This window comes from Vibrio sp. 10N.222.55.C6 (genome assembly GCF_041473395.1).
GTDB lineage: Bacteria > Pseudomonadota > Gammaproteobacteria > Enterobacterales > Vibrionaceae > Vibrio > Vibrio crassostreae_C.
The window spans coordinates 1-230,686 of the sequence record NZ_JBFRSD010000028.1 but is presented as its reverse complement, the minus strand read 5'-3'; the positions used below and the strand labels follow the sequence as shown (position 1 = coordinate 230,686).

General features: G+C 44.8%; 182 protein-coding genes, 1 tRNA gene, 1 other RNA gene, 2 pseudogenes, 1 riboswitch and 1 other annotated feature (1 of these 188 cut by a window edge). Of the genes and pseudogenes, 73 read left to right on the top strand and 113 right to left on the bottom strand.

All coding sequences use genetic code 11. From position 1 onward, the window contains the following. On the top strand, window positions 1-525 hold the final stretch of the coding sequence (gene srmB, locus AB4486_RS16695; protein ID WP_017059323.1) for an ATP-dependent RNA helicase SrmB. 741 nt of this gene lie to the left of the window's left edge; only the last 525 of its 1,266 coding nucleotides appear in the window; its start codon lies beyond the left edge, outside the window; the stop codon is at window positions 523-525. A 115-nt stretch (window positions 526-640) separates the two neighbouring features. Here the strand turns inward: srmB and yaaA are convergent, their stop codons facing one another. Together yaaA and AB4486_RS16685 are read right to left on the bottom strand one after the other, a co-directional pair. Continuing rightward, entirely contained in the window at window positions 641-1,417 is a 777-nt protein-coding gene (yaaA, locus tag AB4486_RS16690; RefSeq protein WP_017059322.1) for a peroxide stress protein YaaA, read from the bottom strand. Window positions 1,418-1,625: 208 nt separating this feature from the next. Next, complete coding sequence (locus tag AB4486_RS16685) at window positions 1,626-3,053, bottom strand: sodium:alanine symporter family protein (protein ID WP_032545312.1); 1,428 nt, start codon at window positions 3,051-3,053, stop codon at window positions 1,626-1,628. Window positions 3,054-3,762: 709 nt separating this feature from the next. Between AB4486_RS16685 and AB4486_RS16680 the strand changes: the two genes are divergently transcribed. Then, the gene (locus tag AB4486_RS16680) at window positions 3,763-3,951 is read left to right on the top strand and encodes a DUF3545 family protein (protein WP_017059319.1); all 189 of its coding nucleotides are present in this window, start codon (window positions 3,763-3,765) and stop codon (window positions 3,949-3,951) included. Window positions 3,952-4,102: 151 nt separating this feature from the next. Here the strand turns inward: AB4486_RS16680 and AB4486_RS16675 are convergent, their stop codons facing one another. From AB4486_RS16675 to nfo, 3 genes are all read right to left on the bottom strand, one after another. Further along, window positions 4,103-4,654, bottom strand: coding sequence for a hemerythrin domain-containing protein (locus tag AB4486_RS16675; protein ID WP_017070073.1), 552 nt, complete (start codon window positions 4,652-4,654; stop codon window positions 4,103-4,105). An 86-nt stretch (window positions 4,655-4,740) separates the two neighbouring features. Continuing rightward, on the bottom strand, window positions 4,741-5,421 hold the full coding sequence (gene ung / locus AB4486_RS16670) for a uracil-DNA glycosylase (RefSeq protein WP_017059317.1): 681 nt from the start codon (window positions 5,419-5,421) through the stop codon (window positions 4,741-4,743). Window positions 5,422-5,818: 397 nt separating this feature from the next. Next, window positions 5,819-6,727: a deoxyribonuclease IV gene (gene nfo / locus AB4486_RS16665; protein WP_372117821.1), complete on the bottom strand. Its 909-nt coding sequence runs from the start codon at window positions 6,725-6,727 to the stop codon at window positions 5,819-5,821. Window positions 6,728-7,053: 326 nt separating this feature from the next. Here nfo and grcA point away from each other — a divergent pair, with 326 nt between their 5' ends. Beyond that, on the top strand, window positions 7,054-7,431 hold the full coding sequence (gene grcA, locus AB4486_RS16660) for an autonomous glycyl radical cofactor GrcA (protein ID WP_017059315.1): 378 nt from the start codon (window positions 7,054-7,056) through the stop codon (window positions 7,429-7,431). A gap of 77 nt (window positions 7,432-7,508) precedes the next feature. On the opposite strand, the gene thrC is transcribed toward grcA, so the two are convergent. From thrC to thrA, 3 genes are read right to left on the bottom strand one after another with little or no spacing between them, the layout of a single operon-like run. After that, on the bottom strand, window positions 7,509-8,792 hold the full coding sequence (thrC, locus tag AB4486_RS16655) for a threonine synthase (protein WP_017059314.1): 1,284 nt from the start codon (window positions 8,790-8,792) through the stop codon (window positions 7,509-7,511). Then, window positions 8,789-9,745 (bottom strand): homoserine kinase, encoded by a 957-nt coding sequence (thrB, locus tag AB4486_RS16650; protein ID WP_032545653.1) that lies wholly within the window; start codon window positions 9,743-9,745, stop codon window positions 8,789-8,791. Before thrB ends, thrC begins: the two co-directional genes overlap by 4 nt. Before the next feature lie 17 nt (window positions 9,746-9,762). Beyond that, window positions 9,763-12,222, bottom strand: coding sequence for a bifunctional aspartate kinase/homoserine dehydrogenase I (gene thrA / locus AB4486_RS16645; RefSeq protein WP_372117818.1), 2,460 nt, complete (start codon window positions 12,220-12,222; stop codon window positions 9,763-9,765). A 29-nt stretch (window positions 12,223-12,251) separates the two neighbouring features. Then, window positions 12,252-12,370: a sequence feature (Thr leader region), on the bottom strand. A gap of 317 nt (window positions 12,371-12,687) precedes the next feature. Here thrA and AB4486_RS16640 point away from each other — a divergent pair. After that, window positions 12,688-13,146: a hypothetical protein gene (locus tag AB4486_RS16640; protein ID WP_017070076.1), complete on the top strand. Its 459-nt coding sequence runs from the start codon at window positions 12,688-12,690 to the stop codon at window positions 13,144-13,146. A gap of 112 nt (window positions 13,147-13,258) precedes the next feature. Here AB4486_RS16640 and AB4486_RS16635 read toward each other — a convergent pair whose 3' ends face one another. Beyond that, window positions 13,259-13,744 carry a putative 4-hydroxy-4-methyl-2-oxoglutarate aldolase gene (locus tag AB4486_RS16635; RefSeq protein WP_017059310.1) on the bottom strand — a complete coding sequence of 162 codons (486 nt, stop codon included), beginning with the start codon at window positions 13,742-13,744 and terminating at the stop codon, window positions 13,259-13,261. 47 nt (window positions 13,745-13,791) lie between these two features. Between AB4486_RS16635 and AB4486_RS16630 the strand changes: the two are divergent. Both AB4486_RS16630 and arcA read left to right on the top strand, forming a co-directional pair. Beyond that, window positions 13,792-13,893: pseudogene (locus tag AB4486_RS16630) on the top strand (ribonuclease activity regulator protein RraA); the annotation flags it as partial. Between the two features lie 429 nt (window positions 13,894-14,322). Further along, window positions 14,323-15,039 carry a two-component system response regulator ArcA gene (gene arcA / locus AB4486_RS16625; protein ID WP_004741534.1) on the top strand — a complete coding sequence of 239 codons (717 nt, stop codon included), beginning with the start codon at window positions 14,323-14,325 and terminating at the stop codon, window positions 15,037-15,039. A gap of 136 nt (window positions 15,040-15,175) precedes the next feature. Here the strand turns inward: arcA and AB4486_RS16620 are convergent, their stop codons facing one another. From AB4486_RS16620 to AB4486_RS16605, 4 genes are all read right to left on the bottom strand, one after another. After that, window positions 15,176-15,619: a hypothetical protein gene (locus AB4486_RS16620; RefSeq protein ID WP_017062884.1), complete on the bottom strand. Its 444-nt coding sequence runs from the start codon at window positions 15,617-15,619 to the stop codon at window positions 15,176-15,178. Between the two features lie 7 nt (window positions 15,620-15,626). Further along, complete coding sequence (arcB, locus tag AB4486_RS16615; RefSeq protein WP_372117815.1) at window positions 15,627-17,996, bottom strand: aerobic respiration two-component sensor histidine kinase ArcB; 2,370 nt, start codon at window positions 17,994-17,996, stop codon at window positions 15,627-15,629. Window positions 17,997-18,170: 174 nt separating this feature from the next. Next, the gene (locus AB4486_RS16610; RefSeq protein ID WP_017059307.1) at window positions 18,171-19,922 is read right to left on the bottom strand and encodes a diguanylate cyclase domain-containing protein; all 1,752 of its coding nucleotides are present in this window, start codon (window positions 19,920-19,922) and stop codon (window positions 18,171-18,173) included. Between the two features lie 91 nt (window positions 19,923-20,013). Further along, complete coding sequence (locus AB4486_RS16605; protein WP_372117813.1) at window positions 20,014-20,967, bottom strand: TIGR01212 family radical SAM protein; 954 nt, start codon at window positions 20,965-20,967, stop codon at window positions 20,014-20,016. A gap of 529 nt (window positions 20,968-21,496) precedes the next feature. On the opposite strand from AB4486_RS16605, the gene gltB (AB4486_RS16600) reads away from it, so the two are divergent. The 21 genes and pseudogenes from gltB (AB4486_RS16600) (at window position 21,497) to AB4486_RS16500 (ending at window position 50,041) form a co-directional block, all read left to right on the top strand. Further along, window positions 21,497-26,044: a glutamate synthase large subunit gene (gene gltB / locus AB4486_RS16600; protein ID WP_372117811.1), complete on the top strand. Its 4,548-nt coding sequence runs from the start codon at window positions 21,497-21,499 to the stop codon at window positions 26,042-26,044. Continuing rightward, window positions 26,044-27,513 (top strand): glutamate synthase subunit beta, encoded by a 1,470-nt coding sequence (locus AB4486_RS16595; protein ID WP_017066517.1) that lies wholly within the window; start codon window positions 26,044-26,046, stop codon window positions 27,511-27,513. The genes gltB (AB4486_RS16600) and AB4486_RS16595 overlap by 1 nt, the downstream gene beginning before the upstream one ends. A 428-nt stretch (window positions 27,514-27,941) precedes the next feature. After that, the gene (gene gltB / locus AB4486_RS16590) at window positions 27,942-32,405 is read left to right on the top strand and encodes a glutamate synthase large subunit (protein ID WP_372111023.1); all 4,464 of its coding nucleotides are present in this window, start codon (window positions 27,942-27,944) and stop codon (window positions 32,403-32,405) included. 16 nt (window positions 32,406-32,421) lie between these two features. Further along, window positions 32,422-33,834, top strand: coding sequence for an FAD-dependent oxidoreductase (locus tag AB4486_RS16585; RefSeq protein WP_372100350.1), 1,413 nt, complete (start codon window positions 32,422-32,424; stop codon window positions 33,832-33,834). 172 nt (window positions 33,835-34,006) lie between these two features. Next, window positions 34,007-34,435: a DUF1499 domain-containing protein gene (locus AB4486_RS16580; RefSeq protein ID WP_229647461.1), complete on the top strand. Its 429-nt coding sequence runs from the start codon at window positions 34,007-34,009 to the stop codon at window positions 34,433-34,435. Window positions 34,436-34,562: 127 nt separating this feature from the next. Next, window positions 34,563-35,258 (top strand): 5'-methylthioadenosine/S-adenosylhomocysteine nucleosidase, encoded by a 696-nt coding sequence (gene mtnN / locus AB4486_RS16575; RefSeq protein WP_012603226.1) that lies wholly within the window; start codon window positions 34,563-34,565, stop codon window positions 35,256-35,258. Window positions 35,259-35,268: 10 nt separating this feature from the next. Then, complete coding sequence (locus tag AB4486_RS16570) at window positions 35,269-36,222, top strand: cobalamin biosynthesis family protein (RefSeq protein WP_229647462.1); 954 nt, start codon at window positions 35,269-35,271, stop codon at window positions 36,220-36,222. Window position 36,223: 1 nt separating this feature from the next. Then, window positions 36,224-37,093, top strand: coding sequence for a vitamin B12 ABC transporter substrate-binding protein BtuF (gene btuF / locus AB4486_RS16565; RefSeq protein WP_017062892.1), 870 nt, complete (start codon window positions 36,224-36,226; stop codon window positions 37,091-37,093). Window positions 37,094-37,167: 74 nt separating this feature from the next. After that, window positions 37,168-37,785 carry a TRIC cation channel family protein gene (locus AB4486_RS16560; protein WP_017070823.1) on the top strand — a complete coding sequence of 206 codons (618 nt, stop codon included), beginning with the start codon at window positions 37,168-37,170 and terminating at the stop codon, window positions 37,783-37,785. 246 nt (window positions 37,786-38,031) lie between these two features. Then, window positions 38,032-38,541: pseudogene (locus AB4486_RS16555) on the top strand (IS5/IS1182 family transposase); the annotation flags it as partial. A gap of 668 nt (window positions 38,542-39,209) precedes the next feature. Continuing rightward, window positions 39,210-39,485 carry a hypothetical protein gene (locus tag AB4486_RS16550; protein ID WP_372117806.1) on the top strand — a complete coding sequence of 92 codons (276 nt, stop codon included), beginning with the start codon at window positions 39,210-39,212 and terminating at the stop codon, window positions 39,483-39,485. A 113-nt stretch (window positions 39,486-39,598) separates the two neighbouring features. After that, the gene (locus AB4486_RS16545) at window positions 39,599-39,910 is read left to right on the top strand and encodes a hypothetical protein (protein ID WP_102428212.1); all 312 of its coding nucleotides are present in this window, start codon (window positions 39,599-39,601) and stop codon (window positions 39,908-39,910) included. Window positions 39,911-40,113: 203 nt separating this feature from the next. Then, complete coding sequence (locus tag AB4486_RS16540) at window positions 40,114-41,031, top strand: hypothetical protein (RefSeq protein ID WP_372075015.1); 918 nt, start codon at window positions 40,114-40,116, stop codon at window positions 41,029-41,031. Then, on the top strand, window positions 41,031-41,669 hold the full coding sequence (locus AB4486_RS16535; RefSeq protein ID WP_372117803.1) for a hypothetical protein: 639 nt from the start codon (window positions 41,031-41,033) through the stop codon (window positions 41,667-41,669). Before AB4486_RS16540 ends, AB4486_RS16535 begins: the two co-directional genes overlap by 1 nt. Further along, complete coding sequence (locus AB4486_RS16530) at window positions 41,669-42,841, top strand: hypothetical protein (protein ID WP_372075017.1); 1,173 nt, start codon at window positions 41,669-41,671, stop codon at window positions 42,839-42,841. The genes AB4486_RS16535 and AB4486_RS16530 overlap by 1 nt, the downstream gene beginning before the upstream one ends. Continuing rightward, window positions 42,829-44,211, top strand: a complete 1,383-nt coding sequence (locus AB4486_RS16525; RefSeq protein WP_372117801.1) for a hypothetical protein — start codon at window positions 42,829-42,831, stop codon at window positions 44,209-44,211. Before AB4486_RS16530 ends, AB4486_RS16525 begins: the two co-directional genes overlap by 13 nt. A gap of 3 nt (window positions 44,212-44,214) precedes the next feature. Then, the gene (locus AB4486_RS16520; RefSeq protein ID WP_136978396.1) at window positions 44,215-45,525 is read left to right on the top strand and encodes a transglycosylase SLT domain-containing protein; all 1,311 of its coding nucleotides are present in this window, start codon (window positions 44,215-44,217) and stop codon (window positions 45,523-45,525) included. 9 nt (window positions 45,526-45,534) lie between these two features. Next, on the top strand, window positions 45,535-46,038 hold the full coding sequence (locus tag AB4486_RS16515; RefSeq protein WP_372117798.1) for a hypothetical protein: 504 nt from the start codon (window positions 45,535-45,537) through the stop codon (window positions 46,036-46,038). A 63-nt stretch (window positions 46,039-46,101) separates the two neighbouring features. Beyond that, window positions 46,102-47,997 carry a hypothetical protein gene (locus tag AB4486_RS16510; protein WP_372117795.1) on the top strand — a complete coding sequence of 632 codons (1,896 nt, stop codon included), beginning with the start codon at window positions 46,102-46,104 and terminating at the stop codon, window positions 47,995-47,997. 484 nt (window positions 47,998-48,481) lie between these two features. Continuing rightward, complete coding sequence (locus tag AB4486_RS16505) at window positions 48,482-49,063, top strand: flavodoxin family protein (protein ID WP_136978391.1); 582 nt, start codon at window positions 48,482-48,484, stop codon at window positions 49,061-49,063. A gap of 132 nt (window positions 49,064-49,195) precedes the next feature. Then, on the top strand, window positions 49,196-50,041 hold the full coding sequence (locus AB4486_RS16500) for a LysR family transcriptional regulator (protein ID WP_372117793.1): 846 nt from the start codon (window positions 49,196-49,198) through the stop codon (window positions 50,039-50,041). Here the strand turns inward: AB4486_RS16500 and AB4486_RS16495 are convergent. From AB4486_RS16495 to rsmI, 22 genes are all read right to left on the bottom strand, one after another. Next, a complete protein-coding gene (locus AB4486_RS16495) occupies window positions 49,992-50,771 on the bottom strand; it encodes a TSUP family transporter (RefSeq protein ID WP_017059295.1) in 780 nt (259 codons plus the stop codon). The two genes, AB4486_RS16500 and AB4486_RS16495, sit on opposite strands and share 50 nt — an antisense overlap. A 195-nt stretch (window positions 50,772-50,966) precedes the next feature. Then, window positions 50,967-54,197 carry a carbamoyl-phosphate synthase large subunit gene (gene carB / locus AB4486_RS16490; protein WP_017059294.1) on the bottom strand — a complete coding sequence of 1,077 codons (3,231 nt, stop codon included), beginning with the start codon at window positions 54,195-54,197 and terminating at the stop codon, window positions 50,967-50,969. Between the two features lie 16 nt (window positions 54,198-54,213). Then, entirely contained in the window at window positions 54,214-55,368 is a 1,155-nt protein-coding gene (gene carA / locus AB4486_RS16485) for a glutamine-hydrolyzing carbamoyl-phosphate synthase small subunit (protein WP_010434758.1), read from the bottom strand. 503 nt (window positions 55,369-55,871) lie between these two features. Next, window positions 55,872-56,696, bottom strand: coding sequence for a 4-hydroxy-tetrahydrodipicolinate reductase (dapB, locus tag AB4486_RS16480; RefSeq protein WP_020628676.1), 825 nt, complete (start codon window positions 56,694-56,696; stop codon window positions 55,872-55,874). A gap of 92 nt (window positions 56,697-56,788) precedes the next feature. Further along, the gene (gene mutT, locus AB4486_RS16475) at window positions 56,789-57,187 is read right to left on the bottom strand and encodes an 8-oxo-dGTP diphosphatase MutT (protein ID WP_017062897.1); all 399 of its coding nucleotides are present in this window, start codon (window positions 57,185-57,187) and stop codon (window positions 56,789-56,791) included. 331 nt (window positions 57,188-57,518) lie between these two features. Next, window positions 57,519-60,245 carry a preprotein translocase subunit SecA gene (gene secA, locus AB4486_RS16470; protein ID WP_372117790.1) on the bottom strand — a complete coding sequence of 909 codons (2,727 nt, stop codon included), beginning with the start codon at window positions 60,243-60,245 and terminating at the stop codon, window positions 57,519-57,521. Between the two features lie 390 nt (window positions 60,246-60,635). Continuing rightward, window positions 60,636-61,553, bottom strand: coding sequence for a UDP-3-O-acyl-N-acetylglucosamine deacetylase (gene lpxC, locus AB4486_RS16465; RefSeq protein WP_010434751.1), 918 nt, complete (start codon window positions 61,551-61,553; stop codon window positions 60,636-60,638). A 96-nt stretch (window positions 61,554-61,649) separates the two neighbouring features. Then, complete coding sequence (ftsZ, locus tag AB4486_RS16460) at window positions 61,650-62,879, bottom strand: cell division protein FtsZ (RefSeq protein WP_017059291.1); 1,230 nt, start codon at window positions 62,877-62,879, stop codon at window positions 61,650-61,652. Between the two features lie 31 nt (window positions 62,880-62,910). Beyond that, entirely contained in the window at window positions 62,911-64,179 is a 1,269-nt protein-coding gene (gene ftsA / locus AB4486_RS16455; RefSeq protein WP_010434747.1) for a cell division protein FtsA, read from the bottom strand. Further along, the gene (locus AB4486_RS16450) at window positions 64,172-64,864 is read right to left on the bottom strand and encodes a cell division protein FtsQ/DivIB (protein WP_372050049.1); all 693 of its coding nucleotides are present in this window, start codon (window positions 64,862-64,864) and stop codon (window positions 64,172-64,174) included. The genes ftsA and AB4486_RS16450 overlap by 8 nt, the downstream gene beginning before the upstream one ends. A gap of 278 nt (window positions 64,865-65,142) precedes the next feature. Next, entirely contained in the window at window positions 65,143-66,603 is a 1,461-nt protein-coding gene (gene murC / locus AB4486_RS16445; RefSeq protein WP_372117787.1) for a UDP-N-acetylmuramate--L-alanine ligase, read from the bottom strand. Window positions 66,604-66,616: 13 nt separating this feature from the next. Then, window positions 66,617-67,678, bottom strand: a complete 1,062-nt coding sequence (gene murG / locus AB4486_RS16440; protein ID WP_102428619.1) for an undecaprenyldiphospho-muramoylpentapeptide beta-N-acetylglucosaminyltransferase — start codon at window positions 67,676-67,678, stop codon at window positions 66,617-66,619. A gap of 12 nt (window positions 67,679-67,690) precedes the next feature. Continuing rightward, window positions 67,691-68,887 (bottom strand): cell division protein FtsW, encoded by a 1,197-nt coding sequence (gene ftsW / locus AB4486_RS16435; RefSeq protein ID WP_065584711.1) that lies wholly within the window; start codon window positions 68,885-68,887, stop codon window positions 67,691-67,693. Window positions 68,888-68,909: 22 nt separating this feature from the next. After that, window positions 68,910-70,226, bottom strand: coding sequence for a UDP-N-acetylmuramoyl-L-alanine--D-glutamate ligase (murD, locus tag AB4486_RS16430; RefSeq protein ID WP_065584710.1), 1,317 nt, complete (start codon window positions 70,224-70,226; stop codon window positions 68,910-68,912). 57 nt (window positions 70,227-70,283) lie between these two features. Continuing rightward, the gene (mraY, locus tag AB4486_RS16425) at window positions 70,284-71,366 is read right to left on the bottom strand and encodes a phospho-N-acetylmuramoyl-pentapeptide-transferase (RefSeq protein WP_017059284.1); all 1,083 of its coding nucleotides are present in this window, start codon (window positions 71,364-71,366) and stop codon (window positions 70,284-70,286) included. Then, window positions 71,363-72,736: a UDP-N-acetylmuramoyl-tripeptide--D-alanyl-D-alanine ligase gene (gene murF / locus AB4486_RS16420; protein ID WP_372117784.1), complete on the bottom strand. Its 1,374-nt coding sequence runs from the start codon at window positions 72,734-72,736 to the stop codon at window positions 71,363-71,365. Before murF ends, mraY begins: the two co-directional genes overlap by 4 nt. Continuing rightward, on the bottom strand, window positions 72,736-74,220 hold the full coding sequence (gene murE / locus AB4486_RS16415; protein ID WP_102332770.1) for a UDP-N-acetylmuramoyl-L-alanyl-D-glutamate--2,6-diaminopimelate ligase: 1,485 nt from the start codon (window positions 74,218-74,220) through the stop codon (window positions 72,736-72,738). The genes murF and murE overlap by 1 nt, the downstream gene beginning before the upstream one ends. 18 nt (window positions 74,221-74,238) lie before the next feature. Then, window positions 74,239-75,996, bottom strand: a complete 1,758-nt coding sequence (locus AB4486_RS16410; RefSeq protein WP_229647465.1) for a penicillin-binding transpeptidase domain-containing protein — start codon at window positions 75,994-75,996, stop codon at window positions 74,239-74,241. Continuing rightward, window positions 75,993-76,310 carry a cell division protein FtsL gene (gene ftsL, locus AB4486_RS16405; protein WP_010434716.1) on the bottom strand — a complete coding sequence of 106 codons (318 nt, stop codon included), beginning with the start codon at window positions 76,308-76,310 and terminating at the stop codon, window positions 75,993-75,995. Before ftsL ends, AB4486_RS16410 begins: the two co-directional genes overlap by 4 nt. 3 nt (window positions 76,311-76,313) lie before the next feature. After that, on the bottom strand, window positions 76,314-77,264 hold the full coding sequence (rsmH, locus tag AB4486_RS16400; protein ID WP_010434714.1) for a 16S rRNA (cytosine(1402)-N(4))-methyltransferase RsmH: 951 nt from the start codon (window positions 77,262-77,264) through the stop codon (window positions 76,314-76,316). A 228-nt stretch (window positions 77,265-77,492) separates the two neighbouring features. After that, an RNA gene (gene rnpB / locus AB4486_RS16395) (RNase P RNA component class A) lies at window positions 77,493-77,932 on the bottom strand. Window positions 77,933-78,127: 195 nt separating this feature from the next. After that, entirely contained in the window at window positions 78,128-78,994 is an 867-nt protein-coding gene (rsmI, locus tag AB4486_RS16390; protein WP_372057796.1) for a 16S rRNA (cytidine(1402)-2'-O)-methyltransferase, read from the bottom strand. 61 nt (window positions 78,995-79,055) lie between these two features. Here rsmI and AB4486_RS16385 point away from each other — a divergent pair, with 61 nt between their 5' ends. The 4 genes from AB4486_RS16385 to AB4486_RS16370 are packed head-to-tail and all read left to right on the top strand — an operon-like array spanning window position 79,056 to window position 82,473. Continuing rightward, entirely contained in the window at window positions 79,056-80,873 is a 1,818-nt protein-coding gene (locus AB4486_RS16385) for a penicillin-binding protein activator (protein ID WP_372117779.1), read from the top strand. Next, on the top strand, window positions 80,860-81,258 hold the full coding sequence (locus tag AB4486_RS16380) for a YraN family protein (protein ID WP_017084761.1): 399 nt from the start codon (window positions 80,860-80,862) through the stop codon (window positions 81,256-81,258). The genes AB4486_RS16385 and AB4486_RS16380 overlap by 14 nt, the downstream gene beginning before the upstream one ends. 2 nt (window positions 81,259-81,260) lie before the next feature. Next, window positions 81,261-81,851, top strand: coding sequence for a phosphoheptose isomerase (locus AB4486_RS16375; RefSeq protein ID WP_004729817.1), 591 nt, complete (start codon window positions 81,261-81,263; stop codon window positions 81,849-81,851). Between the two features lie 16 nt (window positions 81,852-81,867). Then, window positions 81,868-82,473, top strand: a complete 606-nt coding sequence (locus AB4486_RS16370; protein WP_004729818.1) for a BON domain-containing protein — start codon at window positions 81,868-81,870, stop codon at window positions 82,471-82,473. A gap of 91 nt (window positions 82,474-82,564) precedes the next feature. On the opposite strand, the gene sspB is transcribed toward AB4486_RS16370, so the two are convergent. The 8 genes from sspB to zapE all read right to left on the bottom strand — a co-directional run bounded on the left by sspB (window position 82,565) and on the right by zapE (window position 88,904). Continuing rightward, on the bottom strand, window positions 82,565-83,059 hold the full coding sequence (sspB, locus tag AB4486_RS16365; protein ID WP_017087501.1) for a ClpXP protease specificity-enhancing factor: 495 nt from the start codon (window positions 83,057-83,059) through the stop codon (window positions 82,565-82,567). A 6-nt stretch (window positions 83,060-83,065) separates the two neighbouring features. Continuing rightward, the gene (gene sspA / locus AB4486_RS16360) at window positions 83,066-83,701 is read right to left on the bottom strand and encodes a stringent starvation protein SspA (protein ID WP_010434700.1); all 636 of its coding nucleotides are present in this window, start codon (window positions 83,699-83,701) and stop codon (window positions 83,066-83,068) included. 97 nt (window positions 83,702-83,798) lie between these two features. Next, entirely contained in the window at window positions 83,799-84,536 is a 738-nt protein-coding gene (locus tag AB4486_RS16355; protein WP_017061436.1) for a cytochrome c1, read from the bottom strand. Further along, entirely contained in the window at window positions 84,533-85,798 is a 1,266-nt protein-coding gene (locus tag AB4486_RS16350) for a cytochrome bc complex cytochrome b subunit (protein ID WP_017061435.1), read from the bottom strand. The genes AB4486_RS16355 and AB4486_RS16350 overlap by 4 nt, the downstream gene beginning before the upstream one ends. Further along, window positions 85,798-86,388 carry a ubiquinol-cytochrome c reductase iron-sulfur subunit gene (petA, locus tag AB4486_RS16345; protein ID WP_017061434.1) on the bottom strand — a complete coding sequence of 197 codons (591 nt, stop codon included), beginning with the start codon at window positions 86,386-86,388 and terminating at the stop codon, window positions 85,798-85,800. The genes AB4486_RS16350 and petA overlap by 1 nt, the downstream gene beginning before the upstream one ends. Window positions 86,389-86,718: 330 nt before the next feature. Beyond that, window positions 86,719-87,111 (bottom strand): 30S ribosomal protein S9, encoded by a 393-nt coding sequence (gene rpsI / locus AB4486_RS16340; RefSeq protein WP_004740758.1) that lies wholly within the window; start codon window positions 87,109-87,111, stop codon window positions 86,719-86,721. Between the two features lie 13 nt (window positions 87,112-87,124). Then, window positions 87,125-87,553, bottom strand: coding sequence for a 50S ribosomal protein L13 (gene rplM / locus AB4486_RS16335; RefSeq protein ID WP_010434689.1), 429 nt, complete (start codon window positions 87,551-87,553; stop codon window positions 87,125-87,127). A gap of 247 nt (window positions 87,554-87,800) precedes the next feature. After that, entirely contained in the window at window positions 87,801-88,904 is a 1,104-nt protein-coding gene (gene zapE, locus AB4486_RS16330) for a cell division protein ZapE (RefSeq protein ID WP_017061433.1), read from the bottom strand. Between the two features lie 219 nt (window positions 88,905-89,123). Between zapE and zapG the strand changes: the two genes are divergently transcribed. From zapG to degS, 3 genes are all read left to right on the top strand, one after another. Next, entirely contained in the window at window positions 89,124-89,579 is a 456-nt protein-coding gene (gene zapG, locus AB4486_RS16325; protein WP_017061432.1) for a Z-ring associated protein ZapG, read from the top strand. 126 nt (window positions 89,580-89,705) lie between these two features. Then, window positions 89,706-91,061 carry a Do family serine endopeptidase gene (locus AB4486_RS16320; RefSeq protein ID WP_017061431.1) on the top strand — a complete coding sequence of 452 codons (1,356 nt, stop codon included), beginning with the start codon at window positions 89,706-89,708 and terminating at the stop codon, window positions 91,059-91,061. A 158-nt stretch (window positions 91,062-91,219) separates the two neighbouring features. Then, window positions 91,220-92,284, top strand: a complete 1,065-nt coding sequence (degS, locus tag AB4486_RS16315; RefSeq protein WP_017061430.1) for an outer membrane-stress sensor serine endopeptidase DegS — start codon at window positions 91,220-91,222, stop codon at window positions 92,282-92,284. Window positions 92,285-92,386: 102 nt separating this feature from the next. On the opposite strand, the gene parC is transcribed toward degS, so the two are convergent. From parC to nudF, 6 genes are all read right to left on the bottom strand, one after another. After that, window positions 92,387-94,645: a DNA topoisomerase IV subunit A gene (gene parC, locus AB4486_RS16310; RefSeq protein ID WP_017067236.1), complete on the bottom strand. Its 2,259-nt coding sequence runs from the start codon at window positions 94,643-94,645 to the stop codon at window positions 92,387-92,389. Between the two features lie 3 nt (window positions 94,646-94,648). Next, window positions 94,649-96,529: a DNA topoisomerase IV subunit B gene (gene parE, locus AB4486_RS16305; RefSeq protein WP_017061428.1), complete on the bottom strand. Its 1,881-nt coding sequence runs from the start codon at window positions 96,527-96,529 to the stop codon at window positions 94,649-94,651. A gap of 239 nt (window positions 96,530-96,768) precedes the next feature. Beyond that, window positions 96,769-97,374 (bottom strand): esterase YqiA, encoded by a 606-nt coding sequence (yqiA, locus tag AB4486_RS16300; protein ID WP_102332767.1) that lies wholly within the window; start codon window positions 97,372-97,374, stop codon window positions 96,769-96,771. Between the two features lie 31 nt (window positions 97,375-97,405). Then, window positions 97,406-98,230 (bottom strand): 3',5'-cyclic-AMP phosphodiesterase, encoded by an 825-nt coding sequence (gene cpdA / locus AB4486_RS16295; protein ID WP_010434672.1) that lies wholly within the window; start codon window positions 98,228-98,230, stop codon window positions 97,406-97,408. 60 nt (window positions 98,231-98,290) lie between these two features. Next, window positions 98,291-98,731 (bottom strand): DUF1249 family protein, encoded by a 441-nt coding sequence (locus tag AB4486_RS16290; protein WP_076670661.1) that lies wholly within the window; start codon window positions 98,729-98,731, stop codon window positions 98,291-98,293. A gap of 4 nt (window positions 98,732-98,735) precedes the next feature. Continuing rightward, a complete protein-coding gene (nudF, locus tag AB4486_RS16285) occupies window positions 98,736-99,365 on the bottom strand; it encodes an ADP-ribose diphosphatase (RefSeq protein ID WP_017061425.1) in 630 nt (209 codons plus the stop codon). A 227-nt stretch (window positions 99,366-99,592) separates the two neighbouring features. Between nudF and tolC the strand changes: the two genes are divergently transcribed. Next, window positions 99,593-100,903: an outer membrane channel protein TolC gene (gene tolC, locus AB4486_RS16280; protein WP_017067235.1), complete on the top strand. Its 1,311-nt coding sequence runs from the start codon at window positions 99,593-99,595 to the stop codon at window positions 100,901-100,903. Between the two features lie 129 nt (window positions 100,904-101,032). Here the strand turns inward: tolC and hldE are convergent, their stop codons facing one another. The 3 genes from hldE to AB4486_RS16265 form a co-directional block, all read right to left on the bottom strand. Then, window positions 101,033-102,463 (bottom strand): bifunctional D-glycero-beta-D-manno-heptose-7-phosphate kinase/D-glycero-beta-D-manno-heptose 1-phosphate adenylyltransferase HldE, encoded by a 1,431-nt coding sequence (gene hldE, locus AB4486_RS16275; RefSeq protein ID WP_050649505.1) that lies wholly within the window; start codon window positions 102,461-102,463, stop codon window positions 101,033-101,035. Between the two features lie 121 nt (window positions 102,464-102,584). Then, on the bottom strand, window positions 102,585-105,434 hold the full coding sequence (gene glnE / locus AB4486_RS16270; RefSeq protein WP_372117772.1) for a bifunctional [glutamate--ammonia ligase]-adenylyl-L-tyrosine phosphorylase/[glutamate--ammonia-ligase] adenylyltransferase: 2,850 nt from the start codon (window positions 105,432-105,434) through the stop codon (window positions 102,585-102,587). Between the two features lie 224 nt (window positions 105,435-105,658). Continuing rightward, window positions 105,659-106,915, bottom strand: a complete 1,257-nt coding sequence (locus tag AB4486_RS16265) for a methyl-accepting chemotaxis protein (protein WP_102321460.1) — start codon at window positions 106,913-106,915, stop codon at window positions 105,659-105,661. Window positions 106,916-107,012: 97 nt separating this feature from the next. On the opposite strand from AB4486_RS16265, the gene AB4486_RS16260 reads away from it, so the two are divergent. Beyond that, complete coding sequence (locus AB4486_RS16260) at window positions 107,013-107,762, top strand: potassium channel family protein (protein ID WP_372117769.1); 750 nt, start codon at window positions 107,013-107,015, stop codon at window positions 107,760-107,762. A 51-nt stretch (window positions 107,763-107,813) separates the two neighbouring features. Here the strand turns inward: AB4486_RS16260 and AB4486_RS16255 are convergent, their stop codons facing one another. Next, on the bottom strand, window positions 107,814-109,331 hold the full coding sequence (locus tag AB4486_RS16255; RefSeq protein WP_065584701.1) for an inorganic triphosphatase: 1,518 nt from the start codon (window positions 109,329-109,331) through the stop codon (window positions 107,814-107,816). A gap of 207 nt (window positions 109,332-109,538) precedes the next feature. On the opposite strand from AB4486_RS16255, the gene AB4486_RS16250 reads away from it, so the two are divergent. The 3 genes from AB4486_RS16250 to AB4486_RS16240 all read left to right on the top strand — a co-directional run bounded on the left by AB4486_RS16250 (window position 109,539) and on the right by AB4486_RS16240 (window position 112,427). Continuing rightward, window positions 109,539-110,219, top strand: coding sequence for a TIGR00153 family protein (locus tag AB4486_RS16250; protein WP_010434644.1), 681 nt, complete (start codon window positions 109,539-109,541; stop codon window positions 110,217-110,219). Window positions 110,220-110,347: 128 nt separating this feature from the next. Next, a complete protein-coding gene (locus tag AB4486_RS16245) occupies window positions 110,348-111,610 on the top strand; it encodes an inorganic phosphate transporter (protein WP_017061418.1) in 1,263 nt (420 codons plus the stop codon). Between the two features lie 205 nt (window positions 111,611-111,815). Continuing rightward, complete coding sequence (locus AB4486_RS16240; protein ID WP_017062917.1) at window positions 111,816-112,427, top strand: TIGR04211 family SH3 domain-containing protein; 612 nt, start codon at window positions 111,816-111,818, stop codon at window positions 112,425-112,427. A gap of 105 nt (window positions 112,428-112,532) precedes the next feature. Here the strand turns inward: AB4486_RS16240 and AB4486_RS16235 are convergent, their stop codons facing one another. Then, on the bottom strand, window positions 112,533-113,525 hold the full coding sequence (locus AB4486_RS16235; RefSeq protein ID WP_372117765.1) for a general secretion pathway protein GspB: 993 nt from the start codon (window positions 113,523-113,525) through the stop codon (window positions 112,533-112,535). Further along, window positions 113,525-115,195, bottom strand: coding sequence for an AAA family ATPase (locus tag AB4486_RS16230; RefSeq protein WP_372117762.1), 1,671 nt, complete (start codon window positions 115,193-115,195; stop codon window positions 113,525-113,527). Before AB4486_RS16230 ends, AB4486_RS16235 begins: the two co-directional genes overlap by 1 nt. A 36-nt stretch (window positions 115,196-115,231) precedes the next feature. Between AB4486_RS16230 and AB4486_RS16225 the strand changes: the two genes are divergently transcribed. Continuing rightward, on the top strand, window positions 115,232-116,548 hold the full coding sequence (locus AB4486_RS16225; protein WP_372117760.1) for a multifunctional CCA addition/repair protein: 1,317 nt from the start codon (window positions 115,232-115,234) through the stop codon (window positions 116,546-116,548). A 100-nt stretch (window positions 116,549-116,648) separates the two neighbouring features. Here the strand turns inward: AB4486_RS16225 and AB4486_RS16220 are convergent, their stop codons facing one another. From AB4486_RS16220 to folB, 3 genes are read right to left on the bottom strand one after another with little or no spacing between them, the layout of a single operon-like run. After that, window positions 116,649-117,452: an undecaprenyl-diphosphate phosphatase gene (locus AB4486_RS16220; protein ID WP_019826869.1), complete on the bottom strand. Its 804-nt coding sequence runs from the start codon at window positions 117,450-117,452 to the stop codon at window positions 116,649-116,651. A gap of 15 nt (window positions 117,453-117,467) precedes the next feature. Beyond that, window positions 117,468-117,950, bottom strand: coding sequence for a 2-amino-4-hydroxy-6-hydroxymethyldihydropteridine diphosphokinase (gene folK, locus AB4486_RS16215; protein ID WP_017062921.1), 483 nt, complete (start codon window positions 117,948-117,950; stop codon window positions 117,468-117,470). After that, window positions 117,947-118,306, bottom strand: a complete 360-nt coding sequence (folB, locus tag AB4486_RS16210; RefSeq protein ID WP_017061412.1) for a dihydroneopterin aldolase — start codon at window positions 118,304-118,306, stop codon at window positions 117,947-117,949. The genes folK and folB overlap by 4 nt, the downstream gene beginning before the upstream one ends. Window positions 118,307-118,444: 138 nt before the next feature. Here folB and plsY point away from each other — a divergent pair, with 138 nt between their 5' ends. Beyond that, window positions 118,445-119,041 carry a glycerol-3-phosphate 1-O-acyltransferase PlsY gene (gene plsY / locus AB4486_RS16205; protein WP_009847793.1) on the top strand — a complete coding sequence of 199 codons (597 nt, stop codon included), beginning with the start codon at window positions 118,445-118,447 and terminating at the stop codon, window positions 119,039-119,041. A 43-nt stretch (window positions 119,042-119,084) separates the two neighbouring features. On the opposite strand, the gene AB4486_RS16200 is transcribed toward plsY, so the two are convergent. Continuing rightward, the gene (locus AB4486_RS16200; protein WP_372117757.1) at window positions 119,085-119,900 is read right to left on the bottom strand and encodes an alpha/beta fold hydrolase; all 816 of its coding nucleotides are present in this window, start codon (window positions 119,898-119,900) and stop codon (window positions 119,085-119,087) included. Window positions 119,901-120,006: 106 nt separating this feature from the next. Then, window positions 120,007-121,023, bottom strand: a complete 1,017-nt coding sequence (gene tsaD, locus AB4486_RS16195) for a tRNA (adenosine(37)-N6)-threonylcarbamoyltransferase complex transferase subunit TsaD (RefSeq protein WP_017061410.1) — start codon at window positions 121,021-121,023, stop codon at window positions 120,007-120,009. Between the two features lie 258 nt (window positions 121,024-121,281). Between tsaD and rpsU the strand changes: the two genes are divergently transcribed. From rpsU to AB4486_RS16165, 6 genes are all read left to right on the top strand, one after another. Further along, a complete protein-coding gene (gene rpsU, locus AB4486_RS16190; protein WP_004396009.1) occupies window positions 121,282-121,497 on the top strand; it encodes a 30S ribosomal protein S21 in 216 nt (71 codons plus the stop codon). Window positions 121,498-121,522: 25 nt separating this feature from the next. Beyond that, complete coding sequence (locus AB4486_RS16185; protein WP_017069475.1) at window positions 121,523-121,966, top strand: GatB/YqeY domain-containing protein; 444 nt, start codon at window positions 121,523-121,525, stop codon at window positions 121,964-121,966. 119 nt (window positions 121,967-122,085) lie between these two features. Then, the gene (gene dnaG / locus AB4486_RS16180) at window positions 122,086-123,837 is read left to right on the top strand and encodes a DNA primase (protein WP_017061408.1); all 1,752 of its coding nucleotides are present in this window, start codon (window positions 122,086-122,088) and stop codon (window positions 123,835-123,837) included. Between the two features lie 99 nt (window positions 123,838-123,936). Continuing rightward, the gene (rpoD, locus tag AB4486_RS16175; protein ID WP_017061407.1) at window positions 123,937-125,781 is read left to right on the top strand and encodes an RNA polymerase sigma factor RpoD; all 1,845 of its coding nucleotides are present in this window, start codon (window positions 123,937-123,939) and stop codon (window positions 125,779-125,781) included. A gap of 163 nt (window positions 125,782-125,944) precedes the next feature. Then, a tRNA-Ile gene (locus AB4486_RS16170) sits at window positions 125,945-126,020 on the top strand. 204 nt (window positions 126,021-126,224) lie between these two features. Beyond that, window positions 126,225-127,493 carry an O-acetylhomoserine aminocarboxypropyltransferase/cysteine synthase family protein gene (locus tag AB4486_RS16165; protein ID WP_017061406.1) on the top strand — a complete coding sequence of 423 codons (1,269 nt, stop codon included), beginning with the start codon at window positions 126,225-126,227 and terminating at the stop codon, window positions 127,491-127,493. Window positions 127,494-127,595: 102 nt separating this feature from the next. Here the strand turns inward: AB4486_RS16165 and glmS are convergent, their stop codons facing one another. Both glmS and AB4486_RS16155 read right to left on the bottom strand, forming a co-directional pair. Then, window positions 127,596-129,428, bottom strand: coding sequence for a glutamine--fructose-6-phosphate transaminase (isomerizing) (gene glmS / locus AB4486_RS16160; RefSeq protein WP_048614889.1), 1,833 nt, complete (start codon window positions 129,426-129,428; stop codon window positions 127,596-127,598). Window positions 129,429-129,535: 107 nt separating this feature from the next. After that, window positions 129,536-130,306, bottom strand: coding sequence for a DeoR/GlpR family DNA-binding transcription regulator (locus tag AB4486_RS16155; protein ID WP_372117753.1), 771 nt, complete (start codon window positions 130,304-130,306; stop codon window positions 129,536-129,538). Between the two features lie 429 nt (window positions 130,307-130,735). Between AB4486_RS16155 and pykF the strand changes: the two genes are divergently transcribed. Together pykF and AB4486_RS16145 are read left to right on the top strand one after the other, a co-directional pair. Beyond that, on the top strand, window positions 130,736-132,148 hold the full coding sequence (gene pykF, locus AB4486_RS16150; protein ID WP_017061403.1) for a pyruvate kinase PykF: 1,413 nt from the start codon (window positions 130,736-130,738) through the stop codon (window positions 132,146-132,148). 176 nt (window positions 132,149-132,324) lie between these two features. Next, window positions 132,325-132,996 carry a GntR family transcriptional regulator gene (locus AB4486_RS16145; protein WP_080582236.1) on the top strand — a complete coding sequence of 224 codons (672 nt, stop codon included), beginning with the start codon at window positions 132,325-132,327 and terminating at the stop codon, window positions 132,994-132,996. Window positions 132,997-133,578: 582 nt separating this feature from the next. Here AB4486_RS16145 and AB4486_RS16140 read toward each other — a convergent pair. The 10 genes from AB4486_RS16140 to AB4486_RS16095 all read right to left on the bottom strand — a co-directional run bounded on the left by AB4486_RS16140 (window position 133,579) and on the right by AB4486_RS16095 (window position 148,634). Continuing rightward, entirely contained in the window at window positions 133,579-135,462 is a 1,884-nt protein-coding gene (locus AB4486_RS16140) for a diguanylate cyclase (protein ID WP_136979310.1), read from the bottom strand. A 113-nt stretch (window positions 135,463-135,575) separates the two neighbouring features. Next, window positions 135,576-136,070, bottom strand: coding sequence for an acetolactate synthase small subunit (ilvN, locus tag AB4486_RS16135; RefSeq protein WP_008219984.1), 495 nt, complete (start codon window positions 136,068-136,070; stop codon window positions 135,576-135,578). 1 nt (window position 136,071) lies between these two features. After that, window positions 136,072-137,829, bottom strand: coding sequence for an acetolactate synthase 3 large subunit (locus AB4486_RS16130; protein ID WP_017062926.1), 1,758 nt, complete (start codon window positions 137,827-137,829; stop codon window positions 136,072-136,074). A 460-nt stretch (window positions 137,830-138,289) separates the two neighbouring features. Continuing rightward, complete coding sequence (locus AB4486_RS16125; RefSeq protein ID WP_017062927.1) at window positions 138,290-140,098, bottom strand: long-chain fatty acid--CoA ligase; 1,809 nt, start codon at window positions 140,096-140,098, stop codon at window positions 138,290-138,292. Window positions 140,099-140,299: 201 nt separating this feature from the next. Then, the gene (leuO, locus tag AB4486_RS16120; protein ID WP_017062928.1) at window positions 140,300-141,259 is read right to left on the bottom strand and encodes a transcriptional regulator LeuO; all 960 of its coding nucleotides are present in this window, start codon (window positions 141,257-141,259) and stop codon (window positions 140,300-140,302) included. A gap of 346 nt (window positions 141,260-141,605) precedes the next feature. Continuing rightward, a complete protein-coding gene (locus AB4486_RS16115) occupies window positions 141,606-142,661 on the bottom strand; it encodes an MJ1255/VC2487 family glycosyltransferase (RefSeq protein WP_017068817.1) in 1,056 nt (351 codons plus the stop codon). A gap of 54 nt (window positions 142,662-142,715) precedes the next feature. Next, window positions 142,716-143,240, bottom strand: a complete 525-nt coding sequence (locus AB4486_RS16110; protein WP_017062930.1) for a phosphatase PAP2 family protein — start codon at window positions 143,238-143,240, stop codon at window positions 142,716-142,718. Between the two features lie 293 nt (window positions 143,241-143,533). After that, entirely contained in the window at window positions 143,534-146,641 is a 3,108-nt protein-coding gene (locus tag AB4486_RS16105) for an efflux RND transporter permease subunit (protein WP_372117751.1), read from the bottom strand. Continuing rightward, complete coding sequence (locus AB4486_RS16100; protein WP_372117748.1) at window positions 146,638-147,975, bottom strand: efflux RND transporter periplasmic adaptor subunit; 1,338 nt, start codon at window positions 147,973-147,975, stop codon at window positions 146,638-146,640. Before AB4486_RS16100 ends, AB4486_RS16105 begins: the two co-directional genes overlap by 4 nt. After that, the gene (locus AB4486_RS16095) at window positions 147,975-148,634 is read right to left on the bottom strand and encodes a TetR/AcrR family transcriptional regulator (RefSeq protein WP_017062933.1); all 660 of its coding nucleotides are present in this window, start codon (window positions 148,632-148,634) and stop codon (window positions 147,975-147,977) included. Before AB4486_RS16095 ends, AB4486_RS16100 begins: the two co-directional genes overlap by 1 nt. A gap of 568 nt (window positions 148,635-149,202) precedes the next feature. Between AB4486_RS16095 and leuA the strand changes: the two genes are divergently transcribed. The 5 genes from leuA to AB4486_RS16070 all read left to right on the top strand — a co-directional run bounded on the left by leuA (window position 149,203) and on the right by AB4486_RS16070 (window position 155,026). Further along, entirely contained in the window at window positions 149,203-150,750 is a 1,548-nt protein-coding gene (gene leuA / locus AB4486_RS16090; RefSeq protein ID WP_372117746.1) for a 2-isopropylmalate synthase, read from the top strand. 98 nt (window positions 150,751-150,848) lie between these two features. Continuing rightward, entirely contained in the window at window positions 150,849-151,940 is a 1,092-nt protein-coding gene (gene leuB / locus AB4486_RS16085) for a 3-isopropylmalate dehydrogenase (protein WP_017061390.1), read from the top strand. A 117-nt stretch (window positions 151,941-152,057) separates the two neighbouring features. Next, a complete protein-coding gene (gene leuC, locus AB4486_RS16080; protein WP_017062936.1) occupies window positions 152,058-153,470 on the top strand; it encodes a 3-isopropylmalate dehydratase large subunit in 1,413 nt (470 codons plus the stop codon). A gap of 14 nt (window positions 153,471-153,484) precedes the next feature. Further along, window positions 153,485-154,087, top strand: a complete 603-nt coding sequence (gene leuD, locus AB4486_RS16075; protein WP_102332756.1) for a 3-isopropylmalate dehydratase small subunit — start codon at window positions 153,485-153,487, stop codon at window positions 154,085-154,087. A 156-nt stretch (window positions 154,088-154,243) separates the two neighbouring features. Continuing rightward, on the top strand, window positions 154,244-155,026 hold the full coding sequence (locus AB4486_RS16070) for a DUF547 domain-containing protein (RefSeq protein WP_102393669.1): 783 nt from the start codon (window positions 154,244-154,246) through the stop codon (window positions 155,024-155,026). A 95-nt stretch (window positions 155,027-155,121) separates the two neighbouring features. On the opposite strand, the gene AB4486_RS16065 is transcribed toward AB4486_RS16070, so the two are convergent. Together AB4486_RS16065 and djlA are read right to left on the bottom strand one after the other, a co-directional pair. Next, the gene (locus AB4486_RS16065) at window positions 155,122-155,667 is read right to left on the bottom strand and encodes a DUF924 family protein (protein WP_372117742.1); all 546 of its coding nucleotides are present in this window, start codon (window positions 155,665-155,667) and stop codon (window positions 155,122-155,124) included. Between the two features lie 57 nt (window positions 155,668-155,724). After that, complete coding sequence (gene djlA / locus AB4486_RS16060; RefSeq protein ID WP_017061385.1) at window positions 155,725-156,579, bottom strand: co-chaperone DjlA; 855 nt, start codon at window positions 156,577-156,579, stop codon at window positions 155,725-155,727. A gap of 149 nt (window positions 156,580-156,728) precedes the next feature. On the opposite strand from djlA, the gene lptD reads away from it, so the two are divergent. From lptD to AB4486_RS16030, 6 genes are all read left to right on the top strand, one after another. Further along, the gene (gene lptD / locus AB4486_RS16055) at window positions 156,729-159,062 is read left to right on the top strand and encodes an LPS assembly protein LptD (RefSeq protein WP_372117739.1); all 2,334 of its coding nucleotides are present in this window, start codon (window positions 156,729-156,731) and stop codon (window positions 159,060-159,062) included. Window positions 159,063-159,105: 43 nt separating this feature from the next. After that, window positions 159,106-160,404 (top strand): peptidylprolyl isomerase SurA, encoded by a 1,299-nt coding sequence (gene surA / locus AB4486_RS16050; RefSeq protein WP_372117736.1) that lies wholly within the window; start codon window positions 159,106-159,108, stop codon window positions 160,402-160,404. Continuing rightward, window positions 160,391-161,383, top strand: coding sequence for a 4-hydroxythreonine-4-phosphate dehydrogenase PdxA (gene pdxA / locus AB4486_RS16045; protein ID WP_017062941.1), 993 nt, complete (start codon window positions 160,391-160,393; stop codon window positions 161,381-161,383). Before surA ends, pdxA begins: the two co-directional genes overlap by 14 nt. Further along, window positions 161,380-162,195: a 16S rRNA (adenine(1518)-N(6)/adenine(1519)-N(6))-dimethyltransferase RsmA gene (rsmA, locus tag AB4486_RS16040; RefSeq protein ID WP_017062942.1), complete on the top strand. Its 816-nt coding sequence runs from the start codon at window positions 161,380-161,382 to the stop codon at window positions 162,193-162,195. Before pdxA ends, rsmA begins: the two co-directional genes overlap by 4 nt. A gap of 88 nt (window positions 162,196-162,283) precedes the next feature. Next, window positions 162,284-162,664 carry a Co2+/Mg2+ efflux protein ApaG gene (gene apaG / locus AB4486_RS16035; RefSeq protein ID WP_004735899.1) on the top strand — a complete coding sequence of 127 codons (381 nt, stop codon included), beginning with the start codon at window positions 162,284-162,286 and terminating at the stop codon, window positions 162,662-162,664. Window positions 162,665-162,693: 29 nt separating this feature from the next. Next, complete coding sequence (locus AB4486_RS16030; RefSeq protein WP_372117733.1) at window positions 162,694-163,497, top strand: symmetrical bis(5'-nucleosyl)-tetraphosphatase; 804 nt, start codon at window positions 162,694-162,696, stop codon at window positions 163,495-163,497. A gap of 53 nt (window positions 163,498-163,550) precedes the next feature. On the opposite strand, the gene folA is transcribed toward AB4486_RS16030, so the two are convergent. The 6 genes from folA to rplU form a co-directional block, all read right to left on the bottom strand. Next, entirely contained in the window at window positions 163,551-164,081 is a 531-nt protein-coding gene (folA, locus tag AB4486_RS16025; RefSeq protein WP_016789715.1) for a type 3 dihydrofolate reductase, read from the bottom strand. Window positions 164,082-164,152: 71 nt separating this feature from the next. Continuing rightward, window positions 164,153-164,626, bottom strand: coding sequence for a threonine/serine exporter family protein (locus tag AB4486_RS16020; RefSeq protein ID WP_017062945.1), 474 nt, complete (start codon window positions 164,624-164,626; stop codon window positions 164,153-164,155). Beyond that, the gene (locus AB4486_RS16015; RefSeq protein ID WP_017061378.1) at window positions 164,626-165,393 is read right to left on the bottom strand and encodes a threonine/serine exporter ThrE family protein; all 768 of its coding nucleotides are present in this window, start codon (window positions 165,391-165,393) and stop codon (window positions 164,626-164,628) included. The genes AB4486_RS16020 and AB4486_RS16015 overlap by 1 nt, the downstream gene beginning before the upstream one ends. Window positions 165,394-165,557: 164 nt before the next feature. Then, the gene (gene cgtA / locus AB4486_RS16010; RefSeq protein ID WP_372117730.1) at window positions 165,558-166,730 is read right to left on the bottom strand and encodes an Obg family GTPase CgtA; all 1,173 of its coding nucleotides are present in this window, start codon (window positions 166,728-166,730) and stop codon (window positions 165,558-165,560) included. A 323-nt stretch (window positions 166,731-167,053) separates the two neighbouring features. Next, window positions 167,054-167,311, bottom strand: coding sequence for a 50S ribosomal protein L27 (gene rpmA, locus AB4486_RS16005; protein ID WP_004735905.1), 258 nt, complete (start codon window positions 167,309-167,311; stop codon window positions 167,054-167,056). Window positions 167,312-167,330: 19 nt separating this feature from the next. Next, window positions 167,331-167,642, bottom strand: coding sequence for a 50S ribosomal protein L21 (gene rplU, locus AB4486_RS16000; protein ID WP_004740823.1), 312 nt, complete (start codon window positions 167,640-167,642; stop codon window positions 167,331-167,333). 268 nt (window positions 167,643-167,910) lie between these two features. On the opposite strand from rplU, the gene ispB reads away from it, so the two are divergent. Then, complete coding sequence (gene ispB / locus AB4486_RS15995) at window positions 167,911-168,882, top strand: octaprenyl diphosphate synthase (protein ID WP_017061376.1); 972 nt, start codon at window positions 167,911-167,913, stop codon at window positions 168,880-168,882. A gap of 103 nt (window positions 168,883-168,985) precedes the next feature. Here the strand turns inward: ispB and AB4486_RS15990 are convergent, their stop codons facing one another. Together AB4486_RS15990 and mdh are read right to left on the bottom strand one after the other, a co-directional pair. Beyond that, the gene (locus AB4486_RS15990) at window positions 168,986-169,177 is read right to left on the bottom strand and encodes a hypothetical protein (RefSeq protein ID WP_017061375.1); all 192 of its coding nucleotides are present in this window, start codon (window positions 169,175-169,177) and stop codon (window positions 168,986-168,988) included. Between the two features lie 124 nt (window positions 169,178-169,301). Continuing rightward, window positions 169,302-170,237, bottom strand: a complete 936-nt coding sequence (gene mdh, locus AB4486_RS15985; RefSeq protein WP_009847834.1) for a malate dehydrogenase — start codon at window positions 170,235-170,237, stop codon at window positions 169,302-169,304. A gap of 332 nt (window positions 170,238-170,569) precedes the next feature. On the opposite strand from mdh, the gene argR reads away from it, so the two are divergent. The 4 genes from argR (at window position 170,570) to AB4486_RS15965 (ending at window position 175,727) form a co-directional block, all read left to right on the top strand. Continuing rightward, window positions 170,570-171,040 carry a transcriptional regulator ArgR gene (argR, locus tag AB4486_RS15980; RefSeq protein ID WP_004740827.1) on the top strand — a complete coding sequence of 157 codons (471 nt, stop codon included), beginning with the start codon at window positions 170,570-170,572 and terminating at the stop codon, window positions 171,038-171,040. 341 nt (window positions 171,041-171,381) lie between these two features. After that, complete coding sequence (locus AB4486_RS15975; protein ID WP_017061374.1) at window positions 171,382-172,350, top strand: TAXI family TRAP transporter solute-binding subunit; 969 nt, start codon at window positions 171,382-171,384, stop codon at window positions 172,348-172,350. A gap of 255 nt (window positions 172,351-172,605) precedes the next feature. Further along, complete coding sequence (locus AB4486_RS15970; RefSeq protein ID WP_065584689.1) at window positions 172,606-175,185, top strand: TRAP transporter permease; 2,580 nt, start codon at window positions 172,606-172,608, stop codon at window positions 175,183-175,185. A gap of 104 nt (window positions 175,186-175,289) precedes the next feature. Continuing rightward, window positions 175,290-175,727: a universal stress protein gene (locus AB4486_RS15965; protein ID WP_004740830.1), complete on the top strand. Its 438-nt coding sequence runs from the start codon at window positions 175,290-175,292 to the stop codon at window positions 175,725-175,727. 90 nt (window positions 175,728-175,817) lie between these two features. Here AB4486_RS15965 and AB4486_RS15960 read toward each other — a convergent pair whose 3' ends face one another. Both AB4486_RS15960 and rluA read right to left on the bottom strand, forming a co-directional pair. Then, window positions 175,818-176,780 (bottom strand): D-2-hydroxyacid dehydrogenase, encoded by a 963-nt coding sequence (locus AB4486_RS15960; RefSeq protein ID WP_372117726.1) that lies wholly within the window; start codon window positions 176,778-176,780, stop codon window positions 175,818-175,820. A gap of 36 nt (window positions 176,781-176,816) precedes the next feature. Further along, window positions 176,817-177,551 (bottom strand): bifunctional tRNA pseudouridine(32) synthase/23S rRNA pseudouridine(746) synthase RluA, encoded by a 735-nt coding sequence (rluA, locus tag AB4486_RS15955; RefSeq protein ID WP_372117723.1) that lies wholly within the window; start codon window positions 177,549-177,551, stop codon window positions 176,817-176,819. 158 nt (window positions 177,552-177,709) lie between these two features. Between rluA and AB4486_RS15950 the strand changes: the two genes are divergently transcribed. Continuing rightward, window positions 177,710-178,987 (top strand): NRAMP family divalent metal transporter, encoded by a 1,278-nt coding sequence (locus AB4486_RS15950; RefSeq protein ID WP_372110149.1) that lies wholly within the window; start codon window positions 177,710-177,712, stop codon window positions 178,985-178,987. 92 nt (window positions 178,988-179,079) lie between these two features. Here AB4486_RS15950 and rapA read toward each other — a convergent pair whose 3' ends face one another. Beyond that, a complete protein-coding gene (gene rapA, locus AB4486_RS15945) occupies window positions 179,080-181,989 on the bottom strand; it encodes an RNA polymerase-associated protein RapA (protein WP_017062952.1) in 2,910 nt (969 codons plus the stop codon). Window positions 181,990-182,455: 466 nt separating this feature from the next. Between rapA and AB4486_RS15940 the strand changes: the two genes are divergently transcribed. Then, the gene (locus tag AB4486_RS15940; protein ID WP_017062953.1) at window positions 182,456-183,835 is read left to right on the top strand and encodes a PhoH family protein; all 1,380 of its coding nucleotides are present in this window, start codon (window positions 182,456-182,458) and stop codon (window positions 183,833-183,835) included. Between the two features lie 108 nt (window positions 183,836-183,943). On the opposite strand, the gene tldD is transcribed toward AB4486_RS15940, so the two are convergent. The 26 genes from tldD to AB4486_RS15810 all read right to left on the bottom strand — a co-directional run bounded on the left by tldD (window position 183,944) and on the right by AB4486_RS15810 (window position 214,732). Further along, complete coding sequence (tldD, locus tag AB4486_RS15935) at window positions 183,944-185,389, bottom strand: metalloprotease TldD (protein ID WP_017061366.1); 1,446 nt, start codon at window positions 185,387-185,389, stop codon at window positions 183,944-183,946. A gap of 19 nt (window positions 185,390-185,408) precedes the next feature. Then, window positions 185,409-186,221 carry a carbon-nitrogen hydrolase family protein gene (locus AB4486_RS15930; protein WP_017061365.1) on the bottom strand — a complete coding sequence of 271 codons (813 nt, stop codon included), beginning with the start codon at window positions 186,219-186,221 and terminating at the stop codon, window positions 185,409-185,411. A gap of 94 nt (window positions 186,222-186,315) precedes the next feature. Continuing rightward, the gene (locus AB4486_RS15925) at window positions 186,316-190,191 is read right to left on the bottom strand and encodes a YhdP family protein (protein WP_372117721.1); all 3,876 of its coding nucleotides are present in this window, start codon (window positions 190,189-190,191) and stop codon (window positions 186,316-186,318) included. Window positions 190,192-190,201: 10 nt separating this feature from the next. Further along, on the bottom strand, window positions 190,202-191,671 hold the full coding sequence (gene rng / locus AB4486_RS15920) for a ribonuclease G (RefSeq protein WP_017061363.1): 1,470 nt from the start codon (window positions 191,669-191,671) through the stop codon (window positions 190,202-190,204). Window positions 191,672-191,691: 20 nt separating this feature from the next. Beyond that, window positions 191,692-192,315, bottom strand: coding sequence for a nucleoside triphosphate pyrophosphatase (locus tag AB4486_RS15915; RefSeq protein WP_372117718.1), 624 nt, complete (start codon window positions 192,313-192,315; stop codon window positions 191,692-191,694). A 7-nt stretch (window positions 192,316-192,322) separates the two neighbouring features. Beyond that, window positions 192,323-192,811 carry a rod shape-determining protein MreD gene (mreD, locus tag AB4486_RS15910; RefSeq protein ID WP_017061361.1) on the bottom strand — a complete coding sequence of 163 codons (489 nt, stop codon included), beginning with the start codon at window positions 192,809-192,811 and terminating at the stop codon, window positions 192,323-192,325. Then, the gene (gene mreC / locus AB4486_RS15905) at window positions 192,801-193,688 is read right to left on the bottom strand and encodes a rod shape-determining protein MreC (protein WP_004735927.1); all 888 of its coding nucleotides are present in this window, start codon (window positions 193,686-193,688) and stop codon (window positions 192,801-192,803) included. Before mreC ends, mreD begins: the two co-directional genes overlap by 11 nt. 94 nt (window positions 193,689-193,782) lie before the next feature. Beyond that, window positions 193,783-194,826 carry a rod shape-determining protein gene (locus tag AB4486_RS15900; protein WP_017062957.1) on the bottom strand — a complete coding sequence of 348 codons (1,044 nt, stop codon included), beginning with the start codon at window positions 194,824-194,826 and terminating at the stop codon, window positions 193,783-193,785. Window positions 194,827-195,066: 240 nt separating this feature from the next. Beyond that, window positions 195,067-198,819: a DUF6701 domain-containing protein gene (locus AB4486_RS15895; protein ID WP_372117716.1), complete on the bottom strand. Its 3,753-nt coding sequence runs from the start codon at window positions 198,817-198,819 to the stop codon at window positions 195,067-195,069. Then, window positions 198,809-199,234: a hypothetical protein gene (locus AB4486_RS15890; RefSeq protein WP_017061358.1), complete on the bottom strand. Its 426-nt coding sequence runs from the start codon at window positions 199,232-199,234 to the stop codon at window positions 198,809-198,811. Before AB4486_RS15890 ends, AB4486_RS15895 begins: the two co-directional genes overlap by 11 nt. Beyond that, complete coding sequence (locus tag AB4486_RS15885; RefSeq protein ID WP_017061357.1) at window positions 199,206-199,973, bottom strand: PilW family protein; 768 nt, start codon at window positions 199,971-199,973, stop codon at window positions 199,206-199,208. Before AB4486_RS15885 ends, AB4486_RS15890 begins: the two co-directional genes overlap by 29 nt. Then, window positions 199,973-200,578: a type II secretion system protein gene (locus AB4486_RS15880; protein WP_017061356.1), complete on the bottom strand. Its 606-nt coding sequence runs from the start codon at window positions 200,576-200,578 to the stop codon at window positions 199,973-199,975. The genes AB4486_RS15885 and AB4486_RS15880 overlap by 1 nt, the downstream gene beginning before the upstream one ends. Next, window positions 200,568-201,068, bottom strand: coding sequence for a prepilin-type N-terminal cleavage/methylation domain-containing protein (locus tag AB4486_RS15875; protein WP_372117711.1), 501 nt, complete (start codon window positions 201,066-201,068; stop codon window positions 200,568-200,570). Before AB4486_RS15875 ends, AB4486_RS15880 begins: the two co-directional genes overlap by 11 nt. Before the next feature lie 143 nt (window positions 201,069-201,211). Further along, window positions 201,212-201,757 (bottom strand): type II secretion system protein, encoded by a 546-nt coding sequence (locus tag AB4486_RS15870; protein WP_017109353.1) that lies wholly within the window; start codon window positions 201,755-201,757, stop codon window positions 201,212-201,214. 35 nt (window positions 201,758-201,792) lie between these two features. Then, window positions 201,793-202,368: a prepilin-type N-terminal cleavage/methylation domain-containing protein gene (locus AB4486_RS15865; RefSeq protein WP_102332739.1), complete on the bottom strand. Its 576-nt coding sequence runs from the start codon at window positions 202,366-202,368 to the stop codon at window positions 201,793-201,795. 79 nt (window positions 202,369-202,447) lie between these two features. Beyond that, window positions 202,448-202,903, bottom strand: coding sequence for a hypothetical protein (locus AB4486_RS15860; protein ID WP_017068728.1), 456 nt, complete (start codon window positions 202,901-202,903; stop codon window positions 202,448-202,450). Between the two features lie 3 nt (window positions 202,904-202,906). Continuing rightward, on the bottom strand, window positions 202,907-204,130 hold the full coding sequence (locus AB4486_RS15855; RefSeq protein ID WP_017061351.1) for a type II secretion system F family protein: 1,224 nt from the start codon (window positions 204,128-204,130) through the stop codon (window positions 202,907-202,909). A gap of 12 nt (window positions 204,131-204,142) precedes the next feature. Further along, window positions 204,143-205,867 carry a GspE/PulE family protein gene (locus tag AB4486_RS15850; protein ID WP_372117706.1) on the bottom strand — a complete coding sequence of 575 codons (1,725 nt, stop codon included), beginning with the start codon at window positions 205,865-205,867 and terminating at the stop codon, window positions 204,143-204,145. Further along, complete coding sequence (locus AB4486_RS15845; RefSeq protein WP_372117703.1) at window positions 205,857-207,032, bottom strand: tetratricopeptide repeat protein; 1,176 nt, start codon at window positions 207,030-207,032, stop codon at window positions 205,857-205,859. Before AB4486_RS15845 ends, AB4486_RS15850 begins: the two co-directional genes overlap by 11 nt. A gap of 2 nt (window positions 207,033-207,034) precedes the next feature. Beyond that, the gene (locus tag AB4486_RS15840) at window positions 207,035-207,874 is read right to left on the bottom strand and encodes an ExeA family protein (protein WP_017061348.1); all 840 of its coding nucleotides are present in this window, start codon (window positions 207,872-207,874) and stop codon (window positions 207,035-207,037) included. A 53-nt stretch (window positions 207,875-207,927) separates the two neighbouring features. Next, window positions 207,928-209,565, bottom strand: coding sequence for a pilus (MSHA type) biogenesis protein MshL (mshL, locus tag AB4486_RS15835; protein WP_017065932.1), 1,638 nt, complete (start codon window positions 209,563-209,565; stop codon window positions 207,928-207,930). A 15-nt stretch (window positions 209,566-209,580) separates the two neighbouring features. Further along, window positions 209,581-209,913, bottom strand: a complete 333-nt coding sequence (locus tag AB4486_RS15830) for a hypothetical protein (protein ID WP_017061346.1) — start codon at window positions 209,911-209,913, stop codon at window positions 209,581-209,583. Further along, a complete protein-coding gene (gene pilO, locus AB4486_RS15825; protein WP_017061345.1) occupies window positions 209,906-210,553 on the bottom strand; it encodes a type 4a pilus biogenesis protein PilO in 648 nt (215 codons plus the stop codon). Before pilO ends, AB4486_RS15830 begins: the two co-directional genes overlap by 8 nt. After that, window positions 210,553-211,995 carry an MSHA biogenesis protein MshI gene (locus AB4486_RS15820; RefSeq protein ID WP_372117700.1) on the bottom strand — a complete coding sequence of 481 codons (1,443 nt, stop codon included), beginning with the start codon at window positions 211,993-211,995 and terminating at the stop codon, window positions 210,553-210,555. Before AB4486_RS15820 ends, pilO begins: the two co-directional genes overlap by 1 nt. A 2-nt stretch (window positions 211,996-211,997) precedes the next feature. Continuing rightward, complete coding sequence (gene csrD / locus AB4486_RS15815; protein ID WP_017061343.1) at window positions 211,998-214,013, bottom strand: RNase E specificity factor CsrD; 2,016 nt, start codon at window positions 214,011-214,013, stop codon at window positions 211,998-212,000. Window positions 214,014-214,174: 161 nt separating this feature from the next. After that, window positions 214,175-214,732: a single-stranded DNA-binding protein gene (locus AB4486_RS15810; protein WP_017061342.1), complete on the bottom strand. Its 558-nt coding sequence runs from the start codon at window positions 214,730-214,732 to the stop codon at window positions 214,175-214,177. A 278-nt stretch (window positions 214,733-215,010) separates the two neighbouring features. Here AB4486_RS15810 and AB4486_RS15805 point away from each other — a divergent pair, with 278 nt between their 5' ends. The 4 genes from AB4486_RS15805 to AB4486_RS15790 all read left to right on the top strand — a co-directional run bounded on the left by AB4486_RS15805 (window position 215,011) and on the right by AB4486_RS15790 (window position 221,563). Continuing rightward, window positions 215,011-215,658 (top strand): LuxR C-terminal-related transcriptional regulator, encoded by a 648-nt coding sequence (locus AB4486_RS15805; protein ID WP_029235092.1) that lies wholly within the window; start codon window positions 215,011-215,013, stop codon window positions 215,656-215,658. Window positions 215,659-215,815: 157 nt separating this feature from the next. Next, entirely contained in the window at window positions 215,816-216,688 is an 873-nt protein-coding gene (gene galU / locus AB4486_RS15800) for a UTP--glucose-1-phosphate uridylyltransferase GalU (protein WP_004735975.1), read from the top strand. A 183-nt stretch (window positions 216,689-216,871) separates the two neighbouring features. After that, the gene (gene uvrA, locus AB4486_RS15795) at window positions 216,872-219,703 is read left to right on the top strand and encodes an excinuclease ABC subunit UvrA (RefSeq protein ID WP_017061339.1); all 2,832 of its coding nucleotides are present in this window, start codon (window positions 216,872-216,874) and stop codon (window positions 219,701-219,703) included. 96 nt (window positions 219,704-219,799) lie between these two features. Beyond that, window positions 219,800-221,563, top strand: a complete 1,764-nt coding sequence (locus AB4486_RS15790; protein WP_372117696.1) for a PglL family O-oligosaccharyltransferase — start codon at window positions 219,800-219,802, stop codon at window positions 221,561-221,563. Between the two features lie 112 nt (window positions 221,564-221,675). Here the strand turns inward: AB4486_RS15790 and AB4486_RS15785 are convergent, their stop codons facing one another. Beyond that, complete coding sequence (locus AB4486_RS15785) at window positions 221,676-222,815, bottom strand: alanine--glyoxylate aminotransferase family protein (RefSeq protein ID WP_017061337.1); 1,140 nt, start codon at window positions 222,813-222,815, stop codon at window positions 221,676-221,678. Window positions 222,816-222,991: 176 nt separating this feature from the next. Then, window positions 222,992-223,169: riboswitch (Lysine riboswitch) on the top strand. A 108-nt stretch (window positions 223,170-223,277) separates the two neighbouring features. Between AB4486_RS15785 and lysC the strand changes: the two genes are divergently transcribed. After that, complete coding sequence (gene lysC, locus AB4486_RS15780; protein ID WP_017062973.1) at window positions 223,278-224,645, top strand: lysine-sensitive aspartokinase 3; 1,368 nt, start codon at window positions 223,278-223,280, stop codon at window positions 224,643-224,645. Between the two features lie 115 nt (window positions 224,646-224,760). On the opposite strand, the gene metH is transcribed toward lysC, so the two are convergent. Next, window positions 224,761-228,438, bottom strand: a complete 3,678-nt coding sequence (gene metH, locus AB4486_RS15775) for a methionine synthase (protein WP_372117693.1) — start codon at window positions 228,436-228,438, stop codon at window positions 224,761-224,763. Window positions 228,439-228,607: 169 nt separating this feature from the next. On the opposite strand from metH, the gene AB4486_RS15770 reads away from it, so the two are divergent. Next, window positions 228,608-229,888 (top strand): sodium:proton antiporter, encoded by a 1,281-nt coding sequence (locus AB4486_RS15770; protein ID WP_017061334.1) that lies wholly within the window; start codon window positions 228,608-228,610, stop codon window positions 229,886-229,888. Window positions 229,889-230,686: the final 798 nt, after the last annotated feature.

The following is a 230,686-nucleotide window of genomic DNA, read 5'->3' as shown; positions in this document are numbered from 1 at the left end:
CGCAGCATCGTATTCTTGAAGACGCGTGATCGTCTAGGTGATCTACGAGCTCAACTTGAAAGCGCGCAAATCCCATGTGCGTGGATCCAAGGTGAAATGCCTCAAGATCGTCGTAACAACGCGATTGCTCGTTTCCGTGACGGCTCTGTAAACGTACTACTAGCGACTGACGTTGCTGCTCGTGGTATCGACCTTCCAGACGTAAGCCACGTAATCAACTACGACATGCCACGTACTGCTGACGTATACCTACACCGTATTGGCCGTACTGCTCGTGCTGGTAAAAAAGGTAACGCGGTTTCTATCATTGAAGCGCACGATCAACTAATGATTGAGCGTGTGGCTCGTTACACAGACGAACCAATCAAAGAACGCTTTATTGAAGGCATGCGCCCTACGCATAAGAAAGCGGCCGTGACTAAGAAGAAGAAGCCGAAGAAAGAAGATAAGAAAGCGGTAGAGAAACAAAAAATCGCGAAGAAGAAAAAAATCGCGAAGAAAAAGAAAGCAGCAAAGAAGAAGTAATCTACCAGCTTCAACGATTCAATAAAAAAGCCCCATGCAGTTCGCTGCATGGGGCTTTTCTCTATCTGGTCTGTTATCAGGCTAAAACCGAGAGCTACTCGTTAGCCAAGGACTACTAGTTTTGCTCTTCGCGCTTAAAGACAAGCTCTTTCGCGTTCGACTCTTCTTCAACGAAGTAATAGCCCGCCGTATCAAACTGGGTCAGCGCCTCAACCGAGTCGATCTTGTTCTCGATGATGTAGCGAGCCATCATGCCACGCGCTTTCTTCGCGTAGAAACTGATCACCTTGTACTGACCGTTCTTGCAGTCTTTGAATACAGGGGTAATCACTTGGCCATCCAAGTTCTTCGGCTTCACGGCTTTAAAGTATTCGTTAGACGCCAAGTTGATCAACACATTGTCGCCTTGAGCATTCAACGCTTCATTCAGCTTGTCTGTGATGATGTTGCCCCAGAACTGGTACAAGTTAGTACCACGAGCATTGGCTAAGCGTGTACCCATCTCTAGGCGGTATGGCTGCATCAAATCTAATGGCTTAAGCAAGCCATATAACCCAGAAAGCATGCGCAGGTGGTCTTGTGCGTAGTCAAAATCTTCATCCGATAGCGTTTCAGCGTCTAGGCCAGTGTATACATCGCCTTTAAAGGCTAGGATTGCTTGGCGTGCGTTGTCTTGGGTAAAGGTCTCGCTCCACTGCTCAAAGCGCGCTACGTTCAACCCTGCGATTTTATCGCTGACTTTCATCAGTGCAGAAATATCTACTGGCGTCAGTTTGCGGCACTCTTCAATCAGCTCAGCAGAGTGTTCAACAAACTCAGGCTGACTAAAGCGTTCCGTCGCTAATGGTGATTCGTAATCAAGTGTTTTGGCTGGAGAAACGACAACTAACATAACTTTACCCTAATCGGTTATCTAACTGGATGCTGCTAGAGTATAGAAAAAACATCAACTTGTCTTTATGACTCTTCCTATTACTTCGATAGGGAGAATGAGCTTCGATAGACAGAATGAGACAAATGACAGGCAAACAAAAAGGCTAAGGTCGAAACCTTAGCCTTTCTAATCACTTTAGGATGAGCCGTTTATCGCTCCAACAAGATTACTTCTTGTTGTTGTCCCAAATACCGTCTTCCAGCTGAGACTTAAGCTCTGGGAAGTCATTCGAATCGAATGTTGGTACTTTACCCGCGTCTAGTTGGCGGTTGTAGTCTTTCGCTAGCTTAATCACGATACCTGATAGCAGGATAATCGCCACCAAGTTAACAATCGCCATTAGGCCCATCGATACGTCAGCCAGTGCCCATACCGTTGGTAACGTCGCTAGAGAACCGAACATAACCATACCCAGAACAACGATACGGAACAGCACTAGGCCCTTCTTGTTGTTGTGCTCAAGGAAGATAAGGTTCGTTTCAGCGTACGAGTAGTTTGCAATGATTGAAGTGAAAGCGAAGAAGAAAATCGCTACCGCTACAAAAATGCCGCCCCATTCGCCCACTTGTGCTGTTAGTGCACGTTGCGTTAGTTCGATACCCGTTACTTCACCGTGTGGTACATACTCACCAGACATCAGGATGATTGCGACTGTTGCTGAACAGATAACAATGGTATCCATGAACACGCCTAGCATTTGCACGTAACCTTGTGATGCTGGGTGCGGTGGGTAAGGCGTAGCAGAAGCTGCTGCGTTTGGCGCAGAACCCATACCCGCTTCGTTCGAGAACAAACCACGTTTGATGCCGTTAATCATCGCTTGTGCGATTGCGTAACCTAGGCCACCCGCTGCTGCTTCTTGCAGACCGAATGCACTCTTGAAGATAAGAGCCAGTACTTCAGGCACTTTCTCGATGTTCGCGAACATCACGTACATAGCGATCGCTAGGTAAGCCAATGCCATGATTGGAACGATGATTTCTGCTGTGCGTGCAATCTTACGGATACCACCGAAGATAACGAACGCAGAGATGATTACGATACCAACACCAACGTAGCTACGCTCAAGGTCGAATGCCGTATTCATTGCGCTTGCAATCGCGTTCGCTTGAACCGCGTTGAATACTAGACCAAATGCAATGATGAGGAAGATAGAGAATAGAACCCCCATCCAACGCATGCCTAGGCCTTTCTCCATGTAGTATGCAGGGCCGCCGCGGTAGTTACCGTCGTTATCACGCGTTTTGTATAGCTGTGCCAGTGTGCTTTCTGCAAACGATGTTGCCATACCTAGCATTGCGATTAGCCACATCCAGAAGATAGCACCAGGGCCACCAGCGGTTAGTGCTACAGCAACACCTGCCATGTTACCCGTACCTACACGAGCAGCGAGACTAGTACAAAGAGCTTGGAAAGAAGAGATACCAGCACTGTCTGCTTTACGGCTGTTTCTAAGAACAGAGAACATGTGGCCGAAATGGCGGAATTGAATGAAGCCTAGTCGTACAGTGAAGTAGATACCCACACCAACCAGTAAGTAAACTAAGATAGATCCCCAAAGGAGATCGTTCATCAAATTGATTAAGTCTGTCACGTGAACCTCGTAATTGAGTTTAAGCACCGATCATGCTTCCTAGCCTTCCTCTTAATCGCCTATGCCTCTGTCAATGTTGTGTCGGCACTCTTGTTATATTCTTGCGGCGATTGAGACTGTAAATGTCGCTTCATGCATCCATTTTACGTATCAGTGTATTTTTTGACGGGCGGATAATGCAGCGAGACGGCCTAAAAATCAATATGCAAATACACTTATATTAAAATGACATTTCACTAATAACACACCTTTTGTTAACACAACTTTCAACAATGCAGCCCAATAAAAGTCACATTATCGGGACATAATATCAACAACAGCCACGGCACTACCCCAACAAGAACACCATCCTATAAAAATGACGTCAGCCTAGGTTTTACAAGGTATAGTGAAGATCTTCGTTTTTTTCTAGGCCAATGAGATCCCTATACCGCACGGTACCATGTGCACTTCAATGCATTGTAGTCAAAACGCTATTCCATTCGCACAATGAATTAACATTCAATAACCCCCAATTTAATCGTTTACTTCGGTTTGTTTGCCTGTTTTTTATACATAATAATTATCACAATGTGTGAGCATGCATAAGAAAATAGAACAAAAGCTTCATGGATTTGAAACAAATGAGAAACAAATCAAAGTTATTGTGAACCTAAATATGATATTTATTGGTTCGTAAGAACTAGTCCCACGGAAGGAGATATGGCTTATGGATAGCTTTCAATTCGATGAAGTATCAGAACTAGAAATGCCTCGTGTAACTCAAAAATCACGCTCGAAACCACTCAAGCGTAAGTGGCGTGAAATCGAAGCCATCAACGATCGTAGGCAGCTTGAGAAAGAGCTGAGAGAGATGAACCTAGGTCTTGATTTTAGCCTTGACGATATAAAACTTTAATCAGCACGATAAGAAATCAGATAGCAAAAGGCACCTATATAGGTGCCTTTTTTATTTTTTGAGGTAGTTAATCCGCTCAAAGCGCCATTTGGAAACCAACCCTCTAATATAGAGGACACCTAAAATAGGTGCACCTCAACATTACAACGGGCTAAACACACTCTTGTTCATTTTGTCGAACCCGAGCCGCGAGTTGGCGATATTGATCGGCGATGGTCTCTCCAAAAACAGGGTCATCTTCCGGTTGAAGCCATTGAGACTCCACTTCTTGCCAATCTTTCACCGTGAACGCCTCAACAATCATGGGTAGCACATGCTTCTCTTCATATTCCATGTGCTTTCGCTGAGCCTTAACAAACGCTTCAAGCTGCTCAATAAAGACTTGCTGAGGAACCACCGCATCTTGAAGGATCATATCGACCAAACCTAAAAAGTCCGCCGTTTTCTCAGAAAGCAATTGATGCTCTAACTCCAAGTCTTCAATCGCTTGCTCGCTGCCATATTGCTTAAGATAGTAGCGATAAATGACGTCTTCTTTAGGGTGATGCACTTTGTCTGAATGGTTCATAAGGTAATGAACCACCTCTGCGATCAGGCTATAGTTTATTTCTCGCTCCTGTTTCAGAAACTCTAACTTACTGTTGAGTATCGCGAGTAAACGAGCCATATAGCCATGCTCTCGTCTTATCCTTTCAATCATCATAGTATTGCACTCCATTACACCTACTATTTATAAGTGTATACGAATATGCTGATTTATGATTTGACCCTGCTCAGAAAACCACCAACCTACACTTCTGTTGGTAAACGCCAGTCAATAGGTTGTTGATCCATAGAAGAAAGCAGCTTGTTGGTTGTAGAGAAATGCTGACAACCGAAGAATCCACGGCGTGCCGATAATGGCGATGGGTGAGGTGCAACCAACACATGATGCTTGTCGTCATCAATCGCTTGACCTTTCTTCTGGGCGTGTGCGCCCCACAACAAAAAGATGATCGGTTCAGAGCGCTGATTGAGCTCAGCAATAATGGCATCGGTAAAGGTTTCCCAGCCACACTTAGCATGTGAGTGTGCTTTTGCCTCTTCGACTGTAAGGACTGTGTTCAACATCAACACCCCTTGCGATGCCCAAGAATCGAGATAACCATGACTAGGAATCTCAAAGCCCTCTATATCTTGTGCAAGCTCTTTGTACATATTGCGTAGAGAAGGTGGGATTTTCACACCAGGAAGCACTGAGAATGCTAAGCCGTGAGCTTGGTTAGCACCGTGATAAGGATCTTGCCCTAAGATAACCACTCGCACGGATTCGAAAGGCGTCATATCAAAGGCACTGAACACCTGTTCTTGTGGCGGGTAGACGGTTTTACCACTATTACGTTGCTGTTCAACAAACGCGAGGACACTCTGAAAGTACTCTTTATCACGTTCATCATTAATAATGGATTCCCAAGTCTTTGGTGCGGTCATCGTTTTACTTCCCAATCATCAAGGTTTCTAGCGGCTTTCGCCAGACAAAAAAATAGCTGTATCGGCTAACTGTCCTAAATAAGGCTCTAGTTATACCTCATACAGCTATCAATAAACATGATGTGTAGGGTTCACTTGTTGATGAATCATAATAATCAGTTCAAGTTGTGCTTATCTCGATTAACCACTTTTCTGCTGTGTACGATGGTGGCCGTGGTTATGCACGTGACGGTTTGGTGTAGGTAAACGGCGTGCGACAGCAATAGTTGAAGTTTGGGTGATTGAATACATAAAGGCACCTCCTCTAAGACATCGTGAACTACATATTCACTTTAATACTATGAAAGAAAGGTGCCAATTTTTAGAAATAGACGGAAATAAATTTCCCCCTCTATTATTACGCTTGTTCGCTCGCTAGCGTTGCTGAGCGATGAAACATTCTAAGTTGTTGAATTTCCTCTTTCCAGATCGTCGAATTAATGGTTTCCAAGATAAGAGGGATACCATTAAAGCGAGAATCAGAGGCAATATACTCAAAACAATCCCAGCCAATTTCGCCTTTTCCTAAAGAATGGTGTCGATCGACTCGGCTCGCGAACTCAGCTTTTGAATCATTGATGTGCATTGCTCTTAGATAGTGCATACCCACGATGCGGTCGAACTCAGCAAAAGTATGCTCACACGCCTCTTTTGTACGCAAGTCATAGCCAGCAGTAAACGTATGGCAGGTGTCTAAGCACACACCAACACGTGACTTATCTTCTACCTGTTCGATAATCTCTGCTAGATGTTCAAACTTCCAACCCAGATTAGTGCCCTGCCCAGACGTATTCTCGATCACTGCGATTACGTCAGGTACCGCTTGATGAGCTAGGTTGATCGATTCAGCGATCTTCGCCAAACATTCGCTTTCTGAGATTTTCTTTAAATGACTCCCAGGATGAAAATTCAAAAGCGTTAATCCAAGTTGATTACAACGCTCCATTTCATCAATAAAAGCCGCGCGTGATTTCTCTAGCTTCTCTTCTTCTGGTGCTCCTAGATTAATAAGGTAGGAGTCATGAGGAAGAATGTGCTCAGCACCGAAGCCCAACATTTTGCAATTAGCTTTAAAGGCACTAATGGTTTTCGCTTCTAGCGGTTTTGCCGCCCACTGTCTCTGGTTCTTGGTAAACAGTGCAAACGCATTGGCGCCAATTTCACGTGCACGCATAGGCGCCTGATCAACTCCACCAGCAGCCGAGACATGAGCGCCAATAAACTTAATATTTGTTTCCGGTTTTGAGGATGAATTATTGTTTGTCATTAAATCACTTTACACTTTCAGAATGCTTAATAAATAAAGGGTCGTATCGGTTGTAGTTCAATAAAAACACAACAAATGTAGTAAACTTACAATAAATATGACTGTTAAATATTTTTTATACTTTAAAATATTTTGTAATTACTTTGTTTTCAAAGGTTTTATTGATTTACCTCAATATAATCACCTTTGTAAAAATATGGTTTTTGGTTGTTTTTTGACTTAAATCAATGTTAACCTTACTAATATTAGGTATATATTAGCCAGCTCAATAAAAATCGAAAGTTAACACCATAATCAAACCACATTCAGTGGACTAGGAGATAGTTATGATCCAAGGTATTCAAATTACTAAAGCAGCAAACGATGACCTACTAAACTCAATCTGGCTACTAGATAGCGAGAAGAATGAAGCTCGTTGTGTTGTTGCTACTGCAGGTTTCGAAGCTGACCAAGTTATCTCAGCTGCAGACCTAGGCGAGTACGAAAGCCGTGAAGTTGCAATCGAAGCAGCACCACGCATCGAAGGTGGTCAACACCTAAACGTTAACGTTCTTAAGCGTGAAACGCTAGAAGACGCAGTTGCTCACCCAGAGAACTACCCACAGCTAACTATCCGTGTATCGGGTTACGCTGTACGTTTCAACTCTCTAACAACTGAACAGCAACGTGACGTTATCGCACGTACGTTCACTGAGTCTCTATAATTTTTAGAGCTTAAATTAGAATACAAAAACGGCGCTCATTGAGCGCCGTTTTTATTTGTTCGAAAAACAAATGGACGTTACGGTTGAACTCGACGAAGCACAGCTTTTAGCGCTTCAAAATCGTTATCAAGATCTTCAGACAACAATTCCATCGCCGCGTGTTTTGCTAGCGGGCCAGGCAGTTCGATATCAGAACCTAGGATGTCATCAACCACTTCTTTGAATTTCGCTGGGTGTGCTGTACACAGGAACAAGCCAGTTTCGTTCTCTTGCAGTTGCTCTTCCAGTAGACGGTAAGCAATCGCACCATGTGGTTCACATAGGTAACCTTGTGCTTTTAGGTCGCGAACTGACTCAGCGCTCTGCTCGTCAGATACTTTACCTTTGCCTAGTGTATCTAAGCCCCAACCTTTCAGTTGGCAAAGCTCTTCGATACGAGGCCAGTTGTTTGGTTGGCTTACGTCCATCGCGTTCGATGTTGTCGCAACAGTCGGTTTTGGATCCCATTGACCTGTTTCTAGGTAACGAGGAACAGTGTCATTTTCGTTAGTTGCTGCGATAAAACGCTTAACAGGTAGACCTAGCGCTTTAGCCAATAGACCAGCCGTTAGGTTACCAAAGTTACCACTTGGTACAGAGATAACGAGGTTTTCACGTTGCTCTTTAGTCAGCTGAGAAGCCGCCTCAAAGTAGTAACAGATCTGAGCCATTAAACGGCTGATGTTGATCGAGTTTGCCGAATTAAGACCGATCTCTTTACGCAGTTCAGCGTCATCAAATGAGTCTTTAACTAGAGCCTGACACGCATCAAAGTCACCATCAATCGCCACAGTGTGGATGTTCTTGCCAAGCGTACAGAACAGCTTCTCTTGCAGTGGGCTGATCTTGCCTTTCGGGTAAAGAATCACAACATTGATGTCTTCCATGCCGTAGAAAGCATGCGCAACCGCCGCACCAGTATCACCTGATGTTGCCGTTAAGATAGTGATTTGACCACCATCAGAAACAGCTGCTAAAGATTGAGCCATAAAGCGGCCACCGAAATCTTTAAACGCCAGTGTTGGACCGTGGAAAAGCTCAAGCGCGTAAACGCCGTCTTTTACTTGGTTGATTGGTGCAGGGAATTGGAACGCTGCATCCACCATTTGGTCGATCTGTTCTTTTGGTAATTCATCACCAATCAATGCTGACAGAATCTTTGAGCTACGAGGGACAAAGTCCTCTGCTAGCAGCGCATCGATATCATCAAACTTTGGCAGTTCAGATGGGAAAAATAGACCTTGATTACGGCCTAAGCCTTGACGAACGGCTTGGCCAAAAGAGACTTGTTCATCATTTTCTTTGATGTTGTACAGTTTCATAACTCACTTCCTGTAACGATCGAACCCTGCTTATCTAGGCGACAAACGTGAACGAATCCTTCTTCATTTTGTACGTAATTTTGTTCTAACCAGCGTGCAACACGCTCGGCGACATCTTGTTCTTTGCAAATGCTAAATAGAGTTGGACCACTACCAGAAATACCAGTAGCCAGTGCCCCAGCTGACAGCGCGTATTTACGAGCATCAGCAAACCCTGGAAGCAGTTTCTCACGATATGGTTCAGCGATCACGTCTTTGATCATCTTCGCCGCCAGTTCAGGTTGACCTGAATGACACGCGTGGATAAAGCCCGCTAAGTGACGACCATGAGCAATAATATCCTGACGACGATATTGAGATGGTAGGATCTCTCTCGCTTCAGCCGTTGAGACCTTAATACCCGGATAAGCCATTACCCAGTACCAGTCGTCAAAACACGGCACTTCTTGGCTAATGATGCCTAGCTCTTCAAGCATGAGCTGCACACCCCCAAGGTAACATGGCGCAACGTTATCGTAGTGGATACCGCCTGAAATCTTACCTTCCATTTCGCCCATCAGAGCAAGCAGTTCAGTTTCATTCAGTGGCTGACCGTGAAAACGGTTTAGCGCATCCAGTGCCGCGACAATTGAACATGCACTAGAGCCCAAACCTGAACCGATAGGCATGTTCTTTTCTAGCGTCATTTCCAAAGGCTTTAGCGTAACACCTTTTTTATCAAGCTCTCTCGAGAACACCACCCAGCAGTCGTAGACGATGTTTTCTTTTGCTTCAGTTGGCAGCTTAGAAACAAAGCTGCCTGCAGTTTTAAGTGAGAATGGTTCATCACCGGCTTTAACCATAACTCGGTCACCCAGCAGTGTGCCATCCACTGGAGACACAGCGGCCCCCAGCACATCAAACCCTACACTGACATTACCGATTGATGCAGGAGCATAAACGACAACATCCATATCACTTGAACTCATTCCTAAACTCCTAATTTCCAACCAAGAGTACGCATCACATCAGAGAATACGCCAGCAGCTGTTACTTCAGTACCCGCGCCGTAGCCACGCAGTACTAGAGGGATTGGTTGGTAGTAACGGCTGTAGAATGCTAATGCGTTCTCGCCATCTTTAATCTTGAACATTGGGTCGTCGCCATCAACAGCAGCGATACGAACCTTACACTTACCTTCAGCGATTTCACCCACATAACGAAGTACTTTACCTTCTTCTGCTGCGATAGCTGACTGCTCTTTGAAGTAAGCATCCGCTTCTGGTAGGCGAGCCATGAACTCTTCAACCGTACCTGAATCATCAAAACCCGGTGGCAGAGCTTGGTCTACTTCAACATCTTCAAGTTCAAGCGCCATGCCTGCTTCACGAGCAAGAATAAGCAACTTACGCGCCACATCCATACCAGATAGATCATCTCGAGGATCCGGTTCAGTGAAGCCGTTATCTTTTGCAATATTGGTTGCCTGGCTCAGTGTCATACCTTCATCAAGCTTGCCGAAGATGTAAGACAGTGAACCTGAAAGAATGCCGTTGAACTTCTCAAGTTCATCACCTGCAGAGATAAGGTTCTGTAGGTTTTCGATGACCGGTAGACCTGCACCTACTGTTGTCTCGTACATCAGCTTACGACGTGAGTTGCGTGCAACTTCACGAAGCTGATGGTAGTAAGCCATGCTTGCTGTGTTTGCTTTCTTGTTTGGTGTTACTACGTGGAAACCAGCCGCTAGGAAATCAGCGTACTGCGCCGCAATACCTTCGCTAGACGTACAATCAACCAATACTGGGTTGATGATGTGGTTACGTTGAACCAAAGCCGCTAAACGCGCTAGGCTGAACTCTTCAGTCGCACTCGACATACGGTCACGCCACTGCTCTAGCGGTAGACCATCGCTATCTAGCAATAAGCCTTTGCTGTTTGCTAAACCACATACGCGAATCACGATGCCTTTTTCAGCCAGTTTGCCTTGTTGACGTTGGATCTGGTCAACAAGCTCACCACCAACACCACCAACACCAACAACGAATACGTCAAGGAAGTGCTTAGAGTTAAATAGGTTCTCGTGACACGCTTTGATCGCTTCAGAGATTTTGTCTTCAGGGATAACCGCAGAGATCGCGCGTTCAGAAGAACCTTGCGCAATAGCAACAATGTTGACGTTCACTTCAGCTAAAGAAGAGAAGAATTGAGACGCCACGCCACGTGAAGTGCGCATACCGTCACCCACTAGCGTAACAATCGCGACATCGTCCATGAACTCAACAGGCTCTAATAGGCCATCTTTCAGCTCAAGTTCAAACGCATCTGATAGCACTTGCTTCGCTTTCACTTTGTCAGCCGATTCAATACAGAAGCTGATGCTGTACTCAGAAGAGGATTGAGTAATAAGGACGATAGAAACGCCTGCAGAAGACATCGCGCCGAATACACGACTCGCCATGCCTACCATGCCCTTCATACCTGGGCCTGATACGTTAACCATCGTTAGGTCACTTAGCGTAGTGATGCCTTTGATTGCTAGGTTATCTTCGCCAGTGTCTTGGCCGATCAAAGTACCTGCACCCTGTGGGTTGAAGCTGTTTTTGATTAGACAAGGAATATGGAATTGCGCGATAGGAGCGATAGTCTTCGGATGTAGAACCGAAGCGCCGAAGTAAGAAAGCTCCATCGCTTCTTGATAGCTTAGCGATTTAAGAAGACGAGCATCATCCACTAAACGCGGGTCACAGTTGTAAACACCATCGACATCTGTCCAGATCTCACAACAATCAGCGCGTAGACATGCCGCTAGAACCGCTGCTGAATAATCAGAGCCATTGCGACCAAGCGTTACTAGCTCACCTTTTTCATTACCAGCCGTAAAGCCCGGCATGATGTTCACGTGACCTTGTGGAAGCGGTGATTGACGGAAGTTCTGAGTTGAAACATCCACATCGACCATAGCTTCAAGGTGGTCACCTTTAGCGTATAGGTATTGAACTGGGTCAATCAGGCTTGCTGGCTGGCCTTTCGCTTCAAGTACCGCTTTCATCAACTGGATTGAAATTCGCTCACCTTTACTGATGATGCGAGCATTTACGTGATTTGGGCACATACCCAGTAGGTTAATACCATTCACGAACTGCTTAAGTTGAGCAAGAGAAGTATCGACCTGCTCTTGAAATGCAGAGCCATCGACTGACGGCAATACAGCTTGAATCTCTGCAAACAATGCAGCGAATGATGATTCGATCTCGGTGATCTGTACGTCTGCTTCACCATTTTTTAGTGCTGCTTCAATAACAGCAACCAGCTTATTGGTTGTTTTTCCTGGAGCCGATAGTACAACGGCTAGCTCTTCTTGCTGGGCATTATTAGCGATGATATCTGCTGCTCGTAAAAAACGATCTGCATCAGCTAATGATGAACCTCCAAACTTTAAAACGCGCATCCCTTTCTCCATAAGTCATAAAAATGGTACAAAAAAAGGCCTGTATCTTGTTGGATACAGGCCTTTTTTTTAAAATCCGTTACTTAGCAGCCTGCCCCAACAATGTGAATGTCGGTAATAATAATGGTTGTGGTCATTACTAGGTGGCTTACGTGCTGCATATCAAATTCTCTGCTTGTGCTTTACTCTACGTGTATCAATTTTTACCACTGGACGTCAATGAAAAGTTGCGTTTTTTTTACATTCGCACCGTTTTTCAGAGCAAACCGTCATTTAAGGGATAAAACACCCTGTATAAACCTTCACTTAAGATACTGGATTTACTCATTGAACAGGCAAGAGTGATCAATTGCATATATAGTCATAACAAAATGCTATATCGATTGTGCAGCGAACGTACAAGTTCTGTGCTTTAATTGAACGATAACGTTCGAAGAACAATAATAATGACATCAGGAGTGGGAAATGAAGAGATTACTTATTCTTTTGGCTTTTGCTATGCCTGTTGTTTGTTCAGCGAATAGCTTACCTCTACTACCCAGCCAGATCGATAGTTCTTCTCATAAATTCTTTATCTCCACACAAAACGCGTCGAGTGAAAGCTTCGATACTTGGAAGATAGACAGTGGCTACTCTTATAGCTTGTTTTCAGATGTGGATCTTTACGTCGGTACACGTATCAATAGTGCGGCACTGAAACAGGAAAGTGGATTCTTGAGTGGTGTCAGTTATCAGTTCTCAGAAAGAGTCTCTTTTAACAGTTCTCTACACACCTATAAAGACGAGACCGAAGACAATGAGAAATCGGTAGCCGCAGAGGTTTCCAGCCGAGTGCAACTAACAGATAACCTAGATTTGCATGCCACCCTTGATTATGAAGAGTGGCAGCAAGGTGTTGAAGTGGGACTAGGGTTTCGCTTTTAGTCTCTTTAGCTTGTTCTTTATTAACAGATTAGTGCGGATTGAGATCCAAACTTTTAGTACATCACAAACCATTCCCCGTTCTAATCTATCAACGGCATTCAATTTGAGTCAGTTACGATTCAATTAACAGCTCAGATGAAATTAACACGCCATTCCAATCGGCATAAATATAGTCACCAGGCTGAATCAGTTGATTATGTATAGAGAGTGTCACATTCACTTGGCCGACACCGCGTTTCTCTGTTTTGAATGGCGATGCACCTAACGCCTGAACGCCAAGGTCCATTTGCGACATCATGCCTACATCACGCACCGCACCGTTTACAATCACGCCTTCCCAACCGTTTTCTATCGCGAGAATAGCGAGTTGATCGCCAAGCAGCGCCTTCTGGCATGAGCCATTTCCGTCAACGACAAGCACTTTGCCACAGCCGTCGGTCTCTAAAACCTCGCGAACCTTGGAATTATCGTGATAACAACGAACTGTTACAATTTTTCCAAAGAACGCACCACGTTGGCCGAAGTTCTGCAATGGCATGTTCAGTAGGGTGACTTCGCTTTCAAACTCATCACACAAGTCGGGTGTTATATCGTGCATATATCCTCCGTGAGTAAGGCGTTACCGGTTATGTCAGGCTAGCCTCTATGCTTTTATATGTTATTAAAATTAATCCTTTGTTTTCATTGTTCTATGCTCAATTTATTACTCAATAAAAGTTGATTGAGCATATTTATCTACTAGACTCTTAAGACAGCTTTCAGCTTCCTTGGTTCATAATCCGGTCTTTAGCAGGCAAGATGTGCGAAGCATCTCGAATAATCATTCTTGTTTTGGTGCTAAATAGTCACCATAACATTGGTTAAGTTGTAGCCATACTATTAAAGTTTGTTGCGATACGGCAATTGATGTAAATCAACAAAGTGAATGGAATTAACATTCTCGCGTTGTTAGCATGCTGTTAACATTATAGAATCCACTCCAATCACTAAAAGAATGATTGAAAGGCGTACTGGATCTACGTTATTGGGCAATACTTCAAGGAAGGCAGATAGCTGGAAGTAAGTGTTTTTTTGAAAACTTTAAGTTATCATCAAAAATACATTACCTGTATGTTATGTTTTTGCCTAGAATTTATTCTATTAGCACAGTTTCGTCACAAATTTAGGTACCGCCAAATGCAAACCCCGCAGATTCTTATCGTTGAAGATGAGCAAGTAACTCGTAACACTCTAAAGAGTATTTTTGAAGCAGAGGGATATGCTGTTTTTGAGGCTAGCGACGGTGAAGAGATGCACCAAGTGCTATCTGACAACCAAGTTAACCTTGTAATTATGGACATCAACCTTCCAGGTAAGAATGGCCTACTACTTGCGCGTGAACTACGTGAGCAAGCAAACGTAGCGCTTATGTTCTTAACTGGTCGTGATAATGAAGTTGATAAGATCCTTGGCCTAGAGATCGGCGCTGATGACTACATCACTAAGCCTTTCAACCCTCGTGAACTGACTATCCGTGCACGCAACCTTCTGAACCGTTCAATGAGCACAAGCTCTGTTCAAGAAGAGAAGCGTAGCGTTGAGAAGTATGAGTTCAACGGTTGGGTACTAGATATCAACAGTCGTTCTCTGGTTAGCCCAGATGGCGAAGGCTACAAGCTACCTCGTTCAGAGTTCCGTGCTCTACTTCACTTCTGTGAGAACCCAGGTAAGATCCAAACACGTGCTGACCTTCTTAAGAAGATGACTGGCCGTGAGCTTAAGCCACACGATCGTACTGTAGACGTAACAATCCGTCGTATTCGTAAGCACTTTGAATCTGTTTCTGGTACGCCAGAAATCATCGCAACGATTCACGGTGAAGGCTACCGCTTTTGTGGTGACCTAGAAGACTAATTCGATTCGCGCCTCTTACCATTTAGCACTACTCACCAGTAAGTGTTTTGAACACTAGAAGCGTCATCAATAGTTATTAAAAAGGGAGAATGCCAACGCATTCTCCCTTTTTTATTGTTCTTAATTGGATAAGATTTTAGTAAACCGTATCCACCTTAACGTCTTTCTCTACTAACCACTTCACGGTTTCGCCATCTTTAAGTTCCACCGCCACATCAACAGGCTTGTCACTGTCGATTTCTAGCTGCCATACAAACGCGACTTCCCATTGAGTTTCACTGTGTGTTCTTAAATCAAGATCGTCAGCCGTTACCAACAAGGTGTCTGCACCCTGTTTAACCGTAACACTTTCAACCGCAAGCGTTGCTGGCAGTTGTGAGTCTGACTCTAGGTAGATAGCACCATGTAGGGTCTTATCTTGAGTCTCGCCAATCGTTGGCATCTTGTTGTGCCAAAGGTTGCTTTTCATGGTAACTGTTGCTGCAGATACTTCGACTTGATTATCTTGCTGCCATTCTACTTGTGGCGCAGAACAACCCGCTAATGCCACTACACATGCGGCGAATGCTAATTTTTTCATTATTCTTCTACCTTTGATTTAACCAACTCTTTAAAACTTCAATGTCATTCTGGTATTCGTTATTTATCTCATCAACCCAATCTGAAATGTTCTCCCACCACGCAGGCAAATCTGGAGATTGAGCTTTCTGGGCAACTTGTTGGATGCGTTTCAGACCAATAGAACCTGCAGCACCTTTAATCTTATGTGCCTCAGAAACGATACTGGCTTTATCTTTCGCGACCATGTTGGAGTTCAATATTTCCATATACTCCGGCATCATATCTTCGAACATCGCGATGCTATCCAAAACCAGTTTCGGTCCAACAATATCAACATAAGACTCTAGCATATCAATATCAAGCAAAGTGGTATCAATTTCTGAAAGAACAGGCTTACTCGCGTCGACTTTATCAATGCTCTCAACCTTATCGGTGCCCGCTACCTTCTCAATTACCTCTGGTGCATCTTCGATAAGTTCACTGATGACATCTTGGATAGCTCGAACCGACAAAGGTTTACTGATCGCTTCGTCCATGCCTTTCTGGAAGTACTCTTGCTTGTTGTTTAATACGTTCGCAGTTAACGCCACCAAAGGCGGTAGCTGGCTGTATTTCTCGCGGTAGTATTGAGCAATATCGAAACCCGTCATATCTGGCAGTTGGATATCCAACAACACCAAATCATAGTCTTCAGGATTGAAAGCAATTTGCGCCTCTTTACCCGTCATCACGACTGTCACTTCATGGCCAAGGCTTTCAAGTAGAGAGCGAGCCACTGTGATATTGAGTTCAATGTCTTCGACCATAAAGATCTTAAGATTCGACTGTTTTCTTGGCGTTTTGATCAGAGCCTGAGTATCGTGATTCACTGGAACTCGAATCGAAACCGTAAAGGTACTGCCAAAGCCCTCTTCACTGATGACTTCAATGTGGCCATCCATCATATTAATTAGCTGTTGAGAGACAGCGAGACCAATACCCGTGCCGACAGCGTGCAAGTTGTCCGTGCCCGATTTCACCTGATAGTACATCGCGAAGATCTTCTCGATTTCACTTTCAGGGATACCAATACCAGTATCTTCCACTTCCATCGTAATGTTGGCAAAGTCACCATCAATGTCGGCGCTGACTGTCATCACCACTCCACCATCTTTGGTGAACTTCATCGCGTTACTAACAAGGTTCCACAGTACCTGTCTAAGACGAGTACCATCCACCTCAACAGCAGCTGGAAGATCAGACAATCTTTCTAGATCGAACCTTAACCCTTTCTGCTCAGCCATCAACGCAGAGATACTTTCGATCTCGACAACGAAATCTTCAAAGTTAATAGGCGTAGGGAAGAGTTCAAGCTTACGGCGGTCGAACTTATCCATATCAATAATATCGTTGAAGATATTACCCAGTGTCACCGCGCTCACCTTGATGGTTTGCATCTGCTTGCGCTGTTCGGTGGTCAGTTGGCTATCAAGCAGCATGCGGCTCAAGCCAATGATGCCGTTGAGCGGCGTTCTTAACTCGTGGCTAATAGTTGAGATAAAGGTGGTCTTATCGCGGCTGGCTTTTTCTAACGACTCTTGATGCTCTTTACGTTCAGTAATATCGCGGCCAAAACCAACCAAGCCCAAGTGACGACCATCTTTGCTGTAGAAAGGCACTTTACGCAGTTCGAAGTAACTCTTGCGGCCATCTGGGTATTCAAGCCATTGGTCATAAGTCAGTGCTTGGTTGTCAGCAAATACTTTCTTATCGGTTTCAACAACTTGCTGAGCGACCTCTTTACTGTAAACATCCCAAGGAGTTAAACCAACTAGCTCTTTTTCTGTTTTACCAGTGAGCTCTTCAACCGCACGGTTACAACCAGAGAACACACCATCTTCATTACGGTAGTAAATAAGGTCAGGCGAGGCATCGATAAACGAGCGTAACAGTGCAGTACGTTCTGCGAGTTCAAGCTGAGTACGCTCGCGCTGGAACACCTCGTTTTCGAGATCTTGCATTGCTTCTGCGCGCGCTTCTTCCGCTTTTTCACGCTCTTCAATTTCTTGATTAAGCTTCTCGATATTGAGCTGCATTTTATTGTTGAGTTCTTGGTCTCGCTCACGCATGTCGCCAAGTTTAGAGACCAATTTCGCTAACCTTTGACGTGATTCTTCCAACTGGTCCACGACCACTGACAGAAAATAAACCGCCCAAGGCGTGATCACTAAACCGAAGAAAACTGAACGGACAATGTCGATGTCATCAACATTGCCTTTGAGTGCAAGGGTGATACCGACTTGCACAACAACAGCGAGGGCAACAAGCGCTAGGGCGAGTAAGATAGAAAAGCGGACAATCCCCAGTTTTACGAGTAGATCCACGTAATACTGGGCAAGATTTTTCATGGGTTTCATTTAGCGCTCCATGCGATAAGACTAGCAACATTCTACCCTGTTTGAAGATGGGAGGTAAGCTAGCTACATCACACGCAGCAAGTGTTCAGCGGTAATTTCGAAGGTTAATTAACCAATACAAATACTAACTAAGCAAAAATAGCCGGGGATAATCAAATTGCCAATTTTATAGCGTTAGCGAATTGAGTATGGATGCACCATTGAACGGTTGCGACCGTCTGATTTCGCTTGATACAACGCACTATCAGCCAAGGCAACAGCCGATTCCATTTCATCATCAGGTGTAGGAATGTAAGAGATAATACCAATACTCACCGTGATGAATTCAGAGACTGTCGACTTCTCATGCGCAAGTTCCAATTTTAGGACTTCATCATGAATACGCTGCGCCACCAGCTGAGCACCTTCGGTCGTTGTATTTGGCAGAATAAAGCCGAACTCTTCACCACCATAACGAGCCACACAATCAGATGAACGATTCAACACCTGCTTAAATGCCTGAGAAACCTGAATCAAAGCATCATCGCCTTGTTGGTGTCCGTAAAAGTCGTTGTAGCCTTTAAAGAAGTCGATATCACATAGCATGATCGTCAGTGGCAGCTTCTCACGCACATGATAATGCCACAGTGTAGAGAGCTGTTCATCGAAACGACGTCGGTTAGACACTTTAGTCAGGCTATCCATAAAGCTGAGGCGTTCAAGTTCAAGGTTGGCTTCTTCAAGCTTTTGTTCTGCTAGATAACGCTCTGTAATATCACGCGCCATGATCAACACACCATTAGTGCTCGATGCTGGATCTCTAAACGGTGATTTGACTACATCATACCAAGTAAATGTTCCATCACTTGAGACCACTTTGTCGATATAACGCAGTGATTTACTTTGATGAAGCACTTGATGATCGGTTTCTGATATTCGCGTATAGATGCTATGTGGCACCACATCTTGTAAACGTTTACCGATCAAGTCACTGACTTCAGAGATACCCAGCGCAGCCACAAATGGTTTATTACACGCTTGATAAACCATGTTTTCATTAAAGATACCAATCGAGTCTGGGCTGGCCTCCAGGAGGTTTTGCAAGATGGTGTCACGCTGCGCAAGTGCCACTTCGGTATCTTTTCGCTTCTCCATCTCGCCACGCAGTTTCTGCTGCATGTCATGCCAATCGGTCACATCATGACTAATAGAGAGCGTGCCGATGGTTTCTCCATCTTGGGAAAGCAGCACACTTTGGTAGGTTTCAAGCAAGCAGCTTTTTCCATCTTGATCTGTAGTCCAAGAGCGTTCACTTACACGACCTTTTAATACTCCACCAGAAACACTCAGGGTGCCCTCTTCAGCACGACCATGCCAAAACTTTTTAAACGAGCGATTACTCGTCACTAACTGACCTTTCTGATCTTTCACGTAGATCAGCTCAGACAAAGAATCCAAAGCGGTACGAGCAACATTCAGTTCTCGAACTTCTTGGGACAGTTCTTCGTTAGTGTTTTTATAAGGTGAGGCGTGAATCATCCAAGCCTGCTTATTTCTAAAATGGATCTTACGACCGATCAAGTTGATCTTGAACGACTCAAATTCAGAAAGCGCCCACAGGGAGACCTGCTCGAAGGCTCGAGAGTTGATGTGGTTGGTTAAGTAGTGACGAAAGCTGTTCTCGCTTTCCACAGTAGGAAAGCGAAAATTAACACCGATTTGGCGGATACCAAGCAACTGCATGGCTTGGCGATTGGCATAGAGTATTTCGCCACTTCGAACATCAACAAAGTAGAGTGGCGACGGGGTAGCAAGTAGAAGCGTTTCGATATGCGACTGATAACGAGAATAGAGATGCCAGCAGATGAGAGCAATCAGCAATACAACAACGATATAAATACCGTAGCCATACGCCCTGTCCCACAACCAAGTCATTACCAGTTCCATTTACTCTCAATCTATACCATAAAATCTGCTAGGGAAATGTTACCACTATTTATTGGTTTTATCTGCTGTTACCTACAGTCACCCATTTCTATTAATTGGCCGCGTTTAAAACAGGCAACGTGTACTCGAATGCAGAGCCCGTTTTGATGCCTTGAGCACCGGTTTTATCCAACGAACGACCTATTTCAGTCATCGCTAACCAGCGGTTCTCACACCATAAAGGAGAAAGTAAGGTTGGGCGTCTCGCCGCTGAAGAAACACGGTGATAAACCACGTCCGCAGGCGTGCGTTGAATGATCTCACTCGCGATATCGATGTACTCTTCAAGGCTTGGGGCTTCTAGCTTTCCTGCCTTCCACGCCTTAGCCATGGTACTGCCCTCTACTATATGAAGGCCGTGCAGCTTAATACCATCGGTGCCAACGGCTAATACCTTGTCTAAGGTTTCAAGGTTATCCGCTTTGGTTTCTTTTGGTAGACCAACAATCAGGTGAGTACACACCTTGATACCTAAAGCGCGTGCGCGTTGGGTGATCGTTTGATACACCGCAAAATCGTGGCCGCGGTTAATTCGCTTGAGGGTTTTATCATTGGCGGTTTGCAGGCCAAGCTCGAGCCAAATCTCATAGCCTTGTTTAACGTAGCCCGCTAACAGATCCAACACCGCATCAGGCACACAGTCTGGTCGCGTACCAACACAAAGGCCGACGATCTCTGCACCGGGTGCTTTTAGCGCCTCTTCATACATATTCTTGAGCACTTGCACCTCAGCATAAGTGCTGGTGTACGCCTGAAAGTAAGCCAGGTACTTCTTGGCACGAGCAATCTCACCCGCACGATCTTTTAGCTGGTCAGCAATACTTTGAATTTGAGTTTGTTCATCGGCAAAGGAAGCCACGTTACAAAACGTGCAACCTCCACGGCCAATTGTCCCGTCTCGGTTTGGGCAGCTGAAACCACCATGAAGCGTCAGCTTGTGAACCTTCTCGCCATAACGGCGTTGAAGGTCTTGGCCGATAGTATTGACCAACTCGTGTAATTGCATATTTTCAAAGCACTCAAGTAAATAAGAATGAATATCAGTCTTTTTTGAAAAAAAATTACATCCCTGCAAAATTCGACCAATTAGTTTACTCAAGGCTTTTTGCGAGCAACCTAACAAATATCAATAAACATGCAAAAAATCGGCTCTATTTGCCTAATGTTGCACATTTGTTAGGCATTAAATTCAAAATAAAACGAAAAAAATGGTCTACATGGGTCAACTTTCATTGCAATTCGCCTAGACAAAATTGTAGGATACTTACACATATTGGCTATTTTTGAGTATTTACTTACAACGAAAACTTGCTAATAAGTCGGTGATATCTAACTCCCACCTATATAAACCACTAGTTTGTGGTTAAAAATAAACAGGTATCACTAAGGATTGTTTTTCTCGCAATACTTTTCCTGCGAGATACGGAAAGGATTCAAACCGCCAGCATAGGCAGGTTTAGACCCATAAATATAAAAGGACAAGGCTGACTTTATACAAATAAGTTGCGCCTAGATTTAACTGGAAGGATGTATCTATGGTAGATCAAGAGCAGAACTCACAGGGTCTGTATACTCCTGAATTGGAGCATGACGCTTGTGGTATCGGTTTTGTTGCGCATCTAAAGAATCGCAAATCTCATGATGTAGTAACTCAAGCACTCGATATGCTTGCACGTATGGAACACCGTGGCGGCCAAGGCTGCGATCCGTGTTCTGGTGATGGTGCAGGTATCCTGCTACAGAAGCCGCACGAATTCTTACTAGAAGAAGCCGTAAAGCTTGGAATTAAGCTGCCATCTTTTGAAAAATATGGTGTTGGTGTTGTACTTTTCCCTAAAGATGAACACAAACGTGCACAGTGTCGTGACATTCTAGAACGCAATGCACAACGCCTTGAGTTAGAAGTTATCGGTTACCGTGAACTTCCAACGGACAATTCAATGATTGGTGCTGACCCACTAAGCACTGAACCTCAATTTGAACACGTATTTATTTCTGGCGGCCCTGGTATCACACCAGAAGAGCTTGAGCGTAAACTGTATGTTCTACGTAACTACACGGTTCGTGTATGCCTAGAAAGCGTTTCAAATATCGGTGATGACTTCTACATCAACTCTATGTCTTACAAGACATTGGTGTACAAAGGTCAGCTAACAACTGAACAAGTTCCTCAGTACTTCCTAGATCTGCAAAACCCAACCATGGTGACAGCTCTAGCACTAGTACACTCTCGCTTCTCTACCAATACATTCCCACGTTGGCGTCTAGCTCAGCCTTTCCGTTACATCGCGCACAATGGCGAAATCAATACGGTTCGCGGCAACCTGAACTGGATGAAAGCACGTGAAGCAATCCTAGAATCGGATCTGTTTACACAAGCTGAAATCGACATGCTGCTTCCTATCTGTCAGGAAGGTAGTTCGGATTCATCAAACTTCGATATGGCACTTGAGCTACTTGTTCTTTCAGGTCGTACTCTGCCACACGCGTTGATGATGATGATCCCGGAAGCATGGCAAGAAAACAAAAACATGGATCCAACTCGTCGTGCGTTCTACCAGTACCACGCGAACGTAATGGAACCATGGGATGGCCCAGCATCAGTATGTTTCACCGATGGTGTTCAAGTAGGTGCAACACTTGACCGTAACGGTCTGCGTCCTTCTCGCTACACAGTAACTAAAGACGACTTCCTAGTAATGGCGTCTGAGTCTGGTGTTGTTGAGATTGCACCTGAAAACGTTGAGTACCGTGGTCGTCTACAACCAGGTCGTATCTTCGTTGCTGACCTTGAGCAAGGCCGCATCATTTCTGATGAAGAAGTGAAAGACAGCATTGCTAAAGCACAACCTTACGAAAAGTGGGTTGAAGAGAACCTTCTGAGCCTGAAAAAGCTACCGGATGCGAGCAACGAATTTAGCCAACCTTCTCCAGAGAAACTACTACACAAACAACAATCGTTTGGCGTGAGTTCTGAAGAAGTAAACGAAATCATTCTACCTCTTGCGAAAACAGGCTACGAGCCACTTTCTGCAATGGGTGCTGACTGGCCGCTAGCGATTCTTTCTCACCAATCGCAGCACCTTTCAAACTACTTCAAACAGTTGTTTGCACAAGTAACTAACCCGCCGATCGACCCGATTCGTGAGCGCATGGTTATGTCTCTGAACACTTACCTAGGTAAAGACCAGAACTTACTTGCTGAAACACCTGAGCACTGTCAAAAAGTAGAACTTGAGTCTCCAGTACTGTCTAACTCTGAGTTAGAAAAACTGCGTGCAATCGATAACGAGCACCTTCAGGCGAAGACGCTGGATATCGTATTCCAAGCAAATGGCGACCAAGGTAAGTTAGAGCGCGCACTTAAGCGTATCTGCCAATACGCAGAAGACGCAGTGATTGATGGCTACTCTATCATCCTACTGACAGACCGTGCGGTTAACTCTAACCATGCCGCTATTCCAGCAATGCTGGCGGTTGGCGCGGTTCACCACCACCTAATCCGTAAAGGTCTACGTGCTAAGTGTGACATCGTTGTTGAAACGGGCGACGCTCGTGAGACACACCACTTTGCAACGCTTATCGGTTATGGTGCAAACGCAGTTAACCCATACCTAGTTATTGAAACGATTGTTGAACTGCAACGTACTAAGAAGCTAGATCCAAACGTACACCCACGTGAGTTATTCGATAACTACCGTAAAGGTGTTAACGGCGGTCTACTTAAGATCTTCTCTAAGATGGGGATCTCTACGCTGCAGTCTTACCACGGTGCACAAATCTTTGAAGCACTTGGTGTTAGCAAATCAGTGGTTGAAAAATACTTCACAGGTACTGTTTCTCGTATTCAAGGTCTGACGATCGACGATATCGCGCGAGAAGTATTGGTTCGTCACCGTGTTGGTTACCCAGCTCGTGAAATTCCAGCTCAGATCCTTGATGTTGGTGGTGTTTACCAGTGGAAACAACGTGGTGAGAAACACTTATTCAACCCAGAAACGATTTCTCTACTTCAAGAATCGACGCGTAACAAAGATTACGGTCAGTTCAAGAAGTACGCAAAAGCAGTTGATGACCAAGGCGACAACGCAGCAACGCTACGTAGCCAACTGGACTTCATCAAGAACCCTGCAGGCTCTATTCCTCTAGCAGAAGTAGAACCCATCGAGAACATTCTTAAGCGTTTCGCAACCGGCGCAATGAGCTTTGGTTCAATCTCGCATGAGGCTCACTCAACACTGGCTGTTGCGATGAACCGCATTGGCGCGAAATCAAACTCAGGTGAAGGTGGTGAAGATCCAGCACGTTTCGAACGTAAAGAAAACGGCGACTGGGAACGTTCAGCAATCAAACAGGTGGCTTCTGGTCGCTTTGGTGTAACGTCTTACTACCTATCTAACGCTGATGAGCTACAAATCAAGATGGCTCAAGGTGCGAAACCGGGCGAAGGTGGTCAACTACCTGGTGATAAGGTTGATGACTGGATCGGCGCAACGCGTCACTCGACTCCGGGCGTAGGTCTTATCTCGCCACCGCCACACCACGATATCTACTCAATCGAAGATTTGGCTCAGCTGATCTACGATCTGAAAAACGCGAACCGTAACGGTCGTGTCAACGTGAAGCTAGTATCAGAAGCTGGCGTAGGTACGATTGCATCGGGTGTAGCGAAAGCGAAAGCTGACGTGGTACTTATCGCAGGTTTTGATGGTGGTACGGGTGCATCTCCGATGTCTTCTATCCGTCATACCGGTCTGCCTTGGGAGCTGGGTCTAGCGGAAACGCACCAAACACTACTGAAAAACGGCCTACGTAACCGTATCGTTGTTCAATCTGATGGTCAGATGAAAACACCACGTGATCTTGCAGTAGCAACGTTACTTGGCGCTGAAGAATGGGGCGTAGCAACAGCAGCTCTAGTGGTTGAAGGCTGTATCATGATGCGTAAGTGTCACAAGAATACATGTCCTGTTGGTATCGCTACACAGAACAAGACTCTGCGTGAACGTTTCGACGGCCGCGTAGAAGACGTAGTCACTTTCTTCCAATACATGGCTGAAGGTCTGCGTGAAGTAATGGCTGAACTTGGCTTCCGCTCTATCGATGAGATGGTTGGTCAATCGCACAAACTTAAAGTTCGTGATGACATCGGCCACTGGAAGTACAAGAACCTAGATCTAACACCTGTACTGCACATTGAGCAGGCACGTGAAGAAGATGGTATCTACAACCAGACGCAACAAAACCACAACCTAGAAGACGTTCTAGACCGCAAGTTGATTCAAGCTGCGATTCCAGCTCTTGAGAAAGGCGAAGCCGTGAATGCGAGCTTCCCTATCATCAACACGGACCGCTCTGCTGGTACCATGCTGTCGAACGAAATCTCGAAGGTTTACAAAGACCAAGGTTTACCACAACCAATGAACGTTAAGTTCCACGGTAGTGCTGGCCAATCTTTCGGTGCGTTCCTTGCGAAAGGCGTTAAGTTCGAAGTAGAAGGCGACGCGAACGATTACTGGGGTAAAGGTCTGTCTGGCGGTACTTTGGTACTGTACCCAGATGCGAAATCTTCTATCGTTGCTGAAGATAACATCGTGGTTGGTAACGTATGTTTCTACGGTGCGACCTCAGGTGAATCTTTCATTCGCGGTATGGCAGGCGAACGTTTCTGTGTTCGTAACTCAGGTGCGAAGGTTGTTGTTGAGGGCGTTGGTGACCACGGTTGTGAATACATGACTGGTGGTGTTGCCATTATCCTTGGTTCAACAGGTCGTAACTTTGCTGCGGGCATGAGTGGCGGTGTTGCTTATGTATGGGATAAAGCGGGTGACTTCGAAACCAAGCTGAACTCTGAACTTGTAGACCTAGATCCAATTGAACAAGAAGATAAAGATCTTCTACTAGATATGCTAACGAAGCATGTTGAATTCACAGGAAGTGAAGTTGCTCAGTCTTTCCTAGACAACTTTGAAGCAAGTGTTGCATCGCTAGTTAAAGTAATGCCACGCGACTACAAAGCTGTTCTTGAAAAGCGTAAAGCTGAAGCACAACAGGCACAAACGGAAGAAGTGGAGGCAGTATAATGGGTAAGCCTACTGGATTTTTAGAACACGGTCGTGAGCTTCCAAAGAAGCTCGACCCGTCAGTTCGAATTGAAGACAACAAAGAGTTCGTACTTAACGAAGAGTTTGGTGAAAAGATCAATACTCAAGCCTCTCGTTGTATGGACTGTGGCGTACCTTTCTGTCACAACGGCTGTCCGATTGGTAACATCATCCCAGAATTCAATGATGCGGTTTACCGTGACAGCTGGGAAGAGGCTTGGAACATCCTAAGCTCTACCAACAACTTCCCTGAGTTTACCGGTCGTGTTTGTCCTGCTCCTTGTGAAAGTGCCTGTGTTCTTGGTATCAACCAAGACCCAATCACTATCTGTAATATCGAGAAAACGATTGTCGAAACTGCGTACCGTGAAGGGTACGCAAAACCTAAAACACCACGCTCTCGCACAGGTAAAACTGTCGCAGTTATCGGTTCAGGTCCTGCTGGCTTAGCCGCAGCGGAGCAGCTAAACAGCGCTGGTCACTCGGTAACGGTATTTGAACGTGACGAGAAAGTCGGTGGTCTACTTCGCTTCGGTATCCCAGACTTCAAACTGGGTATGGACGTGATTGATCGTAAGATCAACCTAATGGCTGAAGCGGGCGTTGAGTTTAAAGTTAACCAACACATCGGTGTTGATGTTAACGCTCAGCAGCTACGCCAAGAGTTTGATGTGGTATTGCTAACGGGTGGTTCTACGGTTCCACGTGACTTGCCAATCCCTGGTCGTGAGTTGAAAGGCGTTCACTTTGCCATGGAATTCCTTGGTCAAAACAACCGCCGTGCTAACAACCTAGATCTTAAAACAGAAGAGATTCACGCTAAAGATAAGCACGTTGTGGTTATCGGTGGTGGTGATACTGGTTCTGACTGTGTGGGCACATCAAACCGTCATAAGGCAGCGAGCATTACTCAGGTTGAGATCATGCCGATCCCACCAGAGAAGCGCCCTGCAAACATGCCTTGGCCTCAATACCCAATGATCATGAAAACCACCACTTCTCACGAAGAAGGTTGTGAACGTCACTGGAACATCTTAACCAAAGAGTTCATCGGTAACGAGCAAGGTCAAGTGACGGGTCTACGTATTGCTGACATCGTTTGGCAAGATGCGAAACCAGGTGAGCGTCCAGGCTTTGATGAAGTCGCGAACTCTGAACGTGTTATTCCTTGTGACATGGCATTCCTAGCAATGGGCTTCTTACACCCGGAGCCAACCGGCGTGCTTGCTCAACTAGACATTAAACTGGACGAGCGCGGTAACGTCGCTTCTGAAGGTTTTGCAACGAACCAGAAAGGCGTTTTCGCTGCTGGTGATATGCGTACTGGTCAATCTCTAGTTGTACGTTGTATTAATGAAGGTCGTGAATGTGCAATTGCGATTGATGACTTCTTAATGGGTAACTCAAACTTAGAAGCGAAAGCTGATTCACTCATGCTTTCCGCATAATATTTCTCGGGCTAACGTCAATTACGTTAGCCTAGAGGAAAAGCAATACCCTTCCTAACTTTTATATTTGGCTAGCACTCGATGCTAGCCTTTTTTCTATCTGGCCTTTGGCGTTTTCAAAATCATCCTGTTGTATATGTTAAATCTCGTTAACATTCACCTTATATATCTCATTGATATCCATCGACTATTTTAGATTATTAAGTGGCTAATCGCGTTTATGCATGATAATTAACCATGAACTTGACCTTAAACACAATTAGCTATACGTTGTAAAGCTGATGAAAATAAAATCAATCGGTTTTGTTAACACAACCAATAACGTTTTAACTGGCTAAAGCAAACTATCAGTTTATAAAAAACAACAAGTATATGAATAGTTAGTCATTTACTGTCTGGATGACAGAGAAGCAAAAGGGAGAATTGCAATGGCTCTATATGATCCTAGTCTTGAAAAAGACAACTGTGGATTTGGTTTAATAGCGCAAATGGAAGGCCAACCTAGTCATAAGTTGGTAAGAACTGCTATTTCAGCCCTCGATCGCATGACACACCGTGGTGGTATCGCTGCGGATGGTAAAACCGGGGATGGCTGTGGCTTATTACTACAGAAGCCTGACTCTTATCTCAGAATTATTGCTGAAGAGAATAACTTCAAGCTCGGCAAGCAATACGCTGTCGGCATGATTTTCTTCAGCCAAGATCCAATCAAAGCGCAATCCGCGCAAGACATCGTCAATAAAGAGCTAGCTCAAGAGACCTTAACGGTTGCAGGTTGGCGCGTAGTACCGACCAACACCGACGTATTAGGTCCGATTGCCAAAGATTCAGTTCCCAATATTCAGCAAGTGTTTATCTCGGCCCCCGCGGGTTGGCGTGAACGCGATATTGAACGACGCCTTTATATCGCTCGTCGCAGAATTGAAAAACAGATCACCGAAGACAAAGATTTCTATATTTGTAGCCTTTCAACACAAGTAATGGTCTACAAAGGTCTGTGTATGCCAGCCGATCTTCCGCGATTTTACCTCGATCTTGCAGACTTACGTATGGAATCTGCAATATGTCTGTTCCACCAGCGTTTCTCAACCAATACTCAACCACGCTGGCCACTGGCTCAACCATTCCGCTATTTAGCGCACAATGGTGAGATCAATACCATTGAAGGTAACCGACAATGGGCTAAGGCTCGTGCCTATAAATTCTCTTCGCCGTTGCTGCCAGATTTACAAACCGCCGCACCCTTTGTGAATGAGACAGGCTCAGATTCATCAAGCCTAGATAACATGCTCGACCTGTTCCTTGCCGGTGGTATGGATGTGTTCCGAGCGATGCGCATGCTTGTGCCGCCCGCTTGGCAAAACCACCCAGATATGGACCCAGATCTACGTGCATTCTACGACTTCAACTCCAAGCACATGGAACCGTGGGATGGCCCTGCAGGTATCGTACTTTCTGATGGTCGTTACGCTGCGTGTAACCTCGATAGAAACGGCCTGCGTCCTGCGCGTTATGTGATTACCAAAGACAATCTAATCACGCTCGCATCAGAAGTCGGTATCTGGAACTACGCACCGGATGAAGTCGCAGAGAAAGGCCGTGTTGGCCCGGGCGAACTGTTGGTAATAGATACTCGCCGCGGCAAGCTATGGCAATCTAATGAGATCGACAATGACCTCAAAGGCCGCCACCCATATAAAGAGTGGATGGAAAAGAACGTTCACAAGTTAACGCCATTTTCTGCGCTGCAAGATGAGCAAGTCGGTAAGCGCAGCTTTGACGATGACACGCTCAAGACCTACCAAAAACAGTTTGCGATGAGCAACGAAGAGTCCGACCAAGTGCTGCGTGTGCTTGGTGATATGGGACAGGAAGCGGTAGGCTCAATGGGCGATGATACGCCGATGGCTGTGCTCTCTTCAAAAGAGCGTCTGGTTACTGATTACTTCCGCCAGAAATTTGCACAGGTCACCAACCCACCGATTGATCCACTGCGTGAAAAACACGTGATGTCTTTGGCGACCAGTATTGGTAAAGAGATGAACGTGTTCTGTGAAACAGACGGTCACGCCTATCGTGTCACGTTTGATTCACCAGTACTGCTTTACTCTGACATGCAGCAGCTTCTGCAGTTGAGTCAAAAACATTATCGTCATGTCATTCTCAGCATGCACTACGATCCTAACCATCAAGACCTTGAACAAGCAATCAAAGCAGTATGTGATAGCGCCGAACAAGAAGTCAGCGAAGGTGCGGTTTTAGTTGTGCTGTCGGACAAAGGTTTAGATAAAGGAAAACTACCGATCCCTGCAGCCATGTTGGTTGGTGCGGTGCAAACAAGGCTTGCTGATACCAACCTGCGTTGTGATGCCAACATCGTTGTTGAGACAGCAACTGCGCGCGACCCACACCAATTTGCTGTGCTGCTTGGCTTCGGTGCAACCGCGGTTTACCCATACCTCGCTTATGAAGCGTTAGGTAAAATGTTGGATGATGGCTCTTTAGATAAAGATTATCGTGCCGCAATGCAAAATTACCAAAACGGCATCAACAAAGGTCTGTACAAGATCATGTCGAAGATGGGAATTTCAACCATTGCCTCTTATCGCTGTTCACAGCTTTTCGAAGCCGTTGGCCTTCATTCCGATGTTGTTGAGCTCTGTTTCCGCGGAGTTACTACTCGAATCCAAGGCGCAAGCTTTAGCGATTTCCAGCAAGATATCTATAACTTATCTCGTAAAGCCTGGACTAAGCGTAAGCCAATCGAGCACGGTGGTTTACTCAAATACGTACACGGCGGCGAATATCACGCCTATAACCCTGATGTGGTTGGCACTCTGCAAACTGCAGTAAAAACAGGTGAGACATCGGATTATCTCTCTTTTGCTAAGCAAGTAAATGCTCGTCCAGCTGCGATGTTACGCGACTTAATGAGCCTCAAAAAAGCCGATCAGCCTCTACCACTAGAGCAAGTCGAGCCTAACAGCGATCTGTTTAAACGCTTCGACTCTGCGGCAATGTCGATCGGTGCTTTGAGCCCAGAAGCGCATGAAGCATTAGCAATGGCGATGAACCGCTTGGGTGGTTACTCAAACTCTGGTGAAGGTGGTGAAGACCCTCGACGCTTTGGTACTGACCGTAACTCTCGTATCAAGCAGATAGCTTCCGGTCGTTTTGGTGTGACGCCACATTACTTAACCAATGCGGATGTTTTGCAGATCAAGGTCGCGCAAGGTGCGAAGCCTGGAGAAGGTGGTCAACTGCCCGGCCATAAAGTTACCGCAGAAATCGCTAAGCTGAGATATTCAGTTCAAGGGGTGACACTGATCTCCCCTCCTCCACATCACGATATTTATTCTATCGAGGATCTAGCGCAGCTGATTTTCGACCTTAAACAAGTGAACCCTAAAGCCTTGGTTTCAGTAAAGTTAGTATCGGAACCGGGTGTAGGCACGATTGCAACTGGTGTAGCGAAAGCCTATGCCGATCTGATCACCATTTCTGGCTACGATGGCGGTACCGCGGCAAGCCCTCTAACCTCGGTAAAATACGCAGGTTGCCCTTGGGAGCTTGGCTTAGCAGAAACTCAACAAGCACTGGTTGCTAACGGGCTTCGTCATAAGATCCGCCTGCAAGTCGATGGTGGTTTAAAAACTGGCCTTGATGTGATTAAAGGTGCGATTCTCGGTGCAGAAAGCTTTGGTTTTGGTACCGCGCCAATGGTCGCAATGGGTTGTAAGTTCTTACGAATTTGTCACCTAAACAACTGTGCGACGGGTGTTGCGACTCAAGATGAAACACTACGCCGCGAATACTTCAAAGGCCTGCCAGACATGGTGGTGAACTACTTTACAGGCCTAGCCGATGAAGTTCGCCAATACCTTGCAGAACTCGGCGTAGAAAAACTCACGGACCTGATTGGTCGTACTGACTTACTTGAAGCCGTTCAAGGCCTCACCGCGAAACAGAACAAGCTCGATCTCTCTTCAATACTCGAAGCTCCGGTATCTCCAGAAGGTCACCCACTGTTTTGGACCGAGCCAAACGCACCATTTGATAAAGCTCAGCTCAACCAGCAGATTCTGGATGATGCACTCGATGCAATTGAGAAACGTCAATCCACCAGCCTTTACTACAACGTGATCAACACAGACCGCTCGATTGGTGCTCGTATCTCTGGTGAAATTGCTAAGCGATACGGCAACCAAGGGATGGCAGGTTCACCAATCAAGTTATATCTCGACGGTACAGCAGGCCAATCTTTTGCGGTTTGGAACGCAGGCGGCGTTGAGCTTTACCTAACAGGCGATGCCAATGACTATGTTGGCAAAGGCATGGCTGGCGGCAAAGTGGTTATCAAGCCTCACCAAGGCACCGCATTTACTTGTAACGAAGCGACCATCATAGGCAACACCTGTCTGTATGGCGCAACTGGAGGCAAGCTGTTTGCAGCTGGTACGGCTGGCGAACGATTTGGCGTACGTAACTCAGGTACGGTTGCTGTGATTGAAGGCGCTGGTGACAACGCCTGTGAATACATGACCGGCGGTATTGTTGCCATTCTTGGCGCAACTGGCGTCAACTTCGGCGCCGGTATGACAGGTGGTTTTGCTTATGTCATGGATAAGAACGAAGACTTCCAAGGTCGAGTAAATAACGAGTCGGTCGAGGCACTTTCTCTGTCTGACTTATTTATCCACCAAGAACATCTGCGTGGCTTAATTGCAGAGCACTTAGAAGAGACTGGCTCAGTACACGCTGAAGCTATTCTGGCGAACTTTGATGAATGGATTCCGAAGTTCTACCTAGTGAAGCCGAAGACGGCGGACCTTAATACCTTGCTCGGTCATCAAAGCCGCAGCTCTGCTGAACTTCGTGTTCAAGCGCAATAATTGGAAGGAGCCAATAATGAGCCAGAATGTATACCAATTTATTGATGTGAATCGCGTAGATCCAGCGAAGAAACCAATCAAAATTCGTAAGATTGAGTTTGTAGAGATCTACGAACCTTTCACTAAACAACAAGCTAAGGCGCAAGCTGACCGCTGTTTAGACTGTGGTAATCCTTACTGTGAATGGAAGTGCCCAGTCCACAACTACATCCCTCAATGGCTCAAGCTTGCCAATGAAGGGCGCATTATCGAAGCGGCTGAACTGTCCCACCAAACCAACAGCTTGCCTGAGGTTTGCGGACGAGTTTGTCCTCAAGACCGTTTGTGTGAAGGCTCTTGTACCCTCAACGACGATTTCGGCGCAGTAACCATCGGCAACATTGAAAAATACATCAATGACAAAGCGTTTGAGATGGGTTGGAAGCCAGACATGTCGCATGTCGAATGGACTGATAAAAAGGTCGCAATCATCGGTGCAGGCCCCGCAGGTCTTGCTGCTGCTGATATCTTAGTTCGAAACGGTGTGAAGGCCGTAGTATTTGACCGCTATCCGGAGATCGGTGGCCTACTGACGTTTGGTATTCCATCGTTCAAGCTTGAGAAAGGCATCATGGAAAATCGTCGCCGTATCTTTAGCGAGATGGGCGTCGAGTTCCAAATGAATACCGAAGTCGGCAAAGATGTACAACTTCAGCAACTCGTCGATGACTACGACGCTGTTTTCCTTGGTGTCGGCACCTATAAAAACATGCGTGCGGGTTTAGACAACGAAGATGCACCGGGTGTTTATGATGCTCTGCCATTCTTGATTTCTAATACCTACAAGGTCATGGAACTGGAAAACCCAACCCCATTTATCGATATGCAAGGTAAGAAAGTCGTCGTGCTTGGTGGTGGTGATACGGCGATGGACTGCGTTCGAACCTCTATTCGTCAGAATGCGGCAGATGTGGTGTGTGCTTACCGCCGAGATGAAGCCAACATGCCAGGTTCTCGCCGTGAGGTAAAAAATGCACGTGAAGAGGGGGTGAAGTTCAAGTTCAACCTACAACCTATCGGCTTAGAGCTTAACAGCGCTGGTCATGTGGTTGGTGTGAAATTCGTGAAAACCGCTTTGGGTGAGCCTGATGAAGCAGGCCGTCGTCGTCCAGAACCTGTCGAAGGCAGTGAGCATGTTCTTGAGGCTGATGCCGTAATTATGGCATTTGGTTTCCAACCTCATACGATGGAATGGCTAGAACCTTTCGGTGTGGAGCTCGATCAGTGGGGTCGCATCAAGGCTCCTAACAAACAAGAGTTTCAATACCAAACCACCAACAGCAAGATATTTGCAGGTGGCGATGCGGTTCGAGGATCTGACTTAGTGGTGACCGCTATCGATGAAGGCCGTAAAGCCGCAGAAGGGATCTTGGACTACCTAGAAGTGTGACTAATCTAAGGTATCCTTTATTACTCAGGCCGTTACTATAAAAAAGGGATCCAATGATGGATCCTTTTTTGAATTAGATACGTTTATCACAAGCATATCGAAAAATACGTAAAACAATCGCAAACAAGCCAATACCTATAACTACAATTAAAACAACGCCATAGGAAACACTATGAAAAAAGCCGCTCTCCTCTCTCTATCTCTTTTGACTTTAACCGCTTGCAGCCAAGGAATCACGGACATGAAAGACAGAACTTCATCACCTTGTGGAGACAAACCAAACTGCGTATCAACTCAAGATGACCGTGAGCAGCACGCATTGGCCGCGTTTGAGTTGTCAGATTCAGCGAACTTGGATGCGATTGAGCAGGTTGCACTAACCTTACCGGGATCGAAAACCGCGAGTAAAACAGAAGATTATCTGCGTGTTGAATGTACCTCTCGCATCATGCGTTTTGTCGATGACTTAGAGCTTAAGATCACGGATGGCAAACTGATCGTGCGTTCAGAGTCTCGTACTGGCCATTCTGATTTTGGCGTAAACCGAAAACGAGCTGAACAACTTCGTGCTAGCTTGAAAAGCGAAGACCTAATCAAATAGATAAAAGAATACGCAGATAAATCACTACTATTCGGATGAGAAGTGCCTCTGGGCAGTCGCTCGACACTTCTTATCCATGCTACAATTTCGCTCTACTGTTTAAATATTATTTATTAAGAGACTACACATGAAAATCGGCATCATTGGCGCAATGGAGCAAGAAGTTGCGATCCTAAAAGCAGCAATTTCAGACATTACTGAAGTTAATAAAGGCGGTTGTACCTTTTTCTCTGGTCAGCTAAATGGTGTTGACGTTGTTTTGCTTCAATCTGGCATTGGTAAAGTAGCAGCGGCTGTTGGTACTTCAATCCTACTAAGCGAATACCAACCAGATGTCGTTCTTAACACGGGCTCTGCTGGCGGTTTTGATTCAACACTGAACCTTGGCGATGTGGTTATCTCTACTGAAGTTCGTCACCACGATGCAGACGTTACGGCTTTCGGTTACGAAATCGGCCAAATGGCAGGTCAACCTGCAGCGTTCAAAGCTGACGACAAGCTGATGGCTGTTGCAGAACAAGCACTAGCACAAATGGAAGATAAGCACGCCGTTCGTGGCCTTATCTGTACTGGTGACGCATTTGTTTGTACAGCAGAACGCCAAGAGTTCATCCGTAAGCACTTCCCATCAGTGGTAGCTGTAGAGATGGAAGCATCGGCTATCGCTCAAGCTTGTCACCAATTCCAAGTACCATTCGTGGTTGTTCGTGCAATCTCTGATGTTGCAGACAAAGAATCACCAATGAGCTTCGAAGAGTTCCTGCCACTAGCAGCGCAAAGCTCTTCTGAAATGGTTATCAAGATGGTTGCCCTACTAAAGTAAGCGACTAGACATGCAAACACTGTTTGATCAGGTATTTGCAAATGGCGTGCTCCTTGTGATGTGGGGAGCACTGCTTTTTCATTTAATTTTACCTATCCCCCATGCCGCACACCCCACGACCTTATGGCATAAGTTTGCTGAGCTTTTAGCAAGCAAGGTTAATAACAACCACAACTATTCCCAAAGCTTAATCTCAGGTACATTAGCTTGGGGGTTAATGGTACTGCCAACTCTGGTTATTCTCTTGGCACTGCAATCGTTGGTTTGGCAATCTCAACTGTTTGAATTGGCACTGTTATTACTCGCGATTGATTGGCGCAATAATGAAAAGCTGGCTAACCAACTGATCAAAGCACTTGGCCGAGAAGATAAAGCGGCCGCTCGTCAGTTACTGGCTCCGATTGTCAATCGTCAAACCGAATCACTTTCGTCACTTGGCCTCGGCAAAGCCGCCACAGAAACCATCATCATGGGTTACGCTCGTAACGTAGTTTGTGTGTTTTTCTGGTACGCCATTGGTGGTGGAATCGCTGCGTTAATGTATCGCCTTGTGGTCGAGTTAGCTCGAGCTTGGTCGCCAAGTCGCAAGCAATTTTCTCCGTTCGGCTCAACGGCGATCAAGATAGTCGCGATTCTCGAATTTATACCGATGCGTTTGTTTGCTTTGATGATCGTATGTGGTGATAAAGCAACGCACACATTTAAGATGATGTTAGTCCAAAGTCGCTCTTGGCCACTACCCGGCCCAGCCTGGTTGATCACGGCTGTTGGCAACAAGCTTGAACTATCATTGGGTGGCCCTGCGATTTACGACAACACTAAAGCCATTCGCGCAAAATTAGGCGGAAGAATCGCACCGTCAGCTCTGCATCTATCTCAGGTTCAGAAACTACTCTTTGGTCGCATCGCTATCTGGATATTTTTACAAAGCCTAGCCTTACTATTTATTCACCAAGGGATTTAGAGTGGAATCTTCAGCACTTGTTACAAGCCTTACTATTTTGTCTTCCAGCTTATGGCTGCCTTTATCATTTGCAGAAGAAGTACCACTGACTCAAGAACAAGTACAGCCGGCTCAACGCGTGGTCAGCCTTGCTCCTCATGCCACTGAACTCGCGTACAGCGCAGGTTTAGGTAACAACCTTGTCGCCGTAAGTGAACGAAGTGATTACCCACCACAAGCCGATAAGCTTGAAAAAGTGGCAAACTATCAAGGTATCAAGGTTGAGAAGATCATCGCACTTCAGCCTGATTTGATTCTTGCGTGGCCAGCGGGAAACCCGCCCAGAGAGCTCGCGAAACTAGAGCAATTTGGTTTTAATATTTACTACTCCAAGACCAAAAGCCTAGACAGTATCGCAACCAATATTGAACAACTGAGCCAATACGCTAGCGATCCAAGTATTGGCGAAAATAACGCTCAGCAATACAGAGAGCAGCTCAACGCCTTGAGACTAAAATACAAAGATGCCGAGTCAGTAAACTACTTCTACCAACTCAGTGAAAAGCCGATCATCACTGTTGCTCAAGGACACTGGCCAAGTGAGGTGTTTGAGTTTTGTGGTGGACACAATATTTTTGAAGACAGCGCCTCGCCATATCCGCAAGTTGGTATTGAACAAGTTGTATTAAGAAAACCGCAAGTGATCTTCACTTCTCAGCACGCGATTGAGAATGGAACCATGTGGCAAACATGGGAAGATGAAATCCCAGCAGTCGCTCAAAATCAGATTTGGTCCCTCAATTCAGACTGGATTAATCGCCCGACAACAAGAACTTTGAAAGCGATCCAACAAGTATGCGATTTCTTCGATAGAGCTAGGCAAAATCACTAACTATTTGCTGCGTTTTTTCGTACAATTCGCCACCGACCTGTCCCTACAATTTTAACTATAAGAGCACCAGTATCATGGACTCCATGCTGCTTTATATTATCGATTTATTTGGCACTGCCATCTTTGCTGTCTCAGGCGTATTTGTCGCAGGCCGTCTTAAGATGGATCCCTTTGGCGTAGCCGTTCTAGGCAGTGTTACCGCAATTGGTGGCGGCACAATTCGTGACATGGCATTGGGTGCAACTCCCGTGTTTTGGATCACCGATACCACCTACCTTTGGGTCATCATCATCACCTGTTTGTTGACCATGATTATTGTAAGACGCCCGAAACGTCTGGCTTGGTGGATATTGCCGGTATGTGATGCGATTGGCCTAGCGGTGTTTGTTGGCATTGGTGTAGAAAAAGCACTTATCTATCAAGATTCAGCACTAGTGGCGATCATCATGGGTGTCATCACCGGCTGCGGTGGCGGTATTATCCGCGACGTACTTGCCCGTGAAGTGCCTATGATTCTAAGAAGTGAAGTCTACGCGACCGCTTGTATCATTGGTGGCGCTTTCCATACCGTGGCGATCAGCATGGGGCACGACTCAGAAACTGCATTTCTGGCCGGCGTGTTCTCAACACTATTGATCAGGCTTGGCGCTATTCGTTGGCATTTATCATTGCCGACCTTCGCCATCAAATAAGCTATCGTTACAAAGTGAAAGGCTCCGCAAAGGGGCCTCTATCATCTACATTTTAGTGTGAACTAAGCAGCCTTCACGAAATGACCTGCTACGAAATACCAATCCCTTCCAATTTTCATCATTGATTTGTGTGCGTTTACTCGCACACGTTTAAGAGGCCTCTCTCGTACACAAATTGCAAAATATCTCCAAGTCAGTCGAACCAAGATAAATAAGTGGGGGGATTGAGGTTAGCCCCCCCCCTTTAATTACACCTGTATAAGCTATCGCTCACAAACGGTAAAGTTAAATATTGGAATAAATATAAAGGTGCTGCTCACCACATAGCCATAGACTCAACAGAACTCAGGACCTTTAGAGAGAGTGAGTAAAAGATGAAAAACATGGCTCGAAAAGCAGAGAACATAGCGTAAGCTTTGACGTTGATATCCACGAAGCCATTAGTTATTAGATTAGCCTTGTAAAGCTTGGCGATAATGAGGTGATGCCAACATTATTTATTTCTTTACGTAGAAAGATCCGCGCCGTCTCAGAGGGGGGAGACTTACGACACAAAAATTCAGCACTTTGGAAAGACGGACATCCCAGAAATGAAAGAGTAACAGCTCTGAAAAATGGGATTATAACGGAGTGGAAAGCCAAGCTTGGTTATCACTACCTGAAATCGCAATGCCGCGATATAAAGGGCTATTCAGTGGTCAATTAAGCTTGAGATATTACAACGTTCAAGGGGCAAATCTTGTCGTTAATATATGATTATATTGAAATTCACCTCATTATCACGCCGAAAAACTGGTTAAGTTCGAAGATTACAAACCTCAAATTGCAACAAAAAGAATCAATTAGACACTCTCTCACAAAAAAACTTACCATCTGGTTAGTAAAAAAAGTGACCGCCATCAAACTTTCTAGTTAAAGTTCCTTATCTACAACCATAAGCTCACTCAATCAAAATAAACCCATCGATAAAAATCTGAACAAACATCACAAAAATGGAACGCTCATCGGCACCAATAAATTATGTTACAAATGGTTTCTAGTGCAAACTCAATTTGCGCATGGCTACAATGACGCGCTCAAAAGTCAATCAGACATAAGTGTTCGAAAAAGCACTTTTAAAACTCAACTAGCCCATAGAAACTGAGTTTATAGAAACAGTACGCATCTGCTTGGCGATCAATTATCGAGCAATTGAGATGGTTATTAACCTTTAATCACGAAATAGAAATCACCCAAAATAAATTATTGACATTGGAATGGTTGTACGTAAAAAACCTGACAGAACTTTTTATTACAAATATAATTTATTACACTTCCATGACAATTAACAAAAATAAAATAAAAGTGAAACAATTAATGCATTTGACTTAATTGTTCTACGTGGATTAACCTTTTAGAACACAAACACTAATTAGGGGATTAAAATGAACGACTCAATTAAAGAAGCTAGACTTAAGAACAACATGAAGAACCCAATTGTTGCCATAGCACTTGGCTTCTTTATTCCAGGTGCTGGTCAAATGTACGCAGGAAGCGTCATGTGGGGTATTATTAATCTAATCATTGCTATTGTATGTGCAATTACCGTGATTGCATCTCCAATTAGTTTCATCATTTGGGCTGTAGCACTATTTATGGGTTACAAAGGCACAAAAGAGTTTAACAACAAAGTATTGGATACAGCGGAAAGCCAAGCCTAGTCTTTGCAAGAGCAATCGCACAATATATACACTCAATAGTTTGATTTAGTGGCTAGTCAAAGCCAAACTGACGACTTAAATAAAGACCTTTAACTAATATTAAAGTTACCATAATGACGATTAGAATCTTCACCATTAGCCTTGCTACTATTCTTATAACTGGCTGTGGCAACGACTCGAAAAAAGTTGAGTCTCTTGTTGAACAAGGCATCATTGAAGCAACTGGAGCTACTATGGGGCTTGTAGAAACGACCATCGATAAAATCAACTGCTCAAAGAAAAAACACCCTAATGTTAGAAATACATCATACTTTTGCGATGTATCTATCACAGTAGCAAATAAAGACTTTGGCATTGAAGAGGCAATTTCTGAATCAGGTTATTTTGACTTTGATGGTAAAGAGACAATTACCCCTCTCGACTAATTTCAATCTATTAATTTAAAACACAAAATAGAACAATCGATTATCAAATGACATAGTTCAAGCTGTTTTATCAAAATTTAAATAACATATGGTGACCAAAATTATCTAAATTATTTTTGGTCACTACCTATTGCTATGAAAAATATATTTAAAAAGATCACCGTAAATCTTTAAATAATATAAAACCTATGGTGATATCTTATATGAAATATATAAAATTAATTTTACCATGTTTAGCCACTTTCATGATTTTTTGGGGCAACACTAGTAATGCAAATTACTTAGCACCAAAAAAAATCGCTATTAAAGCAGAAAGCGAACATATCGCTTTTGAACAAGCACAATTCAAGCTTGCTAAGCAACTCTTCAGCAAAGTAAGTGCTGAAACTGTTTCAAGTTGCCAAACTATTGCAGACCAAACCCATTGTTTATTCGAAGACAAATCCACTATCTCTTCTATTCCAATTGAAGTGAGCCACCTATCTCTGCACTCACAAACTTGTGGTGATGTTCTTTGTCAATATCAGTTCTCTGTTGATGTGCAAACATGGTATCAGCAACTGACCACTCAACTGAGCACCAGTTTAAAGTCTTTTGACCAACTGGTTAGTGATGACATTCTATCCTGGGATAATTTTCTTCGTATGGAAAAAGCTCGGGATGAATTAGCTCAAAATAAATATCGTGTGATGATTTTATCCTCAATAGCTCCAAACCAAGCGAGTTCTTTATTGCAGGACTACCACCAAAGTGAAGTGCGTATAAACGAACGCATCAGTCAAACGCCCGTTAAGTTCTTAACTGCTGGAGACCTTTTATCTCAGCAAGTCACTAATGCACTCACTCATAAGTTCGTGGTTGATCAAGATAACGGTCTACCAATTTATATCGAATCACTCTCTAAGCAAGGCCATAGTCACAATCGAGCAGTCTCGCACAAGACAATACGTTTGAAGCTATTGGAACCTCAGGATCTCTCTAAAGTTGTTCAACAAATTGAGTTTAGTGAGCGGGCGATTGCGAACGATGTGATCATCGCAAAAGAGCAAGCAAGCAACACCATTTTGACCAAAATAAACCAACACACCTTCTACGAATTGTTTTTAGGTAGGGAAAAATAATGAAATTAAAGACTGGATTCGTGTTAACCGTGCTAGCAATCGCGGGTTGTGCGTCCCCCTCTACTGAGCAAATCGCCTTTGAAGATCGTCAGCTCACACTCAATGATGTAAAAACACAATGCGAAGAGATGGGAACCGAATTCACGAGCATTCGACGCGGTTTTGACAATATTTCTCGCGCTATGGTTTCACTTCAACACCGTCAATGTCGAGTTGTCGAACAGTTCAATATAACCCAACAAGAGTACGCTGACGTCGCTGGCTTTATTCATAGTAATCGACACCTAAACGGTGAAGAGTTTGATGCAGAAATCGAGCGATTCGATGCTCTACTTCCTAATTCTGATCGGGTTCGCCCCAAGATAGAACGCTACCAGCTCGCTTTACGTCGAATCATGAATGAAAACGAAGAATTAACCGCTGATTTATTGGGGTTTTCTGCGGAAGTAAGTCTTCTGGTTTGGGATGAGCCTTTAGTCCTTTTACCGATTAGCACAAAAGCTGGTACCGCATTTGATGAAATGCGTGAACGCAAATCTTTAATCGAACTTGCCAACGACATGATTCAGTTGGACAAAGCGACCCTTGAGCAAATTCAAGCTTACGATAACCACATCAAACAGAAGGTAAAATCATAATGCGCTTTCAAACCACGGTCGCACTATTTGGCTTAGTCTCAATCGCTGGGTGCCAGTCTACACAGCCTTCACAAACCGTTTCAAAAGCCAACCAAGCGACCTCGAGTTCGAATGTTATCGTTGGTAAATCTGCACATGACTTTTCTGATGATGATATCCAAGTGCCTGCTTACTTTAATACCCAAGGTCTTCAGTTTTGTTCATATGAGGCGGTTGAAACAGACTCACGTTGCCCGCTTGCACGCAAAACGATTCGAGTTCACTTTAATGATATCAATACGCAACTTAATCGTGGTGAGCAACAAAGCTCAGGTAAAGTATTTGATGAGCTCCACACCAGCATTAATGCCTTCAACGTCGATGGCTTAGTTGCTGCTCTGGAGAACCAATTTGCTGGTGTAAACCGCTTCAGAATCATCACTGCGGATAGTGACGCTGTCAATCAATCACTTGAGCGTATTTTAGCGGAAGAAGGCGCAAACCAAGTTGCTGAGCGCAACAGCCAACGTGCGGCAGTATCGACAGATTACGTGATGGCCATTGATGTCACTAAATCAGCCGACATGATGTTCGGTGCGGAGCAATCACTATTTCACTCATCAATGGACATGAGCACAGGCTTTATTGACCCTTACACTCGCGAGCGTCTGAGCTATCCAAATATTGGCCGTACAACGACCTCCAACTTTGATGTGCGCCCTAAGGGTGACTTCGCATCGATTATTGTCAACGGTAATTACTACCGAGGCTTTAATTACACTAGCCCGCAAGATGTCAGTGGTGTGATGGCTGATATGGCCACTCGCAGCTTCGACGTCATGCTGAGCCGTTTACTAACCGAGATGCCCGCTACTTCGCAAGTGCTGGGTATTCGGGGAAATCAGATCTCATTAGACCGTGGCCAAAATGCAGGTATTTTGCCAAATGAAACAATGGTGATCTTTGAATATTCAGCGGGATTTGTTGAACCCATTGGTGTTGCCTCTGTGACGCCTAGTATGCAAAGCGCACAAGGCAATATGGTCCGTTGGAAAAACGACAACATTGCGAAAAATATCCAAAGTGAAGCGCAAAAGGGTATCTACCAACCGGACCGTAATCGACAGCTATTTGCCGTCAGTGTGGGTGTTCCACAGCAATTCTTGGAAGAACGAAGCACATGGACAAACTAACGTTGACCACACTGGTGAGTAGCCCTGCCATACTACTCATCACTGCGTCATTAGCACATGGACAAGGCATTCACTTTGAGCACCAAGCGCGATCTGGCTCCCTCGTTGAGCAAGGCTGTGCTTGGGGCCGTGGCGCGCAAGCGATTAAAGACGCAAAATCAGACGCGACGACTTCATTGACGCGATTTCTAACTGCACCATCAAATGATCAGCTTTCTTCTGGCGACTTTGATCGACTGCTGGCGACTTTTGATAGTGAAAAACGTCAATCACTTATTAACGCGCTTGAACTGGGTGAGGTTACGCCTGTGTTTTCTGACGCGTTTTTACTCGGGAGTGATACCTGTGTCAAAGCAAGCTTGCACAGTGATGCAGGAACTCAGATTGATAGCAACTCTGTGGTTTGGGGCGAAGAGGAGGCACATTCTGCTCTGGTTATGGGTGACAGTCGCAATGCGGCCAATGTCAGTGGTAATGAAGAGCAGAAAGCACTGATAGATGCGATAACCAAAGGGCTATCAAGTGCCTTTAATTGGCTTGTCTCTGCCGAGCAGATTAACGTCTTGACCGCTAATGATCACCACACAGTAGTAGCCGTTCGTCAAAATAACGTAGCGACTCGCATTGTGCTACTAGAAAACTGGCAGCAACTGGACAAGTCGTTGCAATCCGATGGTAGCGTTAAGGCAACGTTTAACCTGTCATTTCGTGAGCCAAACGAGAAACAAAAAAATAGTATTATTCGAGCCTACCTTGAGCAGCCTGCTTTCTATATCGATGCGGACGATAAGAAAGTGGCTGACAAACTGAGCCAAATACTCAGCCTACGCGGTGAGCGAGTGGTGACTGATAGTAAGCAATCGGCGCTAACCCTTAACGTTCAAACAGACTATCCAGAATCAGTCACTGGCCAGCAACTGAGTTTATCAGTCAATATCAATGACCCATCAGGTCAGCAGTTTGGTCATTGGAAAAATGAGCCATCATTGATTGCATTAAATAAGTCTAACAGCTCCAAACAGCAGCTTATCAATACTCACTTTGCGAACGCCAACTCGCTTAACGAAATTGATAAGCAGCTAAATAACGTCTTGTTGAAATTGTTTGAACTTGGTGGCCCACAGCATAAGGTTTTCTTTCAACCAAGTAAGGTAGGAAATGAAGCCCAGCTCGTCAGTCTTATTGGCGTAATCGATGAGGCTAGGGACGTGCGGATCCATCAGGAAAACAACTATGTTGTTTTGACTCTTCGGTACCCTCACACAGCCGCAAAGCTCGCGCAATACTTGGTACCAGCTTTAAGTATTCATCAGCCTAATCGCAACGCTCAAGTTGAGATTGTGCACGACTATCATATTGTTGTGGAGTAACGAATGAAACATGCAAAACTAAGCCTTTGCGCTCTTATGTTGAGCGTTACTTACTCCCCTGCCCCGCTCGCAACACCTGGTATTGACTCACAAGAATTTGAGCAGTGGTATCAAACCCAGCAACAAGAGTTTGAACAATGGTATAAGGAGCAGTTGAGCGCCTTTAATCAGTGGCAAATCGATAACTTCGACTTGCTTGACAACGAGGTGCACCAGCAGCTGAATCAATGGGGTGAAGCCCAATTTGAGTCAGGTAAAACGGTCGTACTATTCGATAGTGACCAAGAGACCAAACTGGTTGTTGATCTCGAAAGTAATCACCTCTCACTTTCTCACTTGTCGAATGACAAAAATGAGCAAGAAGATATGACTCAGCTGCGTGAACGAATGCACGACATGCTAGTAGCGAATCAAGAGCTGCTCAATGATTTGGGAATGGTTGAGCTTCCAGAGATTGATTCATCTAACATCCACTCTCGATCCCCTCAAATTGATGCAGACCAACAAACAGCCTTAGAGGCACAAATCCGTGCTCAAACAGAACGACAGCTGATTGAGATGAGTCGCTATTCCGACGCTCTTTCACAAGTTGAACCTTCAGCACGAATGAGTACATTTACTCAGCAGCAACAAGCCGCTCTGAAAGCAAATGAACAACGGCGACTTGAAGCAGTTCAAGTACAAGCATCACAAGCAAATGTTGAGTTCCAGCGTGTATCAAACCGTGTCTATGATTTTGAAGCACCGTTGCCAACCAACTCGGTTGCAGCTCGTGCAGAACGCTATCAGCCACTCATCCGAGTCGAAAGCCAGAAACAGAATGCCGATGAGGCGCTTCTCATGGCAATTACACATACAGAATCGCATTTCAATCCTAAGGCAAAATCACCAGTTCCTGCTTATGGCTTGATGCAAGTCGTACCACAAACAGCTGGTCATGATGTTAACCGACTGGTTCGTAAAATTGACAAGCCTATGAACCCGAACGAACTCTATGATGTGCGTACCAATATAGAGACTGGGACTGCTTACATTCAGATCCTAGATCGTCGCTATCTACGTCAAGTTACTGACCCCAAGAGCCGCTTATGGTGCGTGATTGCTGCCTATAACACTGGCTCGGGCAATGTCGCTCGTGCCTTTGGTCACCGCACTATGGCAGGTGCTGCACCTGTTATCAACAAGATGACGTCAGAACAAGTTTATCAGCACCTTATTCAGCACTTACCTTACGAAGAAACTCGCAATTATCTTCCAAAAGTGCGCAATAAGATGCGCGGTTACGCTCAACAAAATAATCAAAACGCTATTTAGAGAAACACTATGAAAAAAATTACTTTGTCTATTGCAATGACATTGGCTATCAGTGGATGTTCATCAACACCAGATTGGGTTTTTACACCTGACAAGAATCAAGAGAGTGGTATTTGGGAATCCGCTTGCGCGGCTGATACAGGCAACTTTACCACTGATCGTAACCATGCTGCTCACCAAGCTCGCGTGAATATCGCACGCTCACTAGAGACTTCTATTGTAGCACTAGAGCAATCTCGTCAAGCGACGGATTCCGCTGACAACACCTATTCATCGGTCTCTGAACAAACCACCTCTGCGCTGTTAAAACACAGCAGACTAAAAGAATCCGCGCTCGTGAATATTAACGACCAAAGCCAATTTTGTGTGCTAATGGAATTGTCTGATGCCCAGCTTGTGGATGTCATCGATGAATTAGCAGACGACGGCCTGATCGATCCAATGGATCGTTCAGCTATGTACGAAGAATTTAAAAAGCAGCAACAGTTAGAACGTCTATCTAGCAAACTTTAATTTAAACGATAAACAATATCTAGGGCACTGCACTGAGCCTTGCCCCATCTGGTAGTACCAAAAATGTACAAACTTATTATTTTGAGCCTTTTACTCGTAAGCACAAAAACACTCGCGTACGAGTTTACGGCACCGTTAGAAAAAAACGCACAAAGCCAAAAGCAGTATGCGGCGTCAACGGGCGCAACAAGCTATCGTCTGGCTAAGCGCAACCCTAGCTGTGAAAAAGACTGTCGTGTCGATCTTGTCTCCAATGACCGCAGAGTTATTTCAGGTAATTTTAATCCGGGCTCTAGCATCTTTGTTAGTGCTTACTACCGTGATATTTCGTGGGCAATTGTACGAGAGCCTTATAAAAATGAAAAAGGCAGAAATCGCCATCGTTATATGCGCGTCAACTCTAAAGGTCAGAAGCAACAACAGAGTGTTCGACAGTGTCGTTACGCTACTGAAGCTGAAATGACGATTACGCACAACGGTATTCTTGTCTGTGCAAAAGATGATGTTGTTCACATGCGAGGACCAGGATACGAGCGCGAGTTTACGCTGCCTGAATCATCCTTTGCTGGCGCGGTTAATAACAACCTTGCTGGTACAACTGCTATCGCGTTTGTCGGTCGTGACAGCTTTAACCTGTATACAACCAATGTCTACAAACTGATGAGCTATGAAGATACGGCATGGGACAAGACGTTAAGCTACTTCCACCCTCGCAGTGACAGCAATCAGGTGTTAACGGTTTACCCTGAAAACCGAAGCCGCACGATAGTGGCTGCTTACGAGTACATTAACGTGCTTAACAAAGGCCTTAACCTTTACTATTTCCAAGATGGTCATGAGCCTAGAGCGGGACATTTTTTCAATAGTGCTGAAGTTAATATCGGTCATGAACCAGAGATTTATGTTGCAGGGCGTGATGTGGTCATTCGCGCCAAAAACACCTCTATGCGAGATCGTCAGTCGTGGAAAATCAGCCTCGATGATCTTCAAAATAACGTTGAGGACCAGTTCTTACGCTATAGCCACCCAGCCAAAATAGATTTGCTAGCAGGTTATGGTTTAACGCACACAGACTGGAGCATTAATCAGCGAATAAAAGACAACAATAAAGAGACAGTAGCAAAGACTTCTTATCGTATGAACGATGAAAACATGGAAACTTACTACTTCCAAGGTCGAATTGGTGAGACACAAATTTCTTTACGCCAGTTGACCAACGAAGGCAAAGATCACAGTAATGGCAACGTATCAAAAGGTACAAAGATGCTCACTGGTATGGTTGATTTTCATGGTTTCTTTGATGGTGCAAATACGCTTCGCCTCGAATTTGACACTCTAGAATCAGGTGGTGTAGCTCACTACAGTGATGTCGACGGTACTCTGGAACCATTTACGTTTGAAACTGAATATACCAACATTGCTATTCTACTGATGGGTGAACGCGGCGGCTACTGGGGCTTCTCTTACAGTGACTACCATGCCCCGAGTGCAGTCGGCTTTTTTGATAGAAATGGACGTATCGCCGGAACTGCATTCGATGAAAACTTCGATATTAAATCTTACATGTTTAAGATTGGCTATAACGAGGCTGCGTACGGTGCACGTTATGAAACCAGCTATTCTCGCTTTTACAATGATATTGGTATTGGTATTGGTCTGAGCAAGTTATCTGTAGACCGTGATGCTTTAGAGGCAGCTACGGGTGATCGACATGCAAAATTAAGTGGTCATAATCGCTTAGCTTTAACAGGTGAGTTAGAGATTGGCTACATTTGGCAAAAACGCTTCCACTCGATGCGCGCTGCAGGCTTCTCATTGCAAGCAGGGTACCGTGCAAAAGCAGATATGCTGATACCAATGTATGGCGATGCCAAGGGAGACGATAATGGTTATGAGTTAGCCTACGAACGCTCTGATATTTGGCATGGGCCATTTGTCCAGTTTAATGCCGTTTGGTAGCTAACGTATTTCGAGTATTAATATTCACAATTACTAATGACCCCGATTTCAGATAATAACTGCGACACTCATGGGAAGGTGTAGAAGACGACAACTGCTGAAAGTAGTGCGCTCTTCTCACCAAAGAAACAAGCAGTTGTAGCATGAATTATCAGCAATTCCTGAAATAGCTAAAACAACTCAGTGCCATCGCTCTACGATATATCTGGAAGTTATCATTGCCGACCTTCGCCATCAAATAAGCTATCGTTACAAAGAGAAAGGCTCCGCAAAGGGGCCTTTTTTAATCACGTTTAAAATCACTTATACCCTCTATTTCCACTCTTCAAAGATCCCTTCTTTTCCTAACACTCAATTTAGTTAGTCCATTAGCCAAGAGGTTAGTAATGTTTTTTGTTTACTTATCTAATTCGCAGGCTATATTAATAAACAAATAGCTTTATAAATAAATGTATTTACTAACATTGGCAAAAGGGAGTTCAAGATGAGTATTGGTAAAGTGGGCATTGTTTTCTTCTCTAAGAATGGAGCAACTAAGCAAGTTGCTGAGACAATCGCTGAAGGCATTAACACTCAACAACCTAACTCAGTACTCCTTGTCGAAGTGCTATCTTCTGAAGTGGTCGAAGGAAGGTATGACAATGATGATAAGCTCAAGTCATTAGACAGCTGTGACGCCATTATCTTTGGCTCCCCGACTTATATGGGTTCACCAGCCGCGCAGTTTAAGAGCTTTATGGATGCAAGTAGTGATAGCTATTGTAAGAAAGCATGGCGAAATAAACTCGCAGCAGGCTTTACCACTGGCGGCAGCCTTAACGGTGAGCAGCAACAAACCTTGTTGAGCTTTTTCACTCTGGCCTGTCAGCACGGCATGATTTGGGCTGGGCTTGATATCTCAAAGCACATTGATGACTTAGGTTTGAATCGCACAGGGTCAAGCATTGGTTTGGTCGCCAGTGAAGATGAGACGGCAGATAGCACCAATAGTCACATCAACAGTAACGATCTTCAGACTGCTTTCTATTTTGGTCAGCGCATCGCGAGTCTAGTTAAGAGAACCTAAACTAACTAGTTAGCTGACGGGCTAGCTTCAAAACTCCTAGCTTGATTGATATCTATGATCTCAAGACTAGAGAATGAATGTTGTTTGAGGTAAGTTGAAACAATCATTCCCAACTTTCATGAATATAACCCAATGCTACTCGAAGGAATCGAAACTCTACTGGTATTGAGTAAAGCAAAGACCATGAGCCGCACAGGCAGTTTGCTTTATATCAGCCAATCAGCGGTCAGCAAACGGATTGCGAATTTAGAAAAGAAGCTAGGTAAAAAGCTCATTGAACCGAGTGGCCGACAGATAAAACTCACGCCAGATGCGATAGCATTAATCGAGAGTATTGGCCCGACATTCAATGAACTTCGTGGGCTTATTTATGAACAGCAAGAGTTGGAAGATACCACTCTCATCACCCTAGACAGCACTAAGTCTCTGATAGCCGGTTATTTAGGTGAGATGATGGGCCAATTTATCCAGCAAGATAAGTACATCACCATTACCACCAACCACACGCCGAGAATTATCGAACGGGTGCAGTCCGGCAAGGCGACCTTGGGGTTGTGTGCTGGCTTACTGCCACCACATCATGGGTTGATGACCTTCCATCTTTTTGATGAACCGTTTTACATAGTTAGTAAGTCGCCGCTAACGGATCTCCCTCCAATGGTCATCACTAACGACATGACCAATCCAGCCAATTCTTATCAACTTTCTGTATTAGAAAAATTTGGTATCAAACCCTTGATGGAGATGGATGCCTACACCGCAGCGGCGCAACTTGCATTGGGCGGGACTGGGCCAGCGTTGATCCCGCTCTCTATCGTAAAAACACTCAATATTGAGTCTCAATATCTGTATAGCTTCACCGAATTAGCAGGCTTAATTCGGCCGATTCATATCTGTGTCAGACCGAATAGCTATCAGTCTCCACGAGTTAAAACACTGATAGAATCGATTGTTGATGCTGTTCCCAAAGCAGTTTAGACGCCATTAGCATCGACATCACGATCACAAGAGGGCGAATCCATTTTTGCCCTTTTGTCACCACCACTTTAGCGCCAAGCTGAGCGCCCATAAATCCACCGACCGCCATCACTAATCCCAACTCCCAAATAGGCAAGCCAGCCAAAATAAAGAAAATCAAGGCAGCGATATTCGAGGTAAAGTTAAGTACTTTAGTACGCGCCGTAGCATCGACTAACGAGAAGTGACCAATAGCAACAAAGCAGACGGTGAAGATAGAACCTGTTCCTGGGCCAAAAAAGCCATCATAGAAACCCACGCCGCCACCAATACACAGAGCAAACATCGCCTCAGAGATCTTCTGTTTTCCTTCAGACGCTCTAGTTTGGGGTGCCAACAGGAAATAGAGAGAGATAGCGATAAGCAGCAGTGGGATAACACTGGTCAGTAGGCTCGCATCAATGTGCTGGACTAACTCAGCGCCAATTGCAGAGCCAATAAAGGTACAAAAGATAGCAAGGCGCATCTCTTTGATGCTGACGATACCGTTGCGCACGAAATACCAACTCGCAGAGAAGCTGCCAAATGAGCTTTGGAGTTTGTTAGTTGCCAATGCCTGCGTCGGTGGAACTCCAGCCGCTAGCAATGCAGGTAGAGTCAGTAACCCACCGCCGCCAGCCATTGCATCAATAAAGCCTGCTGCCGTTGCAACAACAAACAAGATAGCCAATATTTCTAGAGTGATTTCCATATACCCAACGCCTTAAAGTCCTGTGTAGCGACAAGTTACCACTCACAGCAGACGAGCAATAACGAAACACAAGATTCTAACCTATTCCAAATATTCATCATTAAGCTACCGCGGAATAACAGACATAAAAAAGCCCACTCCGAGGAGTGGGCTTTGAGCATTTATATCCGCATATCAGCGATACACTTTAGGCGATTAAGCTTGAGAAGCTTTAACCTGAGCGTGTAGCTCTTGAACTGAAGTTACTGACGTTTTCGCGTCTGCAGTGTGCGCCATACAAGTCGCGAATGCAGCGTTTAGCGTAGTCGTGTAGTTAACTTTCTCAGCAAGTGCACCACGACGAAGAACTTTAGAATCTTCAATCGCTTGACGGCCAGCTGCAGTGTTCACGATGTACGTGTACTCGTTGTTCTTGATACGGTCAAGAATGTGAGGACGACCTTCGTGTACCTTGTTTACTAGACGTGGGTTGATGCCCGCTTCGCCAAGGATAACCGCAGTACCGTGAGTTGCGTCTAGCTGGTAACCAAGCTTAGATAGCTTAGATGCTAGGTCAACAACACGCTCTTTGTCGCCTTCGCGAACAGAAAGAAGTGCACGACCGCCTTCTGGGTAGATGTTACCACAACCCAATTCAGCTTTAGAGTATGCTTCTGCGAACGTCGCACCAACACCCATAACTTCACCAGTAGAGCGCATTTCTGGGCCTAACAGTGGGTCAACACCAGGGAACTTGTTGAATGGAAGTACAACTTCTTTCACTGAGTAGTAAGGTGGGATGATTTCTTTCGTAAAGCCTTGAGACTCTAGAGATTGACCCGCCATTACACGAGCGGCAATCTTAGCGATTGGCGCACCAGTTGCTTTAGATACGAATGGAACCGTACGTGCTGCACGAGGGTTAACCTCGATTAGGTACACTTCATTGTTCTTAACAGCAAACTGCGTGTTCATCAGACCACGAACACCCAACTCGAACGCTAGCTTTTCAACTTGCTCGCGCATTACGTCTTGGATTTCTTGGCTTAGCGTGTATGCAGGAAGAGAACATGCTGAGTCACCAGAGTGAACACCCGCTTGCTCGATGTGCTCCATAATACCGCCGATTACAACGCGCTCACCGTCACAAATCGCATCTACGTCTACTTCAACAGCGTCATCTAGGAAGCTATCAAGTAGTACTGGAGATTCGTTTGATACGCTAACTGCTTCGTTGAAGTAGCGACGTAGGTCTTGCTCGTCGTATACGATTTCCATCGCACGACCACCAAGTACGTAAGAAGGACGTACAACCAGTGGGAAGCCGATTTCACGAGATTTCTCTACCGCTTGCTCCATTGTTGTTACTGTCGCGTTTTCTGGTTGAAGTAGGCCTAGACGGTCTACAGCAACTTGGAAACGCTCACGGTCTTCTGCACGGTCGATTGCGTCTGGGCTAGTACCGATGATTGGTACGCCAGCAGCTTCAAGAGCACGTGCCAGTTTAAGTGGCGTTTGACCACCGTACTGAACGATAACGCCTTTTGGCTTCTCAACACGAGCGATTGCTAGTACGTCTTCCAGAGTTACTGGTTCGAAGTACAGACGGTCAGACGTATCGTAGTCTGTAGAAACTGTCTCAGGGTTACAGTTAACCATGATAGTTTCGTAGCCATCTTCACGTAGCGCTAGTGATGCGTGTACACAACAGTAGTCAAATTCAATGCCTTGGCCGATACGGTTTGGACCGCCGCCTAGAATCATGATTTTTTCTTTGTCTGTTGGGTTTGCTTCACACTCGTCATCGTAAGATGAGTACATGTAAGCCGTATCTGAAGAGAACTCAGCTGCACACGTATCTACACGCTTGTATACCGGGTGGATATCGTATTGGTCACGTAGACGACGGATTTCGCTTTCCGCTACACCTAGAATCTTAGATAGGCGCGCATCAGCAAAACCTTTACGCTTAAGCTTGTTTAGCTCGTCTTTATTTAGACCAGCAAAGCCTTTCGCTTTAAGTTCTTGCTCTAGCTTAACGATGTCTTCGATTTGAACTAGGAACCAACGGTCGATTTGCGTTAGGTTGAATACACCATCTACCGACATACCAGCACGGAATGCGTCAGCGATGTACCAAATACGCTCTGCGCCAGCTTCTTTAAGTTCGTGACGGATAGTCGTTAGAGCATCTGGTGCGTCTAGGTCTACCATTTCGTCAAAACCAGTCGCGCCAACTTCTAGGCCGCGAAGTGCTTTTTGTAGAGATTCTTGTTGGTTACGGCCGATAGCCATAACTTCACCAACCGACTTCATTTGCGTCGTTAGGCGGTCGTTAGCACCTGCAAACTTCTCGAAGTTAAAACGAGGAATCTTAGTTACTACGTAGTCGATTGTTGGTTCGAATGATGCTGGAGTTGCGCCGCCAGTGATGTCATTCATTAGCTCGTCTAGCGTGAAGCCAACAGCCAGTTTCGCTGCAATCTTAGCGATTGGGAAACCTGTTGCTTTAGAAGCTAGTGCAGAAGAGCGAGATACACGTGGGTTCATCTCGATGATAACCATACGGCCATCTTTCGGGTTGATACCAAACTGTACGTTTGAACCACCTGTTTCAACACCAATCTCACGCAGTACTGCTAGAGATGCGTTACGCATTAGTTGGTATTCTTTATCTGTCAGCGTTTGAGCTGGAGCCACAGTGATTGAGTCACCTGTGTGAATACCCATTGGGTCGAAGTTTTCAATCGCACATACGATGATGCAGTTGTCGTTTTTGTCACGAACCACTTCCATCTCGTACTCTTTCCAACCGATAAGTGATTCATCGATAAGAAGTTCATTAGTTGGAGATAGATCCAAACCACGACGACAGATTTCTTCAAATTCTTCTTTGTTGTAAGCGATACCGCCACCAGTACCACCCATCGTGAACGATGGACGAATGATACAAGGGAAGCCAACCATGTCTAAAACTTTGTAAGCTTCTTCCATCGTTTTCGCTGTATCAGCAGTTGGACACTCAAGGCCAATTGCTTTCATTGCTTTATCGAAGCGTGAACGGTCTTCTGCTTTATCGATAGCGTCAGCCGTTGCACCAATCATTTCAACACCGAACTCTTCAAGAACGCCGTGCTTTTCTAGGTCTAGAGCACAGTTCAATGCAGTTTGGCCACCCATAGTAGGTAGAACTGCATCAGGCTTCTCTTTAGCGATGATGTTACGCACAACTTCCCATTGGATAGGCTCGATGTAAGTTGCATCTGCCATGTCTGGGTCAGTCATGATTGTCGCTGGGTTCGAGTTCACAAGAATAACTCGGTAACCTTCTTCGCGAAGCGCTTTACAAGCTTGAGCACCAGAGTAATCGAACTCACATGCTTGGCCGATAACGATCGGGCCAGCACCTAGAATAAGAATACTTTTAATGTCAGTACGTTTTGGCATTGTCTACTACTCCGAATTACGCTGTGTGCTGTTTGATTAGTTCAATAAAGTGGTCGAATAACGGCGCTGCGTCTTCTGGACCTGGGCTCGCTTCAGGGTGACCTTGGAAGCTGAATGCTGGTTTGTCTGTACGGTGAATACCTTGTAGAGAACCATCAAATAGTGATTTGTGCGTTGCACGTAGTGTCTCTGGAAGGGTTTCTTCGTCAGCAGCAAAGCCGTGGTTTTGCGAAGTAATCATCACAACATCACGATCTAAATCTTTAACCGGGTGGTTTGCGCCGTGGTGACCAAACTTCATCTTCACTGTCTTAGCGCCTGACGCAAGAGCAAGAATCTGGTGACCTAGACAGATACCGAAGATTGGTAAGCCTTTTTCTAGGAACACTTTTGTCGCTTCAATTGCGTAAGTACATGGTTCTGGGTCACCAGGGCCATTTGAAAGGAAAACACCGTCTGGGTTCAGAGCAAGTACTTCTTCAGCTGAAGTCTCAGCAGGAACAACCGTTAGGCGGCAGCCGCGGTCAACAAGCATTCGTAGGATGTTTCGTTTTGCACCGAAGTCATAAGCAACAACGTGGTATGGCAATTCTGAGTCTGCTTTCGCTTCAGGAAGTCCACCCGTAAGCGTCCACGAACCTTGTTTCCATTGATACGCTTCTTTTGTTGTAACTTCTTTCGCAAGGTCCATACCTTTCAGGCCAGGGAATTCTTTTGCTTTAGCAAGAGCTAGAGCTTCGTCTAGGTTTCCATCGTTTACTGAAGAGCCAGCTACGATACAACCGTTCTGTGCGCCTTTTTCACGAAGAATACGCGTCAGCTTACGAGTATCGATATCAGCGATACCAACAACGTTTTGCGACTTAAGGTAATCAGAAAGGGATTGTTCATTACGGAAGTTAGAAGCGATTAGAGGGAGATCGCGAATCACAAGGCCTTGAGCGTGGATTGAAGAAGATTCTTCGTCTTCGGAATTGGTTCCGGTATTGCCAATGTGAGGGTAAGTAAGGGTAACGATTTGTTGAGAATAGGAAGGATCAGTGAGGATTTCTTGGTACCCCGTCATCGAGGTATTAAAAACGACTTCACCAACTGCAGAACCTACAGCGCCAATGGCTTCACCGTGAAATACTGTCCCATCTTCTAGGACGAGTAGTGCTGACTTCTTCAAGACAACCTCCAGAAATAAAAATGCATTAAAATTGATTTAATTTGCAAATCTACCTTCCTGCAACACCAAAAACTGCGTGTTTATGGAAATTAGACAAATTGGCGGTATTTTAGTGATCTGCGTGATACGTGTCAACATTTAACTCAAAAGAAATTAAACATTTGTAAGGACTAATTCAATTTACCCCCTCAAAGCTCCAAAAGTTCAACTTTCATACGCATTTAGCTCGAATATTACGATTTTCTAATTTTCACCCCTCATTTTAGCCAACCATAGAGTGATAAAAATATCAGCAACAAAACGCAATCGATAAATACCAAGAGAAAACATGACAATTTAAAGATCTAAAACAAAAAACATACTAAAGACCACATAAACAGCATAGAAATGGAGTCAAAAAGGCGATAAGAAGAAAGTAGAAGGAAGATCGGAGAAGTGAGATTACTAAGGAAAAGGCACCAAATAAAGAAAGCGCCGGCAATTGCCAGCGCATAAATATCTATTTATAGGTCATTCAAACCAAGCACATCCGTCATGGTATAAAAGCCTGCTGGTTTATCATTTAACCAAACCGCGGCCTTGATTGCGCCATTAGCAAAGGTCATTCGATCAGTGGCTTTATGGGTAATTTCCACTCGTTCACCGATATCAGCAAACATAGCGGTGTGTTCACCAATAATGTCACCGGCACGAATCGTCGCGAAACCAATCTCATCTTTAGTGCGCTCGCCAGTAATACCCTCGCGTGACCATACAGCTACATCGTTCAGCTCGTTGCCCATAGCACCCGCAATAGCTTCGCCCATACCAATCGCAGTACCTGACGGTGCATCGACTTTATGACGGTGATGAGCCTCAACGATCTCGACATCACAGTAATCGCCCATCACTTTAGCGGCCTTCTCTAGCAGCTTAAAGACCAGGTTCACACCAACGCTGTAGTTAGGTGCCATTACGATAGCCATCTCTTTTGAAGCAGCATCAATCACCTGCTTCTCTTCTTCAGAGAAGCCCGTTGTACCGATGATCAGTTTTTTACCGTGACGTTTACAAAGTTCAATATTCGCTAATGTGCTAACAGGGGCAGTAAAATCGACAATCACATCAAACTCTTCGATGGCTTTAGACAAATCATCGACTAAAGCAACATCAAAACGACCTTCACCGCATAACTCGCCGACATCTACGCCGACCAAAGATGACTCTGGACGCTCTGAACCAGCTCCAACACTTGCTTCTGAATTATGATGAGCGGCTTTCACCAAGTTGCGGCCCATGCGGCCCGCTGCTCCTGCAATTGCAATTCTTACCACTGCGAATATCTCCATTGTTTTGGTTACCGTTGCCACTTATCTCTTGCAGCAACGTTCAATCGATTAATCTCTTTAAACTAACAACAATCTCAAACTCAGGCTAGCAATTACGAAAACTCTTTTATTACTCGCTCTAAAATTGGCACATTTGCCTCTGGGAAGGCGTATTGATTCAATGATTCTAGGCTTACCCATTCACCTTGCTGACCTTCTTTACCATAAGGCTGCTCTTCAAAATCAGTCACGAGAATGAAATCGAACTTAAGTGACTTATCCGTGTAATCAAATTCAAGATGCTCAAACAGAGACTGCTCGGTCACCTTGATACCGACCTCTTCATCAAGCTCGCGAGTCATCGCTTGCTCAATAGTTTCGCCCTCTTCAACCTTGCCACCTGGAAATTCCCAGAAGCCACCTTTGTGCTTGTCATCTGGACGCTTAGTGATAAAGACCTGTGACTTATCTTGATTGAAGATAATACCCGCTACGATATGGATTCTTTTCATTGATGGTGTTCCTTAATAAAACGCTGAACTCACATAGTCCCTAAATACGTCATCCTCAAGAAAGAGGAACGACTGAGTTGGGGATCTAAAACTACGCGAGCCTAACTAAACAAGATTCCCTACTACGCTCGCTCCTCGCTATAGGGAATGACAACTTCCTTGCGTAACAAAGTAAGCCATGAAATTTACATACAAAAAGAGCCGCCTAAGCGACTCTTTATATTCTATTTGTCAGTTTTTGTATGAGAGCAAGGCGGTGGCACGGAGCTTACGACTGTAAGTGAGTACCACCAACGCAGCTATCATGCGCTACAGCAACGATTCATTAAACTTACGCGATTTTACCGTGACACTGCTTGTACTTCTTACCGCTACCACATGGGCATGGCTCGTTACGGCCAACTTTACGCTCGTCACGCACTACCGTTTGTGGAGATGCCGCTTCAGCTTCATCGTCAGCTAACTGGTTTTCAGCTGTTGCATGTTGCGCTTGTGCACGACGCGCCGCTTCTTCAGCTTGAGCTTGACGTTGAGCTTCCATCTTTTCAACTTCTTCTTGTTGCTGAACGCGCACTTTAGAAAGGATGGTAACAACGTCTGTTTTCAGTACATCTAGTAGGCCTTCAAACAGTTCAAACGACTCGCGCTTGTACTCTTGTTTCGGGTTCTTCTGAGCATAACCACGTAAGTGGATACCTTGACGAAGGTGATCCATCGCAGCCAAGTGCTCTTTCCAAAGACCGTCTAGCGTTTGTAGCATCACAGATTTCTCGAAGTTACGCAGTACTTGAGCACCAACCACTTCTTCTTTCTGTTTGTACGAATCAACCGCCATACCAAGAATACGCTCACGCAATGCTTCTTCATAAAGCTTGTCGTCTTCGTCTAACCAACCTTGAATATCAAAGTCTAGATCGAAGTCATTCTTCAGACGATCTTGCAGACCCGCGATATCCCACATATCTTCAAGAGACTGAGGTGCGATGTATTCATCAATCACTGATGCCAATACATCTTCACGGTTGTGTTCGATCATTTCGCTGATGTCGTCAGAACTCATCAGTTCGTCACGAAGCTCATAAACCACTTTACGTTGGTCATTGGCTACATCATCGTACTCAAGAAGCTGCTTACGAATATCGAAGTTACGACCTTCAACTTTACGTTGTGCTTTTTCAATTGAGCGAGAAAGCATCTTAGATTCGATCGCTTCGCCTTCGTCCATACCACTTTGGATAAGACCAGCCATACGATCCGATGTGAAGATACGTAGCAGAGAATCTTCCATTGATAGGTAGAAACGAGAAGAACCCGCATCACCTTGACGACCAGAACGACCACGTAGCTGGTTATCGATACGGCGAGATTCATGACGCTCAGTACCAATGATGTGCAGACCACCTGACTCAAGCACTTTATCGTGGATTACTCTCCAGTCAGCTTTGATCTTCTCGATCTGCTCTTTGGTTGGATTCTCTAGCTTCTCAACTTGTGCCTGCCAGCTACCACCTAACACGATATCGGTACCACGACCAGCCATGTTAGTTGCGATAGTTACCGCACTCGGCATACCAGCTTGTGCAACGATCTCTGCTTCCATTTCGTGGAATTTAGCATTTAGAACGCTGTGCTTAATTTTTGCTTTTTTCAGTGCGTTAGACAGTAGTTCAGACTTCTCGATAGAAACCGTACCAACCAATGATGGCTGACCAGCAGCTACGCGGTCTTTGATGTCTTCAATGATCGCATTGAACTTGTCTTCTTCGGTACGATAAACCACATCTGGCATATCGTTACGAACCATAGGCTTGTTGGTTGGGATAACCACTGTTTCTAGGCCGTAGATAGACTGAAATTCGAAAGCTTCTGTATCGGCTGTACCTGTCATACCTGACAGTTTTTCGTATAGACGGAAGAAGTTCTGGAATGTAATCGATGCTAGCGTCTGGTTTTCATTCTGAATCTTCACACCTTCTTTAGCTTCAACAGCTTGGTGTAAACCTTCAGACCAACGACGACCTGGCATAGTACGACCAGTATGTTCATCAACGATAACCACTTCGCATTCTTCAGTAACGATGTAGTCGACGTCTTTCTCAAACAGTACGTGTGCACGCAGCGCTGCATTAACATGGTGCAATAGGCTGATATTAGTTGGAGAGTAAAGCGTGTCACCCTCTTCCATCAGGCCGTTTTTGACCATTAGCTCTTCTACAAATTCTTGACCGTTTTCAGTCAGGTGAACCTGTTTCGATTTCTCGTCCATGGTGTAGTGACCTTCACCACGGTACTCTTCAGAATCTTCTTTATCTTGGCGCTCAAGGTTAGGGATCAACGTGTTAATACGCGTGTAAAGATCTGAACTATCTTCAGCTGGGCCAGAGATAATAAGTGGAGTACGAGCTTCATCGATTAAGATTGAGTCAACCTCATCGACAACAGCAAAGAAGCGCTCACGTTGAACACGATCTTCAGCACGGAAAGCCATGTTGTCACGTAGGTAATCGAAGCCAAACTCGTTGTTTGTTCCGTATAGGATATCCGCTTGGTACGCTTCTTTCTTCTCTGGTGGAGCCATGTTTGGCACGTTTACGCCAACAGTCATACCAAGGAATTCAAATAATGGGCGGTTTGTTTCCGCATCACGCTTCGCTAGGTAGTCGTTCACCGTTACTACGTGAACACCTTTGCTAGGTAGGGCGTTAAGATAAGCTGGTAGGGTTGCTGTAAGAGTCTTACCTTCACCAGTACGCATTTCTGCAATTTGGCCAGCATTTAGAACCATGCCACCAATCATTTGCACGTCAAAGTGACGCATGCCGTAAACACGCTTAGACGCTTCACGTACCGTAGCAAATGCTTCAGGTAGAAGTTGGTCTAGCGATTCACCTTTATCTAAGCGCTCACGAAACTCAACCGTTTTTGCTTTTAGCTCTTCGTCTGAAAGAGCTTCAAACGTTGGTTCGTAGTTATTAATTTCTTTTACAATTTTTCTAAGGCGGCGCAGTGTTCTGTCATTGCGACTGCCAATTACCTTTGTCAGCAGCTTAGTAATCATGTGCTTGGAATCTCTTCGTTCTCAGATCGTCCGCGATCTATTTTAAATGCCGTCAGTGTCTCTACTAGCTATGAACTAGTCTTCAGTTACTAACCAAGGATACTGAGATAAATCTAGTATCTTTGATATTGTACTTGAGAGTAGAGTTTTCAAGGCTTGAGTTAAAATTAATGCCCTTTAGTGTAAGTAATTTTCACACCAACAACCATTTATAACCCCATTTGTTTGATGTGCTTGGAACTTTTCTTTCTAATTGCTGATGGATTAGCCAGACTGCAGCTCATTGGGAGACAACTTTCGGATGTTGACGACACTGTATCTGGAAAATAGATACAAAAAAACCAGGTCAATGACCTGGTTTTCGAAATCTTATATTGCTGTAAACAACAATTACGCTAGAACCATTCCTGGCTCAGCAAATGCAACAGGAGAGCCTACTTCTTCTTCGAATGTTGCCCATTCCCAAGCTTCTGCGTCAGCAAGTACTGCACGTAGTAGTTGGTTGTTTAGGCCGTGACCTGATTTGTATGCACGGAACTCACCAATAATAGCGTGTCCACACATGTACAAGTCACCAATCGCGTCTAGTACTTTATGAGTTACGAACTCATTGTCAAAACGTAGACCTTCTTCATTAAGAATTCGGTATTCGTCCAGTACGATAGCATTATCAAAGCTACCGCCAAGTACTAGGTTTTGAGATTGTAGATACTCAATGTCGCGCATGAAGCCGAAAGTACGAGCGCGAGAAATTTCTTTCACAAAACCTTGTGAAGAGAAATCAAACAACAAACGTTGCTCATCAGATTCAATAGCTGGGTGGTTAAAGTCGATCTCAAAGTCCATACGGAAGCCGTTAAATGGAACAAATTCTGCCCACTTATCGCCATCTTCAAAACGGATAGGCTTTTTGATACGAATAAAACGCTTCGCTGCATTCAGTGTTTCTACACCCGCTTGCTGTAGCAAGTATACGAATGGGCTTGCGCTACCATCCATAATTGGGATCTCAGGTGCATCTACTTCAACAATAATGTTGTCGATGCCCATACCCGCTAAAGCTGCGTTAAGGTGTTCCACTGTAGAGATACGTACGCCTTCGTCATTAACAAGAGCTGTACATAGCATAGTGTCACGAACTGACGCTGGATCAGCTGGGAAATCTACAGGTGGATTTACATCTGTACGACGATAAACAATACCTGTATTTGCAGCTGCCGGGCGAAGAGTAAGTGTGACTTTACGACCAGAGTGGAGACCCACACCAGTTGTTTTCACAATTTCTTTCAGAGTACGTTGTCTGATCATCTGCTTGCCTCGTTATCAGTGCTACAAATCACGGTCAGTATTTACCGACCGCGAATTTTACCATTAATTCGACGATAGTCAAATTTTGGGTATTTGTTAATCAGCCTGACGTCGTAAGAATGCTGGAATATCTAAGTATCCACTCTCTTTCTCAGCCTTAGGTGCTGCACTTTGGCTAGCGCCTGTACCTGAAGAAACAGGTGACGTTGTTGGCTGCGGCTTAACTTGAGGTTTAACCTCAGTTTTTTCTTGCAATGGTTGTGCCACTTTCTCTTCCACTTTTGGTGCAGTTTGAGCTGCAACTTGTGGTTGAGGAGTTGGTGCAACCTTAGCTTTACCACCAGCAACTAATGTAATGTCTGGTTTTTTCTCTGTGCCGATACCTGTTGCTACAACAGTTACACGGATTTCATCCGTCATATCAGGGTCTAGAGAAGTACCAATCACAACTGTTGCGTTATCAGATGCGAATGCCTTAACTGTATTACCTACTGTTTCGAATTCATCTAGACGCATATCTAGGCCTGCTGTGATGTTCACAAGAACGCCACGTGCGCCAGCTAGGTCGATGTCTTCTAGTAGTGGGCTAGAAATTGCCGTTTCAGCAGCTTCTTCAGCACGGTCTTCACCTTTTGCGATACCGCTACCCATCATTGCATGACCCATCTCAGACATTACGGTGCGAACATCCGCGAAATCGACGTTAATCATACCAGGGCGAGTAATTAGCTCAGCGATACCTTGTACAGCGTTTTTAAGTACATCATTGGCACTTGCGAAAGCTTCTAGCAGAGTTACGCCGCGGCCAAGTACTTTAAGTAGCTTCTCATTTGGAATCGTAATTAAAGAATCCACATGTTTAGAAAGCTCTTCAATACCTTGCTCAGCAAACGCTAAACGTTTTTTGCCTTCAAAGCTAAATGGCTTAGTTACAACAGCAACCGTTAGCACACCCAACTCTTTCGCAACTTCAGCAATAACTGGAGCAGCACCTGTACCAGTACCACCGCCCATACCAGCTGCGATAAATACCATATCGGCGCCAGTTAGAACTTCTTTAATTCTTTCTCGATCTTCGAGAGCTGCATCACGGCCTACTTGTGGGTTTGCACCAGCGCCCAAACCTTTAGTGATATCACCACCAATTTGGATCACGCTGCTCACGCTTGTTTTACGAAGTGCTTGTGCATCAGTGTTAACACTGATGAATTCTACGCCTTCGATTGATTCACGTACCATGTGCTCAACAGCGTTACCGCCACCGCCACCAACTCCAACGACTTTAATTACTGCATCGTCAGACATTTCCATCATCGGTTCAAACATGTGTTATCTCCGTTTTTTCCTGCAACTCAGGTTAAAACTCTTTTTGTATCCAATTACGCAATTTGCCAAATAAACCAGACATAGAAGGTGCTGAACGCTTAGGTTCGCTGTAATCACCTTCATCACTGATCTGACAATCTCTTGCGTAATGAAGTAAACCAACCGCCGTAGAATGATACGGCTCTTTAACATAGTCAGTTAAGCCACTAACTTCTAACGGCTTACCAACTCGAACTTGATTGCGGAAAACACGTTCCGCACACTCTACCAATCCGTCAATTTGTGCCGCTCCACCAGTGAGAACGACGCCAGCTGCAAGGTGGTGTTTAATACCTTCATCTCGTAGCTGTAATTGAACCGTATCAATAGTTTGGTTAACGAGACCCATAAGTTCAGTGTAACGTGGTTCAATCACTTCCGACAAAGTTTGTCGTTGCAAACTTCTCGATGGGCGACCACCAACACTTGGGACGTTAACAGAATCATCCTTGCTTACGAGTTCACTCAGAGCGCAACCATGGTTTACTTTTATCTCTTCAGCATCGCTCACTGGCGTGCCGAAAGCGAAGGCAATATCACTGGTTACTGCATTTCCTGCGTAGGAAAAGACTTCTGTGTGTCGAAGTGCGCCGCCAGTCCAAATGGAAATATCCATTGTACCCGCACCGATATCGACAACACATACTCCAAGCTCTCTCTCGTCTTCAGTAATTACCGCATTGCTTGAGGCAAGTCCTGAAAACACGATTTGTTCTACTGTGAGACCACATCGTTCAACAGCTTTAATAATGTTTCTCGCCATGTCGCTGTGGCAAGAAATTAGATGAACACTGACTTCCATTCGAACACCAGATAAACCAAGTGGATTCTTGATCCCCTCTTGATAATCGATGGTAAATTCTTGTGGAATCACGTGCAGAATTCTCTGCTCATCACCTATTTTAATTGATTTCGCGGTATGGATCGCTCGATCCATATCGTCTTGAGACACCTCTTCATCAGAAATAGTGCCCATGCCTTTTTCAATTCGGCTCGCGATATGTTTGCCCGATAGCGAGATAAACACATTGCTGATTTGGCATTCCGCCATCAACTCTGCTTGATCAATGGCTCGCTGAACTGACTTCACTACCGACTCTAGGTCGTTTACACCACCTTTATCCATACCTCTGGATGGGCTTTGCCCTGAACCAATGATATTGATTTGACCATCAGGCAATATTTCACCAACTAGAGCTGATATGGTCGCAGTGCCTATATCAAGACCAACGATTATGTTGTCATCTGCGGTCTTAGTCATCTGTGCTCTCTTCTAACTCTTGCTCTGGAAACCAACCTACAGCGGCTCCCGTATCATACCTGAGGTCGATGTAGCTCACTTGATTCGCTTTACTACCAAGTTCGTTGTAAAGCGAAATGAAGCGTTCAACACGCTCATCTAAAGAATCTTTACCTAGTTCTAAACGGATACCGTTATCTAGGATTATTTGCCAAGCGCGACGCTCATTGAGAACGAGCGAGGTAACGGTTAACCCTAGATTGTTAATCAAAGGAGTTATTTGTCGCCACTTTTCTATCACTTTTTGGCTGGTGCCGTCTGGGCCGTAAAGCTTGACTCTATCGCCCTTCAAAAGACCGATATCACCATTAAACACCTGACCATCGTCATTCAGCAGCATGTTACCGTTCCAGATTGCTGCCGCATGGTACTCAGTCAAAAATACTTTTATTGTGTCTGGCCACTGCTTACGAATGGACACCACTGAAACCCAAGGTAACGCTTCTAAACTGTCTTGCAACACACCGATGTCTTGCGACATGAACGTTCCAATATGCTCTAGCTCGCCAAAGGCATGTTGAACATCACCAGCAGTTACGTAAGTTAAGTCGCCTTGAAGTACTATTTTGGAGAGAGGCAATCGCTGATCGTCCCACATCCAAGTCAGTGTGGTATAGAAAAGAAATCCAATGAATAGCAGTACCATGACAAAAAAAGACCCGCCTACAGCGTGTTTCTTTAGCGATGGTAAACTGAATAGGTGGCGGTTTTCGCTAAAAGTACTTTCTACCAAAGCCCGCATTCCCTGTCGTTGGTTCGCAATTCTATTCCCTATCTTCGTAATAGAGGTAAAAGCACTTACTTTAACCTATGAATTATACTGAGCAAAATCAAACTATCAAACGTTGATAATAAGATTTTTGGTCAATTTTAGGTCAATCGCAAGAAGTGAGCGATCAACCACAGTCTGTATACAGTATTCTGCTACGCGTTTTGCATCTTATTAATGTCTAATTGTAGCGATTCAAGTTGCTTCGCTACACGACCAACATCACCAGCACCCTGTGTTAAAACAAGGTCTCCGCCTTGAATAACGTTGGCTAAAACCGACGGCAGCGTGTTGATATCAGCAACAAAGATGGGATCAATCTTACCACGCCCACGAATAGTTCGACTTAACGAGCGTCCGTCAGCCCCTGCAATAGGTTTCTCACCTGCAGAATAAACATCTAACAGAATAAGCACATCAACCTGCTCAAGAACGTTCGCGAAGTCATCATACAGATCGCGAGTGCGGCTATAACGGTGCGGTTGGAAGATCATCACAAGACGTTTATCAGTCCAACCACTTCGTGCAGCTTGAATGGTGACATCAACTTCGGTTGGGTGATGGCCGTAATCATCGACCAGCATTGCAGCACCCTTACCCGTTTCATATTCACCAAGGTGATCGAAACGACGGCCAGTGCCTTCCGTTCCAGCCATCGCTTTTAGAATCGCTTCATCGCTGATGTCATCTTCCGTCGCAACCGCAATCGCCGCTGATGCGTTCAGTGCGTTATGGCGACCGGGAATGTTCAACGTAATATCGAGATTGGCTTTACCTTTACGAACAACCGTAAACTTGCCTTGCTGACCTTGTTGTACATAGTTTTCAATGCGGATATCAGCGTCTTCAGAGAAGCCGTAAGTAATCACTTGGCGGCTCACATGAGGGATAAGTTCACGTACAACAGGATCATCTACACACATCACAGCCTGGCCGTAGAACGGCAGGTTGTGTAGGAAATCGATAAATGTCTGCTTTAGCGTTTCGAAATCGCCGCCGTAGGTATCCATATGATCCGCTTCAATGTTAGTTACGATACTAACCATAGGTTGCAGATGTAAAAATGAAGCATCACTCTCATCGGCTTCAGCGATAAGAATACGGCTTGAACCTAAACGTGCGTTAGTGCCAGCACTTTTAACCAAACCACCGTTTACGAAGGTTGGATCTAGGCCGGCTTCCGAGTAAATCTGTGTCACTAGCGCAGTCGTGGTTGTTTTACCGTGCGTACCTGCCACAGCAATACCGTGACGAAAACGCATCAGCTCAGCCAGCATTTCTGCACGACGAACGATCGGTGTGCGCGCTTCACGAGCTGCAATAATTTCTGGGTTTTCTTCGTTGATAGCGGTTGAAACAACCACCACACTTGCGTCGGCAACGTTACTCGCTTGGTGACCGATATAAACGGTCGCACCCTTGCTAACTAAACGATCAGTCACTGGGTTTTGAGCAATATCAGAACCCGTGATCTGGTAGCCTTCATTTAGCAAGACTTCAGCAATCCCGCTCATTCCGGCACCACCAATACCAATGAAGTGGATAGATTTAACACGGCGCATCTCTGGCACCATTGCACGGATTTGCGCTAAGTCTTGGGTATGTTCAATCGTCATCAATTCAATCTCATTATTTTGCTAAAGCTTTAATCGCTTCAGCGACGGTCACATCAGCATCAAGCTTGGCGGCTTGACGAGCTTTTGTTGCCATCATTTTTAATTCATTTCTATCAAGCTGCGCGATAGTGTTCGCTAGCTTATCAGCCGTTAGTTGAGGCTGTTCAATCATTAACGCTGCGCCACATTCAACTAAATGGTCGGCATTCAACGCTTGTTGTCTGTCTTTGTGCATAAACGGAACGAAGATAGAACCGACACCTGCCGCAGACACTTCTGATACGGTTAATGCACCTGAGCGACACACTAATAGATCTGCCCACTCATAAGCTTGCGCCACATCATCAATAAATTCAGTCACTTGAACATTACCAACAGAATGTGATTTGTATTGCTCAATAACTTGTTGTTGATTGTTCTTACCCGCTTGGTGCATCACAGTGAAGCCTTCACCAAGCTGCGCCATCGTTACTGGCAAGGTATCGTTTAGGATTTTTGCGCCCTGACTGCCGCCCATAACCAAGATGCGGATGTCACCATCACGCTCAGCCATGCGTTGCTCGGGTTCAGCTAAGGCAACCACATCTTCGCGTACTGGGTTACCCACCACTTCTGCAGTAGGAAACGCACCAGGGAAAGCTTGGAAAACCTTTTTAGCAATCTTAGACAGCCATTGGTTGGTTAAACCTGCCACTGCATTTTGTTCATGGAGAACCACTGGAATGCCAGACAACCATGCCGCGATACCACCCGGGCCACTCACGTAGCCACCCATACCAAGTACCACATCAGGCTGCCATGCTTTGATGTGTTGTCTTGCTTGAAGTATGGCATTAATAATCTGGAACGGCGCTTTAATTAACTTGCTAATGCCTTGACCACGCAGGCCTTTCACTTTGATGAAGTCGATTTCAATGCCATGCTTTGGCACTAAATCCGCTTCCATTCTGTCTGCTGTGCCTAACCAGCGAATTTCCCAACCTTGTTGCTGAAGCTTTTTCGCTACTGCTAACCCTGGGAAAACGTGACCGCCAGTACCACCAGCCATCACTATAAGTTTTTTGTTTTGTTTCATCACGTTAGATTCTTATTCTACTAATTCGTTTTGACTATCAGCTTGTTCTTTTTGTTGCATTCGGCATTCGTGGTCAATGCGCAGCAGCATTGATACCGCCACAGACATAACAATTAAACTCGAACCACCATAACTGATTAGCGGTAGGGTTAGACCTTTGGTCGGAACGATGCCAGATGCAGCACCTACGTTAACAAGCGTCTGAAACGCAAACCAAATACCAATACCAAAAGCCAGATAGCCGCTGAACACTTGATCGTGTTCAAAGGCTTTTTTACCTATCAGAATGGCTTTTAACACCAAGCTGAAGATCAACATTAATACTAAGGTAACACCGACAAAGCCAAGCTCTTCAGCCAACACAGCAAATACAAAATCGGTATGCGCTTCTGGTAAGTATTCGAGTTTTTGAATCGAGTTACCAAGCCCTTGCCCCATCCAATCACCACGGCCAAACGCCATCAATGACTGAGTTAACTGGTAACCACTGCCGAACGGGTCGTTCCAAGGTTCCCAGAATGAGGTAACACGTCGAACACGATAAGGTTCTATAACAATCAAACCGACGACCGCGGCAATACCTGCCACCATCAAGGCGATAAACTGTGAAAGCTTGGCACCAGCAATGAATAGCATGCCGAACAGGGTCACTAGCATTACGACCACAGTACCTAAATCGGGCTGGCCTAGCAGCAGCACGGCAAAAGCGCCGAATACCATGATCGGTTTACCAAAACCACCGAAGAAGGTTTTTCTCACTTCATCTTGCTTCCGAACCAAGTAGCCCGCCATAAAGATAAACAGCGATAACTTGGCGACTTCAGCGGGTTGTAAGTTAAATAGCCCTAATGGGATCCAACGCGATGCGCCGTTAACCGACTTACCGACGGCTAATACCACAATCAGCAAGAAGAAGGACAAGCCCAGTAGATACATACTGTATTGAAACCAGCGTTGCATCGGGATTTGCAATATGACGCTAGAGACACCTAACGCCAATACAAGGAAGATGGCATGACGGAACATAAAGTGAAACGGCTGATCGGTTAAACGAGCACTGATGGGGAACGAAGCAGACGTCACCATCACCAAACCTGTCAGCATTAGCCCAAGAGCAATCCACACCAATTGACGATCGTAAAGCGCCTCGGGAGTAGCACGGTTTAGCCACTGCCAGATGGATTGATTAATCTCTTTGACTCTTTGCACTGAATGTTAGTCCTTCAACACGTTAAGCATACTCATGAGCAAGCTCAGTGAACGCATCACCTCTTGCCATGAAATTATTAAATTGATCGAAGCTTGCGCACGCCGGAGACAGCATCACCATATCTCCAGCCACCAGCTGTGGCGAGATAGATTCGATTATCTGCTGCATGGTATCGAACTTTTGTGCCGATGGGTGCAGAGGCATGAATTGATCTGCATCTTCACCGAAACAACACAGCTGAACACGCTCAAGTTGCGCCAATACTGGTTCAAGCTCACTAAAGTCAGCACCTTTACCAACGCCGCCAACCAAAAGATATAACGTACCTTGATACTCCAACCCAGACAGGGCTGCCAATGTGCTGGCTACATTCGTTGCTTTGGAGTCATTAACCCATTTGATTTCGCGCTTGTCAGCCACGACTTGGCAACGATGCGTCAAACCGTTATAGGCCTTCAAAGCATCAAGACTTTTGCTGTAGTCGATACCAACTTGCTTCAATAGTGCAAGTGAGACTAACGCATTCGCCACATTGTGACGTCCAACCAATGTTAAATCTTGGGTAGCAAGGACAGGTTTACCGTGATCGACCAACCACTCAGTACTATCAATCGTTGATACACCAAACTCTTGGTTATCTAGGCCAAAAGTCAACAATGGCATTGTCTGGTCAGGGTAAGTCTCTTTGTCTTCACGATTAACAGTCGCACACTGCGCGTTATTAAAGATTCTTAACTTGGCCTCACGGTAATCAGCCATGCCTTGATAGCGATCCATATGATCTTCAGACAGATTTAAGAATGCCGCAGCGGCAAGTTTTAAATTCGATGTAGTTTCTAACTGAAAACTTGAAAGTTCAAGGACATATAAATCCGCATCAAGTTCTAGAAGGTCTAGGGCAGGAATGCCAATATTGCCGCCAACGCCAACATTAAGCCCAGCAGCCTTAGCAAGCACACCAGTCAGATCAGTCACGGTACTCTTACCGTTTGAACCAGTAATCGCCACAACAGGCTTATCTACAGCCCAACCAAACAGCTCGATGTCGCCAACGACAGGCGTACCCGCTTGAAGCACATCTTGAATTTCAGGTGTCGCTAAAGCAATGCCTGGGTTAGCAACCACCAGATCAGCCTCAGCTAGCCATTGGCTATTCCAGCTTCCAGAATGCAGCTCAACCGACTCAGGCAAAGATTCCTTTCCTGGTGGTAGCTCTCGCGTATCAATTACCTTTACGCAAGTATGGGGCTGATATTTTACGAGATGTTTAACGACAGAGAGCCCGGTAATACCGAGCCCCACAACCACTACATTTTGAATATTTTGCCAACGTTCCATTTAAACAAGATGCTCTTAATAGTTTTAAAGAGCCTCTAATCTGAGGCTCACATAGGATTAACGAACTTTCAGTGTCGCTAGGCCAACCAGTACTAATACCATTGAGATTATCCAAAAACGCACGATAACACGCGGCTCTGGCCAACCTTTAAGTTCATAGTGGTGGTGAATCGGTGCCATGCGGAAAATACGCTGACCACGCAATTTGTAAGAGCCCACCTGCAGAATCACTGACAGAGTCTCCATTACAAACACACCACCCATGATCACTAGTACCAACTCTTGACGAACGAGTACCGCAATCACACCTAACGCACCACCCAGTGCTAGAGAGCCAACATCGCCCATGAATACTTGTGCTGGGTAAGTGTTAAACCATAGGAAGCCAAGGCCTGCACCAACGATAGCAGTACATACCACCACCAGTTCAGAGGTGTATGGGATGTATGGAATGTGTAGGTATGCTGCAAAGTTAACGTTACCTGTCGCCCAAGCGATAACAGCAAAACCCGCAGCAACCATAACCGTTGGCATAATCGCCAAGCCATCTAGGCCATCAGTTAGGTTTACCGCGTTACTGGTACCCACAATAACAAAGTAAGTCAGCACGATGTACAGCAGGCCAAGTTGTGGCATCACATCTTTAAAGAAAGGCACCACTAATTGTGTCGCAGCAGTGTCTTGCCCATGAGCATACAGAGCAAACGCCACAACCAATGCAATAGCCGATTGCCAGAAGTACTTCCAACGCGCAATCAAGCCATCAGTGTTCTTACGAACGACTTTACGATAATCATCAACAAAACCAACTGCACCGTAACCGCCTAGCACGACAAGTACGGCCCAAACGTAAGGGTTTGATAAGTCAGCCCAAAGTAAGACCGTAATGATGATCGCAGCAAGGATCATCACACCACCCATGGTTGGTGTACCACGCTTACTGAAGTGAGATTCTGGGCCGTCATTACGAACAACTTGGCCAATTTGCAGCATTTGCAGACGCTCAATTAAACGAGGTCCCATCCACAGCGACAGACATAAAGCCGTCAAAATGCTCGCGATTGCACGAAACGATAAGTATTCGAACAAACGGAAAAAAGAAAAGTGTGGCTGTAGTAGCTCTGCAAGCCAAATTATCATGAAAAGTTCTCCTTTAAAGCAGCGGCTATTTTACTCATTCCTGCACTATTGGCGCCTTTTACCAACAAGGTATGTGGCGCGTTTTCTGGCAAGCTCAAGTGCTGCTCTATGTGCGCGATCATCGCTTCATGCGTTGCAAAGTGAGTGCCGTTACACACTTCACTAATCACCTTGGTATCGTCACCGTAAGTGAGTACATGCTCAAAAGCGAATGGGGCAGCATATTCACCGACTTGACGGTGAAGTGCAAGGCTTTCATCGCCTAACTCAGCCATATTGCCTAAAATCAACCAACGTTGACCTTTGAAGCTCGATAGCAATTTAGCTGCCGCCTTCATTGCAGGCACGCTGGCGTTATAACTGTCATCTATCAGCTTGATATTCTGACTTAATTGTTGAACCTCAACTCGTCCTTTGACTGAGATAAGATTCGCTAAACCATTTTTTATTTCATCGAGCGTTGCGCCAAACTGAATGCTCAACGCTGCTGCTGCTAAGGCATTCGCTACGTTATGCTGGCCGATAATGCCAAGTTCAACGGGCACAGAACCTTTTGGTGTCTGCATATCAAAGCACGCTTCACCTTGCTCGTTGATACGAATATTTTTGGCAAAGTAATCCGCTGTATCATCACTTTCTGAAAAGGTCAGAACCGCTTTATCTGCGAGAACTTCACTCCAAAATTCGCCACCGTTACTCTCTAAACTAACAATAGCAGTGTCACCAGCTGCAAGCCCCTGAAAAATTTCACCTTTTGCTTGCTTCACACCATCAATTGAGCCAAATCCTTCTAGGTGCGCCGCTGCCACATTATTTACCAAGGCAACCTGTGGTTTCACAAACTGGGTGGTGTAGGCGATTTCACCGATATGGTTAGCGCCTAATTCGATCACCGCATAGTCATCGCTTGGTTCACTACGTAGCAAAGTCAAAGGCACACCAATATCATTATTGAAGTTACCTGCCGTAAACAGCACCTTGCCACGTTGTTGCAGAATGCTCGCCACCATCTCTTTGACGGTCGTCTTGCCACAACTGCCAGTAATCGCCATGGTTGGCACATCACATTGTTTATGGATCCAAGCACTTAGCTGACCTAAAGCAAGTTTAGTGTCTTCAACAACAACTTGAGTAATATTTAGGTCAAGTTTTCGTTGAACTAATAACGCACTCGCATTGGCCTCAACAGCCTGACCACAAAAATCATGCGCATCAAAACGTTCACCTACGAGAGCAACAAACAGTGCACCTTCTTCAACGGTGCGAGTATCGGTAGAAACCGCATTGATCAAACTATTGCTCGATTTTCCAGCCTCTATCAGCTGACCGTTCACCGCTGAGCAGATCTGCTCGAGTGATACATCAATCATTATGAAATACCTAAAAGTTGTAGTGCTGACTCTCGATCCGAATAGTGGATCGTTTTGTCTTTTAATACTTGGTAATCCTCATGGCCTTTACCAGCCAGAAGAATAATGTCGTTATTACCCGCCTGCTCTAGAGCAAACTTAACCGCCTGAAAGCGATCGTGTTCAACAAAGGCGACTTCAGGCTCACTTAAACCTGCCAGCATGTCTTTAACAATCAATGCCGGGTCTTCACTGCGAGGGTTGTCATCTGAAATAATAATGTTATCGGCGAACTGCTCTGCGGTAACCGCCATCATAGGGCGCTTGCCTGTATCTCGATCACCACCGCAGCCAAAGATTGCCCATAGCTTTCCAGAGCAATGTACACGTAGTGCTGCCAATGCTTTCTCTAATGCGTCAGGTGTATGCGCGTAGTCGACAACCACTTTCGCTTTGTTTGGTACTTGGAACAATTCCATGCGACCAATAACAGGTTGCAATTGAGGTGCTGTGTCGATCAAGGTTTGCTTGTCGATGCCTAGTACAAGTAGGGTCGCGAAAGCAACCAATACATTTGATGCGTTGAACTGGCCAATTAAAGGAACAGACAGTTGTCCCTGCCCCCAGCTACCATCAAAAGCGAGTTTGATACCCGTCTCTGCATAAGCAACATCCGATGCCCATACTGACTGCTGGTAGCCCGATAACGGAAGCAATGACACAGCTACTGCATTGGACAGATCAGCCATCCAAGCTTTACCGACTTCATCATCAACATTAATCACAGCGTGCTTACACTTATGCTGAGTAAACAAGCTCTTCTTAGCCAGAGCGTACTCTTGCATCGTGCCGTGGTAATCCAAGTGGTCACGGCTCAAGTTAGTAAATACACCAGCCTCAAAATCCAATGCCTTAACTCGGCCTTGAACCAAACCATGAGACGAGATTTCCATCGCGGTATAAACAGCGTTTTCTTCAGCCAACTCACTCAGCGTACGTTGTATTTCAATCGCACTACCGGTCGTATTCGCCGCCGTTTTAAGGTTGTCTAGAAAACCGTTACCCGTGGTGCCCATTACCGCAGAGCGTTGGCCGACTAAATCTAGCCACTGAGCAATCAATTGGGTGATAGTGGTTTTGCCATTGGTGCCGGTAACACCAATCAGCTTAGTCGCCTGAGACGAGTAAACACGACCGGCCAACTCAGATAACACCAAGTTAAGGTCTTTAATGTAAACAACCGGAACAGCATCCAACCACTCAATCAGACCATGGGCCTTTTCAGCATCAGCTTGTGCGATAACGGCATTGGCTCCCTGTGAGACCGCTTTGTCAATGAAACGACGGCCATCAACAGCATGCCCAACTACAGCAACAAAAATATCGCCGTCTTTGATGGCACGACTATCCAACTCCAACTGTTCAACGGCAATCGCATCCAGCTCAGGTGAACTAAAGTCACTCCAAGGAGAAAGTAAAGATGACAGCGTGAGGCTATTACTCATATTGAATCCTGATTGGCTCTATTCTTGAAACTTGTTTTCATCAGCAGGGACATTCAGTATTTGCAATGCACCCTTCATGATTTCAGAAAAAACGGGGGCAGCAACTGAACCGCCATAGTAAAGGTCACCTTGAGGCTCATTGACCACAACAACCAGCGCGACTCTTGGGTCACTAACCGGGGCAAAACCTGCAGTAATCGCAATGTATTCGTCGCTGTATCCGCCAGCTTCAGCCTTACGAGAAGTACCCGTTTTTGCTGCAACTCGGTAACCAGGAACGGCCGCTCTTGTTGCTGTGCCGCCTTTTTGAGTCACCCCTTCGAGCATATTCAAAACCAGTTCAGCGTTCTCGCGCTTGATGATCTGCTTAGAAAAGTCTTGGTCGTTACTCTTAATAATATGAATCGGTTCATACATGCCTTTGTTGGCTAGCGTCGCATACGCATGGGCCAACTGCATCGGTGTAACAGACAAACCGTAACCGAATGATAGTGTTGCAATTTCAAACTTAGACCAGCGACGACGATTCGGGAAAATACCGCTCGTTTCACCGATTAAGTTCAGCCCAGACATTTCGCCCAGACCAACAGAACTGTACATCCCTAGCAGAGCTTCTAAAGGCATGTTAAGTGCCAACTTCGCCACACCGATGTTACTCGACTTCTTGAGGATCAGCGCTAAATCAGCCTTACCGACTTTAGACGAGTCTCGCACACGACTGCCACCGATCTGCATGATGCCGTTGCCAGTATCAATAACGATATCTGGATCAGCTGTACCGTTCTCTAGCGCTGCTAAAACCACAAAAGGTTTCACGGTAGAACCGGGCTCCATCGCATCGGTAAGTACGCGGTTACGCATCTTAAAGCTTTGTAAGTCAGCACGATTGTTTGGGTTATAAGAAGGCGCATTAACCATCGCCAACACAGCGCCGGTTTTTACATCCAACAAAATCGCTGAGCCAGAAGTCGCCTTATGATCGGCCACCGCCTGTTTAATCGCTCGGTAGGCGATCGCTTGTAATCGTTGATCGATCGTTAGCTCGAGTGGTTTGCCTTCTTCACGCTCTTCTAAAGCAATGTTTTCAACAACACGTCCGTAGCGGTCTTTACGAATCGTTCGCTTACCGGCCTCGCCTGTGAGCCATTTGTCATAGCTGCGCTCAACGCCTTCTAGGCCGTGTCCATCAATGCCGGTAACACCGATAAGATGAGCACTGATTTCACCTGCAGGGTAGTAACGACGAGATTCAGCTTTAAGCCCCACACCCACGAGTTTAAGATCGCGGATATATTTAGCCATCGCAGGGCTAACTTGTCTCTGAAGATAAATAAATCGGCGGGATTTGTTACTAGAGATCTTATCGATCATCGGTTGTCGCTCTAGGCCAAGTACATCAGCTAACGCATACCAACGATCAATTTGAGCCATACCATTTTTATCGAAAATGGTTTTCGGGTCAGCCCATACCGCTTCAACAGGAACACTGACAGCAAGTGGCTCACCATTGCGATCAGAAATAATGCCACGAGCAGAAGGAATAGCCTTAACACGCACCGAACGAAGGTCGCCCTGACGAATTAAGTTATCTGGTTCAATGATTTGTATATAAGCCACACGACCAACAAGTGCAGCAAAGGCAAGAAACACGAAAGCAATAACGACGTTAAAACGCCATTTTATCAGAACTGGATCCGAATCCTTTTCGCTCTTCACACGCTTTTTCGTTGATTTATTAACGGTTTTCGCGGGTGATTTTTCCTTTTTACCGGTCATTTCAGTGTGATCACAACTTCTTTATCAGAGTCTGGACGTTTCATGTCTAACTCTCGTTTTGCCGATGCTTGAACGCGACTGTGTTCAGCCAAAGCCGTCTCTTCAAGCATTAAATTTCGCCACTCATCATCTAGCTGCTCTCGTTCGACTAATGCCATGTCTTTTTGCGTAATCGCCTGACGTGACATATGTGTCGTAAGAACGACCCCCATCGCACTCGCAAAGATACAGATAAGAATCACCAATGGGACCTTACCCACGGAGATCAAATCAAAAAATATTATCTTGGCTAAGTTAGGCTTGGAGGTCTTCATTGACTAAAGCTTTTCTGCGATTCGTAGTACTGAGCTGCGTGAACGAGTATTTTCATCCACTTCACCTTTAGAAGGCTTGATCGCTTTACCAATTGGTTTTAGATCGGCACTGCCTAAAGCTTTAATTTGATCTTCTGTTAATGGTAAACCATGAGGTACCTGAGGGCCTTGACTCTCTTTACGGATGAAGCGCTTCACCATACGGTCTTCAAGAGAGTGAAAACTGATAACAGAGATACGACCTTGGGGAGCAAGAATACTTGCAGCGCCTTTCAGTGCGGTATCGATCTCTTCAAGTTCACTATTAATGTAGATACGAAATGCTTGGAAAGCACGTGTCGCTGGGTGCTTTTTCTCTTTAAAGTTCTTTGGAGCGACATCAGAGATAAGCTTAGCCAATTGGCCAGTACGTGTTAACGGTTCGTTCTCTTCGTTCTCTTGATAAGCAATGATGCCCTTCGCGATACGACGAGCGTGTTTATCTTCACCGAACTCACGGATAACCCATGTGATGTCATCAAGATCCGCATCAACTAGCCACTGAGAAACCGGAATACCCGTCGTTGGATCCATACGCATGTCTAGCGGGCCGTCTTTCATGAAGCTAAAGCCACGTTCAGCATCATCTAGCTGTGGTGAAGACACACCTAAATCCAGTAAAACACCATCCACTTTACCCACTAAGTCATAACGCTCTGCATATTCAGCCATACCTGAGAATGGGCCGTGAATAATCGTAAAACGGGGGTCATCAATCTTCTGAGCTTCAGCAATTGCTTGTGGATCGCGGTCGATACTAAAGAGTCTTCCATTCTCGCCCAGTTTAGACAGGATTGTACGGCTGTGCCCACCACGGCCAAAAGTACCATCGATGTAGGTACCGTCAGGTTTGATCGCAAGTCCGTCAATAGATTCGTTAAGCAATACTGAAATATGTTTGAATGCTTCTGTCATAGTCTTCTCAGTGAGTGGATTGAGCCATTAGTTCGGCAATAATTTGTTCTATTAACGTTTTAGTGTACTGATTTCACGCTGTATCTCCACCATATTGTGTATAGGCATTTGGAATTTTTGACCCAAGCTTATATCAGGGTGAAAGATTTTAAGGAAATCTAAATAATTTACGTCAATATAAAGCAAAAAACCCATCACTACGGTTAAGTAATGATGGGTTCTTTATATAGGTGGAGTTGACACATACGCCGGGTTCTGTTCCGCTTGCGCGGTGGTAACCATTCGTCTAGGCCTGCAATCGCTCACAGGCTCAAGCAATCTACCCGCCCCCATACGCGAGCAGCGCAATGCGAGGGCCTATTTGATCTTGCTCCGGGTGGAGTTTACCTTGCTACGAACTGTTGCCAGTCGCACGGTGCGCTCTTACCGCACCCTTTCAGCCTTACCTGTGCCTCTTCCGAAGAAATGAGGCCATCGGCGGTCTTCTCTCTGCTGCACTTGTCGTGGGCTCGCGCCCCCCAGACGTTATCTGGCACCCTGCTCTATGGAGCCCGGACGTTCCTCCCCTCTGCCAGTCTCCCGAAGGACTTCAACGTCAGTTTCCCGAAGGACCTCAACGTCAGTCTCCCGAAGGACATCAGCAAAGCAGCGATTACCCGTTCAACTCCGAGGGCGGATTGTATAGAGATTAGAGTGCAGTGTCTAGCGAGATCACAAATATGCTGCAAACCGCTAAGTAAACGCATGAATTTCACACAATCCAGACAAAAAAAGAGGAATGAAGGGACGACCTTCATTCCTCACAAGCTTTAAAATAGCACTCTAGCGACTTATACACTGAGCAGCTATTTATCTATTCAGCGTTAACCATCTAGGTGCTCAAGGCCCCACTTGTACAGCGCGTTCTTTTTCAGGTTGTAGATTTCAGCTGTCATTGCCGCCGCTTTTTTAAGAGGTAACTCTTTAGTTAGGATACCCAGAGTACGAGTCGCTTCGTCTGGCAGTTCTGTGCTCGCTTCTTCACGATGACCATGAATCAGTAACACCATCTCACCGCGCTTACGGTTCGAATCTTCTTCAATCCACTCAATAAGTTCACCAAGTGGCAGCCCTTGGATGGTTTCGAAGGTTTTGGTTAGCTCACGCGCCAACACGACCTCACGGTCGGGTCCTAAGATCTCTAGCATGTCCTGCAGAGAATCCGTAATACGGTGCGGTGATTCGTAGAAAATACATGTGCGCTCTGCTTTTGCAATCTCTAAGAACTTGTCTTTACGACCCTTACTCTTTGGTGGTAAGAAGCCTTCAAAGCTGAAACGATCTGACGGTAAACCTGACGCACTGAGTGCGGTAATCACAGCACAAGCACCAGGAAGTGGCACAACTCTCACACCCGCTTGACGACATTGTGAGACAAGATGGTAACCTGGATCACTGATTAAAGGAGTACCCGCATCAGAGACTAATGCGATAGACTGACCTTCTAATAACCTTTCGACTAGAACTTGCGCTTTAGTTTGTTCATTATGATCATGTAAAGCGAACGTTCTGGTGGATATATTGAAGTGAGCAAGCAGCTTACCCGTGTGGCGTGTGTCTTCGGCTGCAATAACATCGACACTTGATAAAATTTCAATTGCTCTTTGAGTGATATCTCCCAAATTTCCGATTGGGGTTGGCACAATGTAGAGAGTTGGGCTCTCTGTGAGCAAGGTTTTGTTATCTGTCATTTGTTTACCATCACTTCAACGATTAATATAGATACAAATTTATACGGAATTTAAAGAACTCATGGCAACGATGAACCATAAGAGACTCAGTGTACCACGCTTACTAACTCCAATTGCATTAGCAATTACATTGGCGGCTTGTTCTTCAGGTCCTCAAGCACCAACGCGTGTTGATATTACACTAGATCCAGCGCAATCAACTGAAAGTTACATGATGCAGGCGGATAGTAGCAAAGGAAGTCTACAAAACGACTGGTTAATCATGGCACTTAAGGCTTCTGTGCAAGCTGGAAAAACCGATCAAGCGACTCTGCTTATCAAGCGCTTAGCCAAACAAGAGCTGAGCGAGACGCAACAAGCGGAATGGCAATTAGCTCGCGCTCAACTGCTGGTGAATAACTCGCAACCACAGCAAGCGTACAGCCAGCTGAACTTTCAGCCTTGGTGGAAGCTTCCGAACGAGCAGTGGAAAGATTATCACGAGCTACGCGCTAACATTTCTGAAATGCAAAGCGAGTATTTCGAAGCAAGCCGTGAGTTAGTCCTTTATTCAGAATACGTAGACGCTGATGACGAAAGCCAACAGATAACTGCCGACCGTATTTGGCAGAACCTGAATAGCTACTCTCAATATGAGATTCTAGAACTTAAGACTTCTCCGACAGAAGACGTTCTAGCAGGTTGGTTACAGCTGGCTATTTATATGAAGACGCTGAACTCTAACCTTCCAGACCTACAGAAAACTCTGTCTGATTGGCTGGCTGAGAACCCTCGTCATCCTGCAGCAATATACACACCTCAGGCGATCACTGACATATTGGCGCTAGAGATAAGCAAACCAACCAGCACTGCGCTATTACTGCCGCTCACGGGTAAGTACGGCAAGCAAGCACAGCTTGTGCGTGATGGTTTCATCTTTGCGATGATGAATGACAAAGAGCGCGAAGAAAACGCAACGCTAACGGTTATGGACACCAACGTTCAAAGTGCTGCTGAAATTAAAGCGACACTGGAAGAGAACAAGGTAGATTTCATCGTTGGCCCGCTGATTAAGAGCAATATTACCAAGCTTCAGCAAGCGCAGAAAAACCACGAAAATTCGATTCCAGCTTTAGCTCTAAATATTCCGACGCAGCTAGAACCTGATACCAATATTTGCTATCTCGCTCTATCGCCAGAGCAAGAAGTCGCTCAGGCAGCGAAACACCTTTTTGCTCAAGGCTACAAGTACCCGCTTATTCTGGCGCCAAAAGGGCGTTTAGGTGACCGCGTTAAGCAAGCGTTTGAGAAAGAGTGGAAAAAATACAGCAACAACGAAGTCGCGATTACCTTATTCTCTGACAAACGCCAACTTCAGCGCAATGTGAATCAGGTATTCGGCTTACAAGAGAGCCAACAACGTATCGCTCAAATGGATGGGCTACTTAACCTAGACCTAGAAACTGAACCGCGCAGCCGTCGTGATATTGACTCTGTTTACATTGTGGCGAAGAACTCAGAGCTTACGTTGATTAAGCCTTTCATTGAAGTCGCGATTAACCCAGATGCTGACCAACCAGCCTTGTTCTCAAACTCACGCAGCAATAGCGGTGACAAGCAGTACGAAGATCTAACGGGTGTGTTCTACAGTGACATCCCACTATTGGTTGAGAGCAAGAACGAGCTTAACAAAGAGCTAAACGACCTATGGCCTGCACATTCAAACGGCCAAAAACGTCTGCAAGCACTGGGGATGGATGCCTACTACCTAATGGATGCATTGCCACAGATGAAAGCCGTACAGGATTACAGCATTCCAGGTGAAACCGGCGTGTTAACCATCGACAACAACTGTGTTGTTCAACGTGAAATCAGCTGGGCAGAGCATGGGGCTTTTTAGCCGAAAGTTCCTGTCCAAACCAACAATCACCCACAAACAAGTGGGTGATAAATACGAGACCGTGGCTAAAAATTATTTAGTTGGCCACGGATTATCGTTAATTCAAGAAAACTTCATAGCTAAATGTGGCGAGATTGATCTTATAATGCGCCATAACAATACGGTTGTGTTTGCTGAGGTAAAATACCGCAAGCAAACCCGCTACGGACATGCCGCCGAAATGGTGACAGCAAAGAAGTCACAGAAGCTGCTCAAAACAGCCAATGTTTGGCTTATGCAGCAAGGCTTGTCGGTGCACTCTACAGATTTCAGGTTTGATATCGTTGCCATAGAAGGGCCGAATGACAATATCGACTGGATTCAAAACGCGATTACCCAAGGATAAACATGCTAGACAGCATTAAAGAAAGTTTTACAGAAAGTATTCAGATCCAAATTGCGGCTGCAGAAGCACTGCCAGACGCAATTACGCATGCCGCTCAAGCAATGGTTGCGACCTTGCTTAACGGAAACAAAATTCTTTGTTGTGGTAATGGTGGTTCGGCGTCGAATGCTCAGCAATTTGTATCGTGCCTACTTAATCGCTTTGAAACCGAGCGCCCTAGCCTGCCAGCAATGGCTCTCACAGCAGACAACACCACGCTAACGGCAGTAGCCAACGACTATCACTACGAAGAGATTTTCTCTAAGCAGGTACGTGCGTTTGGTCAAACTGGCGATATTTTACTGGCTATCTCTACTAGCGGTAACAGCAAAAACATCATCAAAGCAATGGAAGCAGCGGTAACACGTGACATGACGATCATCGCCTTTACGGGTAAAGATGGTGGTGAAATGGCAGGCTTACTTGGCGAACACGATGTAGAAATTCGTATCCCTTCACACCGTACAGCACGCATTCATGAAGTACACATGGTGACACTGCATTGCTTATGTGACCTAATCGATCAAGTACTCTTCCCTGCTCACGAAGAGTGATATACGGAGCATCACAATGAAATCATTAACCTCTATGAGGCTGTTTAAGCTGATTAGTGTTTCGCTACTTACACTGTCCCTGTCTGGTTGTGCTGGCATTTTCATTGCTGGTGCCGCAACCACAGCGAACTTAGTCACTGATACACGAACCACCAAACAAATCTGGAACGATAACAATATCGAATTTGAAGTCGCGGCCATCACCAACAAGCAGCCATATCGTGGCAACGTTCGTATCACAGCGAGCTCTTACCGAGGTTCAGTTGTATTGATGGGGCAAGCGACCACTGACTCAGAGCGCCGCGCGTTTGAAAACCAAGCCAAAGAAGTGGCAGGCGTAGAAAGCATCCATAATCAGGTGCGAGTAAAAGAGCCATTGACCATCAGTGCTATTAGTAACGACAGCTGGATTACTACCAAGGTGAAATCAGCTCTTCTAGCAAACGCTGATCTCAACGGCATCAAGGTTAAAGTCATCACTGAAGATTCAGAGGTGTTTTTACTTGGGTTAGTATCTAGAGAGCATGCTGATATCGCGACAGAAGTTGCGCGTAATGTTTCAGGCGTAAAGCAGGTGATTCGAGCGTTTGAATATGGCGAAGAAGAGACGGCCGTTAACTAGCCTTAAGCAAGCCAACTAAATGCTATTTAGCAGAAAAGAAAAAGCAGCGACGAGTCGCTGCTTTTTTATTTGAGTCGTTATTTAGCTAACGCTATTTGATAACACGAAGGCTTGGGCGACCTTTTGCTGGACGAGGAGGCTCAGGATCTGAGTCAGGCTCTTCAGCATCTACGTCTGCCGTTGCTACGCTCAAAGATGGGCCTTTCTCTTGTTCTTCAAAAGGACTTTCTTCAATCCCTTCTTCAAAAGATTCCATGTAAGCCTCTTCAGGTTCAAACATGGTACCAGCACCATTTTCACGAGCATAAATCGCTTGTACTGCGTAAAGCGGCACGATCACAGAGTGTGGACGACCACTAAAGCGAGCACTAAACGTCACAGCTTCGTTACCCAGTTCAAGTTGTCCAACCGCACGAGGTGCGATGTTCAGAATGATCTGACCATCTTGAACAAACTCTTCTGGAACTCTTACACCCGGTAATGTTGCTTCAACAACAAGGTGTGGAGTTAATTCGTTATCAACCAGCCATTCATAAAATGCACGAAGCATATATGGTCGGCGTGGAGTCATATTTGAAATATCCATAAACGCTTAGCGAACGAGTCGCATCTCACGCTCAGCTTCAGTTAGAGAAGCTAGGAATGAATCACGTTCGAATACGCGGTTCATGTAAATCTTAAGCTCTTTAGAACCAGGGCCAATTAATTCGATACCAAGCTCAGGTAAACGCCATAGTAGCGGAGCTAGGTAACAATCAATTAGGCTAAATTCTTCGCTCATGAAGTATTCATACTCAGCGAAGATAGGAGCAAGAGTTAGTAGGTCGTTGCGCAGTTTAACGCGAGCTGCTTCAGATTCTTCAGCGTTGCCTTTAACGATCTTCTCTGCAACTGAATACCAGTTACGCTCAATGCGGTACATCATTAGACGACTATTACCACGAGCAACCGGGTATACAGGCATCAACGGTGGATGAGGGAAACGCTCATCTAAGTACTCCATAATGATCTTTGAGTCATATAAAGCAAGCTCACGATCAATAAGAGTAGGTACTGATTTGTACGGGTTCAGTTCAACAAGCTCTGCTGGTAGATTTTTTTCATCAACCAACTCAACTTCAACACTTACGCCTTTTTCAGCAAGAACAATGCGCACCTGATGGCTATACATATCAGAAGCACTTGAGAAAAGAGTCATTACAGAACGTTTATTGGCAGCTACAGCCATGGAGCCCTCCAGTACACTTTAAATAAAAACAATGGAGGCCTAAAGCCTCCATTGAACATTAACATAATTTGGGAATTAGCACTGTATTATAGCACAATTAGTGCACATCACGCCAATACTCTTTCTTCAGCAAAATCACGATGATAGTGAAGATTACTAAGAAGGCCATTACCCACCAACCCATAGCGTGACGCTCAAGTTGAACTGGGTCGCCCGAGTAAACCAAAAAGTTAACAAGGTCACGAACTGCTTCGTCGTATTCACCAGCACTTAATTCGCCAGAGCCGTCAGTCTCAGTGCCAACAACAACCGTCACTTCCTCGCCATCTACCATATGAGTATCGTAGATTGGTGTTGGGATACCTTGCAGTTCTTCAAGAACGTGCGGCATACCAACGCTTGGGAAAACAATGTTGTTCACGCCAAATGGACGAGACGGATCTTCATAGAAAGTACGAAGGTAAGTGTACAGCCAGTCTGCGCCACGAACACGAGCAACCAATGTTAGGTCTGGTGGCGGAGCACCAAACCAACTTGCCGCTTGATCAGAAGGCATAGCATTAACCATCAAGTCACCGATTTTCGCTTCAGGGTCGAAAATCAGATTTTCCTTCATAAGATCAACGGGGATCTCTAAATCATTCGCAACACGTTCATAGCGCTGGTACTGCGTTGAGTGACAAGCGAAACAGTAGTTCATGAACATCTTAGCGCCATTTTGCAATGAAGCTTTGTCTGTTAAATCATTGTTCGCTTTGTCTAATGGTACGTTTGCACCCGCTGCCATCACCAGTGACGGCAACATAGCAAATAAAATTACAATCCACTTTTTCATTTGAATGTCACCCTTTCTGGTAATGGTTTCGTCGCTTCATTTTTACTGTAGAACCACAGTAGAACGAAGAACATGAAGTAACCTAAGCTAAAGATTTGAGCCAGTAGCGTGTATGTTGGCGTTGCTGGAAGCGCACCAAGTACACCAAGCGCAATAAAGCTTATTGTGAATTGGATGATGTTAATCAAATGCAGTTTGCTACGGTAACGGTAAGAACGCACTTTACAACGGTCGAACCATGGTAGTAGGAATAGCACAACAATAGATGCGCCCATTGCTACAACACCTAGCAACTTATCAGGAACAGCACGCAGAATTGCGTAAAACGGCGTGAAGTACCATACCGGAGCGATGTGCTCTGGTGTTTTCAGTGGGTTAGCAGCTTCAAAGTTTGGCGGCTCAAGGAAGAATCCACCCATCTCTGGGTTAAAGAACAGCACATAACAGAAGAAGAATAGGAAACCGGCCACACCAACCATATCTTTCACGGTCCCGTATGGGTGGAAAGGAATAGAGTCAATGATGTCGTATTTCTTAGTGTAATCCTTGTGGAATGGGAACTGCGTTTTGTAGTCGTCGCCCATTGTGCCTTTAGGAAGTTTCGTCTCAATACCGTCTGGGTTGTTCGAACCCACTTCGTGCAGTGCTAGTACGTGAAGTACGATAAGCAGCAGAAGTACAATTGGTAGAGCGATAACGTGCAGTGCGAAGAAACGGTTCAGCGTTGCACCAGAGATGATGTAGTCACCACGGATCCAAAGCGTTAGGTCATCACCGATAACAGGGATCGCACCAAACAGAGAAATGATTACCTGAGCACCCCAGTAAGACATTTGACCCCATGGTAGTAGGTAACCCATGAAAGCCTCAGCCATAAGCACTAAGAAGATCAACATACCGAAGATCCAAAGTAGCTCACGAGGCTTTTGGTAAGAACCATAGATTAGGCCACGGAACATGTGCAGGTAGATAACAACGAAGAATGCCGAAGCACCTGTTGAGTGCATGTAACGTAGTAGCCAACCGTATTCCACATCACGCATGATGTATTCAACAGAAGCAAATGCACCCTCACCTGACGGTACGTAGTTCATTGTTAGCCAAATACCCGTAAGGATTTGGTTAACCAATACCAACATTGCCAAAGAACCGAAAAGGTACCAAAAGTTAAAGTTCTTAGGCATTGGGTATTCAGATAAATGCTTTTTATACGCATTCATCGCGGGTAGACGTTTCTCTACCCAATCAAGCAATCCTTGCATTACGCGTCTCCCTCGTCCACACCGATCATGATCTTAGTGTCACTCAAATACATATGCTTTGGTACAACAAGATTCAATGGAGCTGGTACGCCTTGGAATACTCGACCTGCCATATCAAACTTTGAACCATGACAAGGACAGAAGAAACCAGACTTAACACCCTGAACTTGTTCTGCAAAAGAATCCGGCAGGTAAGTTGGAGAACAACCTAAGTGCGTACAGAAACCAACAGCAACGAAGAATTCCGGCTTAATTGAACGGAACTCGTTCTGTGCGTATTCTGGTTGTTGTTCAGCTTCAGATTGAGGGTCACGAAGTTGACCACCGATCGATTTTAGGTTTTCTAGTACCGACTCAGCACGGCGTACAACCCATACAGGTTTACCTTGCCACTCGACACGAACCATTTGTCCCGGTTCTAACTTACTGACTTCCACTTCCACCGGCGCGCCCGCAGCTTTCGCCTTGGCACTCGGATTCCATGATTTAATAAAAGGCACGGCTACAGCAGCTGCTCCTAAACCACCAACAACGGCTGTTGTTGCGGTTAAGAAACGCCTGCGACCGTTATTTAAAGGCGCGTTGCTCATCCAAACATTCTCCCATTTGCTCCTTGTGGATTGAAATAATTCCGATTAAAGAGCATGGCTAACAAAATATGTATTTAGTTCTATTTATTGACGGCAAATGATAAATAAAACCCTACTTTTTGACAAGATAAAGCTACCTTTTTGTAACAATCATGAGGCAAAGCGCACATTGGGTTACAAAAGCTTTCTAAATATAAGAATTTGGAAATAAAACGAGGGAGGGAAAGCGTTTAGAGGGGGTATAAAAACAAAAAGCCCGGCATATAGCCGAGCTTTGAACCACAATTCCAGTCGTAAAACTGGGAGCGTGTACTTTTTCGTAAAGAAAAATTAACGCTTAGAGAATTGAGGTTTACGACGTGCTTTACGTAGACCAACTTTCTTACGTTCAACGCAACGAGCGTCACGAGTAACGTAGCCAGCTGCACGTAGAGCAGGACGTAGAGTTTCATCGTACTCCATAAGAGCGCGAGTGATACCGTGGCGGATTGCGCCAGCTTGACCAGAAATACCACCACCAGAAACAGTGATGTAAAGGTCAAGTTTCTCAGTTAGTTCAACTAGCTCAAGAGGTTGCTTAACAACCATACGAGAAGTTGGACGACCGAAGTAAACATCAAGGCTGCGCTTGTTGATTACGATCTCACCAGAGCCTGGTTTGATGAAAACACGAGCTGCTGAGCTTTTGCGACGACCAGTGCCGTAGTATTGATTCTCTGCCATTTTCATAATCCCCTTAGATGTCTAGTACTTGTGGCTGTTGAGCAACATGGTTGTGCTCAGTACCAGCGTACACTTTAAGCTTACGGTACATCGCGCGGCCTAGAGGACCACGTGGAAGCATACCTTTAACTGCTAGTTCTAGAACCATTTCTGGTTTCTTAGCAATTAGCTTTTCAAAAGTGATAGTTTTAAGACCACCTGGGAACTCAGAGTGACGGTAGTAAACCTTACCCTTAGCTTTGTTACCAGTTACAGCAACTTTCTCAGCGTTAACAACGATGATGTAATCACCAGTGTCTACGTGAGGAGTGTATTCTGCTTTGTGCTTGCCGCGTAGGCGAGAAGCGATTTCACTTGCTAGACGGCCAAGAGTTTTGCCTTCAGCGTCTACAACATACCAGTCGCGTTTTACAGTTTCTGGTTTAGCAACGAAAGTTTTCATGCTAATAATTACCTATTTAAAAAATTTACACTTAAGGAATACTCGCGTATTCCCACTGTCTAAGAGTTACCATTCATCACCCCTTCGAGTGTTGGAAAACTCTTGGCATAACGTGATTTTACTCATCGCTAGAGGCCCGCAGTAACGGTAGGTCGCAGGATTATAGAGAAGAGCGAAGAAAAAATCACCTCTTTTTGAACAAAATCACGATTTTTTTAATTCTATTTCTTATTCGAGATAATCAAAGCTAACTTAAGTGTTCTTTTGCCAAATATTCATGGCTCTGCATTTCAATTAAACGCGACTGACAACGTTTAAATTCAAACTCTAGCTGACCATGGGTGTATAGCTTTTCTAGCTCCACTTCCGCTGAAATAATCAGCTTCACATTGCGCTCGTAGAACTCATCAACTAATGCAATGAAGCGCCTCGCAGCGTCATCTGAAGTCGCGCCCATTTGCAATACATCCGCCAATAGAACTGTGTGATAAACCCGAGACAACTCAATATAGTCGTTCTGGCTACGAGCCGACTGACAAAGCTGAGCAAAGGTACCATGCAGTACGCCATCACTCGCTTCGACTACATCTAATTGACGGTGGTTAACCTCTATCTGCTTAAGCTTCTCTTTATCTTCACCAACGAGCTGAGCGTAATACTTTTCGAGATTAATATTCGCTTGGCTATCTAGCGGGTAATGGTAAATCTCAGCCTGTTCTAAGGTACGTAGACGATAGTCAATACCACTATCGACATTAAGGATATGACAGTTGTCTTGAATGAGCTTGATGGCAGGTAAGAAACGCGCTCGCTGTAACCCGTTGCGATACAGATCCGCAGGTGGAATATTAGAGGTCGCAACCAAGATAGCGTTTCGAGCGAATAACTCTTGGAACAAGGTTCCTAGGATCATCGCATCGGTGATGTCTGAAACAAAGAATTCGTCGAAACAGATAATGTCCGCTTCTTCCTTCAACTTGTCTGCGACTAAAGGCAATGGATCACTCACATTACCTAGCGCCTTTAGCTCATCATGAACTCGATACATAAAGCGGTGAAAGTGAACACGCATTTTTTTAGTGGTCGGTAAGGCATCATAGAACGTATCCATTAGGTACGTTTTTCCTCGCCCTACGCCACCCCAAAAATAGAGACCTTTCGGTGGTTGTGGCAGTTCTGGCTTTTTGCCTAGTAATTTCTGGAAGCGAGTCAGTTGAGGAATGGGCGTATTCATGTAATCTTGAAATTGATGAAAGAGTTCATCTAAAGATTTTACGGCTTGCTCTTGTGCTGGATCTCTTTGAAATCCATGTTCTTTTATATCTTGTTCGTATTTTTTAATGGGATTCATGACGACATTTCCACAATGAAAGCAATATCAGACAACAACTAAAAATGAGCCCAAACAGTACGAGGAATAACGTGATGTGGTGAATAATGCAGCATCAAACTGCTAACTAGCGCACACGCATTTCTCTTTATACTGCGGCTTTCTCATAGTACCATGGAGCCGTATCACGTGTAACTAAGCAGTAACAAACATGTTAAAAAACAATAATAAGGAGCTGTTATGCCTTGGATGTATGCCGTTGCCGGTTTACTAGTCGGAGTTATTTTAGGGGTCGCTATTTCTCGTCTCATGACACCTGAATACAAAAAACAAAAGAACGTACAGAAAGAATTGGATAGCGCAAAGTTTGCCCTTGAGCAGCAGCGACAAGAGCTGGCTGATCACTTTGCGAAATCAGCAGAAATGTTGGACACATTAGGTAAAGACTACACAAAACTGTACCAACACATGGAAAAAACAAGCTCAGAGCTGATTCCTAACCTGCCAGAGCAAGATAACCCGTTTGTGAAAACAGCCGCTGCCCATTCGGACAAGCCACAAGAGAAGCCTTCAGTAAAAGAGGCGACACTTGAGGAACAACCGAAAGATTACGCTAATGGCGCAACCGGTTTATTTACAGAGCAGAAGAAAGAAATCATGAATGCTCCCGATGTTGTTACAGCAAAAGCATCGTAAACATTTAACACTTCTGTGAACTTTACAAAGGTTTTTGAGTCATAACTTTCACTCAGGTCATTTGAAACTTATCATACTTATTAAACGTATAAGAGGGTTAAGACCTTAACTAGAGAGGAGTTTATGATGAAAAAACCTTTGCTTGCTTTATCAGTGCTAACTTTAAGCTTAAGTTCAATCATCACCCCCATTAAAGCAACAGCCGCACTGCCATTAAGTGTGGGTAATGAACAATTACCGAGCCTTGCTCCTATGCTTGAACAAGTGACCCCCGCTGTGGTTAGTATTGCCGTAGAAGGCAAACAGGTACAACGTCAGCAAATCCCTGAACAATTTCAATTCTTTTTTGGTCCAGAACAAACACGAGAGCGTCCCTTCCGCGGATTAGGCTCTGGTGTCATCATTGACGCCGAGAAAGGTCATATCGTGACCAATTACCATGTCATTAATGGTGCGGACGATATCAAAGTAAAACTGCATGATGGTCGAGAGTACGATGCTGAGCTAATCGGCGGCGACCAGATGTCTGATATCGCACTGCTAAAATTAGAAGAAGCCAAAAACCTGACCCAGATAAAAGTCGCAGACTCAGACAAACTAAGAGTTGGTGATTTTAGTGTCGCGATCGGTAACCCATTCGGACTTGGGCAAACCGTGACATCCGGTATTGTTTCTGCACTCGGCCGTAGCGGCCTGAATCTAGAAAACTTTGAAAACTTCATTCAAACCGATGCAGCAATCAACAGCGGCAACTCTGGTGGTGCGCTAGTGAACCTTAACGGTGAGCTAATTGGTATCAACACCGCCATTCTTGGCCCTAACGGAGGTAATGTCGGTATCGGCTTTGCAATCCCTTCTAATATGATGACAAACCTGACAGAACAAATTCTCGACTTCGGTGAAGTAAAACGCGGCATGCTTGGCGTTCAAGGCGGAGAAGTGACCTCTGAATTGGCAGAAGCACTCGGTTATGAATCAAGCAAGGGCGCCTTTGTTAGCCAAATCGTCCCTGACAGCGCAGCCGATAAAGCAGGACTGAAAGCGGGCGATATTATTGTCTCTATTAATGGCAAACGCATTGATACCTTCAGCGAGTTAAGAGCTAAGGTCGCAACACTCGGCGCTGGTAAGCAGATTGAACTGGGTGTGGTTCGTGACGGTAAGAGCAAAACCTTTGATGTGACGCTTGGTGAATCCACCAATAATAAAACACAAGCTGAGAAGCTCCATGAAGGACTAGCTGGTGCTGAGTTAACCAACACAACAGAGAGTGACTCTGCAACGGGCGTCAAGGTATCGAATGTTGCTCAAGGTTCACCAGCCGAAGCCTATCAACTCCTGAAAGATGACATCATCATCGGAGTAAACCGCCAGCCCGTTAAGAACCTTGCTGAGTTTAGAGAGATTCTTGAAAAACAACCTGGTGTACTGGCGCTTAATATCCAGCGAGGCGACCGAACTATCTATCTTGTGATTCGATAGTCTTACGTCAGCGCAATTACAGGGAGGCTCAGTAAGTTTGCTTTAAACTTACTCAGTCTCCCTTTTCTTTAGATCAATCAAAATGCTATGCTTCACTTGTAATCAAATCAGTCATCCATTGATGGAGGCTTCACACCTTACTTGTTGAAGAGGGAAACATGCTGTCCTTTCTATTTCGTTCTATTTCCCTTGGACTCGTTTCAGCGGCGCTTATTCTTCTCGCCTTCCCGAGCTTAAGACCAGCGATTGTCGCTGACGTCACTAGCCCTAAAGTCGATAATATTGGCTCTCTTCAGATTTCATTTAACCAAGCAGTTCGCCGCGCGGCGCCTGCAGTGGTTAACATTTATAGCCGTAAATACGCTGAAAGCGATCGAAACAAACTGCTCACACAAGGTTTGGGCTCTGGGGTGATTGTTAGCGAGAAAGGCTACATCATTACCAACTTCCATGTGGTGGCTCAAGCAGACCAAATAGTTGTGGCACTTCAAGATGGCCGAGTAGCAGCTGCGCAACTTGTCGGTTCAGACAAACGCACCGATATCGCGATACTTAGAGTCAGCGGTGATAATCTACCGGTGATCCCACTCAATCCTAATTACAAAGCCAATGTCGGTGATGTTGTACTGGCTATCGGTAACCCATACAACCTAGGTCAAACAACAACCTTTGGTATCATCTCTGCAACCGGCCGTTCTTCGATCAGTGCCGATGGCCATCAAGCCTTTATCCAGACCGATGCGGCAATCAATGAAGGTAACTCAGGTGGCGCACTGGTGAACTCACAAGGTGAGCTAGTCGGTATCAATACCGCCTCTTTCCAGCAAGCTACCGACATGGAAACCTATGGGATCTCATTCGCTATCCCCTATCCGCTTGCTAATAAAATCATGGAAAAGATCATCGCCGATGGTCGTGTGATTCGTGGCTATATTGGTATCGATGGACAAGACATCAACTCAGTCACCTCACGCATGTTGGGTACTAAGAATATCGGCGGGATCGTTGTGTTGGGGATAGACCCTAATGGTCCGGCTGCCGATGCGGGTTTTGAAGCTCAAGACATTATTGTCAGTATCAACGATAACCAAGTAAATGGTCGCCAGAGTGTAATGGACATCGTTACCGACCTGCGACCTGGTACAGTTATCGATGTGGGTATATTGCGCCAAGGTGAAAGCAAAACCTTAAAGGTGACCATCGCCGAAGATACTCGCCTGTAGAGCAAACTCTGTAAGCAATGATTCAAGCTGCTAATACACAAGTACAAAAAACCCAGCTCATAGGCTGGGTTTTCTTTTATCTAAAGATTGTTTCAAGTATCTCTACGATTCACTTTGCTCTTCGATATCGATGCGAGTCACTCGCTGTAGTCCTCTAGGCAGTAGACCACCACGACGACCACGTTCACCACGGAAGTTTTCAAGATCCGCAGGTTTCAAACCAAGCTTACGTTTACCGGCGTAGATAGTCAGCGTCGCATTCTCTGGTATAGCCATAAGATGTGAGACAAACTCTTCACGCTCTTTTGCTTTCGCAGAAGGGATGTTGATGATCTTGTTGCCTTTACCTTTGCTCAGCTGAGGGAGATCTTTAATCGGGAACAACAACATACGACCTTGGTTAGTAATCGCCAGAATCTGATTACTGTCCAAGTCAGCAATAGGGCTTGGCATCATCACTTCAGAAGCTTGTGGCAAGTTAACCAAGGCTTTACCGCTCTTGTTCTTGGACAGCAGATCGCTACCCTTACAAACAAAACCATAACCTGCATCAGAACCGACTAACCATAATTGTTCATTCTCTCCCATCACCACTTGGCGAATAGAAGTACCTGGGCTGACGTTCAAGCGGCCTGTAATTGGCTCACCTTGGCTTCGCGCCGACGGTAATGAATGTGACTCAAGGGAGTAGCTTCGACCATCACTGCCGAGGAACACCGCTTGTTGGTTACTCTTACCCTTAGCACTCGCTAAGAATTTATCACCCGATTTGTAGTTCAAACCTTCAGCGTCAACTTCATGCCCCTTGGCATGACGAATCCAACCTTTCTCAGACAACACAACCGTGATTGGTTCGCTTGGTACTAAGTCGCGCTCTGTTAGCGCTTTCGCTTCAGCGCGCTCAATCAGAGGTGAACGACGATCATCGCCGTATTTATCCGCATCTGCTTGGATTTCTTTCTTGATCAGCGTATTCAAGCGACGCTCTGAACCGAGTAGCTTTTCAAGCTTCTCACGTTCAGCTTCAAGCTCTTCTTGTTCCGCTCGGATTTTAAACTCTTCTAACTTAGCTAAGTTACGAAGTTTAATATCAAGAATCGCATTGGCTTGAATTTCAGAAATGTTGAAACGGCTCATTAGGACAGGACATGGTTCGTCTTCTGTACGAATGATCTCAATCACTTCATCGATATTAAGATAAGCAGCAAGCAAACCTTCTAAGATGTGCAAGCGTGCCAGTACTTTATCTAAACGGTACTGCAAACGACGGCGAACCGTTGTGCGACGGAACTCGATCCACTCTTTCAGGATTTGAACTAAGCCTTTAACTTGAGGACGATTATCTAAACCAATCATGTTCAAGTTAACGCGGAAGTTTTTCTCTAGATCCGTCGACGCGAACAGGTGACTCATCAATTGGTCACAGTCGATACGATTCGAACGAGGAACGACAACGATACGCGTTGGGTTCTCGTGATCCGATTCATCTCGCAAGTCGTCAACCATTGGCAGCTTCTTAGCGCGCATCTGGTTAGCGATTTGCTCAAGTAACTTCGCACCTGACACTTGATGAGGTAAAGCCGTGATAACAATATCAGAGCCTTCCTTGTGCCAAACCGCGCGCATCTTGATGCTGCCACGTCCAGTACGGTAGATCTTTTCGATGTCCGATTTCGGGGAGATAATCTCAGCTTCAGTCGGGTAATCTGGACCTTGAATGAAACCCATCACGTCTGAAAGCTCAGACTTAGGCGTATCAATTAGGTGAATGGCTGCATTCGCGACTTCACGCACGTTGTGTGGTGGAATATCGGTCGCCATACCTACCGCGATACCAGTGATACCGTTAAGCAAGATATGAGGCAAACGAGCTGGCAACATTTGAGGCTCTTTCATGGTGCCATCAAAGTTTGGTTGCCAGTCAACAGTGCCTTGACCTAGTTCACCTAGAAGAACCTCAGCAAACTTAGATAATTTCGCTTCGGTATAACGCATCGCAGCGAACGATTTCGGATCATCAGGTGCACCCCAGTTACCTTGACCATCTACCAATGGGTAGCGGTAAGAGAAAGGCTGCGCCATCAATACCATCGCTTCGTAACAAGCAGAGTCACCGTGTGGGTGATACTTACCCAATACGTCACCAACGGTACGTGCTGATTTTTTGTATTTCGATGCAGCCGATAAGCCTAGCTCAGACATCGCGTAGATAATACGACGCTGTACTGGCTTCAAGCCATCACCGATATACGGCAATGCACGATCCATGATCACGTACATTGAGTAATTTAAGTAGGCATCTTCGGTGAACTTGCGCATTGGCAGCTGTTCAACGCCATCATATGTAATTTCGTTAGACATCCATTATACCTCGGCCATATCACCGTTAGTCTGTAGCCATGTACGGCGATCATCTGCACGTTTCTTACCAAGCAGCATGTCCATCATCTCGTTGGTTGCTTCGCTGTCATCAATCGTTAACTGCACAAGGCGACGAGTGTTTGGATCCATGGTGGTTTCACGCAACTGAAGTGGGTTCATTTCACCCAGACCTTTGAATCGTTGCACGTTGATCTTGGCTTTCTTCTGCGATAGTCGCTCAAGCACACCGTCTTTCTCTGCGTCATCGAGTGCGTAGAACACTTCTTTACCGCAATCGATACGATACAGAGGAGGCATTGCCACATAGATATGACCCGCTTCAACTAATGCATGGAAATGGCGAGTAAACAAAGCACACAGCAGTGTCGCGATATGAAGACCATCCGAGTCCGCATCGGCAAGGATACAGATCTTACCGTAACGCAGGCCGGATAAATCATCGTTGTCCGGGTCGATGCCTAGAGCCACCGAGATGTCGTGCACTTCTTGCGAAGCCAATACTTGGTCTGCTGACACTTCCCATGTATTTAGGATCTTACCGCGAAGTGGCATAACTGCTTGGAACTCACGATCACGTGCTTGTTTAGCAGAACCACCCGCCGAGTCCCCTTCCACGAAGAAGATTTCGGTACGGCTTAAGTCTTGAACTGAACAGTCAGTTAGCTTACCCGGCAGTGCTGGACCTGAAGCGATTTTCTTACGCACAACCTTTTTGCTTGCGCGCATACGGCGGTGGGCATTCGCAATACAAGCTTCTGCTAGCTGTTCTGCCAGTTGTGGCTTTTCGTTCAACCACAGGCTAAACGCATCTTTTACCACACCAGACACAAACGCAGCAGTTTGACGTGAAGACAAGCGCTCTTTTGTTTGACCAGCAAACTGCGGATCTTGCATCTTCACCGACAGTACGTACGAACAGCGATCGAAGATATCGTCGCCCGTTAGCTTAACGCCACGCGGCAGCAAATTACGGAATTCACAGAACTCACGCATTGCATCAAGAAGACCTTGGCGAAGACCGTTTACGTGTGTACCACCTTGTTTAGTCGGTACTAAGTTCACGTAACTTTCGGTGATCATGTCGCCGCCTTCTGGCTGCCAGATGATCGCCCAGTTTGCCATTTCTGTTTCAGCGACAAATTCACCAACATACGGTTCTTCAGGCAGTAAGGTGTAACCTTTCACGCCTTCGGCAAGGTAGTCTTTTAGGCCATCTTCATAGAACCATTTATGCTCTTCGCCACCGACTTTGTCGATAAAGGTAATTTCTAAACCTGGGCAAAGCACTGCTTTTGCACGTAGGTTGTTAATCAGACGAAGTGTCGAGAATTTAGGGCTATCGAAGTACTTAGGATCAGGCCAGAAATGTACTGATGTACCACTGTTACGATGACCACAAGTGCCCGTCACAGTAAGCTCTGTTACTGCATGACCGCCTTCAAGTGCGATCTCGTGAACCTGACCTTCTCGGCGTACGGTCACTTCAACACGTTTTGACAGCGCGTTTACAACCGAGATACCTACACCGTGCAGACCACCAGAGAACTTATAGTTGTTATTCGAGAATTTACCGCCAGAGTGGAGCTTAGTTAAAATCAGCTCAACACCTGAGATCCCTTTTTCAGGGTGGATATCGACAGGCATACCACGGCCGTCATCGGTAACTTCTAACGATTGGTCTGCATGAAGTACCACTTTGATCTTCTTAGCGTGTCCCGCTAGTGCTTCATCGACCGAGTTATCAATGACTTCTTGGGCAAGGTGGTTAGGTCTTTCTGTCTCGGTATACATTCCCGGGCGGTGTCGCACAGGGTCGAGACCTTCAAGTACCTCGAGGTCTTTTGCATTATATTGTTCAGTCATAATACGGAGTTTACTCAAAAAGTTTGCGTCAGTTCGCTGGCTCCAGTTTCACTAAAGCAGAATCATTACTATGAACCGTCATAGTAGAGCGAACGAGCGAAGTATTGGGGAATATAGTCTGGAAGCTGAGTAATGATGTCAAGCTAGTTCAAAAACTAAGACATCAAACTATGATATTTCACCATTGATAGATGAAATAACAGGCAAACAAGAGAAAATCACTTGGTTGGTGGAACAGATTAAAGATTTAGAAAGGTGATGATTTGTTGTGGGTAGCGTTCAAAATCAACAAAGCTATGATCCCCGCCCTCTTCTACTGTCTGTGTTGCACCTTGGTACTTCTCTACCGCTTGTCGGTAATCCAGAACTTCGTCTTCCGTTTGCTGAAGTAACCAGAAGTCGCTCGGCTTAGCGATAGCCGAAACCTCTAACGCCTTCAGTTCATCAATATGTTTTGTTTCCAGTACATATCGTTCATCTGTGTATGGGTTTACTTGTTCACCTAAATAGTCAGCAAGAAGCTCATACGGCTTCACTGCTGGGTTTACAACCACCGCTTTAAAACCATAGTGGCTATTCAGCCATGTTGAAAGATAGCCACCCAGCGAGCTACCGACCAACGCTATTTGATATTGCTCTTTGTATTGCTCCACCAGATGTTGCAGATGAAGTGCCGCTTGCTGAGGGAAACTCGGCAGTTGAGGAGTGACGACTTTAATATCAGCCCGATGCTCCGCACAGTAATTAGCCATCACATTCGCTTTATGAGAACGAGATGAACTGTTAAACCCATGAATATAGAGAAGCAATGATGGCTTAGCGACTTGCTGATTAGAACCGGACATTAATAGCCTCCTACAACAATAATCACTAACATCAATAACCACCCGCTTCAAAATCAGGTAAGAACTGCCCATTAGGCAAGCGGCGCACTTGAGTGCTTACTGTGCCATCTTGATGTAATTCAATCTCTCTCCAACCCGGAGACAATGTATCAACGGCAAAGTCATCTGAATTAGGTTTGAATTGCACACAAGTCGACGGGGTTGCCATGACTTGCACACCATGATGATCTCGATTCATGTCTTGATGAACGTGGCCACACAGTACCGCTTTGACATTGGTATGCTGCTGAACCACATCCCAAAATTGATCCGCATCTTTTAGGTTATGTTGATCCAGCCATGCGCTGCCCACTAATAACGGGTGGTGGTGCAGTAAAACCAAGGTATTACGCTCAGGGAATTCGATCAATTTTTGTTCTAACAGATCAAGTTGTTGATCGCTTAGACGCCCATGAGGCACACCAACCACTTGCGAGTCCAGCATCACCATCTGCCAGTTATCACCCAGTAAGACATGGTCAACGCACTGTATTTGAGGTGATGGTAAGACACTGCCCATATTAGGCTTGAAATCATGATTTCCTGGCAACCAATAACATGGCTTTTCCAGAGGTTGAATACCTGATTCAAATTTTTGATACGACTCAGCACTGTGATCTTGAGAGATATCACCCGTCGCCAAGATCGCCTCATAATCGAAGCCTTGGTTAACAATGCCATCAACTACAGCACGAAAGCTATCTTGAGTATTGATGCTTAATAAGCTGCCATTGCTCGGCGCAAACAAATGCGTGTCCGTTAGCTGTACAAGCTTAATACTGCTCTCATCAAATTTTGAAGTGTGTGATAATTCCAAAATACCAAATCCAGATACGTTACTGTTTAAACTTTAAAGTGTTTTTACAATGGGGCTCAATTAAAAAGGAATTGGCGAACGGCTGATACCCGTTTTTAAACAAAACGTTAACCATTCTCCAAGAAATTTGTTCAACTGAAATTTCTCATCCTTTTGCAGAAGCTTAGTGTTGGGATAGTCATATTTCGCTTTGACTCGTGAAAAATCCCCGCTAGCGCACACTTCTGCAACTCGAGCGTCGTGATATAGCCTGACAGACATTTTTGGCAAAGGAAACACTGGCATCGCATCACTCTGACATATATCTATTAATGTGGTGTATTTTGTGACCTCATTCACTGTCAATTGATACACCATATTAACGGCTTGGTAACAGCGAACGTCACCAACCTCATGCCCAACCGGTAACAAAGCGTTCAGTTTGGCATAGTTAGTCTCGTAAACTCGCATCAATTCAGCAAGATCAACATGATACGGTTTTTTGACCGCGATATTTGGCATGACGTTAATCTATCCACTCTGACTGTAATTCTTGGTAGTTCAATTGTAGCCACTGTAGCGCAATGATCGTGGCTCCATTTTCAAATACACCATCTTTTACCAACTGATAAGCAGCTTCGCGACTCATCACTTGTACACGAATGTCTTCACCTTCGTAGTCCAATCCGTGTACCCCTTTGGCTGTCGTTGCATCAACACAGCCAACAAAGACGTCGAGCTTTTCAGAGCAACCACCAGATGAAGGATAATACGAAGTAATAGGCAATACAGATCCGACTTCGACTCCGGCTTCTTCCATTGCTTCACGACGAGCGACGTCTTGTGGCGATTCGTCCGTATCAATGATCCCAGCAACAATTTCGTATTGCCATGGGTTCTCATGCTCTAGGGCTCCGACACGGATCTGTTCGACGATCACCACTTCATCACGCACAGGATCATAAGGTAGCAAAGCGGCAGCATGTCCACGCTCAAACATCTCACGCTCTATTGGTTGGCTCCAGCCTCCCTCAAATAGTCTATGTTTAAATGTGTACTTGACCATTTTGAAAAAACCACGAAACAGCGTCTCTTTTGAGACTATTTCCACATCTTGCGGAGTAAACTCATGTCGTTGATTGTCATACTGTTGCATTTGGTACCTCACTAAGTGATCTTTATAGTTTACTCATTGTCCGAGTTAACTACCAAGGATAAGGTTCAACTTTTTATATAAAATTTATAATTAAAGTTAAGCTTTAAAAAATAAATATTGCACAAGTGGACAGTTAACTGTAAAAAAGTGCAAAGTTTCGAGTAAATTACCACCAAACTGGGTTAAACTCTTCTAAAGAAAATTCCATAAAAGGCAGGAATAGGAAAATGAAAAAACTGCTTCCACTATTTATCAGTGCAGCAATTGGCAGCCTGAGTTCGTCAGCTTTTGCTGATACGCTAGCTGAAGTTTACGACCAAGCAAAACAGAACGATCCACAACTTCTTCGTTCAGCAGCGCAGCGCGATGCCGCTTTTGAAGCAGTAACGTCAAGCCGTAGTGATTTGCTACCACAAATTGATTTAAGAGCTAACTACGATATCAACCGTGGTGATTTAAGCGATAAAAACAATGACAATAACCAATGGGGAGCTGGGATTTACTTTTCTCAAGAGCTCTACCAACGCTCTTCATGGATCACGCTAGACACGGCAGAGAAAACTGCTCGTCAATCTGATTCAGCGTACGCGGCAGAGCAACAAGCCTTGATCCTACGTGTAGCAACAGCATACTTTGAAGTACTTCGAGCTCAAGATAACCTAGAATTTGTTCGTGCAGAGAAAGCCGCAGTTGCTCGTCAACTAGAACAAACAAAGCAACGTTTTGAAGTCGGTCTTTCAGCAATCACCGATGTACATGATGCGCAAGCTCAGTACGATGGCGTATTGGCTGACGAAGTGTTAGCAGAGAACACTCTGATTAATAACTACGAAGGTCTACGTGAGATTACAGGTCAGGAACACTCTAACCTAAGCATCCTAGACACTGATCGCTTCTCAGCAAGCAAATCTTCTGAATCTGCTGCTGCACTGGTTGAGCAAGCAGAGCAAAAGAACCTGAGCCTTTTAGCATCTCGTATTTCTCAAGATGTAGCAAAAGACAACATCACACTAGCAAGTTCTGGTCACCTACCAAGCTTAACGTTAGATGGTAGCTACTCTCTTGCAGATCAATCAAACAGCTCAAATGATTACGACCAAGACAACCTAAACCTAGGTTTGAACTTAGTTGTGCCTCTATATACAGGTGGTAACACGACTTCTTTGACTAAACAGGCAGAATACAACTACGTTGCTGCAAGTGAAGATCTAGAAGCAACTTACCGTAGCGTTGTAAAAGACGTACGTGCATTCAACAACAACATCACAGCTTCGATCGGTGCGTTACGCGCTTACGAACAGTCTGTTGTTTCTGCTCAGTCTGCTTTAGAAGCAACAGAAGCTGGTTTTGATGTTGGTACTCGTACTATCGTTGACGTACTAGATTCGACTCGTCGTCTATACGATGCGAACAAAAACCTTTCAGATGCTCGTTACAACTACATCCTAAGTGTACTTCAGCTTCGTCAAGCGGTTGGTACGCTAAGCGAACAAGACATTGTTGATGTAAACGCAGGTCTAAAAGTAGCAAGTAAGTAATTATTAATTACTTAAGTTACCCCTACAAAAATGCCGCTCATTGAGCGGCATTTTTATTATCTATTGAAAGCTAATTCTCAACCTAGCTCAAAGTTAAGCCTTGAGACTAGAAAACGGGAAGGCTAAGAGTTAGCCTCGACCACCTTTAATCGCTTTAATGATTTCAGTCGTAGAGCAACCATCTTCAAAGTTAAGTACTTTAACTTCACCACCAGCAGCAATCACTTCCGCACCACCAGCGATATCTTCAGGTTTGTAATCACCACCTTTCACAAGAATACTTGGCAATACCTCAGAGATTAAACGTTGAGGTGTATCTTCAGAGAATGGCACAACCCAATCAACTGCACCTAAGCCAGCCAATACCGCCATACGACGATCAGTTGGGTTCACAGGGCGACCAGGGCCTTTCAAGCGTTTCACTGATTCATCGGTATTTACCGCAACGATCAAACGATCGCCCAGCTCAGCCGCGTGATTCATGTAAGAAACATGACCAGCATGTAGAATATCAAAGCAGCCATTGGTCATAACTACCTTCTCGCCTTTCGCACGAGCACGCTTCACCGCTTCAACCAGTGCCGCTTCTGAGATCACACCGTAGTCTGTGTCTTGACTGCCGTGAATCGCTTCAGCTAGCTCTATCGTGGATAACGTTGACGTACCTAGCTTACCAACAACGACACCAGCTGCAGCGTTCGCTAATGCACACGCCTCATCCAATGGCTTACCAGCTGCAACAGACGCAGCCAGTACTGAGATAACCGTATCACCAGCACCAGTTACGTCGTACACTTCTTTCGCTTGGGTTGGCAAATGGAATGGTTCTAAACCTTTGCGAAGTAGTGTCATACCATGTTCACTACGAGTCACTAGCAATGCTTCAAAATCAAACTCTTCGATCAGTGCGAGTCCTTTTTCGATCATTTCTTCTTCAGATTTTACTTTGCCAGCCACCAACTCGAACTCAGCCATGTTTGGTGTAAGCAACGTTGCTCCACGGTAGCGTTCAAAGTCTGCGCCTTTCGGGTCGATAAACACAGGAACTTTTGCTGCGCGCGCTTTTTGGATAAAGCTCTGCACGTGCTCCAACGCACCTTTTGCGTAATCAGATAGAATTACCGAGCGCACATTTGGAAGCGCTTGCTCCATACGAGATAAAACCAGCTCAGGATCCGTATTCTCAAATTTATCTTCAAAATCAAGGCGAATTAGCTGCTGACCACGGCTCATCACTCGCAGTTTAGTAATGGTTGGGTAATCTTCTAACTCAACGAAATCACATTTAACCTTTAGTGCGCCTAAGGTATTTTTTAACACCTCAGCAGGCTCATCTTTACCGGTCAAACCAACGATATGAGCATGGCCACCAAGAGAAGCAATATTCATTGCTACGTTGGCTGCACCACCAGGACGCTCTTCGTTATTTTCTACTTTTACAACGGGGACTGGCGCTTCTGGTGAAATACGGCCAGTTGGGCCATACCAGTAACGGTCAAGCATTACGTCACCGACAACAAGAACGCCTGATTGGCTGTAGTCAGGTAGAATTGGTTTCATTATGGATCTCCAAAAATCGAATCTGGCTAGAGTCTAGCACACTGATTACAGAGGCTAAACTATAGATAAATGAGTAAAAGCCTATCAAGATAGGTACATCCGTCATTACTGTATGACTGGGTTATGCTTCCATCCACTGCTTCCATGCTTGAACAACATGTTCTCTTTCCATTTCAAACTTTTCAATCGCCACATCCGCATCAAGATTAAGTAGATTACGGTGGTGGATTTCATCTCTTAATGTTGTATAAGCATGGGTTAATGCCATGCCTTGCTGCTCGTCCATAATCCCTTGTGACAACAAGCTTTCGAAGATTCGTACATTGTCACACCAACGAGTAAGCTTTGGCTTCTCATTGCTGTATCTAAGCACTAAATATTGCGCTAAGAATTCAATATCGGTAATACCACCCGCATCTTGTTTAAGCATGAATCTATCGACTTTTTTACCGCCTAAATGGCCGCGCATTTTTTCACGCATATCCACAACGGACTTTTTGAGTGTTGCCTCATCACGCGCCAAGCACAAAACCTCATGACGCGTTTTGTTAAATGCCGAAGCCAATAACTCATCGCCATAAATCATACGAGCGCGAGTCAAGGCTTGGTGCTCCCATGTCCACGCGTCATTGTGCTGATACTCGTCAAAGGCATCGGTTGGACTCACTAACAGGCCAGATGCACCAGAAGGGCGTAGGCGAGTGTCGACTTCGTACAAAATGCCAGAAGCGGTTCTGGTCGAGAAAATATGGATAATACGCTGCGCCAGTCTTAAGTAGAATTGGCGTCCATCGATCTCTTTCTTACCATCAGTATAGATGTGTACCGGGCAGTCGTGCATGAACACAATATCGAGATCGGAGTTATAACCAAGTTCCCAACCGCCGACTTTGCCATAACCAACGACAGCAAAACCGCGACCTTCGCGATCTTTGACATGGGTAGGTTCACCAAACTTGGCCGATACTTGTAACCAAGCTTGATTGACCCCCGCCTCAACAATGGCTTCTGCTAAGTAGGTCAAATGATCACTCACCTTCATGACAGGTAAAGCACCCGCAATATCCGCGGCTGCAATTCTCAAAATACAGGTCTGCTTAAACTGACGCAGGCCTTCCATCTGTTGCTCCATATCATCTTCAGGGATACGGGCTAAGTAATCACGCAGCTCGGTCTTGTAAGACTCTAAAGGCACTGGATTGTAAAGTTGTTGAGGGTCGATAAGTTCATCTAACAGGATTGGATAACGACCCAACTGCTCCGAAATCATCGGGCTTGCCGTACATAAACGAACTAACTGAGTCAACGCGGCAGGGTGTTCATCTAGCAGCTCAAGGTAAGTGGTACGTGTAACGATTTTATGCAGCAGATGCAACACTCGCGACAAACCAAACTCGGCATCCTTGGCGGTGTACAGCGCTTGAAACACTTTCGGCATCAGTCGATTCAAGACTTCACGTCCGCGCGGGCCAAGAGTCTTCTTAGCTAAATCGGCTTTAAACTGAATAATCGTTTTCGCCGCTTCTGGCGGGCTAGCGACTGCAATATCATGCTCCAGTACATGTTCAATCACGTCTGGTTTATGGGCCATATCCCACAGTTCGCTAAAATGGCTCGCGATCGGATTAGCGTCATCTTCATCAACGCCAATTAGGTCTTCGAACACGGTATGTACATTCGCCATATGGGCGCGAGTTGCCACAATCAAGCTATCCCAATCGGAAAATTGCATGGCAACCGCAAGCTGCAGTTGTTCGAATTCACCGTCAGGTAAGGTTTGAGTTTGCTTATCAGCCATGGCTTGTAACAGGTTCTCAAGGCGACGCAAAAACAGATAAGCTTCACGTAGGTGCCCCACCTCTTCAGACTCTAGCAGATGAAGGGATTCAATCGCACTTAAGGTTTCGAGTAACCCTCGACCGCGTAAGCTAGGCTCGCGTCCACCACGAATCAATTGGAAGACTTGTGCGATAAACTCAACTTCACGAATACCACCAGAGCCAAGCTTGATGTTGTTCGAGAGACCACGACGACGTACTTCGCTGCTGATCATCGACTTCATTCTGCGCAGAGATTGAATCGCACTAAAATCAATATAACGGCGGAACACAAACGGGCGTAGCATTTGGCGAAGCTCTTGATACTCAGGATACATCTCACTGCCCATCACGCGCGCTTTAACCATAGCGTAGCGTTCCCAATCACGCCCTTGCTCTTGGTAATAGTCTTCAAGTGCAGCATAGCTCATCACAAGTGGGCCACTCTCACCAAACGGGCGTAGGCGCATGTCGACTCGATAACAGAATCCATCGAAGGTTTGCTGATCAAGCGCCTTAATAATACGTTGCCCTAGACGGGTAAAGAACTGCGCATTGGCAATGCTGCGTCTTGCACCTTGGGTTTCGCCATTCTCTGGGTAGGTGAAGATCAGATCGATATCGGAAGAGAAGTTAAGCTCACCGCCCCCTAGCTTGCCCATACCAATGATCAACATCGGCTGTGCTTCGCCTTGTTCATTACAAGGTGTGCCCCACTCTTTACAACAAATATCGTACTGCCATTGGTAGGTTTCGAAGATCATCGCCTCAGCCAACATCGATAGATGATTTAGGCTCTGCTCTAGCTCCCACGAACCCATAAAATCACGCCAAGCAATGTAGGTCATTTCTCGATTTCGGAATTGACGCAGCACGCGCTGACCGCTCATTTCATCGGTGCAACCAGAAAGTAATTCAGCCAAGCGTTCTCGGTATCCTTCAGCACGTTCTTCGTATGCCAACATATCAGGTAAGTCACCGCATAAAACCGTATCACGCTGTAGGCAATCTCCAACAAAACAGCTTAAACCGAGTACACGTTTAAGATCTTCAGTCAGTGGCTCAGACCAAGTATTGATGGCTTCACTTTGATGCTCTAATAATTGCTCAAAAGCAGACTGGGAGTGAGTGATGAGTTGAGAAGGCAATGGCATGTTTCTTCCTTGTATAAGCTGCGCGCCGAACAATCGGTTTATCGATTCAGTTCTTCAATAACGAGTTTTCATAACTAAAGGTAAGTTATACCAAAGTTACGCCAATAAAAAACGCCCACATTAGCAATGTGGGCGTTTTATCGATTAACTTATCTGGTAGACCTTACAACCGAGAAACCGTCTCTGGAAATAAGCCTTTACCGATGAAGATTCGGTGCTGAGGACTAAACCTTAAATTGCTTAATCTTACCGTCGAGTTCTTGTGCGTTGCTTTCCATAAGCTGAGAGGTCTCTAGCAGTTCACCAACCACCACTACTGAAGCTTCAACAAGCTCGCGTACATTAGTCAGGTTGACGCTCATCTCTTCAGCAACACTGCTCTGTTGACCTGCAGCGGTCGCGATCTGGAAGTTCATATCATTGATTTGATTGACTTGGCTTACGATGCCGTCAAGCTCACTTCCCGCATTAGTCACCAGATCAACACCTTCAGCCGCTTCTACAACACTTTTCTCCATCAGCTCTACCGCAGAGTTAGCGCTGCTTTGTAGATGACTGATCATGTCTTGAATCTCTACCGTTGCTTGCTGGGTGCGCTGTGCAAGGTTGCGAACCTCGTCGGCAACAACCGCAAAACCACGACCCGCTTCACCGGCACGTGCCGCTTCAATCGCAGCGTTCAATGCTAATAGGTTTGTCTGTTCTGAAATGCCTTGGATAGTACCAACCACACTGCCAATTGAGTCAACGCGTTCTTCTACTTGGTTTACCGCTGCTGCAGATGCTGCGATATCTGAAGATAGCTCACTCATCTTAGACACTGATCCTTGAACGAACTTCTGACCAGTAAGAGCTTGGCCTGATGCCTGTTCAGTCAATGACGAAGCGCTTTGTGCATGCTCAGCGACAGTTTGCACCGTCGACGTCATCTCACTCATTGCTGTTGCCAGTTGATCGATCTCGTTGAACTCTTCTTGAGCTGACTCTTTGGTTTCAGACATGCTGATGGTCATCACTTCCGTCAGAGCAAACAGCTCATCAGAAGAGGCCACCTGAGTTTTGATCATGTCGTTCAGTTGGACGCGAGTTTTTTCAAGTTCGCGTGCCACATCGCCGTATTCATCTTTACAGTCCATTTGAATCGGCACTGAAAAGTTCTTATCTGCCATGGTTTTAATGGCGTCATTAAGGTATTGAGTCTGGCGCAGCATAACGCGCGCCGCTGCTAAAAGAAGAACCACAAACACAATGATCATTAAGGCTGTTTGCCAAGCCACTTGAACTAGGTAAGTCTCGTAATGCTGCTGTGCAACTTGGGCATTGTTGGTTACAGCAAGCAATGAATCGTAAAACGTACTAGCGTCCCATAGCTGCTTCGAAATGATCAAGATAGTGCTGAATATCATCAACATGACCATTTTTGGAACGAGACGAACGTCAGAGATTACCCTTTCCCACGGCTTGAATGACAGTTTAGTCATTGTCAGTTCTCCATTAATTCTTATATATTGATGGCTTCTATATCCGCGAGGTGGCTATGTCAGTCAAAGTTCGCGATTTATTTTGAGCCTCGTATGAATGTTGAATAATACCAAAGACGCCACCAAGCCGATGAGCTTATTGTCACTGATTCTCTCTTTCTTAGCGTTATTTGTGATCTCAGGCTTATTGTTCGTACCGATCGATAAAGAATCGAAACAAGTCCTTATCGGCCTCGATTTTATAATCTGTAGTGTTTTTCTTTTTCAGCTCACAATTGATCTATTTAGATCACAAAACAAAAAAGAATTTCTAAAAGTACACTGGATCGATTTCTTAGCAAGTATCCCAATGATCGAGCCTCTTCGTTTCGCTCGCATTTTTCAGATCCTGCGTGTGATTCTTGTGCTTCGTTCGGGTAAACGTGTTTTCAGAGAGCTCTTTCGTAATCGCAAAGAAACCACCCTCGCCTCAATTATATTGCTGCTGGTCATTCTCCTGACCATAGGGGCGGGAACAATATTGCTGTTAGAACACAAAGATCCCGGTGCCAACATCACCACTGGCCAAGATGCTTTATGGTGGGCTTTCGTTACCATCAGTACGGTGGGATATGGCGATCATTATCCAGTCACGAGCTCGGGAAAATTAGTCGCCTCTCTGGTGATCATTTGCGGTGTCGGTGTGTTTGGTATGATTTCCGGCTTGATTACTTCTTTGATTACCTCCCCAACTCATCATGAGAATCAACGAGCGGAAAACAAAGAGAAACACCTTGAGAAGATCATCGAGCAGCAACAGAAAATCTTAGAGCGACTCGAAAAACTTGAGCAACAAACAAAAAAATAGGGCCCGAGCCCTATTTTCAAATTCATACTTCTATTGATACAGGTATCGAGTTTAGTCTTGCCAGTATGGCTCAACCTCAACACTGATTTGGCGTGTCTGTTCCATCGCATGCAGAATGGACACTTCTTGACGAGCTAACCAACGCTCTAGCTGAAGCTTCTCATCGCCTTCCAGCTTCTCAGTCAAAGGCTCTAATGTTTTAAGTGCCAGCAAGTCATCAATGCCTTGCACCATATCGGCCCAAGGTAAACGGAAACTGTTTCGCTCAGCGTCATCATACAAACTCGCGAAACCAACACCAGAATATAGGTTTCGCATCAAACGGTATTGCTGCTCAATATACGCTTGGCTAGTCATCACTCGCTCTGGCGGGAAAGCTTCCATCAAATCGGCCCATGTGCGATCGAGTTGCTGCACGGAAAACCATTCGATACCACGAGCCATTTGCTCACGTGCTTTTTCATCTAAGAAAGGTTGCCAGCCACGAGACAAGATCCAACGGCTCAGATCTAATAATAACCCAGTGTATCGAGCAGAACTCAGCAAGGTAAGCAGATCTTCACGATCTGGCAGTTGCTCTTGCATCTCTTTAAGCTCAGCGACTAAGAACTTACGCGCATCGAGTTTACGTAGTACATGGCCTTTATCTTCCAGCAAGTCTTCGAAGTGATCATAGCTTTTCAGCCAGTCGAGCTCTTGCTCAAGCCACTTCAACTCTTGACGTAAAATAGCACTCGCACGTCTAGGGACAATGCCACCATAAATGGTGAAAGTCTGGCGGATAAAGCTCAGTGAATGACTGATCTCATGTAGCGCTTCAATCGATTGACGCTCAGTGAAAATCTGCTCGTGATAGTGCCAATGAGCGAGAGCATGCTCTAAAGATTGAATGAAACACGATTCAACGGTATCACTTTTGTCAGTATCAACTAAGGTCAAAGGAGTGACTTCATCTCCTTGATAACCTTGAGCAAGGCGGTAACCCTTAGCTGCTTTACTTAGGTTACCCAAACGCATGCCACCTTGTTCGCAGAATTGGCGAGACAATGTAAATAGCGCATCCGTTTGACCGGATTTAAGTTCCAATTCGACTTCGCAAATCGGTTCTTGCAGGTCGCCTGATTCAACAAAGCCTTGATCGAATGCGACCTCGACTTGGCTACCATCAGGCATACCAATCAACCACTGCTCACGCGTGAAGTTGGTAGAGAACAGAGGAGTCAGCTCAGCTTGCAACGTTTCGATGTCTTTACCTGCTGGCCAGATATCCTCTGGGTGCAGGGCTAACTTAGGTTCGTTGCTGTCGTGTTCTGCATTGTATTCAGGCCTTTGATGCAGGCCAGCAACCACACGACCAGCAGTCTTTACGGTTTGTACAAATACGTCATCAAAGCGTCGAATGCGTAAGCCTGTATCGTGCTTACGTAGCCAGTTGTCAGCGGTGTCAAAGTAGATGTTACCTAGCTCACGACAACTGTGCTGAAGTACTTTAGTTTCAGCAATTTTATTGCGTAAAGTCTCTGAAAATTCAGGAGAAACAAAAAACTTCAGTTCTATCTCGGTTTCCATAGTTATACCTTTCTGTGAAGATAGGGACAGGATATTGCCAATTTGAAAAGTCGGCAAGTCAGAAATATCGCCCTTATGATGATCTAAAACAGTTTTAATGAGAGATTGATTAGGTTAACATGCGCGACTTTGTAGCCATCGCTTAACATTTCACCATGAATATGGTGTATGTTGTTTTAAGGTTATTATTTATTAGGTTGGATGACCATGCCAGTAAATACAATTATGGGGTTATTTGCAAAGTCCCCAATTAAACCTTTGCAGCGTCACGTAGTATGCGTGAACGAATGTTGTTCTCACCTAGTTAATTTCTTTGAAGTTTCTTCAAAAGGTGACTGGGAAAAAGCATCAGAAATTCGAGCTCAAATTTCTCACCTTGAGAAAGAAGCTGACGTACTAAAACGTGAAATTCGCCTTAAACTTCCTCGTGGTTTGTTTATGCCAGTTGATCGCACCGATATGTTGGAGCTATTAACGCAACAAGACAAACTCGCAAACCTAGCGAAAGACATTGCTGGCCGTGTATATGGTCGTCAACTTGTCATTCCTGCTCCTATGCAAGAAAACTTCATCGCTTACGTTAAACGTTGTCTAGATGCAGCGAACCAAGCACAAAACGTAATCAATGAATTAGACGAATTACTTGAGACTGGCTTTAAAGGCCGTGAAGTAACACTCGTTGCCGAAATGATTCATCAATTAGATGTAATTGAAGATGACACGGATGCGATGCAGATCGAACTACGCCAACAACTAATGGCAATTGAAGGCGATCTGAATCCAGTTGATATCATGTTCTTATACAAAATTCTTGAATGGGTTGGTGGTATTGCAGATCAAGCACAGCGTGTAGGCGCTCGTCTTGAAGTAATGCTTTCTCGATCTTAAATCATACGTTAACCATATAACGAAGAGCATTTTTTGAACAAACCACTTATGCGCTGAGTATTCCTCTCGCTGAGCGGTTTTTTGCGTCTAAATTTGTTCCGCTTGTTATCAAACAACTAGGTATTACGATGGATATCCTTGCTAACTACGGCACTGTCCTGATTATTGTTGCAGCAGCTTTCGGTTTCTTGATGGCTATTGGTATTGGTGCAAATGACGTTGCGAACGCAATGGGCACCTCAGTAGGCTCTAAAGCTTTAACCGTTAAACAAGCGATCATTATCGCAATGATCTTTGAATTCGCAGGTGCTTACCTTGCGGGCGGCGAAGTAACAGACACGATCCGTAAAGGTGTTATCGAAACGTCTCTATTCGCTCATCAACCAGATGTACTTGTGTACGGCATGATGTCAGCACTTCTTGCTGCTGGTACATGGCTACTTCTCGCTTCTTACATGGGCTGGCCGGTTTCTACGACTCACTCAATCATCGGTGCAATCATCGGTTTTGCGTGTATTTCTGTAGGTACTGAAGCGGTAGACTGGAACAGTGTTCAAGGTATTGTGGGTAGTTGGATTATCACACCGGTTATTTCCGGCTTCTTCGCTTACGTCATATTTGTAAGTGCTCAACGACTGATTTTTGATACAGAGAACCCGCTATTTAACGCGAAACGCTTTGTACCGGTATACATGTTCATTACAACAATGGTAATTGCACTTGTAACCATCAAGAAAGGCCTTAAGCACGTTGGTCTTCACCTAAGCAACACTGAAGCATGGGTTTGGGCTGCTGGCGTTTCTGCGCTTGTAATGATCGGCGGTTACCTATACATCCAGAAGAAATTCGCTAACCGCGAAGAAGACCACGGCTTTGCAGGTGTTGAAGGCATCTTCTCTGTACTCATGGTTATCACAGCTTGTGCGATGGCATTTGCACACGGTTCAAACGACGTTGCGAACGCGATTGGTCCACTGTCTGCTGTTGTATCAACCGTTGAGCACATGGGTGAAATCACAGGTAAGAGTACTATCGCATGGTGGATTCTTCCTCTAGGTGGATTCGGTATCGTTGTTGGTCTTGCAACAATGGGTCATAAAGTAATGGCAACCGTTGGTACTGGTATTACAGAACTAACACCAAGCCGTGGCTTTGCTGCACAACTTGCAACTGCATGTACGGTTGTACTAGCTTCAGGTACTGGCCTTCCAATCTCTACTACACAAACACTCGTTGGTGCTGTTTTAGGTGTTGGTTTTGCTCGTGGTATCGCAGCACTAAACTTAGGCGTTGTACGTAATATCGTGGCTTCTTGGATTGTGACACTACCTGCAGGTGCTCTACTTGCTGTTGTGTTCTTCTACGGAATTCAAGCTGCGTTTACTATGTAATCGCGACTGCGTTAGTGAATACTAGCGTCAGAACAGTGTGAGCTTCAGTAACGATATGTAAATGCCATGTCATTATTGACTCAAACGCACAGAAAGGGAGGCTTTGCCTCCCTTCTTTGTTGCACCGCATAAAGAAACTAAATATTATTTGCTGATTGAGGCTGACTCATACGCCTACCCAATTTGAATCGTTAAGGGATTTACTGTGAAAAAACTGATTAGCTTAGTTTTGTTCGCAATGCTTGCGGCTCCAGCTGCCTTTGCACAAGACCGTTATATTGCTGACAAACTATTTACTTATATGCATTCTGGCCCAAACAACACATTCCGTATCATCGGTAGTGTTGATGCTGGTGAAAAGATTACATTCCTACAAACTAACAAGAGTACGGGTTACACCCAAATTCAAGACAACCGTGGCCGTAAAGGTTGGGTTGAAAGCAAGTTTGTAAGCACTCAAGAAAGCATGGCACTGCGTATGCCTAAGCTAGAGAAAGAGCTGACGGAAGTTAAAGGCAAGCTAGCGAATGCTCGTCAGAGTGCTGACAGCGAAAAAGCTGGCCTAGCAAGCTCTCTAGATTCTCGTAACAAGCAGATTGCTGAACTAGAACAGAACTACAGTGAAATTAGCCAACAGCTAACGAGTTCTCAAACAGAGAACCGTGAACTGCGCGCTAAGCTAGACACTCAAAAAGACGACCTACTATTGAAGTACTTCATGTACGGTGGTGGTGTTGCGGGTATTGGTCTACTTCTAGGCCTTGTTCTGCCACACATCATGCCTCGTCGCAGAAAATCACCAAACGGTTGGGCGTAGACGTAACGCTTGTATTAGGTACAGTAAATTCAGTATCGAAGATCAAAAAGGAGCACCTCGGTGCTCCTTTTTATTTGTCTGTTATCTAGATACCTTTAGAGCTCGCTAGCCTTTCCACTCGTACAGAGCTGGGATTTCTATCTTCTGCTGATTGAACTCTATGATCACCGATTGTGGCTTAATCTCCAGCAATTGAATGTCTTGTCCAATCCAATCTCCTTGCGCCACTTCTTGACCGTTCACTTTTACCCAACGCTTGGTTTCGCTGCTCGAGTACATATGGGTTTGTAGGTCTAACTTAGGAAGGACGCCTGATAAGCTATTGGTGTGCGTTTCCAACTCAATGACCTGAGAACCCCTTTGCCCTGAGGGTCTAGAATCCATCGGCTCAGGAGCGCTTTGTTGCTCCCCCATAATGGATTCAAGCTTCAATGCCAAATCAGGTGGCAACTCACTGAGGTCTAGCCCTTGCAGCAGATCACTGTCCGATTGTAAGTCACTATTTGATTGCTGATCAGTGCTTGATTGCTGAGCAGTCGTTTCATCACTCGCGCCTGGCTGAACGGATGACGATTCAGAACTGGCTGTCATTTGAGTGTTGTTATCAGCATTAGCGAAGATCACTGCTGAGCCACCAGCGGTGTTTGCACGATTAGCGCCAGAATCAATCTGTGCATACATCTCTTGGCGTGGCAATGCTTTCAACGGTTGGCTCGCCGGTGCAGGGCGAACGGTGAACAAGGCATCTTCTTCCTCAGACACGGCATCCATGCTTGCTATATCAGCATCCGCAATTTCAGGCTCAATGTCTGATTCAGTTTTAAATTCTGGCAGAGCGACATTGGCAGCTTGGTTCACGGCTTCTTGTTGTTGGATATACGATTGATAAGCCAAGACGCCACCCACCAACAAAGAAGGAACCAAGATTAAGAGTAGCCCCATCGCTAACGATGAACCTCGCTTGTTGCTCATCCCTTTTGCAGAATTAGGAACATGATGATTCTGGTAGCCTTTGAAGCTTGGTTTGCTAAGAGAGTGCTGATTAATAGAAGATGGCTTGTGAGACGACTGATTAAGCTCATGCATGATGCGTGACATTAGCTTGCGCCTCCATCGAGTGACATCAACTTAGGCGAGTCGAGTTGAGCCAACCTTTGTAATCTTGCCAGCGTGCGCTTTCCAGCGATGCCATCGACAGACATCCCTTGCCACATTTGAAACGCTTCAATTTTCATTTTTAACTCATAATCAAATACATCACTACCGGAAACAACCTCTCCTAATACTTCAGAAAGCAGTAGATCAAGCAAAGCAACCGCTTCACCTTGATAGCCCTCTTTAAGGGTCTCTCGCAGCGGCTGCTTCCAAATAGCGACGTAATCGCCTTGCCAGATTTGCTCTAAGGATTGCTTCGGCATCACCAACAGCTTTTCATTAACCAGTAACTCGACAGAATCCTTAGACACGCCATACAGCACAGCAAACACTGGTTTTTGGTCTATGTCGAGATTAAGTACCACAGGAACACCAAGTTCTAACAAGGTATCCAAACTGGCCTGCTGCTGCTCACACACAAAAACACTTTGTGGCTCACTTAAGCACAATCCATCACGCAGTGAAGATTGATATCCCCACAGCGTATACAAGTCTTTGATAGCGAGAGAACGATTGGTCCCCTGTATCAAATGTTGTTGAATGTGTTGTGGCAATTCAAACTTGGCAGGTTTTGGCTCAGCAACCAACTTAGGAACATCTGATACCAAAGAACGCTGAGTACGTGCTAACACTTCCGTCTTTGCTTCATTTGATGCATCCGTAGGCAACCAAGCATTGATATAGCTTGGAGCGAAGTTAAAGGTCGCTATTGCAAGACCAACGCTTAACGTCGCAATCCCTGCGTATTGGAATAACTTAGGCGCGACACGAGAAGTTAGAGCTTTCTCGACGTGATACACATCGGCCTGAAAGGACATAACCTGCTGACACGCTCGGTTAACCGTTTCATTGCTCGGTAGCTGCTCACCGTCATGAAAAGCCAACTGCAGTGCTTTATCACACACCAAGTTAATGAGCCTTGGAATACCATGCGTATATTGAGCAATCAGCTTGATAGAACGGTTCGAAAACAACATCTGCTCGCCACCCGCCGTCTCCAAACGAAACGCGATGTACTTGCCCGTTTCTTCGGTATTAAGAGGCAGTAAGTGATAACGACCAGTAATGCGCTGTGCTAGCTGACGTAGCTGCGTGGTTTGTAAGTGCTGTTGTAATTCCGGCTGGCCGACCAACAGTACTTTTAACAGCTTACGATTGTCGGTTTCCAAGTTTGTTAGAAGGCGTAACTGCTCCAACACATCGGCAGCGAGGTGTTGGGCTTCATCGATCACCAATAGGGTTTGAATGCCTTCGGCATGGCTATCAAGTAGAAAATAATGAATAGCCTGACTGAGCTGTTTCAACGATGCTTGTTCTGGGTACTCGACCTCAAACTCATCGCAGATAGCTTCTAGTAAATCCGTATTTGAAAACGTAGGGTTAAGTATAAGGCCAGCCTGAGTATGACTATCCAATGAAGACAACATCGCCTTAGCGACCGTTGTTTTCCCTGTACCAACCTCACCAGTAAGCATCGCAAAGCCCCCACCCTCGCCTAAACCGGCTTGTAGGTTCTGCATCGCTTCTTGATGGCGCTGACTCAAAAACAAGTAGCGAGAATTTGGTACAATCGAAAATGGCATCTCAACGAAGCCAAAATATTCCTTATACATGTGCTGCCCTATAATTACGATTAATGGAAAGTACCATTGCTTGCAGTAAAGTCCAGCAGTGATAAAACATTTCGAGGTGATAAGTTGCAAATATACGATAGCCTACCAAAAGACAATGGGCTACAGCGCTACCTAGTCGGTGGAGCGGTGCGCGATAAGCTGCTCAACATTGATAGCTATGATAGAGATTGGGTTGTGGTAGGGAGTACCCCTCAAGAGATGGAAAACCTTGGCTTTACTGCAGTGGGCAAAGACTTCCCCGTATTCTTACACCCAAAAACCAAAGAAGAGCACGCACTGGCTCGCACCGAAAGAAAGTCAGGTTCGGGTTACACAGGTTTCGAATGTTACTTCGCGCCAGACGTGAGTTTGGAAGAAGATCTCATGCGTCGAGATTTGACCATCAACGCCATTGCTCAAGACGATAAAGGCCAGCTTTACGATCCTTACCATGGCCAAAAAGATCTCTCTGATCGTATTCTAAGGCACGTCTCGGACGCTTTTGTTGAAGATCCTCTTCGTGTGCTGCGTGTGGCTCGCTTCGCCGCCAAACTCCATCACCTCAACTTTACGGTTGCACCAGAAACCATGGTGATGATGAGCGAGATAGTTCAATCCGGTGAACTGGCACATCTCACTGCCGAACGAGTTTGGCAAGAGTGGCATAAATCCCTTAGTACTCCGCACCCTGAAGTATTCCTTTCGATACTTAAAGAGTGTGGTGCATTGGCTGTTGTGTTGCCTGAAATTGACGCGCTGTTTGGTGTACCTCAACCGGAAAAGTGGCACCCTGAGATCGACACGGGCATTCACACTCTGATGGTTGCTCAGCAAGCTGCGCGATTAAGCTCATCGTTACCCGTGCGTTTTGCCGCTCAAGTACATGATTTAGGTAAAGGCGTCACGCCAGAAAGCGAGTGGCCAAGCCACAAAATGCATTGCCATACAGGCTTAAAAATCATTAAGAAGCTGTGTGAAAGAGTCAGAGTGCCCAATGAATTCAGAGACCTTGCGTTGTTAGTGTGCGAGCAACATTCTAATATCCACCGCGCAGGCGAGCTCAAGCCAACCACCTTTCTCAAGGTTCTCAACAAGTTTGATGTTTGGCGTAAACCAGACAGGCTCAACGACATACTGCTTTGCTGCCAAGCCGATCACGCAGGCCGAAAAGGATTAGAAGATCAGCCGTATCCTCAAAAAGCGCGTTTTGAAGTTGCGTACCAAGCGGCACTTCAAGTCGAAGTAAAAGCGATTATTGCCGATGGTTTTAAAGGCAAAGACATTCGAGAAGAACAAGAGAAACGCAGAGCTATCGCGATTGAGAGCGCCCTATTAGAGCTCGCTGATAGTTAATCGCCATAGCGCTGATTACCATGCATTAAAAAACCCGCGACTAGGCGGGTTTTTCCGTTTCAATCTGTAGGACGAAACATTTGTCTACGTAAGTCGAGTGCTACTGCATCATCAAGAAAGCAAATAGACCAAAACCTAGAATCAGGCGGTAGATAACAAACGGTGTCATACCCATACGAGAGATAAGCTTCAAGAAGAAGTGAATACAGATATAAGCACTGATGAAAGAAACCACGATACCCGTAAGCAAGGTGCCAACATGGATAGGGTCACCACTGGTCACCAACTTAAGACCTAAATAACCACCAGCCAGAGTGATGATTGGGATAGACATCAAGAAAGAGAATCGAGCCGCCGCTTCACGTGTGAAACCAAGGTAAAGCGCCGCGGTAATGGTTGCGCCAGAACGAGACGTGCCCGGAATGATCGCCATTGCTTGAGCAAGACCAATAAACAGCGCCTTTTTCCAACCCGCTTGGTATTCGTCATCGCGCAGGCTTGAGTTCTTGTCCACCCACCATAACAATAGACCAAAGATAATCGTTGTCGTCGCGATCACCCACGCACTGCGTAAGTAAAGCTCAACAATATCTTTCATCAACAAGCCAAAGATACACGCAGGAATCGTCGCGAGAATGATCATCCACGCTAACTTCGCTTCTTTACTACGATCGCCTTTAAACACTGAACCAAAGAATGCGCTCAACAGAGAGACCACTTCTTTACGGAAATAGATAACAACAGCTGCCAAAGTACCAACGTGGACAGCGACATCAAAAGCCAAACCTTGATCTTCCCAGCCTAAAACAGCTGAAGGAAGGATTAGGTGTGCAGAACTGGAAATAGGTAAAAACTCTGTAAAGCCTTGCACCAACGCCAATATAAACGCTTCAAAATAACTCATTACTTACCTTAAAAATTATAGTTTTATATCTACGACAGAGAGCGAGTCTAATTGCTGCATCTTCTGCCATATTTCACTGACGGTTCTTCCGTCTTGCGGGATCACTCGCGCAGGACAAAGATCATAAAGCGGCTGTGTTACAAAAGGATATTTGTAGATATCACTGCGTGGTAATTCTGGTTCACACTCAGAAACCTCCTCTCCAAACAGCACAATATCAAGATCGAGTTTTCGATCTTGTAGTTTGTGCGCATCTTGAGAGCGACCCCATTTAAACTCAATTTTACGCAGCTGCTGTGAAAATTCAGTCAATGAGAGTGACGTGTCGAGCTCTATCACAAAGTTATAAAACGGATGGCTATTAAAACCGACGGGCTCACAGTGATAGATTTTAGAGCATTTAAGGTTAGTCCCTAACGATTGAAGCTCTGTCCATGCCACCCTTGCATGCTTGTCGCGGTCTATGTTCGTGCCAACACCAACATAGGCTACTGTCATGCTTGACCTCGTTCGATGATCACACCAACGGCTTTTGCTTGTGGCACTGCGCCAGGTTTAGCCAATCGGATTTTAATCCACGGCACAGAGAACTGAGTCATAATAAGCTCTGCGACTTCTTCAGCAACACGTTCTACGAGTAGAAAACGGCCATTTGCAATGTGCTCAAGTACTGCAGTGCTCACTTTCGAATAATCCAAAGCATCAACCACATCATCACTCTTGCCTGCTGGGCGGTTGTCATGAGCCATTTCAATATCAAGCACCAGTTTCTGTTTGATCTCTTGCTCCCAATCGTAAACACCGATCGTTGTAATTACTTCTAGCTGCTCAATGAAAACTTTATCCAGTGCCATGACTTGTCCTTTTAGAGGTCGGATACCCAAATTGGGGAAAAAAACGTATTATTTGCGTAATTCGAGATATGATATCAATTACTCTTGGATTGAGCATTATTTTCCCATCGTTAGGCGTATAACCGTTAAAGGACAGACATGACCCCATTGGCACTTATCATGATCATTGCTGCCTACTTACTAGGTTCAATCTCTAGTGCGGTCTTGATATGCCGAGTTTTGAGGCTCCCAGATCCTCGAACAGTAGGTTCTAACAACCCAGGAGCAACCAATGTCCTGCGTGTTGGCGGTAAAGGCGCAGCAGCTGCCGTCCTTTTGTGTGACATGCTGAAAGGCACTATCCCTGTCTGGCTTGGCTACTACCTCAAGATCGACCCAATCATTCTTGGGGTTGTGGCAATTGCGGCGTGTCTTGGCCATATGTATCCGATCTTCTTCCACTTCAAAGGTGGTAAAGGCGTGGCAACCGCACTTGGCGCTATCGCCCCAATAGGATTCGATCTAACCGGAATGATCATGGCGACTTGGTTAGTGGTCGCGTTTTTGTTTCGTTACTCTTCTTTAGCGGCACTGGTTACTGTGCTACTTGCCCCTTTCTACGCTTGGTTAGTCAAACCTCAATACACATTGCCAGTAGCCATGCTGTGCTGTTTGATCGTGTTACGTCACCACCAGAATATCCGCCGCCTACTCGATGGCAGCGAACCAAAACTCGGACAAAAAAAATCGGCTTAAACTGTCACGTCTAAACCGAACCATAATATTCAGTATTTAAAGCTTATAGCAGATGTTTATCTAAAAACGTCTTCAGCATTGTGTTCACAAACTCTGGTTGCTCTAACGAGCTAATATGACCTGCGCCAGGAATCACCACTAATTCACTGCCCGTAATGCAATCGTGCATTAGGTATGACTCAAGTACCGGACGTGGTTTATCTTCTTGTCCTACAGCAATCAAAACAGGCAGAGCAAAGTTCTCTACCGATTCAATCATGTCACGACGTCCAAACACCATTCGACCAATTCGTGCCACTTCTTCAGCGTTGTCACCCTCAAGAGCAGACAACTGCTGAGTAAACCCTTCCACTAAAGCTGGCGTGTTGGTTTGAGCATCATTAGCGAAGAACAGTGGAACAACCGCTTCAACAATTGGCTGAGGAACCGTCTTGGTTTGAGTGATGGTATCTAACATGCTGAAGTACTTAGCGTGAGCAACCTCTGGTTCTAAACCCACAAAAGTATCCATTAGAACCAAAGACTTAATACGTGCAGGTGCAAGTTCCGCTAACTCTGTTCCCCACATACCGCCAACCGATAAGCCAACCACTGAGAATTCTTCGATCTCTAAATGATCAAGCAGAGCCAAAACGTGCTGAGCGTAATCTTTCAAGTTACGCATCGAAGCGGGTGCAGCTTGAGACTCACCGTGAGACCAAAGCTCTGGAACAATACAGCGATACTGAGTTTTTAATGCTTCGATCTGCGGCTTCCACATTGCACTATCCCAAAGGTAGCTGTGGCCGAGTACAACAACAGGGCCTTGACCTTCATCTAGGTACGCCATCGATTGATTGTCTACTGTGAACTTGTTCATTTTCTTCCCTAATCTCTATCAGCAATTATTTATCGACATACAGTCGGTAAGCTAGGATATAAAAACGGCCGCACAAGGCGACCGTTTATCGAAACACTATAGTCAATTACGCAATTGGCTCTAGCTGGTCAATAGGCCAACGCGGTGTGGCATGAACAGACAAATCAGCCGTTTCGCCATTCTTCAGGCGCTGCATGCCCGCATAAGCGATCATCGCACCATTATCTGTACAGAACTCAGTGCGTGGGTAGTACACCTCACCACCGACTTTCTTAGCAAGCGCCTCAAGCTCAACGCGCAGTTGTTTGTTGGCACTTACACCGCCAGCAATAACTATACGTTTCATGCCCGTTTCAACCAAGGCACGCTTACACTTGATTACTAAGGTTGCACAAACGGCTTCTTGAAACGCGTAAGCAATATCAGCACGAGTCTGGTCATCATTATCGTTATCACGAATGGTATTCGCTGCGAACGTCTTCAGACCAGAAAAGCTCATATCTAAACCCGGACGATCGGTCATTGGACGCGGGAACTTAAAACGACCCGGAGTGCCTTTTTCCGCCAAACGAGATAACAGTGGACCACCAGGGTAATCTAAGCCCATCAGTTTCGCGGTTTTATCAAACGCTTCACCCGCTGCATCATCAATCGATTCACCAAGGATTCGGTATTCACCAATACCTTTCACTTCTACCATCATGGTATGGCCGCCAGAAACCAGCAGAGCCACAAATGGGAATGGTGGTGGGTTATCTTCTAGCATTGGCGCAAGAAGGTGACCTTCCATATGGTGAACAGGCACTGCAGGCACTCCCCACGCATAAGCAATACTGCGACCAATCGTTGCACCAACCAGCAGTGCACCCACTAAACCAGGGCCAGCCGTGTAAGCCACACCATCAATGTCTTTCGACGTTAGGTTCGCTTCAGCTAATGCCGCTTTAATAAGAGGAATTGTTTTTTTCACGTGGTCACGTGAAGCTAGCTCAGGTACCACACCACCGTAATCGGCGTGCAGCTTTACTTGGCTATATAATTGATGAGAAAGCAGCCCTTGCTCATCATCATAAATCGCGATTCCTGTTTCATCACAAGAGGTTTCAATACCAATAATGCGCATAATTTTCTCGGCACGCTTTCGTCTAAAATGGGAAATTAGCGCAATATTACCCTGCCTAAGCTCTTCAAACAAATATTGTACAGACTATAATCGACAAAGTGCTTTACAAAGCCACTGTGATCGGATTAAAATTCCGCACCATTTTTGATCAAGCTGGTTAATGGCCAAACGCGAATAGAGAGTTAGCTCGATGGGTAACTTCTCTGATTTGGTACTGAGTAGCCAGCGATAATGAATAACCCCTGAGGTGAAAGGCATATGCCAATAGTTAAAGTACGTGAAAACGAACCGTTCGACGTTGCACTACGTCGTTTCAAGCGCTCTTGTGAAAAAGCAGGTATCCTTTCTGAAGTTCGCCGTCGCGAGCACTACGAAAAGCCAACTACAGTTCGCAAACGCGCTAAAGCAGCAGCTCAAAAGCGTCACGCTAAGAAGCTAGCTCGCGAAAACGCACGTCGCGTTCGCCTGTACTAATAACTTAATCCATAAGGACTGAGTTATGGCTCTTATTGAACAACTCAAAGAAGAGCAAAAATTAGCGATGAAAGCCAAGGACAAACCGCGCCTTGGCACTATCCGCTTAGCTCTTTCAGCAATTAAGCAACGTGAAGTTGACGAACGGATCACTCTGAACGACGACGACATTCTTGCTGTATTAGTTAAAATGGTTAAGCAACGTCGCGATTCTGTTGCTCAATATGAATCAGCAAATCGTCAAGATCTTGCTGACGTGGAAAAAGCAGAAATTACGGTACTTGAAGGCTTTATGCCTCAACCGCTAACTGATGAAGAAGTTATTGCACTACTTGATAGCGCAATCGCCGAAGCTCAACCAGCGGGCATGCAAGACATGGGTAAAGTAATGGCTATCTTGAAACCACAAATTCAAGGGCGTGCAGATATGGGTAAAGTTAGTGGTTTAGTTCGTTCTAAACTCGCTTAATCCCAAATCAAATTGCAACAAGCCGTGCAATCCTTCGGAACGCACGGCTTGTTTGTATCTGTAACCTATTCAAACTATTATTATCCACACTCTCAGTTAGTGCATTTTTCTAAGGTTTTATGGCAGGACACATCCCGCGTAGTTTCATCGATGATCTCCTAGCGCGTCTCGACATTGTCGACATTGTGGACGCACGCGTGAAACTTAAGAAAAAAGGCAAAAACTATGGTGCTTGTTGCCCATTCCACAACGAAAAGACCCCTTCTTTTAGCGTAAGCCAAGAAAAACAGTTTTATCACTGCTTTGGTTGTGGCGTACACGGTAATGCTATCGACTTCATTATGGAGTTCGAACGTCTCGATTTTGTTGAAGCGATTGAAGAGCTTGCCTCTTTCTTAGGCCTCGATGTTCCTAGAGAGCAACGTAGCGGCGAGATATCAACAGCACCAAGAGCCAACAGCGAACAAAAACGTAACCTCTACGATTTGATGGGCGGCATCAGTAATTTTTACCGCTCTCAACTGAAAATATCAGCCAACAAACCTGCGATTGATTACCTAAAGAATCGTGGCCTTTCGGGCGAGATCGTCCAGAAGTTTGGCATTGGGTATGTGGCCGATGAGTGGGACTTAGTTCGTAAGAACTTTGGCCAACAGAAAGAAGCCCAAGACATGCTCGTAACTGGCGGCATGTTAATTGAGAACGATAAAGGTAACCGATACGACCGATTCCGTGGACGCGTAATGTTCCCGATTCGCGATCGTCGTGGCCGTGTGATTGGTTTTGGTGGTCGTGTATTAGAAGACGGTACTCCAAAATATCTCAACTCACCAGAAACGCCTATCTTCCATAAAGGTAAAGAGCTTTACGGCCTTTATGAAGTGCTGCAAGCCTACCGTGAACCGCCGCAAATACTTGTGGTTGAAGGTTACATGGATGTCGTGGCATTAGCGCAATATGGTGTTGATTACTCAGTAGCATCACTGGGCACATCGACAACCGGTGACCACGTTCAAATGCTGTTCCGCCAAACCAGCACAGTGGTTTGTTGTTACGATGGTGACCGAGCAGGTAAAGAGGCCGCATGGCGCGCACTAGAAAACGCGCTTGAATACCTGAAAACCGGTAACACGCTTAAGTTTCTATTCTTGCCCGACGGTGAAGATCCAGACAGCTATATTAGAGAGCATGGCAAAGCCGCTTTTGAACAGCTGGTCCACAATGCGACGCCGCTTTCGACCTATTTGTTCGATAACCTGATTGAAATACACAAGTTAAACTTGGGAACAACCGAAGGGAAATCAGCACTGCGTGCACACGCCAGCGCCTTGATTAATAAAATCCCTGACAGTTACTTCCAAGAATTGCTCGAAAAACTGCTCGATGAGCGAACTGGATTTGATAACCAATTGAGACGTGCGCGTGTTCATACACAGAACCCGACACCTCAACCGCATAAAGAGCTGAAGCGCACTCCAATGCGTGAAGTTATCGCTTTGCTTATCCAAAATCCGAGCTATGCTGATATGGTACCGGATTTATCAAGTGTCAAAGGCTTACAGTTGCCCGGACTAAGTTTATTCGTCGAAGTACTTGATAAATGCCACGAGCATCCCCATATCAACACAGGCCAATTATTAGAGCATTGGCGACACAATAAACATGAGGCTCTTCTGTCTCGTCTCGCGAGCTGGGAAATCCCCCTCGACGAAGACAATCAAGAAGACATATTTTTAGACTCATTGGACAACATACTTGCCCAGTGCGTTGAAAAACAAATTGAAAACCTGCAGGCCAAAGCAAGAAGCGTCGGTTTATCAGCCGAAGAAAAAAGGGAGCTACTAGCTTTAATGCTAGATCTAAAAGCGTAACCCTGTTTGATTAGTCAGCATTTAATAAATTTGTTAACATAATTGGTTTGCATTTGAGAATGCAACGTCCTTCACCAGACCTGAAGTTGGATATCATCTATGGATCAAAATCCGCAGTCACAGCTAAAATTACTTGTTATTAAAGGCAAGGAACAAGGCTATCTGACCTACGCCGAAGTAAACGACCACCTACCTGCAGAAATCGTGGATTCTGAACAGGTAGAAGACATCATTCAAATGATCAACGACATGGGTATCAAGGTAGTTGAAACTGCACCTGATGCTGATGATCTAGCACTTAATGATGACGATGCCAATATAGATGAAGATGCAGCCGAAGCTGCAGCTGCTGCGCTTTCAAGCGTAGAAAGCGAGATTGGCCGTACTACTGACCCAGTTCGTATGTACATGCGTGAAATGGGTACGGTTGAACTACTGACTCGTGAAGGCGAAATCGACATTGCGAAACGTATTGAAGATGGTATCAATACAGTTCAACTATCGGTTGCTGAGTACCCAGGCACTATTCCATACATCTTGGAACAGTTTGACCGCGTACAAGCAGAAGAGATTCGCTTAACAGACCTAATCAATGGCTTTGTTGACCCAGACGACGATGGCACAGCTGCGCCAACGGCGACTCACATCGGTTCAGAACTTGCTGAAACTGATCTGGAAGACGAAGACAAAGAAGACGCTGAAGACGACGAGGAAGAGGAAGAAGAAGATACAGGTATCGATCCTGAGCTTGCTCTTGAGAAGTTCACAGCGCTTCGTACTAGCTACCAGAACCGTCAGCTAGCGATCAACGAGTACGGCCATGAAAGCCCGAAAGCAACGCTTGCAACGACAATGATGCAAGACGTATTCAAAGAGTTCCGTCTAACACCAAAACAGTTTGATTACCTAGTAAACGAACTGCGTAACTCTATGGATCGCGTACGTACTCAAGAACGCCTAATCATGCGTCAAACGGTTGAGTACGGCAAAATGCCGAAGAAATCTTTCATTGCTCTATTTACTGGTAACGAATCTAGCGAAGCATGGTTGGATGAAGTTCTTGCTTCAGACAAGCCATACGCAGAAAAGATCAAACGTAACGAGCACGACATCCGTCGCTCTATCCAAAAACTGGATATGATCGAACGTGAAACGTCTCTTACTGTTCAAAGCATCAAAGATATCAGCCGTCGTATGTCTATCGGTGAAGCGAAAGCTCGTCGTGCGAAGAAAGAGATGGTTGAAGCGAACTTACGTCTAGTAATCTCGATTGCTAAGAAGTACACAAACCGTGGTCTACAATTCCTGGATCTAATCCAAGAAGGTAACATCGGTCTGATGAAAGCGGTAGATAAGTTTGAATACCGTCGTGGTTATAAGTTCTCTACTTACGCTACTTGGTGGATCCGTCAAGCAATCACTCGTTCGATTGCCGACCAAGCTCGTACTATCCGTATTCCGGTTCACATGATCGAAACGATCAACAAACTAAACCGTATCTCTCGTCAAATGCTACAAGAGATGGGTCGTGAACCACTGCCGGAAGAGCTAGCTGAACGCATGCAAATGCCTGAAGACAAGATCCGTAAAGTACTGAAAATCGCTAAAGAGCCAATCTCAATGGAGACACCAATCGGTGACGACGAAGATTCGCACCTAGGTGATTTCATCGAGGATACAACGTTAGAACTACCTTTAGACTCTGCAACGGCAACAAGCCTACGCGGTGCAACTAAAGACGTTCTTGCTGGCCTAACACCTCGTGAAGCTAAAGTACTGCGTATGCGTTTCGGTATCGACATGAACACTGACCACACTCTTGAAGAAGTGGGCAAGCAGTTCGACGTAACTCGTGAACGTATCCGTCAGATCGAAGCAAAAGCACTGCGTAAACTTCGTCACCCAAGCCGCTCAGAAACTCTGCGTAGCTTCCTAGACGAGTAATCACACGCTTTAGTGTGGTTAGCTTTTAAGCATAAATTAGAAAAGGTGAGCGTTGGCTCACCTTTTTTTTATCCGTATGATTTAAGTGGCTAAGATGTAAGCGGAATTGCCCCTTATAGTGTCTAGACACCACTGAATGCTTCCCCTATAATCTATGCCCTACGGCCCCTTAGCTCAGTGGTTAGAGCGCACGACTCATAATCGTTCGGTCCCCAGTTCAAATCTGGGAGGGGCCACCAAATTAGAAAAGCCAGAACAGTTCACGCTGCTCTGGCTTTTTGCTTTTCTGATTCAGTACCAATCACACCCTGCACTTCCGAACCAAAAACGAATCGTCCCGCACACAATTCCAATTGCCTCTCTGTGACTAAACATACTTTTCTTTTATAAAAAAATCGGCAATATGAGAGTACATAAATCGCTCAATAGTTCAGGGAAGACTCATGAAAGACGAAACACTCTCGATTCACTTCGGTTACGACACTGATCCAACAACCAAATCGGTTGCCACTCCAATCTACCAAACCGTCGCGTACGAATTCGATGACGCACAACACGGCGCCGACCTCTTCAACCTTGCGGTGCCAGGCAATATCTACACTCGCATAATGAACCCAACCAATGATGTGTTAGAAAAACGCATGGCCGCCTTAGAAGGAGGTATCGCAGGCTTAGTGGTAAGTGCGGGCAGTGCTGCGATCAACTATGCGATTCAGACGTTGGCGCAAATCGGTGACAACATTGTTTCAACACCTCAGCTTTACGGTGGTACTTACACCCTATTTGCTCATATGCTGCCAAACCAAGGGATCGAAGTTCGTTTTGCTAAAGACGATAAACCAGAAAGCTTAGCGGCACTGATTGACGAAAAAACCAAGGCGGTTTACTGCGAAAGTATCGGTAACCCAGCAGGTAATATTATCGACTTAGAGCGTGTTGCTGAACTTGCTCACGCACAAGGTGTACCTGTGATTGTTGATAACACGGTGGCGACGCCTGTACTGTGTAAACCTATCGATTTTGGTGCTGACATCGTGGTGCACTCACTAACTAAATACGTGGGTGGCCACGGTACAACGTTAGGTGGCGTGATTGTCGACTCAGGTAAATTCCCATGGGCACAGCACAAGGACCGCTTCCCTGTGTTTAATCAGCCAGAGCCTTCTTATCATGGCGTGGTTTATACCGAGGCCTTTGGTGAGGCTGCGTTTATTGGTCGTGCTAGAACGGTTCCCCTACGTAATACAGGTGCAGCACTGTCACCAATGAATGCTTTCATGTTGATGCAAGGTTTGGAGACGTTGTCGCTACGCATGGAGCGACACACAGAGAATGCCTTGAAAGTAGCGGAATACCTCAAGCAACACGAGAAAGTCAGTTGGGTAAGTTACGCTGGCCTGCCTGATTCAGAATTCTATCCACTCGCTGAAAAGTACATGCAAGGTAAGCCATCGGCCATTCTATCTTTTGGTTTAAAAGACGGTTATGAAGCCGGTGTTCGCTTCTATGATGCACTGCAAATCTTCAAGCGCTTAGTTAACATTGGCGATGCGAAATCTCTCGCTTGTCACCCAGCTTCGACGACACACCGTCAACTAAGCGAAGCTGAACAGAAACAAGCCGGTGTATCACCGGAGATGATTCGCCTATCAGTAGGTATCGAGCACATTGACGATATCTTGGCTGACCTAGAGCAAGCACTAAGCGCTTAATGACGCTACAGCTAGCTCTAACACTGATCGTTAACTAACAGACATAAAAAAGCCCATCACAGGATGGGCTTCTTATTATCTATATCTTAGATAAGCTGCCGATTACTCAACCGTAACCGCTTTCGCAAGGTTACGAGGTTGGTCAACGTCGGTACCTTTGATTAGCGCGACATGGTAAGACAGCAGCTGCATCGGTACTGTGTAGTAGATAGGCGCTGTTACTTCACTTACGTGAGGCATCTTGATGATCTTCATGTTCTCATCGCTTTCGAAGCCAGCGTCTTGGTCAGCGAATACGTAGAGTAGACCGCCACGAGCACGTACTTCTTCAACGTTCGATTTCAGCTTCTCTAGCAAGTCGTTGCTTGGTGCAATAACGACTACAGGCATATCGGCATCGATAAGAGCCAAAGGACCGTGCTTAAGCTCACCAGCCGCGTATGCTTCTGCGTGGATGTAAGAGATCTCTTTCAGTTTAAGAGACGCTTCCATCGCGATTGGGTAGAACTCACCACGACCCAAGAACAGTGTGTGATGCTTATCAGCAAAATCAGGTGCTAGCGCTTCAATTTCTTTATCAAACGCTAATGCTTTCTCGATATCAGCAGGCAGTTGGTGAAGTGCTTGAACGATTTCCGCTTCTTTCTCTTCATTGATACGACCCTGTAGGCGACCAATTGACGTTACCATCATCAGCATTGCTGCTAGTTGAGTTGTGAAAGCTTTAGTCGAAGCAACACCGATCTCTGTTCCTGCGCGAGTCATGAAGGCAAAATCAGATTCACGAACCAGCGAAGAACCTGCAACGTTACAGATGGTCATTGCTGACATGTAACCCTTCTCTTTTGCAAGACGAAGTGCAGCAAGCGTATCCGCCGTTTCACCAGATTGAGACAGAGTCACCAATAGGCTGTTCGGACGAACAACGAAATCACGGTAACGGAATTCAGAAGCAATCTCTACGTCACAGCTTACGCCAGCTAGAGATTCAAACCAGTAACGCGCTGCCATGCCTGAGTTGTAAGACGTACCACATGCGATGATCTGCACGTGTTCAACCTTGCTTAGGATCTCTTCCGCTTTAACACCAATCGCGTTAGTGATAACCGAAGTGTCAGAGATACGGCCTTCCATTGTATTGATCAGCGCTGTTGGCTGCTCGAAGATCTCTTTCTGCATGAAGTGACGGTATTGACCTTTGTCGCCTGCGTCGTGTTCAGCGTTTGACTCAACGATTTCACGCTCAACACGCTCACCCGCTACATCAAATACCGTAACATCACGACGAGTTACCTCAGCAACATCACCTTCTTCTAGGTACATGAAGCGACGAGTTACGCTCAGTAGCGCCAGTTGGTCAGAGGCAAGGAAGTTCTCACCGACACCAAAGCCGATAACGATCGGGCTACCAGAACGAGCTACAACGATACGGCTAGGATCTTTACGATCAACCGCAACCGTGCCGTACGCACCGTCTAATTGTTTTGCTGTTTTCTGTAGCGCTTCAACCAAAGAAGCTGAAGTGCGAAGTTCCCACTCAACTAAGTGAGCAATAACTTCTGTATCCGTTTGTGAAGTAAATACGTAACCACGCTCTTGCAGCATAGCGCGCAGTGCTTCGTGGTTTTCGATAATGCCATTGTGTACAACGGCAATATCACCAGACATGTGTGGGTGTGCGTTCGCTTCAGACGGCTCACCGTGTGTCGCCCAACGTGTATGAGCGATACCTGTACCACCAATCACTTGTTGCTCTTCTACTGCGTCAGCTAGCTCTTGTACTTTACCTAGGCGGCGTACACGAGTTAGGTTAGATTCAGTATCGACTACAGCGACACCAGCTGAATCGTAGCCACGGTATTCTAGACGACGAAGGCCTTCTACTAAAATTTCAGCTACATCACGCTGTGCTACTGCACCAACAATTCCACACATAGTTTCACTCCATCAATTTTGTTTTATTCCTATTGGCAGCAAGCAAAGGCCAAATCTTCATTAAGATCAATTATAGGAAGGTAAATGCATAATACTTAAATTTGTTTTTACGCTGGATCGGTCAGGATCACTCGAACATCATGTGATTCGATACTTGCTTTGGATTCTTCGCCTAAGTCTGTATCGGTAATTAAGATGTCAATGTGTTCCCATGCCAGCTCTAAGTTCGGGATCTTTCGTCCCACCTTTTCCGACTCAACCATCACGATCACTTCTCGTGACACTTCAGCCATTACTTTGCTCAGGCCAACCAGTTCGTTAAACGTGGTTGTGCCTCTATCGAGGTCGATACCATCAGCCCCAATAAATAGTTGGTCAAAATCGTAAGCACGAAGTACCGACTCTGCAACTTTGCCTTGGAAAGAGTCCGAATGGGTATCCCAAGTGCCGCCAGTCATTAATAACGTCGGCTCGCTTTCAAGCTCATTAAGCGCATTAGCAACGTGCAATGAGTTGGTCATAACAACCAAGCCACGCTTAGCATTAAGCTGCTGAATTAGAGCACCGGTCGTACTGCCACTATCGATCACGATGCGGTTATGGTCGCGAATTAAATCTGCAGCGGCTTTTGCCAATGAAATCTTTCGAGTCGAAACTTGTTGACCCAGTTCTTCGTTGACAGCCTCTTTCGGTAACGAAATCGCACCACCATAACGGCGTAAAAGCTGACCGTTTTTCTCTAAAGACGCCAAGTCCTTTCTAATAGTGACTTCTGAGGTTTCGAACTTAGCGGATAATTCATCAACACTAACCTCCCCTTTTTCATTCACTAGGTTAGAAATTGCATGTCTTCTGAGCTGGGTGTTTCGTTTCGACATTTAAAAAAGGCCATTAAGTTTCGATATGAAACATATTATAGTTACAACGAAACTATTTAGTCCATTTATTTTGATCCAAAAAATTAATAAATAGCGATAAAACCTTGTCCTAAGACAATTGTTAAGCAGTGATATTGAACTCATTAGGTGGTAGAATCCGCACCCGAAAAGAAAAAAAATTACAAAACTGACTGTTATTTTTTTGCAACTTACCCCCTATATAGTGGGGTAAGTCACAGAAAACCGATATTGAATCAAAATCTTTTAGTCATAAAATGACTAAAATTGATGAAAGACTTACAACTCTGAAGGACATATTGGAAGTCCCGCGCTTTTACACAACAGGCACAAAATGTTGATGTAGCGGACCAATCTTCAGAACTTAAATAAATTTCAAATTGTAACAATACTTACCGGAGAGTACCTTCCATGAAAAAGACCAAAATCGTATGTACGATTGGCCCTAAAACTGAATCTGTAGAGAAGCTAACTGAACTAGTAGATGCTGGCATGAACGTTATGCGTCTTAACTTCTCTCACGGTGATTTCGCAGAGCACGGCACTCGTATCGCGAACTTCCGTAAAGTAATGGAAAACAAAGGTGAGCAACTTGCTATCCTTCTAGATACTAAAGGTCCAGAAATCCGTACTATCAAACTTGAAGATGGTAACGACGTAGATCTAGTAGCTGGTCAAGAGTTCACTTTCACAACTGACGCAACAGTTGTTGGTAACAAAGACGTAGTAGCAGTAACTTACCTAGGTTTCGCTAAAGACCTAACAGCAGGTAACACTATCCTTGTTGATGACGGCCTAATCGAAATGGAAGTTATCGCAACAACAGAAACTGAAGTTAAGTGTAAAGTTCTTAACAACGGTGCTCTAGGCGAAAACAAAGGTGTTAACCTTCCTGGCGTTTCTGTTCAACTTCCTGCTCTTTCTGAGAAAGACAAAGCTGACCTTAAGTTTGGTTGTGAGCAAGGCGTAGATTTCGTTGCTGCTTCTTTCATCCGTAAAGAAGAAGACGTTAAAGAAATCCGTGAGCTTCTAAACGCTAACGGCGGCGAGAACATCCATATCATTTCTAAGATTGAAAACCAAGAAGGTGTAGATAACTTCGATTCAATCCTTGAAGCTTCTGACGGCATCATGGTTGCTCGTGGTGACCTAGGTGTTGAAATCCCAGCTGAAGAAGTAATCTTCGCTCAGAAGATGATGATCGAGAAGTGTAACCGTGCACGTAAGATGGTTATCACTGCAACTCAAATGCTTGACTCTATGATCAGCAACCCACGTCCAACTCGTGCTGAAGCGGGTGACGTTGCGAACGCAATCATGGATGGTACTGATGCAGTAATGCTTTCTGGTGAAACTGCTAAAGGTAAGTACCCAGTTGAAGCTGTCACTATCATGGCTCAAATCGCGAACCGTACTGATTCAGCTCTTAAAGCTGAGCTAGGTTCTCGTCTAGACAGCCCACGTCTACGTATCACTGAAGCAGTATGTAAAGGCGCTGTAGACACAGCAGAGAAGCTAGCTGCTCCTCTAATCGTTGTTGCAACTGAAGGCGGTAAATCTGCACGTTCAGTACGTAAGTACTTCCCAACTGCAAACATCCTAGCTCTAACAACTAACGAAAAGACAGCTGCACAGCTAGTTCTTACTAAAGGTGTTAAGCCAGTTCTTGTTGACTCTATCGAGAACACAGACGCGTTCTACATCAACGGTAAAGAAATCGCTCTACAATCGGGCCTAGGTAACAAAGGCGACATCGTAGTTATGGTTTCTGGTGCTCTAGTAGCTTCTGGTACTACAAACACGGCATCTGTTCACGTTCTATAAAAATGAACCGATTCGCATAAAATATAAAAGAGGGCTTCGGCCCTCTTTTTTTATGAAACAAAATCTTGCCTAACTTTTCAGTACGCTGTATTATCAATCACAATAGAACTACGTACTGTTAACCTCCAACTGACTCTTTCTAAGAGACGGATTAGCAGACTAGAAATCATATATAGATGAGGTTTGTAATGTCTAGTCCTACGCTCACTGACAAAGTATCAAAGATGATTCGCCAAGATATTCTTAATGGTGAGTTAACCCCAGGCCAAAAGCTTGTTGTTGCTGATCTAAAAGCACGCTACAACGTTGGCGCATCCCCTATTCGCGAAGCCTTGGTACAGTTATCTTGGAGCAAATACGTAAAGCTAGAGCCACAAAAAGGCTGCTGGGTATCTCCTGTATCAAAGAAAGAACTGAATGACCTATACGAAAGCCTTCGTGTTGTATCATCGGTTCTGCTTAAAAAAGCGATTGCAGCAGGTGATGAGAGCTGGGAACTGGATGTACTAACGTCTTACCATAAACTATCGCGAGTACAGTACGTATCTGAAGAGTTTGACTGTGTAGAATGGGAAGAGCGCCACCAGCAATTCCATGTCGCACTGCTTGAAGGTGCAGATTCAGAGAACATGTTTAAGTTCTTTGATGACCTAATTAACCAAGTGAAACGTTACCGCTTCCTCGCTATGTCTGCAGAAAGCGCATCAGATGATCTGTTCAATATTGATGAACACGAAATGATCATGAAACTAGTACTCTCTAAGAATGTAGAACAAGCGACTGAACTGCTTGATCAACACCTGCTAGGTTCAATGAAACGAATTGAAGAAGTTATCGAAGCGGCATAACGCTAAAGTAGCTTCTAACCAAATAAAAACGGAGCCCAATGGCTCCGTTTTTTGTTTCCAGTATTACGACTGAACTACCACCCAAAAAACTCTTTGTGATGAGTATTGAGCAGCACAACCATAGGTAAAAAATACAATGCACTAAGTTGAAAGCCAAGAATGGCTAATGTGCCTATGGTTAACCTAACTAAAAAATCGACAAACATACCACGCCTCTTTTAACCAGACTGTATGATCCCCAAACTATTGCTCCAGCTAACCTAATTCTACTGCTGCCTTTCAAGTTATTGATAAGGCTAGCTAACCAGCTGAATTAAGTTAACGGTGTCATCCTTTTACATCTGGTAAACACTCTATTTATTACATCGTTTAACACGATGTAATCTGAAGCAAAGTAGTTTACTTACTGTTAATTTTAGCTCAAATTTCCACCAAAATTAGACTTTAGTCTAACTGTATAGATTTTGTGACACAGGTCGCTCAAAAGTGAGATTCCTAATAAAAAGAGGGAAAGGAAAAAGGAGTCGGGGCGCGACTTGAAGAGGTGAAGCAAATAGAAGACAGGACTAGATAGAAGCGAACCTAAGCGACATCATCGTAGCTAGGACACATAGAGACCGTATTACGGCCAGACGATTTAGATTCGTAAAGCGCAACATCCGCACACTTGTATGAGCGAGTGCTGTTACTGGTTAAATCCGTAAAGCCAACACTCACCGTTATCTTAGTTCCGGCAGCTAGCTCAATCTCAATTCGCAAGCGATCCAATACGCGCTTTGCTTCTGGCAGTGAGGTGTGTGGCATCAAGAGTGCAAACTCTTCTCCTCCAACACGTGCAACAAAGTCCGTCCCACGAAGGCTATCTTGCAGAAGTTTAGCAACACCAGCGATCACACGGTCACCTTCGTCGTGGCCAAGCTCATCATTGATTCGCTTGAAGTTATCGATGTCCACCAAGGCTAAGCAGGTGGTCGCTTCGTTCGGGTAACGCTCAACTAAGCGAGAATAGTAGGCCAGCTGCTCTTCGAATTTTCGTCGGTTCCAGAGATTACTCAAAGAGTCACGTTCACTTAAAATCCTCAAACGTACCTCAAGCTCCTTCCTTACGGAAATATCAACCAACGAGGTGATGTAGTAACTGACTTTGCCTGAATTGTTTTTGACCGCATGCACTCGCATGATCGCAGTAAAAGGAATACGCAGCTTGTTCTTACACTGAACCTCCCCTTCCCATACTTCTTCTTGCTCTAAATGACTCCAAATAGCCGAGCTTGAGAGCACTTGGTCGGTATTCTCAAGCAGCAACTGCAATGCATTTTGACCGATCACCTGTTTTTTGCAGTACCCAGTCATGTTCTCAAATTCGTTGTTGATCATCATTGTGCGGTGCTGCTTGTCAGAGATCATCACTGCCGACATACCATTCAATGCGGCGCGTGCCAATTTACTCTCTAGGCTTCGGCGTCGGCAGTGCGTCACCAGGTAAGCAAACGGGAAAGCGAATATCAGCACCGTAATCAGAACAATGATCTCTTCATGGGCCAAATCATCTAGATCACGCTCAGCCCGATCCATCAGTTGCTTTTGATTAAGTTGAATCAGTAAATGGACCTTTTGACTGTTCGCGAGCATAACCGTGTTAAAGGCAAACAAATTACCATCTTCAAAAACGTATCCCACCTGATCATTGGAGATCGCATCCCACGTCTTCGGCGCGATATTTTTCAGGTTATAGCCTTTTCTTTCAGGAATAGAGTCTCCGAACAACTTACCGCTGTTGTTACTCGCGATGAAGTAACCCGCGTCATTGAGAACTTCTGCTCTAAGATCGTTATCTGGTGAAAAGCTCAGACGCGACGATAAGCCCCATACATCAAGATTGATGACGAGGTAGCCTACTCTTTCGTCAGGGGTTTCTACTGGGGTAAAGACACGGATTACCGGCGAATAAGGGAAGGTGACTTCACCATGCTCAGTTTCAAGCTCAATACCCCAACCGCCAATCTGTTCGGCTTCTAGTTTTTGAGCGTATTGGAAGTAGTTAGAATCCGACCTATCTTGCAGCTGTTGAGGAAACGTCACTCTACCGGTATCAGAGGAATAGTTAACACGCACCAATTCTTTGCCAGTGACATCTAACAGATGGATTTGTGTATACCACTTCTGGTTCACGAGAACAGATTGCCAGACCTCTTCAAGTAGATGTTTGGTTTGGTCTGAGGGAGAGGAAGCAAAGTTAACCAAGCTCTGGCTATGACTGAGTAGCTCCATGACCGAGACTAACTGAGTCTTGAGAAGATCATAATCTCGCTTGGCATACACTAACTGATGAACGGCTTGCTTAGCTGAGTAGTCAAAGCTCTGCTGTTTTACTTCTTTGTAGCGCTGCAAATAATACAGACATACTGCAGAAGACAATATGATAGAGATAATCAGCAATGTAATTATTGATTTTTTATTTCGCATTGCTAACTCAGATGAATGGAAGTGCAGCGCGGGATTATAGCACTCTAAAAAATTAACAAAATAAAAGCCGCTTAAAAAAGCGGCTTTAAAGTTATTTTTTAAAGACTTATCGTCTAGGCTTTCAACGCACGTTCGCCTCGTGCGATGCCAACAACACCACTTCGAGCTACTTCAAGCACTTCCGTCACTTCAGACAGCGCCTGAATGAAGGCATCCAGTTTCTCGCTAGTACCCGCCATTTGAACCGTATATTGAGAAGCCGTAACATCAACGATCTGACCACGGAAGATATCCGCTGTGCGCTTCACTTCCGCACGAGCAAAGCCGCTCGCACGTACTTTTACCATCAACAGCTCACGTTCAATGTGCTCAAGTTCGGACACTTCTTGCACTTTAAGTACGTCGATTAGCTTATGCAGTTGTTTCTGAATCTGCTCAAGCTGCATTTCGCTCGAGTTAGTGGTTACGTTCAAACGAGACAGCGTCGGATCATCGGTTGGAGATACGTTCAAAGACTCGATGTTGTAGCCACGCTGAGAAAACAAGCCAACCACACGAGAAAGCGCACCAGGTTGGTTTTCCATTAGTAGTGAAATAATGTGTCTCATATTATGTTCTCTCCGTTTTGCTTAGCCACATGTTATCCATACCCTCGCCTTTGATCTGCATTGGGTATACGTGCTCGGTGTCATCCACACTAATATCGACAAATACCAAACGGTCTTTCATCGCTAGTGCTTTTTCCAAACCTGATTCCAGTTCATCCGGAGATGAAATGCGCATACCAACGTGGCCATAAGCCTCAGCGATAGCAGCAAAATCAGGAACAGAGTCCATATATGAGTTAGAGTAACGGCCTTGATAAACAATGTCTTGCCACTGTTTTACCATGCCTAGGAAACGGTTATTAAGATTAATAATCTTAACCGGGATATTGTATTGCAGCGCAGTCGACAGCTCTTGGATATTCATTTGAATGCTGCCGTCACCGGTTACCACAACCACCTCTTCATCTGGCTTAGCAAACTTAACGCCCATACCAGCAGGCAGGCCAAAGCCCATCGTGCCTAGACCACCAGAGTTAATCCAACGACGTGGCTTGTTAAACGGGTAGTATAAAGCAGCAAACATTTGGTGTTGACCTACGTCAGAAGCAACATAGGCATCGCCATTGGTTACTTTATGCAGTGTTTCAATTACTTGCTGTGGTTTGATGCGCTCAGACGATTTCTCGTAAGCTAGGCAGTCACGCTCTTGCCACTGCTTGATTTCACTCCACCAGCTTTCAATCGCTTCTGCATCGTTAGTGCCGCCTTGCTCAACGAGCAAGTTCACCATGCTCTCTAGAACCTTTTCAGCAGAACCTACAATCGGTAGATCCACTTTTACGTTCTTAGAGATCGAAGATGGGTCGATATCAATGTGCATGATCTTCGCATCAGGGCAGTACTTATCTAGGTTATTGGTCGTTCGATCATCGAAACGTACGCCAATACCAAAGATCAAATCCGCATTGTGCATCGCCATATTGGCTTCATATAAACCATGCATGCCTAACATACCCAAAGAGTTCTTATGGGTGCCAGGGAAAGCGCCAAGCCCCATTAGGGTGCTTACCACAGGTAAATTCAGTGCCTCTGCTAATTTTAACAGCGGCTTATCTGCCTCAGAAATAACCGCACCACCACCGACATAAAGTACCGGCTTCTTCGCTTCAAGAAGGGCTTTTAGCGCCTTTTTGATCTGACCTTTATGACCCGTAACCGTTGGGTTATACGAACGCATTTTGAGCGTTTCTGGGTATTCATAAGGAAGCTTGATTTGTGGGTTTAAGATGTCTTTCGGCAGATCAATAACCACAGGACCGGGACGCCCTGTCGTTGAAATATAGAATGCTTTTTTAACGACTTCAGGGATATCTTCCGCTTTCTTAACTAAGAAGCTGTGTTTAACGATCGGGCGTGATACACCCACGATGTCACACTCTTGGAAGGCGTCATTACCAATGAGGTTATTTGGTACGTTACCAGAAATAACAATCATTGGGATTGAGTCCATGTAGGCTGTTGCAATGCCAGTAACGGTATTGGTCGCACCTGGACCAGAACACACAAGTACTACGCCCGGTTTGCCGGTAGAACGAGTATAGCCATCAGCCATGTGGGTAGCGGCTTGTTCATGTCGTACTAATACGTGTTTAATTTCAGCAGTTTTAGCATGCAGCGCATCGTAGATATCAAGTACAGAACCACCTGGGTAACCAAAGATTTGTTCTACACCCTCTTCAATTAGAGACTGCACCACCATCTCAGCGCCGGATAACATTTCAGCGCCGGATGACATGGCTGTTTCAGGTTTTGTTGTCATATTGCTCTCCTCACCAGTTTCCAATCATATTTGGTGAACATGTTGGGCTGGTTTTTCATAGTCTAGGGCTTATTCGTAGCCTAATTCGAAATACTTCCACTTTTTCGGCTATGGCTGTCTGTCGTGATAACAACAAACAGTAATACGAAACAACTTTAACGCTTTATTATCATCTGGTCTAACACCTGTTATTCGGCAACTGTGCCAAAAAACCAACTATTAGCTCAAAGCATTAAATAAAACCCAACTCAGCCCCCCACGCCAGGTTTAAACACTAGTTAGAGAACAAAAAAAAGCACTTAATATTTTAATAGATCGCTATTTATCGATAAACCGCGAGCTTGCTGGTGTGCGCTTTCGCACATTGTGCTGTGTCATTAGATACAAAAAATCCCCCTAAAAATGCAATCACATTCGTAGGGGGATTTTTAAACAACTGAAAATTTATCTAAGCAGAAAACTACTTATCTTTAGGCTTTTCGTTGTACATTTCTTCGATTTCGTCTTGATACTTATCGTTGATAACTTTACGACGCAATTTTTGAGTTGGTGTCAGTTCACCATCATCCATAGAAAATGCTTTTGGTAGCAGTTTGAATTTCTTCACTTGCTCAAACTTAGCCAGTTCTTGCTGTAGGTCATTCACACGCTTTTCTAGCATCTCGACGATTTGGTGGTGCTTAACCAGTTCAACGCGATCGTGATACTTGATATTAAGCTCTTTGGCGTACTCTTCTAGCGAGTCATAACAAGGAACAATCAGCGCAGAAACGAATTTGCGTGTATCAGCGATAACAGCAATCTGTTCGATAAAGTGATCTTTACCAATCGCACCTTCAACCACTTGCGGGGCAATATACTTACCACCAGAAGTTTTCATCAGCTCTTTGATACGATCAGTAATGAACAGGTTACCATTTTCATCAAAATGACCCGCATCACCGGTTTTCAAGAAACCGTGCTCATCGAATGTCTTAGCTGTCTCTTCTGGCATCTTGTAGTAGCCACGCATCACCATTGGACCGCGAACAAGAATCTCGTCCTTAGCACCAATTTTTACTTCTGCGCCCGGCATCGACATACCAATCGAATCAGGGTTAAAACAGCGATCATCCCAACAAGATACTGTTGCCGTGGTTTCTGTCATGCCGTAGCCAAGTTTTACGTTGATGCCGATAGCATGGAAGAAACGACCAATCGTCTCATCAAGCTTCGCGCCACCACATGGCATGAAGTTGATGTTACCGCCGAGTAGAGCGCGCAGTTTAGATAGCACAAGCTTATCAGCTAGCGCATGGCTCTTCTTCAGCATCAACGATGGAGTACGACCTTCTTGGTGACAAACTGAAAGCTTTGCTCCCATGTTCACCGCCCAAGTAAATAGCACTTTACGAATAAATGGTGCTTTAGATACCTTCTCGTGAATCGCAGAGAAGATCTTCTCGTAGAAGCGTGGAACCGCACACATTACAGTAGGTTTCACATCACTTAGCGCATCACGCACTTGCATCGTATCTTGCAGGTAGCAGTTGGTTGCGCCTTTATAAAGAACGTAGAACGTCCAAGCACGCTCAAATACGTGTGATAACGGTAGGAAACACAATGAGACATCGTCTTTGCTCAGGCTAAGGCGCTCATCGTGGCCTTCTAACTGGTAGCCAATGTTGGTGTAATCAAGCATTACGCCTTTTGGCTGACCTGTGGTACCAGAGGTATAGATAAGAGTCAGCAGGTCGTCCATGCTTGCATCAGCAAGACGCACGTCAAGTTCAGCTTGTTGTGCTTCAACGCCACGCGCCATGAAGTCATTCCAAGATACGGCAAAGCTGTGTCCTTGCAGGTCGATGTCATCAGACATAGCCACAACAACTTCTAGCTGCTCGCACTCTTCAAACAGGCTAACCGCCGCATCGAATTGAACTTGCTCACCAACGAATAAGATCTTCACATCCGCATTTTGGATGATGTAAGAAGACTGTGCTGCTGTATTCGTTGGATAAATCGGCACAGTCACAAGGCGTGCTTGTAACGATGCAAAATCTGCCACGGTCCATTGAGGCATATTGTTCGAATAGATACCGATCTTATCCTGAACTCTCAGTCCTTGAGCCAACAGTGCTAATGAAAGCGTATCGATTTGTTGTCCAAACTGCTCCCAGCTAATACCTTGCCATACATTGTCTACTTTGTGCTTCAAAGCTGTACGGTTGCCGCCTTGGGCAATTTGGTCACGAAGTCTTTTTACGATATGAAAATCTAAATTGGCCATCTCTTTACCTTTGGCTTACACCTGTAAGCTTTTTTGAGCGCACAAGTGTACCTCTGATCATGGAAAAGGCAACTGATGAAGCTCAAAGTTATAAGTAATAGTACGTCTCACGCTAAGTTTTCTATCAACAAAAATAGCAGGTACAAAAAAGCCCCAAGCCAGACTCCTAGCTTAGGGCTTATAAAACATAGGGATTAGTGTCTAGTTAAGTGCCACTACTTCGCCACAGATCATCATTAACTGATCTCGTAACCAAATGTGTCCTTTGTCCTTTTCACTTGATTCGTGCCAGCTTAGGAAGCCTGAAATTGCCGCATTATCACATGGGAAATCTAGAATCTGAAGCTGCTCTTTGTTTGCTGCATGTTCTACCATCCAACGAGGAGCAATCGTTACTAGTTCAGACTGACCTACAACGTAAAGAACGTTGCTTAGGCTCGTGCCTTCGTAGAAAGGCATGCAGTCTAGGTCACGGTAAGCTTGCTCAGAGAAGCTACGTTGACCGTGAATGCGAGACAATTTCGCGTGCTTTTCGTTAAGCAGCTCTGCCGCTGTTACTTCACCGTTAATGCGTGGGTGAGAAGCAGAAGCGACAACAACCAACTCATCTTGGAAGATTTCAGTGCTTGAGAAACCTTGCTCATCAAAGCGAGCGTAATCGATCACGAAGTCGATTTCTTGGTAGCGCATGCGCTCAGAAAGTTGACGATCGAATTCAGCATCCATGTGCAGTTTCACGCTAGGTGCTTGCTCGTTGATAGTCGACATAATCTTAGGTGCAAAACGCATGTCACAAGGGCTGCAAATCGCAAGCTTGAACAGGCGAGAAGAAGACTCTGGAGAGAACACAGAACTTGGTAGTTCGTTGCGTACTAATTGTAGCGCTTGGCGGATAGGACCAAACAACTGACGTGCACGTTGAGTCGGTTGAATACCACGACCTTGGCGCATGAATAGTTCGTCGTTAAACATCACTTTTAGACGAGCAACAGCGTTACTTACAGCAGGCTGAGACATACCCAGATTGTGAGCTGCACGTGTAATGTTTTGCTCTTGCATAACTGCATCAAATACAGTCAAAAGATTTAAGTCGACTCCACGAAGTGTGCTTTCCATTCTGTAGCTTGCAATAGCACTCATTGCGTCTTTCTTATCTAACATTCAAGTTGCCTCTTGTCGGTTCGACAGCGTTAAATTGGTAATGGTATGAGAATAGATAACCACTAATTCTTATATTTATCAGACCGATGTTTTTCGGATTGACATTACTATTAACCAATGCATCTCGAGCTACCAACAAGATTGATAAAGAATAATTTTATTTTACCTTAATTATTAAATAACATCTAAAAATCAATTATTTATAGAGTTATAAAAAAACATAAAATGCGTCACTTATGAGTTTAATTTCGACTTATTTAGCTGTTCTATCGTTTGGTTACATTTGTTACAATTTATTGAACTCGTGAATTGTTCAACCGGTCAATTCAGAAATAGCACTTATGAGTTAGGTGAGCGATGCATAACTTGGAAAGTCGACCTTGTCCCAAAGTTGCTTTCTTAAATCATCTTGATTAGACCAATTCCCTGCTAATACCCACTCAACGAGTGCACTTGCCACGTCTGGATAGGTGACCACTTCGGCCTGTTTTTCACTGAGCCAAGCGCGCAAGATAGCCGCATCTAAAAACGTCATGGTTTGAGCTAACCCAAGGGCCTCTAGCGTCGCCACATTGCTCTGTTGTTCGAACTGTCCTTCGAGTGGTTTGAGAAGCAATTTCTTCCCCAAAGTTAGGGCTTCAGATGGCAATTCAAAGCCGCCATTTGCGACCACACCAGAGCACTGATTGAGGTCGAATTGAAAGCCCGCATGACTCAGTGGTTTGAACTCAATATTTTCAACTCGGCTATGCTCAATCACATCCGGGTGGTAACAGACAAAGTTTTGCGAAATGAACTTCATCAGCAGCTCTGAGATCGACTCAAGATCCTCAAATGGCAAATAGACCAACGTAAAGTCTTGTGCTGTTTTGGTTTGTTGCTCACCAACCAGCGTGTGAACGATAGGCGGCAAAATCGGCTGTTCAAAGTGATACCAGTGCAAGCCAATAGAGTGCTCGGTTGGGGCGAAATGTTGAATCACTGAATGTTCAATCCAGTTGCCCCCTTCTTTGGGTACATCATAACGAAACGCATTCTGGTGGCTTATCCCAATGCATGGCACACCTTGTCTCTTAGCCGCCCATGCAGTGACAGGCTCAAAATCATTAATCACTAAGTCATAAGGCGTAAGATCGATCTGGTTAATCTCACGGAGAAATCGCCAGATGTTGTTCTTCATGAATGTTTTGCCGTATTTAACCTGCCCCTGCTCGCTGTAAAAAGTTAAGCCGCTGCGGGTCTGATAGTTGCCAAACGCTTCCATCGAAAAGTATTTGCTCTCATCTCGCCCAGAGAACAGAAAATCGACATCAATATTTTGCTGACGAAAAGCGACGGCCATTGCTCTCGCTCGAGCGATGTGCCCATTTCCTGTGCCTTGTACGCCATATAAAATTTTCATGCATGTTCCTTTAAATTTACCACTTAAGCTCGGCAGTGGTTGCCAACAAAATAATTACAGGATGAAGCTGATAGCTAGGCTGGTACAAGCGATGCCCAAGGCTGCGCCAATCAGTACGTCCGTTAAAAAGTGCACACCGAGCAGGATTCGAGAGCCTGCAATCGCAGTTGCCCACACCAAGCTAAAGAGGTACAAGCTCGGATAGAAATGCCCGATTAGGGTCGCCATAACAAAAGCAGCAGCGGAATGCCCTGAAGGCAGACTGTATTTATCGGATGGCACAATATGAGAGTGAAGTAGTGAAGAGAATTCAGCTGGTCGACGGCGCTTGAGGGTATTTTTAGCAAACCAGTAAATAGGCAGTTCGATTGCGAAGGCGGTTAAGCCCACCAAAAGAAAGTCTCGACCGGTGTTGCTATCGACCAGCAGTGCAATCAAGGCAATCAAAACATAAAGGTGTCCATCTCCAGTATGAGACACCGCTTTACTGAGCGTTGCATGTTGCCCGCCATAGCGGTTGTTTAAACAGAAAACAGAAAATGCCACATCCCAGCGGACAATAGGTTCGATAGTACGCATACGATCTCCTTAACAATCCTTATTCAGTTAAGGCTCAAGTTATGCTCAACAAATGACAGTTAAGTGACATTTTGAATGAACTAAAATGAAATTTCCCATGCTTGATAGGCTGGTCAATGGATCAAGTCAGGATGGCGATAGAAGCGACCGATAAAAATAAAGCGACCCAAGGCCGCTTTATTCTTCTATGTTTTCAATTCTTTATATAAGCAAGCAAACGCTACTTCTATCGTGTTAATGGTTATAGCGTTCGCTAATGATAATAGAGCTCGCAAATAATTAAACGCTAAAGGCTATAGCGCTAGTGGCTCGTGCTTTTTAACCAAACCGAAATCCGCCAATATCGCGTAAGCAGCAGGGGTCATAAACAGCACCAGTAAGGTCGAGGCAAATATGCCGAATACGATCGAAATAACCAATGGCTGGATAACCTGAGCCTGTAAGCTGGTTTCCGTCAACAGCGGTAGCAAACCTGCCGCAGTCGTCATTGAGGTCAAGAATACCGCTCGGAAACGCTCGCGACTGGCTTTCACCACCGAGTCATGCACGCTATCTCCCTCATCGACATGGTGACGAATGTACTGCACCAACAAGATGGAATCATTAACCACAATTCCGGCAAGCGACACAAAGCCCATCATGCTTGGCATACTCAAAGAATGGCCAAGTATCCAGTGACCAACGACCACCCCAATAAAAGCGAGTGGAATCGCTAACATCACGACCACAGGCTCTAAATAGCTTCTGAACTGATAGCTAAGAATCGCAAACACGCCGAATAAGCCGAGCAAGAATCCTTTGCCCATCGAAGCGCCAGTCTTGGCTGCATCCTTGGCCTCCCCTTCGAAATCAAAGCGTAAACCCGGGTACTTCTGAATAAGTTTGGCGGCTTCATCTTTTTGGAACTGAGCCAGAATCGCGGATGAACTCGCTTTCTTATTATCAATATCACCAAAAATACTGATGGTTCTCAGCCCATCAATACGCTGAATTCGCACGTAGTTACGCTGGAAATCTAATGTCGCCAACGTTGCTAGCGGGATCTGACTGCCATCTGCGGTAATGATTGGGAAGTTAGCTAGCTGCTGTATGTCGCCCGCTTGTTCCTTATCAAGACGCACTTCAATCGAGATATTCTCAACACCGATTTGAATCTCGTCCGCCGTTTGCCCAAAGAAAGCCGCTCGTAACTGAGATGCAATCATCTGCCCATTCACATTGTAGGTTTCGGCTCCAGGGCGCAGCTTCACCAAGATCTCTTCTTTACCCATGCGCATGTCATCAAGCACGCCGTGCACCCCATCAAACTGATTAAGGTATTCCTGAATATCCAAAGAAGCCGATTTCAATGCGCTCAGGTCATCATGCTTAGCACGAATCTCAATCGCACGGCCGCCCGGTCCCATGGTCGGTTGCTTGAAAACTAACGAGATAGGATCAGCCAAGTCACCGATGTCTTCTCGCCATGCATCAATGAAATCATCAATAACCGTGTTACGACTCTCTGCTCCGCGTAAGTCTAAGCGCACGGTAGCTAAGTGCGGACCGGATTCATTGGCATCTGCGTTGGCATTAAATTGGCTAGTAATGTGCTCAACCAAGGTGTTGCCTTCTTCGACCTCTTCGCTCCACTGCGCATTTAAACGCTCGGCTGATGCAACAATCTTATCGACCACTATCTCGGTTTGAGACAGTGACGCCCCCGGCGGAAGAATGATACGCGCCTCGGCAATATCGCCATCCAACTCAGGGAACGGTTGGAATTTGACAACACCACCAGCAATCAAGGCGACCGAAAGTAACAACAGCGTAATCACTCCGCCCATAAAGGCATAACGGAAGGTCACGACTTTCTCAACCATGTTCATCAAAGTGGTATTACGAAAGTTCTCGAATTTCTCAAGTAACACAACCTTAAAACGCAGCGCTGGCTTGTCATTCTTTTCTTTATGTAATGAATGAGATAGGTGATTAGGTAGAATCAAGAAGGCTTCAATCAAGCTCAACGACAGCACCAAAATCAAGACTTGAGGAACGGCCTTAAGCACCGCGCCCATCTCACCATCAAGAAACAGTAAACTACCGAAAATACACACCGTGGTTAGGAAAGAAGACAACACTCCGGGAAGCACCTTCTTAACACCGTTGTACACCGCATCGTCAACGTTTTGCCCCCGATCTAAATGGGAGGCTATCGATTCGGCGATCACAATGGCGTCATCCATCATAATACCGATTGCCATCAACAACCCAACCAGCGACATAATGTTAATCGACAAACCAAGGTTGGCCATTAAGAACAAGCCACCAAGGAAGGCAACTGGCAGGCCAGCAGCCACCCAAAATGAATAACGTAAGCTGAAGAACAGCCACATAGTTGCGAACACCAGCACAATACCTTGCCAGCCGTTGCTCACCATCATGGTTAGACGATCCCAAAGTACAGAAGAGAGATCGTTGGTCATTTGTAGTGTCACGCCATCAGGAGCAATCGCGCTTTGATCTTCAACGAATCGTGTTACGCTCTCTTTGATTCGCAGCGCATCGTCTTCTTTGTTCTTACTGATCTTAAGCAGCGCCGAAGGCTTGCCATCAAATAACACCTTTTGTTCATCAAGCTCAAAGCGGTCGGTTATTTTGGCTATGTCTCTCAAACGGATCACCGAGCCATTAGGCGCAGATCCAACCACGATGCTTTCCAGTTCAACAGGTGTAATTCGTCTCTCGTCGAAACGAATCAGAAAGTTTTTGTCTGGTGTTTCAACGTTACCACTCGGCAGTTTTACATTTTGACGGCCAATCTGATCCGCAATATCACCGACGCTCAACCCCAGCTGACGAATGGCTTGCGTATCCAGTTCCACTCGATATTGATGATCCGAGAAGCCGCTGACCTCGACCAAAGAGACATCGTAATCAAGCTTCATGGTACGTTTGAGGTCTTCGGCGTAAGCTTTGAGTTCAGGCCACGACGTTTCGGCTGTTATAGCGATATCGACAACCGGTTCATTCCAATCCAGCTCTTGAACAACAGGCGATTCAATCTCAGTCGGGAAATCATTGATCGAGTTGATCTGGGTTTGCACATCCACCAGCATTCGGCCGATGTCCGCTTTTTCATTTAACTTTAGAATTAAACGAGCGCTGCCTTCGATCGCTTCACACTGAGTCTCTTCAATGTTGGCTAAGCCGTCTACTGCATCTTCCATTCGCACACACAAGCTCTCTTCTACTTCTTGTGGAGAGGCTCCGGGATAGACAATCGCAGCCATAATGTAAGGCGGATCGTAAGCGGGGAAGGTTTCACGTTTGATGGTTGATAGTGAGCTGATACCCAAGATCAACAACCCAAGCATCAACAAGTTTGCTGCTGTTGGGTGCCGAGAGAAAAACTTGATCATGACGCACTCTCCTGAGTATCAGGTTCAAGTGCCACTTCTTTTGAGCCCGATTCTTTGAGTAACATGCCTTCAATGGCTGGTAATAAGTCATTGAGAACCAGTTTGTCGCCCGTTTGAAGCTCCCCGTTCACAACCACTTGGTTGTCTCTACGATAAAGCACTTCAACATTCACCATTTTCAGACGAGAGTTATCGTCCATTAGATAAATTTTGTCACCATGTAGCGCTCGTTCAGGCAACACCCAACTTAGATTTGCTACACCTTCAATCTCAGCTTTGACAAACATACCGTTAACCAAAGGCGTCGCGCTGTCTGGTTGCAATTGTGAGTAATCTTGAGCGATCTCGAGAATAATCCCCGCCGTCGCTTGGTTTTCATCAACTGTTTCGCTGATTCTTGCCACCTTCGCTGGCCAACTGAGGTTCAGGTTGCCGCTGTTAAGTTGAATGCTTGCTTTGATTGGCGCTTCATAAGGATTAGGGATTCCTGCAGCATCGCGAGGAAACTGGTTAAAGCTGGAGGCTAAAGTTTGCATATCGTGAATAGAAAGTTGCGCCTCCACTTCCATGACATTAATCCCGTGAGCAATAAACATCTCTTGTTGAAGATTAACCACTTGATTTTGTTCGATATCAACCTGAGCAATTCGCATCGCTCTTGGCAAAGTGATGGTGGTCTTATCGAGAGAGCGTTGCGCCTCTTTCACTTTAGATACATTGACCTTAATCACCGCTTCCGCGACACGTTTTTCGTCTGGCATTAATGCGATTTGGTTCGCGATATCTAATACCAACTTCTGTTGAGATAGCGCACTTTGTTTTTGTAGATCGACATCAGACTGCGAAGTGAGCCCTTTCTTACGCAGATCCTGTTTACGTTGTAGCTCTTTATTACTGATCACTAAGCGATTCTTTTCGATCTTAAGAGTCTGATTAAGGTTGTCTTCTTCTTGATTCAGTTTCGCTAATGAGGTTTGGCTTGATTTTAGATCCGCCTCTGCTTGTATCAGTTTCAATTCGTAATCCAGTGGATCAACCTTGAGCACGACCGTTCCTGCAGGGATCACCTGGCCTTTTTCAAGATCTGGATGTCGATACACGATTTGTCCTGTCACCTCAGCAATCGCTTTCCATTCGACTTTCGGCACCACTTTGCCAAAGCCGACTGCTAACGGTGCTATCAGTTGCTGTTCTAGGCTTACTATATCAACTAAGCGAGCTCTATCACCCGCAGGTTTGGTTGGAAGATCTGGCTTCAAGTTAATCGCGGCGACAAGGCCAATAACACCAACCGCAAGTGCTGGAAAGAAGAGTAGTTTTTTATTTATTTTCATTATCTTTGGTCCTGCACGGAAGAAGGGCTCGGTGCGTTAATAAAGCCTTCAGTCATCAATTGAATGTTGTGTTCGATTAAACGATTAAGAAATTCTTCATTAATCTCAATCCCATGAATTGCCAATAAAGGCGGCGGAGCGATGAAAGGAAACACCATCAAGCTTACATACGAAATACGGCACAATTTTGGATCCATGTTCTGTTTTAAGATGCCTTGTTCAACCAACTTTTCAAAAATGACATCTTGGGCTGGCTTTGCAACATCGAGGAAAACCTTTTCGAGCAACTCTCTTTGCACTTCAGAGGGAGGCATATTCATCACTTGGGCTATCAAGCGAGGAAACTTCGGCACTTTGACCATCTCTTTGTAGTAAGTCCGCATTAAATCAAGAAAGTTCTCATGACTGCTTTCATCAACGAGTCTCTGCATTTGTAATTGCATAGGGCGTAATGTTTCACGCAGCATCGCCTCAAACAATCCGGCTTTACTGCCAAAGTAATAGCGAATCATCGCAATATTCACACCCGCTCGCTCAGCAACTAAGCGAGTCGATACCTTGTCGTACGGTTGAACCACGAACAGATCTCGAGCGTGCTCAATGAGTAACTGCCGTACATCTAGATTCTGTTGAGGTCGCCCTGCTTTACGCGCTGCCATCACTGAGACCTATCCCTATAATTAATCACACGATTAATTATAGGGATAAATCGACATGGTTGTAGAAGATTAATTACTCACTATTTAATCAAATGATTAATTAATTTAGCCGCCCTTTTAATTTTATTGGTGAATCGTTCCATCAAAAAGATTTACTACAAAGTTTTAACCTACACATAAGCCAAACGATAAACTAACCGCCCAGTACGAAACGCTCAATCAGCCGATAACACCAACAAACAACACGCAAGCAGCACAAACCAAACCAAAACGCCGCTAATGTATGCTGATATTGGATTTTCTTGTTTGACGCTCAGAATAAATTACGGTACATATGGTGTTAACAGTTTATTTACGGATATTTGTGTAATGATTTTTTCTTCTTCTCGACTGCTGAAACTTCTCCTTATCGTGAACCAATCGCGCGGGTAAGTTGTGGGTCAAGAACTACACAAATATTAAAACCCGCGCTGAGCGGGTTTTTTTGTAACTGGCACTTTTAAAAGAACATCATTCTCAATAATAATTTGGATAGCAATCGATTCATTATCGATATAAGGAAGCACCCATGAACGATCAAGTGATAATTTTTGACACGACCTTACGTGATGGCGAGCAAGCGTTGGCTGCAAGCTTAACGGTAAAAGAGAAATTACAGATCGCTTATGCACTTGAACGACTGGGTGTAGATGTTATTGAAGCGGGTTTCCCTGTGTCATCGCCAGGCGATTTCGAATCAGTACAAACCATCGCAAAAAATATTAAAGATAGCCGTATCTGTGCGCTTTCTCGTGCAGTTGCAAAAGATATCGATGCCGCTGCAGAAGCGCTAAAAGTGGCTGAGCAGTTCCGTATTCATACCTTCATTTCTACATCGACGGTTCACGTGCAAGATAAATTACGCCGCAGCTACGACGATGTTGTCGAGATGGCAGTGAAAGCGGTAAAGCATGCGCGCAACTACACTGACGATGTTGAGTTCTCTTGTGAAGATGCCGGTCGTACACCTATCGACAACCTATGTCGTATGGTTGAAGCCGCGATTAACGCGGGCGCAAAAACCATCAACATTCCAGACACCGTAGGCTACACAGTACCGAATGAGTTTGGTGGCATTATCCAAACGCTATTTGATCGCGTACCCAACATCGACCAAGCGATCATCTCTGTTCACTGTCACGATGACTTAGGCATGTCGGTTGCTAACTCAATTGCTGCCGTTCAAGCAGGTGCTCGACAAATTGAAGGCACAATCAATGGTATTGGTGAGCGTGCGGGTAACTGTTCTTTAGAAGAAATCGCAATGATCATCAAAACTCGCCAAGAGTTACTAGGTGTTCATACTGGTTTGGATCATCAAGAGATTCACCGTACCAGTAAGTTGGTTAGCCAGCTTTGCCACATGCCAATTCAAGACAACAAAGCAATCGTCGGTGCTAACGCATTCAGCCACTCTTCAGGTATCCACCAAGACGGCATGCTTAAGAACAAGAACACTTACGAGATCATGACTCCTGAGTCTATTGGCTTGAAAAACAAAGCATTGAACCTAACCAGCCGCAGTGGTCGTGCAGCCGTTAAGAGCCACATGGACGCAATGGGCTACAAAGACAATGAGTACAACCTAGATTCATTGTACGAAGACTTTTTGAAACTGGCTGACCGTAAAGGCCAAGTATTCGATTACGACCTAGAAGCACTAATGCACTTCGCAAATCTACGTGACGAAGATGACTTCTATAAACTTAACTACCTAAGCGTACAATCTGGTAGTGTTATGTCTACCACCAGCATCAAGCTGCAATGTGGTGATGAAGAGAAATGCGAAGCGGCTGTCGGTAACGGCCCGGTTGATGCTTTATACCAATGTATCTACCGCTTAACGGGTTACGAAATTGCATTGGATAAATTCGACCTTACCGCGAAAGGTGAAGGCGAAGATGGCTTAGGCCAAGCTGATATTATTGCGAACTACAAAGGCCGCAAGTACCACGGTACAGGCGTTTCAACGGATATCGTTGAGGCCTCTGGTCAGGCGCTACTGCACGTTATTAATAGCATTCAACGCGCAGACACCATTGCTGAAATGAAACAGCAAAGAATCGCAACAGTTTAAACACCCAATAACAGAGCCCTAGAGCCGATGTTATTGGCTTTAGGGACAAAATTTAAAACGAGCTAAATAGCTCAGTAACAAAGAATTAAAGGATTAACATGACTGATAAATCATACAAAATTGCCGTACTACCTGGTGATGGCATTGGCCCAGAAGTAATGCAACAAGCGCATAAAGTGCTAGACGCGATCGAAAAGAAGCACGCGATTAGCTTTTCTCGCGAAGAGTATGATGTTGGTGGTATTGCAATTGATAACCACGGCTGTCCACTTCCAGAAGCAACAGTCACTGGCTGTGAAGAATCTGACGCAGTACTTTTTGGCTCGGTTGGCGGTCCTAAATGGGAACACCTTCCACCGAACGACCAACCAGAGCGTGGTGCCCTACTTCCTCTACGTAAACACTTCCAACTGTTCTGTAACCTACGTCCAGCTCAAATCCATAAAGGTCTAGAGTCTTTCTCTCCTTTACGTGCTGACATCTCAGGTAACGGTTTCGACATCGTGGTAGTCCGTGAGCTAACAGGCGGTATCTACTTCGGCCAACCTAAAGGCCGTGAAGGCGAAGGCGCAACGGAAAAAGCTTTTGATACCGAGGTTTACCACCGCTACGAAATCGAACGTATTGCAAAGATTGCTTTTGAATCTGCACGCCTACGTAACAAAAATGTTTACTCAATCGATAAAGCGAACGTTCTACAGAGCTCTATCCTATGGCGTGAAGTCGTTGAAGAGATCGCAAAAGATTACCCAGATGTAACGCTAAACCACATGTACATCGACAACGCGACCATGCAGCTAATCAAAGACCCATCTCAGTTTGACGTAATGCTATGTTCAAACATCTTTGGTGACATCATCTCTGATGAGTGCGCAATGATCACTGGCTCTATGGGTATGCTTCCTTCTGCAAGTTTAAATGAAAGCAACTTCGGCCTATACGAACCAGCAGGTGGCAGCGCACCAGATATCGCAGGTAAGAACATCGCAAACCCAGTCGCGCAAATCCTTTCTGCAGCCCTAATGCTTCGTTACAGCCTAGGCGAAGAAGCGGCAGCACAAGACATCGAAGCAGCGGTTTCTAAAGCACTTTCTGCAGGCGAGCTAACGGCAGACCTTGCTGGCAAAAACCAAGCGCTGACTACCTCTGAAATGGGTGACAAGATCGCTGAGTACATCTTAGCTTCATAAGCTAAAGGCTCCGATTAGAAGCAAGTACATAAGAATAATATCAAGCCAAGTCAGCGTAAACCGCATGACTTGGCTCGAAACAAACACTGGGACTGATGCTCCCAAGGAAGAAAAGCTATGTCGACAAACCAGCACGCAAAAACCTTATACGAAAAAGTTTATGACGCTCACGTTGCGGTTGCAGCGAAGGGCGAAACACCAATTCTTTATATCGATCGCCACTTAGTCCATGAAGTAACCTCGCCACAAGCATTTGATGGCTTGCGTGAGAAAGGCCGCAAAGTTCGCCAAGTTGGCAAGACTTTCGCGACCATGGATCACAACGTATCGACACAAACTAAAGACATCAACGCTTCTGGTGAGATGGCTCGTATCCAAATGGAAACGCTATCGAAGAACTGTGAAGAGTTTGGTGTCACGCTTTACGATCTAAACCACAAATACCAAGGTATTGTGCACGTAATGGGTCCTGAGCTAGGTATTACGCTACCGGGCATGACCATCGTATGTGGTGACTCGCACACGGCTACACACGGTGCATTTGGTTCACTAGCATTTGGTATCGGTACTTCAGAAGTGGAACACGTTCTAGCTACGCAAACGCTAAAACAAGCTCGCGCTAAAACCATGAAGATCGAAGTAAAAGGCAAGGTTACTCCTGGCATCACTGCAAAAGACATCGTGCTAGCGATCATCGGTAAAACAACGGCTGCTGGCGGTACTGGCTACGTAGTTGAATTCTGTGGTGAGGCAATTACCGACCTTACGATGGAAGGTCGTATGACAGTATGTAACATGGCAATCGAGCTTGGCGCTAAAGCAGGCTTAATCGCTCCAGATGCAACGACATACGAGTACATCAAAGGTCGCAAGTTCTCTCCAGAAGGCGAAGACCTAGAAGCAGCAATCGAATACTGGGATACGTTAAAAACCGATGCTGATGCAGAATTCGATGCAGTTGTTACATTAGAAGCGGCAGACATCAAACCACAAGTCACTTGGGGTACCAACCCAGGTCAGGTTATCTCAGTAGACACACCAATCCCTGCACCAGAAAGCTTCGCAGACCCTGTAGAAAAAGCATCAGCTGAAAAAGCGCTGGCTTACATGGGTCTTGAAGCCGGTAAATCTCTATCTGATTACAACGTAGATAAAGTGTTCGTGGGTTCTTGTACTAACTCTCGTATCGAAGACATGCGTGCAGCAGCAGCAGTAGCGAAAGGTCGCCAAGTTGCAAAACATGTGCAAGCGCTTATCGTTCCGGGTTCAGAGCAAGTTAAAGCACAAGCTGAGGCTGAAGGCCTAGATAAGATCTTCATCGAAGCAGGCTTTGAATGGCGTTTACCGGGTTGCTCTATGTGTCTTGCGATGAACAACGACCGTCTAGGTCCACAAGAGCGCTGTGCTTCTACATCAAACCGTAACTTTGAAGGTCGCCAAGGCCGTGATGGTCGTACGCACCTAGTTAGCCCAGCAATGGCAGCCGCAGCGGCTATCGCTGGTCACTTTGTCGATATTCGTGAACTTTAATTAGAGGATTTAACATGTCAGGTTTTCAACAACACACCGGATTAGTCGTTCCTCTAGATACGGCCAACATCGATACTGATGCGATCATTCCAAAGCAGTTTCTACAGAAAGTAAACCGCATCGGTTTTGGTAAGCACTTGTTCCACGATTGGCGCTTCCTAGACGATGCAGGCCAACAGCCAAACCCTGATTTTGTAATGAACGAAGCTCGCTACCAAGGCGCTTCAATTCTTTTAGCTCGTGAAAACTTCGGTTGTGGTTCATCTCGTGAACACGCACCGTGGGCGCTTGCCGATTACGGTATCCAAGTAATGATCGCACCAAGCTTTGCCGACATTTTCTACGGTAACTCGATCAACAACCAAATGGTGCCAGTTCGATTGACTGAGCAAGAAGTTGATGAGCTATTCCAATTCGTTGAAGCGAATGAAGGTGCAGAAATTACGGTTGATCTAGAAGCAATGAAAGTCAGCGCGAACGGCAAAGAGTACTCGTTTGAAATTGATGAGTTCCGTCGTCACTGCTTACTGAATGGTTTAGATAATATCGGCCTTACACTTCAACATGCCAATAAGATCTCAGAGTTTGAAGCTAAGATTCCTAGCTTCCTAAAATAATGAGACGTTTCTGAATAAATCTAAAGGTTGGCCAAGTGCCAACCTTTTTTATTTGGCTAAGCTTTTAACTTAACTTCATATGTTTATTTAAATGAAGAGCAATGAAAGAAAATGGTAAGCCTTAAGGTCTTAGTAGTCAGTCATCAGGAGAATGCCATGAAACAACTACTTTTTATTGTCAGCCTACTTTTCTCAACCTTAGCTTGGTCTGCGCCTAAATCCGATCTTTGGCCATACTGGAAGCAAAGCGACGAAACCAACCTAGAACAGGTATCTCATCAAGATTGGCAGCAATTCCTCGATAGCTACTTGGTTAAACAGGGGCAAAATACGTTAGTTCGCTATAAAGCAGTGAACACCGCCGATAAAACAAAGCTTAAACAATACATCAAGCAACTCGAACAGGTGAATCCGCTCGACTATTCAAAAGCGGAGCAGTATGCCTATTGGGTTAACCTATACAACGCCGTGACTGTCGATTTGATTCTTGATGCCTACCCGATCAAATCCATAACTAAACTTGGCGGACTATTTAGTTTCGGTCCGTGGGGAGATGATGTGGTAGTCGTTAATGGGAAATCACTGACACTCAATGACATTGAACACCGAATCCTAAGACCAATTTGGCAAGATCCTCGCACGCATTATGCAGTGAACTGTGCCAGCCTAGGTTGCCCTAACTTACAACCTGACGCTTTTACCTCTAAAAATACTGAAGCCTTGCTAGAGCAAGCTGCAACTGAGTTTGTAAGCAGTGACAAAGGCGTGATGGTTACAAACAATAAGCTTCAACTATCATCGATTTACGAATGGTTTGCTGTGGATTTTGGTACGAAGAAACAGCTTATTCAGCACTTAGAACAATATCGAATTGAAGCAGTAACCAATACTCAAAACATCAGTTATGAATACGATTGGTCGCTCAACCAAGCAAACTAGCTCTAAGGCTAAAGTTGATCACTAAAGTAAAAAAGAGGCGAGAGGTTTTTATTAACCTCTAGCCTCTTCTCAATTCTTTGACCGTATTTCTACAATTAAAAGCTTGAGCCCGGTTGCTGCAAGAACTCAACCTCTTCGGGAGTCGAAGCTCGCCCTAACACCTCATTACGGTGCGGATAGCGACCAAATCGCTCAATGATAACCTTGTGCTTAAACTCAAAGTCCAGATTATGCTCTAATCCCGTTTGAGAAAAGAGTTCCACGGCTTGTTCATGGACTAACAAAGATTCACTGTGCATATAAGGCATATACAGGAAGCTTTTCTGTTGCTCGTTAAGCTGGTGATCAAAACCACCCGCTACCGCCTCTTGGGCTAGAGCCAACGCCATCGGATCAGCAGAAAATGCTGTCGGACTTTTTCTACCAATATTTCGAGAAAACTGATCAAGTACGATAATCTCAGCCAATCGTCCTTGCGCAGTTTGGCGCCACTCAAATAGCTCGCCTTGAATGGCTGCTTTATGCAATTCAGAAAATCGAGACTCTATCAAAGTGTCAATCTCGGCGCCGCCAGTAAACCAATCTTTAGGCGTCAACTCATCGAACCAAAACTCTAGAACATCCTGATACGTTACCGTCATATAATTCCCTTTAATAAAAAACCGAGTAACTTTGTTATTACTCGGTTTAGTGTTCAATTACTTAAAACCTTTTACTTTCTTTATCAGGTCATAAGCATTCTGAATTTCTTGCGATTTCTCTTTCGCAACATTCATCATCTCAGGCGGTAAGCCCTTCGCCATCAGTTTATCTGGGTGATGTTCATTCATCAGCTTGCGGTAGGCTTTCTTCACCTCTTTACCGTCAGCACTTTCACTCACACCAAGAACCTTATATGCGTCGCCAAGTTGGTTCTGTTGCGAAGCCTGTTGCCAACCTGATGATTGCCCATGACCCTGATGGCCACCAAAGCTTCCACCTTGCTGTTGGAAACGGAACGCAGCTTCTTGCATCTGCAAGCGGCGTTCTAGTTGTGCTGCCGAAAACCCAAGCCCTTGCGCTATTTTATGCAGAACTTGACGTTCACTCGGGTGCAAACTTCCATCCGCAAATGCGGCAGATACCTGAAGCTCTAGAAAGAACTGCAGAAGATCAAAACGACCACCCGATGAGATTTTAACTCGCTCAAGTACGTCGTTCAGAGGGAAGTCGCTCTCTTTGCCGTCACGGAATGCATCTTGCGCTGCTTTACGCTGTTCGCCATGCAGGTTCATACGCTCCATCATGGTAGAAGCGAGTTGAATCTCTTCTGGCGTTACCTGCCCTTTCGCTTTAGCAACGTGCCCCATAACCGCAAAAGCGGATTTAAAAAACTCGTTCTGTCTTTCTGCTTGGCTTGGACCTCGACCAAAACCAGAGCTATTGAAGCCTGATTGGTTCAATCCGCGAGCTTTATCGAATTGGTGTCCTAAAAACAGACCAAAAACTAAACCGAGTGGCCCTCCAAATAAAAAGCCAAAAAACGCGCCCAAAATTTTGCCAAATATTTGCATTATGTGTTCTCTATCTATGAATTTTATCTGAGTAATGCTGTCTGATGATGCTGAATGCTATTATTTCCTTTATCATAAGGAAAATGCTTTATTAATTGGATTGATACTAGATCAACCCTTCATCTAGTGACACAGGATAGTTCAACTTCATGCAATCTTTTTCCCGCTCCTTGTTAGCCGCGTCTATAAGTACGGCGTTATACGTGTCGACAACTCAAGCTGAAACAATCACCGATAGTAGTGTGCAGGAAATGCCCTCTATAGATCAATGCTTGATCGAGCCCGCTGCAGAAAACGAGACACAGCTACCCGCTCACGTTGAGTCAGATCGCCTAGAAGCTATCAATGGTGACAAAGCAATATATTCAGGTGACGTAGTCGTTACGCAAGGGAACAAGACCATCCTTGCCGATAACGTAACCCTGCACCAACAAGAAAATATCGTTGTAGCTGAAGGCAACGTAAACTTTAGTGATGGTCAAATCAAATCTATCTCAGACAGAGCGACCAATAATCTGACTACAGATGAAATGACGCTTGAGAACACCGATTACGAATTCCTTTGCGAGCCCGGTCGCGGAGATGCTGTTTATATAGCAAAAACAGATAAAGCGGTTTATGAGATTGAAGATGGCTCCATTACCTCTTGCCCTATCGGCGATAATGCTTGGCGTCTAAGAGCATCGAGCATCAGTGTCGACCAAGACGAAGAACAAGCCACTTTTTATAATCCACGTTTTGAAATCCAAAGTGTTCCCGTCTTTTACTTACCTTACTTAACAGTACCGGTGGGTGATACACGTAAAACCGGTTTCTTGTACCCAACAGTTTCGTATGGTTCAAGCGATGGTTTTGAAGCTGAAATTCCTGTTTATTGGAACTTAGCACCAGACTACGATTTGGAAACTACCTTCAAGTACATGCAAGAGCGTGGCACTCAACTCAACAGTAAATTCAGATATTTAAGCGATTTTGGTTCCGGTAGTATCGAGTCTGAATATTTACCAGACGATCAAAAGTACACTGATCTAGGCGATCGTTGGGGTTTCCAACTAGAACATTCAGGAATATTCCAACAATCTTGGTTATTCGAAATTGATTACTCTAAAGTCAGTGATATTGACTACTTTTCGGACATGAGCTCAAATATCGGTAACCGTGAAGATGGACAACTGCTTCAAGAAGGGCAAGCAACATACCGTTCTCAAAATTGGGATGCGTCTGTACTTGTTCGAGACTTCCAAGTTCTTACCACCAGCAATAACTTGCCTTATCGTCTAATGCCACAACTCGAGTACAATTACTATGCTCCAGAGGTAATGGATTACCTAGATTTTGACTTAATCAGTCATATATCAATGTTCGATACCGACGCATCAGGCAAACCATCAGCCACTCGTGTTCACGTTGAACCTGGTATTACAATCCCAGTAGGTAACACTTGGGGTACTTGGACAACAGAAGCTCGACTACTTGGTACTTACTATCAACAAGACCTTGATGGCGTTGATACCGGCGCAGGCTCTGATTATGAAGGCTTGGAAGAATCAGTAAGTCGAGTTATTCCAGAGTTTAGAAGCCACGCAGGTATCGTTCTTGAACGTGATACGAAAATTGTGGGCAATTACACTCAAACACTCGAACCTCAAGTTCAGTATCTTTACGTACCAGAAGAAGATCAAAGTGACATTGGTCTTTACGATACGACACTACTGCAGACCGATTACTATGGTCTATTTAGAAGCCGTAAATATAGCGGTGTTGATCGTATCGCATCTGCGAATCAAATTAGTTATGGTGCATCATCTCGTTTCTTCGATGATGAGTATAAAGAGCGTTTGAATATTTCTTTTGGTCAGATTTTTTATATCGATAAAAATACAAAACAGACTTTAGACAACGACGACTCTGATAACAAAACTAATTATTCGTCTTGGGCTATAGAAATGGACTTCAACTATGATGACTACCTGTTCTACCATGGTGGCGTGCAATACGACATCGATACCACTGCGATGCAACTTGCCAACAGCACATTAGAATATCGCTTCGCAGGCGGTTACATACAGACCAACTATCGCTATGTAACAGAAGAGTACATAAATGAAACTGTTGATTTTGACGTATCAGGAATAACTAGAGATGGTATCTCACAAGCAGGCTTACTTGGTGCTTACCAGATTTCGCGGAAGTGGAATGCCAGTGCTCAATATTTCTATGATTTAACCACACAAGAAAATCTAGAATGGTTGGCTCGCTTGAACTATAAATCGGATTGTTGGTATATCGGATTTACGTATAGTAACCAGCTGACAAATAACATTAGTGATCCAAATGTCACGCCTGAATATGAAAATAACTTTGGTGTGAATTTCGGTATTATCGGCTTTGGTACTAACTTAGGCTCTGATTCAGGCGCTGTTGGGGATAGCAGTTCTGATAACTCATTGAGCTACGGTCGCCCATTCTTCTTAAACAACTAATTTTCTTTACTGATAAGAAATCAGTAAATTTAAAGGATTACACATGACATTGTGGAAACGCACATTAATTGCTATTGCAACGACTTGTACTTTATCAACAAGCTTTGCAGCACCGGTTGAGCTAGACAGCGTAAAAGTTATCGTTAACGAAGGCGTTATCTTACAAAGCGACATCGATGCTTCGATGAAGACACTGCGTGCCAACGCAAAAAAAAGCGGGCAAACATTGCCATCGCAAGATGTGCTCAATGAGCAAGTACTAGAAAAACTGATCATCGATACTATTCAAACTCAAGAAGCAGAACGTATCGGTGTTCGTATTGATGATGCTCGACTTGATCAAGCAATTGAAGGTATCGCTAAAGACAACAACCAAACGGTAGAACAACTTACCGCATCGGTTGCTGAAGAAGGCCTTAGCTACAATGCATTTCGAGAGCAAGTAAGAAAAGAAATTGCGGCAAGTGAGGCTCGCAATGCTCTAGTTCGCCGTCGTATTAACATCCTTCCTGCAGAGGTCGATAACCTAGCGGATATCTTAGCGCAAGAGACTAACGCAACCGTTCAATACAAGATTGGACACATTCAACTTCGCTTCAATGATGACCAAACCAAAGAAGAGCTAGAAGCCCAAGCTAAAGAACTTGTCGAAGAACTGAACTCAGGCAAAGATTTCAGCACCATGGCATATACTTACTCTAAGGGTCCTAAAGCGCTGCAAGGTGGTGATTGGGGTTGGATGCGTAAAGAAGAGATGCCAACCATTTTTGCTGACCAGATCAAAATGCAAAATAAAGGCAGCATCATCGGTCCTTTCCGTAGCGGTGTAGGTTTCCACATTCTAAAAATTGAAGATGTGAAAGGCTTAGAAACCGTAGCAGTAACGGAAGTGAATGCTCGTCATATATTGATTAAGCCAACCGTAATCTTGAGTGACGATGGCGCGAAAGAACAACTTGAAGAGATCACGCGCCGCGTAAACACAGGTGAAGCGAGCTTTGGCGACCTTGCACAGCAATACAGCCAAGATCCAGGTTCTGCAGTACAAGATGGTGAGCTAGGCTACCAAACACCAGATTTGTATGTACCAGAATTCAAACACCAAGTAGAAACGCTACCAGAAGGCAAAATCAGTGCGCCATTCAAAACCGTACACGGTTGGCACATTGTTGAAGTACTAGACCGTCGCAAAGTCGACCGTACCGATTCAGCTTTGAAAAACAAAGCTTACCAAATTCTATTTAACCGTAAATTCAACGAAGAAGCTGGTGCTTGGCTACAAGAAGTAAGAGCAAGTGCCTTTGTTGAGATGGTTGAGGACGACCAAGATGACAACAACTAAACGTATTGTCATAACCGCAGGTGAACCAGCAGGGATAGGCCCAGATTTAACTTTGGCTCTATCTCAAGAAAGTTGGCCTCATCAACTCGTGGTTTGTGCTGATAAAACACTGCTATCCGAGCGAGCTAAAATTCTTGGTATCGAAGTCGATCTTCTGGACTACGATGCAAATGCAGCTAAGCAACCGCAACGCGCTGGCACACTGGTAGTGAAACACGTTCCACTTGCTGAAACGGCAGTTGCAGGTCAACTCAATGAGGCTAATGGTCATTACGTATTAAATACTTTAGAAACCGCAGCAATTGGCTGTATGAATGATGAATTTGATGCTATTGTCACCGGCCCCGTTCACAAGGGTGTAATTAACCGAGCTGGCGTTGCTTTTAGCGGCCATACCGAGTTCTTTGCAGAGAAGTCCAATACACCACTGGTGGTGATGATGTTGGCAACTGAAGGGCTGCGTGTTGCGCTAGTAACAACGCACATCCCACTAGCTTATGTATCTCAAGCTGTGACCGAAGACAGATTAGAGCAAATTATTGCTATTCTAAATAAAGACTTGGTTGAAAAATTTGCTATTGAGAAACCAACTATCTATGTGTGTGGCTTGAATCCACATGCTGGTGAAGATGGTTGTTTAGGGCGTGAAGAGATTGAAACTATCACCCCGACGCTAGAAAAAATTCGCCAAAAAGATGGCATCAATTTAGTTGGCCCATTGCCAGCAGACACCATCTTTAATGAAAAATATTTGCAAGATGCAGATGCTGTTTTAGGTATGTATCACGACCAAGTACTCCCGGTATTGAAATACAAAGGGTTTGGTCGCTCAGTGAACATCACGCTTGGCTTACCGTTTATTCGCACATCAGTCGACCATGGTACCGCCTTAGACTTGGCAGGGAAAGGCCAAGCCGATACAGGGAGCTTTAGAACAGCGCTCACGCACGCCATTGAATTAGTAGAGAAAAAGCAATGAGAAATGATGTCCACTTAGGGCACAAAGCGCGTAAACGTTTTGGTCAAAACTTCCTTAACGATCCATACATTATTGATGGCATCGTATCGAGTATTAACCCACTACCAGGTCAAAACTTGGTAGAGATCGGTCCTGGTCTAGGCGCAATTACTGAGCCTGTGGGTAAGCTTGTCGATAAATTTACTGTTATCGAATTGGATAGAGACCTTGCAGAACGTCTTCGTAACCATCCAGATCTTGCGGACAAGCTAACGATCCGTGAAGGCGATGCGATGAAGTTCGATTTCCAAGAACTGGTTAAGCCAAACAATAAGCTACGCATCTTTGGTAACTTGCCATATAACATCTCTACACCATTGATGTTCCACCTTTTTGAATTCCATAAAGACGTGCAAGACATGCACTTTATGCTTCAAAAAGAAGTGGTTAACCGTCTAGCTGCTGGCCCTGGCAGTAAAGCTTACGGTCGTCTTACTGTAATGGCTCAATACTACTGTAAAGTAACGCCTGTGTTAGAAGTTCCACCAACGGCCTTCGTTCCGCCACCGAAAGTAGACTCAGCAGTCGTGCGCCTACAGCCATACGAAGTGCTGCCTTATCCGGCAAAAGATCTGAAATGGCTAGATCGCGTCTGTCGTGAAGGCTTTAACCAACGTCGTAAAACAGTTCGTAACTGCTACAAGAGCTTAATCGATAAGGAAGTGCTTGAAGAGCTAGGTATCAACCCAAGCATGCGTCCTGAGAACTTAACGCTCGAGCAGTTTGTCGACATGGCAAACTGGTTGTACGACAGTCATAACGCTGACAAATAAATAAAAAAGGCTCCTACACTTCGGTTAGGAGCCTTTTTTATGTAATACTTTAATTACATTAAGTATATCAACAACAAAAGGTGCGAATATGGATATATCTACGCCTTGTATCAAATGCCAGGTTCACTCTAAGTACATAGAAGAACAATCTGAGCCAACGAAGAATCGTTATGTCTTCGCCTACATTATTACCATCAAAAATCTAAGTAAAACAACGGTGCAACTTATGTCTCGCCGCTGGTTAATTACCGACTCTAACGGCAAGCAGCTCACCATTGAGGGTGATGGTGTAGTTGGCCAACAACCCGTGATTGAAGCCAACGACGAGTACACCTACACAAGTGGTACGGTCATCGAAACCCCTGTTGGCGTTATGCAAGGTCACTATGTGATGACCGATAACAAGGGCATTGATTTTATTACCGAAGTTGACCCATTCAGACTCGCAATCCCTAATATTCTTAATTAGCCGTACATCCGTATCTACAGGAAATTATTGTGTCGAATTACATTGTCGGAGACATCCAAGGGTGCTTCGACGAACTTCAAGGACTACTTGAAAAAATTAACTTTGATAAACACCAAGATACTTTATGGGTCGCCGGAGACTTAGTTGCTCGAGGCCCTAAATCATTGGAGACGTTACGCTTTATTCGTAACCTTGGTGACGCAGCTAAGGTTGTATTAGGCAACCACGACTTACATCTTCTGGCGGTGTCCTTAGGACTATTTCCAGCGAAACCAAAAGATAAGACTCAAGCGATTCTTGATGCTGAAGATCGTGAACTGCTAATCGAATGGTTAAGACAACAGCCTTTGCTTCAAGAACACCCAGAGTTCGTGATGTGCCATGCGGGTATCTCACCGCAGTGGAATCTAGAAAGAGCACGTGTTGAAAATCGAGAGATCGTATCCTTGTTAAAGTCCGATAAATGGCAATGGCTAATCGAAAACATGTACAGTAACGCGCCTGATTTATGGCATCAGGATTTACATGATATTGAGCGCTATCGCTATGCGATCAATAGCCTGACAAGAATGCGTTTCTGTTTTGAAGATGGCCGTCTCGACATGGCATGTAAGCTACCACCGAATGAGATTACCGATGAACCATTAGTGCCATGGTTTGACCTTCCGCAACGCATAAAGCTCGATAAAACCGTTGTTTTCGGACACTGGGCTGCATTAGAAGGCTACTCAGGGAAAGATGTGATTGGTTTAGACACAGGGTGTGTTTGGGGAGGACAATTGACGGCACTGCGCTGGGAAGACAGACAGTTTTTCACACAGAAAGCGTTATAACTTGTTAGCTACTAAAATGCTTGCTACCAATTGATAGCAAGCATTCATTATAATTAACGCTCTAGAATAACGAAGTGCATATCAAAGCTATTTCTATCATCATTCATATAATCTTTACTGTATACGCAAGTCCAACCTTCACTTCCCCAGCTAGGAAAGCGAGTGTCACCTTCAATTTCAGCTTCAATAAATGTTAAATATAGTTTATTTGCTATAGGAAGGTAAGATTCATATATAGAACCACCACCTATAACCATTACCTCTTCAACGTCTCCAACAGCTTTCAGAGCTTCCTCTGTAGATGTAACTGTTGTTACCCCGTCGATGGATAACCCAGGATCACGACTGATAACTATATTCTGTCTTCCAGGAAGAGGGCGACCTATAGAATCATAAGTTCTGCGCCCCATAATTACTGGTTTTCCTAGAGTGTGTTTTTTAAACCAAGCAAAATCAGCAGGTAAGTGCCATGGCATGGCATTCTCTTTACCAATAATTCTGTCACCAGCTTCAGGTAAATAAAAACCATTTTCCTTGTCAATTTTCCCACCATGAGCCATAGCTGCAATTAAGCTAATTTTCACAACTCTATACCTCTGTAATTTCTGAGACACAGATTATACCGATTTCCCTCATAGGGTAAATCATTATGCGATTATACTATCGGTCTTCTTCTATAAAAGAGCAGCCCTGGCACCGCTAAGCCAACCGCAAGCCCTGCGATAATGAACATCGATTTTAAAAAGTTCTCCATCAACATTGCCAACAACTCAGGCGTGTAGCCTGCCCTGTTAATCTCCACCATCGCAATCATCGCCTTGAAGGCGAACACACCTGGCACCATAGGAATTAGAGCTGCAACCGTAAACACCTTCGGATGTGCTAACAGTTTATGTGACCAATGAACCCCTATCATACCAACCACGGTTGCGGCGAAGAACGTCGCCCATTCGATTGGAATACCAAAGTGCATCATCAGATACCGGCTACCATGACCGATAGAACCACCGAGTGCACAATAAATTAAAGCACGTTGCGGAACGTTAAACACCAATGCAAACCCAACCGCAGGAATAGCGGCGAAAAACATATCGTTGAGCAGACCTAAAAACAGTTCGAAAATACTCATTAGCTTGCCCACCCCCAAACATCTGATAGACTCATCGCCGCGACAATGCCCAAGCTCGTCGCCAGAGTTAATAAGCTGGCCATGGTAAAGCGCGCTAACCCCATATTAATATGGCCTTTAAGCATATCAGCGACGGAGTTAATCAGAGGAAAACCAGGTACTAACATTAATACAGATGAAGCCATCACGATCGTGGGTTGGCCGCCAATATTGTAAAGTACGGCTTGAGCTGAAATGGTCGTGGTAACGAATGCTGTGATAGCAAAGTTTAATAGCGGATTGAAATGGCGGTGCCCAATCTCTTGCCTGACGATCATACCGCAAGCTGAAGCAATAAAAGTCATCATGAAGACTTGCCAGTCTCCGCCCGCAAGGTGGCTAAAAGAGGCGCACGACAACCCTATCATCACAACCACTAACCAACGGTTGTAGCGCTCGGGGCTGATGTTTTGAATCTTTTTATACGCCAAATCATAATCGAGAATTCCCTTCTCCATCATGATGCAAATGCGTTGAATGTCGGTGATAACCTGCATGTTAATGCCACGATCAGCACAACTTCGAGTAGTGGTAATACAGTGATCATCCATTACGGTAGTTACAACAAGCGCATTGGCTGACAGTGCGACTTCAACCTCATTCACCCCACAAGCAATACCGATGCGACGCATGATATCGCCGACCAGTGTGCTCTCTGCCCCGTGCGCCAATAACATTTGTCCTGATTGAGCGACGAGTCTTGAGATCGCTCTTTGCTTTGATGCCATGATTTCCTTCCCATAGGCGTTAATTATCTAAAGATAAATTTTGCATAAAAAACAGTAAGACGTCATGATTTAGATACAAAAAAACCGCAATTTTCATTGCGGTTTAATAAAACTATCAGTGTACTTGTAAGAAGCGACCGATGCGTTATGAGAAACTAAGAGGATTAGTCACGAACATAGATAACATGGCCGTCATCCTCTTCGTCATCCCAATCGTCCCAATCGTCGTCATCTTCAGTAATGACATTCTTACCGCTCATCGCATCTTTATGGTAGTCATCCCACATAAAGTCTACTTTTTCTTCTTCTTCAACTTCTACAACTTCACGAGGTAGGTTTTCCATAAACTCACCTAGTTTGAAGCAAAGATCTTTGGTGCCGATTTTATTCACAGCAGAGATCTTGAAGTACTCGCCTTCCCAGCCCAAAGCATCGATGATTTCTTGAATCTTTTCGTCTGCTTCGTCTTCTGGCATTAGGTCAACTTTATTGAACACTAACCAGCGAGGTTTTTGTGAAACTTTTTCACTGTATTGCTCAAGCTCATCGATGATCGTTAGTGCATTCTGAATAGGATCAGATTGATCGATCGGCATAATGTCGATCATATGCAGAAGAACACGACAACGCTCAAGGTGCTTAAGGAATCGGATACCAAGGCCAGCGCCATCAGCTGCGCCTTCGATTAGTCCTGGGATATCGGCAACAACGAAGCTCTTTTCAGGGACAACACTTACCACACCCAAGCTTGGGATCAAAGTAGTGAACGGGTAATCAGCCACTTTTGGTTTCGCAGCAGATACTGAACGAATAAAAGTAGATTTACCTGCGTTTGGTAGGCCAAGCATACCAACGTCAGCTAATAGAAGAAGCTCTAAACGCAGTTCACGAACTTCGCCTTTAGTACCCATTGTCTTTTGACGAGGAGCGCGGTTAACAGACGATTTAAAACGCGTGTTACCAAGACCGTGCCAACCACCTTTACCAACCATTACTTTCTTGCCGTGTTCAGCAACTTCAGCAACGATTTCGTTGGTGTGGATATCAACTGCACGCGTACCAACTGGTACTTTCAGCGTAATGTCTTTACCACGTTTACCAGTACAGTTACCGCCGCGACCATTCTCGCCACGCTCTGCATTGTAAAAACGTTGGAAACGGTAATCGATCAGTGTGTTTAAGTTCTCATCCGCTTGGATGTAAACATCACCGCCGTCACCACCGTCACCGCCATCAGGACCACCTTTAGCGACGAATTTTTCGCGCCAAAAGCTAACTGTACCATTACCGCCATCACCGGCTTCTATTTTTACTACCGCTTCATCAACGAATTTCATTTTTTAACTCCGCACTTACGTTGCGTTACCACTCATCAAGGAGTGATATAAATTCTAGCAGATCCGTGTTTAGATCGATCACCTAAGATCTAGGCCGACCTGCAACCAAGGAACAAATAAGGAGAGGTTCTTTGCTTCTTATTTCTTAAAAACAAACGGCTTCTTAAAAACTAATCTGTTTATCAAAAAATAAAACGGCTTCTCAAAACCAAAACAAGAGCGTCTGCTTTTTTATTCTTGCTATAAATAAAAAACCCTGCCGAATCGGCAGGGCTTTTGAATTCAGCTTGAAAGCTAATAAAATAATCTAGTTAAAGATTAAATTACTCAGCTTCGATGCTTACAAACTTACGGTTTTTAGGACCTTTAACAGCAAATTTCACTTTACCTTCAGTAAGAGCGAAAAGAGTGTGGTCTTTACCGATGCCAACGTTTGTGCCAGCGTGGAACTTAGTACCACGTTGACGAACGATGATGTTACCTGCAAGAACAGATTCACCACCAAAACGCTTAACACCAAGACGTTTGCTTTCTGAATCGCGGCCGTTATTAGTAGAACCGCCAGCTTTTTTATGTGCCATTGTTAAACTCTCCTAATACTTAAGCGTTAATGCCAGTGATTTTCACTTCAGTGAACCACTGACGGTGACCAGCTTGCTTACGCGAGTGCTTACGACGACGGAACTTAACGATTTTTACTTTATCGCCACGACCGTGTTGTACTACTTCTGCAGTAACCTTGCCACCTTCAACAAGAGGTGCACCAACAGCGATTTCTTCGCCGTTAGCAACAAGAAGAACTTTATCAAATTCAACAGTTGCACCAGTTTCAACGTCTAATTTCTCTAAACGAAGTGTTTGACCTTCGCTTACTCGGTGTTGTTTGCCACCAGATTGGAAAACAGCGTACATATTTTACTCCGCTTTTTCCGCACAGCCTATGGTTGTTAATTGTACAACTCGGGTGTGCGCTAAACTAATCAATAGGGCGCAGATTCTACGGGAATCATGGCGCTATGACAAGCCATATTTTTAAAAAATTGGCGAAAACCTGTTCGCCAAAGAAAAGTGCGGCAATCATGCCCTTTAGCGATGTATTAATCAACGTTTTTTAGTGTATTATTCAACAATTAAATACAACGTATAAGCCTTACAGGGTCTAACTTCAGCCGGATGAACAATGGATTTTAAAGCTATCCAAACGCTTACTGCCAATGATATGGCAAAAGTGAATGAAACAATTCAAGCCCAACTTAATTCTGACGTAAGTTTAATCAACCAGCTTGGTTTTTATATCGTTAGCGGTGGTGGCAAACGCCTACGCCCTTTGCTTGCTCTTTTATCTGCTCGCGCACTTGGTTATCAAGGTGAAGCTCATATCACCTCTGCAGCCTTTATCGAGTTTATTCACACCGCAACCCTGCTTCACGACGATGTTGTCGATGAATCAGACATGAGACGCGGTAAAGCGACGGCCAATGCCGCTTTTGGTAATGCCGCTAGCGTTTTGGTGGGTGACTTTATCTACACACGCTCATTCCAAATGATGACAACGCTAGGATCTTTAAAGATCCTTGAGCTAATGAGTGAAGCGGTAAACGTGATTGCCGAGGGTGAAGTTCAACAATTAATGAACTGCAATAACCCAGACACCACAGAAGAAAGCTACATGCAGGTGATCTACTCTAAGACCGCTCGTTTGTTCGAAGCTGCGACCCAAATCGGTGCGATTCTTACTGAGTCATCACCAGAGATCGAAACAGCAATGCAGAACTATGGTAAATACCTAGGCACCGCTTTCCAACTGATTGACGATGTGATGGATTACACTGCAGATGGTAAAGAGATGGGTAAAAACGTTGGTGACGATCTAGCCGAAGGCAAACCAACACTGCCTCTACTTTACGCAATGCATAATGGCTCTCCTGAACAAGCAAGCATGATTCGTGAAGCGATTGAGAAAGCGAACGGCATGGAACGTCTTGACGATATTATGGCTGTAATGAAAGAGACAGGCTCTTTAGAGTACACAACAAATAAAGCCTACGAAGAGGCCGATAAAGCCATCGCTGAACTTTCTGTACTTCCTGACTCAGAATATAAGCAAGCGCTAACCACGCTCGCACACTTAGCTGTTAAACGCAGTAAGTAAGCAGGTTAATAGACAACTCGCTTCTAGCTTCTATATAAATAACAAAAAGAGCCTCAGGGCTCTTTTTTTTGGTTTTCAACAAATATTTGTAGGTGAGCCAAATTCAATATCGACTGGCTTCTAATGATAACGGCAGTTGTGCTTCAATCTCTTCAAGCTCTTCCATTGGCACCGCGTACTGCTCATGCCCGTTGTAAGTCTCTACTAGCGCGTACTGCTCTTGCTCATCAATTACCAATACTTTTCCTAAGTGCCCCAAATATTCGACATTCATACCCTTCTGAACAGTAGCCATAACATTTACCTTCACATTAATTGTAAAGCTAAATACGAGTAGCTTGAACTTCAGGATCAAAAAAGCCGATCATAATGACCGGCCCTTATTAATTAGCTTAAGTCTGAGTTAAATAGCGTTTCGCTTATTTAGCGAATTCAACACCAATCTCGATGTCACCATTTAGCGTTTCAAGCATGCTATCTAAAGCGTTACGTTCGAAGTCACTTAGCTCACCGTAGCTAAGGATCGCTTCAGCGCCCTCTTTACCTAGTTTAACTGGCTGTGCGAAGAATGGAGCGTGCTCGCCTTCACCTTCAACGTATGCACATTCAATCACGTTTTCTTCACCTTGAAGTGCTTTAACTAGTGCAAGACCGAAACGACAAGCCGCTTGACCCATAGACAGTGTCGCACTGCCGCCGCCAGCTTTAGCTTCTACTACTTCAGTACCTGCATTTTGGATGCGAGTCGTTAGCGCTGCAATTTCTTCATCAGTGAACTCAACGCCTTCAACTTGAGAAAGTAGAGGAAGAATCGTTACGCCTGAGTGACCACCGATAACAGGAACACGGATGTCGCCTGGATCTTTGTCTTTTAGTTCAGCAACGAACGTTTCAGAACGAATCACATCAAGAGTCGTAATACCGAATAGACGACGCTTGTCGTAAACGCCCGCTTTCTTCAGTACTTCAGCCGCGATTGGCACTGTTGTGTTTACTGGGTTAGTAATGATACCAACACAAGCAGTCGGACAAGTAACTGCGATTTTCTCTGCAAGAGACTTAACAATGCCAGCGTTCACATTGAAAAGATCCGCACGATCCATACCAGGCTTACGAGCAACACCCGCTGAAATAAGTACAACATCCGCACCTTCTAGTGCTGGTGTTGGATCTTCACCCGCGTAACCTTTGATCGAAACAGGCGTTGGGATATGGCTAAGATCGGCAGCAACACCCGGTGTTACCGGAGCGATGTCGTAAAGTGCAAGATCTGAACCAGCAGGTAGGCGGTTCTTAAGTAGTAGGGCTAGGGCTTGACCGATGCCACCAGCGGCACCAATAACAGCTACTTTCATTGTTATTCTCCTTGAGAGCTTTCTCTTATAGATTCTTTGTAGGGTAATTCTTGAGCTAAATCTAAGTTAAAAAACTATATTAATCACAAAGTGATTACAATCAATTAACGCTAGCTTTGCGACTTCGCGCAAGTCAATAAAACCGTGCTACACAGCAAGTTCGCATTATGGCGATAATCGACTGAAATAACAAAATAAGTCGTCGCAAATAACACATTATTCTATTAAATATTTACAGTGATATGACTAACAAATTACAGGGATGTTTTGGCTAAAATTGAATATGTATGCGAGAATATGCAAACATCTTTGTTAATGAATAAGAATGACATATGCGCAATACAGAAAAGCAAGACAACTTAGTTCGTGCATTTAAAGCCTTACTAAAAGAAGAACGTTTTGGCTCACAAGGCGAAATTGTTGATGCTCTAAAACACGAAGGTTTTGAAAGCATCAACCAGTCTAAAGTCTCGCGTATGTTAACCAAGTTTGGTGCCGTTCGAACTCGTAACGCAAAAATGGAGATGGTTTACTGTCTTCCTGCTGAGCTAGGTGTTCCGACCGTTTCTAGCTCTTTACGAGAATTAGTACTAGATATTGACCACAACAATGCATTGGTGGTGATACACACAGGTCCTGGTGCGGCGCAGCTGATTGCTCGTTTATTAGACTCACTAGGTAAGTCGGAAGGTATACTGGGCGTAGTCGCAGGTGATGACACTATCTTCATTACTCCAACGTTATCGGTTACCACTAAGCAACTGTTTGATTCAGTGTGCGAACTGTTTGAATACGCTGGATAATTGATCTCTGTTTCATAACTATCAGCCTTATTAATGGATCACGAGCATCTATTCGCTTCGTGATCCAAATCACATCCTCGAATATCCATACCTCCCTTCCAAAATCACACTAAACTATTGATTTTAAAAACTCAGTAGTAAATCAAACACGAGATCCAGACATCATTTGTTAGATTTTTCAGCTATATCTTTTAACATTCGAGTAATTTTCTGCCAATTTTTGATATTATTCAGCCACTTTTTCATCACATGGATTGAAAAAGGTGCCGTTTCCAAATAGGAAACTCCTGAAGCAACTACACTTGTTTCAGGGTTAATAATGAATAAAGGAAGGGAAATTCATGGCATTTACCAAACTTATTAAAGTTGGTGCTATTGCAGCTGCTGTAATGGGCGCTGGCGCTGTTAACGCTCAAGAGTTCATCACGATTGGTACTGGTTCAGTTACGGGTGTTTACTACCCAACTGGTGGTGCGATTTGTAAGCTAGTGAACAAGGGCCGCAAAGACCACAACATTCGTTGTTCTGTAGAGTCTACTGGTGGTTCAATCTACAACGTTAACACCATCCGTGCTGGTGAACTAGATTTCGGTGTTGTTCAATCGGACTGGCAATACCACGGCTACAACGGTACAAGTAAGTTCAAAGATCAGGGCGAATACAAGAAACTTCGCGCGATGTTCTCTCTACATACAGAACCGTTCAACATCATCGCTCGTACTGATGCTGGCATCAACAATGTGTCTGACCTAGCAGGTAAGCGTGTAAACATTGGTAACCCAGGTTCTGGTGACCGTGCAACGATGGGTGTTGTAATGGACGCTATGGGCTGGACTAACGACAGCTTCAAGCTTGCTTCTGAACTTAAAGGTTCTGAGCGTTCACAAGCACTTTGTGATAACAAGATTGATGCATTCATCTACATGGTTGGTCACCCGAACGGATCAATCAAAGAAGCAACAACGTCTTGTGATGCAAAACTGGTTTCAGCAACAGGTCCACAGATCGACAAGATCGTAGCTGAAAACCCATACTACGCTTACAGCACAGTTCCTGCTGGTATGTACCGTGGTACTGACGCTGACGTAAACAGCTTCGGTGTTGCAGCTACTATGGTAACAACTTCAGACGTTTCTGAAGAAGTTGCATACAACGTTGCTAAGGCAGTATTTGAAAACTTTGACACTTTCAAACGCCTACACCCAGCATTTGCTAACCTGAAAAAAGAAGACATGGTTAAAGCGGGTATCTCTATCCCTCTTCACCCAGGCGCAGCAAAATACTACAAAGAAGTGGGCCTTCTAAAGTAACTCTACTTTAAGCCTACTACACCAATAAGGAGGCTAGCCCTCCTTATTGGCTTTTCACGTTTTATAAAAATAATTTAAGTGAAAAGAACAGCCCTTTAAGTTTCTCCAATTTGGAGGACTTACCTTCGTATCAAGCCTAAGACAAAGACGAACAAAAAACGCATTTCCCTATCCATTCACTACACTAGATAGGAAATAAATAACGTTTGGTTGTTCGTAAGAAAAGGCAGACCATCAATAATAAGGATAAAGTACATGACGCAGACAACATCACCGTCTCCAGATGTGCAAGAAATGGTGGCACAATCAGATACTGGTGCGCGTAGCCCTCGTGGTATCCAAGGCCGTATTTTATGGTTTGTGCCTCTATGTTGGTCACTGTTCCAACTTTGGTATGCATCTCCGCTGCCGTTCATTTTTAACTTCGCAATTTTAAACGACACTGAAGCTCGAGCAATTCACCTTACGTTTGCTATTTTCCTAGCCTTTACCGCTTATCCAGCCATGAAGAATTCGCCTAGGGATCGCATCCCCGCAGTCGATTGGATATTAGCGCTTGTAGGTAGCTTTTCAGCTTCTTATATCTATATTTTCTATACTGAACTCGCTGAGCGATCGGGCGCACCAACAACATTCGATATTGTTGCGGCTGTATTCGGTATGGTTTTACTGCTTGAAGCAACACGACGCGCTTTGGGTCCACCTCTTATGGTTGTGGCAGCAGTATTCCTACTTTATACCTTTGGCGGCCCTCACATGCCGGACGTTATTGCCCACAAAGGTGCGAGCCTGAACAAGGCAATGTCGCATCTGTGGCTAACAACTGAAGGTGTATTCGGTGTGGCACTTGGCGTATCAACGTCATTCGTATTCTTGTTTGTACTGTTTGGTGCAATGCTAGAACGTGCTGGCGCCGGTGCTTACTTTATTAAAGTTGCATTCTCACTGCTTGGTCACATGAAAGGCGGCCCAGCGAAAGCAGCCGTTGTCGCATCAGGTCTGTCTGGTCTGGTATCAGGTTCATCTATCGCGAACGTGGTAACCACGGGTACCTTTACTATCCCGCTAATGAAGCGTGTTGGTTTCCCGGGCACAAAAGCCGGTGCGGTAGAAGTCGCGGCTTCAACCAATGGTCAATTAACACCACCTATCATGGGTGCAGCAGCCTTCTTGATGGTTGAGTATGTGGGCATTTCGTATGTAGAAGTAATCAAAGCCGCGCTACTGCCCGCTCTGATCTCTTACATCGCTCTGATTTACATTGTTCACCTAGAAGCATGTAAAGCAGGCATGACTGGCCTACCTCGTCGTCACACACCAACTATTGTACAAAGCCTACTCTCTTTCACTGGGACCATTTTAGGTCTGTGTGTTATCAGTGCCGCAGTTTACTACGGTGTCGGTTGGACGAAAGATGTCTTTGGCGATGCTGCAACACCAATCGTAACGGTGGCTCTATTAGTCGCTTATGTCGCTCTGGTTCGTGTATCAGCAAAATACGCATCTGAAGGCGGCATGGAGATCGATGCGGATCTAAAGGAAGTTCCAGATCCAGGCCCAACGATTAAATCAGGTTTACACTTCCTACTGCCTATCGTAGTGCTAGTTTGGTGTCTGACGGTTGAACGTTTCTCACCTGGTTTATCTGCCTTCTGGGCCACAGTGTTCATGATCTTCATCTTGATCACCCAGCGTCCTTTGATGACTCTGATGAACAAATCAGACGATCTTGCAGAGCAAACTAAAGCTGGCTTCGTTGATCTCGCAGAGAGCTTGGTTTCAGGCGCACGTAACATGATTGGTATCGGTGTCGCGACAGCGGCTGCAGGTACGGTTGTAGGCGTGGTGACTCTAACGGGTATCGGTCTAGTAATGACGGACTTCGTTGAGTTTATCTCAGGCGGTAGCATCATTCTTATGTTGCTATTCACTGCAGTAATCAGCTTGATCTTAGGTATGGGCTTGCCAACAACGGCGAACTACATCGTTGTATCAACGCTGATGGCTCCGGTAATCGTGACCCTAGGCGCTGCGCACGGCTTGATCATTCCATTGATTGCGGTTCACTTATTCGTGTTCTACTTCGGTATTCTTGCGGATGATACACCTCCGGTAGGTCTCGCGGCGTTTGCAGCAGCGGCAATTGCGAAATCAGATCCGATTCGTACTGGTATCCAAGGCTTCACCTATGATATCCGTACCGCAATTCTACCTTTCATGTTCATCTTCAATACTCAACTACTACTGATGGGCATTGATTCTTGGTGGCACTTAGCACTAACGATTTTCTCATCTGTGACTGCGGTACTTATCTTCGCAGCTGCAACACAAGGTTGGTGGTTCACCAAGAACAAGTGGTGGGAAACGGTGCTACTTATTGCATTAACCTTCACTTTCTTCCGCCCTGGCTTCTGGTGGGACATGATTTACCCAGAGAAAGTTCTTTCACCTGGAGTTGAGATTGCTCAAATCACGGAAAAGCTGGATGTGGGACAATCACTTGAACTTAGAGTGGGTGGCGAAAACTTAGAAGGTGACTATTCTGAAAAGACAGTTCGCCTGCCGTTTGAAGATTCTGCGACCTCAAGTGAAGATCGTATTGCCTCTATGGGTCTAATGCTGACTGAATCAGAAGGCAAGATGATTGTTGATATGGTTGAGTTCGGTAGCCCAGCAGAAGCGGCTGGTATTGATTTCGATTGGGAAATCAAATCCGTTATCCAAGATGCAGATCGACCAATGAAAGAGTGGGTATTCTTACCAGCTCTGATCATTTTGATTGGTTTAGCGATGAACCAAAGAAGACGTGCTCGTAAGGATGAGATTAGCGCGTAATGGATAAGGCTGAGTAGTGCTTAGCGCTATTTGGCTTTATTACATGGAAAGGATAATTACAGTGCTAAGTGAAAGCTTAGCGCTGATTAAAAAGAGACGAATACATGTATAAACAAATCCTTGTTCCTGTTGATCTTAATGACAAAGGCTTTTCTGATAAGGCAGTCGAACTGGCGGTATGGCACGCAAAACACAGCAATGCTGAAATCCACATTCTGAACGTACTACCAGGCATTCACATGTCGATGGTGGCGTCTTACTTCCCGAAAGATGCAGCGAACCAAATGAAGCTTGATGTTAAAAATCAGCTCAAAGAGTTTGCCGACAAACACATCGACGATGAAGTGGTTTACAAAGTTCATGTTGCTGAGGGTAAAACCTACGCGACGATTCTTGATTACGCAGAAAAGCTTGGCGCCGACCTTATCGTGATGCCTAGCCATAAGCGTTCGAAAATCGACAAAGTTGTGCTTGGTTCTGTTGCAAGCAAAGTGGTACAGAACTCACCAATCAATGTATTGGTAGTTAAGCCGCAAGGCTAAATCACTTAATCGACACAACGATCTAAAAAGGTTGGCTCAAAGCCAACCTTTTTTATGTCTGAAGCTGAGCGTATAACTGCTTACTGTGAATTAACTGACAAGATTCTGCGGCTTACCTGAAGCAAAGGCATCAATGTTATCTATCAAGATATCAGACAGCTTTTGAATTGAGCTATCACTGCCCCACGCCACATGTGGCGTTAATAGTAAATTTGGCAAATGACTGTTAGCCAGTAATGGGTTCGAGTTGTCTGCAGGCTCTTGTGTAAACACGTCCATGCCCGCACCTGCGATCTCATTACCTTTCAAAGCTTCAACCAAAGCTTGTTCATCGACAAGCCCACCACGGCCAGCATTAATTAACACCGCACTTGGTTTCATCATTGCTAGCTCTCGCTGTGAAATCAGATTACGGGTCGCTTCAGTCAATGGACAATGCAAGCTGATCGCATCCGCTTGCTTCAATACCGTATCAAAAGGTAGATACCCTTCTCGACAAGACTCTGCTCCTTTTCGCTCGGCAAACATCACCTTCATACCAATCGCTTTGGCTAACATTGCGGTGGCTTGACCTAAGCTGCCACTCCCCATCAACCCCAGTGTGCTGCCAGCCACATCTTGAATCGGATGAGTAAAGAAGCAGAACTGCTTGTCCTTTTGCCACTCGCCCGCCTCAATGTCTTTATGATAACCAACAAGGTTTCGTTTAAGTGCAAACAGCATTGCGATGACATGTTCAGGAACCGATTGAATCGCATAGCCTTGCACGTTTGTCACTGCAATGTTTTTAGATTTGCAGTATTCCACATCGACATTATTGACACCGGTCGCTGAAACCGCGATCAACTTGAGTTTTTTCGCACCAGCGAGATTCGACTCATTGAGCACTACCTTGTTAGTGATCACCACATCAGCTTCTTCAACTCGCTCTGATACTTGCTCAGGAGCTGTGAAATCATACTCTACCCATTCATGCTCAAAGCTCAGAGGCTTTAAATGAATTTGAGATGGGATAGTCGCTCTATCGAGAAACACAACATTCAGCGTTGGCATTCTTCTTCCTTGGTTAGATCTATGAATCAGTCCATTCTAAGCTTTTAGCTTACTGTAGTCTGGAAGCTCAAGCGCAATTTCAAAGTGCTGTTCAATTTGCGGTGATGCTTGAGGGTAAAACTCACACGGAACAAAGGCTTTAAACAACTGATCATTGGCTGGATGATAAAAGCTCAGCTCACACGCATGCAAAGCCAACCTATCACTGTATTCAAATGCTTCTGATGTTGCGTAAAACTCATCGCCCACAATCGGTGCGCCTATTTCCATGCAATGCACTCTCAATTGGTGAGAACGCCCGGTAATTGGCAGTAACTTAAGTAAAGTCGTTTGGAGTTCTTGCTGTTCTACCACATAACGAGTCTGTGATGATTTACCATCCTCGAAACACACTTTTTGCTTCGGCCGGTTTGGCCAATCGCAAATAAGAGGGAGGTCAATCAAACCTTCTGCTTCTTCTACTGAACCCCATACTCGGGCGTAATAGAGTTTGTGTGTCAGTCGATATTGAAATTGCTTCTTCAAATGACGCTCAGCTTGTTTGTGTTTAGCGAGCAGCATCAAGCCTGAGGTCGACATGTCCAATCGATGAACGACTTGAATCTCTGGAAATTCGACAACTAACCGACTCCACATGCTGTCGTAATGCTCAGGTAACCTACCCGGAACAGAAAGCAGGCCTGCAGGCTTGTTCACCACAAGAATATCGTCATCTTGATAAACAATATCAATCCACGGTTCACGCGGTGGTGTGTACTGTTCTAACGCCATTGAAGCCTCTTAATTGCTAGTGAATAAATAATTTACGGTTGATTCGTTTATAAATAAATACAACTTTCAACATTTTCGTACATAAAAGTTGACGACTTTACAAAACATGGTATTGATAGGGTAACGGATAATAAGAAGTCAGCATCAAAGGAAAAACGATGGACAGTACGGTTAAAACCACCAACACAAAAACACCAACCTCAGCTCCCCTATCAAGTTTAATTAAGTCTCTTGGCCCAGGCGTTATGATGGCCGCAGCGGCTGTAGGTGGTTCTCACTTAGTCGCCTCAACCAAGGCGGGTGCGATTTATGGTTGGCAGCTTGCCGCTCTCATTATCCTCGTTAACGTATTTAAATATCCATTCTTCAGAGCCGGCATCCAATACACGCTAGGAACGGGTCAAAGCTTGGTGGAAGGTTACTCTAACCTAGGCCGCCCATACCTTGTGATCTTTTCGATCTTGAGTGCCATATCTGCGGTCGTGAATACCGCTGCCCTGCTATTATTCAGTGCAAGCCTACTCAGTTACTTTGTTCCTTTCGATTTAGCCACTAGCACCTTGTGCATGATCGTTTTAGCGACCTGTTTGATCATTCTGTTTGCTGGCCATTATCGTGCTCTAGATACACTATCTAAAGCGATCATGGCGGTCTTAACCATCACAACCTTAGCTGCAGTCGCCATTGCTATCGGCTCTCCAGTCGAACCTGATGCTGCTTTTGTTCCACCGTCGCCTTGGTCATTGGCTGCTATTGGTTTTATCGTGGTGACCATGGGTTGGATGCCTGCGCCTATCGAAATATCAAGCATCACCTCTATGTGGCTAAAAAGCCAAAAAGAGAAGCAGGAAGTGACCGCACAATCAGCGCTGTTCGACTTTAACGTTGGCTACATTGGTACGGCGCTGCTTGCTTTAGTATTCGTTGCGTTAGGCGCGCTAGTACTTCACGGTTCGGGAGTTGAACTGTCTCGCTCCGGTGTTGGCTTTACTCATCAATTGGTCGGCATCTACGCTTCGACAATTGGTGAATGGTCTCGCCCGTTAATCGCTCTTATCGCTTTCTTCTGTATCTTTGGTAGCACCATTACCGTTATCGATGGCTACTCACGCGTGCTTGCTGAATCACAACGTCTATTATTCAAAAAAGATTCAAGCCCAAGAATGCTGCAAGGCTGGATAATCATTGTCTCTATCGCGGCACTCGCGATTGTGATGTTCTTTAGCGCAGCACTGATGCCTATGCTCGATTTCGCAATGGTACTCGCGTTTGCAACAACGCCATTCTTCGCTCTGCTTAATTTCATCTTGGTCAACAAAGCTAAGCTTCCAGAAGCGCTAGCCATTGGCAGCAAACTAAAATGGTTGTCTGTAGCAGGTCTTGTTTACCTATTTGGTTTCCTAGCGGTATTTGTTTGGTGGAAGTGGTTAATGTAACCAGCTACTTGAATTGTTAATTAAGCTACAGATACAAATAAGGCCTTCATAATGAAGGCCTTATTTCGTTGAAGCATTTCGCTAATTCAAAACTAGTTGTGAGAAACCACAATCAAGCGTAATGAATCTAGCTGAACCTGAGCTTTGCTGATGTAACCGGTCAGTTCATTGATTTGAGCTTCGATTACCTCTAGCTCTTCATCACGAATATTAGGATTCACGGCTTTAAGCGCTTGTAGACGCTCTAATTCACCGTTCAGGTTAGTCTGCATATCTCGTTGAGCTTGTTCACGCACTTCTTCCACTTTAGGAAGTACGTGCGTCTCACCCGCTTCGATTAGCTTGTGAATTTCACCTTGTACCGAGTTAACTAGCTTGCTCGCTAGGTGACGGTTTACAGGGCTTAATTGACGGTTAAAGCTGTCGAACTCAACCTGAGCTGATAAATCGTTACCACGGCCATCCATCATCAAACGAATTGGCGTCTTAGGCAAGAACTGGCTGATACCGCTGCGTTTCGGCGCTTGCGCATCCACAAGGTAAACCAGCTCAAGCAGGATAGTACCCACTGGCAGCGCTTTGTTTTTCAGCAATGATACCGCTGATGCACCCACACCTTCACTCAGTAGCAGATCAATACCGCCTTGAATCATTGGGTGCTCCCAGCTGATGAAGTTCATGTCTTCACGAGAAAGGGCTGTATCACGATCGAACGTAATGGTTGCGCCTTCGTATGGTAAGCCAGGGTAGCTTGGTACCATCATGTGCTCAGATGGTGTCACGACTAGCGCATTTTCACCCTTGTCGTCTTGGTTCAAACCAATCGTGTCGAACAAGCTCAGTGCAAACGTTACTAGGTTAGTATCGCCATCAGTTGATGCAATCTTCTCTGCGATTTCGTGTGCTTTGTCGCCGCCGTTTGAGTGCATTTCTAATAGGCGATCACGGCCTTTTTCTAGATCTGATTTCAGGCTTTGGTTTAGCTTGGCAGACTCTTCAATCACTTCATCAAGTTGCTCAGTGTTACCAGAAGCCAGCATCTCGATAAGAACATCTGAGTACTTATCGTAAACCGTGCGACCCGTTGGACAAGTTTCCGCAAATGCATTCAGACCTTCATCGAACCAACGCGCAAGGATCGCCTGTGATGTGCCTTTTAGGTAAGGAACATGAATGTCGATATCACGCAGCTGACCGATACGGTCCAAACGGCCAATACGTTGCTCAAGCAAGTCTGGGTTGAATGGAAGATCGAACATCACAAGTTGGTTAGCGAACTGGAAGTTACGACCTTCAGAGCCGATTTCACTACAGATAAGAACCTGAGCGCCGCCCTCTTCTTGAGCAAAGTAAGCCGCAGCTTTATCACGCTCTAGAATCGACATGCCTTCGTGAAATACGGTTGCACGCACACCTTCACGCTCACGCAGTGCTTGCTCTAATTGAAGAGCCGTACTTGCACGAGAGGCGATCACTAGGATTTTCTCGCTGCGCTTGTCTTGGATCTTTTCAATCAACCAGTTAACACGTGAGTCGAACTGCCACCAGCTTGAATCTTCACCTTCAAACTCTTGGAAGATCTCTTCTGGATACAGCATCTTCATTGCACGAGCTTCGGGAGCCATTTTGCCACCGATCATGCCAGATACACGCATTGAGGTTGTGTACTGCGTTGGAATCTCCATCGGCAGTAGGTTTACATTACGCTTAGGGAAGCCTTTGATTGCAGCACGTGTGTTTCTGAAAAGAACACGGCCGGTACCATGGCGATCCATAAGGTTATCAATCAGTTCTTGGCGAGCTAACGCTTGCTCTTCTTCGCTGCTATCACCTTCAATCACACGGAACAGAGGCTCAACATCTTGCTCAGAAAGCAGTTCCGTAATCTGGTTCTTCGCGCTGTTTTCAAGCTTCACTCCAGAGAACAGGGCCGTTACTGCATCAGCAACCGGTGCGTATTGGTCTTCTTCTTCAACGAATGCTTCGTAATCGTAGAAGCGATCAGGATCAAGCAGACGCAGACGTGCAAAGTGGCTCTCACGACCAAGCTGTTCAGGCGTTGCTGTTAGTAGTAGCACACCAGACGTATTTTCCGCTAAGCCTTCAACCACTTGGTATTCACGGCTTGGTTTGTCTTGGCTCCACTCAAGGTGGTGCGCTTCATCGACAACCAACAAGTCCCACTCGCCTTCAAGTGCTTGCTCGTAGCGCTTACGGCTCTTACGTAGGAAGTCCAAAGAACACAGAACGTACTGCTGGGTATCAAACGGGTTGTCTGATTCAGCAAACGCTTCAATACAACGCTCTTCATCGAAGATAGAAAAATGCAGGTTGAAACGGCGCATCATCTCTACTAACCATTGGTGTTGTAGAGTTTCAGGAACCACAATCAGAATGCGTTCAGCACGGCCAGACAGCACCTGTTGGTGGATGATCATGCCCGCTTCGATGGTTTTACCTAGGCCCACTTCATCAGCCAGTAAAACGCGCGGAGCGTGACGACGACCCACTTCATGAGCGATGTATAGCTGATGAGGGATCAAGCCAGCACGCATACCACACAAGCCACGCATCGGGCTCTTGTGTTGTTGGTACTGGTTGCTTAGCGCACGGTAACGCAACACAAAGTTATCCATACGGTCGATTTGACCTGCGTATAGCTTATCTTGTGGCTTGTTAAAGCGGATCTGGTTGCTTAAGAAGATTTCACGCAGAGTGACTTCTGTTTCTTGGGTATCTTCGCGAGTACCTAAGTAGGTTAGCAGCCCTTTGTCTTCGATAACTTCTTCGACAGACAGAGACCAACCTTCTTGGCATTCGATGACATCGCCTACATTAAACGTTACTCGGGTTACGGGAGCATCAGTACGTGCATAAACACGGTTTTCTTCTGACGCTGCAAACATTAGTGTCACTGTGCGAGCATCCATTGCTACAACGGTACCTAAACCTAAATCGCTCTCCGTATCGCTTATCCAGCGTTGCCCCAAAGCAAATGTCATGAATCGACTACCTCAATCTTATAGTTGGAATTTGGTCTTCTTAACTGCAGTTTTAAACAAGAACATTATCGCTCCTGAACTAAAAATATAGCCAAAAATGTCTAGTTTGCAGCCACTTTTTAAGTGCGCTCTCAATAATAAATATCTCGAGAAAATGGTGCAGAAAAAGGTCGCTAATCTTACTCGATGCTGTGATTTAGGTCACGCCTAAAGGAGATGATTTCATGCTTTTTTTCTGTTTTCGCCAGTGCAATCAAACTGTCAAAAATTCATGGTTAATCTATAGGTAGCAGATTGCTGCTCTCAAACGAATACACCATATTCACTCGTAACGATATGGTGCTGTTCCTCTAGATGAAGTTTAGGTGAGTAGTTGACTATCACCAGAATCAGATACTAATCTTTATATGAGCTTTATCTACGTTCAATGAATGCAAGGCAAGCCGCACGTCGGCAAGGAGATGCTATGGGCGAGACCAACCGGAAGCTATTTGTTTTAGACACCAATATCCTACTTCACGAACCCTTCGCTATATTTTCTTTCCAAGAGCACGATGTCGTTATCCCCATGACAGTGCTAGAAGAACTCGACAGAATCAAAGACAGTAAAAGAGACGTTGCTCGAGATGCGAGAATTGCGATTCGAACGCTCGAAGACCTGTTCAGGGAAGCCACACCAGACCAAATATCGGAAGGCATCCCTTTTTCTAAAGACATAAATGCATCTGGCAGTATTTCAATACTCGCTGACTACGAACTTCAAGAAAGCATCAAAGCCTTTGCCGATGACAAGGCGGGCGATAACCGAATCCTCAACGCTGTCCTCTATCTTCAAAATAAACGCGCACCACGCGAAGTGGTTCTCATCACCAAAGACATCAATATGCGTTTACGAGCAAAAGGCGCCGGTGTACGTTTTGTTGAAGACTATCAAACTGACCAACTGATTGATGATATCCAATACCTCACCAAAGGCTTCCAACAACTGGAAGGCTCATTTTGGGATGGTATCGATAATGTCGAGAGCAGAAGTTTAGGCGGCAAGACGCTGCACACCTTAGCAAGAGCGCCGTTCGAGCCAACCTTCCTCAACCAATATGTGATTGACGAAGAAAGTGACTTTGCCGCTCGAGTCGAGGAGATTGAGCCGGAAAGCATTACCCTGAGAGACCTCAGCCGCGAAAGATTGATGAATCGCAGAGCATGGGACATCACACCAAAGAACGTCTATCAAGGCATGGCGATTGATGCGCTGCTCGACCCTGATATTGATCTTGTGATTCTCACTGGCGCCGCAGGTAGTGGTAAAACGCTGCTCGCCATGGCTGCTGCACTTGAGCAAACCATTGAGCGTAAACAGTTCGATAAGATCATCGTAACCCGAAACACGCCCGACATTGGTGAGTCGATTGGTTTCCTCCCTGGTACCGAAGAAGAGAAGATGCTGCCTTGGTTGGCTGCTGTGACCGATACACTGGAAGCGCTGCACAAGAACGATCACTGTACAGAAGGCTCGATGAAGTACATCTGTGACAAAGCCAACATCCAGTTCAAATCGATTAACTTCATGCGTGGCCGCTCGATTCAAAATGCCTTTGTGCTTTTGGATGAGTGTCAGAACCTCACCGCTTCACAGATAAAAACCATCATCACCCGTTGTGGTGAAGGTACTAAGATCGTCTGCTCAGGTAACTTAGCGCAGATAGATTCTTCTTACCTAACCCCTGTGACTTCAGGCTTAACCTACATGGTTGAGCGTTTTAAAAACTTCGAAGGCAGTGCCAACATCCACCTCAATGGTGTGGTGCGTAGCCGACTAGCTGAGTTTGCGGAAGAGAACATGTAGTGACTCTATACGCTCACTGAATCAGTAATCTAAAAACAAAAAGCGCCTCACATTGGAGGCGCTTTTCAATTTAATATTTTGAAGTAAGTCGGCAGAGGTTAGTCTGAATTACTCAGTACCACCAACGGTTAGCGAGTCTAGTTTCAATGTTGGTTGACCAACACCCACTGGCACACTTTGACCAGCCTTACCACACACACCCACACCACGGTCGATGCTTAGGTCGTTACCCACCATAGACACCTGCTGCATCGCTTCGATACCAGAACCGATTAGCGTCGCGCCTTTCACTGGGTGAGTGATCTTACCGTTTTCAATCATGTACGCTTCAGACGCTGAGAATACGAACTTACCTGATGTGATATCAACCTGACCGCCACCGAAGTTCGGTGCGTAGATACCTTTCTCAACCGTCGCGATGATCTCTTCCGGTGTGTGTTCGCCCGGTAGCATGTATGTATTCGTCATACGTGGCATTGGAAGATGCGCGTATGACTCACGACGACCATTACCTGTCGGTGCTACACCCATTAGACGAGCGTTCAGCTTATCTTGCATGTAACCTTTTAGGATGCCGTTTTCGATTAACGTATTGTACTGACCGTTAACACCTTCATCATCGACGTTCAATGAACCGCGTAGATCCGTTAATGTACCGTCATCGACAATCGTACATAGGCTTGAAGTTACTTGCTCACCAACTTTGCCAGAGAATACTGACGACTCTTTACGGTTGAAGTCGCCTTCTAAACCGTGGCCTACCGCTTCATGCAGCAGAACGCCCGGCCAACCAGAACCAAGAACCACAGGCATGGCACCAGCAGGCGCTGCAACCGCTTCAAGGTTAACTAATGCTTGGCGAATCGCTTCATCCGCAAATTGGTAAGCAACTTGAGTGCCTTTGTCATCACTTAAGAAGAAGTCGTAACCAAAACGGCCACCACCACCAGCGCTACCACGCTCACGACGATCACCCTTCTGTGCAAGTACGCTAATAGACAAGCGAACCAGCGGACGAATATCACCAGCGTAAGTGCCATCAGTCGCAGCAACCAGCATCTGCTCATGCACACCACTTAAACTCACCGATACTTCAGTCACCATCGGCTCTTTAGTGCGAATGTAAGCATCTAATGATTTTAGTAATTCTGTTTTCTGCTGTTTTTCCCAACTCGCAAGCGGGTTAACTGCATCATAGTAAGCTTGATTAGAGTTGCGTTTGAACGCTTGAACCTTGCCGTTTTGACCTTGTTTAGCAATACCACGAGCCGCAATTGCGCTCTGCTTAAGACCATCCAATTGGATTTGGTCAGAGTAAGCAAAACCAGTCTTTTCACCAGATACTGCACGAACGCCAACACCGCAATCGATATTGAAAGAGCCGTCTTTAATAATGCTGTCTTCTAGCACTAAAGATTCGTGCCAGCTTGACTGAAAGTAGATATCAGCATAATCAATTTGGCGGGTAGCAATACTCGCCAATGTATCTGCGATATTTTGCTCCGTAAGCCCTGTCGGGTTCAGTAGCGCTTCTTCAATTTGATTAATGCTCATAGATGGCTCTTGTTTGTAATTAAAATTGATTGGTAAATCGAGAGTGTTGCGCGATGGGCATATTTTGCCTAATGGACTCGCAACTGGATGTGTCTATCTCAACCACCATACTTTTAGGATCTTGGTCTAACTGTGCGACCACTCGTCCCCATGGATCAACCACCATTGAGTGTCCCCATGTTTCTCTTTGGCAAGGGTGTTTTCCGCCTTGACCTACCGCGACAATCCACGACTGTGTTTCAACCGCGCGGCATCTTAATAGTACTTCCCAGTGCGCTTGACCCGTTACCGCTGTAAAAGCCGCAGGCACCACAATGATTTGTGCCCCTTGCTTACGTAACTCTGAATACAAGTGTGGAAAGCGCACATCATAACAAATACTCAAACCTAAGCGACCAAAAGGCGTTTCCGCTGTCACAACTTGGTTGCCCGGAGTGAAAATATCCGACTCTCGATAGCACTTATGGGCGTCAGCGACATCCACATCAAACATGTGTAGCTTGTCGTAATGAGCAACGAGGCAACCAAAATCATCAATCACCAAGGTGGTGGTCGTCACTCCGTTAGTTGTGCTTATCGGCATACTGCCAATGACGATCCAAATTCTGTGAAGCTTTGCTAGCTCAGAGATTTTCTTTTGCAGTGGGCCATCATTAAAAGGCTCAGCACACTGGTGATAGTCGGCTTTACTGCCAAAAACTAACGCGTTTTCAGGGCAAACAACCCACTTAGCCCCCAACTCTTTGCACTTTGCAACTTCTTGAGCAAGGTACTCAAAGTTCAATTCAGGGCTGGGGCCAGATGTCATTTGAATCAACCCAACACAATCCATGTGTATCGCTCCTCCATTCATTATGATTCAGAAATCAGCATTTCACCGTATATTCGCTGACTCGGGCATAAGGTCTTTTCGGCTAATTTAAGGCCTATTCGGCTAATTTTCTCAGCTTCTCTGGCAGCTGAAACTCGCCAGAGCTACGAGAAAGTTCGCTCACCGTTGGTGAATCCAATGGTCCTTTCACCGAATAATTTACTTGGGTAAAGACTTCCACAACTGGCGAGATAACCGTGGTCACCGCCAATACGTACAGCGCCGTTTGAGGGGTTACCGCAAAGGCCGTTAATACGGGAATACCCGAGGTAATATCTGGGGTAAAGTTCACCTCAGCATCAACCTGACGCGTGTTGAGGTTAGCGATACCTTTGATTTTCATCTCACCTGCGACCGCATCCATGTTCAGATCATTGGTCAGGAAGATACCATTTTGAATCTCGCCCGTTCCGGTGATGCTGTTGAAGGCCATACCTTTATCAAACACATCTGAGAAATCGAGCTGCATCTTACGGATGATCGAATCTAGGCTAAACAGGCCAAGTAATCGAGCTGCGCCGCTCACATCCGAGATAATGCCTTTACCAAACTTGGTTTTAACGTTGCCATCAAGGGTATCCATTTTGATTCCCCAAGGCGAACCATCCCAATTTAGTTGACCTTCCAACGCGAATGGCGCTTTTTGAATCCCGGAAGTAATACCAAAGCGCTCCATGAGCTCGCTGTTGTTTTCACCTTCAACATCAACGGTTAACGATGAATGACTCTTGTCACCTTGCAGTTCCCACCAGCCACTCACATCCGCTTTGTTACCGCCGCTTCGCACCTGGATTTTGTTCCACTCGATACGATCTTCGTTCCTCGTCATTTCAACATCGACCTTACCCACCTTGTAGCCTTGCAGCCAAAAGTCGTTCAGCGTCAGGGTCAGGTTTGGCATCGCATCGTGGATCTCTCTATCCAATTTGGATATCAATGGCGCAGCTTGTTCTTTACGTTGCAGCAGTTGCTGATCTTGGTTGTTCTTATCACTCCACTCAGGAACAAACAGATGCAGACGATCCAGTGAAACTGTCAAATCATAAGGAGGCAGGTAGTTAATATCCCCTTCTAGCTCTTGGCTAGACACTTCCATTTGCCACGCCTGTTTGTTCTTACTAGCACTAAAATCGACGTCATTCCAAGAGATACCACCCAAGATCAGCTCTTTACTCTCAAAGGTAATACGGCTTGGCGCAGGTATGGTTGGCGTGTTCATTTGACTAAGTACAGCCGTTGAAGGCTTTACCGGTTCCATTACAACCGATAACCAATCATCGGCATTGAATTTGTCTGTACGAATCAGGGCGTGATGGCCCACCACCGGGCTAATTTTGTAGCCACCGCGACCAAGCACTAAGTTGGTCGCCGTTAACTCAGGCACGTCGCCTGTGATATCAATCTCAGCTTGGTACTTGGTGTTTGGCAATTGCAGGCGCGCGGTAATCGTCTCTTGGTTACCCGATGCCTGTAGCCTTGCAGAGCCACTTTCTAGTGATTTTTTCGCCAATGGATATGGGTAATCACTCGCCAAGTATTTTAGGTCTGACTGTAAGTCTAGTTGGTAGGTAAAGCCGATATCATTCAGCTGGATATCAATCTGGCTTTGCCATTGCGCATGACCTGATAAGCGGCTTAACCATTGCTCACCGATGTAAGGTTCTAGAGGCTTGACGTCCCAATCACCTAACACATCAATATCAACTGCATAGCCAGGACCATCATTAAGGCCCTTAAAATCAAGCGAGATACCTTGGTTAAGCAGATCCGCAGCGAGGCCATTTGCCGTCACTACGTCATTATCAAATTCAATTCGACCCGTGGTGTTCTCGAGCACCATTGGCGGCGCTTCAATCTCAACATGGTTGCCACTTAAGTCGGCGTAACCCCATGCTCTTGCTTCTTTTTCAGAATCAAACGGAATATTCAGCTGGAACTCAGAAGAGACATCACCACTCACTTGAAGTGCGGTTAAGGCTGCGCCTACCGAGCCCACCAGTGGCGAAGACGTCATGTAATCGCGTACTGCGTTGCCAGACGCCGTCGCTTTAGCTTCAATTTCAATATGGCCGCCTTCCCCTAAATAAGGAATGCGTCCTGTGATTCGATCTGCCGTCACATCCATCAGTTGAGCTGAGCGAGAATCCAGATGCATCGCATCATTTTCAAACAACAGATCAAGCTGAAGATCAGTAATCAGTGGCCACGCGGTATCAAAGCTGAATTTCGCATCTTCTAAGCCAACCCAAACCTGGAAAATACCATCGTGGTTAGTGTATGGATATTGAGACAAATCACCATGCCACAACAGTTTTACGGTATCCGCTTTACCGGCTTGAATCGCAGTTGAAAGGTAGTCTGTTAGATCTTGCCCAAGAGCCAGTGTAGGTAAGTAGCGCCATGTTTCACCGACATTGTAAGCGTCCGCTTCGCCGTAGAAGGATAAAAACGGGCTCGCATCTTTTGGGAAGTCTAAGCGGAATGCGCCTAGTACTTGTAAATCGGGGGTGGCAGCTGTGATTTTGTCTGACCACAGCTTCCAGCCGTTTTCATCTTGCTGCCAAACAATATCAACCTGACCTTGTTTGATATTCAAAGGCGCTTGGAATACGTCACCATAAGGGAACACATCGTCAATAACATGCAGGCTAGCTTTCGCTTCCGAGGCCGAACCAAACACACTACCAGACACTTGGCTAAAGCCTGGGACTAGTTCCCACTGCTCGATAGCAAGATCAGAAAAACTGGCTGAATAACGTAAACTGTCAATTCCCGAACCCATGGAAACACGGATATCAGAAACAGAGCCGCCCGGCGCCAATACGTTAATCATTTTGGTTGATTGTTCAGAGTCAGGCAGCAGCTTAATCAACGGAGTAATAGTCGCAATATCCAGCTCAGAAATGTTGAGTTGCCATGGACCTTGATTCCACTTGAACGCTACGTCGAGTTCCGGCCAAGGTGTGTCATCCGTTCTAAGGTTTAGTGAGTGACCATTTACTTGCCAACCATCATCAGTCGGCGACAACTTAAAGACACCGGACTCAAGCATGAGGTCATGCTCGCCATCTTCGTTCCACGCCAGTTCTGAGGGTAAAACCTCAACATAAGCGCTCACTGGCTTGCTATTTCGCAGCGTAAGCCAGCTATTCAAGCTCACAGTACCCGTTTCAATGCCGGATTCCGCCTGCATATAATGCGTAAGCCATGGCTTAACAGAAATGCTGTCGGCACTGACATAAAACTCACCAGTCACATCAGTCAGTGACCCACCATCAATAAAGTTAGCACTCACTGACAGAGAGTTTAGATTGGCATCTTTGATACTCACCACACCTTCAGCAAGGTGATGTTTGTCTAAATTTTGCCATTTTAAGGTTTCTATATCGAGCTGACGTTCTTCACCCGAAACAGAGTGATAAAGAATAGAAGAATCTTTTGCAGTTACATCGACGAGTGTTTTTAGCAGTAAATTATCGAGCTCTTGTATCACTCGCTTGGAAGACTCGGGATCTGTAGGTTCGTCTTTGCCATTTTGTCCGGCAAACAGATCAATTGAGCGGATATCAAGATACATTTGATTCATGACTAGATCGGCCACAACCGGGCGCATCTGCACGAGCGATTGAATCAAGTCAAACTCGACTTCAACACGCTCAACAGAGAAGGTCACATCTTCTGCATTGGGGAGGCTAGCTTTAACGCCTTGCAGAGCAATAGAGGGGTGAGTGTTACGCCAAAAACCGCCCACATCTTGAATCGAAAAATCAAAACCGGAGTGTTGGTTTACCCAAAGCTCAATTTCAGATTGATACTTGTTTAAATTGGGCAAGGCTACACGCAGTGTAGTAACGGCAATGGCTAGCGTTACTAAGAGAGTAACCACTAACCATAAACATGCACGTAGAATCAGAGTAACGCTTGAGCTCACAAAATTTCCATTACATCATAACAACATCAAACTGCTCTTGTATGTACAGAGGCTCAGCCTGGATTTTAACTTGCTTACCAATAAAGACTTCAAGCTCCGCAAGCGCATGAGATTCATCGCCCTCTAACGCCTCAGCTACGGCAGCTGCCGCATAGACCACAAATTTATCGGCGTCGTACGCACGATTCACTCGCGTGATCTCTCGAAGAATTTCATAACAAACGGTTTCAACTGTCTTCACACTGCCGCGGCCTTCACAAGCAGGACAGCTCGAACATAGGATATGCTCAATACTTTCACGAGTACGTTTACGAGTCATCTCAACCAACCCAAGCTGCGTGAAGCCATTAATATTGGTTTTCACACGGTCTTTGTCGAGCGCAGCCTCTAAAGAAGTTAGTACTCGCTTACGATGTTCCTCAGACAACATATCAATAAAGTCGATAATGATGATGCCACCTAAGTTACGTAGACGCAGCTGACGAGCAATCGCTTGAGTCGCTTCTACATTGGTGTTGAAAATCGTCTCTTCTAGATTACGGCGACCAACAAACGCGCCAGTGTTGATATCAACCGTGGTCATCGCTTCAGTTTGGTCAATAATCAAATATCCACCAGACTTTAATTCGACTTTACGATCCAATGAACGCTGAATTTCGTTCTCGGTATCGTACATATCAAAGATAGGTTTATCACCTTCATACAGCTCAAGCTTGTCTGTCAGCTCTGGCACGTATTCAGAGGTAAACTCTTTTAGGTTTTCATATTCTAGACGAGAATCGACCTGAATCTTGCTCAGCTCAGTACCGACGAAGTCACGTAAGATACGTTGGCTTAAGCAAAGCTCACCATACAAACGAGTACGCGCCTTGTGCTTACCACGACGCTCTAATACTTTTAGCCATAATCGCTTCAAGAATGCGGCATCTTGTGCCAACTCATTTGAATCTGCACCTTCTGCTGCTGTGCGGATGATGAAGCCACCGTGTTCGTCACAGTAACGAGACACGACTTTTTTAAGACGGTTACGTTCAGACTCGCTGTCGATACGTTGAGATACACCAACATGACTTGCGCCCGGCATAAATACCAGATAACGAGACGGTAGAGTGATATCAGTGGTTAAGCGAGCACCTTTAGTACCAAGAGGGTCTTTGACCACTTGCACCACAATGTCTTGCCCTTGACGGACAAGCTCTGAAATATCACGAACCTGAAATTGTTTCTTTTCGTTTTCAGCGACACATTCAGTGTGTGGGACAATATCAGAGGCGTGTAAAAAAGCTGCTTTCTCAAGGCCTATATCCACAAAAGCCGCCTGCATTCCCGGAAGAACACGGCTTACACGTCCTTTATAGATATTTCCTACGATACCGCGTCGAGCATCTCGTTCGACATGGATCTCTTGAAGAGCCCCCCCTTCAATCATGGCCACACGAGTTTCACTCGGGGTCACGTTCAGCAACAATTCAGCACTCATGGTGCACCTCAGATTAGTAATTATAAGAATTCTTGCAGTAGCTGGTCCGTTTCAAATAAAGGTAAGCCGACAACGGCGTAATAACTCCCTTCGATTCGGGTGACAAAGCGTCCGCCCAAACCTTGGATCCCATAGCTACCGGCTTTATCGCATGGCTCCCCTGTTTGCCAGTATTGTTCTATTTCTATTTCACTGAGGGGTTTAAACCATACGTCGGTAATAATGATTTCTGTTCTTTGTTTTTCTTCTGAAACCACAGAAACCGCCGTCATCACTTGGTGACGTTCATTCGCTAACTGAGTAAGCATGCGCTTAGAGTCAGCAAAATCGGTGGGTTTCTCAAGCACTTGCCCTTGGCTTACGACGACTGTATCAGAACCAAGAACGACTATATCAGAGCCATGATCTACAGTATCAGAACTAGGAACGACATGCTGCCTTTCAGAAGGGGTATCTTTCAATAAAGACAACGCAGCTAAAGCTTTATCTAAAGATAGTCGCTTAACATATTCTTCGGCGGTTTCTTGAGCGTGTTTACACTCTTCAACATCGGTTACGAGGACAGAAAACTCATAACCGAGTTGAGATAGCAATTCTTTGCGGCGTGGAGAGCCGGATGCCAAAACTAAATGTTTCTTTTCCATCGTCACGCTACCTCACATGCCAATGACGACGCACGCGTCTCATTAATAAAAACATCCAAGGCCAAAGTATACAGTTTATCAATGCGCTCCATAACGATAACGGATTGAAAACAACATCTTGGATCAAATATTCACCAAAGAAGATCAACACCTCAAACAAGACCGTTAACGCGGCAATGATCATCGCTTGCTGCCATAACGCCATGTTACGAATGACGAGGAAGTTCATCGCAATAATGTACATCACTATTGCCATCATCATGCCTCGAATACCCAGAGTAGAGCCGATCAAAAGGTCCCACAATAAGCCTAAAATCAAAGCACTACCCACGTTAACACGATGCGGTAGAGCCAAAACCCAGTAACACGTAACCAGCAGTAACCAAGATGGTCTAAATAAATCTAAGCTACCAGGCCAAGGGATCGTCTGCAGAATCAGTGCTATTAAAAATGAGCAGAAAATTACTACCTTGCTTCTCAAAACGCTATTGGCCATCTTCGCCCTCTAACAATGCTTGTTCTATGCTCGATTGATCCGCTTGCATCTGTTTGTTTTCATCAGGCCATACAAGCAGCAGGTATCTGAGCTTATCGAACTCAACCACAGGCTCTGCTTTAATCACAGCGAACTCACGTTTCGGGTCGTAATCAACGGCCGTAACATAGGCGACTGGATAACCTTCTGGATATACCCCACCAAGACCTGATGTCACCAACAGATCTTCTTCTTGTATATCGGTACTGGTTGGAATGTGCTCTAGCTGGATCTCATCAATCATGCCATTGCCCGAAGCAATCACACGGATGTCATTACGAATAACCTGAACAGGAATCGCATTGTTTGCATCAGTGAGTAGTAATACACGACTATTATGAGCAGCAACGAAAGTGACTTGGCCGACAATGCCTTTTTCGTTGATCACCGGCTGACCTTCATACACCCCATCAATCTGACCTTTGTCGATCACGACTTGATGGCGATATGGTGAAGTGTCTACCGCCATAACTTCTGTGACGACTTTCTTCTCATCACGGATAAACGGCGAGCCTAACAGCTTACGAAGGCGCTTGTTTTCTTCTTGATATTGCTCAAGCAGAATCAGCTCGCTCTTCAGACGCAAGACTTCTCGTTTAATATTATGGTTAGATTCAATTAACCCTTTGCGAGTGCTAAAACGGTCGTAAACACCATCGAACATAGTGCGAGGCAAGTTGGCTGCATATTGAATAGGCGCAACCATGCTGTTTAATAGATAGCGAACATTTGAGAAAGCATCTAAACGACTATCAGCCAGCATAAGGCTGGCTGATAAAATTACAGCAAAAAACAGGCGCAATTGTAGAGAGGGACCTCTACCAAAAATTGGCTTCATTCTATATTTGGTCCTAGAGCTACATTTGATCCTATAGACAAGGTCCTAGGCTCTTTACATAAAACTAGATAAGAAAAGAGCCTAACACTAGATATTATTCTTCGCTGAACAGATCGCCGCCGTGCATGTCGATCATCTCTAGAGCTTTACCGCCACCTAGAGCAACACACGTTAATGGCTCTTCTGCAACAACAACAGGGATACCTGTTTCTTCTGTTAACAGGCGATCAAGGTCTTTAAGCAGTGCACCACCACCTGTTAGTACCATACCGTTTTCTGAGATATCAGAAGCCAGCTCTGGTGGACACTGTTCAAGTGCAACCATGACTGCAGATACGATGCCAGATAGAGGTTCTTGAAGTGCTTCAAGGATTTCGTTTGAGTTTAGGCTAAAGCTACGAGGCACACCTTCAGCAAGGTTACGACCACGTACTTCGATCTCTTCGACTTCATCGCCAGGGTAAGCTGAACCGATTTCGTGTTTGATCTTCTCTGCTGTCGCTTCACCGATCAAGCTGCCGTAGTTACGACGAACGTAGTTGATGATCGCTTCATCAAAACGGTCACCACCAATGCGAACAGAAGACGAGTAAACCACACCGTTCAGTGAGATAACCGCAACTTCAGTAGTACCACCACCGATATCAACAACCATTGAACCTGTTGGCTCAGAGACACGTAGGCCAGCACCAATCGCAGCAGCCATAGGCTCATCGATTAGGTAAACCTCACGAGCACCAGCACCTAACGCTGATTCACGGATAGCACGACGCTCAACCTGTGTTGAACCACAAGGTACACAAACCAAAACACGAGGACTTGGTTTAAGCACACTGTTGTCATGCACTTGTTTGATGAAGTGCTGAAGCATTTTTTCCGTTACGTAGAAATCAGCAATTACGCCATCTTTCATTGGACGGATCGCTGAAATGTTACCAGGCGTACGACCAAGCATTTGCTTAGCAGCGTGGCCAACAGCAGCGACACTCTTTGCAGAACCCGCACGATCTTGGCGAATAGCTACAACTGAAGGCTCATCAAGAACAATGCCTTGGCCTTTTACATAAATAAGGGTATTGGCTGTACCTAAATCAATCGATAGGTCGTTTGAAAACATGCCACGAAGTTTTTTAAACATATTCTTCGCTCATCCTGCAAGAATTAGAAGACAAAAATTGCACTAAATGTACCAATGCCTTGCTGTTACGGCAAGGCATTGAAGTGCAAACATGGACTGAAACCCGCAATTTCTTACAGATTCCTAACTTAAGGGGCAAAAATTATATTATTACTGACCTGTTAAGCCACTTTCACCTCGGTAGATCACACGATCGTTACCGCGGTAGATACCGAATATACGTAACACTAATAGGTGGTACTAGTTTTGTTCACTCCACCAAATCACTCGATCACTCCCCCTATACAAACCAAAACGAACTTCGTACGATATAGTATCGTCAAAAATACCATCTTGGTTATAATCGTTTCTCAACCACGGAAACAACTCAAATCCAAGCGTACTTTCTAGAGATCCTCGATTCCCCTCACCAGGCGCACTGTAAGATATATATCCCTGGCCATACTGAAGAATAGGCGTCGACTCTATGGTGGCAGCGGTAACACCACCTCCAACGGGTAGAGCACTTGAGTCATTACCAACATCAAAGCTCAAATCCACAACCGAAAAGTCACTGCAAGAGTCACTGGTATTCGTTTTAAAGCTTAAACCGTCAAAATAGTAGCTTGTTACAGCGGATTGCACCCTTGAGGTTTCAGGGCCAAAAGTATCTGCTAGATCTAGGTATCCCCAACGTTGACGTTGTGAATCTGAAACTGAAAAATCAAAACCGGAGCAAGAAGAACTTCCATTCGTTTGATAACAAACACCATCAAGATCTTTTGTGTCATTAACAGCTAAACGAACGACAACCCCTTCATTGATTGGTCCTAAGGAGGTTAGCGGTTTCACATAAGCTATTTGAGCCTCTTCTAAGCTTGCCAATTGAAGGTTAGATTCAAAAGTGACTTGTCCCGGCCAAGCAAAACCTTGGGTTTTAACAACTTTACTGGAATCGGTATCAATAATTGACAATGTTGAACTTTCTGCCCAGAAAGTTCTAAAGTCCCAAGGATTAGCATATCGCCACCAACCGTCAATTTTATAATTGATCGTTTCTTGCTCTCCGTTACTGCCCACGTTATCAAACGACCGTCCAGTAACCGTTAATTCAGGTAAGCGACTAAACTCCATCGCTTGTCCTAAATACGTAAATGTTGAACAAGCTTCAGTAAAACTCGGTGTGTTGCCATTCAGATGAAGATAATAAGGTGTAAACCGCCCCACAGAACCAGTTTGTGCACCTTGAACTGTAAATGAGTTGCTGCCTAAGTAGGAAGGTAACTCTTCAACTAAAAAGTTAAAAATACCCACTTCAGAAACACTTTGAGCGACAGAGTTAACCCCAGAACTAATTGCGGTATGACTGTAAGAAATATTACCAAGTAAACCAGGTTCTGTACCGGTAACTACTGGAGCCTTAAGTTCATGACTCAAAGAAATATCTTGTGAGCTAAAGTTAGGAGTAACTACTCCAGTATCGCCGGAAGCCCAAATATTTAATGTAAAAGCCTCACCGGCTTTCGCAAAAACGGAGCAACTTAAATCTTCGGTTACACAGGAACCATTATTTCCAGCCGTATTTTTAGCTTGTATATTGAGCTGCTTAGGGAAGCTTACGAACTGGGTACTCCCTTGCATATCCAATCCAATTTCATCATCAGAACCTTCATACTGAGCATTAAGTTGTAACTTTCCTGCGTCAATATAACTAACATCAAACTCTGCTTCCCCATAATTATCAAAATCAACGGCAAATACTTTTGGGGAAGCGCTGTTCATTGCCAGATCTTTTTTAACACTGCCAACTTCTAAACCAATAATAGGACTACCAATAATGACAGAAGAATCGGGGGTAATGTACTTACCAAAGAATTCGATATTCTTTGAAGTGTTCTGGAAACTTGGTAAACACCTTTGAGCATCATCAGAGCTTTTGACCGCTTTAATATGACCAGTTACTGGCCTGTTCGCTATTTTGTCGGGTACATCTAAGACAAAACCACTACTAAAAAACTCAATGTTACAGTTGCCGCTTCCCAGACCACCTCCAGCACTCGAACATAATGTTTCCCCTCCTGGTTTGACCGCAGGATCAGAGTCAATAACGCCAATGCTCAAGTTACCCGCAGTATTCTTTCGAACTGAATATATTCCTGTACCGCTAGATAACTGAATTTGATTACCACCAACCCAACCTCCACCACCTGCTACATTTGCAGGAGATAAAGTGACATCAATATCTCCTGTCACCAGTTCTGAACAGGATTCATTAGCACATGCACGAACCGTCACTTCTTCAGCGTTGCACGTAAGTTCGCTACCTGAATGCTCAAACTCAAAGTGATCGATAGAATCACCTGGTACATATGAACATAAGTGCGCCTGGTTATATAATTGGAAAATTTGTTTATTCGTTAATGGCTGTTCAAAAATTTGAACTTCATCGATATAACCATGAAAAGCCCGCCCTGAAAAATTCTGGTCTTGGCCTATCTGTAAAGGCTTAGTATTATTTACTAGCTTTCGATTTGCATTTATTAAAAGTTCGCCCTGTTCCTCTCCATTAATAAATATGCTAGCCAGAGATTTATTATTACTATAATTTTCCGAGTCATATCTAAGCGTAATAAACGACCAACCATTTAATGGAATACTAACTTCACTTGTTAATGTTCTTGTTTGAGCATTTCCGTTCCCATTTTTGTTTTTATCTTGCCACCACCAGAATATTTTACCACTTGAGTTTAAGTGAAACTCATAGTTATTATCTTTCGATAAAATAGAATACAAACCGGATGTAGGGTAACGAACGGGCTTAACCCAGGCTGATATTGTGAAGTTTTTATCTATATTTAAAACATTATCATGTGGTATATTAATATATTGATTTGAATCATTATTAAAGCCTCCGAAACCACAAGTTCCAAGAGAATCAATAGTTGGGATCGCAGATAATTCAGATGCAGGCTCTGGTGTTGCTCCATTCACCGATTTACCATGTAATTGGTTACCAGAGCTATCTACTACCTCATTGTTCGAGCCATTCCATGTTGTTTCATCTAAATGATATAAGGCAATCGGATCGGGTAGTGCTTCTATCCCACACGCACTTTCTGGCACGGTTTTATACAAACAAGTACCATCAACCACCGTTCCATTACTGACATAAACCGTCCCCCAGTTAGGTTGCCCTGCTTTAACATCACCAATAACATAAGAGTCATCGAGTTCTACAGTTTCAGAAGAACTCGTAATGTCACCAGAGACTTGGGAGCCCTCGATAACAATTTTGTTTGTAGTTGAAATATTCCCTTCAACTTCAGAACTTTCAATAGTGATGGTTTCATTCGTGCTCGTTAGCTCACCAAACACGACCGACGCCTCCATTACAATTTTATTTGTAGTTGAAATATTCCCTTGAACTTCGGAACTTTCAATCGTTATAAGGGAATTTTTACTACTTATATCTCCATCTACCTCAGAATGGCTCAACTCCACCTCATTGCTCGCGGTAATGTTACCGGAGACTTTAGAGTCAGATATCTCTACCTCGTTGTTTTTAGAGTCAATAGCCCCCACAACATTGCTATTGTGGATTTCAATATCACCTCCAGTCTCAATAAAGCCCTCAACAGATACTGAATCAAAATCAACAGGTGTACTATTACCAACAAAGCTACCAAACAGCTCTGAAAGGTTGGTTGAGTAACTTTTCCACTCAAAATCACCATAACTCGCTTCTAGATCGATTGTGGCGGACGAATTTCCTACTTTGTTCTTGCCTTCAAATTGAAAGCCACCGTCTGCAATTAATACAGCATCAATATCAGATGAAAGAGTATCCCCTTTACCAAGCTTAACGATGCCATAATTACATTTATATTGGTTGCCGTTAACGGACCAGCTATTACTAGTACAAGTGGGACGGTTCACTTGAAGGACATAATCCGTAGCTAATGATGAAAAAGAGACGTTAAGTAGCACTAATATGAAAAAAAATCTAATTATCATCTCGAATACCAACCTCTACTATTCGTTGTAAAACCAAGCTTCCAACCGAACAACTTCCTTTCGAGATTAGTTGATATACATTGATACCGTTGTCTAAAACTCCAATAGACTGACAACTGACTTCCGCCCCACATTGAGCTAGCCCTTCACCTGAAAAGCTTATGCTTTGGGTGGTAGAAGCATGACAACTACCTTCTGTCGTGGTTTGATAAAATCGGCTAATGTCTATTTGTGCACCAGATCGCGCGGCCATTTCAGCCCGAGTACCAATCAGGCTTGAAATTAATTGATCACTGTTACGTTCTTGATTTTGATTGGCAACCATAGCAACCGAAGCCATAACCACTAGTATGAATATAACTAGGATTAAACCACTCCCCGATTGTTTACGGGGCATTATAGATAAGGGCATCATGGACAAATTGAATTTCCTCTCCTTTATCAGCAAACAACATTTCAAGTCTAATTAGCCCATTTCTTTGCAATTCATGTGCTAAGTTTTGAAAATCTGCGTTTTTTACATTTTCAGCCATTAATACGCCATTGCCTAATGCTTCTGGAGAGAGTAATGAGCGAGACAAGGCGTAATTAGCATAACGAAAAATACTAGAATTGACGTGACAATAAGCTACGGGAGAAAGATAAAAATAAAGGCGTTTACCTGGAGAGCTAATCTCAAAACCTGTAGTTTGCGTTAACTCAACGTCAACCATCACTGCAGCAGAGGTATTAAAGTCAACATTCTCTTTTACCTCTGCAATTTGACCTTCTGTCGTTGGATCAAGACGCATCGTATTCGGGTCGTTAGGGTAAACAATAACTCGCTCCCCTTGAGAAATGCTTTTGTCTATTGGCAATATTCGTATCACTGCTGATTTTGCCTCTGGTGCCGGAAGTTCTTGATAAATCGCACTATTGATAATCGGCAAAAATTCAATACAATCATTTTCAATCAAAATACTGTTAGGGACGGCTTCTCTTAATTCTCGAGTCATTCGCTCCGTGACAAATTTACCTTGTTGTATCAAAGCTTCACGAGCGGTGCTATCAACATAAATCCCCATACCCTGTTGAATAACATTTCCCAAAAATAGACCTACAATAGAAAGCAGAAGAATAGTAATAATCATCTCTATCAGTGTAAAACCACGCATTAGAAATTCCCTTTAATCGCAGAAAAAGGATAGCGATTACCCTGAGAGTCAATAATCACAACTTCAACCCTCTTGTAGTGCGTTCGGATAATAGATGGCTTTCCAGACATCATCACCGTATCGTCATTAACAACAGCAGTATCATAAAACACATCGATTTCGACATTGAAATTGCGATAACCCGCATCACTGAGATCGCTATCAAGAACATCTTCAACACGTCCTCTTAAACCATGAAAATCATCAACATCATTAGCTAAGCTCTTTACCAAGTTACCATTAGCGTCAGTTTCTCCGATGTCAGGTCCCAAATCATTGGGTAACGTGCACAGTTGTTGAGCTGGGGTTGAAATTGTTGAGACTGCACATTCAGGCACTCCTCCGTTCACGCCTGAAAATTGGTCGTACCCGCGCCCCATTACTTCATCAAGTACTGAGCGACCAAGATCAGCAGCTTTAACTGATGTTATTTGTTCTGCGGTCTGAATTGAACGCGGGTACAAAGACGCGGTAAGTCCAGCTAAAGCAAAACCAATAAGGGTAATCACAACGATCATTTCTATTAGGGAAAAGCCTTGGGGGCGGATTTTTTGTTTAGCATCCATAGATATACCCTTCAGTATTAATACACACTGAAATTGAATCATCATTAACAGTCGAAGAGATCTCAAGCTGACAATTCGACACTAAACATTGCTGAGATCGGCCTAATCTATCAAAATCAAGGTACGAAACATTGGTATCAGTTTGTAGCTTAAAGGCCACTTTATTCTGTGTTCCGTCAACAAAGCTGGAATCCGTAACGTCAGAAGGGAATGCCTCAGAACAAATATCTTCAGTACTAGAAGGAGATACTTGAATAGCTTGAGTCTGGCTTGGATTTAACAGCCAACGGTTACAATAACCAGCACGATTCATCGCACGATTTTGAACTAATCGCAATGATGCTAATACTTCGCTTTGAACAAGGTAGGTTGAAAAGGAAGAGGAGCTCACATAACGGCTAGATGCAAACAAGGAAACAATACCAATCAATATAATAACGACAATCAGCTCGACAAGAGTAAAGCCTTTAGATATACGGCAGTTATCCATAATGAGCCTCTGACCACCTAACAAATATTGATTATACAAGATAATGAAAATTACGTTCTTATGTATATGAATAGTTTTGATATTTATGCGCTATAGATAGAAAAAAGGCCAGCAATGCTGGCCCCAAAAACTAACAATTAAACTTAACAGGCATCTGTTACAGCTTCTGAGAAAGCTTCAGTCGTTGCATTTTCTGCTTCAACATAAATTACAAAACAACCTGTAGTATTCGCTGGCGTAGTTACGTCGTATACAAAACCATTATTCGCTTGCAAAGGGTCAGTACCTATAAATGAGTAAGCAACAGCATCTGGTACAACTCCTGTTTCAGTCACATTTACAAGAACCCAATCGTTACCGGGTAAACCAGTTACAGCATCTTCAATACCACGATCTAATGCACCAATTGCTACCGCTGTAGGGTAACCAAAGTTAGTGGCAACACCATTTGTAATAGGTGTTGTTGCTGCATCAGCTGTTTTTGTGTCAGTCTCTTCACCCTCAATTGCAGAACCACCATATACAATGCCCAAAGCTCCAGCCATTGCGCCATTAAGCCCCTGCAATGATGCTCCACGAGCATCACCTTGCAGATTTAGGAAACGTGGTGCCGCAGTTACAGCAAGAATACCTAGAATAACAATTACAACCACTAGTTCGATTAGGGTGAAACCGCCTTGTCTTTTCATAGTTAAGCTCTCTCTATGTTTAATTTTACGCAGACTTACTGCAAAGTTACGGTCACACGACCAGTTTTAATTTCGTAAACAAATTCATGCTCGGTACTACCTTCTAATTGAACGTAAGTACAGGTTGCATCACCAGAATTTGCTTGCGCTGAATACTTGTAGTTTGAGTCGTTCGCTACATCTGAAACCGCACCTACTTTAGGTGGATTTTGCAGCAAGTTTTCCATCAACTCAGAACATGTTTGGTCTGAAATATCTTGTGGAGCAGTGCTCGAATTATTGTTCAGAGTCCACGGATAGCCATCACGAAAGTCGGTCTCGACGTTGTTACTGTTTTTTGATCTTGTTAACCAAAAATCAACACCATCATAGTTTACAGTATTGTATGTTTCAACACCTATCTTCTCTGACGGCCTTGCTTCCGCTTCCCATTGTGCTCTTGCTGACAAAACAGCCGTTGCAAAGCCACCAGCGACACCTTCAATACTGGATTTCTTGGCTTCATCCGTCACATCAAGAAAACGAGGCAACGCAGCGACCGCCAATAAACCAACAACTACGATCACTATCACTAATTCGACAAGGGAGAAACCCTTTTGATTCTTAAGCATTTTCTACCTACTCATCTAATTATTAACGCGCATTATACATTCGCGCACGTATAAAACCATACTAAAACTGTCAATATTTTCACAAAGCCAAAATATTGGCTTTTACACTAAACCTTTCTCTTTCAAGTAATATATCTACCTGATATTTATCAGTATAATGATAACTACAGTGAAAGTGTCTGTTGTCACTTTTATCTTCAACTCTTGGAGAGCTTAGCCCTAAAATACTCCCTTGAGGATATAATTGATCCAGCCAATAATTACAGTCTCGCTCCGTACCTTGGATAGGCATTACCCACCCAGTTCTGCTGTAGATCTTTGGGGGTTCCGAGCCTTCTTCTTGCCCAGCACCCGATAACAAATACTGCTGTTTGAACAAATTGGCTTGCTCTAAAATCCGCTTGCTCGCGACGATAAATGCCGTGTTAGTCGCTTCTTCTTCTACCGTTTTGAATGCCGAAAGCACACCGACAATAAGAAAAAGAATAACCACTGTCCAAATAACAAAACGTGAGCGTTGTAAGTTATTTAGCATTCCCTAGCCTTTGATCGCATCCAACATTCCCCACATCGGCAAGAAGATACCTAGCGCCAAAATCAGCACCATGCCTGCAACGATGGTTAACAAAATGGGTTCAATTCTGGCGGTTAAGGTTTTCAGATCGTAATCGACTTCGCGGTCATAAAAATCAGCCACTTCAAGTAATAGCTCATCAATACGACCCGTCTCTTCACCGACGGAGATCATTTGTATCACGAGCGGTGTGAAAATTTCGCTGTTAATCGCGGTCGACGAAACCGTACTACCGGCTTCAATGGCCGATTTCATGGCTTGAACTCGCAACTCTAGAAAACGGTTATCTAAAGCTTCCGCCGAAAGCGCTAGCGACTGGTTCAGTGGAACACCCGCTTTAAGCATCAAAGCAAAAGTACGCGAGAAGCGTGACAACAGTGCTCGATTCACTACCCCGCCAATGACCGGCATTTTTAAGCGTAATCGATCCCACTTTTCCAAGCCTTTGTCTGTCTTCACCCAAGCTTTAAAAGCGAAGATAAGACCAAAGATCACTCCAAGCATTAAGCCCCAGTAATTCACAAAGAACTCAGACATACCAATCAAGATACGAGTAGGCAGCGGCAAGTCGACACCAAAGCGCGCAAACATGCTTGAGAACTGTGGAATAACCTTGATGTTAAGAATGAACATTGCAATCAAGATAAAACTGATCACGAATGTTGGGTAACGCATCGCAGTCTTAATTCGTTTGCGAGTCTCAACTTCTTGTTCGTAATATCCAGCTAATTGCAGTAAAGCCTGATCTAGACGGCCTGTGTTTTCACCAACGCCAATCATCGAGACAAACAACGGACTGAATACCTTTGGGTGCATCTGCATTGACGCCGCTAAGCCGCGACCATTGGTTAGCTCAGCAACCACCTCTTCCAAGGCGGCTTTCAGCTGCTTATTTTCGCAGTTTTGAGTGAGGCCTTTCATCGATCTTAATAGTGGTACACCCGCTTTGGTTAGGCTGTATAACTGTCGACAAAACAGAACCAACACCTCTAACGGTACACTCGGAAAGAACAGACTCGATACATCCATATCTAAGACTGAACCACCACTTTTGCCCAGTTTGATAGAGGTTGGAATGATCCCTTTACTCATCAAGCTTTCAGCAGCAAGATCTTCGTTATTCGCGTCTAATTGCCCACTTACTTGACTACCATCAGAGCTGCGACCTACATAACGATACGTTGGCATATCATTCTACCCCTACAGATAAATTGGGTCAGTGGCACCGGACGCATCACCTTCGCCAAGATGCATTATCTCATCAAGACTCACGACACCTTGCAGAGCCAATTCCATCGCAGAAGCCAATAACGGTTTATAGTTTTCAGACTGTCTCGCCTTTTGAGCAAAACCTACCGCATCATTAGCTCTCAGTGCATCCATCATGTTTTGCTCTAGCTCCAACATTTCAAATACACCAATTCGCCCGCGGTAACCGGTTAAGTTACAGTTCTGGCAACCACGGCCTTTCATAAACGGCACACCTACTTGGTTAGGGAAACGGACGCTCAGCCATTGCTTGCGAGGTTCATCTAACTCATCCTCAACCTTACAATCTGTACACACTTTACGAACTAATCGCTGTGCGACTACTGCTCGAACAGCGCTCGCGACCAAGTAACCCGGAGCACCCATATCCATCATACGCAACGCGCTGTCTACCGCATCATTGGTATGTAACGTACTTAATACTAAGTGGCCGGTCAGTGCAGCTCTCAAGCCTATCTCAACGGTTTCGTGGTCACGCATCTCACCGATAAGAATAATATCGGGATCCTGACGTAGAAAGGTTCTCAAGATAGTAGAGAAATCGAGATTGATCTTAGGGTTTACCTGAACTTGATTCACACGAGGTAGGCGGTATTCCACCGGGTCTTCCGCAGTAATGATCTTTTTACCCGGTTCGTTTAATTCACTTAACGCGCCGTATAAGGTTGTTGTTTTACCTGAGCCGGTTGGGCCGGTAACCAAAATCATGCCATGTGGACGGCGCAATTGTTGACGCAGACGAACCAACAGATCACTCGGTATGCCCGACTCTTCTAGTTTACGTAGGCCCGCTGATTGGTTAAGAAGACGCATAACCACTGATTCACCGTGCTGTACCGGCATGGTCGACATACGAATATCAACCGACTGACCTTTAGCTCGGATATTAAATCGGCCGTCTTGAGGAAGACGTTTCTCTGAAATATCGAGGTTTGCCATCAGCTTCAAGCGCAGTACAAGTGCTGAAGCAATATTCACTTCATTCAGCAATGTTTCATGCAGCACACCATCAATACGCTGACGAAGACGCAATACGTTTGAATCTGGCTCGATATGGATATCCGAAGCACCAACCTGAATAGCATCTTCAAATAGTGAGTTGATCAGCTTAACGACGGTAACTTCATCACTGTCTTCTTCAGCGATATCGAAATCAAAAGCATCATTAACTTGGTGTTCAGCGTGAAGTTGCTCAGCAAACGAGGCAATCTCTTTGGTTCTTCGATAATAGCGATCGAAGCCATCAACCAATTGCCTTTCTTGAGCAACAACGAATTCAAGCGCGTAATCGCCGAGCTGACCAAGCAAAGACTCTTGGGCAAACAGATCCGCAGGGTCACTCATTGCAACACGCAAAGTGTCACCTTGGCGTCCAATAACCAATGCACGAAGGCGACGAGCATGTACTTCGGGTAAAAGCTGTACTGCTCCAACATCGACAACGGCTCGGCTTAAATCAATAAGAGGAATCGCTAACTGCTGCGACAAAAAGCTCAGCATTTGCTGTTCTGACAAGAAGCCAAGCTCAATTAGCGCATCACCCAGCTTACGCCCAGTACTTTTCTGAGCGGCCAGTGCTTGTTCAACTTGAGCCTCAGTGATAATGCCTTCTTCGACAAGCAAATCACCAAGTCTTTTTCTTAATCTAATTTGCATCGCCGCTCTCCTCTAAAGCATTGAGTATTTTTAACCGGTCACGCACAAAGCTTTGTGATTGAGATGAGATACCGACTCTAGTCAACGCACCTTGATATGATTGTTTTGCTGCAGCGAAGTCTAACTGGCGTTCTTGCTGAATCGCTAAGCCCAACCACCAGCGAGCATTATCTGAATCGACCTCAACCAACTTTTGGTAACTTTCCAATGCCACTTCTTCTTGCTGACTCTTTTGACTCAAGGCCGCACGCATCGCCAAATAATTTTGGGTAGGGTTCGGTGGTAAATGTATTAACGGACTTAAAGCCGCTTCTGATTGATTCGCTTTTACCAGCAGTTTTGATAACCCTAAACGCAGTTTTTCACTGTTGATGTTGAGCTTAATTCCAGACTGATAAAGCTCATAGGCTTTGCGAGTATCGCCTTTACCAAAATAGAGAATCGCAAGTTTCTGACGGACATCTTCATTTCGTGGCGTGTAGCGTAGAGCTTCAGTGTAGCCCTTCAACGCACCAGTAAGATCGTTCGCATCAAGCGCTTTCTGAGCTCGACCTTGTGCATTCACAGATAGCTGTTCCGGAGTTAACTCAACCTGTTCGATCAACATTCCGCTATTTTCTGAATCACCAGAGGCTACAGGCTCATTAGAGATAGACGCAGGATCTTTTTTGGCCACACTAGCAACGTAAACTGGTTGGGGGATGTCAGTCCTAATCGTTTTAGGCGTGCTTAGAGGTTTAGCCGGTGTTTGTTGTTTTGTCGCTTTTGGGGCAGACATAACAACTGATTCGGAAACACTAGGCTTAGATTGAGCGCTTTTTGCCATCGCAGTGTTTTCTGTTGAAAGGATCGCAGAGTCTAGTGTCACCAATTTCTTAGTTGGCGATGAGATAGGTTGAGCAACTTCCTGAATGCCATTTGAATCATCAACGACAGAGACTTGAACCTGTAAATCTCGAGTTGAGATTGACTGCTCAACAATAGACTGATCAATCACAGGGCCTTGCGATATCGCCCAGCCGCCCATCGCTAAACTCAAAGTAAAACCCGCAACAACCCAAACTAGGGGGGAACGCGTTTTTACTTTAGGTACGACTGCCGCTTCAATCGAAGTCGCTGATTTTTTCTTTGCCAATTCAGACAAGGCGTTGTTAATGACGCTCATAATTAATTCCAACCCCACAGTATTGGCGTTTTAAATTTAGGCTTACACACATCGTACGTTTCATGCATAGCTGAAAAAAGATGTTGGTTGTCGATACTTTTCTTATCTTCACTGAACGAAAGCAATAGAGCCTTATGGCAAAGTTGGTTTATCAATCTAGGGATACCTAACGACGAACGACAGATCGCCTTTTTTTGATTCAAGCTGAATAACTCAGGGCTACCACCAGATTTAGCGATTCGATTATCAATATAAGCCACCGTTTCATCGAGATTCAGCGGTCTCAGTGTCGAACTAAATGTGATTCTTTGGCGAAACTGCCTTAGGTGGTACGCCTCTAATCGAGCATCCAATTCTGGCTGACCTAATAAGACAATCTGCAGCAGTTTTTTATCTTCCGTTTCAAGGTTACCAAACAACCTTAATGTTTCGAGCGCTTCATCCGATAGAGCCTGAGCTTCATCAAGAATAGCCACCACTCTTAAACCAGAATTGTGCAATTCAATGAGCTTATGCTGAATGTTATCAACCAAGGTTGCTTCATTATCGACAGCTAAACCAAGCTCTGTTGCAACCGCCTGGCGCAAGTCTGCCCCTGATAACACAGGGTTTGGTAAATAGATCAGAGCTGTACAGTCATGTAGGTGATTGACCAACATCCGGCAAACCATGGTTTTTCCAGTGCCTACCTCTCCGGTCACCTTAATCACGCCCTCGCCCATTTCCAACGCCGAGATTACCGTCTGAATCGCTTCGAAATGAGGCGCTAAACCATAGAAGAAATCGGTATTCGGCGTTAAGGTAAATGGCAGTTGTTCAAAACCAAAGTGAGCTTGATACATACGACGACCTAGCTTAGTGAGACACTGCCACTCTATATTGAGAAAGTAAGCAATTACTCTTCATCAGGGAACCACTGCTGAAGAAGATCACGTGAACGCTCCAACTCATTTTGCCAAGTATTCACACCCACGATCGTTGGCTTAAGTAAGATCACGAGCTCAGTTTTTTGCGTTAACTGATTGGTATTACGGAACAAATGACCTAAGGCTGGAATATCACCGAGGAATGGAACTTTAGAGGTCACATCACTGGTGTTGGATTTCATCAAACCACCAATAACAACCACATCGCCATCTCGAGCTCGAATCACTGAGTCAGACTCACGAATAGAGCTTTTCGCCAAAGGAAGCTGCACCACACCCGTTGTAGAACCAAGGTTGAGCTCTTTCACTTCTTCCTCGACCTCAATAACGGCTGGGTGAACATGTAAGAATACGCTACCTTTATCATCTATCTGAGGGGTCACATCTAAGGAGATACCCGAAAAGAACGGAGTTAACTCAACCTCAGGTGCGACGTTCGCGTTGTCACCACTGCCTACCGCGCTAGATAAATCCGTCACGTAGTATTCGTCAGTACCCACTTTGATAACCGCTTTCTGGTTGTTTGCCGCCGTGACTCGTGGGCTTGATAGAACGTTCAGGTCACCTTGAGTATCCATAAAGCTCAATACCGCTTCAAAACTGCCATCTGAGATCGTTACGTTGGTTTGCCCGCCTAACAAAGAGCTGATCGCATCTAATGGAGGCAAAGTTCCACCAGGTCGATCAATTACCACACCGCCGCTGCCAATCGACTTAGATAAATTAGACCAGCTAATACCTTGTTGGTAACCATCACTCAAGGTTACTTCCATGATTTTGGCTTCTAGGATAACTTGACGCTGCAGGCGTTTTTGAGAAATACCTAAGAACTCTCGAACCTCACGAATTTCGTCAGGGTAAGCACGCACTGTAATCACACTCGCTTGCGGGGTCACGACAACGCTTTGCCCATCGCCCGAGCCAATTAAGTGAGCAACCGCCGCTTCAAGCTGTGGCCAAAAATCACTTTCAGAGGTCGTTTCAATCTCTGTACCACCATTCGATGTCGAGTTTGATGAATTAGAAGAGTTAGATGAATTTGACGAGTTTGAGTTCGAGTTTGAAGAGCTCGATGAATTCGAATCTGAGTTAGAGATCGTACCGGTGGTGATCGTCGTTAGTGAGCGACCAGAACGCTTAACTTGTAAGTAATCGACAGGGATCGTTACGGTGCGAAGACCGGCAGGATAAACTTGAATCACTTTGCCACGCTTTTCAATATCGTAGCCATACATATCTTGAGCAACAGCCAGTACCTCATCTAACGTCACGTCCGTTAGATTAAGCGTAAGGTTTCCAGACACACTTGGGTGAATAGCCGCACTATATTCCGTACCTTTCACTAAGCTGGCAAAAAAAGTTCTCGCTTCAACGCCTTTTGCCTGAATACGAAAACGCTTAACCGTTTCCATCCCCGGAGACATCGAGTCAGAATTAAGCTGAGGCATAAGGTCATCTTGAACCGACGAAGGCAGCTCATGAAGCGCTCTGCTATTGGCTTCATTAATTGATTCGTTTAAAGACTCTTTAATCTCAACAGGATCTCTATGCCCCATCGAACAGCCGACTAAAGATGACACTAGGATTGCTACTACAAGTTTACGCATGTCTTCACTCTAACCTTAATTATTCTTAACATCTAAAGAGAACATCTCTAATTTCCACTGCTTAGAGCTTCTCTGCAGAGTGACGTATTCTGGATCTATGTTCTTAACTCGGTACCCTCTGATCGTTTCCCCTTGTCCGAGAATCTGACCATTCATAATCGCATAGCAAGGCGTATCTCCCTTACACACGATGCTTTCTAAAGAAGGCAAGCGATAACGAGTTGGTGCTTTCTTAGCAGGCGCCGTTTTCTGTTGAGGTGAAAGCCAGCCTAATGGCGCCGTGGGATCTTGCTCAGCCCACACAAAAGAGCTACTAAATAGCAAGGACAACAAAAGAGTTCTAACCACCGATAAACTCCTGTCTAGTACCTAATGTGTAAACCTCGAACACCAGTCGAGCTTTAGGATATTCTTCTACTGAGTATTCAAATGTGCGCCAGTAGTAACTCACAGGTAGAGACTCAAGTGCTTGAAGGTAAGCTGAGATATCAAAGTAACTGCCGGTTAGCTCCATTCTTACAGGGTGAAGAAAGTAGCCTGAATATTCGCTGGTCTCTTTATTGTTCGAAATCGCTTCTGGTTTTAATGACTCTAGCGATTCAAGCTTTAGTCCATTACCGGCGTTAAGAACGCTCTCCAGTAACTGCGACATTTGAGAAGGTGTGATTAATCCATCAACAATCTGAGAAAGCTGAAGAGAGAGATCTTGGCTCTCCACCAGCAGCTTTTTGTACTCTCGATTAATTTCTTTGTCTGGGTCTTTGTTTAACTGAGCTTGCAGAACAAGTAACTCACCTTGCTGCCTTTGATTCGATTGAGTCAGGCTGCTCGCCTTGGCATTTTTAGCTTGTAGATCGAGATACGCAGGCTCAACCAATAAGGTGAACAACAACATCGATAGGCCAACAAAACCACACACAAAAAGTAGCCATTTTTCTCTTTGACTTAATGCAAGAAACTTATCGCTCAGCTGGTTCCACTGCTGCATTATTTACTCTCCCGACGAGTACTTAGCTCAAACGTCACCACATCCTGATCATTACGGCCAATTTTTAGTTTTTCAAAAGTGCGTCCGACTAAATTAAGCTCACTTTTAAACTGACCAATCCAGTTCGGAACGACATTTGCGTTACGAGCCAAGCCACTAAGATCTAAAGTATCGTGGGTCATGTAGATGTGCGAAAGAGAAATGTCATTTCGGCCTAATTTAGCTAAGGAATTCATGACGCCAGAATACCCGACTTGTTGGGATTCGTCGTATTGTCCAACAGCCTTCAAAGCCTCTTTTTTAGCCTCAGTCTCACGTTTGAGACGCGCAACCGCCGCGACTTTCTCTGGAGACGGTTTATGCTGAGTTAACTTACTATTCAATTGGTTAACTTGCTTGTTAAGTTGATTCGAGTCTTGTTGCAGGGCTGTTAGCTCTTTATCTAGATTAGAAACTTGATACTGCATTGCGAAGTAACCACCAAGCATCAAAACACAAACTACTCCCCAGCTCGCAACAACATTGGTCAGCGTAAAATATTCTTTTTTAGGCTTAAGGTGTTCAGGGTAAAGATTGACCTTAAACGTATCTTTTTCAGCTGCAAGTTTAAGCAACAAACTCTCTGAATTATCACGCTCACCTTCAACCAACAGTGAAACTGTCGAGCTCAATGTACTGTTTAAGGCACTTTGTAACTCTGCTTCATCTTCTTCGTCACAACAGATTTTAAGCTGGTGAAGCTGGGTGCCTTTAATTTGAGAAGAAAGGTAATCAATCGAGCGTTGAAGCTCTAAAGCGAGGCCATCTAACTGCAGAGCACTTGACGCAACACCCGTTAAAGGTGGCACAACACTGCGGATGGTTCTTTGAAAACAAACGGTATTTTCGACAAACGCACCCAATTTAAAGTGTGAATTGACGCTACGTTGTAAAAGAATGAAATTAGACAGTTCGCCTGCACTGTAACCCCAGATTTCATCTTCAGGAGCAACACCTATTAATTCAACCTGAGCCGAATTAGTGATATTCAAAAGCTTGTCCAACAGCTTTTTAGGCAGGACATATACTTGCAGCTTGTTCGACGTTGGTAACGCGACCGCACTCGCAGTAATTTCCGTGACTCTTTCTGAAACAAGATCTTTGAGTAAAAAAGGCAGTGCTACCGACCATTCACTCTCTGGAATGTCCGGTTTATCAATTTGGTAGGTTTGGTAGTAGTTAGCACAGACAATCAGTTGGACGCTATTACTGGTAAACGCCTCACTGCTAAGCGATTTTTTTAGCGCACTCTCCCAGTCCCCATTAACCACGGGAATGCTGGCTACTTGAGGATCTTGTTCTGTCGATGAAATATAAATGGCGTCATTGCCCAGCAAGACAACTTGCGAGCTACCTTTATTATTCGTTGGCTTTATTTTGTCTAAAATCGCTTTAAAATTCATTCTTAACTACTACTCTTACGCCATCGATTTCTTCGTCCAACTTTGACAACAGATTCCGCTTTCGCGGCCTTTTCTGCTTGATTAGGCAAAGGGATAATTTGTTGTTCTTCGTCGAAATATCTTCCTTGATAGCCGTTAATGCCTAACTCTATCAAGGTATTCTTTTCCTGTTTTGTCTCGACTCCAACGGCAATAACTTGAGTTGGAGAATCACCACACGCCCCAATTAAGCTGCGAACAAACAGTTGGTTCTCATGCCTTTGATCGATTTTCTTTATTAGGCTTCGATGAAGCTTAATATAACTAACCTTCAAATCCTTTATATAGTGAGTGCTAACAATCGTTCGCCCCGCTTGACCAACCACAACTTTACACCCTAAACCTCGCAGCATCTTTGCCACCGGTCTCATATAATCAAGATGAGCAATCAAGTGTCCTTCCGGAAACTCAAAAGCAAGCTGAGAGCGGTGCTGAGCAGAGAGTTGTAACAACTCACTCCTAAACCACTTAAAATGCTGTTTATTAGCAAATGGGGTAACATTCAGATTCACTGAATAATTGATAGATTGAGTTGATTCTTTAAGCGAACGCAACAAAACCTTCAAAACAGATTGATCCATTTGAGCTTGATAACCCACTTGCTCTACCGCAGGCATAAATCGAGACGATTTCAATAAACCTTTGTCAGGATCCTGAATTCTAGTAAATATTTCTCTATGCAATTCATTAACTTGACCAGGTTCCGGCATAAGATAACACCGCTGAGCAAAGATTACTAAATTTTCAGGAAGCAGCGCTTTATCAAGTAATGTTCTCCAACGAACACTGCCTCTATCAAGCTCATTCTTATTCTCTTTCGGGTAACGGCTCCAGTTATTAATACGCTCTAACTGAGCACTCTTTAGTGCCGTTTCCGTTTCATCCATGATCTGGCTATGACGCTCACCTTCGGTATACATGGTCACACCAATATGACACCAGTTATCCGACTCTAAAGGCTCTGGCGGAGTTAGCTTATCTAACTGCCTTAAACACTGAGCAGCCAAGGTCGCAATATCTTTTGCGCCCTGATGAGGGATAAATACAGCAAAGTCCGCTTCGTAATAGCGAGAAAAAATGACATCGGGATAGCGTTGAACGATATTCGACAGTACTTCACCGACTTCAATAATAAAGCCGTCTGTGGTTTGCTTATCGTTAGCATCACTAACTTGCTCCCATTCGTCGATACGTATCAGTAACACACCGCCTCGAGCACCACTTTCATGCAGTGCCGATTCCAGCTTATTATCGAATAAAACTCGGTTTGCCGTTCCCGTGAGTTTATCTAGGAAAGTATGGGTACGAATAAAGGTATCAAAGCGACTTCGTTCTTGACGAGCATCTTGTAGCTCTTCAATCAATACATCTAAGGCTTCGCTTGCGGTATAAGGCCACTCTCGCTCATCTCCCTTTGCATGAGCTTCAACCTGACCGGCCAAGATCATTCTTCCTCGCTCTTCCAAGATTTCAGAACCCATGAGTTGTTCTTTCAACCAACGAACACCGCGAGCAAGACAGAACAGAACCAATGCGACAGCCAAAGTAATTGACCACATCGCTTCCATTGAGTAGTTGTAGCCAATATAAGGAGGAAGTGCTTTAAATTCGATTCGGTAGCCTTCATTACGCTCTAAAATGAAGCTTTTCTCATAAAGACGATTGGGATCAATTTGTGGGGAGGTATCTTTGAAACGATAAACGATGCCGGTCTTGTTCGAGAGTTTCATCTCAACAATATTGCTCGCCTGCAACATCTTAGGCATCCAACGCTGCATTGAATACGCGGCGTCAGGGTCTTCCATCTCTTTATCTACAACGTCGACAATGCCAACCAAATAATGGTCTAAATATTCCTGTCCAATACGCTTAAAGGAAAGTGTGCCACCAATAAAAAGAATGAACATCGCGCTGATCACTATCACGGTGACAAATGCGACCAATCGAGTGCTCAATTTTAGTGTCGGGGTATATCTCATGAATAACGAAATCCTTTTCAACTCACATTATACCGTATTGCTACTTATACTATAAATTGACGTTGTAAATAAAGCGTTAAGAATTGTAGGTAACAAAAAGCCGCGATGAACGCGGCTTTTTCCAATTTAATACTGTCTTTATAATATATTAAAAACAGGGATTAAAATGGGATGTCATCATCAAAATCCATTGGCGGCTCATTATATTGAGGTTGAGCCTGCTGAGGAGCTTGTTGAGGTGCTTTTGGCTGCTGTTGAGCGGGAGCACTGTATTGTTGTTGCTGTTGTTGTGGCTGCTGTGGCTGACCCCAACCACCTTGCTGTTGGTTGTTACCCATGCCACCTTGAGCAGGAGCACCACCTTGAGCACGGCCGCCAAGCATTTGCATTACACCATTGAAGCCTTGAACAACCACTTCAGTTGTGTAGCGATCTTGACCACTTTGATCTTGCCATTTACGTGTTTGAAGTTGACCTTCAATGTAAACTTGAGAACCTTTACGTAGGTACTCACCAGCAACTTCCGCAAGCTTGCCAAACAGAGCAACACGGTGCCATTCTGTTTTTTCACGCTGCTCGCCAGTTGCTTTATCACGCCATGACTCTGACGTTGCAATGGTAATGTTCGCTACTGCGCCGCCATTTGGCATGTAACGAATTTCAGGGTCATTACCTAGGTTACCCACTAATATAACTTTGTTAACTCCACGGCTAGCCATGATTTGCTCCGTCTAAATTCATAGTCTCAGAAAATTTTAGCGCACAAGAATAGCATGCTTTTCTGCAGTGATAAATCGCATTCCTATTCTCTCCTCACTACAAAGAATAAAAACGTAACAAATCATGATATTCAGAGCGATGTTGCTTTTTTCTCCACTTACAAACCACTCATTTACTTTGATAATTGATATTCAACGCAAGTCACTATCAAGGCGCTAGAGAAGCTAAAGCCTGCATGACAACGTGGAATCTAATCCCACTCAAACAGGACGTTTCAATGAGAAAATCAAGATACGCTCGCACTTTACACTTTCTGTGCATCGACCCAAACGATACCTATCTACATGTAAAAGAGATAGAAAAGCATTTATCTATTGTTCTCTACAAAATGACACCCGACGAATTAATGCTAGTTGATAGAAAGCGGAGTAACCGGATCTTGCTCGTCGATTACAGAGAGGTACCACAACTACTGATTATTTGTCCTAACCTGACTGTTATGTGGAAAAATCACGAAATCATTTTATTCAATGTCCCCCAGCAACTTCCAACCTCAGAGCTTCTTACCTATGGGGTACTAAAAGGACTCTTTTACAACACTGAACAAAAGGACAAGATTGCTCGTGGTCTTCAAGAAGTCATTGATGGCGATAACTGGCTGCCAAGGAAGGTAACCAATCAACTGTTGTTTTATTATCGCAATATGGTCAATACCAACACCACACCGACCAATGTTGATTTAACCATTCGTGAGATCCAGGTGATTCGCTGTCTTCAATCCGGGTCTTCAAACACACAAATCGCCGATGACTTGTTTATTAGTGAGTTCACGGTTAAATCTCACCTCTATCAAATATTCCGTAAGCTTGCGGTAAAAAATAGAGTTCAAGCGATAGCATGGGCAAACCAGAACCTGCTTGCATAATCGACCCACCTCTTAGTCTGACGATAATTTTGAGGGAAGCTCTAGTAAACCATGGCTATTGTTGCTGAATTTTCGACATAACTTATGCTAGAGTTGCCCTCAGAAATATCAACCACTCAGGTTGAATCAATAATTATTATAGATAAAGGGTCTTATCATGATCAAAAAGTGCCTTTTCCCGGCAGCTGGCTACGGTACACGTTTTTTACCTGCAACCAAGTCAATGCCTAAAGAAATGATGCCTGTAGTAAACAAACCTCTGATTGAATACGGTGTTGAAGAAGCTATCGAAGCTGGTATGGACGGTATGTGTATTGTTACCGGTCGTGGTAAGCATTCTCTGATGGATCACTTCGATAAAAACTACGAACTCGAACATCAGATCAGCGGCACGAATAAAGAAGACTTGTTGATCAATATCCGTGAAACAATTGAAGCGGCAAACTTCACTTACATTCGCCAACGTGAAATGAAAGGTCTAGGTCATGCTATCTTGACTGGCCGCGAGCTTGTGGGTGATGAACCGTTTGCAGTCGTGCTTGCTGATGACCTTTGTGTGAACGAACAACAAGGTGTGTTGGCTCAAATGGTTGCACTGTACAAACAGTTCCGTTGTTCAATCGTTGCTGTTCAAGAGGTGCCAGAAAACGAAACGCACAAATACGGTGTTATCTCTGGTGAAATGATTAAAGATGATCTTTTCCGTGTTGACGACATGGTTGAGAAGCCAGAACCAGGTACTGCACCAAGTAATCTAGCGATCATTGGCCGTTACATTCTGACTCCAGACATCTTTGAACTTATCGAGCAGACTGAACCAGGTAAAGGTGGCGAAATCCAGATTACCGATGCATTGTTAAAACAAGCCAAAGCAGGCTGTGTATTAGCATACAAATTTAAAGGCCAACGCTTTGACTGCGGTAGTGTAGAAGGCTATATCGAAGCAACAAATTACTGCTTTGAAAATCTATACAAAAAAGACCAGCAACAAATCGAACTAGGTAAGCACTCAACAACAAAAGAAGCTTAATCGCTAGTTTTGGCATACTAACTAATGATACGTAGCGATGAGTTAGTCGCGTAATAAATGATTTAAAGGGTGACTCGAAAGCGTCACCCTTTTTTTGTTTACTGTTTTTTTATCCAGTAAAACTTTGCACAAATCTCACTCTATGTAATACTTTAGCCACTTAAAATTACATGGTCTATTGAGATGGATAAAATAGAAATTAGAGGCGCTCGTACGCATAACCTCAAAGACGTCAACCTAACCATTCCACGTGACAAACTGACTGTCATCACCGGATTATCGGGTTCAGGAAAGTCGTCACTTGCGTTTGACACACTCTACGCAGAAGGTCAGCGTCGTTATGTTGAATCTCTGTCTGCTTACGCTCGTCAATTTCTATCTCTTATGGAAAAGCCTGATGTCGACCATATTGAAGGTCTGTCTCCAGCTATCTCAATAGAACAAAAATCGACTTCACATAACCCTCGCTCAACCGTCGGTACCATTACCGAAGTCTATGATTACCTCAGATTATTGTATGCGCGAGTAGGCGAACCTCGCTGTCCAGACCACAACATCCCTCTAGCAGCACAAACCATCAGTCAAATGGTCGATAAGGTCTTAGAACTGCCTGAAGGCTCAAAGATGATGTTGATGGCACCGATTGTCAAAGAGCGCAAAGGTGAGCATGTTAAAACACTGGAAAACTTAGCTGCGCAAGGCTTTATCCGAGCCCGAATTGATGGTGAAACCTGTGATCTATCCGATCCACCAGCCTTAGAACTTCATAAAAAGCACACCATTGAGGTCGTCGTTGATCGATTTAAAGTACGTCCCGATCTACAGCAACGTTTGGCTGAATCGTTCGAGACCACATTAGAGCTATCTGGCGGCATCGCTGTCGTCGGTTGGATGGACGAAACGGATCAAGAAGAGATCGTATTCTCTGCTAACTTCGCTTGTCCTAAATGTGGTTACAGCATGCAAGAGCTTGAGCCTCGCCTGTTCTCATTTAATAACCCGGCAGGAGCATGTGGTACGTGTGATGGTCTTGGTGTTCAACAGTATTTTGATCCAAGCCGAGTGATTTTAGATGAGAACCTAAGCATTGCTGAAGGTGCGATAAAAGGTTGGGATCAAAAGAACTACTACTATTTCCAAATGCTAACGTCGCTGTCAGAACATTATGGTTTTGATCTGTATGCGCCATTTAATTCTCTACCGAAAAAGACTCAAGAGATCATTCTAAAAGGATCAGGTCGTACTGAAGTGGAATTCAAGTACATCAATGACCGAGGTGATATTCGGGTTAAGCGTCATCCATTTGAGGGCATTTTAAATACCTTGGAGCGCCGTTACCGTGATACTGAATCGAGCGCAGTGCGTGAAGATCTTGCTAAATACATCTCAACCAAATCGTGCTCTAGCTGTGATGGCACTCGCCTGAGATTAGAAGCTCGTAATGTTTTCATTGGTGATACAACACTTCCGGAAATCGTTGAACTTAGCATTGCTGACGCACTACAATTTTTCCAAGAATTGAAGCTAGACGGTCAACGTGGGCAGATCGCAGATAAAGTGATGAAAGAGATCAATGATCGTCTGCATTTCTTAGTCAACGTTGGTTTGAACTACCTTAACCTATCACGCAGTGCTGAAACGCTGTCTGGTGGTGAGGCGCAACGTATTCGTTTGGCGAGCCAAATCGGTGCCGGTTTAGTTGGCGTTATGTATGTACTTGATGAGCCATCAATTGGTCTCCACCAGCGCGATAATGAACGTCTATTGCAAACCTTAATTCACCTGAGAGACTTAGGTAATACGGTACTTGTTGTGGAACATGACGAAGATGCAATTCGTTGTGCTGACCATGTTATCGATATCGGTCCAGGAGCAGGGGTGCACGGTGGTCACGTGGTGGCAGAAGGTACCATGCAAGACATCATCGAAAACCCGAACTCTTTGACAGGCCAATACCTGAGCGGTGCTAAAGAAATTGCAGTGCCTGAAAAGAGAACGCCTATCGACAAGAAAAAGGTCGTCGAGATCGTTGGCGCAACGGGGAACAACCTAAAGAATGTGACCGCGACAATTCCTGTTGGCTTGTTCAGTTGTATTACGGGCGTATCAGGTTCGGGTAAATCAACGCTTATCAACGATACCTTCTTTAAAGTCGCCCACACTCAATTAAACGGTGCCACGACTGCAGTTCCAGCAAAGCACAAAAAGATTAAAGGGTTAGAACATTTTGATAAGGTAATCGACATAGATCAAAGCCCTATCGGTCGTACACCAAGATCAAACCCTGCGACCTACACAGGGATTTTCACCCCTATTCGTGAACTATTCGCGGGCACTCAGGAATCACGTTCTCGTGGTTACAAGCCAGGTCGATTCAGCTTTAACGTTCGTGGTGGTCGTTGTGAGGCTTGTCAGGGAGACGGCGTAATCAAGGTAGAGATGCACTTCTTACCCGATGTGTATGTGCCTTGTGATGTGTGTAAAGGTAAGCGCTATAACCGTGAGACTCTAGAGGTCCGCTACAAAGGTAAAACCATTGACGAAGTTCTAGAGATGACTGTGGAAGATGCTCGTGAATACTTCAACCCGGTACCTGTTATCGCTCGTAAACTGCAAACTTTAATGGACGTTGGCCTCTCTTACATTCGCTTAGGGCAAGCAGCTACAACCTTATCTGGTGGTGAAGCTCAGCGTGTTAAATTAGCGCGTGAACTGTCTAAACGAGACACGGGAAAAACCTTATACATTCTCGATGAGCCAACAACAGGCCTTCATTTCCACGATATCCAGCAGCTACTGACGGTATTACATAGACTGCGTGATCACGGTAATACAGTTGTCGTGATTGAGCACAACCTAGATGTCGTTAAAACAGCAGACTGGATCCTAGATCTTGGCCCAGAAGGTGGGCAAGGTGGTGGTGAGATTGTTGCAGAGGGTACACCTGAAGATGTGGCGTTAGTCGAAGGTTCACACACTGCTCGCTTCCTTAAGCCTATGTTAAATTTGAAGTAGGTGTAAAATAGCGCCCTGCGGGCAGACAGAAAAATGTTAAAGTAACAGAGCTTGTTTCAGAAGGAACAAGCTCTGTTTTTATAAGGTTAGGGATTTATGGCAACAATACACACTAGCGGTACTCAGCTAGAAAATCAGGTCACTCAGCTACCACTCAACAAAGCATTTCTGGCTTCTTTAGCTGTTGTATTCTTGTTAGCTATGCATTTTTTTATGCCGAATCCTGGTGGTTCGGGCCTTGCTCTATCCTTTAACCCTACCACTTGGCTAGCGCTAAGCTTCACGCTAGCGATTGGCTTTTACCAACTCGCGACCAATCGAGTACTCAAGTATTCCAAATTAACAATTGGCTTGTTGATTAGCTGCATCATACTCACGCTACCCATTTTATACAGCAATGCTGCACCTCAAGGAGCGTCAGGACGCTTGCTTGGATTGTGGGCGGGCTTTGCCTTATTTGCGGTGCTGCAGCAATTTAAGTTCAGCAATAAACACAAGCAACGTATGTTGTGGTTCATTGTACTTGCTGTTGTTATACAAGCACTATTTGGCTATGTGCAATATTTCTTATTAGAACCTGGCAACCTATTTGGCTACAACACTGCTGCAAACCGACCATATGGGATATTTCAACAACCGAATGTAATGGCAAGCTTTCTTGCTACTGGTTTTGTGCTGTCCGCTTACCTTTTAGCAAGGCAGCCGGCTAAATATAACCATAAGATCAGCGAATCATTCCTACTGTATTTAACTCCAACCTTAACCGTGCCCTTGCTGATCATCATTGCATCACGTACCGGATGGTTGGCCGCTGTCATTGGGTTTATCTGCATTCTGCCCTATCTATACAAGTTCTCGACCAAGAAACGCTTCTACGGATGGTGCGCATCAGTGCTCGTCGGTGTCGTCGTCGCTTTTTCGGTGATCAGCCTAAGTGCGACTGATAGCCTCGCTAGCAAGAAAGCGAACCTAGAAAGCCCGCGCGCTTATACGTTCCCGCAAGCTTTAGATATGATGATCGAAAAGCCATTTACAGGTTATGGTTACGGGAAATTTGAGTCTGAATACACGCTATATACAGCTCGCCAACATCAACTCAACTCGAACTATCATCCAGGTCTTCCTTCAATGGATCACCCGCACAATGAGTTCCTGTTTTGGGGAGTTGAAGGGGGGATTGTACCAATCATCGGAATCTTGATTGCTGCAATATTGGTGATGTCACGCATAACAAGTTCAGCAAAGGGAACACGTCTAGCCCTGCTCGCGTTATTTATCCCAACCCTTTTGCACTCTCAACTTGAGTATCCTTTTTACCACTCGGCGATTCACTGGATAACATTCATTATATTGATTTACTGGGTAGATCAGCGCTCTTCCCGACATTATCAACAATCGTTCAGTATCATCAGCAAGACCCTATTTAGAGTGTTGAGCTTAGTGCTCCCTATTTTGGTCAGTTTTTATATGTTGAGCGCCCTGCACACCAACTATGTACTGACTAAGTTTGAACTGTCTAAGCCGAAAAATCCGGACATTCTTAAGCAGGTAACGAACCCAGTAGTGTGGAAAGATCGCTACGATTGGGATATATACAGCACTTACCTTAATATCGGCCTCTACAAAGCCGACCCGAGCCTTATACAGCCTTACATCGATTGGTCACTGGAGATCATAAAGAGTAAACCAAGACCGGCTTTCTACAGCAATCTGATTCTGGCGTATCAAGGCCTAGGAGAAGAAAGTAAAGCAGAGCAAATTCGTAGCGAAGCGAACTTTTTATTCCCTAACAGAGACTTTTCAAAGGTTCAGTATAAGAAAGTGTCACAAGCAGAAGATAACGTTTCGTCTGCAGAATAATGTTAAGAATTCGCAACGCAAGCTTCACTTAGTAGGCAGTAGGAGCTTGGGGTAGATACAAAAAAGCGCACGATCTCTCGTGCGCTTTTCTTTTTAATTTCAGTTCATGCAGCTACTTCAAAACATCTTTTAGCGCTTTTAGGCACAACGCGACATTCTCTTTACGAGCACCGTAACCCATTAGGCCGATACGCCATGCCTTACCAGCCAAAGAGCCAAGCCCAGCACCGATTTCAAGATTATATTCTTCTAAAAGCTGCGTTCTGATCTTAGCCTCATCAATTCCTTCTGGGAAATAAAGTGCATTAAGCTGCGGCAGGCGGCTCTCTTCATCAACCACAAACTTTAACCCTAGAGCTTCTACGCCTTCTTTAAGCTCTTGGTGCATCGCATGATGACGAGACCACGCATTATCTAAGCCTTCATTTTTCAACAAAACCAGCGACTCATGCAGAGCATAAAGGCTGTTCACGGGTGCGGTATGGTGGTAGCTACGCTTACCTTCTCCACTCCAGTAACCTAATACTAAACTTTGATCCAAAAACCAGCTTTGCACTGGTGCTTTACGGGCTTTCATTTTATCAACCGCACGCTGAGAGAAAGTCACTGGAGATAGCCCTGGCACACAAGACAGACACTTTTGGCTGCCAGAATAAACCGCATCAAGCTGCCACTCATCAACCAGCAATGGCACACCACCTAATGATGTCACTGCATCAACAATCGTTAACGCATCAAACTGACGAGCGACAGCAGAGATAGCTTGAGCATCAGATAACGCTCCGGTTGATGTCTCTGCATGCACAAATGCAACAGCAACGGCATCGGGGTTTTCTGCCAATGCTTGTTCTACCTTTTCAACTGAAACGGGCTTGCCCCATTCGTCATCAACAAGGATGGCTTCGCCACCACAACGCACCACGTTTTCTCGCATACGCTCACCGAAGACACCGTTACGACAAACAATCACCTTTTCACCAGGCTCAATCAAGTTAACAAAACAGGTCTCCATACCCGCACTGCCCGGTGCAGAAACGGCAATCGTAAATTCGTTTTCAGTCTGAAAAGCGTATTTAAGAAGCTGTTTAAGCTCGTCCATCATCGCAATAAACAGCGGATCTAAGTGACCTATGGTTGGACGACTCAAAGCCTGTAACACTTGAGGTGAGATATCTGAAGGACCAGGTCCCATTAACGTTCGGTGTGGTGGATAAAAGCTATCGATAGCAGTAGTGAGTGGTAAATTAGACATGTACATCCCTTACGTTAATGTTGTGAACAATCCACCCTAAAGCAAATTGATTACCTCAGCAATTAGCCATAAGTATTGAGGTCAAACCACTGTCACATAATTGTTAAAATTATTTTTCAATTATCTCAAGTTACGGATTGACATTGTTACCACAAAAACGTTCAATGAAACGGCTATCTAGCAGAAGAGGAGCACTGCCCAGGCAGATGTTTTGTGGAACCGCATTTCCAATACAAAACATTTATGGGGAGCAGTGCCGAGATAATAAAAGGATGCAGGACCTTTATTATCGGTTGAGCGGGCTGAATCCCTTCAACTGTCGCCATTTCTATATGGTGAAGAGCTTCTGAGGTTACTATTCTAATAATTCCTCTCTTTTTGCTCTAAAACTCTCTTCGAAAAACATCGGACGTTGGATTACCCAACCGTAATTTTATTTTAGGAAGTCGTGGGAGATATATCGTGAGTGCATCTAATGTAGCTGGTTCTTTTAATGTCGCTAAGTTTGGTGGAACAAGTGTTGCCAACTTTGAAGCAATGAGCCGTTGTGCTGCCATTATTGAAAACAACTCAAACACGAAACTGGTCGTGAGTAGTGCATGCTCTGGTGTCACTAACTTGCTGGTTGAACTAGCAAATGGTGTTCAAGATAAAGCACGTCGTCAGGAACTAATGGCGCAATTAGCGGACATTCACAACGCAATTCTTGACCAACTCGCAGATCCAATCAGCATCGAAAAAGAAGTCCACAGCATTCTTGATGACATTGCGAGCGCTGCAGAGGCCGCATCATTCCAAACAAGTACTAAACTGACGGATCACCTTGTCGCATGTGGCGAGTTGATGTCGACACACATCTTGGCTCAGATCATCTCTGAACGAGGCACTCCTGCTGTTCGCTTTGATATCAGAGATGTGATGCGTACTAATGATGATTTTGGTAAAGCCGAACCTCAACTAGAAGATATTGCCGCTCTAGCGCAAGAGAAACTGATTCCACTTTGCCAACAACAAGTTGTCGTTACCCAAGGTTTTATCGGCGCTGATAGCGAAGGTAACACCACGACTTTAGGCCGCGGTGGCAGTGATTACTCAGCAGCACTGATTGCCGAATCTGTACAGGCGATTGGTCTAGAAATCTGGACGGATGTTCCGGGTATCTACACCACTGACCCTCGTATTGCACCTAAAGCTTCTCCTATCCCAGAGATCAGCTTTAGTGAAGCATCGGAAATGGCAAACTTTGGTGCAAAGATACTGCACCCTTCAACTCTAGTACCTGCATTGCGCCACCAAATCCCGGTATTTGTCGGCTCTTCTAAAGCACCAGAGTTAGGTGGAACTTGGATTCGCCAAGAAGTTGAAAGCTCACCATTATTCAGAGCACTTGCTCTTCGTTGCAACCAAACGATGGTTACGCTTCGCAGTGCAAACATGTTCCATGCTTACGGCTTTTTGGCGAAGGTATTCGAGATCCTTGCTAAACATAAGATCTCAGTCGATCTCATCACGACTTCAGAGATCAGTGTCTCACTGACTCTCGATCAAACAGACACATCAGGTGGTGCTCCTGAGTTACCAGAAGCTGCTCGACTGGAGCTTGAAGAGTTGTGTTCTGTAGATATTGAACACGACCTATGCCTTGTTGCGCTTATTGGCAACAACATGAGTGAAAATAAAGGCTATGCAAAGCAGGTGTTTGGCACTCTGGAAGATTTCAATCTACGTATGATTTGTTACGGAGCAAGCCCACACAACTTGTGCTTCTTGCTAGATGCATCTGTTTCTAAGTTGGCGATCCAAAAACTTCACCAAGAGTTATTTGAATAAGGCGATGGTTAATTAATTGGTTTTAATTAACCAAACCCCAGATACAAAAAGGGTTGCTCTTGAGCAACCCTTTCTCTTTTTTACTTTACGAACCAAAGCTCGTCATAGATTCAAACTAGTTAATGTTTGGACCTAACCACTTCTCAGCTTCCAACATATCCCAGCCCTTACGATCAGCATAGCTTTCTACTTGATCCTGTTGAATCTGTGCAATCGCAAAATATCGCGAATCAGGATGAGAGAAGTACATACCCGACACTGAGGCACCTGGCCACATCGCGTAGCTTGTCGTTAATGACATATCGATTGCCTTTTCAACGTCCATCAGCTCCCACAACGTACCTTTCTCTGTATGCTCAGGGCAAGCAGGGTAACCTGGAGCTGGACGAATACCTTGGTATTTCTCTCGAATCAAATCGTCGTTAGACAAATTCTCATCTGGCGAGTAACCCCAAATATCCTTTCTCACTTCTTTATGCAGATATTCCGCGAACGCCTCAGCCAATCGGTCAGCAACCGCCTGAATCATAATCGCGTTGTAGTCATCGCCTTTCGCTTTGTATTCATCAGCCAGCTCTCGCTCACCAATACCACCCGTAACCGCAAAGCCACCAATCCAATCCGCTTTACCGCTTTCTTTTGGCGCAATGTAATCAGACAAACAGTAGTTAAAGCCTTTTGGTTTCTCTGTTTGTTGACGAAGATTGTGTAGAACTTTTAGAACTTCGGTACGAGATTCATCGGTATACACCTCAATATCATCACCAACACTGTTCGCTGGGAACATGGCACACATACCACGCGCTTCAAGCAGCTTCTCTTTCTCTACGCGATCCAGTAAATCATTAGCATCTTTGAATAAACGTTTTGCCTCTCCACCCACTTCTTCATGATCAAGGATTGCAGGGTATTTACCAACCAATGACCATGTCATAAAGAATGGAGTCCAATCGATGTACTGACGCAAAGTTGCCACATCAAAATCATTGAAGATGTGAACTCCCGGCTTAGCGGGTGCCGGTGGCGTATACGCATCCCAATCGATAGCAACTTTATTGGCACGAGCTCTTTCAAGCGTGACAGGCTTGGTACGAGGCTTCTTACGATTGTGCTGATCTCGAACGCGATCGTAATCGATATCCAGCTTCTCAACGAAAGCGGGTTTCAATTCATCAGAAAGTAGTGAAGTACAAACACCCACTGCACGCGAGGCATTATTTACGTATACAACAGGTTCTGAATAATTCTGCTCAATCTTAACTGCTGTGTGAGCTTTAGATGTGGTTGCGCCGCCAATCAGAAGAGGCAGCTTGAAACCCTGTCTCTCCATTTCTTTAGCAACATGTACCATTTCATCAAGAGACGGTGTAATCAGCCCAGACAGGCCAATAATGTCGACATTCTCTTCTTTCGCTACCTTGAGAATCTTCTCGCAAGAAACCATCACACCTAAGTCGATAATTTCGTAGTTATTACACTGTAAAACCACACCAACGATATTTTTACCGATATCGTGAACGTCACCTTTAACGGTCGCTAACAAAATCTTACCGTTAGTTGCGCCCACTTCTTTGGATGCATTAATGAATGGTTCTAAATGGGCAACCGCCTGTTTCATCACACGCGCAGACTTTACAACCTGTGGTAAGAACATCTTACCTTCACCAAACAGGTCACCAACAACGTTCATTCCGTCCATTAGAGGACCTTCAATCACTTCAATAGGACGAGAGGCATTAACACGAGCTTCTTCGGTATCTTCAACAATAAAGTCGGTGATACCTTTTACCAAAGAGTGCTCCAAACGCTTCTCTACAGGCCAAGTTCGCCACTCTAATGCAGATTTATCTTCAACCTTACCAACAGCACGCTCTAGGTATTCGGTCGCCATATCCAGCAATCTTTCAGTCGAATCATCACGACGGTTTAGTACCACATCTTCAACAGCATCACGCAGATCTTCTGGAACATTATCGTAAATTTCCAACTGACCAGCGTTTACAATGCCCATATCCATACCGTTTTTAAAACAGTGATATAGGAATACCGCGTGAATAGCCTCACGGACGTAGTTATTACCACGGAATGAGAATGAAACATTCGACACACCGCCAGAGATCATCGCATGCGGGAGATCGCGTTTGATGTCTCCTACTGCTTCAATGAAATCAACCGCATAGTTATTATGCTCATCGATACCAGTAGCCACTGCGAAAATATTCGGGTCAAAAATAATATCTTCTGGTGGGAAACCGACTTCATCAACAAGAATGTTGTAGGCATTGGTACAGATTTCGACTTTACGCTCTCGAGTATCAGCCTGCCCGACTTCATCAAACGCCATCACGATGACAGCAGCACCATAACGACGAACTAATTTGGCTTGCTCAACAAACTTCTCTTTGCCTTCTTTTAGAGAGATTGAGTTAACGATGCCTTTGCCTTGAATACACTTTAGGCCAGCTTCGATAACTTCCCACTTAGAAGAATCGACCATAACAGGTACTTTCGAGATTTCAGGTTCTGAAGCACATAGATTCAGGAATTTAACCATACACGCCTCGGCGTCTAGCATCCCTTCATCCATGTTGATATCGATAATTTGAGCACCATTCTCGACTTGCTCTCGAGCTACACTCAAGGCTTCGTCGTAGAGCTCTTCTTTGATAAGGCGCTTAAAGCGTGCAGAGCCGGTAACATTGGTCCGCTCACCTACATTCACGAACAAAGATTCTTTAGCTATCGTCAGTGGCTCTAGTCCCGAAAGACGACAAGAAACTGGTAAGTCTGGCAATTGACGCGGCGTTACACCTTCAACGGCCTCAGCCATTTGACGGATATGCTCTGGAGTAGTACCACAACACCCACCAATTAGGTTCAAGAAGCCACTTTCAGCCCACTCTTTAACATGTTCAGCCATATCCTCAGGAGAAAGGTCATACTCGCCAAATGCATTAGGCAAACCCGCATTAGGGTGAGCAGAAACATTGCACTCTGAGATACGAGACATCTCACCGACATACTCACGCAGTTCATCAGGGCCCAATGCACAGTTCAATCCAAATGAGATTGGTTTTACATGACGAAGGGCGTTGTAGAATGCTTCTGTCGTCTGTCCTGAAAGGGTACGACCTGAAGCGTCAGTGATGGTACCGGAAATCATCACTGGCAGACTGATACCTACTTCTTCGAAAACAGATTCAACCGCAAAAGCACACGCTTTCGCGTTTAACGTATCAAAGATAGTTTCAATAAGAATTAAATCTGAACCGCCCTTAATGAGCGCGCGAGTCGATTCAGAATAAGCTTCAACCAGTTCGTCAAAGCTAACATTACGGTAACCTGGATCGTTTACATCAGGCGAGATAGAACAAGTTCGGTTGGTAGGGCCTAATACACCCGCGACGAAGCGAGGTTTATCTGGGGTCTTTGCAGTCCATTCATCAGCTGCTTCACGAGCAAGCTTGGCAGCAGCAAAGTTAATCTCTTCACTAAGGCTTTCCATATCATAGTCGGCCATAGCGATGGTTGTAGCGTTAAAGGTATTGGTTTCGAGGATGTCAGCCCCAGCTTCCAAATACTCCATATGGATATCTTTGATAAGCTTAGGCTGTGTAAGAACTAAAAGGTCATTGTTGCCCTTCAAGTCACTGTGCCAATCAGCAAAGCGTTCACCACGATAGTCTTGCTCTTCCAATTTATAATCCTGAATCATGGTGCCCATGCCACCATCAATCAGTAAAATTCGTTGCTTCAACAGAGCGTCAATCTTTTGCCTTACATTACTTCCCACGGTACAACCTCATTCCTTTAATTATCCCTCCATCCTATCACACATTAAAAAGGAGTCTAGACGTCTAAAAAAGGAAATTGATTACTGAGTCATGACAAAAAAATGTTTGCTATTTGAGCATGAGACAACGAAAATTCATATTCATACTTTGTTACATGTTGGAATCCCAATGTCGGTCTATTACACCTTATGCTTCTTGTCCGCTGCAGCCATGCTTATTGCTTTCGTGAATACAAAAATTGGTAAAATGCAGACAACCATCGCCATTACAGCTGGCTCAATGATGTTATCTCTATTAATTATCATTGCGGGACAAAACAATTGGTTCCAATTGGCAGACATTGCCTCAGAAACCGTTGCCAGTATCAATTTTGAAGATTTCCTTCTAAAAGGGATATTAGGATTCTTACTATTTGCAGGCGGTTTGGGAATCAAATTACCAAACCTAAAAGACCAGAAATGGGAAATAACAGTACTCGCGTTAGGTGCTACGCTGTTTTCAACATTCTTTATCGGTTTTGTGCTGTACGGGTTTTGCCAGTTCATCGGTATTCAATTTGATCTGATTTACTGCCTACTCTTTGGCTCGCTAATCTCTCCAACCGATCCCATCGCCGTGCTAGCAATAGTAAAGAAACTCGACGCTCCCAGAAGAATCTCTACTCAAATCGAGGGAGAATCTCTATTCAACGATGGTTTTGGCTTAGTTATCTTCGTAACCCTATTTACTATCGCATTCGGCACAGAAGCGCCAACCGTCGGTAGTGTGACCATGCTATTCGTTCAAGAGGCGATTGGCGGCATTGTCTATGGTTTTGTTTTAGGTCTTGTATTCCACTACCTAATCAGCAATACCGATGACCACTCGATGGAGTTGCTATTAACCATCGGCATCCCAACTGCTGGTTATGCGTTTGCTGAAGTTCTACATGTATCAGGCCCATTAGCGATGGTGGTCTCAGGTATCATGATTGGTAACTGGACTCGCTTTATCGGATTCTCAAAAGAGAGTGAAGATCACTTAGATCATTTCTGGGAATTGATAGATGAATTCTTAAACGGCGTATTATTCCTACTAATTGGTATGTCGATGCTGTTATTCAAATTCCACCAAGAAGATTGGATCTTAATGGCTTTCGCAGTCCCTCTAGTATTGAGTGCACGTTACTTGAGTGTTTTCTTGTCTTACATCGGATTTAAACGCTTTAGAACTTACAACCCGTGGTCGATTAAGATTCTAACTTGGGGTGGTTTACGCGGTGGCTTAGCACTAGCCATGGCACTTTCAATCCCTTCAGGTATCTGGGTAATTGAAGACAAAGCAATCGATGTCAAAGAGATAATCCTTGTCATGACATACGCCGTTGTTGTGTTCTCTATTCTAGTTCAAGGCTCAACAATCACTCCTATGATAGAGAAAGCAAAACAAGCAGAGAAAGAGCTAGATTAACATCTAAATAGATCAACCAAGGCCGCCTACTTTAGGTGGCCTTTTTTATACCTAATGAAAGTCAAACTCGCCAATTCCCTCACTGAAGTTATAGTTGAAAGGTATGCGTGGAACATAGAGATTATATCGATATTTGATACCGCGAGTATTTGAGTAGTCGAAAGCCTTGTTGTGGGTATCCAGAACTCTTTAAGTAGGTTAAGTCATACAGAGAACTCGTTCTTGTGCGCACTCGCTAGTCTACCCAATAACCCACTCTCAAGTTATATAAGCTTCAATCGAAAGACTTCACCTTTCACCTGGAAACAAAAATAACGGGACTCAACGTCTCGCTAGAATAGCGTTAGTTATTAACAGGACTACGGAGCTAGATGAGTGGTGAACAGAAAGCTTTAGCTTTGAACTAAGTCATTAAATACAGCAAGGCTGCACTAAATCAGTGTTCGATAGAGATAGCTAAAGGAACACATGGTACTTCAAGTGATACTTGTAAAAATGACAGGAATAAAAAGCGCTAGCATTTCTGCCGAGACGTGCAGACTAGAGTCTTAAATATGGCAAGGCTGGAATGAGTAGGCACTCCGGAAATTCGAGCACGCAGGTGAGCTAGGAGCGCCTAGTTATCCCAACATTACTTCGTAGAAGCAGCAGATACAAAAAAGCCCCAGTATTTCTGCTGAGGCTTAGTATATGGAAAGGTTGGAGGTTTAGACTCCCAACACGCGCTGTTTTGGTAAGTAGGAGAATCCGCGGCTTTGCTAATGGCGTATATTATACAAATCCGGAAAATTAACTGAT

What these genes read in the sequence shown, in the direction of transcription:
- yaaA (WP_017059322.1), bottom strand. Translation starts at nt 1,417, where the DNA reads ATGTTAGTTGTCGTTTCTCCAGCCAAAACACTTGATTACGAATCACCA.
- AB4486_RS16680 (WP_017059319.1), top strand. Translation starts at nt 3,763, where the DNA reads ATGGATAGCTTTCAATTCGATGAAGTATCAGAACTAGAAATGCCTCGT.
- AB4486_RS16675 (WP_017070073.1), bottom strand. Translation starts at nt 4,654, where the DNA reads ATGATGATTGAAAGGATAAGACGAGAGCATGGCTATATGGCTCGTTTA.
- ung (WP_017059317.1), bottom strand. Translation starts at nt 5,421, where the DNA reads ATGACCGCACCAAAGACTTGGGAATCCATTATTAATGATGAACGTGAT.
- nfo (WP_372117821.1), bottom strand. Translation starts at nt 6,727, where the DNA reads ATGACAAACAATAATTCATCCTCAAAACCGGAAACAAATATTAAGTTT.
- grcA (WP_017059315.1), top strand. Translation starts at nt 7,054, where the DNA reads ATGATCCAAGGTATTCAAATTACTAAAGCAGCAAACGATGACCTACTA.
- thrC (WP_017059314.1), bottom strand. Translation starts at nt 8,792, where the DNA reads ATGAAACTGTACAACATCAAAGAAAATGATGAACAAGTCTCTTTTGGC.
- thrB (WP_032545653.1), bottom strand. Translation starts at nt 9,745, where the DNA reads ATGGATGTTGTCGTTTATGCTCCTGCATCAATCGGTAATGTCAGTGTA.
- thrA (WP_372117818.1), bottom strand. Translation starts at nt 12,222, where the DNA reads ATGCGCGTTTTAAAGTTTGGAGGTTCATCATTAGCTGATGCAGATCGT.
- AB4486_RS16640 (WP_017070076.1), top strand. Translation starts at nt 12,688, where the DNA reads ATGAAGAGATTACTTATTCTTTTGGCTTTTGCTATGCCTGTTGTTTGT.
- AB4486_RS16635 (WP_017059310.1), bottom strand. Translation starts at nt 13,744, where the DNA reads ATGCACGATATAACACCCGACTTGTGTGATGAGTTTGAAAGCGAAGTC.
- arcA (WP_004741534.1), top strand. Translation starts at nt 14,323, where the DNA reads ATGCAAACCCCGCAGATTCTTATCGTTGAAGATGAGCAAGTAACTCGT.
- AB4486_RS16620 (WP_017062884.1), bottom strand. Translation starts at nt 15,619, where the DNA reads ATGAAAAAATTAGCATTCGCCGCATGTGTAGTGGCATTAGCGGGTTGT.
- arcB (WP_372117815.1), bottom strand. Translation starts at nt 17,996, where the DNA reads ATGAAACCCATGAAAAATCTTGCCCAGTATTACGTGGATCTACTCGTA.
- AB4486_RS16610 (WP_017059307.1), bottom strand. Translation starts at nt 19,922, where the DNA reads ATGGAACTGGTAATGACTTGGTTGTGGGACAGGGCGTATGGCTACGGT.
- AB4486_RS16605 (WP_372117813.1), bottom strand. Translation starts at nt 20,967, where the DNA reads ATGCAATTACACGAGTTGGTCAATACTATCGGCCAAGACCTTCAACGC.
- gltB (WP_372117811.1), top strand. Translation starts at nt 21,497, where the DNA reads ATGGTAGATCAAGAGCAGAACTCACAGGGTCTGTATACTCCTGAATTG.
- AB4486_RS16595 (WP_017066517.1), top strand. Translation starts at nt 26,044, where the DNA reads ATGGGTAAGCCTACTGGATTTTTAGAACACGGTCGTGAGCTTCCAAAG.
- gltB (WP_372111023.1), top strand. Translation starts at nt 27,942, where the DNA reads ATGGCTCTATATGATCCTAGTCTTGAAAAAGACAACTGTGGATTTGGT.
- AB4486_RS16585 (WP_372100350.1), top strand. Translation starts at nt 32,422, where the DNA reads ATGAGCCAGAATGTATACCAATTTATTGATGTGAATCGCGTAGATCCA.
- AB4486_RS16580 (WP_229647461.1), top strand. Translation starts at nt 34,007, where the DNA reads ATGAAAAAAGCCGCTCTCCTCTCTCTATCTCTTTTGACTTTAACCGCT.
- mtnN (WP_012603226.1), top strand. Translation starts at nt 34,563, where the DNA reads ATGAAAATCGGCATCATTGGCGCAATGGAGCAAGAAGTTGCGATCCTA.
- AB4486_RS16570 (WP_229647462.1), top strand. Translation starts at nt 35,269, where the DNA reads ATGCAAACACTGTTTGATCAGGTATTTGCAAATGGCGTGCTCCTTGTG.
- AB4486_RS16560 (WP_017070823.1), top strand. Translation starts at nt 37,168, where the DNA reads ATGGACTCCATGCTGCTTTATATTATCGATTTATTTGGCACTGCCATC.
- AB4486_RS16550 (WP_372117806.1), top strand. Translation starts at nt 39,210, where the DNA reads ATGAACGACTCAATTAAAGAAGCTAGACTTAAGAACAACATGAAGAAC.
- AB4486_RS16545 (WP_102428212.1), top strand. Translation starts at nt 39,599, where the DNA reads ATGACGATTAGAATCTTCACCATTAGCCTTGCTACTATTCTTATAACT.
- AB4486_RS16540 (WP_372075015.1), top strand. Translation starts at nt 40,114, where the DNA reads ATGAAATATATAAAATTAATTTTACCATGTTTAGCCACTTTCATGATT.
- AB4486_RS16535 (WP_372117803.1), top strand. Translation starts at nt 41,031, where the DNA reads ATGAAATTAAAGACTGGATTCGTGTTAACCGTGCTAGCAATCGCGGGT.
- AB4486_RS16530 (WP_372075017.1), top strand. Translation starts at nt 41,669, where the DNA reads ATGCGCTTTCAAACCACGGTCGCACTATTTGGCTTAGTCTCAATCGCT.
- AB4486_RS16525 (WP_372117801.1), top strand. Translation starts at nt 42,829, where the DNA reads ATGGACAAACTAACGTTGACCACACTGGTGAGTAGCCCTGCCATACTA.
- AB4486_RS16520 (WP_136978396.1), top strand. Translation starts at nt 44,215, where the DNA reads ATGAAACATGCAAAACTAAGCCTTTGCGCTCTTATGTTGAGCGTTACT.
- AB4486_RS16515 (WP_372117798.1), top strand. Translation starts at nt 45,535, where the DNA reads ATGAAAAAAATTACTTTGTCTATTGCAATGACATTGGCTATCAGTGGA.
- AB4486_RS16510 (WP_372117795.1), top strand. Translation starts at nt 46,102, where the DNA reads ATGTACAAACTTATTATTTTGAGCCTTTTACTCGTAAGCACAAAAACA.
- AB4486_RS16505 (WP_136978391.1), top strand. Translation starts at nt 48,482, where the DNA reads ATGAGTATTGGTAAAGTGGGCATTGTTTTCTTCTCTAAGAATGGAGCA.
- AB4486_RS16500 (WP_372117793.1), top strand. Translation starts at nt 49,196, where the DNA reads ATGCTACTCGAAGGAATCGAAACTCTACTGGTATTGAGTAAAGCAAAG.
- AB4486_RS16495 (WP_017059295.1), bottom strand. Translation starts at nt 50,771, where the DNA reads ATGGAAATCACTCTAGAAATATTGGCTATCTTGTTTGTTGTTGCAACG.
- carB (WP_017059294.1), bottom strand. Translation starts at nt 54,197, where the DNA reads ATGCCAAAACGTACTGACATTAAAAGTATTCTTATTCTAGGTGCTGGC.
- dapB (WP_020628676.1), bottom strand. Translation starts at nt 56,696, where the DNA reads ATGGAGATATTCGCAGTGGTAAGAATTGCAATTGCAGGAGCAGCGGGC.
- mutT (WP_017062897.1), bottom strand. Translation starts at nt 57,187, where the DNA reads ATGAAAAGAATCCATATCGTAGCGGGTATTATCTTCAATCAAGATAAG.
- secA (WP_372117790.1), bottom strand. Translation starts at nt 60,245, where the DNA reads ATGATTACTAAGCTGCTGACAAAGGTAATTGGCAGTCGCAATGACAGA.
- lpxC (WP_010434751.1), bottom strand. Translation starts at nt 61,553, where the DNA reads ATGATCAGACAACGTACTCTGAAAGAAATTGTGAAAACAACTGGTGTG.
- ftsZ (WP_017059291.1), bottom strand. Translation starts at nt 62,879, where the DNA reads ATGTTTGAACCGATGATGGAAATGTCTGACGATGCAGTAATTAAAGTC.
- ftsA (WP_010434747.1), bottom strand. Translation starts at nt 64,179, where the DNA reads ATGACTAAGACCGCAGATGACAACATAATCGTTGGTCTTGATATAGGC.
- AB4486_RS16450 (WP_372050049.1), bottom strand. Translation starts at nt 64,864, where the DNA reads ATGGTACTGCTATTCATTGGATTTCTTTTCTATACCACACTGACTTGG.
- murC (WP_372117787.1), bottom strand. Translation starts at nt 66,603, where the DNA reads ATGACGATTGAACATACCCAAGACTTAGCGCAAATCCGTGCAATGGTG.
- murG (WP_102428619.1), bottom strand. Translation starts at nt 67,678, where the DNA reads ATGAAACAAAACAAAAAACTTATAGTGATGGCTGGTGGTACTGGCGGT.
- murD (WP_065584710.1), bottom strand. Translation starts at nt 70,226, where the DNA reads ATGGAACGTTGGCAAAATATTCAAAATGTAGTGGTTGTGGGGCTCGGT.
- mraY (WP_017059284.1), bottom strand. Translation starts at nt 71,366, where the DNA reads ATGATAATTTGGCTTGCAGAGCTACTACAGCCACACTTTTCTTTTTTC.
- murF (WP_372117784.1), bottom strand. Translation starts at nt 72,736, where the DNA reads ATGATTGATGTATCACTCGAGCAGATCTGCTCAGCGGTGAACGGTCAG.
- murE (WP_102332770.1), bottom strand. Translation starts at nt 74,220, where the DNA reads ATGAGTAATAGCCTCACGCTGTCATCTTTACTTTCTCCTTGGAGTGAC.
- AB4486_RS16410 (WP_229647465.1), bottom strand. Translation starts at nt 75,996, where the DNA reads ATGACCGGTAAAAAGGAAAAATCACCCGCGAAAACCGTTAATAAATCA.
- ftsL (WP_010434716.1), bottom strand. Translation starts at nt 76,310, where the DNA reads ATGAAGACCTCCAAGCCTAACTTAGCCAAGATAATATTTTTTGATTTG.
- rsmH (WP_010434714.1), bottom strand. Translation starts at nt 77,264, where the DNA reads ATGACAGAAGCATTCAAACATATTTCAGTATTGCTTAACGAATCTATT.
- rsmI (WP_372057796.1), bottom strand. Translation starts at nt 78,994, where the DNA reads ATGACAGATAACAAAACCTTGCTCACAGAGAGCCCAACTCTCTACATT.
- AB4486_RS16385 (WP_372117779.1), top strand. Translation starts at nt 79,056, where the DNA reads ATGGCAACGATGAACCATAAGAGACTCAGTGTACCACGCTTACTAACT.
- AB4486_RS16380 (WP_017084761.1), top strand. Translation starts at nt 80,860, where the DNA reads ATGGGGCTTTTTAGCCGAAAGTTCCTGTCCAAACCAACAATCACCCAC.
- AB4486_RS16375 (WP_004729817.1), top strand. Translation starts at nt 81,261, where the DNA reads ATGCTAGACAGCATTAAAGAAAGTTTTACAGAAAGTATTCAGATCCAA.
- AB4486_RS16370 (WP_004729818.1), top strand. Translation starts at nt 81,868, where the DNA reads ATGAAATCATTAACCTCTATGAGGCTGTTTAAGCTGATTAGTGTTTCG.
- sspB (WP_017087501.1), bottom strand. Translation starts at nt 83,059, where the DNA reads ATGGATATTTCAAATATGACTCCACGCCGACCATATATGCTTCGTGCA.
- sspA (WP_010434700.1), bottom strand. Translation starts at nt 83,701, where the DNA reads ATGGCTGTAGCTGCCAATAAACGTTCTGTAATGACTCTTTTCTCAAGT.
- AB4486_RS16355 (WP_017061436.1), bottom strand. Translation starts at nt 84,536, where the DNA reads ATGAAAAAGTGGATTGTAATTTTATTTGCTATGTTGCCGTCACTGGTG.
- AB4486_RS16350 (WP_017061435.1), bottom strand. Translation starts at nt 85,798, where the DNA reads ATGCAAGGATTGCTTGATTGGGTAGAGAAACGTCTACCCGCGATGAAT.
- petA (WP_017061434.1), bottom strand. Translation starts at nt 86,388, where the DNA reads ATGAGCAACGCGCCTTTAAATAACGGTCGCAGGCGTTTCTTAACCGCA.
- rpsI (WP_004740758.1), bottom strand. Translation starts at nt 87,111, where the DNA reads ATGGCAGAGAATCAATACTACGGCACTGGTCGTCGCAAAAGCTCAGCA.
- rplM (WP_010434689.1), bottom strand. Translation starts at nt 87,553, where the DNA reads ATGAAAACTTTCGTTGCTAAACCAGAAACTGTAAAACGCGACTGGTAT.
- zapE (WP_017061433.1), bottom strand. Translation starts at nt 88,904, where the DNA reads ATGAATCCCATTAAAAAATACGAACAAGATATAAAAGAACATGGATTT.
- zapG (WP_017061432.1), top strand. Translation starts at nt 89,124, where the DNA reads ATGCCTTGGATGTATGCCGTTGCCGGTTTACTAGTCGGAGTTATTTTA.
- AB4486_RS16320 (WP_017061431.1), top strand. Translation starts at nt 89,706, where the DNA reads ATGAAAAAACCTTTGCTTGCTTTATCAGTGCTAACTTTAAGCTTAAGT.
- degS (WP_017061430.1), top strand. Translation starts at nt 91,220, where the DNA reads ATGCTGTCCTTTCTATTTCGTTCTATTTCCCTTGGACTCGTTTCAGCG.
- parC (WP_017067236.1), bottom strand. Translation starts at nt 94,645, where the DNA reads ATGTCTAACGAAATTACATATGATGGCGTTGAACAGCTGCCAATGCGC.
- parE (WP_017061428.1), bottom strand. Translation starts at nt 96,529, where the DNA reads ATGACTGAACAATATAATGCAAAAGACCTCGAGGTACTTGAAGGTCTC.
- yqiA (WP_102332767.1), bottom strand. Translation starts at nt 97,374, where the DNA reads ATGTCCGGTTCTAATCAGCAAGTCGCTAAGCCATCATTGCTTCTCTAT.
- AB4486_RS16290 (WP_076670661.1), bottom strand. Translation starts at nt 98,731, where the DNA reads ATGCCAAATATCGCGGTCAAAAAACCGTATCATGTTGATCTTGCTGAA.
- nudF (WP_017061425.1), bottom strand. Translation starts at nt 99,365, where the DNA reads ATGCAACAGTATGACAATCAACGACATGAGTTTACTCCGCAAGATGTG.
- tolC (WP_017067235.1), top strand. Translation starts at nt 99,593, where the DNA reads ATGAAAAAACTGCTTCCACTATTTATCAGTGCAGCAATTGGCAGCCTG.
- hldE (WP_050649505.1), bottom strand. Translation starts at nt 102,463, where the DNA reads ATGAAACCAATTCTACCTGACTACAGCCAATCAGGCGTTCTTGTTGTC.
- glnE (WP_372117772.1), bottom strand. Translation starts at nt 105,434, where the DNA reads ATGCCATTGCCTTCTCAACTCATCACTCACTCCCAGTCTGCTTTTGAG.
- AB4486_RS16265 (WP_102321460.1), bottom strand. Translation starts at nt 106,915, where the DNA reads ATGACTAAACTGTCATTCAAGCCGTGGGAAAGGGTAATCTCTGACGTT.
- AB4486_RS16260 (WP_372117769.1), top strand. Translation starts at nt 107,013, where the DNA reads ATGTTGAATAATACCAAAGACGCCACCAAGCCGATGAGCTTATTGTCA.
- AB4486_RS16255 (WP_065584701.1), bottom strand. Translation starts at nt 109,331, where the DNA reads ATGGAAACCGAGATAGAACTGAAGTTTTTTGTTTCTCCTGAATTTTCA.
- AB4486_RS16250 (WP_010434644.1), top strand. Translation starts at nt 109,539, where the DNA reads ATGCCAGTAAATACAATTATGGGGTTATTTGCAAAGTCCCCAATTAAA.
- AB4486_RS16245 (WP_017061418.1), top strand. Translation starts at nt 110,348, where the DNA reads ATGGATATCCTTGCTAACTACGGCACTGTCCTGATTATTGTTGCAGCA.
- AB4486_RS16235 (WP_372117765.1), bottom strand. Translation starts at nt 113,525, where the DNA reads ATGTCACGCATCATGCATGAGCTTAATCAGTCGTCTCACAAGCCATCT.
- AB4486_RS16230 (WP_372117762.1), bottom strand. Translation starts at nt 115,195, where the DNA reads ATGTATAAGGAATATTTTGGCTTCGTTGAGATGCCATTTTCGATTGTA.
- AB4486_RS16220 (WP_019826869.1), bottom strand. Translation starts at nt 117,452, where the DNA reads ATGAGTTATTTTGAAGCGTTTATATTGGCGTTGGTGCAAGGCTTTACA.
- folK (WP_017062921.1), bottom strand. Translation starts at nt 117,950, where the DNA reads ATGACAGTAGCCTATGTTGGTGTTGGCACGAACATAGACCGCGACAAG.
- folB (WP_017061412.1), bottom strand. Translation starts at nt 118,306, where the DNA reads ATGGCACTGGATAAAGTTTTCATTGAGCAGCTAGAAGTAATTACAACG.
- plsY (WP_009847793.1), top strand. Translation starts at nt 118,445, where the DNA reads ATGACCCCATTGGCACTTATCATGATCATTGCTGCCTACTTACTAGGT.
- AB4486_RS16200 (WP_372117757.1), bottom strand. Translation starts at nt 119,900, where the DNA reads ATGAACAAGTTCACAGTAGACAATCAATCGATGGCGTACCTAGATGAA.
- tsaD (WP_017061410.1), bottom strand. Translation starts at nt 121,023, where the DNA reads ATGCGCATTATTGGTATTGAAACCTCTTGTGATGAAACAGGAATCGCG.
- rpsU (WP_004396009.1), top strand. Translation starts at nt 121,282, where the DNA reads ATGCCAATAGTTAAAGTACGTGAAAACGAACCGTTCGACGTTGCACTA.
- AB4486_RS16185 (WP_017069475.1), top strand. Translation starts at nt 121,523, where the DNA reads ATGGCTCTTATTGAACAACTCAAAGAAGAGCAAAAATTAGCGATGAAA.
- dnaG (WP_017061408.1), top strand. Translation starts at nt 122,086, where the DNA reads ATGGCAGGACACATCCCGCGTAGTTTCATCGATGATCTCCTAGCGCGT.
- rpoD (WP_017061407.1), top strand. Translation starts at nt 123,937, where the DNA reads ATGGATCAAAATCCGCAGTCACAGCTAAAATTACTTGTTATTAAAGGC.
- AB4486_RS16165 (WP_017061406.1), top strand. Translation starts at nt 126,225, where the DNA reads ATGAAAGACGAAACACTCTCGATTCACTTCGGTTACGACACTGATCCA.
- glmS (WP_048614889.1), bottom strand. Translation starts at nt 129,428, where the DNA reads ATGTGTGGAATTGTTGGTGCAGTAGCACAGCGTGATGTAGCTGAAATT.
- AB4486_RS16155 (WP_372117753.1), bottom strand. Translation starts at nt 130,306, where the DNA reads ATGTCGAAACGAAACACCCAGCTCAGAAGACATGCAATTTCTAACCTA.
- pykF (WP_017061403.1), top strand. Translation starts at nt 130,736, where the DNA reads ATGAAAAAGACCAAAATCGTATGTACGATTGGCCCTAAAACTGAATCT.
- AB4486_RS16145 (WP_080582236.1), top strand. Translation starts at nt 132,325, where the DNA reads ATGAGGTTTGTAATGTCTAGTCCTACGCTCACTGACAAAGTATCAAAG.
- AB4486_RS16140 (WP_136979310.1), bottom strand. Translation starts at nt 135,462, where the DNA reads ATGCGAAATAAAAAATCAATAATTACATTGCTGATTATCTCTATCATA.
- ilvN (WP_008219984.1), bottom strand. Translation starts at nt 136,070, where the DNA reads ATGAGACACATTATTTCACTACTAATGGAAAACCAACCTGGTGCGCTT.
- AB4486_RS16130 (WP_017062926.1), bottom strand. Translation starts at nt 137,829, where the DNA reads ATGACAACAAAACCTGAAACAGCCATGTCATCCGGCGCTGAAATGTTA.
- AB4486_RS16125 (WP_017062927.1), bottom strand. Translation starts at nt 140,098, where the DNA reads ATGGCCAATTTAGATTTTCATATCGTAAAAAGACTTCGTGACCAAATT.
- leuO (WP_017062928.1), bottom strand. Translation starts at nt 141,259, where the DNA reads ATGTTAGATAAGAAAGACGCAATGAGTGCTATTGCAAGCTACAGAATG.
- AB4486_RS16115 (WP_017068817.1), bottom strand. Translation starts at nt 142,661, where the DNA reads ATGAAAATTTTATATGGCGTACAAGGCACAGGAAATGGGCACATCGCT.
- AB4486_RS16110 (WP_017062930.1), bottom strand. Translation starts at nt 143,240, where the DNA reads ATGCGTACTATCGAACCTATTGTCCGCTGGGATGTGGCATTTTCTGTT.
- AB4486_RS16105 (WP_372117751.1), bottom strand. Translation starts at nt 146,641, where the DNA reads ATGATCAAGTTTTTCTCTCGGCACCCAACAGCAGCAAACTTGTTGATG.
- AB4486_RS16100 (WP_372117748.1), bottom strand. Translation starts at nt 147,975, where the DNA reads ATGAAAATAAATAAAAAACTACTCTTCTTTCCAGCACTTGCGGTTGGT.
- AB4486_RS16095 (WP_017062933.1), bottom strand. Translation starts at nt 148,634, where the DNA reads ATGGCAGCGCGTAAAGCAGGGCGACCTCAACAGAATCTAGATGTACGG.
- leuA (WP_372117746.1), top strand. Translation starts at nt 149,203, where the DNA reads ATGAACGATCAAGTGATAATTTTTGACACGACCTTACGTGATGGCGAG.
- leuB (WP_017061390.1), top strand. Translation starts at nt 150,849, where the DNA reads ATGACTGATAAATCATACAAAATTGCCGTACTACCTGGTGATGGCATT.
- leuC (WP_017062936.1), top strand. Translation starts at nt 152,058, where the DNA reads ATGTCGACAAACCAGCACGCAAAAACCTTATACGAAAAAGTTTATGAC.
- leuD (WP_102332756.1), top strand. Translation starts at nt 153,485, where the DNA reads ATGTCAGGTTTTCAACAACACACCGGATTAGTCGTTCCTCTAGATACG.
- AB4486_RS16070 (WP_102393669.1), top strand. Translation starts at nt 154,244, where the DNA reads ATGAAACAACTACTTTTTATTGTCAGCCTACTTTTCTCAACCTTAGCT.
- AB4486_RS16065 (WP_372117742.1), bottom strand. Translation starts at nt 155,667, where the DNA reads ATGACGGTAACGTATCAGGATGTTCTAGAGTTTTGGTTCGATGAGTTG.
- djlA (WP_017061385.1), bottom strand. Translation starts at nt 156,579, where the DNA reads ATGCAAATATTTGGCAAAATTTTGGGCGCGTTTTTTGGCTTTTTATTT.
- lptD (WP_372117739.1), top strand. Translation starts at nt 156,729, where the DNA reads ATGCAATCTTTTTCCCGCTCCTTGTTAGCCGCGTCTATAAGTACGGCG.
- surA (WP_372117736.1), top strand. Translation starts at nt 159,106, where the DNA reads ATGACATTGTGGAAACGCACATTAATTGCTATTGCAACGACTTGTACT.
- pdxA (WP_017062941.1), top strand. Translation starts at nt 160,391, where the DNA reads ATGACAACAACTAAACGTATTGTCATAACCGCAGGTGAACCAGCAGGG.
- rsmA (WP_017062942.1), top strand. Translation starts at nt 161,380, where the DNA reads ATGAGAAATGATGTCCACTTAGGGCACAAAGCGCGTAAACGTTTTGGT.
- apaG (WP_004735899.1), top strand. Translation starts at nt 162,284, where the DNA reads ATGGATATATCTACGCCTTGTATCAAATGCCAGGTTCACTCTAAGTAC.
- AB4486_RS16020 (WP_017062945.1), bottom strand. Translation starts at nt 164,626, where the DNA reads ATGAGTATTTTCGAACTGTTTTTAGGTCTGCTCAACGATATGTTTTTC.
- AB4486_RS16015 (WP_017061378.1), bottom strand. Translation starts at nt 165,393, where the DNA reads ATGGCATCAAAGCAAAGAGCGATCTCAAGACTCGTCGCTCAATCAGGA.
- cgtA (WP_372117730.1), bottom strand. Translation starts at nt 166,730, where the DNA reads ATGAAATTCGTTGATGAAGCGGTAGTAAAAATAGAAGCCGGTGATGGC.
- rpmA (WP_004735905.1), bottom strand. Translation starts at nt 167,311, where the DNA reads ATGGCACATAAAAAAGCTGGCGGTTCTACTAATAACGGCCGCGATTCA.
- rplU (WP_004740823.1), bottom strand. Translation starts at nt 167,642, where the DNA reads ATGTACGCTGTTTTCCAATCTGGTGGCAAACAACACCGAGTAAGCGAA.
- ispB (WP_017061376.1), top strand. Translation starts at nt 167,911, where the DNA reads ATGGATTTTAAAGCTATCCAAACGCTTACTGCCAATGATATGGCAAAA.
- AB4486_RS15990 (WP_017061375.1), bottom strand. Translation starts at nt 169,177, where the DNA reads ATGGCTACTGTTCAGAAGGGTATGAATGTCGAATATTTGGGGCACTTA.
- mdh (WP_009847834.1), bottom strand. Translation starts at nt 170,237, where the DNA reads ATGAAAGTAGCTGTTATTGGTGCCGCTGGTGGCATCGGTCAAGCCCTA.
- argR (WP_004740827.1), top strand. Translation starts at nt 170,570, where the DNA reads ATGCGCAATACAGAAAAGCAAGACAACTTAGTTCGTGCATTTAAAGCC.
- AB4486_RS15975 (WP_017061374.1), top strand. Translation starts at nt 171,382, where the DNA reads ATGGCATTTACCAAACTTATTAAAGTTGGTGCTATTGCAGCTGCTGTA.
- AB4486_RS15970 (WP_065584689.1), top strand. Translation starts at nt 172,606, where the DNA reads ATGACGCAGACAACATCACCGTCTCCAGATGTGCAAGAAATGGTGGCA.
- AB4486_RS15965 (WP_004740830.1), top strand. Translation starts at nt 175,290, where the DNA reads ATGTATAAACAAATCCTTGTTCCTGTTGATCTTAATGACAAAGGCTTT.
- AB4486_RS15960 (WP_372117726.1), bottom strand. Translation starts at nt 176,780, where the DNA reads ATGCCAACGCTGAATGTTGTGTTTCTCGATAGAGCGACTATCCCATCT.
- rluA (WP_372117723.1), bottom strand. Translation starts at nt 177,551, where the DNA reads ATGGCGTTAGAACAGTACACACCACCGCGTGAACCGTGGATTGATATT.
- AB4486_RS15950 (WP_372110149.1), top strand. Translation starts at nt 177,710, where the DNA reads ATGGACAGTACGGTTAAAACCACCAACACAAAAACACCAACCTCAGCT.
- rapA (WP_017062952.1), bottom strand. Translation starts at nt 181,989, where the DNA reads ATGACATTTGCTTTGGGGCAACGCTGGATAAGCGATACGGAGAGCGAT.
- AB4486_RS15940 (WP_017062953.1), top strand. Translation starts at nt 182,456, where the DNA reads ATGGGCGAGACCAACCGGAAGCTATTTGTTTTAGACACCAATATCCTA.
- tldD (WP_017061366.1), bottom strand. Translation starts at nt 185,389, where the DNA reads ATGAGCATTAATCAAATTGAAGAAGCGCTACTGAACCCGACAGGGCTT.
- AB4486_RS15930 (WP_017061365.1), bottom strand. Translation starts at nt 186,221, where the DNA reads ATGGATTGTGTTGGGTTGATTCAAATGACATCTGGCCCCAGCCCTGAA.
- rng (WP_017061363.1), bottom strand. Translation starts at nt 191,671, where the DNA reads ATGAGTGCTGAATTGTTGCTGAACGTGACCCCGAGTGAAACTCGTGTG.
- AB4486_RS15915 (WP_372117718.1), bottom strand. Translation starts at nt 192,315, where the DNA reads ATGGAAAAGAAACATTTAGTTTTGGCATCCGGCTCTCCACGCCGCAAA.
- mreD (WP_017061361.1), bottom strand. Translation starts at nt 192,811, where the DNA reads ATGGCCAATAGCGTTTTGAGAAGCAAGGTAGTAATTTTCTGCTCATTT.
- mreC (WP_004735927.1), bottom strand. Translation starts at nt 193,688, where the DNA reads ATGAAGCCAATTTTTGGTAGAGGTCCCTCTCTACAATTGCGCCTGTTT.
- AB4486_RS15900 (WP_017062957.1), bottom strand. Translation starts at nt 194,826, where the DNA reads ATGTTTAAAAAACTTCGTGGCATGTTTTCAAACGACCTATCGATTGAT.
- AB4486_RS15895 (WP_372117716.1), bottom strand. Translation starts at nt 198,819, where the DNA reads ATGATAATTAGATTTTTTTTCATATTAGTGCTACTTAACGTCTCTTTT.
- AB4486_RS15890 (WP_017061358.1), bottom strand. Translation starts at nt 199,234, where the DNA reads ATGATGCCCTTATCTATAATGCCCCGTAAACAATCGGGGAGTGGTTTA.
- AB4486_RS15885 (WP_017061357.1), bottom strand. Translation starts at nt 199,973, where the DNA reads ATGCGTGGTTTTACACTGATAGAGATGATTATTACTATTCTTCTGCTT.
- AB4486_RS15880 (WP_017061356.1), bottom strand. Translation starts at nt 200,578, where the DNA reads ATGGATGCTAAACAAAAAATCCGCCCCCAAGGCTTTTCCCTAATAGAA.
- AB4486_RS15875 (WP_372117711.1), bottom strand. Translation starts at nt 201,068, where the DNA reads ATGGATAACTGCCGTATATCTAAAGGCTTTACTCTTGTCGAGCTGATT.
- AB4486_RS15870 (WP_017109353.1), bottom strand. Translation starts at nt 201,757, where the DNA reads ATGAAAAGACAAGGCGGTTTCACCCTAATCGAACTAGTGGTTGTAATT.
- AB4486_RS15865 (WP_102332739.1), bottom strand. Translation starts at nt 202,368, where the DNA reads ATGCTTAAGAATCAAAAGGGTTTCTCCCTTGTCGAATTAGTGATAGTG.
- AB4486_RS15860 (WP_017068728.1), bottom strand. Translation starts at nt 202,903, where the DNA reads ATGCTAAATAACTTACAACGCTCACGTTTTGTTATTTGGACAGTGGTT.
- AB4486_RS15855 (WP_017061351.1), bottom strand. Translation starts at nt 204,130, where the DNA reads ATGCCAACGTATCGTTATGTAGGTCGCAGCTCTGATGGTAGTCAAGTA.
- AB4486_RS15850 (WP_372117706.1), bottom strand. Translation starts at nt 205,867, where the DNA reads ATGCAAATTAGATTAAGAAAAAGACTTGGTGATTTGCTTGTCGAAGAA.
- AB4486_RS15845 (WP_372117703.1), bottom strand. Translation starts at nt 207,032, where the DNA reads ATGAGCGTCATTAACAACGCCTTGTCTGAATTGGCAAAGAAAAAATCA.
- AB4486_RS15840 (WP_017061348.1), bottom strand. Translation starts at nt 207,874, where the DNA reads ATGTATCAAGCTCACTTTGGTTTTGAACAACTGCCATTTACCTTAACG.
- mshL (WP_017065932.1), bottom strand. Translation starts at nt 209,565, where the DNA reads ATGCGTAAACTTGTAGTAGCAATCCTAGTGTCATCTTTAGTCGGCTGT.
- pilO (WP_017061345.1), bottom strand. Translation starts at nt 210,553, where the DNA reads ATGCAGCAGTGGAACCAGCTGAGCGATAAGTTTCTTGCATTAAGTCAA.
- AB4486_RS15820 (WP_372117700.1), bottom strand. Translation starts at nt 211,995, where the DNA reads ATGAATTTTAAAGCGATTTTAGACAAAATAAAGCCAACGAATAATAAA.
- csrD (WP_017061343.1), bottom strand. Translation starts at nt 214,013, where the DNA reads ATGAGATATACCCCGACACTAAAATTGAGCACTCGATTGGTCGCATTT.
- AB4486_RS15810 (WP_017061342.1), bottom strand. Translation starts at nt 214,732, where the DNA reads ATGGCTAGCCGTGGAGTTAACAAAGTTATATTAGTGGGTAACCTAGGT.
- AB4486_RS15805 (WP_029235092.1), top strand. Translation starts at nt 215,011, where the DNA reads ATGAGAAAATCAAGATACGCTCGCACTTTACACTTTCTGTGCATCGAC.
- galU (WP_004735975.1), top strand. Translation starts at nt 215,816, where the DNA reads ATGATCAAAAAGTGCCTTTTCCCGGCAGCTGGCTACGGTACACGTTTT.
- uvrA (WP_017061339.1), top strand. Translation starts at nt 216,872, where the DNA reads ATGGATAAAATAGAAATTAGAGGCGCTCGTACGCATAACCTCAAAGAC.
- AB4486_RS15790 (WP_372117696.1), top strand. Translation starts at nt 219,800, where the DNA reads ATGGCAACAATACACACTAGCGGTACTCAGCTAGAAAATCAGGTCACT.
- AB4486_RS15785 (WP_017061337.1), bottom strand. Translation starts at nt 222,815, where the DNA reads ATGTCTAATTTACCACTCACTACTGCTATCGATAGCTTTTATCCACCA.
- AB4486_RS15770 (WP_017061334.1), top strand. Translation starts at nt 228,608, where the DNA reads ATGTCGGTCTATTACACCTTATGCTTCTTGTCCGCTGCAGCCATGCTT.